The organism is Maritimimonas sp. 2205BS37-2 (assembly GCF_056591755.1).
The window spans coordinates 57672-288357 of the sequence record NZ_JBWQOI010000003.1 but is presented as its reverse complement, the minus strand read 5'-3'; the positions used below and the strand labels follow the sequence as shown (position 1 = coordinate 288357).

Below are 230686 nucleotides of genomic sequence, written 5' to 3'. Positions count from 1 at the left end.
ACTTGCGTTCAGAATCAGAAAAATCAAAATGATTTGAATGTTTATTCTTTCTAATAAGGTCAATCGCTTTATTTCTTGCAACTCGATATAGCCACGCTTTTGGGTTATCTGGAATGCCATTAAACTTCCAAGTTTGTAGTGCACTTACTAATGCATCTTGAACAACATCTTCTGCCAACTGATAATTTTCGGTACCAAAAATTTTTGCTAAAACAGAAACCATCTTTCCAGACTCTTCCCTAAAAAGATGGTTTAGCTTATTATGTATTATCTTCTCTGTATTCAATCGCATTAAGAGTAAATAAAGGCTTTAATATTCTAAAATTAAGAATAATAATAGATTACATGGGCATTATTTCACGAACTTCTATGGTGCAATCATGCTCGAATCCAGGGCATCCTTTAGCAAGTTCACTGGCTTCTTCTAAAGAGTCTGCTTTTACCATTATGTAACCACCTACGAGCTCTTTGCCTTCAGTCAAAGGCCTATCTACAAGCTTTGTTCCTCCATTTATCCAAGATTTAGCTTCTTGTTGCAAGGGTTCACCGCCAATTAATTTACCCTTTTCGGCAAGGCCTCCCATCCATTTTTGCCAGTCTTGCATGTGTTCTTGCATTTCTTCAGGAGATTTAGATTCAGAAACATCATCGCCTCCTCTAATAATAAACATGTAATCTTTCATAATTGTATATTTTTTATTTTATAATTCTATGACGCTGTAGTTTTAAAAATTTGGACAGCCATTTTAATAATTTTTACTTCCAAAAGCTTTTCCTTTTCCTGTTTGGCATAATTGGCGCAAACTTTCAAGATATCTTCCCCAGCTAAAAGAGCAAATAGCATAAAAGTCATCTGCCTCTTGCCACCCTTCATGCGAAAAGCGAATACGTGTTTTACCATCATTATCATCTAACAGAAAAGTAAAAGTATGGCCTTTCCAGCCGTGTGGGCTTTCTATACATTGCCAAACTACTTTTTCATTGGAGGCTATTTCTGTTACCTGCATATCTGGCCCACCATTATCGGCAAATCTAAATTTAATAATCTCATTAAGGTTAGTGCTGCCAGTAGTGCTTACTGTCCACCAATTAGATAATCCCTCGATAGTAGAAATGGCTTTAAATACTTCTTCTTTTTTAGCATCAATGTGAAATAAGTGTTTAATTGAATGTGTCATATTCTTTAATTTAAGTTATGCGTTTATGACGAATTCAATTTACATATTTGGACGGAATTATTTTAGTTTTAGAAAACAGGAAAATTTTTAGTTCGTTTAACGTTCAGTGCATGGACAGTAGGGCGGATACGAATATCTTCACTTTCGGTTTACCACTAAGCCAAAACAAACGTTTTTACTTTAATTTTCTTTTTGTTAAACGTCAAAACTTTGTTTTGGTGTTTCCTACTCAATGAACAGGACTTTCAATTTATCTTTTAAAGCCCTATTGGCTATACACCTTGTTGTGGCACGTTTTTTTACATTCCATCTTCACGGTCAGAAAGCCAATCTTCGTATTTTGCTTTAAGCTTGTCTCTTTTTCAGTCGAGTCAACAATCACATCAACACCACCATCATAAGGCGCAATGACACATTTCTTTGATAGACTAACAAACATTGCTCTAATTTCATCATCAGCAATTGCTTTGAGAATTTCATTTCTGTTTCCGTTTTTCCAACTTTCAGTTTTCACATAAATGTCAAAATACGTTTCGTTTTCATATTCCTCCGGTCTTTCTTTTTGCAAATCAATTCTCAAAACCTTTTGAAATTCTCCAAAGTCGGTTAACTCATTATAATTGTCATTAGTTGAATCCCATCTGTAAAGCCCGAATGATATAGCAACCAACCTCTGATTCTTCTCCAATAAGGTCGTTAATCAATTGGTTTTGACGGTCAAGTATGATTTTATACTCGTCTTCGTTTTCAGTGTATCTTTTTGATTCGGGTAGACTATGAATTCTAAACCATCTATCAGGATATACCCATTTCAATTCGTGATTGATCGGAAACGATTCTGGATATTCCTTATTCCAATAGTCTATGAATTCATTTTCTGACATACTAATTCCAATTCATTATGACCTCTGCCATTGTTTTCAAACTAAGTTCATTCAAATCTTCAATATTAAAGCGATTTCCAACTTCTTTAAATTTCATTAAATCATCAGACTGAACAATTTGCACAACTTCATTTTGCAACTTCCTCATTTCTTCCTCTCCTTCGAAGTACAGATAATTAGTTATTTGTTCTTCAAATCCGTTTTTGGAGAATTCTGTATTCATAGTTGAAAGCATAACCAACCAATGTTCGAAATATGCTTCTGGGTATTTATCTTTCAATTTCATTTCTCAATGTGCTACAACTTAAAACTAAGAGGAGTTTTAATTCCATTTAGCGACAGTTAAACGAAGTTCGTGTTTTTTAGTGAGAAAGTCAAACACAAAAAAACCGCATCAATTTGATGCGGTTTATATTTTATAGATTCCTGCTTTCGCAGGAACTTGATTATCCTAGGAAAGGATATCTGTAATCTTCTGGTGAAACAAAAGTTTCTTTTATTAATCTTGGTGATACCCAACGTAATAAGTTTTGCGCAGAACCTGCTTTGTCATTGGTTCCAGACGCTCTGGCACCACCAAATGGTTGTTGGCCAACCACAGCACCGGTCGGTTTATCATTAATATAGAAGTTACCGGCACAATTTTCTAAAGCTTTTGTAGCTTCTGTAATGGCATATCTATCAGTTGAGAATACTGCCCCTGTTAATGCATATTCAGATGTTCCATCAACCAACTCAAGCGTTTTTGCCCAGTCTTTATCTTTATAAACATATACCGTAACTACAGGCCCGAATAACTCTGTACACATGGTGGTGTATTTAGGGTCTTTAGCTAAAATAACCGTTGGTTCAATAAAGTATCCTTTAGATTTATCGTAATTACCACCTGCAATAATATCGGCATCAGCATCTGCTTTAGCTTCATCAATGTATTTTGCAAGTTTGTCAAAAGAACCTTCATGAATAACAGCAGTAATAAAGTTGCCGAGATCTTCTGGAGATCCCATTTTAAAAGACTTTACATCTTCTCTTACAAAGGCTAATACTTCGTCAGCAATAGACTCTGGTAAATACACTCTTGAAGCGGCAGAACATTTTTGTCCTTGAAATTCAAAAGCACCTCTTGAAATTCCAGTTGCAACTTGTTTTGGATTTGCAGAAGGGTGCGCAATAATAAAATCTTTACCACCAGTTTCTCCTACAATTCTAGGATAGGTTTTATAGTTATGAATATTTGCGCCAATGTTTTTCCAAATCTCTTTAAAAACAAAAGTAGATCCTGTAAAGTGCAAACCAGAAAAATCTGGAGAAGCCAACATGGTTTCTGTGATCATTACCGGGTCACCATAAATTACATTAATTACGCCATCTGGAATGCCAGCTTCTTTAAACACATCTACAATTACCTTTGCAGAAAAGATCTGACTATCTGATGGTTTCCAAACAACAACGTTACCCATCATAGCCGCAGAAGCAGGTAAATTACCGGCAATAGCAGTAAAATTAAATGGTGTAATGGCGTACACAAAACCTTCCAGCGGTCGATACTCAACGCGATTCCAAATACCTTCTGCAGAATCTGGTTGTTCAGCATAGATTTGAGTCATAAACTCTACATTAAATCGTAGAAAATCGATGAATTCAGCCACGGCATCAATCTCAGCTTGGTGTACGGTCTTAGATTGTGCAATCATAGTAGCTGCATTAATTTTTGCCCTGTAAGGACCAGCTAATAAGTCAGCAGCACGTAAGAAGATCGCAGCACGTTGTTCCCATGGCATTTGTGCCCATGCTGTTCTGGCTTCTAGTGCAGATGCAATAGCCTGTTCAGCATGTTGTTTTTCAGCAAGATGATATTTTCCAACCACATGTTGATGATCATGTGGAGGCGTCATATTACGTGTGTTTCCGGTTCTAATTTCTTCACTTCCTATATATAAGGGAACATCAACAGAACCATTAAAATATGCTGAATATTGATTTAAAACAGCGTCTCTTTCTGGTGAGCCCGGAGCATACCCTTTTACAGGTTCATTAACTGCTACCGGCACTTGAAAAAATCCTTTGCCCATTATTGTATGTTTTTAAGTATTAATCGACTAATTTTGGCGAGCAAAGTTACAATTTATTTATCACCTCTAAAATTATTAAACACCTTTTCGAAATCGATATAGATTATGTGCACAGTAAGTTATCTTCCTCTTGGAAATTCCAATTTTATTCTAACCTCAAGTCGCGATGTTCCGTATGCTCGTGAAAAGGCTGAACATCCACAAGAATATAATGAAAATGGTGTTACAATTTGGTACCCTAAAGACGGTAAAGCCGGAGGTACCTGGATAGGATTAAGTTCAATGAACAGATTGATTTGCCTGTTAAATGGAGGCTTCGAATATCACACCTCCTTGAGTCATTATAAAAAAAGTAGAGGCCTGATTGTAAAAGAGCTTTTAAAAGCAGATGATATTAAAAAGGGATTAGCCATTATTGACTTAGAAGGGGTTGAGCAATTTACACTAACCATAGTTGATTGGAATCAAACTTTACAGTTATTTGAATTTGTATGGGATGGTGAACATAAGCATCTTAAAAATATGCCACAGCAGCCGGCAATTTGGTCTTCATCTACCTTATATGATAAGAAAATTAAAAAATTAAGGGAAGATTGGTTCTTGAATTGGCAAAATAATAATGAACTTAGTACTGAAACGATTTTAGATTTTCATCATTCGGCTGGAGTAGGTGATCCTAGAATTGATGTGTTGATGGATCGGAAATTAGGTGGTACTGTAAGTATTACGAGTATCAAAAAATCGTCTAAGACACTTACGATTGATTATGAAGATGTGTTAACAAAGGAGGTCTCAAAACTCACCACTAATACATTATAAAAGAAATAGCGGTAAGAATTGCTAATCCAAACGAAGCAATAACAGAAAATGCAAAATTAGCCATTAAGTATTTTAAAATGGTCTTAAACCAATTTTGCTTGTAAAAGTTCTTCATTGCAATTAGCAGGTAAATCGAAAATAATAACGGAGGTATTATGAGTAAACCATCTTTACCATTTGAGAAAAAATGTACAAAGATGAATATTAACAATAATAAAAAAAATACTGACTGGCTATAGAAAACAAACACCATATGCTCCATGTAGGTGTACTTTCTTCGTATATAAATGAACTTTAGAAATAAGGCAAAAACTGGTAAAAAAAGAAAGATAGCTAATGATAAATTAGAGAACATCTGTTCATTAAAACTCTCACCTCTATCTTGCATCATGGTATGAGAGTCTTTTGCTTTGTCATAATAAAATCGGTTCCAAAAGGTGTTTTTATATCCAAGACTATCTAATGCTTGGGTTACATCATGGTCTTTATTTTCTTTATGATAGTCGTAAAAAGCATTTAGTTTTTTAAAGAAAGGGTTTGATTCGGCAATATTTCCTTTTAAGGAATCAATATCGGTAGTATGTTTACTTATACTATCAATATTTACATTATTTGCTTTAAGTGTGGAGTCAATATCTATAGGAACATTTTTTTGAACTTCATTGATAGCGGCTTTCGTAATAGAATCGGTCTTTTTAGCTTTTAGCGAATCTGTTTGGGTTTCATTAAAAGTAACAATGCTAGCTTTAAGTTTTTTTTCGCCATTGCTTCTTAATTCACTTATTTTACCTAGTAGGCCATAGATTAAAAAGAAAATTAATGATACCGTTAAGTATGTTCTAAATGGATTTACAAACTGTTTGCGTTTACCGGTAATAAATTGGTAAGCAACTTTGCCAGGTTTTATAATAAGTGGGACGGCTGTTTTCCAAACACGCGAATCATAGGTTATTAAGTTCCCGATAAATTCATCTAATACCAGTTTAAAGTTTAACTGATTGGTATTGTTACGTTGCCCGCATTCCGGGCAAAAATTTTCTTCACCTTTTAAAGAAGTCTCACAATTTAAACAGTAATTACCGCGCTGTCTTGCCGGTAATTTCTCTTTTTTCTTCTTTTTAGATAATGAAAACATTGCCTAAAAATAGCTCATTTTTTAAAACTACAAAACAATGAATTAATTTAAAACGGCTGGTACGTTTAATTGGAAAGAAGGGATTTGCACTTTAAAACTCTTGGTAGTTGTAAAGTTTATCATATTAAAATACCCTTTCATAGAACCTACTGGTGACACAAGGTTACAGAATGAATTATATGTGTGACTTGCCTTGGGTTTTATAATGGGTTTTTTACCTATAACTCCCTCTCCTTCAACTACTTCTATGCTTTTTAAAGAGTCAAAGATATCCCAATGACGACTCACCAATTGAACAGAGTCATTACTTTGATTTTCAATGGTAATACTATAGCTAAAAGTGTAATAAAGAGTATCCTTATGATAGGTGGTACCTTCAAAGTTTGTCTCTACAGATATTTTTATTCCATTTGTTACTTGCTGTACCATAGGTGATTATCACTAAACTCGTGAGATGCAAAGATAAAAAATCTAATCTTATAAACTAAAACTTAAAAAGTAGATGTTTATTATATGATTTAGTTGCGTAGGTTTTCAGAATTGGCGCTTCCAATGCCAATTATGCGATCATAACGAGTTCCAATTGGTTTGTAATAAACGAATACAGTATAAGTGTTTTCGGTTTGATAATAAGTACCGTCAATCGCATGATCGTTAATTTTACTATCTGTATCTTTAGTTGCGTACGAATAATTATAAAACCCTTGTTTTAGAAATAGCCGACCTCGATACAACTTGGTTCGCTCATCGTAGGTCATCTTGTTCTCATCGTTAAGCTGCCAGTCGTTAAAATCTCCGTAGATATAAATAGAATTCTTAGATGGAGGCTCAAGTAGTTCTAATGAAAAGTGAACCCAAGAGTAATCACCTTCTGTAGCAATATCTTCGGTATCGATCGTTCTCAGCACAAAATTTCCGTTAACATCTGGGTAATTGGTGTAAGGTCTATGTGCGCGTTCCTCATCGGTATATAGATAGGTGTTGAAAGTGTCTTTTAACTCACTTCTTGCTATATTATTAACTGCACCCCGTATTTGTTTGGTGTCGAAGAATAAAAATTCATTACCACCCCAAAAGTTTATGTTAGCCCCGTATTTATATAAAAGTTGTGTACCACGAATAAATTGTGGTTTTATGTTTTTTATGGCTGTGTTCCAATCGAGATTTTGATAAACGGTGAGTTTTAATTCTAAACTGGGGTTATTAATTAGCAAATTAGGGTGATTTACGCTAAACTGCACATTTTGCTTGGTGTTAATAGTTGCAATTTCACGACTTCTGTGTACAGTTACACCAACATCAACTAGAGATTCATAAATAATAAATGGCCGTGTAAAAACTACATTATCATCTTCATCAATTACTGAAAGTAGATAATTACCGCTAATTTTTATACGCATATTATCATTTGGTAAACGCAAGCGATAATGAGTATATCCTTGAACGGTATTAAATGAATTTTCAAAATTTCGAATCCAGTCATTGGTAAATCCATCTAAATACTCGGTAGGATTTAGATTCGATTTTTGCCAATTATAATCGTAGTGTTCAATGGTATATGAATATTGCTTTTGATCGCCATCAAGATCATCAAATTCTAACACTAAAGGGCTCCCTAAACGTACAACAGGTGAGAAATCATTGGTTTGTTGAGATCTTAAAACAATAGATTTTATGTGTTGCGCCGGGTTCACTATTACTTGTGATTGTGCCCATAACGATACGTCTATTGTTAAAACAGTGATGCTTATTATAAAGAATAATCTTGCTGTCAAATACATGAATTTACAAACCTTGAATCAAAAGTTATACCGAACTGCGAATGACAAAAATAGGGAAACAAAATCTATACAGCTGTTTTTATTATTTAGAATTAGTATAAATAAGGTTTTAAGCAGGTAAACACTTAGATAAGACCTACAAAATTTTTAAATTTGCAACCGCTTTTAAAGACAATAACTACAATTTATAAATATGTCAACAGACATTCGTATTAGAAAAGGCTTAGACATTAAGCTTGTAGGCGAAGCTGAAAAGACAACTACCAAACTTCCTTTAGGTAGTGTATATGCGGTAAAGCCAGACGATTTTCATAAAATTATACCAAAACTCTTAGTAAAAGTTGGTAATGAAGTAAAAGCTGGTGAAGCTTTATTTCATTCGAAGACCAATGAACAAATGTTATTTCCGTCACCGGTTAGTGGTGAAGTAGTAGAGATTGTTCGCGGTGCTAAACGTAAGGTTTTGGAGGTAAAAATTTTAGCAGATAAAGAACAACAACACCAAGATTTTGGTAAAAAAGATGCATCTAGCATGAGTGGTGATGAGATAAAAGCTCATTTATTAGCATCTGGTTGCTGGCCTTTTATTAAACAACGACCATATGATGTTGTTGCAAACCCTGAAAAATCACCAAGAGATATTTTTATCTCGGGGTATGCAAGTGCTCCCTTAGCGGCAGATTTTGATTATGTATTAGCAGGTAAAGATGTTGAATTACAAACTGCGGTATCAGCGTTAGCTAAATTAACAGAAGGAAATGTGCACGTGAGCGTTGGTAAAAATGCGAATAATCCTTTAGTTAACCTTTCAGGTGTTTCATTGCATAAAGTTTCTGGTTCGCACCCTAGTGGAAATGTAAGTACGCAAATTGCTAAAATCAGTCCTATTAACAAAGGCGAAACTGTTTGGGTAGTATCACCTCAAGACCTAGTAATTATTGGCGAACTTTTACTTACAGGTAAATTTAATGCTATACGTACAATTGCCTTAACTGGGTCGAAGATCATACGTCCACAATATGTCGAGGCAATCGCCGGAGCAAAAATTGAAGACTTGACTGCAGATAACTTAGACGATAAGAATGAGCGTATCATTAGTGGTAATGCATTAAGTGGAATTCAAGTTAGTAAAGAAGGATTCTTAGGATATTATGACAATCAAATTACAGTAATTCCAGAAGGAGACGACTATGAATTTTTTGGTTGGAACAAGCCTATTTTTAATAAAATTTCAAACTCAAGAGCATTAACCTTTTCGTGGTTAAACCCTAATAAGAAGTATGACCTAAATACAAATACAAATGGCGAACATAGAGCATTTGTGTTAACAGGATCTTATGAACAGGTGTTTCCTTTAGATATCTATCCGATGCAAATCTTAAAAGCATGTTTGTATAAAGATTTAGATGAAATGGAAGCGTTAGGTATGTATGAGGTAGCTCCGGAAGATTTTGCGTTAACAGAATTTGTTTGTGTATCTAAACAACCACATCAACAAATTATTAGAGAAGGGTTAGATTTAATGATCGAAGAGATCGGTTAAAAAAGTAAGAAATGGGATTAAAACAAAACTTACATAATTTAAAGGAGAAGTATAAAGGAACGAAAATGGCACCAGCATTTAATGCCATTCACACCTTTTTGTACTTACCAAATGAAACTACACATAGCGGTACCCATATTAAAGGGGCAGATGATTTAAAGCGTACGATGAATATTGTAATCATGGCATTAGTGCCTTGTTTAATATTCGGTATGTTCAACGCTGGTTATCAGCACTATTTGGCGGCTGGAGAAATTGAAAGAGCTGCAAGTTTCTTTAGTGGGGAATTCTGGAATATGGATAATTTCTTTATTGGTTTAAAGAAAATATTGCCATTGGTAATTGTTTCCTATCTAGTTGGACTGGTAGTAGAATTTATTTTCGCGGTTATTAAAGGGCATGAGGTGGAAGAAGGATACCTAGTAACAGGTATGTTGATTCCGTTGATCGTTCCAGTTGATATTCCTTTATGGATGTTGGCAGTAGCCGTTGTATTTGGTGTGGTAATAGGTAAAGAAGTATTTGGGGGAACTGGAATGAACATCTTAAACCCGGCTTTAACTGTTAGAGCATTCTTATTCTTTGCTTATCCAACATGGATGAGTGGTGATAAAGTTTGGGTACACGATGCCGTAAATAGAGTAGGGCAACCCGACGCTATTTCTGGTGAAACGATGCTAGGTAGTCTAGCTCAAAACGTAACACCAAATTATAGTACCTGGGAACAATTTATGGGCTTTATACCTGGTTCTGTTGGTGAAACATCCACCTTATTAATTCTTTTAGGAGGACTCTTCTTAATCTTCACTAAAATAGGTAGCTGGAGAATCATGTTGAGCGCCGTATTAGGATCTTTAGTAATGGGCTTTATCTTTAATCAAGTTGTAGAGCTAGGATGGATTACTTCAGGAAGTAAATTCTATGGATTAATGACTGTAGATTTCTGGCAACACTTATTAATTGGTGGTTTGGCCTTTGGTATAGTTTACATGGCCACTGATCCGGTAACGGCATCACAAACCAATAAAGGAAAATGGATCTATGGATTTTTAATTGGTTTTATCTCGGTGATGATCCGTGTGTTCAATCCAGCATTCCCAGAAGGTGTCATGTTAGCTATTTTATTAATGAATGTATTTGCACCGACAATTGATCACTATGTGGTTCAAGGTAATGTAAAAAGAAGATTAAAACGTTTAAAAGCAAAAACAGCATAGGTCATGGCTAGAAACACAGATAGTAATTTATATACCGTAATTTTTGCCATTGCTATGGTAGTGGTAGTAGGTTCGTTATTGGCATTTACAGCTTCATATTTAAAACCTACAATTACAAAGAACATGAAAACCGAAAAGCAGCAAAATATTTTGTTTGCTATGGGTGTTAATGAAGCAACAATTTCAGGAAATGAGAGCGATGCCGGAAGTTTTGTAAATACAGAGCAAGCACAGGTCGAGTTCGATAAGTATATTACAGAACAATATTATATAGAGGGTACTAAAGCTACAGAAGATGATCAAGCTTATTTAATAGATATTAAGAAAGAATCTGATAAGGCTAAAAATGGTACGTACACGAGAAGATTGCCTTTATTTATTGGTGAGAAAGATGGTGAAAAGTTCTACATAGTGCCTATGAGAGGCGTTGGATTATGGGATGCCATTTGGGGATATGTAGCATTGAACGAAGATTTAGAAACAATCAAAGGCGCTTACTTTGATCATAAGGCTGAAACACCTGGCCTTGGAGCCAATATTACCGAAGGATATTTTAGAGATGACTTTCAAGGAGAATCAATTTTCTCAAATGGCGAATTCAAAGGAATCACCGTTGCAAAAGGAAATAATGATCCTGTAAATAATGATAAAACAGATAATGAGGTTGACGCCATTGCGGGTGCCACGATCACTGGTGATGGAGTAACAGCAATGATCAAAAAAGATTTAGCAATGTATCTACCTTATTTTAATACTTTAAAGAAATAACACATGGCAGAAGTAGCAGAGCAAGAAAAAGTAGTAAAGGCTCCTAGCGAACCTTTGTTTTCTAAAAAGAATAGAAAATTAGTTACCGATCCATTAACCGATAATAACCCAATTACCATTCAGGTATTAGGTATATGTTCGGCATTAGCGATTACAGCTCAATTAAAAGCGTCTATTGTAATGACGTTGGCAGTATTCTTTGTATTAGGTGTTGGTAATGTTGTAATTTCATTGATGCGTAATATTATTCCTTCTAAGATTAGAATTATCGTTCAATTGATCGTAGTTGCTTCCTTGGTAATCATTGTAGACCAGGTGCTCAAGGCATATTCATATGCATTGAGTAAGGAATTAGCGGTATTTATTGGTTTGATCATTACCAACTGTATTATTATGGGACGTTTTGAGGCATTTGCTTTAGGTAATGGCCCATGGAAATCATTTCTAGATGGTATTGGAAATGCTGCGGGTTATGGAGTGATATTAATTATTGTAGGATTCTTTAGAGAATTATTGGGGTCAGGTACTTTATTAGGATTTCCGGTATTAGGTGATCCAATAGCTAAAACAGGCTTATACGCTTTAGGATATGAAAATAACGGATTTATGTTATTGTCACCTATGGCGCTGATTATAGTAGGAATATTAATTTGGGTGCAGCGAACTAAAAATCCTGCATTAGTAGAAGATCACTAAGATATGGAGCATATAGAATTATTTTTTAAATCGGTTTTTATACAGAATATGGTATTTGCTACATTCTTAGGAATGTGTTCTTACCTAGCTGTATCTAAAAAAGTATCAACAGCAGTAGGTTTAGGTGCTGCGGTAATCTTCGTATTAGCCGTAACGGTTCCTTTAAACTGGTTGTTAGATCAATACATTTTACAACCAGGAGCATTAGCAAAAACATTAGGTGCAGCGTATGCAGATTATGATTTAAGTTTCTTATCATTTATCATGTTTATTGCAACTATTGCAACGATGGTACAATTGGTTGAGATTATTGTAGAAAAATTTGCTCCGGCATTATATAACTCTTTGGGTATTTTCTTACCATTAATTGCAGTAAACTGTGCCATTTTGGGTGGTTCATTATTTATGCAGGCTCGTGAGATTCCAACATTAGGTTTAGCATTGAATTATGGGGTGAGCTCCGGTATTGGATGGTTTTTAGCTATTCTAGCGATTGCAGCTATTCGTGAGAAGATTCGTTATTCGGCGGTTCCAGCTCCGTTAAGAGGACTTGGAATTACTTTTATTATCACTGGACTAATGGGAATTGGTTTCTTAAGTTTTGGAGGAATGTTAACGGGTGATGAAGGAAATAAAAAGGAGAAAACAGAAGAAGTGAGCCAGATTGATGACAAAGAAGAGAAAAAAGAAATAGTAGAAAACACAACAACAGCATTAAATAAATAATATGTTTTTAGCAGCAAGTACTACAGGAGTAATTGTAACCACAGTAATAGCGTTTTTAGCAGTTATATTGTTGTTGGTATCATTACTGCTGTTTGTAAAACAGAAGTTAGCGCCTTCAGGCCCGGTAAAAATTACGATCAACGGTGAAAAGGAAATTGAGGTTCCATCGGGTGATTCTTTATTATCTACCTTAGGCGGTCAGAAAATATTTTTACCATCTGCTTGTGGTGGTGGTGGTACCTGTATTCAATGTGAGTGCCATGTTTTGTCAGGTGGAGGAGAGGCACTACCAACAGAAACTCCTCATTTTACACGTAAAGAATTAAAAGAGGGAGCGCGTTTATCGTGTCAGGTGAAAGTAAAGCAAGATATGGACATAACAATACCAGAAGAAGTATTTGGTATTAAAAAATGGGAAGCTACTGTTGTTCGTAATTATAATGTAGCGTCCTTCATTAAGGAATTTGTAGTAGAGATTCCTGAAGATATGGGTTATAAGGCAGGTGGATATATTCAAATTGAAATTCCGAACTGTACCATTAATTATAAAGACATTGATATTACTGCACATCCGGAAGAGCATGAAACACCAGATAAGTTTCAAGCTGAGTGGGATAAGTTTGGTCTTTGGCCATTGGTAATGAAAAATACCGAAACGGTTGAGCGTGCCTACTCTATGGCCTCATATCCTGCAGAAGGACGTGAGATCATGTTAAATGTACGTATTGCTACGCCACCATGGGATCGTAATAAAAATGGATGGATGGACGTAAATCCTGGGGTAGCATCATCATATATTTTTGCTCAAAAACCAGGTGATAAAGTAACTATTTCGGGCCCTTATGGCGAGTTTTTTATTAATGAGTCTGATGCCGAAATGTTATATGTAGGTGGTGGAGCTGGTATGGCACCAATGCGTTCACACTTATATCACTTATTTAAAACATTAAAGACGGGTAGAAAAGTAACCTATTGGTATGGTGGTCGTTCTAAACGTGAATTATTCTACCTGGAGCATTTTTATGCGTTAGAAAAAGAGTTTCCGAACTTTAAGTTTTACTTAGCGTTATCTGAACCTTTAGAAGAAGATAACTGGAAAGTAAAAGATGGTATTGATGGTGAAGGTGATGGATTTGTAGGTTTCATTCATAATTGTGTAATCGATAATTATCTAAACCATCATGAAGCACCAGAAGATATTGAATTATATTTCTGTGGACCGCCATTAATGAATAAAGCGGTACAGAAAATGGGTGAAGACTTTGGTATACCAGATGAGAACATCCGATTCGATGACTTTGGAGGATAGGTCGTATTGCGACTTCAAGTATAAAATAAGCCGAGCAATTTGCTCGGCTTTTTGTTTTCTGTTACTTCGAGTGATCCACTTCTGATGGATTTTATCGAGAAGTTGTAACTTTAAATTATGAAGATATATTATGTTTATATTCTTGAATGCTCAGACAAAACCTATTATACGGGTATTACTTCTGAATTAAAAAAACGAATACAAGAGCATAAATCAGGAAAACATTTTAATAGCTATACTTACAACAAACGACCAATTAAGTTAGTTTTTTATGCTGAATTCACAAATGTTGAAGAAGCGTTGATATGGAAAAACGGGTCAAAAAATGGTCTAGAGTTAAAAAGAAAGCTCTTATTAATAATGAGTTAGAAAAGCTACCAAATTTAGCTAAAAAGAAATTTGATTCTTAAGAGTTCTCGATACTTCGCTTCGCTCAACTCGAACTGACAGTGTATTTATTTTTTGTCACTTCGAGTGATTTTCAATAGAAAATTATATCGAGAAGTGATTAATTGTAGTTGCCAAAAGTTCTCGATACTTCGCGCCGATTATTATCCGAACTTAACCTGAACTGACAACAGAAATAGAAACCGGAGTTTATCGGTTTTTATTTATATTCCATAATTAGAAATACGGCGGTAGTTTTTCCAATATTTAACACCTCATGTGAGGTCACTTCATCATTACTAAAACTAGATCCGGTTGGTACATTAACTTCTCGCGTTCCGGTAACATCTGTAATTCTAAATTTTCCGCCGGTAAGGGTATACCCAAAGTGTGGGTTATGATAATGTTTTTCGTGCCCTGCACCCGGTTTAAATGTACATTTAAGCACTCTTAACTCGTTATTGTCTTCTAATACTTCGCAAACGGCTTTTCCTTTCCAACCTGCTTTTAGTGGGTCTGGTAATGTTTGCTTTTCTTTACAACCAGATAGTAATAAGAGTATTACCAAAGAACTTGCAAAAAGAATTTGATTGCTAGTTAAATTTCTAAAGAATTTGATCATTTAATATTTGAATCTATGAGTTTTAACGTATCGTTTAGATATGCCTCTATTTTCTTATAAGCATCCAAAACATAAACTACATTCAATGCGTTATTATATACTTGATTTTCAAATTCGAGTGTCCTTATGGTCTCGTTATAATCTATAGTAAATTCTGAGTTAGAAATGTTTGGTAGGCCAACTTTTTTTATTAAATGCCCTGGTATAGCCATATTTCTTAAAATGGACTTATTTGTTAAAGAGGGGATAAAAAAATCGAACATATAGTTATAATATATTTCAATGTCATCTTCGGTATCTGCTTCTATAAATGACCAATTTGAAAGTTGTTTTCTAAGTTGAGCATCTTTAATAATATTAAGGGAGCCTGAATTTTTTATTTCATCTATTGAAGCCGAATTTAGATCAAGCGAATAAAAGTCGTTGATAATAGAGTTGAGTAATGAATCGATTTCAATCGAATTTATTTTACTATCATCTTTAATAGTCTCTAGCAACTTTAATGAAGATGTATATGAGTTTGCTGTGCTGTTATAAATTCTGTCAAATTCAGCAATATTATGGTTAAAATCTGAACGTAAATTTTTCAAGATAGTTTGCTCTTTATTTGCTTCAAGTCTTAGGTCATTCCAATTATTGATCTGTAATGCAATCAAAATACCAATAACCACAAGTAGTATTTCACCAATAGCGTATTTAAAGTATTTGCCCATTTGGTTTTGGTTGATTAGTGATTGACGTATTTTACGGAAGAACTTAATCATTTTGTTTAGTTTCTGTTAGTCTAATGATATCATTAATCATAACAATTATACCTTCTTCTTCTACTGTATTTAAATTATTAAATAAATCTCCAGCTCTTTGGTTTATAAAATTTCTATGTCGCTTACTAAAAAGTGCTTTTGTGTTTTCAGGATCATCAGTGAGATCTGGATCGAAACTTGCCCTTGCCCATGGGCCATATTCATTGAATAGAAAATTAATTGCAAACTGTTCCTCTTCTAAATAATCTCCTAAAACATCTTTCCATGAAATTAAATTTCGTCGTAAAGTGTCATTTTTTATTAAATCAAAAGAAGATGAATTTAAAAGTGCTTCTACAGCTCCATTTTTAGGATTAAATGATTTATTTCTCCATACCAAACGGTTATAAACTTTGATACTATCTACTAAATGAGCATTAGCCTCATTTTTTTGAGGGTTTTGTAGATCAAATGTTCCTATTATTTCTAGTAGCCTAACTGCTGAATGTAAACTTACTTTGTTGTAACTAATTATTGAGTCAAGCTGTGTTTTATTAGATCTAAAATCTAAATTTATTTCTCTTAAAAAAGCTTGTTCTTTAGCACGTTCTTTTTTTCTTTCATTCCAATTGTTGATCTGAAGTGCTATCAAGATTCCAATAACTACAAGAATTATCTCGCCAATGGCATAAAGTAAATATTTTGAAAATTTATTTTCAGACAGCAGCGATTGTCTGATTCTTCTAAAGAATTTTAGCATGATTTGGTTGAGTTCTTTAATAAATAGGTAGCACTTAATTTTAAAATGTTACAATTCACTAACTGTCATAAAGTTACTATTTTTTTTATAGGAGTAAAAAGTAGGGTGGTTCAATGGCTATAAAATTGGCACGTAAATTGCTCCTTATGTAATATATATTCTTGATTTTATAGAATATTTTGACGTTCAGTACGTTAGTTATGAAAAAGGGAGAAATTATGAATTGCTATAGATGTAACTTCACATTAGAAAGAGTGCGTCGTAAAAAATATCAGCGAATGCTATTTCCGAATAGTAAAAGGTACGTATGTTATAGCTGTAATAAAACGCATTTAAAGCTCGGTTTACTTGATAGCTTGCTAAACCTATTTAAGCTAGGTTTTAAGTAATAATCTGAAGTTACTTCGAGTAAGTTCTTGATACTTCACCTAGCCTGTTTTGAGAGATAGCCGAAAGGCTCAACTCAAACTGACATAGTTTATTGATAGATTACTTCAAATTTATAAACCGGATTTTCTTGTTCATATTCAAAGATCTTTGAATAATCCATTACATTGGCGATATCATCCAGTTTACATAAAAACGCCACTACTGCAGATAAACCTCTAAATAATATTTCTTTATCTCTTGGATTATGCGGCTTAGCATCATAATGGCATAATGGAGTTTTAAAGCCACAGGCTTCTAAAAAAATCTTTTCTATTTGTAACAACTCTAATGGAGAATATCCGTTGAAAGTTCTACCTAACTGTTGATGTATTCTTCCAACATAACTTAAGTTTAGCGAACCATGATCATTAGACAAATGTTTCCAGCTATCATAATTATCCAGAATATTCCCAACGGCACAGGCAGAACAACATTCGGGATTTAACTCATCATTATGAAATGCGTCATATAATTTTATTAGTGCCTGTTCTAAACGATCTGGAATATTCATAGAATGCTAAATTTCTTTCATCTAAAAATATAACAATTATTTATTAGTAAATGTTGTATGTGGTGAAAGAATTAACAGTTTTATTAAAAAAATAAAATCAATTGGTTAATATGCAATACATTTTGTTTTTTTGTGTTCTAAATACATGTTTAAAAAGATGATGACGCCGCTTACTGAGCAAGAACTTCATAATCTAGGAATGAATATCGTTGGTAAAAAACTTCAAAAGAAGGGTTATGAATTCATTGCAGTAAATAGTAAGTTAAAAAAGCATCCTCAATTTGTGCTTTTTAAAAAAGGAGAACCTACGATCTTTGTTTTGGTAAAAGTTACCAATAAATTACAAGATGCTCAACAATATGATAAAATATGGATGGAAACTTTCGTGCAACATGCTAAAAAACAAAATGCCTCAGTATGGTTTGCGGGTGTTGGTATTGCGAATGCAGAGAGCATAGAAATGCCGGTTTTTAAAGATCATCCTTATTATGTAGCTTTCGAAGATTTCATTAAAATACACGAATAGTTAATATTTGTATCTTTAGCTTATTAAAAATGAGCTGGCCACAAATTATATTACTTGTTTTAGGTTTTATTACACTAGTAAGCCTTTTTATTTATTTCTTTCAAGAGCGCTTTATTTTTCACCCCGAGAAATTGCCCAAAGATTTTGTGTTTCAATATGAAAATCAACAAGTAGATGAGTATAATGTTGAAATAAAACCTGGAGTTGTAATTAACGGGCTTCATTTTAAAACCGATCATCCTAAAGGAGTGGTATTTTATTTGAAGGGAAACTCGAAAAGTATTAAAGGCTGGGGGAAGTTTGCTGTTGATTTTACCTATCACGATTGGGATGTGATTATGATTGATTATCGGGGTTTTGGAAAGAGCACTGGTAAACGCACACAAAAAGCCATGAAAGATGATGTACAAGCTATCTACAATAAGATTAAGGAAAAAGTAAATGAACGTTATATAATTGTCTACGGGCGATCGCTAGGTACGGGTCTTGCCACTAAGATTGCTTCAGTCAATGAACCACGAATGCTCATTTTGGCATGCCCTTATTATAGTATGTCAAACAATGTGAAACGCTACTTTCCATTTATTCCCATAGGATTAGTATTGCGTTATGCTATGCCAACTTTTAAATGGATGAAATATGTAAAATGTCCGGTTAAAATTATACATGGCACCAACGATAAGGTAATTCCGATGAAATCGAGTGTGCGCTTGTCTAAAGTGAATCCAAAGTTAACACGACTTTACCCTATAATTGGTGGAGGTCATAAAAACTTACATAATTTTGAAGGCTATCATCGTGCATTAAAAGAAATACTAGAGTCAAAGCCATTCAAAGAAATTGACCGGGAAAATACAAGTATCGATTACACCAGACGAAAACATTCTAATAAATTTAATGATTAAAAAAAAGATTTTTAAAATACTTAAGTGGTTGCTATTTGCTTATGTATTAATATTGATTGGAGCTTATTTCTTTCAAGAAAAGTTGATCTTTCATCCAGAAAAATTATCAAAAGATTTTGAATATGCATTTACTTTTGATTTTGAAGAAGTAAATCTAAAAACATCAGACAGTGAAACCATTAACGCACTTCATTTTAGATCAGATACAACTAAAGGAGTAATACTCTATTTCCATGGTAATTCTGGAAGTTTAAAACGATGGGGTAATGTACTAAGGTATTTTACAGATTATAATTATGATGTTTTTGCAATCGATTTTAGGGGCTATGGAAAAAGTACTGGAACTTTTAATGATACATTAATGTACCAAGATGCTCAAGTTAGTTATAACTATTTAAAAGAACAGTATGCAGAAGATAAAATAGTTGTTTATGGTAAATCTATGGGTACTACTTTTGCAACAAAAGTAGCGGCAGATAATAACCCAAAACAATTAATATTAGAAGTCCCTTTTTATAATTTGGCCGCAGCCGGAAAACATAGATTTCCGTTTATGCCCATGTATTTTTTGAAATATAAATTTGAAACCAATAAATATATTAAACAGGTGAAATGCCCAATTACCATCTTTCATGGTACTGAAGATTTTATTACTCCCTACGATGGTAGTGTTGAATTATTTAATGAAGCTACCATTGAGAATAAACAATTTATTACCATCGAAGGAGGCGGTCATAATGATCTAATTCACTATAAAAGGTATCATAACGTACTGAATGAGCTATTAAAATAAGTTGCTGTGAACAAGTATTTTATAAAGAAAAACTGAAAACGTTTTTAAATTAGCTGCGAAATTTATAAATTGGTCAATAAACAAAAAATTAAACAATAATAATTATGGGAAAATTTGAAGTGTACACTGATAAAGGAGGTAAGTACAGATTTAGATTAAAGGCTGGTAATGGTCAAACTATTTTAGCAAGCCAAGGTTATGCATCTAAATCTGGATGTGATAACGGTATTGAATCTGTAAGAAAAAATTGTGGTGATGATGCTTGCTACGAAAGATTAGAAGCCAAAAACGGAGAGCCATATTTTAACTTAAAATCAACAAACGGACAAGTTATTGGTACTAGCGAGCAATACTCGTCTAATTCTGCTATGGAAAATGGTATTGCTTCGGTAAAGAAAAACGCTCCCGATGCCGATGTTGTAGAGGCATAAAAAATAGTGTACTTTAAAAAATATAAAAACCGCTCATTGAGCGGTTTTTATTTTAGTTATAATTATATGCATTAGTTTCCTGTAGAACTAGCTTCTGGCTTTTGCTCTAAGATATCAAAGAATTCATCAAGCTTAGGTAAAATAACAAATCGTGTTCTACGATTACGAGAACGTCCGTCAGCAGTATCATTAGATGCCAATGGTAAATACTCACTTCTACCGGCAGCAATCAATCTTTTTGGATCTATACTAAAGTCATTTTGTAATACTCTAATAACGGCAGTTGCACGTTGTGTACTTAGATCCCAGTTATCCTTTGTTTTGGTAGTGCTAATTGGCACATTGTCTGTATAACCTTCAACCATAACTTCCATTTCTGGTTTTTCCTTAATAACAGCTGCTACTTTTGCTAATAAATCTTTAGCTTTTGTAGAGATATTGGAGCTACCGCTTTTAAATAATAACTTATCAGAAATAGTGATGTATACAACGGTTTTTTCAACATCTACAATGATGTCTTCATCTTGAATACCTGCAGCCAACGCGCTTTTTAAATTCACCGCTAAAGCCAGATTAATAGAATCTTTACGAGACATCGCACCACGAATACCATTAATATATTTATCTTTCTCACTTAGCTGTGCAACAATATCTTTAATATTACTACTTGCCGACTGTGATAACTGAGTTAAGCTTTCAATTTGCCTAATATTATTCTCATTATTTTGTTGTAAGAAGCTGTTTTGAGATTCTAGGGTTGCTACTTGGTTGGCTAATTTATCTTTTTCTACTTGACAAGCTAAAACTTTAGCATTGGCATCTGTTAATTGTTGCTTTGTGGCATCATATTCACTTTGTAATTCCGCAAATTTCTTTTGAGAAACACATGATGAAAGTAAAATTGCAGAAGCAAAGATTAGTGTAAGAGTTCTCTTCATGATGGACTAGTTATTTAATTAAAGATTACGAAGTTATTAAAATATCTCCATTTATAATTTTTTAGTTGTTATTTAATATCTTTTTAACACTTAAAGTATCTTTGGCAAGTTTAATACTAGAATCTAAAGTAAATATGAAGCGTAAAATATTTTTATTGCTTTTTGGGTGTTCACTACTTTTCTTTTCATGCAAAAAAGCCAATGAGCCCCAAATAACCTTGTTAGAAGGACATGCCTTTGGCACAACTTTTCATATTACTTATAATGATGATCGAGATTTTACCGGGCAAATAGATAGCTTATTTCATGCTATTAATAAATCATTGTCTACCTACATATCAAACTCAGATATTTCAAAGATCAATCGCGGTGATACTGCAGTAGTAGTAGATAATTATTTTGAAGAAGTATACACCAAGTCACTTAGCATTTACAATGAAACCGAAGGGGCTTTTGATCCTACCATAGGTGTTTTGGTAAACGCATGGGGGTTTGGCCCAGAAAAAGCAATATCAAAACCAGATTCTGCTAAAATTAAGCGATTATTAAAGTTGGTGGGTTTTGATAAGGTTCATTTGAAAAATCAAAAAATCATAAAAGAAAATGATAGTATTTATTTTGATTTTAATGCAATTGCCAAAGGGTATGCAGTTGATATAGCAGGACGTTTTTTAGAATCTGAAGGGGTGAAAAATTATCTGGTAGAGATAGGAGGAGAGATTAGAACGCGTGGAAGAAAAGAAGATAACTCAAACTGGCAAGTAGGTATTGAAGATCCCAATTTTGACGGCACACGTTCATATCAAAAAATTATTGAACTTGAGAATGAAGCTATGGCTACCTCAGGAAGTTATAGAAAATTTAAAGTAGATTCACTTACCGGAGAAAAGTATGTACATATTTTAAATGCAAAAACCGGATATTCAACAAAAAGTAGCTTACTAAGTGTTTCAATTATTGGTTCGGTTGATTGTGCAGATGCAGATGGGTACGCTACTGCTTTAATGGCAATGTCTCTAGAAAAAGCAAAGCAGTTCTTAACAAAACATCAAGAACTGCGTGCTTATTTAATTTATAGTGATGTGCAAGGTTCAATAAAAACCTATGCTACAGAAAATTTTTAAAGTTGTAAGGTTTTAAGAATTGCTTCTAATTCAAACATATAGTCACGCTTATTGATATTTGGCGCATACGCAAAACCTTCGATGATTAGCATACGGTCATTTTTTTCGTCTACTACCGAGTAATTTAAGAAAGGGCCAGCCATATAATCACCTTTTACTTCCCATTTACCTCGTACTTCAAAAGCATCTTTCCCGCTGAGTTTAGTGCTTTTAATATGAGGAGAATAAGCAGCTTCGGTAATCATGTGAGATCCTTCCGGGCCTCCTGGTATAAAACGTTTGCCGATGGTATCACGCATAGCTACAATATTGTTACCCATAAGGTCGTCATCGGTATTTATTGGCATAGAATACACTAAGATATTCTTACTTACATCTGTAGCGGTTTCATTTCGCAACCATAGAAATTCACCATTGTCTGTTACCAAACGATAGTTGGAAGGAATTTTCATTGATACATTTAAAGCATTCAATGTTTTAATAGCATCACTTTCAAGGTGTTTTTTCGTTAATTTTTTTTGAAAAAACTTTAAATCTCCTTCCTTAAAAACAGAAATAATTTCTTTTTTATGTGCATTAATTTGATCAATTAATGAGGCCTCATCTTTACCAAGAATAGTCATGGCTATTTGTGGTTCTGCATAAAGGTTCGTGCTTACGCTATAATTGTCTTGCTTATCAACACCCACAAAGAGTAAATTTCGATTGGCTTTAAACAATTGAGTAAATGTTTTAGGAGGTACTTGATGTACAGAAAATTGATTTTCTTCTTGAGGTAACCCTAGTACGGGTGCAGCTATAATTTCACGTAATGCATCTCCGGCTTTGCCTTGCCACTCAGAGTTATTCATAACTATTAATAAGCTATTCATATTTCCGGTAGACTGTCTTAAGGTTACTTTACCATCTTTAGTACCACAAGAAGTTAATACAATAGTAAAAATGGCTAATAGGAATAATTTTTTCATTGATGTTAGTTATTTATGATAACAAACTCAAAAATTACGATCCTTTATAGATTTTAAGTTTGGTACCTGGTTTAAGGTTTTTTACACTCCAAATATTGTTCCATTTTTTGATTTGACCCACAGAAACTTGAGGAAACTTTTGAGAAATGGTCCATAAAGAGTCACCTTTCTTAACGACATAAGTAGTGTAATTCCCTTTAGGAGTGCTTATAGCAGTTACTTTTTTAGTACTTGATTTCTTTTTTCTTGATGCCGTAAATCGTTTAGGATAAATAGTTAATCGCTGTCCAATACGTAAACGATTACTTCGTAAACCATTCCAACGTTTTAATTGAGAAACGGTTACACCATAGCGCTGTGCTATCTTTCCTAAATAGTCACCATTTCTAACTCTATATCGAATTCTATTTTTAGGCTCAAAATACTTCGGAAGTGGTTTTTCGCGCTTTGCATCATCCGCTTCTGCAAAGGCATAAATTTGAGCTTCATTAGAGACAAACTTTCCAAGCAAATCTTTTGGTAACCGTAAAGTATAGTTTTTACCTTTTACAAATGGAATGATGTTTAATTTATATTGTGGATTCAAGAATTCTAAAAGCTCATCATCTGTATTTAAAACTTTATTGATTTGTTCAAATGTAAGTTGCCTTTTTACATGAATGGTGTCAGTTTCAAAATTGTTAATATAGGTTTTACCCACCGGTATATTATGCTCTTTTGCATACTCTAAAATATAATAGGTTGCATAAAAAGCAGGTAAGTAACCGGCTGTTTCTCGAGGAAGAAAATGGCGAATATTCCAATAGTTTTTACTGCCACCCGATCGTCTAATAGCTTTACTTACATTACCTGGGCCCGAGTTATAAGCCGCTAAGGCTAAATCCCAATCTCCAAAAATCCCATAAAGATTTGATAAATATTTACAAGCAGCTTCAGTTGCCCTAAGTGGATCATGGCGCTCATCAACGTATGAACTAACATTCAAACCAAACTGTTTTCCGGTATAATACATAAATTGCCATAAACCGGATGCGCCAACACGAGACCGAGCGCGTGGACGTAATGCCGATTCTACAATCGCTAAATACTTAATTTCTAAAGGAAGGTCGTATTTATCTAAATGCTCTTCAAACATTGGAAAATAATACTGCGCCTTACCCATTAAGTTAACCAATGATTTTTGACGATTTTTAAGGTAAGATTTAATGATACGTTCTAATGAAGGATTATATTCTACATTAAAAGGTGTTTTGCTATCTAAATGCGCTAATCGCTTTTTTAGCTCTTCAGTTGATAGATTAATATCAACCTGATCTAAAATCTGAGATTCTGGCAATACATATTGAATCGAATCATATAAAGGCGATTGGTACAACGAGCTTAACCATAAGCTGTCTATTAAAGTTGCTTCCTTATGATTGATAAGGTTTAAAGAGTCTTTGGTTTTTTCTTTTTCTTTTGGAGCAACACTTCCGCCAAAGTTTACCGGTTTCGCTTTCGGATTATCTTTTAAATCACCGTTTTGCGGTTTACTTTCTTCTTGGCTAAAGGCAAAGGTTGAAAAAACTAATAATAGAATAAGAAGGGGTTTTGTCATCGTCATAAATCTTAATAAATAGAAAGCTTTCTAGTAGCTAATCGATCAGAGCAAAAATATATAATTTATTTTATTTTGTTTTACAATTGATATTCAGCATCTTACGTAGCTAAACATGCTTTTCTACATTTTAATAATCTATAACGACCAATTATTGATCTCATTATCTTTAAAATGTTAAATTTTTGCTTATAAATAATGACCTACTGGCTTATTTTGTCTATCCAAGCAACTATTTTTTTTATGAAAACTTCTTTATCAAGATCATTATGCAACTCATGATAACCACCTTCAAAAAGTATTAATTCTGATTTCCCCTGAGTATTTTTTACAAAATCTTGCGAAGCTTCATGGCTCGTAATCTGATCACCAGTTCCGTGAATTACCAATGTTGGAACGTTTATTTTATTAGCGTTAGAGATTGCCCATTCACCTGCATCAAATACTGATAAAGAATAATTGGCACTTATTTTATCATGAACAAGGGTGTCTTCTATATATTTTTTGACCTCATTAGCATCTCGAGAGATTGCATTGGTATCCAACTCACTTGGTAACGTAATTGAAGGAGCAATTTTTTGCATTAATTTTCCGGCAATAAGTTTCCATTTAGGAGGTTGAAATGCTAAACGTAATAAAGGGCTTGTAGCGATTACTCCTTTAAAAGGGTGCTTTCTTTTTAATACATAATTAAGCACCACATTACCACCCATGCTGTGGCCATAGAGGTATAGCGGTTGCTTCTGAAATAATTCTTGAGTTTTTTCAATAACAATCTCTAAAGTATCTAATAAATAAGAATATCCTGGATTGTGCCCTTTTTTGCCTTGCGTCTTTCCATGGCCAAATTGATCATAAGTAACTACTGCTAGGTTCTGCTCAATTAATTTCGGAATAACAAAAGAGGAATATCTACTCGAATGTTCACCCATTCCATGAACCAAAATTACAACTCCCTTAGTTCTTTCTGGATGAAAATACTGTGCGTAAAATTTAGTTTTATAAAAAGTGAAATTAAACTCTTGATGTGTCATTGATAAGTTTTTCATGCGCTTAAAATGTTTTAACGCTGGTTTCACCAAAAATAAGGAATCACCTTACCAAACACAATTACCTGTATAGATTTTTAAGATTAAAATTGTGAAATCAATCGTAACGGAAACGAATTGAATGGAACTAAACTACCAGTCGATAACACCGTAATCTTCGTAATTACCAACTTTTAAAACGTTATTTTCTTTATTAACTAAAACCACTGTTGGCCTGTGTTCTTTTGCTTTTTCAGCATTTATTTGACAATAAGCCATGATTATAATTTCATCACCCTCTTCAAAATGACGAGCGGCTGCACCATTTAGACAAATAATACCACTACCAGATTCTCCGCGAAAAGTATATGTTTCTATGCGGGCTCCATTATTACCGTTTACAACTTGTACCTTTTCGTATTCTAACATACCGCATGCATCCAGTAGATCACTGTCAATGGTAATACTACCTACATATTTTAAATTGGCTTCAGTAACTGTAGCATTATGAATTTTACATTTAAGCATGTTGATATCCATGAAATAGGGCTTTAAAATTTTCTGCAAATTTAAGATTTATAGAAGAATTTTTACGATAAAGAAAAATAATTATTACCTCTTTAAGCAACCTTATTATACGACTGGAGTCTAGTAAATAAATCTATCGACGAAATGAGGTTATCTTTTTATATTTTGGTATTGTGTTTGTTTTTGTTTAGTTGCACCTCAGATGATGAAGTGACGCAAGATTCATTAAAGAGTTTATGTCAAGTTGAAGATTCTACTTCTGATATTGCTTGGTTAACCGAAGAAATTGAAAATAGAGAAGCCAACCCCACAACGTTTACAAAATATCAATATATTACCCAATCTACTTACAAGGGACAAATCATAATTATTTACTTAGACTGTTGCCCAACGTGCAATTCCGTATTTACGGTATATAATTGTAAAGGAGAACTTATTGGTATTATTGGTAATAGAGATCAAGATATACCCGCTACAGTATTAGAAAATGACGAAATAATTTGGGCGCCGAGCGACTTTACGTGCACTCCTTAAGCTTTTAGCGCCTTTTTCATGGCTATAGCTTTCAGCAAACATTCTTGATATTCTTTCTCTGGGTCTGATTTTGCAGTTATAGCACCACCAACAGAATATGACAAATATTTTTTTGTTTTATTATATAAGATACTTCGTATTACCACGTTAAAATCAAAATCATCGTTTGGCGTAAAATAACCTACAGCCCCCGAATATAAACCACGTTTGGTACTTTCTTCCTTTTCTATGATATGCATGGCAGAAATTTTTGGCGCTCCTGTCATACTACCCATTGGGAATAGACTTTTAATAATAGCTATACTATCGGTTTTATCTGATACTTCCGAAGTTACTGTTGAAATTAATTGATGCACCTGTTTAAAAGAATACACCTTACATAGTTCTTCTACCTTTACAGAGCCTTTTATAGCCGTTTTAGATAAGTCATTTCTTACTAGATCAACGATCATAATATTTTCAGAACGTTCTTTTTCATCATTTTCAAGTTGATCGGCCAGTTTTTTATCAAGTTTTCTCTTTTGTAAGCGTTTAGCTGTTCCCTTTATAGGTTGAGATATTAGTTTATTATTTTCTCTTCTTACGAAACGCTCAGGAGAAGCAGAAAGTAAATATTTATCATTTTGTTTTAAAAAAGTAGCAAATGGAGGAGAAGAGATATTATTAAGATATTGATATACCGGAAGTGGATTGATAACAGCGTCTTCAGCATAAAATTCTTGACAAAAATTAACCTCATAAATATCACCTCTATGAATATGATGTAAAACTTTATCTAAGTGTTTTAGATATTCCTTTTTTGAAATACGTTTACGAATTTTAACATCATGCTGAACTTGTTTCAGCATCTCATCCCTATTAAAAATTTGTTCTAAATCTGCTTCAAGTTCACTCTCATATTCCTTTAAGTATCGAATTTCTAAATGACGATCCTTTAAGAAGAATAACTTCTTGGGTTGAAAGAAATACAATTCTGGGAAGTTCAATCCATCAAAATTACTTGAAGAAAGATGTTCTACATCATTCTTTAAATCGTAGCTTAAATATCCAAAAATGAAATCATTGATTCTATTTTTATATTGCTTCAATTCCGCGAAAGCGTAATTTGAATTACAGGTTAAATGTGTTTTGGCACCTACAGCTAATACTGCTTCGAAACTTGAATAATTTTGAGGGTACTTATTGCTATCTAACCAAATTACTTCGTTAAACTGTTGAGACCAAGCCAATAATTTTGACTTGATATGTTGTAAATCTTTAAGAGGTATTTTTTTTGAAATTCGCAATTCTATGAAGAATGGTCAGCTATAATCTTCCATTTTCCATCAATCTTCTTTAAGATAATAGAAAAATAACCACTGGCATCACCAACGGTTCTTTTTAGATTGTATTTTCCAATAACAAGAAAAACATCGGAAGCGAGCTCCTTGAATTCTAACAAATCAAAACTCAATGTGCCCATGTGCTCTTTAGTAGGATACCCTTTTTTATAGTTATCTAACGTTTTTTGCCAGCCATAGGTTAAACCACGACTTCCAATAAAAACGAGGCTGTCAGACTTTATATAACTTTCCATAAAGGCTTCAATATTACCTTCGCTCCAATACTTTGCATCTTTGTTGAGCATCTCGGTAATTTCCTTTTTTGAAGTTTGATAAGAAGATGAGACTTCTTTTTCTTGGCCTTTAGCCGTTATTACTGTGGTTATTAAAAATACGAACGTAAAAAGAAATCTCATCTTATAATTATTTTAACTGTGTAAAGGTCTATTATCGGTTGCGGCTAATGCCGCTTCTTTTACTGCTTCGGCATATGTTGGATGGGCATGGCTCATTCGAGAAATATCTTCTGCAGATGCCCTAAATTCCATAGCAGTAACTGCTTCAGCAATAAGATCGGCAACTCTAGCACCACACATATGAACTCCTAAAACTTCATCGGTATTAGCATCAGCTAAAATTTTAACAAAACCATCAATATCGCCACTAGCTCTAGACCTTCCTAAGGCGCGCATCGAGAACTGCCCAGATTTGTAGTTTACCCCCGCTTCTTTTAATTCTTCTTCAGTTTTACCAACTGCGGCAACTTCTGGCCAGGTATATACAACACCCGGTATTAAATTATAATCAATATGTGGTTTTTGTCCGGCTATAGTTTCTGCTACGAATACACCTTCTTCTTCTGCCTTATGGGCAAGCATGGCGCCACGAACTACATCGCCAATGGCATAGATGTTAGAAACATTAGTTTGTAAATGATCGTTTACTTCAACCTGACCTCTATCTGTCATTTTTACACCGGCATTTTCTAAACTTAGCCCATCAGTATAAGGTCTTCTACCTACAGAAACCAAGCAGTAATCTCCCTTGAACTCCACTGAATTTCCTTTTTTGTCGTCGGCCGTAATGGTTACTTCTTTAGTAGCTGCTTTTACTGCGGTTACTTTATGCTTCGTATAGAATTTTACACCTTGCTTTTTTAATACTTTTTGCAATTCTTTAGAAAGTGATGCATCCATAGTTGGAATAATACGATCCATATATTCTATTACAGAAACTTCAGCTCCTAAACGACGATATACCTGTCCGAGTTCTAACCCAATCACACCACCACCAATAATAACTAGATGTTTCGGTATTTCTTTTAAACTTAAAGCCTCTGTAGAAGTTATAACTCTCTTTTTGTCTATTGTAATAAATGGAAGTGTAGAAGGCTTTGACCCTGTAGCTATAATGGTATGTTTGGCTTCAATCTCTTCAGATGTATCATCTGCTTTCGCAATAGTAATATGGGTGGCATCTTTAAAAGAACCTAAACCGTGATATACATCAATTTTATTTTTATCCATTAGATACTTCACACCCGAAGTATTCGTATCAACCACACCCTGCTTACGAGCAATCATTTTTTCTAGACTGGCCTTTACTTCACCTGTAATTTCAATACCATGATCTTCAAAGTGTTTAATAGCATCATAATAGTGATGTGTAGAGTCTAATAAAGCTTTTGAAGGGATACAGCCAACGTTTAAGCAGGTTCCACCTAAAGTGTCATATTTTTCTATAATTGCAGTTTTCATACCCAGTTGCGCGCAACGAATGGCTGCAACATAACCTCCGGGACCAGAGCCAATAACGGCTACATCGTAAGTACTCATGTGTGTTTTAAATTTTGAAGAACAAAAGTAAACATAATTGCCGAGTTCCTAAAACTAGGATGAATGGTTTATTATCGTTTATTTTGTGCCATGAATAACCTATTAATTATTGGCTATGTATGGGTAGAGCCGAACTCCTCTGCCGCAGGAAGCAGGATGTTGCAACTTATTGAGGCTTTTCTAAAAGAAGGCTATAAAATTACATTTGCTTCAACAGCACAGCGTTCTAATAGAGCAAAGAATCTATCAGAAATTGGAATTGATGAGGTTGAAATTAAGTTAAATGATAATTCTTTTGACACCTTTGTTAAAGATTTGAACCCCGCAGTCGTATTATTTGACCGCTATATGATCGAAGAGCAGTTCGGGTGGCGGGTTATCGAAAATTGCCCTAAATCGCTTCGGATTTTAGATACTGAAGATTTTCACACCTTAAGAAAAGCACGACATCTAGCGCTAAAAGAAAATAGAGCTTTTGAAGAAGAAGACTTATTAACGTTTGATCTCGCTAAGCGAGAGATAGCTTCTATACTTAGGTGTGATCTATCTCTAATGATTTCTACCTATGAAATTGATGTGTTACAACGGTTGTTCAAGATAGATGATTCACTTTTACATCATATTCCGTTTTTACTTGAAAAGATAGATAAAGATCATGTGAAATCATGGAAGTCGTTCGATGAACGAAAGCACTTTACCATTATTGGTAATTGTTTGCATGACCCAAACGTTGATGCTATTTTACAATTAAAAAAGACCATTTGGCCGGTAATTAAAAAAAAATTACCTAAAGCAGAAATGCATATATATGTTGCTTACGCTACGCAACAAGTGAATGATTTACATAATGAGCGCGAAGGGTTTTTGATCAAAGGTGCTACAAATAATCCCGAAGAAGTAGTAAGAAATATTAGGGTGGTATTAGCACCATTACGCTTTGGTGCCGGAATCAAAGGGAAATTGTCGGAGGCAATGCTATGCGGGGCACCGAGTATGACTACTTCCATTGGCGCCGAAGGTATGCATGGTACTTTACCTTGGAATGGATTTATAGAAAATGACCCTGAGCTATTTGCAAAAGAAGCAATTGAATTATATTCGAATAAATTGCTTTGGGAGCAATCTCAAAAAAATGGGATTAACCTGATTAATCAATTATACGATAAAGAATCTTTAGGGCAGAAATTAATTGAAAACATAAAAGAATTGCAAGGAAATTTAGAACATCATAGAACTCAAAATTTTCTTGGAGCGCTCTTACAACATCATTCTTTACAGAGCACAAAATATCTAAGCAAATGGATTGAAGCTAAGAGTCATAAGTCTTAAAGTTATCCTAAAATAACAACTGTTTATTTTTCGACTTAAAAATTAAGCTAACTTAGTGTCTGTTATTTTTTAGATTTTGAAAACTGTAAAGTTAGATAAGAATATAGAAGTCCTTATTGGTAGTTTGGGTGCTGCACAGAGCTTATATATTTCACTTTATAGTTTCATTGATAAAAGACGTGATTTTAAAAACCTTCTATTAGCCGCATTCTTTTTTACTATTACATTGCGTATTATTAAGTCCGTACTATGGGTGTATATTGAAGGCACACCAAATTGGTTTTTAAATTTGGGTTTTGCTGCACATGTAGCGTTTGGGCCGTTACTTTTTTTATACGTATATCATTATATTTTTGGTAGAAAATGGTCTGTTAAAAACTGGCTGCATTTTATTCCGGTTGTTGCATTATTATTTTTTCTTTTTCAACTAACCGCTAATAATTTTTGGCATATTGGCGGATACAAATTACTTTTATATCATCAATTGATCTATAGCCTAATAACACTCTGGGTATTTGGTTATGCTCTTGCTAGAAAGGATAAATTCATTCCCAAAAATAGAGAATGGTTATGGTTGGGTATCCTAACTGTAGGAACTTTAGTACTTCAATTAGCCTACTTTTCAAATTATATATTAGGCTTAACGCCTTACTTATTGGGCCCAATTATATATGGTGTATTTACCTATTTCTTAAGTTTTTTCTTAGTGAAGAATCCACAAGTTATTCAGAATTTTAAAAAGTATAAACATATTAAGTTAGCAAAAAATACATCCAACGATTATGCTAAAAGAATAGAAGGGTTTATGACTCAAGAAAAACCATATTTAGAAGCTGACTTTACAATCAAAAAACTATCGGAAATCTTAAAATTACCAGTCTACGTTGTTTCACATACTATTAATAATTCGTTTTCTAAAAATTTTTCTGAATATGTTAATGGTTATCGTATTCAAGACGCAAAGAGATTATTAATTCTTAAAGAATATCAAAATCTTAAAATCTCCAGCATTGCCTATGAATGTGGATTTAATTCTCTGTCATCGTTCAACATAGCTTTTAAAAAACAGACCGGTATAACACCTTCGTCTTACAAAAAAAGTCTTTCGGATTTATAAATCACTCTTTCTAGTTATCAAATCGCTCATAGTTTTATAAAAATGAAAAGCACTTTTGGTTTGTCATAAATCAAGAGTATGCAACATCATATCAATAAAATATTGATAAAACTTATGATCCGTCCAGAAGAACAAAAAATAGTGCTTTGGTCATTTATATACTTTTTTAGTTTAATGTCTGGGTATTTTATGTTACGCCCCTTAAGAGATGAAACGGGGATCATTAACGGAGCCAATAAAATGCAATGGCTATTCACGGGCACTTTTATTGTGATGCTATTAATAATACCTTTATTTGGTTTTATTACGAGAAGCTATCCAATTAAAAAAGTGCTTACTATTTCTTATGGGTTTTTTATTAGTAATCTAATTATTTTTTACTTCTTCTTTGCATTCATCGGAAGCTCAAGCGTGCTGGCAAGTACTTTTTTTATTTGGTTAAGCGTATTCAATCTGTTCGTGATTTCCTTGTTTTGGAGTTTTATGGCAGATGTATTTTCTAGCAAAGCATCAAAGCGAGTGTTTGGAGTCATTGCCGCTGGTGGTAGCCTCGGAGCATTGACAGGGCCCTTAGTTTCATCTTTAATAGCTCACAATTCCTCCATAAAAAATCTTTTGATTCTTGCAATTGGTTTTTTGGCTATTGCGATAGTTTCTATAAAAAAGATAGCAAGGATAAAGCAAGAAAAATTAGTCGATGATAGCTCGAATTTATTTGATCCTGAAGCCATTCTTAAGAGAAATTTTTGGAAACAATTACAAAAAGTGTTTCACTCAAGATACTTATTAGGTCTTATAGGTTTTATTTTATTATACACTGCGGTTTCTACCTTTTTGTATTTTGAACAAGCGCATATTTTAGAACGGACAATTAAAGATTCTGGAGAACGCATCATGTATTTTTCTAAAGTGGATTTTGCAACTAATGCCCTAGCAATTTCAGGGCAATTTTTAATTACCAATCGGGTCATTAAAAAATACGGCCTGGCTATTGCATTAAGTAGTATTCCTTTGGTATTGCTTATGGGTTTTTTAATTATAAGTTATAAGTTGTCGTTATTGATAGTTGCTATATTTATTGTTATTCACCGGGCTGGGAATTTTGCTATTTTAAAGCCATCACGTGAAATGCTTTATACGGTGTGTAGCAAAGAAGAAAAATACCGATCTAAGAATTTTATTGATACTGTGGTGTATCGTGGAGGAGATGCTTTAACAGGATGGGTATTTACCCTATTTATTTCTTTAGGCCTGGGGCTGTCATTAATAGCTCTAATAGCGGTGCCTCTGGTATTGTTATGGTCATTCACAGGATATACGTTAGGGAAAAAACATACAAGAATAGAAAAAGAGTTAACTTTAAATAGGTTACAACATGATAAATAAATTATATAATAGAAGGGAAGCGCTTCGGTTAGCGGGATTAGCCTCTGCTGGATTGTTGGTTGCCCCAGGTTTAATATCATTTAATTTAAAAAATGCTATGCTACAAAGGATTATTCCTTCATCAAATGAAAAGTTACCGGTAGTAGGACTTGGTACTTGGCAAACCTTCGATGTGGGGAGTTCATCTGAGAAAAGAGCAACATTAATCAAAGTGCTTAAAGAAATGAAAAAACTTGGTGGTAAGGTTATTGATTCATCACCAATGTATGGCAGCTCAGAAAAAGTAGTAGGAGACTTAACAGCACAATCGGGTGAAGATCAGTTTTTCTACGCTACCAAAGTTTGGATTTCTGGAAAAGATGCCGGAATAAGGCAAATGAAACATTCTTTCGATTTAATGCGTCGAAAACAAATGGATTTAATGCAAATTCATAATCTCGTTGATTGGAAAACACATGTAAAGACATTAAAGAGTTGGAAAGAAAAAGGTAAGATCAAATATTGGGGGATTACTCACTATGTTAACTCATCACACGCTTTACTTGAAAAGATTATCAAACAAGAAAAACCAGATTTTGTACAGTTTAATTATTCCATTAGAGATCGCCATGCTGAAGAATCATTATTCAAAGCTGTTAGAGAAAATAAAACAGCCGTTTTAATTAATCAGCCCTATGATAGCGGTTCACTTTTTAGAATAACTCGTGGGAGAAAAATTCCGGAGTGGTGTCAGGCGTATGACATAAATAGCTGGGGGCAATTTTTTCTAAAGTTTATTCTTTCAAACGAATTGGTTACCTGTGTAATACCTGGAACATCAAAGCCACATCATGTGATTGATAATATGATGGCTGGCTATGGTAAATTACCAGATAATACCATGCGAGAAAAAATGTATAACCATATTAAAAACCTATAAAATGAAAACATTTGTTAAAATATTCATCATTTTTTTTACTGGTCTAATTAGTTATTCACAATCTATTTCAGATTTAGATTTTTTAATTGGTAAATGGGAAGTGAGAGAAGATAATATAGAAAATGGTTGGTGGGAAAAGAGTACAAGAATTGGGCGGTATGTTTTAGATAATACCTATATAGAATTGAAATCGAAAGCTATCTCATCGAGTGGAAAAGAACGGACCTATCGTTGGTATATTCATTTTAATTCAAAGGCTAAAGAGTTTGAAATGGTTTCTTTTTTTAGCAATTGGCCTAAAGTTCAATTTGATATTCTTAGCTGGGATCAAGAAAAGCGCACATTAACGATAAAAAATAAGGTTGACCCCAATTCTAAAGACTACCATGAGCGATTTGGAGCGCTCATTTTTGATGAAGATTTCAAGAAATATGTCTGGAAAGGGCAAAATAAATATGGAGATCCAGAGAATCCAAGTATTTGGAATTATATTGAGAAAGGAACGTTGGTCGAGTAAATTAATTTAAGGTTGATCAATAACTCACCGCAACAAGTTCTCTATTATATTTATTCTTATAAGAAATGGGAGTTAATCCGGTATATCTTTTAAAAATAGTTCTAAATGCTTTGGTATCTGTATAACCTACAAGAAACATTACTTCATTAATATTTTGATCAGTAGATTCTAATTTCTTTTTTGCAGCTTCTATACGAACACGTTGTATATATTCTAAAGGTGTATTTCCGGTAGCTTTTTTAAAACGACGTATAAAATTGCGCTTACTGATTGCTAGCATTTTCGCCAATTCTTCAACAGAAATCTTCTGAGCTATATTATTTTCAACGTAGGTTTGTGCTTTTTTTATTAAAGAATCTGGATGATCTTTCTGCGCTTTGAAAATAGCAAACTGATTTTGATTATCACGATCCATTTCAATTTCAAAGAATTTTGAAGCAAATATAGCTGCTTCTTGTCCACAGTATTTTCTTACCAAATGCAAGAGAAGGTTTAAGAAAGAATACGCCCCTCCACTAGAATAAATTCCTTCTTGATCGGTAACAATTTTTTCTGGTAAAACATTTATTTGAGGATACATTTTTTTGAAGGTATCAATCACTGCCCAATGCGTAGCACATTGCTTGTTATCTACTAGGCCTGTTTCAGCTAAAAAGAAAGCGCCAACGCATAAGCTAGCTATTTCGGCTTTATGCTTTAATCGTTGTTTTTGAATCCATGGGATAAAATCCTTATTGTTCTCAAGTTCATGATCGATACTATTTGGTGTTAAAGCGGTAATAATTACGAGGTCGGTTTTTTTTATTTCATCGAGCGTGGAATCACAATGAATGGCAAAAGCGCCATCATATAAAACGGTATTTTTTTCAATACCCACTAAATGAATATCAAAAAAAGGTTGACCGGTTGTGTCGATCATAAATTGATTAACAGCGTTAAATATTTTATAAGGTCCAACGACACTACTTAGAACAGCACTGCTTTTTGGCACTAAGACGCTCACATGTTTCATTTTGATACTATTTTTCGTTCTCAAAGGTATGAATTGATGATGTCACAATCAACCCCTTAAAGTGTCATAATTACCCTTCTAATTAAACCGATTCATTAGTTAATTTTGAGATGTCATGAAAGAAAAACTACTTTTTGAATCTATTAAAACTCAATTCTGTAAAAGTTATAGGGGTGTAACAGAAGGTAAAATGATGAGCTCACCGGCGATTCACTATCAAGGAAAAGTTATTGCCTTTTTTTCAAGGAAAAACAAAATGGTATTCAAACTTGGAAAAGACCTTAAAGATGAACATATAGAAGTTCCTTTAATTGAATTTAGCCCATTTAAGAATAAGAAACCGCTTTCTGGATGGTATGAAGTAGACTATGCTTTTCATTCTAAATGGGAGCATTTAACATTAATAGCTCTAGAATTAAATAAGAAGAACTAATATGATAACAAAAGCCTATTCCAATTTTTTTAATGAGCTAGCGCAAAATAATCATAAAGAATGGTTTCATGCGAATAAGAAACGTTATGAGCGAGATGTGAAAACTCCCTTTTTAAAATTGCTTTCTGAATTGATACCGACGCTAAGAAAATGGGATACCAGAATTCTTTCTGATGAAAAAAAAGCGCTGTTTAGAATTAATAGAGATGTACGATTTTCGAAAGACAAAACTCCATACCATACCTTACTTAAAGCAGGGTTTTCACCAAATGGAAGAAAATCAACGCTACCAGGATATTATTTAGGAATAGATGCAAATACCATTCATGTTGGTGGAGGTTTGTTTACAGTAAAACCACCTGAAGTAAAATTGATTCGAAAACATATTGCATTAAATACAGATGATTTTTTAAGTATTATAAATTCTGAAAACTTTATGAATTATTTAAAAGAAATAAAAGGTGAAAAGGCAAAACGCATAGATAAAGAGTTCGAAAATACTTCCTTAAAAACTAGCCTTGTTTACAATAAACAATTTTATGCAATGACTCAATTGTCATTAGAAGATTATCATAATTCTTCAAGTTTAACCAATATAATTCTAGAACATTTTAAAGCAATTAAACCTTTAAACGAATACTTAAACAAAGCATTTTAAAAAATAAATAATAATAAATCAATAGAACTAATGACAACAAAACAAGTAGCAGACAGATTAGTAGCATTATGCAGACAAGGGCAATTTGAAACTGCAATGCAAGAACTTTATAGCAATGAGATTGTAAGTATTGAACCAGAAGGATCTCCATCTAAAGAATGTAATGGTATTGATGAAGTAATCGCGAAAGCAAAACAATTTGATCAAATGACCGAAGAAGTACATGGCATGGAAGTTTCAGACCCCATAGTAGCAGACAAGTTTTTTTCATGTACAATGAAAATGGATGTTACTTTTAAAGGAACGCCACGCTCAACGATGGAAGAAGTATGCCTTTATAAAGTAGATAATGGTAAAATTGTTCGAGAAGAATTTTTCTTCACACCTATGCAATAGAGATATTAATATTGAGGGACTGTTAATTTAACAGTCCAGCTCTTTTTAATAAAGCCTCATTTGAAGGTTCTTTCCCTCTAAAACGTTTATACAAGGTCATCGGTTTCTCGGTGCCACCTTGAGATAAGATATGTTCTTTTAACTTTTGAGCAGTTTCTTTATTAAAAATTCCAGTTTCTTTAAAGTATTCAAAAGCATCGGCATCTAAAACTTCTGCCCATTTATATGAGTAATAACCTGACGAATAACCACCTTGAAAAATATGTGCAAAAGCGGTACTCATACAATTTTCAGTAACCTCAGGATACAATTTTGTGTCGGCAAAAGCCTTATTTTCAAAATCTTTTACAGAATTAATAGTCGCTGGTGACTCGCCAGCATGCCATGACATATCGAGTAGGCCAAAACTTAATTGACGCATGGTCTGCATACCTTCTAAGAAATTAGAAGAATCTTTTATTTTTTGAATTAGTGCCATTGGTATTGGCTCATTTGTTTCATAATGCCGAGCAAATAAATCTAGCGCCTCCTTTTCGTAACACCAGTTTTCTAGTAATTGGCTAGGCAATTCTACAAAATCCCAATGCACCGAAGTTCCCGAAAGACTAGGGTAGGTTGTGTCAGCCAGCATACCATGCAAAGCATGACCAAACTCATGAAATAGCGTTGTTACTTCATTAAAAGTAAGCAATGAGGGTTTTGTTTCTGTAGGTTTCGTAAAGTTGCAAACAATAGAAATATGTGGTCTTGAGTTTTTCCCATCTTTTTTCCATTGACTTTTAAAAGAAGTCATCCAAGCGCCATTTCTTTTTCCTTTTCTTGGAAAAAAATCGGCATAAAAAACAGAGATAAAATCACCATTTGAATTAGTAACCTCATAGGTCATTACTTCTTCATGATAGGTGTCAATATCTTTAACTTCTTTAAAATTAAGATCAAACAATTTATTGGCAATGATAAAAACTCCTTTAATTACATTTTCTAGCTTAAAGTATGGTTTTAGTTGTTCTTGATCGAGATCAAATAATTGTTTTTTTAATTTTTCTGAATAATAAGCACCGTCCCATTTTTGCAATTGGGCGATGTTGTCATTATTTGCCAATTCTTCCAATTGATTAAATTCTTGTTTCGCTGCAGGTTTTGCTTTCGCTAACAAGTCTTTTTCAAAACTAAGCACATTGTTAGGTGTTTCTGCCATACGCTCTTCTAATACAAAATCGGCATGGGTATCATAACCTAATAAATTGGCACGTTCATGACGTAATTTTACAATGTCAAGAACAATTTGTTCATTATTAAATTGATTTTTTTGAAAGCCTTTAGCTCCGAATGCTTTCGCCAATTGCTCTCGTAACTTGCGATTATCAGCATAGGTCATAAATGGAATATAACTAGGATAATCTAAGGTGAAAATCCAGCCTTGTTTTTCTTTTTGTTTTGCTACTAAGGCTGCAGCTTCCTTTGCGCTATCTGGTAATCCTAGTAATTGATTTTCATCAGTGATATGAAGTTGATAAGCATTCGTTTCCGCTAAAACATTTTCGCCAAATTTTAAAGACAATTTAGAAAGTTGTTTATCAATTTCTCGAAGTTTATTTTTATCAGTATCATTTAAATTAGCACCGTTTCTAGCAAAACCTTTATACTTTTTCTCCAAGAGTGTTTGTTGCTCACCAGTTAAATTAAGTGCTTTACGGTTTTCATAAACCGTCTTAACACGCTCAAATAACTTTTCGTTCAATCGAACGTCATTGGCGAATTCTGAAAGCCATGGCGAAACTTCTTGAGCTATTTTTTGAATTTCATCATTGGTTTCTGCAGAATTTAAATTGAAGAATATAGACGAAATTCGATTTAGCTTAGTGCCCGAAAACTCCAATGCTTCAATAGTATTTTCAAAAGTTGGTGCATCGATATTGGCCGTTATTTCTTCTATTTCTGTCTTAGCTAGAACGATAGCTTCTTGAAAGGCTGGGTTAAAGTGTTGTTCTTTAATTTGTGAAAAAGGCGCTGTAGTATATTTGGTATTGAATTTTTCTAAGAGTGGATTCATAACATGTAGTTTCAACAACATTATTCCGAGCTTGTTTCGGAATCTCATTAAATAGGAAACTGAAACAAGTTCAGTTTGACGAAATTATTTTTTTAAATCTTCAGAAGCCTTATTAACTTTTTCTTTTAAGCTTTCCTTATAATCAATGATGGCTTGTAAAATATCTTTATTCGAAGAACCAATAATTTGGGCTGCTAAGATTCCGGCATTTTTTGCACCATCCAATGCTACTGTAGCTACCGGAACACCGCCAGGCATTTGTAAAATGGATAAAACTGAATCCCACCCATCGATAGAATTACGCGATTTTACCGGTACACCGATTACTGGTAATGGGCTCATGGAGGCGACCATTCCTGGTAAATGAGCAGCGCCTCCCGCACCAGCTATAATAACTGAAATTCCACGTGAATGTGCATTTTTAGCATAGTCATATAACTTATCTGGGGTACGGTGAGCCGAAACAATATCTATTTCGGTGTCTATATTAAGTTCATGAAGTACCGCAATCGCATCCTGCATCACAGGCATATCAGAATTGCTTCCCATAATGATTCCTACTTTGGCCATGTTTTAAATTGATAGGTTTATAATCTCCTTAAAATCAGTAAATATCAATATTAAGAAATATTGTATTTTTATTGGCTAAAGATACTATAAAAACCGGTTTTCTAAATTGGTTTTTATGTTCTTTTTTAAAGAATCGAAGATCAATGTTACCCTTATTTAATACCGTAGTTTCCTGGTTTCTAAAAAAGCGAAAACATCAAATGGAGCTCTTTCTAAAGTATCCTATTGATGTGCAGCAAGAGCTATTAAGGCGATTGGTTGGTACCGCTCAGCACACAGAATTCGGTAAAAAATATGATTTCAAGAGTATTTATGACTACAATGCATTTGCAGAACGCGTTCCGATTCAAAAATATGAGTCTATTGAACCAATGATCGAACGTACCCGTAAAGGAGAGCAAAATTTATTTTGGCCAACGCCTATCCAATGGTTTGCGAAATCGAGCGGAACAACCAATGCTAAGAGTAAGTTTATTCCGGTAAGTCAAGAGGCTTTGGAAAATTGCCATATGAAGGCAGGGAAAGATATGTTAGCCTTATATATTAATAATAATGAAGATGCAGGATTATTCAATGGAAAAGGACTGCGACTAGGAGGGAGCAGTGCCATTTACGAAGATAACAATACCTATTTTGGTGACTTATCGGCAATTATTATTGAGAATATGCCCTTTTGGGCTGATTTTAGTAGCGCACCAAGAACAGAAACAGCACTGCTAAGTGAGTGGGAAACAAAAATGGAAGCTATTATTAATGAAACCATTAATGAGAATATGACGAGTCTGGTTGGTGTGCCATCTTGGATGTTGGTCTTATTAAATGGTGTTTTAGAACGAACAGGTAAAGAAAGTGTTTTAGATATTTGGCCAAACTTAGAAGTGTACTTTCATGGAGGAGTAAACTTTAATCCATACCGAGAGCAGTATAAAAAACTATTACCTAAGAATGACTTTAGGTATTATGAAATCTATAATGCTTCTGAAGGATTTTTTGCAATACAAGATACGAACGACTCAAATGACCTATTATTAATGTTGGACTATGGAATTTTCTATGAATTCATTCCTATGGATCAATATGATGAAGATTTAAATTCATCTAGTCAATCGGCAATACCTTTGCAAGAAGTTGAATTAGACAAGAACTATGCTGTGATTATTACTACCAATTCTGGCCTTTGGCGATATTTAATTGGTGATACCGTTAAATTCGTTTCTTTAAGCCCTTATCGAATTAAAGTAACAGGAAGAACCAAACATTTTATTAATGCTTTTGGTGAAGAATTAATCATTGAAAATGCCGAAGAAGCTTTAAAACAAGCATGTATAAAAACACAAGCCGAAATCACTGATTATACAGTTGCTCCAATTTTTATGGATGGCAAAGCAAAAGGATCTCATGAATGGATTGTAGAGTTTAAAAAGCCACCTAATAATATTGGTTATTTTACCGAACTTTTAGACAATGCTTTAAAGTCTATTAATTCTGATTATGAGGCCAAGCGCTATAATAATATGACCTTAACCATGCCTAAACTACATGAGGCAGAACAAGGTTTATTCTATAATTGGTTAAAGCAGAAGGGAAAATTAGGCGGACAGCATAAAGTACCGAGACTTTCTAATAATAGAGATTTTATTGAGGAGCTCATGCAAGTAGATGTTAGTACTTAATTGCACTAGTATCGACACTTTTCTTTTAAAGTTGTAACTGAATTTGATGTTATAACCTATCATAAATTTCCTTTCATTACATGTTGCAAATTTTATAATAGCTCGCTTAAAATTTAAAATTTTAGAGCAAATTTAGCTACAATTCACTATAAATTTAAAAGTAAGGAAGTGCATTACTTTTTTTAATTTTTGACCTTACTCCGTTGCTACAATTTCTATCTAACTTGCCATTAAATATTATTGCAATAATGAAGGCGATATCCGAAAAGCCTCTAATAGAGTAGGACTATTTTAAAGAATTTTTCAAGTAAATACTTGAAAGTTCACTTGTTTAATCAGCCAATGAATTTTTGGCATTAATATTTAATATTATGAAAAAAATAATTCTTCCTGCAGTAGCAATTGCTATTGCTTTCGTTGGGTTTTCATTTGCCCCAGTTGAAAAAAATAATGACGTAAATAATTCTATCACAGAAAGTCCAGATTTTGTCGCTGCTGGGTGTTATAGACTTAGTGAAAGTATCAAAGACTTTACAAAGTGTTTTGAAATTTCTACAGAAGAACAAATTGACCAAAATTTTGCAGTTCAAAGAACAGTATTAAACGGTCTATAATTTTTTTTCGATGAAGCAGTACTATTTTATTACAAATAGATAGTACTGCTTTTATATAGAACTTATACCTAATTATTCAAGTACTTTTTTAAAAGCAAGTTATGACATATTCAAAATCTAATTATAGCCTTATCTACATTTTGCTGCTTATCCCATTAATGAGTTATTCTCAATTAAAAAATGAAAATAAAATTATGAAGATCGTTTATTATAGCTCTCCAGTAAGTCAATACAATGTGACTGATTCTGAAAAGCATGGTACGGTAACAAGAACATCAAAATATGATATTTTAAATGGCATTAAAGATTATTATACCTTATACATTAATCTTACAGATAGATCTTCGGTATATGTGCTTGATTCGATTATAAAAAAAGTGCCAAAAGGTGTTGGTATAAGTCTTGCAGATCAGGTTTATTTTGCATTGAGGTCTCCAGAAAACAAAACATTTAAACATGAATGGATATTAAATCAAACTTTTTATTCGGAGGGGAAAGTAGGGGATATCAATTGGGAGCTTACAAACGAAGAAAAAAAAATCAGTGGTTTAAAATGTTTTAAAGCAATAGCAAAGAATAAAGACTTAATGCTTACAGCCTGGTATACAAAAGACATTCCAATTTCAAACGGACCGTCTATATATCAAGGATTACCTGGTATTGTAGTCTGGGTCGAAGATTTTTTTCGTACTACCCAGATATTGAAAGTAGATTATGAAAATGATGTAGCGAAGTTTAGAGACCTATATAATGTGAGGCATAACGCTTTTCTTAAAAAAGAGAATCAAAAGTATTATGAGAGAGAACCAATACTTACGATAAAAAAATCTGACGCTGCAAATCAACTTTATAAGATGATTCATGGAAAATCATATTAACGGTAATAGATCCAAAAAAACCAAGATGAGTCAATCGAAGCGAAAAAGATATTTTATAACCTTTTTCCTTTTTGGACACCTATTATTAGTTTTTTTTCAGGCCATGTGGGCAAATCTTGATATCTATTGGAATTTTCATTTTGATAAATCTTTGTACATACCAGTTATTAGCCAATTAAAACAAAATGAAAAAACCGAATTGTATTACATATTATCTGGTACTAATACAGGCTATGGTTTTTACGGAATACAAACGGCTACCGAAAAATACATTAAGGTTACTTATTTTGATGCTGAAGGAAAGGAATTGAAATCTGATCGGTACTTAAAATTCTCCACATCAAATGGTGTTTATCGGTTTAAGGGATATGCATCTTATTTGACCAACTATATTGCGGATACCGATAAAATGGCAAAAAAAGATGTTACAAGTGAAAAAAATAAAAAAATAATAAAGTTTAGAAGGGATTATATTGAAAAGATCTTTAAATGGTTAGGTAAAAAAGGGGCCGTCGCTGTTCCAAGCTGTGTTTCTTATAAAGTAGAACTTTTAACCATAGTTCCGATAAATATTTGGCAGAAATCAGAAAAAACTAAACCCGAGTTATATGTTGTTAAAGAAAGTGAGTTTTCTGTGTAATCGTGTTTATGAATTTTTTCAAAGTGATTATAACGAAAGAGATTTTTTAATTTTCTTTCGATGTATGGTTGCTTTGGTAGCCATGATTGAAATTACCTCTTTGATGGTAGATCTGCCTTTACTTTTTTCCCAGAGTAACTCAGTGCTTCCGCAAGAACTGATGTACTTGCAAACAGATTATTTTAAATATTTATATCCACTCTATCAATTTTTAGAGAGCAAAAATCTTATTGGAGTTTTTTATTCAGGGATTGTTTATTGTTATCTTCTTAGTCTACTTTTTTTACTAATAGGTTTATTCACTCGTTTTTCCGCTTTAGTGGCCTTAATTCTTTGTATAGTTATTTTTAAGAGTTTTTCACCATTTAATTACGGATTTGATCACTTCTTAATTATGTCTTTCTTTTATTGCTTCGTATTTCCAACAGGCAAATATTATTCTTTAGACTCTAAATTGTTTAAGAATGTAAAAGAGAGGCTATTTAATTATCGAAGCGTTTTACAGATTCATTTAGCAATTGTTTATTTTTTTTCAGGGATAGCCAAGGGAGTAGATACTAGTTGGTGGAATGGTAACTCAATTTGGAGAGCGTTGGCATCTGTTGATAATTCATTTTATTCAATACCACCGATTTTTCTAGCCATATTGGGAATTGGCACAGTTTTATTAGAGCTACTATATCCCTTTTTTATTTTTAATAAAGTCACTAGGAAATATACGTTGTTGGCTATAATTTCAATGCATATCGGTATTGCCGTGACAATGGGACTGTATGCATTTTCTGCAATAATGATTGTTTGGAATCTTGCAGCTTACGGTAGACTTACCAGTGCAAAAGAAATGGAAAATGTTGAAGTTATTTCTTAACACCCTTATTTTTTTTTCTGGAGTTTTAGTTTTATATGCGCAAAAACCGCAAGTTTCGGGAGTAGTAAAGAATATTGAAAATGAGCCCATCCCTTTTGCGAATATTGTTATAAATAATACGTCTTTGTCAAAGCAAGCTATTGCCTATGGTTATGGTAATGAACAAGGTGCTTTTAATATAGAATTACCTTCGAATACGCTTCAATTTAGTATTAATGTTACAGCCATTGGCTATAAAGAAAAGTCATTAATCGTCAAGCTAGATACAATGAATTTTTTAAATATTTACTTAGAAAAAAGTATTACAAAACTTGAGGAAGTTGTAGTAAAGGTTAAAATGGCGACAGATACTTTAAACATTGATATTAAGAATATGAACCTGAGTAAAAATAATACGTTGCGTGATATGCTAAATAAAACTGATGGTATTATTGTAAGTAAAGATGGCAGTATTTCGTATCAAGGTAAGCAAATAAATAAGGTGTTAATTAATAATAAAGAGGTTTTTGTAAATCAAAATAAGATTGCTTTGGATAATTTGAATTATGAGATAATGGAGAACGTTCAGGTTATTAATAATTACAAAGATCGATTCGTGATTGATTTTAATCGTCTAAGAGATCCGGTTATTAACATAACCACGAAATCAGAATTTAAAGGTGTAGTAAAAGCCGATATAGCAGTGGGCTATGGTTATGATGAAAAATACGCTGTCAATGGTAATGGTTTCTTTTTTTCTGATAAACTAAATGCTTTTGTAACATCAAATACGAATAACACGGGAGAAAAAGAGCTAAGCCAAAGAGATATCATTTCATCAGTTAGATTTGCCTCAGGCGCTTTTAAAAACTCATTATTTTCTTTTTTTATTGAAAATCAGCAAACAAGGAGCGACTTTTCAAGTAATAATAGTACCACATTTCGTTGGCAAAACAAAATCAGTAAAACCGGTCTTGTTTTTTATTATGGTGCGATTGATACAGAACGCGAAACAACAACTACCACTAGTATATTTGGTGACCTTGCTAAAAATAGTAACTTAATTAATTCGCAAGAAGGGTATTTCATTTCGGCCACTGCTAATCATAATCATATTATTTCATCGAAGGCTGTAATTCAAAATGTTTTTAATACAGTGATTTTGCAGCAGCGTTCATTTAAACATGCAATTGATACATTGTTTGTTGATACTATTTCTCGTTTTGTAGAAAGAACTAACAATACTCCAAAAAATTTTACAATCTCAAACGCATTAAAATTCACGCAATTACTAAATGAAAGTATAGCATTTGAATTCGGAGTTGATTATTATTACGAAAAAGGAACTCGAGATTTTGAAACCAAAATTGATAATAGTGCTATGCATATTTTTCAGGAAGAAGATTTTTTTAAAAACCAATTTTCTATTTTGGGCTTATTCAAGGTGAAATTAAATACAACAACACTTAATGCTGGAATTAACCTATCTAAAAACAAAGAAAAAGGAAATCTCGATTTTAATGGTCAAGAAGGTGGGCGTTCGATACTTTCAAGAAATGTGTTTGTTGCAAGGACGCCATTAAGTGTTCAAGGTGCTATTAAAAAAATTGATTATAGCTTTTTAATTGCTCCAGCTTTGATTAGCCTAAACAAGTTGAAAGATCGCGTATTCTTTGCCACATCAAATTTAATTACCTACAATTTTAGACAACAGAATAATTTAAGTCTAAAGCTGAGCCGTAATTTCCGTTTTTATGAACTTAACTCTTCATTTGACACTATTGTTAAAAGTTTTAATTATAAAATAATTAATAATCGAGAGAATTTAAATAAATATTCTAATAGTGACGTAGTTTCACTTAAGTGGTTTAATAATAATGTATCGAAATCAAAAAGAACAAATCTCACCTACGAGTTTAGGCAAGATCATAATTTTTTACAGCGTGTTTTAGATTCTGTTTCAGAAAATGTTTTTTATTATTCGAATCGTATTTTTGATAGAAAATATACACATATCGCAAAAGCTGGTATGAACAAAGGCTTTTACATGGGTAAAGCTTATCATCGCTTTGATATTGGAGGAAATTTGAATTTTATCGCAAACGAGTATTCAACATTGGTAAATGATTTACCTACTCAGGTATATACGAATTCATGGGAGCCTGCTTTAAGTTTAGGGTTTACCCCTCGTAATTTTTTCATTAAAGAGATTACGAATCAAATTAAATGGAACTTTTTTAACTATAATCTAGATAAGACACAGGTTACAAAGCAGACAACTTTTACCAATACACTTTTGATTGAAGGAAGTTATGATAAACTTGATTGGAAATTTGATTTTGAATACCAACTATATGACATAGAGCAAGGTAAATTTAGTGTGCCAGATTGTAATTTGTCGATGACTTATGACATGTCTGATTCATTATCATTTTCTTTAACTGGACGCTCGTTGCTGACACTTTTTGATTTAAATAATTACAATTTTATAAATACAGTATCAGATGGAAATACATTAACACGAACTATTAATAACAATAACTTGGGCTATTTACTTTTTTCTACTTCATTTAAATTTTAAAAAAGATAGATAAGAATGGATATTAAGGCGATTATTTTATTTGATGGTGTTTGTAATTTATGCAATTCAACAATACAGTTTATAATTAAAAATGATCTAAAGAATATCTTTCAATTTGCATCACTTCAAGGTACAACCGGAACCCAATTATTAAAACAACATGAATTGGATATAACCAGAACCGATTCTATCATATTAATCGTGAATAATAAAGTTTATACTAAATCTTCTGCTGTATTGAGAATTGCTGGGAGGCTTCGTTTTCCTATAAATTTATTGTTGGTATTCTTAGCTTTACCTTCATTTATTAGAAATAAAATCTACGATTATATTGCTAAAAATCGTTATCAATGGTATGGTAAAACAGATAGCTGTTGGATGCCTACACCTGAGTTGAAAAATAAATTTTTACCTTAAAACAATAACTAGTGTTTAAATGAAGCAACTTTAGATATGATGATAAGAAAAATGAACGAACATCAAATTTTACGCTCAATCACATAATCTACCATTTCTTTTAGAGAGGTTTTGTAAGGAGAATCAGGATATGTATTTAATAATGCTAAAGCCTTTTCTTTATACGCATGCATTTTTTCAACGGTATACTCAATACCGCCTTGCTGTTTTACAAAAGAAATGACCTCTTTTACTCTTTTTTTATCTTTATTATGGTTCTTAACAGAATTGATCAACCATTTTTTCTCTTTAAGAGAACAATTATTTAAAGCATAGATTAATGGTAATGTCATTTTACGTTCTTTGATATCTATACCGGTAGGTTTGCCAATTTTATCTTCGGTATAATCAAAGAGATCATCTTTAATCTGAAATGCAATACCTATGAGCTCACCAAACTTACGCATTTGTTGTATTTCTTCTTCTGAAGCATCAACTGATGCCGCTCCAATACCACAACATGCTGCAATTAGTGTAGCGGTTTTTTGACGAATAATTTCAAAATAAATATCTTCCGTAATATCTAATTGACGTGCCTTTTCAATTTGTAGTAGCTCCCCTTCGGTAATTTCTTTTAGAGCTATAGAAACTAGCTTTAAGAGATCAAAATCGTTATTATCAACTGAAAGCAATAAGCTCTTTGAAAATAGGTAATCACCAACAAGTACAGCAATTTTATTTTTCCATAGCGCATTTATTGAGAAGAAACCTCTTCGTTGATTGCTGTCATCAACCACATCATCATGAACCAACGAACCAGTATGAATCAATTCAATCAAAGCGGCACCTCGATAGGTTTTATCACTAAAATTACCATTAGAAACCATTTTGGCTACTAGGAAAACAAACATAGGACGCATTTGTTTTCCTTTACGTCTTATAATAAAATGAGTAATTCTATTTAGCAATGGAACATTAGAATTCATAGATTCTTTGAACTTTTGTTCAAAAAGTTCCATTTCTTCTTGAATGGGTGATTTTATGTGCTCAACTACCTTCAAATAATATTTTGATATCTCATCAAATTAGTTGTCAATATACAATATATGTTTAATTAGCTTTTCTTTTCAATCTTGGCCCAGCTGTCTCTTAAAGGCACAGTTCTATTAAAGACTAAGTTTTCTGAAGTACTATCATTATCAACACAAAAATAACCCAGTCGCTGAAATTGAAAACGATCTCCTCGTTTTGCTTCTTTTAAACTTGGTTCTACAAAGGCATTGTTATTTACAACCAACGAATTTGGATTGATAAATTCTTTAAAGTCTTTGTCTTTATGTCCATCTGGTGCTTCGTCAAGAAACAATCTATCATACATTCTAACCTCTGCTTTTACAGCATGTTGCACCGATACCCAATGTAGTGTTCCTTTTACTTTACGTTTACTTTCTTCGGTACCACTACCACTTTTACTTTTAGGGTCGTAGGTGCAATGTATTTCGGTAATTTCGCCCTTTTCATCTTTTACTACCGATTCACCTTTAATGATATAAGCGTTCTTTAAACGTACTTCTTTATTTAACTTTAAGCGAAAGAATTTTTTATTGGCTTCTTCTCTAAAATCTTCTCGTTCTATATATAATTCTCTTGAAAAAGGAACTTTTCTATTTCCAGCATTTTCATCTTCTGGATTATTTTCTGCATCTAACCATTCTTCTTTGTCTTCAGGGTAATTTGTAATTACCAGCTTCACAGGATTCAATACGGCCATTACTCGAGGTGCAGTCTTATTTAGGTCATCTTTTACACAGAATTCTAATAAGGCAACATCGGTGACATTATCTCTTTTTGCAATACCGGCTATTTCACTAAATTTTTTGATGGCGGCAGGAGTATATCCTCTTCGGCGTAAGCCTGAAATAGTTGGCATACGAGGATCATCCCATCCGGCAACATGCCTTTCTTCAACAAGCTGTAATAATTTACGCTTACTCATTACCGTATAACTTAGGTTTCTACGTGCAAATTCGCGCTGTTTTGGGCGGACACCACCGTCGTAAATCTGATCTAAAAACCAATTATAAAGTTCTCTATGAGATTTGAATTCTAAAGTACAAAGCGAGTGTGATATATTTTCAATATAATCTGATTCACCATGAGCCCAGTCATACATAGGATAGATATTCCAATCTGTTCCCGTTCTATGGTGAGCTTTTCTTAAAACGCGATAAATAATAGGGTCGCGCATTAACATATTTGATGAAGCCATATCAATTTTGGCCCTTAATACATGAGAACCCTCTGAAAATTCACCGTTCTTCATTTTTTCAAACAAGCTTAAATTTTCCTCAATGGAACGGTCTCTATTTGGACTGTTGGTACCAGGTTCGGTAGGTGTGCCTTTTTGTTTGGCAATTTCTTCTGAAGACTGATCATCAACATAGGCTTTCCCTTTTTTGATCAATTCAATAGCCCAATCATATAATTGAAGGAAATAATCTGAAGAGTATAATTCATTTTTCCAATCAAACCCTAACCATTTAATATCATTTTTAATGGCATCAACATATTCTTGCTCTTCTTTTGCAGGATTCGTATCGTCAAAACGTAAATTAACCGGGGCATTGTATTTTAACCCGAGACCAAAATTTAAACAAATAGATGCGGCATGACCAATATGTAAATAGCCATTTGGTTCTGGTGGAAATCTAAATCGAAGCTTGTTTTTGTCAAACCCATTTGCTAAATCTTCTTCGATGATTTGCTCTAAAAAGTTCAATGATTTTTTTTCTTCAGACATTGCTAAAATTTGAACTGCAAAAATAGGGAAAATAAGTGATGTTTAAGCATGGATTCGCTGCTAAGAAATAAGTCGTGCCATTGGGTAATTTTGGCAAATAATATGGCAGAGAAGTTACCTTAAAACCCTAACATCAATTTAGCGATATAGAAAAATAAAAAGATGCCAAAAATATCATTACTCGTCGTAATGAATGGGCCCGTAGCAATAGCTGGATCGATGCCTCGCTTGTCAAGAATAATAGGAACAAAAGTGCCAATAAGCGCTGCTACTATTATAACACACATCATAGAAATAGCAACTGTTAAACTAAAATTAAGTTCCATTTTCATTAGGTAGCCTGCAGCAATAACTAAAATACCTAGCACGAAACCGTTAATAAGACTTAAACCAATTTCTTTAACTAAACGATTAAATAAACTGCCTTTTACGGTGTCGTTAGCCAAACCTTGAACAATAATGGCTGAAGATTGTACACCTACATTACCGGCCATGGCCGCAATTAAAGGGGTAAAGAAAAATAAATCTTTGTATTTTTTTAATGCATCTTCAAAACCCTCCATGATGAGTACTGCACCTAATCCGCCTAAAAGCCCAAGAATCAACCAAGGCAAACGAGCTCGGGTTAATTCTATAATACTATCATCTGCCTCTACATCTTCGGTAATACCTGCTGCTAACTGGTAATCTTTATCAGCTTCTTCTTTTAATACATCAACAATATCATCAATAGTAATTCGCCCTAATAGAACCCGATTGCTATCAACTACCGGAATGGCTTCTAAGTCATATTTTGCCATAACTTTAGCTACTTCTTCACCATGATCATCAACATGAACGTGATCAACATTTGAGATGTAGATATCGGCAATTTTTTGATCATTTTTAGCAATGATTAAATCTTTTAACGAAAGTCTGCCAATTAATTGTTCTTCTTTATTGACTACATAAATTGAATGTACTCTTTTAACATCTTTAGCTTGACCTCTAATACGGCGAAGACAACCGGCAACGGTCCAGGTTTCATAAACCTTCACAAGTTCTTTTGCCATGAGTCCACCAGCTGTATCTTCATCATAGGCTAAAAGTTCTTCAATTTCAGCTTTATGTTCTTTATCTTCGATTTCGGCAATTACCCGTGCCTGGCGTTCTTCAGGAAGCTCGGCAACCATATCAGCGGCATCATCAGTATCAAGTTCTTCAAGTTCTTCGGCAATTTCTTTTACTGATAGATTTTCAAGGATTTTCTCACGAATATCCTCATCTAACTCCATTAGAATATCAGAAGTCTTTTCGCTATCAAGTAGTTTAATTATGTATATAGACTCATCAAAGCCAAGATCTTCTAAAAGTTCGGCGATATCTGCGTAATGCTCATGAGAAAATAAACCAGTAAGTGCTTTATCGTCTTTTTGTTCGATAAGCACCTGAACTTCTTCTATGAATTCTTTGGTTAGCTCAAGAGACATTACTGGCTATTTTTTGCGTCAGACTTATAAAATCCTGAACAGATAATTGTTCAGGACGTCGAGCAAATATAGCATCTTCTCTTAATTTATCTGATAATTTAAAAGATTTTAAACTACTTCGTAGCATTTTCCTGCGTTGGTTGAATGCTGTTTTAACTACCTTGAAAAATAATTTTTCATCTACTGGTAAGGTATAATTTTCTTTACGAACAAGTTTAATTACACCCGAATCAACTTTTGGGGGAGGATTAAATACACTTGGAGGTACCGTGAATAGGTATTCGGCATCATAAAATGCTTGCGTTAAAACTGATAAAATACCATAGGCTTTAGAACCTGGTTTTTCGGCAATGCGTTGTGCAACCTCCTTTTGAAACATGCCTGAAAATTCAGGAATCCGGTGGCGATTTTCTATGGCCTTAAAAACAATTTGTGATGAAATATTATATGGGAAATTACCAATAATGGCCAATGGCTTTTCATTGAAATAATCATCTAGATTAATCTTTAAAAAATCTTTTGAAATAATTCTATTGGTAAGATGTAAATAATGAGTTTTAAGATACTCAACTGATTCATTGTCAATTTCTATCACATGGGTTGTAAATTCTTTTTTAAGAAGGTATTTAGTTAATACACCCATTCCAGGCCCTATTTCTAGTACATCATTATAGTTTTTTCCGCTAAGGGTATCGGCTATTTTTTTTGCAATATTTTCATCTCTTAAAAAATGCTGACCGAGATGTTTTTTAGCTTTTACTGACATATAAAGATTTTGGATCTAGGGTTTGTTAAGCATTGATTTGTTTTGACATTTTACAAATCGCAGTTAAATAGTTTTTTAGGTAACGAATAAGCCACCCATTTATAAATAGATTATGACTTTATGAAATTTTTGGTATGATGTACTACATCTAATTCGGTTCTAAAAGCGACAAATTTATTGGTAAACAGTTGCTGTCCTTCTCGACGAAGTCTATCTGCATCTTCTATGTAATATCGCTCTAAAGTTTCTTTACTATCAGTTGTATATTGTATCGAATATGTTACTCCTCCCATGTCTTCTTCAACCATTACTTGACACATTTTGGCTTCCATAAATTTACCGGTATCTAACATTTCGGGAATATGTTTTTCTTGCATCCATCTCAACCAATCTTCTTCAACAGATTCATCTATGTTTATAGTTACGTTGTATATATACATTTTATTATTTATGAATTTATAGGGTTATTAATAATAATACGATTGAAACTGAGATTCAGATTTCAATGAATTCATGTTAGGTGTAAGACAAAAGATATCAATTGATCTGATCTCCTCTTAATTTCCTAAAACGCTTTCGGGCATCAACCAAATAAATACTCGAAGGGTGCTCAAAGATTATTTTTTGGTACATTTCTTTGGCTTTTTCAAGATTGTCTAATTTGGTTTCATACAGTTCTCCCAATCTAAAATAACTATTATCTACTAAAATACTGGCATCTTGTAATGCAATTATTTTTAAATAGTTTTCTTCAGCTTTAGAAAATTGATTTGTTTTTTGGTATAGGTCTGCTTGTTTGAATAAAGCTAAGTCTTCAATTTCTTCATCTTTATGATTCTTTAATACAATACTCAAGCTATCAATGGCTTGTTTGTTTTTATTTTGATAGGCTAGTAAATCTGCTTTGGCATATAACTGTAATGCTTTCGGAATCGAATCGTATCCTAAATTATCTGATATCAATAAAAATAGATCTACAGCATCATTAGCAATTAATTGAGAGGTTGAGCCTTTTAATACCTTCAACTGTGTTGATGCCCATTTAAAGTCTCCTTTAAAATAAGAAGTTTGTGCTACTTTAAATCGAGCGTGCTGAGCGAGTGTACTATTTTTTAATTTGGTTTGTACCTGCGTATAATTAATCAATGCTTGATTAAATTGATTAGTATACACTAAGACATCAGCTAATTTGATTTTGACCTCGCCTTTTTGAAATTCAGAAGTTGTTTTATATAATGCTTCCTTAAGAATATCTATTGCTAATTTAGGATTGTCTTTTTTAAACGTTAAAAAATCTGCATAGGCAATTTGAATATCAACGGTATTACTATTAATACCATATTGATTAAATAATTCTTTGAATTTAAGTTCAACTGAGTTCAACTCTTCATCGCTTATAGCTGTTTCAATATTCGATTGTAATAAATAGAGTTGGGCTTCAAGTAGAAGATGTTGATCATTCGTGTTTTTTAACACATAATCAAAAGCTTCTTTTGTTGTAATAAAATCATTATTATTAAAAGCAATATCTCCAATTTCTATGATTCGCTCCAAACTTTCTTTATTGCGCAAATAGATGGCTTTTTCTTGAACTAAAGCTTTCCCATAATCTTTTTGCTGCATGTATAACCAACTTAATAACTTATTCCAAGAATCGTTTGGATTGGTTTGTAAGCGTTTTAAAACGAGCTTCCTAAAAATAGAATTGCTCTGTTCAAGTGCGTCATCAGAGAGAAAACGCCCAGCATACCGTTGAACGGTAGAAAAGTAATTTTCGTTTTTTTCAACCATGTCTAGATAAGCATTGAACATATTTTCTAATTCTCCTTTTTCGCCATAAATTGAAGCAATATAAGCGTCATAATTTAGATTAGGGTTCAAGGCCATAGCTCTTTGATAGGCCCTTAAAGCATAATCTAGTAAATGATTGTCTTGAAAAGCTCTTCCAATAAGATATCCTGAATTAGGACTAATTTCAATAAACTGTATTGCCTGATTGTAATATGGAATTGCTTCTTCTTTTTTGTTTTGTAATTGTAAATTATAACCTACTTCTACATCTAAATAGGCCAATTCTGGGAAATAGATTTTTTGCTTATCTAATAATTTAGTGGCTTCGTTATATCTATTTGTTAATTGATATGAATTCAATAAGTATTTAAAATAGTCTCGCCTTACCGGATACTTTTCATGTAATTGCTTGTAGATAACCGAAGCCTTTTCATACTCTCCTTTTCTATAATAACTGTAAGCCAATTGAGCGCTTTGAGAAAAGCAGTAAGTGGTAATAAATACTAATATGACAATAAAAATGTTGCGCATTTCGTTATAGATAACGTTGAAACTAATAGATAGTTGCTTCAAAGGTAGTAAAACGAGTGTTAAAAAATTGATAAAAAGTATGGGTTAAATAATTACGATGTAACATTTTGGCATGAGATTTGTCTTATGTATAAAACTAGTAAATAAACCATACAATGATTGAATTAAGAAAACACTACGAGTTAGCTAAAAAGAAAGCCAACCTTTTTATGAAAACAGGTAATTTGAACGCATATGTTGATGCGCTTCTTGAAATGAACCGTTACAAAAAGTTAATGGTGTCTGTTACTAATAACTAGCTAATAATATCAAATCCGGTATACTTTCGTAATACTTCTGGTATTATAATACCATCTTTGGTTTGATAATTCTCTAAAATTCCAGCTAGTACCCGTGGCAATGCTAATGCACTTCCATTTAAAGTGTGAGCCAATTGATTTTTACCATCACCATTCTTAAAACGTAATTTTAGTCTATTGGCTTGAAAAGTTTCAAAATTTGAAACAGAACTAATTTCCAACCATCTATCTTGGGCAGTTGAAAATACCTCAAAATCATAGGTTAGGGCCGCAGTAAAACCTAAATCACCTCCACAAAGTCTCAATATTCGATATGGTAATTTTAATTCTTTGAGAATTTCTTTTATATGTTCAACCATAATATCAAGAGCCTTATAAGAACTTTCTGGATGCTCTATTCGAACAATCTCAACTTTATCAAATTGATGTAATCTATTTAAACCACGAACATGTGCGCCATAAGAACCTGCTTCACGTCTAAAACAAGGCGTGTAGCCTGTGTGGAGTATCGGAAAATCACTTTCTTTTAGCAATACATCTCTATAGATATTCGTCACCGGAACCTCAGCGGTTGGAATTAAATATAAGTCATCATTAGTAACATGATACATTTGTCCTTCTTTATCAGGTAACTGCCCGGTACCATATCCTGATGCTTCATTTATAAGATGAGGAACTTGTACTTCGTGATAACCGGATTCAGTATTTTTATCTAAAAAATAACTAATTAAAGCACGTTGTAATTTGGCACCTTTTCCTTTGTAAACAGGGAATCCAGCACCAGTAATTTTTGCTCCTAGGTCAAAATCTATGATGTCATACTTTTTGGCTAACTCCCAATGTGGTAATGCACTGTTATCTAATTGAGGAATATCACCTTCACGAAATACTTCTTCATTATCTTGATCTGTATTTCCTGCAGGAACCAATGCGTTTGGAATATTAGGGATTTGATATAGCAAATCGTTTAAGGCTTGTTGAGATTCGCTCAACTTTTCAGATAATTGCTTAGATTGTTCCTTTAGTTGCCCTGTTTTTTCTTTTATCAAGTTAGCTTTTTGTACTTCCCCAGCTTTAAACAAGACTCCGATCTCTTTTGATAGTTTATTTGACTCAGCTAAAACATTATCTAATTCTGCCTGTGTTGCTCTGCGAGTTTCATCTAATTTAAGAATTTCATTCACAGAAGTTTCGGCATTTTCAAAATTACGAATAGCAAGACCATTTAATACTTGCTCTTTATTTTCCCGAATAAAAGCTACTTGTAACATCAATCAATTTTTAAGTCAGCAAAGATAATGATTGCTAACAGATTGACGAATGGAGATGACTTATTTATTTAGAAAAATCTGGTTTGGCAACGATGCGCTTTTGAACTTTCTGTAAAGCGATATGATAGTATTATTTCATGACTACCATCATTAAATTGATTTAAACTTTTTAAAGAGTAGTCAAAAGAATAACCAATTGTGAATACGTTACTAAGATCCGCACTTAAAACAGCACTTAGCGATTCTCCATTATTGTAAGAAAGACCAGCGCTATATGACTCGTTAAACATAAGGTTAGCTGATATATTTAGTGAAATAGGCGTTCCGCTTACTATTTTTGTCAATATAGCTGGTTTAAATTTTAGATTTTGATTTATTTGGAAAACATAACCTGCTAATAAGAAATAGTTAGGGATATCTGTTACTTCTCCATCAAAATGGTTAGCATGTAGTAAATTAGATACTGATACACCAGAATACCAATTTTCACCATACCAATAAATACCTGCACCAAGTGTGGGTGAAAGTTTAGACTCGATAGGGGTTTGTAAAAGTGGGTCTCCTTGATCTTGAACATCTCCTTGATTGAGATCTATTGTAAGTATCTCCAATCCCACTTTTAAGCCAAAAGCTAAAGTTGTTTTTTCATTCGTCTGAATGGAGTAAGAACCATCAAAGCTTATATCTTTTTGGTCAACAGGCCCAATTCTATCCAACCCAAATGATGCCCCAATGCCTATTGGATATTTATTCAGTTTGGTTCGTGCAAAAGCATTATGTGTTTGGGGGGAGGCAGAAATTGATACCCACTGTATTCTTGATGTTAATGTTAGGCTTAAAAAATCTTTTGTGCCTACATAAGCTGGATTAAATAATTGTGTATTATAAAGATATTGAGTATAATGTGGAGCTTGCTGACTATACAATTTAATGCATAGGCAAAAGAGAAGATATGTACATAATATGTGCTTTAATTTTAACAACGCTATCTAACTAAATAAATCCAGCCTGAGAATTTTTTATTATCATAGTTAAGATTGAGTGTGTAAAAGTATGTTCCTGTGGGTAGTTTTTTAGAACCGTTTACTGTCATGCCTGTAGTAGCAATTCCATCCCAATCGTTTTGGTATCCAATCTTTTCGTATATCAGGTTTCCCCAGCGATTATATATCTGTAATTTACTATTCCTAAACTCATTATTTGTAATACCATTTATAGTGAAAGTATCATTAAAACCGTCATCATTTGGTGTGAAAATAGAATTTACTCTTATTTCTGTATATCTTATGGTAGCAGGAGTTGAGATGTTTTCGCAATCAACTGATTGTCCATTTATAATAACTCTAAATTGAGATCCATTTATTGATGGCATTACGTTAATGAGCATTAAAATGTTAGTATTCGTGCCGGTATAATCAATTCCATCAGAAATGTTTTCCCAAACATTCAAGTTAGTATTGAAAACTTGCCATTGATAAGATAAGGTTTCGGAGCTTGAAGCTTCAACGGTCAATGCTATATTGTCATTTTCTAAAACTAACTGATCTTCGGGATGTGAGTTGATTGTAACACAAGATTGTCCATAAATAAAAAAGGAGCTAGTATTAAATAAAATAAGAAAAAATAAAGCTTTTATAAGCATTTTAAAGGAAGCTTTTCTAATTATTTAGTCAAACGAATTCTTTGATCAAATATTGCTCAATATAGCTTACTTCAATTGCTTATTAGGTAATAACCATTTATTATGCTTAAAATGATCCCATTTTACCGAAGCAATATCAATAGTGTCGTTTACCAGAGGTTGTCTGGGTCTTCCATTTGCACTTACCTGACCTCTAACATATACGGCGATATTTATTCCGTTTTTTGCATACTCATTTTTAAGGTGTTGTGCAAATTGCCAGATAAAATCGGGCTTAGTGCTGAGTGAGCGAATCTGCTTATTGGTTAGATAGTCTCTTAGTTTTACTATTTCGCTCTTATTATTTTTTTTATCTACAACGGTGAATAAAATAGAACCAGCTTTAGCACGTAACATCATCCGCCAACTAAGACGATGCCCTTCTTCTGTCCATAATACATTATCTTTAATTACCCAATGTCGTAATGGAAGTAACACCTGAATCGTAAGATATATTCCAAAAAATAAAAGAAGTGATTTTTTATAGTTTGGAATTATAACTTCATTTTTATCATATAGAGGTTTTTTCTTTAAAAAGATACCGTGGGTAACTTTCGGTGCGAAAAAAAATACCGCAAATGCTAAAGAGAGAAAAGGGAAAATGCCAACCTGAAAAACGATCGCATTAAATAGATGAAAGAAAACAGATAAGCAAAAACCAAATACACGGGTTCTTTTAAAAATGAGAAAAGGAACAATTAGTAAATCAAAAAGCAAACCGCCATAGCTTAAAAAATAGGGGAACCAATCAGTAGTAAATAGTTTTCCGATTAGCGGAAAGTCAGCTTTTGAAGCTAAGAATAATTTGGCTGGAATAGCTTGAAGCCAATCTGGATATGTTTTGGCGATTCCTCCATAAAAATAAACTAAACCTATTTGAAGCATTAAGATTAATGAAGTCCAATAAGGCACAGAGTTTGATCTTAATTTTGGGTTTCGTTTCACATCGAATGAATAGCTGGTGTTCGCCGGCTGAAAGATCATCAAGAAGCTTAGTAATGCCGTTAGGTAATAATGATTATTATAAGATGTTTTTTGCATTAAATAAGTGGCTGACCACAGTAGGAAAAAAGCAGTTATTGATAGTCTATAACGATAACCAATCATAACAAAAAAACCACAAATTCCCATTAGAAGGTAATAATAGTACATTCCATTTCCTGGCAAGGGTTGTAAAAATTCAAATCCAATAAATGTAAATGTAAATTTAGGGTCAACCATGGTTTTGGTAACCCACCCGGTGGCAATGGCGCCCCAAGATTCCAGAAAAAGCAATAACCCAAAAATAATCCGGAATACTATAAGCGGCGAATTATCTATATGCCTAAAAAGAAATCGCTCCATTTTTTATTAACTCTCGTGCTTTTTGTTCATCTTTTTTTATTTGAGCAAAGAGGTGTTCTAAAGAGGCAAATTTTTGCTCATCACGTAAACGTTTCAAAAGGTTAACTCTAATATTCTTTCCATAAAGGTTTTCATCAAAATCTAATAGATGTACCTCTATGGTTTTACGTCGCCCATTTAAAGTTGGCCGTTTGCCTATATTCATGATACCAAAATAATGAATACCTTGAATGTGGGTGTTAACAACGTAAACACCAGATTTAGGGATTAATTTATAATCTTCTTTGATTTGAATATTTATGGTTGGGTAGTTGTATTGACGCCCTAACGCTTTCCCTTTTACAACTTCACCAGAGAGCATATAACCATAACTTAAATAACGGTTGGCTTTTTCAATAGCACCTTCATCTAAAGCCTTTCTTATTTTAGTTGAACTTACAGATACATTTTCAATGTCTTGTGCGGGTATTTCTTCTACCTCAAATCCATAGGTGATACCATACTGTTGCAGTTGTTCAAAATTTCCTTCCCGGTTACGGCCAAAATGATGATCATAACCAATAACTAAAGTCTTTGTTTTTAAATGATTTACTAAAACATTTCTTGAAAAGTCTAAAGCAGTTAATCGAGAAAATTCTTTAGTGAATGGTTCAATGATGAGGTTGTCTAGCCCACTTTTCTCTAAAAGTTCGATTTTTTCATCAAGAGTGTTGAGTAATTTGATCGAAGTACTTTTTTGCAAAACCATCCTTGGATGAGGAAAGAAAGTTAGTATTACAGACTCGCCATCATTTTTTTTTGCGGTAGCTACTAATTTTTTTATAATTTCTTGATGCCCGATATGCACTCCGTCGAAAGTACCAATCGTAACTATTGATGGTTTTTTATTCTTAAAATCTCGAAAGGATTGGTAAATTTTCACTGAAGAAATTTATTGCTCTAAATTCATTTTTTCATTTATTTCAGTAATAACCAACGGTATGTTTTTATTACTAAAATTTCCGCTCAAAGTTAGTTCATTTTTTTTGATAAGCAGCTTTAAATTTCCCTCAGAGATTTTAAAATAACCTGCAGTACCCTTACAGAAACACTGTCGATCAACTACTAAATTCACTTTTTGTAGTTCTTTATTTGCAAGGTTTAATTCTTTTGCTTCTTTCGGAATATTAAAATAGTAGGTCTCAGAATAATGAGCATCGGCTGTTTTTGGAGGTGAATTTCTTTTGTAGGAAATTTTCACAAGAATTTTATCACTTTTTTTTGTTTCGCCATAAAATTGATCAAAACTATCTTTTTTTAAGATAATTGACTTATTTGGTATAAGTTGAATATCACATTTGCCATTATTCGGGCAATTGATTAGGGTATATGATTTTGTCTTTTCTAATTTTTCTAAACTGAATGTGTTTTTTTGAGAGCTACAGCCAATAGTAGTAAGAACAAATAGGAGTAAAAAAGTGTATTTCATGTTTTACTTTTTGTAAATATATAAAATATTAAAACCGAACTAAATTATTTATATTTGTTAGGTAGTCATTAAGGTTTTTATGAAAAAACGAATTCTCTATTCTTTAAGTATTTTTTTACTATCTGTATTACAACTTTCTGCCCAAGATCAAATATGGACAAAACTTGAAGCTAGAGAATCAACTGGTGATATTCATAAAAAAGCACTCAGGGCTTATGACATGTACCATTTGGACCTAGAGAAACTCAAGCATGAACTAATAGGGGTTGCCAAAAGAAATGATAAGATTTTAAATCATAAAAAGATCTATTTCCCCGATGTTAGTGGTGATTTAGTTGAATATCGCATTAATGAAACTTCTATAATGCATCCTAATCTCGCTGCTAAATTTCTTAATAATAAATCATATGTTGGTAAAGCAGTGAATGATTCGGACAAGTCAATACATTTTAGTATTAATGGCTTAGGCTTGTATGCAATGATTTTTTCTGCTGGAAAGACAACTGTTTATATAGATCCGGTTAAAGAGAAATATGGAGAATATACTTTTTATAAGCGTGAAAACCTAAAAGTTACAAGGTCTTTTGAATGTCATGTTGAGCATCAAACAACAGAGGTAAAAGCAACCTCTCAGTTAAAAAATGCCAACGACCTACAATTAAGAACCTTTGAATTAGCTTTAGCAAGTACAGGCGAATATTCGCAATTTCATATTGATGCAGCAGGAGTATCAAATGGTACAGATGTTGAGAAAAGAGCGGCGGTATTAGATGCCATGGTTGTAACCATGACAAGGGTCAATGCGATTTTTGAACGTGATGTGGCCCTAACGATGCAGTTAGTTGCTAACACCGATCAACTTATATTTTTAGATGGAGAGACAGATCCCTATAGTAATGGTGACGGGGGAGCAATGCTTAGCGAAAACCAAACCACAATTGATAACATTATTGGTGTCGCAAATTACGATATAGGCCATGTGTTTAGTACCGGTGGAGGAGGCGTTGCTTTCTTAGGATCTCCTTGTGGTAATGATAAAGCGGGAGGAGTGACCGGGCAAACGATACCAGTTGGTGATCCTTTTGATGTTGATTTTGTTGCGCACGAAATGGGGCATCAATTTGGAGCAAACCATACATTTAACGGTAATGCCGGAAGTTGTAACGGAAACAGAAATAATAATACCGCTGTTGAACCAGGTAGTGGAACAACAATTATGGCCTACGCCGGTATTTGTTCACCTCAAAATGTACAGTTAAATAGTGATGATTATTTCCATATAATAAGTATTCAGGAAATGTTCAGTTTTATATCTGGAGGTGCTACTTGCGACGATGAAACGAATTTTACTAACAATGCAAATGCGCCAACTGCAAATGCAGGAAATAATTTTACAGTACCTATATCAACGCCTTTAATTTTAAAAGGACAAGGTTCTGATGCTGATGGCAATACGTTAACCTATACTTGGGAACAAATAGATAATGAAACCAATGGAATTTCAATTCCTCCATCATCAATGCAAACTGGTGGCGCCGTTTTTAGATCATTTTCTCCAAGTACTTCACCAGATAGATATTTGCCTGATCTAAATACGGTTGTTTCCGGAAATTTGTCTACTACCTGGGAGGTGCTTCCAAGCGTAGGGCGTACGATGGACTTTGCACTTACAGTACGAGATAACGTAATAGGTGAGGGGCAAACGGCTTCTGATAATGTAACAATTACTGTCGATGGGAATTCTGGGCCTTTTCAAGTAACTAGCCAAGATGCCGATATTATCTATTGGGCAGTTGGCGCATCTGAAACTATTATTTGGGATGTTGCTAATACAAATATGGCGCCAGTAAATAGCCCTAACGTTAATATTTTACTTTCGTTAGATGGCGGTTTTACATATCCAATAACACTAGCATCGAATACACTGAATGATGGTAATCATGACATAGTAGTGCCAAATAATATAACCAATACCGCAAGAATAAAAGTTGAAGGAGCTAATCATATTTTTTATGCACTAAATAAAACGAATATTAATATAATCAATGATTTTGCTTTGACCACAAGCCTGGATCAGCAAGTCATTTGTATTCCTGATGATGCAGTTTTTAACTTTAATGCAAGTTTTACTTCTGGGTTTAATGAAGAAGTGTCTTTTTCAACCAACAATGCTCCTACGGGAGCAACTATAAGTTTTAACCCAACTTCTACTAATTCAACCACTAGCGCTCAAATGACGGTGAGTAATACAGCGAATGTAGCCCCTGGTTTATATACTATTGAAATTGTGGGTACCGCAACCTCTGTAACAAGAACTTTAGAGGTAATATTAGAGGTTTTTGATCCAGAAATAGATGCTCCAACTCTTAGTAATCCTGTTGACGGTGCAGTTGGAGTGTTGGCTACCGGAACAAACTTTACCTGGGATGCTGACATGAATGCTGCAGATTATGATATTGAAATAGCTAGTGATGTTCTTTTTAATAACATAATTGAATCGGCCAATGTATCAAACAATTTGTATACACCTCAAAACCTTCAAGATGCTATAACTTATTATTGGAGGGTTAGAGTGAATAACCCTTGTGGCAATGGAAATTTTTCTTCAATACGAGCTTTTACAACAAGTGAGATTGTTTGTAAATTATATAATGCGGAAGATGTGCCACTCGACATACCCGATAATAATCCTACTGGTATAAGCTCGGTTATAAATGTAGCTGATGATTATATTCTTAGTGATGTAAATGTAACTATAAATGTTACGCATAGCTGGATGTCAGATTTAATCTTTAATTTAGAAAGTCCTACGGGCACGATAATCGAGCTCGTTAATAGAAAATGCTCAGGACCGAACAATGTAAATATGGCAGCTACTTTTGATGACTTAGGTATAGACTTGGTTTGTGCGAATTCAAGCCCTGTAATCACAGGTGTAATAAAGCCTTCAGAAGAACTGTCGGGGTTTAATGGAGAATCATCATTGGGGGACTGGAGACTTACGGTTTCAGATAATGCAGATATGGACCCGGGTTCTATCACGAGCTGGTCATTAGAACTTTGCGAAAGTGTTGAGGTGGCCAGTATCAACAGTGAAGAATTTCAGAATTTAGGTATGTGGCCTAACCCAACTAATGATATTGTTAATATTTCATTCTTATCAGCTAATATAGAGACGACTCATATCAAAGTTTATGATGTACTAGGTAGAGAAGTAATGCATAAGATATATCTATATGAATCGGTTTTGTTCAACGAACAATTTGAAATCAGTAACTTAGCATCAGGAACATATCTTGTAAATATTTCCCGAGGAAATGTTAATGCAACAAAAAGACTTTTAATATTTTAACGATTATTAGAATTTACTATGCATGCATTGTAAATTCAAAAAAAATCGTATTTTGCAACGTTGTTAACTCTTATAAATTAAAATTATGAATAAACTTTTTACTATTGTTTTTGCGCTATTCTTTGGAGTTGCGGTTTTTGCCCAAACAGTGGTCACCGGAACAGTAACTGATGCAGCTAATAATGACCCAATACCTGGCGTAAATATTAGGCTTGAAGGTAAATTTATTGGAACGAGTACTGATTTTGATGGTAATTTTACACTGAATGTTACTGAGCCCCTACCTTTTAAAGTTGTTTTCACATCTGTAGGATATGAGAGCCAAACATTAGAAGTAACCGAGAATAATCAAAAGCTTGACATCAAATTAGTTGAGGGAACTCAACTGGATGAGGTTGTTGTATCGGCTTCTAGAACTCCAGAAAGTGTTCGTGAATCTCCAGTAACCATTGAAAGAATGGATGCCAGAGCAATAAAAAATACTTCTACTGCAAGTTTTTATCAAGGATTAGAAAATTTAAAAGGTGTTGATGTAAATACGAGCAGTTTAACATTTAATTCGGTTAATACTAGAGGGTTCGCAACATTTGCAAATACTCGTTTTGTTCAGCTTATTGACGGTATGGATAATTCGTCACCTGCGCTAAACTTTGTTATGGGTAACTTAATTGGTATTAATGAATTAGATGTACAGAGTGTTGAATTATTGCCAGGAGCATCTTCTGCATTATATGGAGCAAATGCTTTTAATGGTATTTTATTTATGACAAGTAAGAACCCTTTTGAACATCAAGGTATAAGTGCTTATGTGAAAACTGGTTTAACAGTTCAAGATGCAGCTGGAGATAACAATTTTACTGATTTTGGTATTCGAGCTGCTCATGCATTTAGTGAGAAATTTGCTGCTAAAGCATCATTCTCATATTTAAAAGGTACTGACTGGTTTGCAACAGATACTAATCAATATAGTGATGAGGGAGTGCCTGTCGGCACCCCGGATTATATAATCCCTGCTGATCCATCTAGACATGCTCATGATGGATTAAATATATATGGCGACGAAATTTCAACCGCTGCTCTTGGTACAGATTTAAGAGGAGCAGGTGTTTTATTAGAGCAAATGGGATTAATCCCTGCTGGTGCTGCTGCCTTGTTGCCTGCAGTAAATGTAGGTCGAACAGGTTATAGAGAACAAGATTTAACTGATTATAATGCAGAAAGTATGAAGGCTGACTTCTCTTTGAATTATCGGCCTTTTGAAAATGACATAGAAGTTATTTGGAACTCTCGCCTTGGTTTTGGTGGAAGTATATACCAAGGAGCAAATAGATATCAATTAAAGAACTTCTTCATACAACAACATAAGCTTGAAGTAAAAGGCGATAATTTCTTTGTTAGAGGTTACACAACTGCTGAAGATGCTGGTGATTCTTACGATATGCGTTTTACAGGTATAAATATGAATCGAGTAAATGCTCTTGAATGGTTTGGTACATATGCTGGAGCATACCTACAAACTGTATTGGGTGGAGGTACTGATGAACAGGGACATATAAATGGAAGGACTCAAGCTGACGCCGCTTATATGCCACAACCTGGTACACCAGAATTTCAGGCCTTATTTGATCAAGTAACATCAGATCCTGATATTGCTACAGGTTCTAAATTTCTAGATAATACAAAATCGTATCATGCAGAAGGGAATTATAATTTTTCTAAAATGTTGAATGATGCTTTAGACCTTCAAATAGGTGGTTCTTATAGACAATATTCATTAAATTCATTTGGAACAATTTTTACAGATTATGATGGGCCAATTAAGTACAATGAAGTAGGTGCTTATGTTCAAGCTAGTAAAAAGATTGCAGATGAACGATTAAAACTTACAGGATCTATTCGTTACGATAAGAACGAATTTTTTGATGCAAACATATCTCCACGTGCTTCTTTAGTATATTCAGCAGGTGAAAATAGAAATCATAACTTTAGAGCTTCTTTTCAAACGGGTTTTAGAAACCCAGATACACAATCTTTATTTATTGGTTTTGATGTTGGTCGAGCAATACTTGTTGGGTCTTCACCAGATAACTTAGATAGAAGATTACCTAGAACTGATTTAACAGGTAGAGATGTTTATTTTGATTCTTACACAAGATCGTCTGTTGAAGCATTTGCAGCTTCGGGTAATACTAATCTTTTAGAACAGGCGCCAACAGATTTAGTTGCTCCTGAAAAAGTAACGGCTTATGATGTGGGTTATAGAGGAAGAATAGCTAAAGTAGATATGGATTTAAACTTCTATTATAATAGTTACGAAGGCTTTATTAGTCAAGAAATAGTAATAACACCCAATACAGGTAGTACAGGAGATGCGTCTGGTATTCAAGATATAGTTACTGGAAATACTACTGCTTTTCAAACGTATACAAACTCAAGCGCCGATGTTTCTTCTTATGGAGCAAACATTGGTTTAAATACGAAGTTATTTGGTTTTGATATAGGTGCAAGTTATACCTACGCTAAACTAGACTTTGATCAAGATGAGGACCCAGATTTCTCGGCTGGATTTAATACTCCAGAGCACAAAGTAAAACTTTCTTTCGGACATACTAAATTATTCGAAAATTTTGGCTTTAATATCAATGCTAGATGGCAAGATGAATATTTTTGGCAAGCAAGCATTGCTAATGCTGTAATGCCTTCAAGAACAGTAGTTGATGCACAAATTAATTTAAGGGTGCCAAAGTTAAAATCAACTTTTAAAGTTGGTGGTTCAAACCTATGGGGAGACGAATATAGAAGTGCTGTTGGAGCAGGTAGTATTGGGTCTCAGTTTTTTGTTTCTTGGGTAGTTAACAATTAAAATAAAATGAAAATGTATACAAAATATAAATATTTACTAATAGTCTTACTTTCTTTTAGTTTTGTTGCTTGTGAAATAGACGATACTATAGAGCCAAATTTACCGCCAGAAGCGGTATATCCTGCCTTAAATACGGGAAGCGCTGATTTTTCTAATTACGTTGCTTTAGGAGCTTCGTTTACATCTGGTTTTACCGACGGCGCTTTATTTATTGCAGGTCAAGAAAATTCTTTCCCTAATATTATTGCCGGACTTGTGGGTACTTCTTTGAGTCAACCTTTAATGAACGACAATATTGGAGGATTACTTATAAATGGGGCGCCTAACGATAGTGCCTTACCAAGATTCTTTTTTGATGGTACTGGACCAGTAAGATTACCGGCTACACCAACAACAGAAGTTCTTGCTGGAACTCCTGGGCCTTACAATAATATGGGTGTGCCTGGTGCAAAAAGTTTCCATTTATTATTTGATGGTTACGGTAACCCTGCTAATTTAGGTGTTAGCGCAAACCCTTACTTTGTAAGAATGGCCTCTAGCCCTACAGCAACTATGTTAGGTGATGCCATGGTTCAGAACCCTACTTTTTTTACTTTATCAGAAATTGGCGGAAATGATGTGTTAGGTTATGCTACTACAGGTGGTGATGGCTCAAACGCTATTACGCCTTCTGCTGGTCCTCCTGGTGTCGGCTTTGATCAAACATTTGGAGCTATTGTAGCTACTTTAACTAGTGGTGGAGCAAAAGGTGTAATAACTAATGTGCCTTACATTACAGATTTACCACATTTTACAGCTGTTACTTATAATCCTTTAGACCCTACGACTAATGAGGCCTATGCCGCTCAGATCCCTACACTTAATACAGTATATTCAGCTTTAAATGGAGTATATGCATTTTTAGGAATGCCGGAGCGTTCTGTGGTATTTTCAGCATCTGATCCGAGCCCTGTTGTTATAGTAGATGAAACGCTGCCAAATATTGCTGCTCAAATGGAGGCAGTTTTAAATGGAAACCCTGCATTTCCTGCTTTTATAGCGCAATTTGGTTTACCACCAGCTGCTGCACCAGCAGTTGCTGCTTTATTAGGAGCAACTTATGGCCAAACTAGACAAGCAAATGCTGATGATTTATTGGTTTTATCTGTTGGCTCTGTTCTTGGAACTGTAAATGAAGACGTAGCAGCAGCTTTAGCTTTACAAGGATTGCCTCCAGCAGTAGCTGGTCAATTTGCTGTTGAAGGTCTTACATTACCTCTAGCAGATAAATGGGTGTTATTACCTAGCGAACAGTCAGAAATTAAAGATGCCACAGATGCATATAACTTAACTATTGCTGCCGTTGCAGATTCAAATCCTAATGTTGCCATGCTAGATTTGAATAGTATTTTAACTGAAGCATCGACAACAGGTATTGCATTCGACGAATTTACGTTAACTACTGATCTTGTTACAGGAGGACTTGTGAGTTTAGATGGTATCCATTTAACTGCTAAAGGATATGCGCTTATGGCTAATAAGTTTTTAGAGGTTATAGATACCGCATTTGGTTCAAATTTTATAGATTCAAATACGACTGCTAAAGCTGTAGATTATCCAACTAATTATTCACCAACTTTACAATAAGTTTCGAAAAATATTATATGTAAAGCGCTTCTAATTTAGAAGCGCTTTTTTATTACAAAAAAAGACTGAAAAAACAAGTTTATTTTTAAATTAAAAATCTATCTTTGCAGCGCGAAAACCGAAAGGGTTTTCTATTAAGTAAAAAGCATAATATTAAATAGATAAGTAATGTCAAAAGTTACAGGTAAAATTGCCCAGATCATTGGTCCTGTTATCGATGTTGAATTTGCATCAGGAGCTGACCTTCCAAAAATTTATGATTCACTAGAAATAACTAAAAAAGATGGATCATTATTAGTACTAGAAGTAGAACAACACACAGGTGAAGATACAGTTCGTTGTATCGCAATGGATTCTACAGATGGTTTAAGTAGAGGTCATGAAGTAGTTGCTACTGGTAACCCGATTCAAATGCCTGTTGGTGATGATATCTACGGTCGTTTATTTAATGTAACTGGAGATGCTATCGATGGTTTAGGAGATTTACCTAAAGAAGGTAAGGATGGTTTACCTATCCACCGTGAAGCGCCAAAATTTGAAGAATTATCAACTTCTACAGAAGTTTTATTTACAGGTATTAAAGTAATTGATTTAATTGAGCCTTATGCAAAAGGAGGTAAGATTGGATTATTTGGTGGTGCTGGTGTAGGTAAAACTGTATTGATTCAAGAGTTGATTAACAATATTGCAAAAGGTCACGGTGGTTTATCTGTATTTGCTGGAGTAGGTGAAAGAACACGTGAAGGAAATGACCTATTACGTGAGATGTTAGAGTCTGGAATTATCAAATATGGAGATGATTTTATGCACTCTATGGAAGAAGGTGGATGGGATCTTGAAAAGGTTGATAAAGGAGGTATGAAAGAATCTAAAGCTACTTTCGTATTTGGTCAGATGAACGAGCCTCCAGGAGCTCGTGCTCGTGTTGCTTTATCAGGATTAACGATTGCTGAATATTTCCGTGATGGAGCCGGTGAAGGACAAGGTAAAGATGTATTATTCTTCGTTGATAATATCTTTAGATTTACACAAGCAGGTTCTGAGGTATCTGCATTACTTGGTCGTATGCCATCTGCGGTAGGGTATCAACCTACATTAGCAACTGAAATGGGTGCGATGCAAGAACGAATTACTTCTACTAAAACAGGTTCTATTACTTCAGTACAAGCGGTATATGTACCTGCTGATGACTTGACAGACCCTGCACCTGCAACTACATTTGCGCACTTAGATGCAACAACAGTATTATCTCGTAAAATTGCTGAGCTAGGTATTTATCCAGCAGTTGACCCATTAGATTCTACATCGAGAATTTTAACGGCTGATATTTTAGGTGATGAACATTATAATACCGCTCAACGTGTAAAAGAGCTATTACAACGTTATAAAGAACTTCAAGATATTATCGCCATTTTAGGTATGGAAGAATTATCTGAAGAAGATAAATTAGTTGTACACAGAGCTCGTAGAGCGCAACGTTTCTTATCGCAACCTTTCCATGTGGCTGAACAGTTTACTGGTATACCAGGTGTATTAGTTGATATTAAAGATACTATCAAGGGCTTTAATATGATTATGGATGGTGAATTAGATAAATATCCAGAAGCGGCGTTTAACTTAAGAGGGTCAATTCAAGACGCTATTGATGCTGGTGAGAAAATGTTAGCTGAAGCAGAAGCTTAAAACAATCTAAAAGACGAAGAACTTATGTTTTTAGAAATTGTAACACCAGAAGCAGTTGTATTTAGTTCTAATGTAGATTCTGTAACTGTACCAGGTATTAATGGTGAGTTTCAAATGTTAGAAAATCACGCACCAATCGTTTCTCTATTGTCAGAAGGCAATGTTAAAGTGCACGTACATACGCAAGAACATTTAGAGCTAGATGAGTTAAGCGGACACTTAACACCTCATATAGATGATGACAAAGTGTTAGTAATGCCTATTAATTCTGGTACGATTGAATTAAATGAAAATAAAATTATTATTCTAGCCGATTAATAATTTTCAATAATATATAGAACAAAAAACTCGAAGGATTTACTTCGAGTTTTTTTATGCGCTGAATAATTTTTATCAGTGTTAAAATTTATCAGTAAGCCATCTGTATACGTCATTACCATTAGCAAATAATAATAATCCCATTAAGATTACAAAACCTGCTATTTGAGCATATTCTAAGAATTTATCGCTTGGTTTTCTGCCCGATATCATTTCATATAAAGTAAAGACAACGTGACCGCCATCTAACGCCGGTATAGGCAGTAGATTCATAAATCCAAGCATGATTGATAAAAAGGCTGTTAAGGCTAAAAAGCTTTGCCAATCCCATTCACTAGGAAAAATACTCAAAATAGTACCAAATCCGCCCAGGCCTTTATAAGCTCCTGTTTTAGGATTCAATATCTTTTTAAATTGCTTTACGTAACTAGCTAAAGTATTATATGATTTTTTGATACCAGCAGGTATAGCTTCTAAAAATGTATAACTTCTTGTTTCTAAATCATAATACCCTAATTTGCTCATATCTAGAATCGAAATGTTCGCTGGCAATACTTCAATTTTACCGGTAGCACTTACCTTAGCATTAATTGTTTTTAATTCATCACCCCTTTTTACTTCAAGAGGGATCTCTTGACCTTTGTATTTTTCTAAATGACCAGCTACCTGATCAAAATATGTAACTTTTTCATTGTTAACAGATACCAATATGTCTCTAGATTTTAATCCGCTCTTAGAGTTTAATGAAGAGTCAGGTAATGACGCAACTATAAAAGGAATTCTTGGATAAATAAAACTACCCGCGTTTTTACCTCGGTCTACTAATTTAGATATAAAATCTACAGGAATTTCTTTCTCTATCGTTTCACCATTACGCTCTATGGCATAGGTATTACCATTAACAAATTCAGGCAACAAGTCTCTAAATTTCTTAATTTTCTCTCCATCTATAGATAAAATTTTATCGCCGGTTTCTAACCCTAGATCCTTCCCTAATTGATCTTGAACCCAAATGCCATCCTTCATATTTTCGTTAGGAAGATAACGCTCTCCCCAAATATTAAGAATCATGATATATAATAAGATTCCTAAAATGAAATTAACAGTAACACCACCCAACATAATAATTAAGCGTTGCCAAGCCGGTTTAGAACGAAACTCCCAAGGTTGAGGTTCTTGTTTCATTTGCTCGGTATCCATACTTTCATCAATCATACCCGAAATCTTAACATAGCCTCCTAATGGAATCCAACCAATACCATAAACGGTTTCTCCAATTTTTTTCTTAAATAACGAGAACTTATAATCAAAAAATAAATAGAATTTTTCAACTTTAGTTTTAAATAGTTTGGCAGGTATAAAATGTCCTAGCTCATGTAGAACAATTAAAATAGACAAACTGAGAATAAATTGCGATACTTTTATCAGTACTTCCATAAAATCACTTCAAAATTAAAAAACGTCCAAAGGTACTATTTTAGTGTCAATTTCACCCTTGAGAGTAACACAATCTCGCGTTAAACTTTCGCCAATTTATTTTTTTAAGATCGTTTTATGTAATGTGCCTTGTGAAGTTTCTATTTTAACTAAATGCATGCCAAGAGAGAGTTGTTTAAGATCGATAGCGCTTAACGGATTAATTTCTTCTAAAACTAATTTACCTAGCATATTGTAGATAGATATTTTTTCTACTACTGCTTTACTCGAATTCTCTATTTTTATGACATCAACAACAGGATTAGGGTATAAAGAAATTTCTTTATTAAGAACTTCTTGATCTATACCAACCTTAGCAGTATTGTCTTTTGAAATAAGTTGGTAATAAGGATCAACCTCCACGCGTTCTACTTTAAATGGAATTATTCCACTAAATGTTTGACGATCTTCACTCAGTTCTAAACGTACCAATTGAGATTCTCCATTAGAGCCAATTAGCTTAATAGGCACTGGTAGTTCAAAAAATGATACAGAAGCATGCGATTGCTTTTGTTTTACACTAAAGCTAATTTCTTCACTTCCATCTTTTTGAAACCAGGCAACTTCATAGGAAGGATGTCCTAGGCTCTTAAACCAGTCATTAAAGAAAAAAGTGAGTTCAATGCCACTTTCGTCTTCAAGAAAGTATTGAAAATCTAAGATATTGGCTTCGTTAGTATCAGCAGCAATATAACTTCTATAGTTTTCAACAGCTTTATAGAAGACTTCGTCTCCTAATTTATACTTTAGCATATGTAAGACCATAGCCGTTTTAAGAAAACTAGATTCTTGTATGTTACTCATGGCTGTTACTTTGGCCACGGTTTTTTTGCGCCAATTCATATCATCAGTATCGAAAGTAACAAATGATTTTTCTTCAAAAGAATGTAAGATTTCTTTTAAATACGCATTTTGAACATTGAAAGGTTTGCTTTCTTGACCAAATATAATAGAAGGAACAATAAAGCATAAGAGGAGTAAAAGTTTATCCATTTAATGTAACTTTGTACTTAAATTCATAGCAATTTAAGGGGTTGAGGATAACAAATATACAAAAATAAATGAGTTTTAATTTTTTTAAGCAGTCATTACCAACGGTTAAAATAATCCTGTCAATTTTTGCTGTTGCTGTGGTAATCGGATTTTTTTTATTAACTCCCAAAGAGCGTTTGCCAATATACAGTCCTTCTGATGTAAATCCTAAATTGGTTGATTATTCCATTCAACATATAAAAAATAATCATACGATAGCCGATTTCAGTTTAATTGATCAGAATGGCGATACGATAACTAACGAAACTTATAAAGGCAAAATATATATTGCAGATTTCTTTTTCACCCGTTGCGCGACCATTTGTCCGATAATGACCGGTAATATGAAAGAATTACAAGAAATTTACAAAAAGGATAGTGAGATCATGTTGCTGTCACATTCAGTTACTCCAATTATGGACAGTGTGCCTATTTTAAAAATGTACGCTGAAGGGAAAGATATCGATGCTTCCAAATGGCATATAACAACCGGTGATAAAAAGCATATTTATGATTTAGCTCGTAAATCTTACTTCGCCACTTTAGATGAAGGAGATGGAGGCGATCAAGATTTTATTCACACCGAACAATTTGTACTAATAGACAAAAAAAGACAGATACGCGGTTTTTATGATGGTACAGATAAAAAAGAAATAGAGCGGATTAGAAAAGACATTACTATTTTAAAGAAAGAACAATAAAAAAAGCGGTGAAATTTTCACCGCTTTTTTTAAGGTTATACTTTTGAGAGCACAATTTTTTCTGTTTCTTTTTTTATAATCTGGTTATAAAACTGCTTGATTATATCATATTGTGTTGAAGCAATTTTAGAATAGTTTATTTTAATCGAACATATAAGCTGAATACTATTGTTCGATTTCTTAATATTGTAAGTAAACTCTCCCATATCATCTGGCAACCTAAACCTAATTGGATCTGGAATGTTTTCAATAGTATAACCTTCAGGGATTTTAATAATTATATGTGCTTTATTATTTCTTGGATAACTAAAGTCTATAGGGTATAATCTTTTTTCAGTAACAAAAGGATTTTTTTCTAGTTTAAGAAAGAATAAAGGAGAAAAAAACATTTTGTCGTTTGTTATTTCAACAGCTTCCTCTTTATAGAAGGAATAATTCTCAACTACAGGTTTTTCAACATCATCCAGATTATTAATCTTATGATTAGAAATTTCTATGTCCTTATTAGTACTTTCTGCCTCTCGTAAATAATCATCCTCAGACATAGTACTATATAATTCTCTAAACTCTAATGCAGCATTATTTTTATACGTATTTCTTGATTTTCCTTCAATATCGCCGTTTGGAGAAAGAACAACATTAACAATTGAGGCCTTTAGAGATTGATCTTTCGGTATTAAAGAGATATCTTTATACGTATTATTAGGCCTTATTAATTTACCATGCCAATTTATCAACCTTGTAGATAGTATATTTTGATTTGCATATTTATTAGTTGCATCTAATAAAATAACATCATTACTAAGCTCTACACCACAAATCACATAATTTAATCCATTAATTGTTGGGAATATAGGAATTCCATTATCTCTTGTACTTAATAAAACAGGATGTGCGCTTATACCGGCATATCGCATCATTGAGACTAACATGAGGTTAATGTCAGCTACATTACCTATGCCTTCTTTATATGTCTTTGAAAGGCCATTATATGAATAAATTCCATCTACTTCATTCCATTTCACTTTATCCTTCACAAAATCATAAATCTTTTTTACTTTTTCTTGAACAGAAGTAGTACCCGATAAAAGTTCATCTATATCGTCTTTATAATAAGATTTTTTAGAAATTTTATTTTTATAGGTGTCAAACTTGTTAATGCTTTTTGCGACGTCTTCCCAAGTTTGAGAGTAATATTTGGTATAGGTTGTATAATGCACGGCAATTAATTCATATTCTACCCCAGCTTTATAATTATCAATATTGTCAACATAATTTTCTTCTTCTAAAGCTTCAATATTTGATAATGTATATTCTGTTATATTAACTTCAGCATTAATTCTATTGTCTCTTTTATGACTGCGTTTCGGGTAAAATGGTAAAAACCCTTTTATTTTTCTATTAAACTTAAAGAAAGCAGGAGTACTCAATTTGGCATAAAGCTTTTTAACCGGAATTGAATGCTGAAATTTAAACTCGTCAATATTTGTTAAAAAAGGAGATCTAAGGCTGTATTTATATTCTATAATAGAACCTTCTTTAACATTAGGCATTGTAAATGTATAATGGTTAAGACGTTTGTGATATTCTCGTTTAAAAATGGCATCTTTACCTAATTTTTCTTTGATAATTTCTCCATTTACTAAATTATAAGTATAGGCTTTTAATCCAGATACCATTTCATTATCAGAGCCACTTTTATATAGATTTATTTTTTTAGTAGCATAATCAAACCCTTCTTTATTATAAATCTTTATTTTATGGTAAATTTCTGTTACCAGGCTATATCCGTCTATATAAGTTTTTCTATGTTTATAAAGATAAGCAGCGTTTGCTGAAGAATCTAGAGGGTAGTGTTTCTCTTCTAATTCAGACTTTGTTACCTCTCCAAATTTACTGTCTTGTGCATTAGATAATTGCAATAAAATGGAAGTCATTACTATAAATAATAACCATGTCTTTTTCATAATTTAATTTTTGGTTAATATAATTTTGGTTTGATCTGATTTGGCTATTTGTCTCTTAAACCTTCTATAAAGTGAGTAGTCTTTTTTCGAATACTTCCCTTTTTTTACAAAGAGCTCTCTATAATATTTTAATTGATTGTCATTTATTTTTTTTATCGAAAATTTATAATATCCGAACTTACTTTCGATACTTACATCATCAGGAATAGATTCAAAAGAATAATCTTTTGGAATGTCAATGGTATATTCATCTTTATCTAAATAACCACGCGAAATTTCCAGATTAAATTTTCTATTTCTGTACCGTTTAGGGATATTTATATTTCGGTTAAAAGAATTGATGGTAAAAAGCATTCTGTTTTCACTAAACGACGCATAATCTGTAGCAGATAATTTCAACGTTTCTTTAAAAATGACATTCGTTTTATCATTGTTAAACTTGGCATCAATAATATTAAGATTATTTAAGTAAGACCAATAGTAATTTTTATAGTACTTATCATAATCTTTTTTTGATTTTGTTTCTAATTCATAATGATGGCCGTACTGTGAACCATTAGATGCAATTTCAACACTGGCAATTAATCTCCCATCAGAATTTACTTTATATGTGGCGGTTGTTGTTTGTAGATTTTCTTTAGCCTTATAGGAAGTAGTATGTTTTAAAATACCACCTTCTGGCTTAATTACAATAACATCTCTGTCATCTGTGAAATTGGCAATATAGCCGAAAGGTACGGTTTGACTTGTGCACTCGAGCCATACATCTTGGTCTCCATCTGGAATATTTAGAATAACATGATTACCTTGTATATAGGGAGCCGTATAATCCATATTTAATTTCTCTCGATCTCCATAGAGCTCGGTAAAGTAAGATTCAACACCCACGGCTTCAAGAAGTGACTTTGTATAGTTTGTGAGGGCTTTACAATCACCGTAGCCCAATTTATCTACATCTTGCACTAACATTGGCCTTAAACCACCTATACCAACTTGAACACTTATATAACGTGTTTTGTCTTGCACATACTTGTATACTATTCGGGCTTTTTCAATCGGATTTTCTATACCGGCCACTAAATTTTGTATTTCTTTTTTAGTAGCGTCTGGTAACACACCTATATTTTTATAAAAATTCTCATACTGCCATTTACCTAATTCTTTCCAATCATTGGCGTAACCATCAATACCTTCAATATTAAATTTATTGGTCATTAATTTGGCAGAAGGAAGTAGCTTACTCATGGAAGGGCTATAATCCTCTTTTTCAATAGAATTAATAGCTTTTAGAGAGTATGATATTGAGTTTTCGTTTAAACTACTTATAACATTAAAACGTTTAAATAGGCTTTCTTTTTTCTGAATTTTTAGCCCTTCTGGAAAAGAAAAATTAAAATTACTTTGCTCTACTGCCTGTTTGTAAGAATCAATTGGAATCCAAGGCGGTATTGAAGCTGTATTAGAACTTTCTATCTCATGTTCAAAATATATGGTATATGGATATGAAATAGGAACATAGCCATAAAATTTTAAGCGACCATCATTGTACAGAGATATTCCGTCAACGGCTGCAAAGTCTGTAAACTTACTTTTCGAGATCTTTTTTATTTCTTTTCCGTTTTCATCAAATATTATGACTTTCAATGATTTAATTCTGGTGTTTTTATCATAAAAAACCCTAATTTTTGATTCGTGATCACCAAGTTTATTTTTTATGGTAATAGCTTTTCTGGTTTTAATAACCATTTTTTTATGCGATGATAATTCAATATCAGTGTCGTAAAAACGTACAACAGAATTTGCATTTTTTGAAAGACTATCTGGGATACTAAAAACAGCCAGATCGAGATCTTGAGAAAAAGAAAAAAAGACGTGAAAGACAATTAGAAACAATGAAAAAACCTTACTTCTCATGCAATTTTTACTTAAAAATGAGGCGCGAATATATAAAATTATTCTTTTGAATGGGAGTCAATACTAATAGTTACTGGGCCATCATTTAGTAAACTTACTTTCATGTCTGCACCGAAAATACCAGTCCCCACTTCTTTTTGAAGTTCTGATTCTAGTTGTTGAATAAACTTCTTGTAAAGAGGAATGGCTATGTTGGGTTTTGCTGCGTAGATATATGAAGGGCGATTTCCTTTTTTTGTTGAGGCATGTAAAGTAAACTGACTCACAACAATAGCATCTCCATTAACATCTAATAATGATCTATTCATTACTCCATTTTCATCATTGAAAATTCGAAGGTTGGCGATTTTCTTACATAACCAATCAATATCACTTTTAGTATCATTATTTGTAATCCCAACAAGAATTAATAAACCATTCTTAATAGAACTAATCACTTTATTATCTACCGTTACTGAAGCTTGTGAAACTCTTTGAATAACTACGCGCATGTCTTATATATAATTATCAACCCGGTAATTTTCATCTTCACCAGCTAAGATTTGTAAATAACTTCGATATCTAGAATGCGCTATTAAATTTTTCTCTACGGCTTGTTTTATTGCACAGTTTGGCTCATTGGTGTGCAGGCAGTTATTAAATTTACATTGATGTTTTAAATTAAAGATCTCTGGAAAAAAGTCCCCAACTTCATCTTCTTCAAAATCTACTACACCAAAACCTTTAATGCCTGGCGTATCAATTATATATCCATCAAATGGTAATTCAAACATTTCGGCAAATGTAGTTGTGTGCTGACCTTGTTTATGTTGTGATGAAATTTCAGCAGTTTTTAGGTCGAGGTTTGGGGCAATTTTATTTATTAATGTTGATTTACCAACTCCAGAATGCCCAGAAAACATGTTTACACGACCTTTCATAATCTCTTTTAATTTATTAAGATTTATGTCATTAATCGCTGAAACATCCAAACATTCATAGCCAATATTTCTATAAATTTCTTGAAGTTTTTGCTTTTCTTTTAAAAGCTCTTTATCATAAAGGTCCAGTTTATTAAACAATAAGATAGCAGGTATTGAATATGCTTCAGCTGTTGCTAAAAATCGATCAATAAAACTTGTAAATGTTTGAGGTTCTTTTAGTGTTACGAGTAAAAATACCTGATCGATGTTGGCCGCAATAATATGAGTTTGTTTCGATAAATTGACCGATTTACGAATAATATAGTTCTTCCGTTCGTGAATATTAACAATAATAGCGTTGTCATTACCTTTTTCTAAATCGATATCAACAATATCTCCAACGGTAACTGGGTTTGTACTTTTAATTCCGCTCATGCGGAATTTTCCCCGAATTCTACATTTAAAGATTTGATCTTCCTTTGTTCTTACAGTGTACCAACTCCCGGTTGATTTAGTTACAACTCCCTTCATGTTATGCTTCTGCTACTTTAGCTATGGCTAAAGTAACTTATTTTTTAGTTTGGATAATAGAAAATCCGTTTCAAATGATGTGAAACGGATTCATAAAAATTCTAATTTTTACTGCTTACTTGTCCGAACTAAGTGTGCTGTAATTTTTTGCATAATCTAACATCTGCTCTTCAAACGAAGCTGGCTGAACTATTTTTATAGCTGTTATCTCACCTGCCTCATTAGTTTCTGGAACTAGTACAGGATTTACAAACCCGCTATATGGAGCTGATTTAAACTTGCTATTCCGTTCTAAAACTTCTTTATGGATGTCTTGATTAACTTTTACACCATAAGTTTCAACCAAAGCTTGTGCTGCTTCATAGTCTCCTTCTGATTTTATACGTTGTGTTTCTTTTAAAAGTTGCCCGAACAACTCACGTAATTTCACATAATCAATAATGTTAAAATACGTTTTACCTTCTTTATTTACTTTTTCAATAACACCATTTTCTTTACCTTTTTCAAAGACCCAAGCCGAAATCCATTGCCTGTTTCGCATATGCGCTTCTTCTACATCTGTTCCTGGTTCTAAACGTATTAATTGAGTCATTAATCCATTTCTTATGTAACCATCGTAAGCAGCTTTACCGGTAGCTTCCCAGTCTTTTACCAAACCTAATTCTTGAAGTTTAGGATCCATTAAATAATAAAGACCAATTAAATCTGCACGTCCTTCCTCTAATGTAGAGGCATAACTTTTTAAAGTTTCTTTTGGAGTACCAATTCCCTCATTAATTTGCCCGCTTGCATGACCTACAACCTCGTGCAAAGCAGTATGTAATTTATCAGCCAGTTGACCATACTCTTTTTCTAATTCAATTTCTTCTGCGTCATGGGCAAATTCTTTTAACCTACCAGAGCCTCCTGCATTGTTATATGAGTTTATAATATTTCCTAAAGAAACTGATTTTGACCCATGTTGCTGACGAATCCAATTATTATTAGGAAGGTTCACTCCAATTGGCGTACTAGGAGAAGCATCTCCTGCCTCACCAGCTACATTTACAGTTTTATAAGATACTCCAACTACACTGTCTTTTTTATGTGCAGGATCTAAAGGTGCATTGTCTTCAAACCACTGTGCGTTTTCAGATAGCACGGCCATTTTCTTAGACATATCAAAATCTTTTATTTCTACAATTGTTTCATAAGATCCTTTATATCCTTTAGGGTCGTTATATACTTCAATAAATCCATTGATCCAGTCTATATTACCATCTGTTGATTCTACCCATGCAATGGCATAATCATCCCAAGTTTTAAGATCACCAGTTTTATAGTATTCAATCAAAAGTCCTAGAGCCTTAGCTTGTTTATCATTTTCAGCAACTTCTTTAGCTTTTTCTAACCAGTAAATAATTTTATCTATGGCAGCTCCATAGAGTCCTCCAGATTTGTATACTTTTTCTACAAGCTTTCCATTCTCTCTCACTAGCTTCGTATTTAGTCCTTTTTCTATCGGTTTATCTTTAGCTACAGCAACGGCGTTATAATAGGCATCAACTTCTTCTTCGGTAATATCGGGGCCATAAAAATTAATGGCAGATTCTAATACGATATCTGCATCTTTAGATAAATTAACTTTCTTTTTATCTTGATCGTTAAAGATAACCTCTAAAGCATCTTCTGTTAAGGTCGTGTTTGTTTCCTTTAATAATTGATTTAAATATTCTTTAGAGAAGTCGGGTTTGATTTTATCATTCGAATAATGATGATGAATTCCATTGGAAAACCATACACGCTTAAGATATGTTTCGAAAGCCTTCCAATCATCTATACTTTTATCACCATTATAATTTGTGTAAATATTTTCTAAAGCATGTCTTATAGCCAAGTTGTGACGATAATTCTGTGCCCACATGATATCACGACCAGCTAATCCGGCTTGCGTCAAATAGTAAACAAGCTTTTGTTCTTTTAAAGTAAGTTCATCAAAACCTGGTATTTGATACCGCAATATTTTAAGGTCTGCGAATTGATCTACAACATAGTCAAAAGATTCCTTTTTTTCATTTTGAGTCTCAACAGGTTCTTTTTTTGAACATGACCACAATAGGCTTATTATAAGAACACTGCTAAAAAAATATTTGATTTTCATTTGTTAAAGTTTAATTTAAAGAGTGTCAAATTTACTTAAAAAATTAACTTAAATAGCTATATTTGTTGGAATTACTAACCCAAAACAATCAAAATGAAAATTTTAAAATATTTACTTTTAGTATTACTTATTGTCGTTATTGGTGGTGCTATCTACTTAGCAACTTTAGATGGTAATTTTGAGGTGCAACGCTCTAAAGTAATTAAAGCACCTATTGATATGGTATTTAATAAGGTGAACGATTATAAGACATGGGAAAGCTGGTCGCCATGGCTTTATAAAGACCCAACAACTAAGTTAACTTTTGGAGATATAACTTCGGGTACAGGAGCTACCTATAATTGGGACAGTAGTAACGACGATGTTGGAGCTGGAAGTATGGAAACTTTAGAAGCAATAGCTAATGAATCGATTGACCAAAAAATTAGCTTCACCAAGCCCTGGGAATCTGAATCTGACATATATTGGAAATTTAAACCTGCTGAAGGAGGCGGAACAGAAGTAACTTGGGGTATGAAAGGTGAATTCCCGTTTATGCAACGTTTTATTGCAGCCAAAATGGATGAGATGGTAGGACCTGATTATGAAAAAGGGCTGTCTAAATTAGATAGTGTTATTCAATTAGATCTAGAAAAGTATAGTGTTAAAGTTGATGGAGAAACTATGCATAGCGGAGGTTATTATATTTATAATACAACTTCGTGCAAAATTGATGAACTAGAAGCTAAGATGGAAGAAATGATGCCAAAGATTTCAGAATATGTAAAAAAGAATAATATTAAAATGGCTGGAGCACCTTTTAGCTTATATCATAAGTATGACGAAGAGAATAATGCAGTCATTTTTTCATGCGCTGCTCCGGTAACCGATAGAGTGATCACCGATAATAGCAGTGGTTTACAAACTGGAATGTTAAAACCTTTTAAAGCAATTAAAACAACGCTTACTGGCGATTACAATAACTTAAAAGAAGCTTGGGAAACAGCTTATAAATATTTAGCTGATAATAGTTTAGAGCAAGTAGCTGGCGGCGCTGCTTTAGAAGTATATAAAAATGGCCCATTGACTAATACAAATCCAGCTGAATGGGAAACAGAAATTTATATACCGATAAAATAAAGTTATTCTTTGGGCTCTAGAATTATTAGGTTTTTTAGCTAATTTTTGGTTAAAGAATTATAGTAACTTGTAATGGTGAGTAGATCTTCTTCTGAAGTTATTTTTAATTTGTTTTCTTTTATATAAGCTTTAATAAGATCTTCTTTTTCTTTAAATAGAGCGAAGAAACTTTTTTTCTTATTAGGAATTTTATAGACCAAGTTGTTAAGCTTTATATAGTAACTATCTTTTACCCTTCTATACGATGAAGGTTCTGCTTGTACTAAAGAGACGTTTTGCTTATTACCACCTTTTATGAAAATTACTTGTTCTTTCTTGAGTAAGGTAGCAGCTTCGTTATCATTATCAGATAAAATGACAAAGTAGTTTATTTGATATTCAGAAACATATGCTCTATATAATTTTTCTAGTAACTTAACATAAAAAGAGTTTGATTCTTTTTTGAGTCTATAAAAATCAACACTGTCTTCTATAGCAGAAATTTCCATTTCATCAGTATAAGCATTGTATAGAATAAAAGCGGTACCAATAAGATTCATTTCAAGGTCATAAAGCTTGCCTAGTGGGATATTATTTCTAACACCTGAAAAATTTTCTATATAGGGAGATCCTTGTACATCTTCATAGGTTTCCAATATTTTAAATTTTGATTTTAATAAACTTTGCGGAATATGATCATTGGTTATTTTTTCTGTATTTGAGTTTTTGGTATGATTCCCATTGGTAGATTGTGCACACATTAATGGTATACACGCAGTCAATATTAGAAAAACGAGATATTTTTTCATGACTTACAAGGTTGGCTAGACTAATTTAGCTCGATGCAAATATCAATTTAGTTAATGTACTGTTAAAAAGACTGTTAATATTTTTGTTTTGTTACAAAAAATAGAAGTTCTAGTTTTAAACTTCATGGTATCTAAAACAATCTGTGGTATGATCATTTACCATACCGGTTGCTTGCATATGAGCATAAATTACCGTTGAGCCAACAAATTTAAAACCTCGTTTTTTTAGATCTTTAGAAATTATATCAGATAATTCTGTTGTAGCGGGCACTTCTGAGGCATTTTTAAATTCATTTCTTATAGGTTTCCCTTTGGTGAATTTCCAGATGTATTTAGAAAAAGAACCAAAGTCTTCTTGTATTTTTATAAAGGTTTGAGCGTTGGATATAGTGGCTTTAATTTTTAATTTATTTCTAATAATGCCAGCATCTTGCAGTAAAGATTCATATTTAGAATTATCATATTCAGCAATTTTTTTATAATCGAAATTGTCAAATGCCCTTCTGAAATTTTCTCTTTTACGTAATATGGTTATCCAACTTAATCCGGCTTGAAAAGTTTCAAGAATTAAAAATTCAAATAAGGTGTCATCATCATAAACAGGAACTCCCCATTCATTATCATGATATTCAATGTATAATGGATCATTACCACACCAGGTACATCTTTTTTTAGGCATCAGAAATAATTTTGCTCTAAAATAACATTTTTGCAGCTAAAAATTCATTTATCTTTAAAACATGAATTTAAGTTATTGGGAGCAAAAATCTTGGTTTTCTAACGTTGATTTTACAATAGTGGGAAGTGGTATTGTTGGCTTAAGTTGTTCTTTATACCTAAAAGAAAAATACCCTAATGCAAAAGTTTTGGTTCTAGAAAAAGGAATGTTACCACAAGGAGCAAGTACGAAGAATGCTGGATTTGCCTGCTTTGGCAGTCTATCTGAACTTATTGAAGACTTAGAACACCATTCAGAACAAGATGTTTTTGATTTGGTTGAAAAACGTTGGGATGGATTGCAATTATTGCGCAAGAATCTTGGAGATACTGCAATTGATTTTAAGCAATATGGGGGATATGAGTTATTTGTCGATGAACAACTTTATGAAAATTGTGTCGTAATGAATAACAAGATAAATAAACTTCTGAAACCAATATTTAAAAAGGATGTCTTTTCGTTTAGAGAAAATACATTTGGGTTTGAGAATATTGTAGCCAGATATTCTTATAATATGTTTGAAGGCCAGATAGATACGGGGAAAATGATGGAGGCACTTCTTTATAAAGTGCAAAACACGGGGATTAAAATTCTCAATAATATAACTGTGCAAAGTTTTAATGATTCAAATTTGAGTGTAGCCATTAAAACCAATAAGAATGAGTTTGCCAGTAGTAAACTCTTTATCACCACAAACGGTTTTGCCCATCAATTATTTCCTCAAAATGTTAGACCAGCCAGAGCACAAGTGCTTATTACTAAACCGATAGAGAATTTACATATAAAAGGAACATTTCATTTAGATAAAGGTTATTACTATTTTAGAAATATAGATGATAGAATACTGTTTGGAGGTGGAAGAAACCTTGATTTTAAAGCAGAAGAGACTTCTGATTTTGGGCAAACAGAATTAGTTCAAAATAAGCTTAAAGAGCTGTTAAAAGAAACAATCTTGCCAGATAAACATTTTGAAATTGATGCTACATGGAGCGGGATTATGGGAGTTGGAGATCATAAAAAACCTATAGTTAAGCGAATAAGTAATAATACATTTTGTGGTGTACGTCTTGGAGGTATGGGTGTAGCTATTGGCAGTACAGTTGGTAGAGAATTGGCAGAATTAATGTAAATAGTGTAACCATTCTATTAGTTGCCAATCTAAAAGAGAATTTACAAAGATTGAAATGAAATACAAATACCGTCGTCAAAATATAAAGTTATATATAGTTGAGCTATGAGATCTATACTAATATTCATGTTTCTTTTCTTCAATGTGTCTGCAACTATAGCACAGCAAAATATTGATCAAGCTACTATAAACTTTAAGATTAAAAATATTGGAATGTATGTAAAAGGTACATTTAATGAAAGTACTGTAAAGGGTATTATTACTATTAATGATCTTGAGAATAGTTTTATTAATGTAACAATACCAGTAAATACAATCAATACGGGAATTGCTAAAAGGGATAAACATTTATTAGAAGAAGATTATTTTGATGCTGTAAATCATTCTACTATTCGGTTTACTTCATATAAAATTGAAAAAATGGCTCATAATAGTTATCGAGTACATGGAAAACTTACAATAAAAGATGTAACAAAAAGAGTAATAATACCATTAAATCTTACCGAAGAAGAAGAAGGCTATGCTGTGGTATCAAATTTTACCATAAGTAGAAAGGCATACGACGTAGGAGGAAGGAGTTGGGTCTTATCAGATAAAGTTAAAGCTGAAGTGAATTTTATAATAAAAAAATGAAGCCTCAATCATGAAAGTAGACATAATAATTATTGGCGGAGGCTTGGCTGGATTAACCAATGCTATTTATCTTTCGCGAAATGGATTGTCTGTAGTGCTTTTAGAGAAAAATCAATATCCAAACCACAAAGTTTGTGGTGAGTATGTTTCAAACGAGGTATTGCCATTTTTGAATTCAATTTATTTTGACCCTTTTCAATTGGGGGCAAAAAAAATAGATAAGATAATATTAAGTTCAAAAACAGGAAAAACAATTAGTGCTCATTTATCAATGGGAGGCTTTAGTATAAGTCGATATACATTAGATGAGGCACTAGCTAAAATGACCATAGGTGCGGGAACAACCATTTTGCATGATACAGTTTTAGATGTAAGTTTTAATAATGATGAATTTCAGGTTATTTTAAAAGAAGGGATGCTTTTTAAGGCGAAAATTATAATTGGTGCTTACGGAAAACGTACTCAATTAGATAAAAAACTAAATAGAAAGTTTATTTCGACAAGTTCACCATATTTAGCAGTTAAAGCACATTATAAAAAGGACTTTCAAGAAAATGTGGTGGCGCTACATAACTTCGAAGGCGGTTATTGCGGGTTATCTAAAGTAGAAAATGAATACGTTAATGCATGCTATATTGCTGATTATGCTTCATTTAAAAAGTACAAAAACATCGAGGATTTCCAGAAAAAAGTACTTTATAAAAATCCATACCTTAAAACATTTTTTGAAGAAGCCGTTCCAGTTTTTAAAAAACCATTAACGATAAGCCAAATATCTTTTTCAACAAAAAATTTAATAGAAGACCATGTACTTATGTGTGGAGATAGTGCTGGTTTAATTCATCCACTTTGTGGAAACGGAATGAGCATGGCAATTCAAAGTGCACAACTACTTTCTTCATTAATTTATGAGTTCTTTTCTGGTGAGATTACTTCAAGATCAGAGTTAGAAAGAAATTACCAAAAAGCGTGGAGCAAAGAATTTAAATCTCGGTTAAGAACAGGAAAAATATTGGCTTCATTATTTAGGCTTGATCACCTTTCACCATTGCTGATTTCTGGATTAAGTCTATTACCAGGAGCTTTATCAACAATTATAGAGAAAACACACGGAAAACCATTAACTACAACATGAGTATATTTATTAATACTACATATAGAAGTACTAATGAAGAGTTAATGGATGATCTATCATTGCAAGGAGAACAACTTCGTGATACACTAGATAAAATAGCCTTAATAAATAAGCGATTAGGGGGGAATAGTATAACGCTAAATGGAATCAAAAAAGTTTTAAAAAACAACCACGAAAGCGAAGTGCGTATCATTGATTTGGGGTGTGGCAATGGAGATATGCTTCGAGAAATAGCAAAGTATGGTAGGGTTTCTGGCCGTAAGTTTAATTTGAAAGGTATTGATGCCAATAAGTTTACGGTAGAGTATGCTAAAAATCTCTCTAAAGAATTTTCGGAAATTAAATTTTACAAATTTGATGTATTTGGTGATGAATTTAAAGCACTTGAATATGATATTGTTTTAGCGACACTATTTTTACATCACTTCAATGAAAACCAAATAACAAATTTGTTAAATGAATTGAGTTCTAAAGCCAAATTTGGGATTGTAATAAACGATTTACATCGTCATAAGCTGGCGTATTACCTGTTTAAAATATTGAGTTTAACCATGAAAAATTCTATGGTTACGCACGATGGATTATTATCTATTTTAAAAGGATTTAAGAAAAATGAATTGGAAATTATATCAAAGAAGATTAATAAGAAAAGCAGTATCGAATGGAAATGGGCTTTTCGATATCAATGGATAATTCAGAGTTGATATGAGTGTAAAAATACTTTCTGTAGCCAAACAATTACCTCAGTATACAAAAAGTACTGAAGAAATATTGCCATTTGTAAAAACTTGGTTGACTGGTCAAGAGAAACGTTTTCAGCGTAAAGCAATGAAGATATTTGAAAATGCAGGTGTTGATAGACGCTATTCTATGTTAAATGCAGAGGCGGTTTTTTTAAACACGTCATTCGCAGAAAAGAATTCAATTTATGCAAAAGAGTCTGTGGAATTGGCCGAAGAATCTTTTAAAAAGGTGCTAGAAAAGACAAAACTTAAGGCTACAGATATAGATTATATTATTACAGTAAGTTGTACTGGTATTATGATTCCTTCTTTAGATGCATATTTAATTAATAAGCTGCAAATGAAGCAAGATGTTGTTCGATTACCGGTAACGGAAATGGGATGTGCCGCTGGCGTCTCAGGGATGATTTATGCAAAGAATTTTTTAAAAGCAAATCCGAATAAACGAGCTGTTGTAATAGCTGTAGAATCGCCCATGGCTACTTTTCAGGTGAATGATTTTTCAATGGTAAATATTGTTAGCGCTGCTATTTTCGGCGATGGAGCTGCAAGTGTTATTTTATCTTCTTATGAAGAAGATGAAGGTATAAAAGTAATAGATGAGGCCATGTACCATTTCTACAATGCTGAACATATGATGGGTTTTAAATTGGTAGAATCGGGTTTACAGATGATTCTTGATCAATCAGTACCAGATACAATCGCTAAACATTTCCCTAAAATTGTACATCCTTTTTTAGAAAGGAATAACTGTACAATTGAAGATGTTGATCACTTAATCTTTCATCCTGGAGGAAAAAAAATAGTACAGACCGTTGAAGACTTATTTGGTGTTTTAGGGAAGAGTATAAAAGATACCAAAGAGGTGCTCAGGTTGTATGGCAATATGTCTAGTGTAACAATTTTATATGTATTAGAACGATTTTTAGATAAGAAATTACCCAAAGGAGATAAAGGATTATTATTAAGTTTTGGACCTGGTTTTTCAGCACAACGTATATTAGTAGAATGGTAAGAGAATTTCAAAATAAAAACTATTGGGCGGTAATTCTGGGTGGTTCAAGTGGGTTGGGTTTAGCAACTGCTAAGAAATTGGCAAAACATGGAATGAATATTTGTATTGTTCATCGAAATCGTAGAACTGAAATGGTTAGCATAGAAGAAGAATTTTCTGAAATCAGAAACCAAAAAATCGAGTTGGTAACCTTTAATGACAATGCATTTAAAGAAGAAATTAGAACAAATTTAATTACAGAACTCATAGAAAAAATGGGCACTAATCATAAAGTAAGAGTTCTGGTACACAGCGTAGCTAAAGGGAATTTAAAACCAATGGTTTCTGATGAAAGGGCTAGTTTAAAAAATGATGACTTTCATTTAACCATTGACGCCATGGCTGTTAGTTTGTACGACTGGACCAAAGCATTGTTTGATGAAAAATTGTTTGCCGAAGACGCACGAATTATAAGTTTTACCAGCGAAGGCAATAAGAAAGCCTGGAAAAATTATGCAGCTGTCTCAGCTGCTAAAACAACTTTAGAAGCCATTACAAGAAATATAGCGTTGGAGTTTGCCTCTTTCGGAATTAGGGCAAATTGTATTCAAGCGGGTGTAACTGATACAGCTTCGTTAAGAGCTATTCCGGGAAGCGAACAGATTAAAGAACATTCATTATTACGTAATCCGTTTAAGCGATTAACGTTACCAGAAGACATAGCCAATGTAGTTTATTTATTGAGCAAAGACGAAGCTTCTTGGATTAATGGAGGTATCATACCCGTTGATGGAGGAGAACATATAAGTTAAAAATGACTGGAAAGGAAATTATAGCGTTGTTACCATATCAAGAACCATTTTTATTTGTAGATGAATTAAATATGGTTTCTGAAGACGGAGTTGAGGGCACATATACCTTCAAAGAAAGTGCATATTTCTATAAAGGACATTTTAAAAACAATCCTATTACTCCAGGTGTTATTTTAACCGAAACCATGGCGCAAATTGGAGTGGTCTGCTTAGGGATTTATCTTTTAAAAGAGCATATAGCAGCTTCTGGATTTCCGAAAATAGCACTCACATCAAATAGTATTGATTTTTATTTGCCAGTATACCCTGGTGAAAAAGTAACAGTCATTTCTAAAAAAGAATACTTTCGGTTTAATAAACTCAAATGTAACGTACAATTATTTAATGAGCAGAAGAAATTGGTTTGCAAAGGTGTAATTGCTGGAATGATTAAGTTTTAATTATGAATAGAGTTGTTATTACAGGGCTGGGAGTTGTTGCGCCAAATGCGGTTGGTAAAGAAAGCTTCACCAAGGCGATTAAACAAGGGCAGTCTGGAATTCAATTTTACCAAGAGCTTAAAGACCTGAACTTTTCATGTTGCATTGGAGGAATTCCTAATGTAACAAAGGAAATGAAACAGCATTATTTTTCAGACCTCCAATTACGAAATTTTAATGCTTCGGGGATAACTTATGGCTGTATTGCGGGCATTGATGCATGGAAAGACGCAGGCCTAGATTCCAATGATGAAGTTGATTTTGATAGTGGTATTGTATTTGGCGCTGGAACATCTGGAGTTGAAAAATTTAGAGAGTCTGTGTATAAACTAGATGAAGGGAACGTTCGAAGACTAGGGAGTACTGTTGTTGCGCAAACCATGGCTAGCGGTGTGAGTGCCTATTTGGGAGGGATGCTCGGTTTAGGAAATCAGGTTACTACCAATTCTTCCGCCTGCTCAACCGGAACGGAAGCTATATTAATGGGGTTTGAGCGTATACGGGCAGGTAAAGCAAAACGAATGTTAGTAGGCAGTGCTAATGGACATGGGCCATATGTTTGGGGCGCTTTTGATGCTATGCGCGTAATGACTTATAAACATAATGATGAACCGATACGAGGCTCCAGACCTATGAGTGCCAACGCTTCTGGGTTTGTACCAGGTAGTGGAGCGGGAGCTTTGGTTTTAGAATCATTGGAAAGCGCACAAAAGCGTGGTGCAATAATTTATGCTGAAATATTAGGCGGTGCTGTTAATTCAGGAGGGCAACGAAATGGAGGTACTATGACCGCTCCAAATTCCAAAGCAGTTCAAAATTGTTTAAAAGAAGCAATTAAATTTGCTGGGATTCACCCAAGTGAGATTGATCTTATTAATGGTCATCTAACAGCAACGGCTAAAGATCCTACAGAAATAGAAAATTGGACTTTGGCCTTGAATAGACAGGGAACGGATTTTCCATTTATTCAGTCGTTAAAGTCAATGATTGGGCACTGTTTAGCCGCTGCAGGGTCTATAGAAAGTGTGGCATCAATTATTCAATTAAAAGAAGGGTTTATTTTTCCAACTATAAATTGTGAGGATATACATCCTGATATAATTCCAAAAATTGACATTGCTAAAATGTCTAAGCAACTAATGAAAAAAGAATTAAATGTTATTGCCAAGGCGAGCTTTGGTTTTGGTGATGTGAATGCTTGTGTGATCTTTAAAAAATATCCAACTATATAAATGAGAATCTAAATTAAAATATATGACCAAAGAAGAAATGATATCCTCTTTAAAAGAGATCGTTAAGCCCTATGTTCAAGATGAATCCGCTTTTGAAACCCTTAATGAAGAAACAGATTTTATCAACGACCTAAAAATCAATTCTGCCAATCTAGTAGATGTGGTTTTAGATGTTGAAGATAAATTTGACATTGAAATCGATAATGAGTCAATGGAGAAAATGCTAAATGTAAAAGCCGCCATAGATATTATTTCAACTAAGCTAAATACCAGATGATAGGTAATGACATTGTAGATTTACAGTACGCCTCCGAACAAAACAATTGGCAACGTAAAGGATTTTTAAATAAGATTTTTACTGAATCTGAGCAACTCTATATTTTTAAGTCTAATAATCCTTTTCAAATGGTTTGGTTGTTATGGAGCATGAAGGAGAGTGTTTATAAAATTTATGTGCAACAAAATTCAACACGGTTTTTTAATCCAAAAAAACTAAGGTGTACTCTTAAAGAAAATAATAGAGGAATGGTTAGCATTAATAATAAAAGCTTTCAAACAAAGTCGCAACCAACTACAGATTATATACATACAATTGCTTTATCTAATATAGATAAGACTGTAAACTGTCATTATTTTCAAGTAAATAATAACGATTACCATACACAACATATCGAAGCAACTAGAAAATTACTTAACGAAATTTCTGAATTTAAAAACATACTAGTTTCTAGATTAGAAATCAAAAAAGATAAACTAGGAGTTCCAAAGGTATATCATGGAAACACCAAATTAGATTGTGAGATTTCTATTTCACATCATGGTAAGTATGCATCATATGCTATTTTAAATTGATCTATATGCGTGAATTTTCAAACTATATCAAATTAAAATTTAACGTAGATAGAAAAATGATTGTTGTTTATATTATCGTCTATTTGACCTGCGGATTTTTAATGGATAAGGTTGGAGAAGTAGCAGAAATTGCGCGATTTACATACTGGTGGCAGGTTATAACGGTTTATGTATTGTATATGATACCCGTTTCCTTACTCTTGCGAGGTTTACCATTTCATATGCAATATGCCTATGGGTTGATCGCCATGGGATTGTTGGAGTTTGGAGGATATGCATTAGAAAGCTCACATGCTTATCCAGATAACATGCTTGACAAACTATTTAATATTAGAAACTTTAGCTTAGGAATGGCCTTATTTTTCGCGCTCTACTTTCCGTTGGGAAATCTGCTAGTAGAGAAAATTTATAACGCAGTTTTTAAATAATAACTTGTTAGAATGACTTCAATAAAAGAACAGTTATATAATGCTTGTATTGAGTTTGTACAAACAAAAGAAAAAGCAATTCTTAATACCATTAAATCGCATCAAGATGCCTTAAGTTCTGAAACGAAAAGTAGCGCTGGCGATAAGCATGAAACGGGGCGAGCCATGTTGCAATTAGAAATGGAAAAAGCAAGCCAACAACTTGAAGTTGTTTATACCATGAAGAGCGTTTTAAAGCGAATAAAAATTGCTGATAGCTCTGATAAAGCAAAGTTAGGCAGTCTCATAATTACCGATCAAGGCACTTATTTTTTAGCAATAAGCGCGGGTGAATTTAAAATAAATGAAGAATCATACTTTGTTGTTTCTACAGGTTCTCCTATTGGAAAATTGTTGCTTGGCAAAAAAGTGGAAGAAACTTTAACATTTCATAAACAATTTGTTATAAAGGAGATATACTAGTAATCATTAACTTTAGGCGCTTTAACTTAAAAAGATTATGAAAAATCCCCTTCTAGCCAGTATCTTATTGCTTTTTTTGCTTGTACCTACCGCACACTCTCAAAAACGTAAAAAGAAAAAGAAATCAACTCAAATTACAAATTCCGTAAAGCCAAAGCCAAAAAATGGGATAAAGAAATATAATGAGGTTATAACTAAAGAGGCGAAAACCGATAACGGATTATTTAATGTTCATAAAGTTGATAAAACCTATTATTATGAAATACCCTTTTCAAAACTAAAAAAAGAACTGCTATGGGTTAGTAGAGTTTCTAAAATACCTACAGGACTAGGCGGAGGTTATTTTAATGCAGGAACTAAAACCAATGAACAAGTTGTGCATTGGGAGCGTTTTCAAGATAAAATACTTCTAAAAGTAAGGTCATATGCCAATGTAGCCGATAGTACAAAAGCGATAAGCGAATCTGTTAATGTTAATAATTATGAACCTACTTTATTTGCTTTTGATATAAAAGCTTTTAATAACGACTCTACCGCTGTGGTAATTGATGTTACTAAATTATTCTCTACAGATGTTCTTGCGATAAGCGGATTGCCTAGTTTTCTAAGGAAACGCTATAAAGTAAAGCGTTTAGATGCTTCAAGAAGCTTTATAAATAGTATTAAAAGCTTTCCTGAAAATATTGAGGTGAAACAAGATTTTACATATACTGCTTCAGAGCCACCATCTTCAGCAGCTACAGGCGCTATTAGCCTTCAAATGAATCAATCAATGATCTTATTACCCGAGGTTCCTATGCAACCAAGGCTGTATGATCCTAGAGTAGGATTCTTTACTGTAAGTCAATATGATTTTGGTAGTGAAGCGTTAAAAGCTGATAGAAAAACTTATATCCGTCGTTGGCGATTAGAACCTAAAGACCCAGCTGCATATGCAAGAGGAGAATTGGTGGAGCCCGTGAAACCGATAGTTTATTATCTAGACCCAGGCACTCCAGAAAAGCTTAGAAAATTTATAAAACAAGGAATTGAAGATTGGCAGAAGCCTTTTGAATCAGCTGGTTTTAAAAATGCTATTATCGCAAAAGATGCTCCTTCGCCAGAAGAAGACCCTGAGTTTAGCCCTGAGGATATTCGGTATTCGGTAGTTCGATATGTGGCAAGCACTACGCGAAATGCAATTGGCCCGAGTGTTTCCGACCCAAGAAGTGGAGAAATTATCGAAAGTGATATTATATGGTATCATAATCATTTGAGAAGCTATCGTAATCGATATTTGCTAGAAACCGGAGCGGCGAATGCAAGTGCAAGAACGTTAGATACGCCCGAAGAAGAAATTGGGGAAATGATGCGGATGGTTATTGCACATGAAGTAGGGCACGCTTTAGGGTATCCTCATAATATGGCTGCAAGTTATGCCTATGCTGTAGATTCTTTAAGAAGCGGAGCGTTTACTCAAAAGTATGGATTGGCATCGAGTATCATGGATTATACGCGCTATAATTACGTTGCACAGCCAGGAGATGAAAACATTCGTTTTATTCGTCAGATAGGCCCATATGATCATTATGTGACTAATTGGGGATACAGATATTTACCTGAGATAAATTCAGCAGACGACGAAAAGGCAATATTAGACAAATGGATAGTAGAAAAAGCAAGTGATCCAAGATTTAAATTTGGAAGACAGTCGAGTAGATTTGATCCACAATCACAAACAGAATGTGTTGGAGATGATCCAATAAAAGCAAGTGATTATGGGCTTAAAAACCTTAAAATAGTTGCACAAAACCTTCCTAAATGGACTTCTGATGTTACGAATAATTATCAAGATCTGGAGGAGTTATATGGCGAATTGCTAGGTGTTTATAGTAGGTATATTGGTCATGTACTCACAAATATTGGTGGTGTTTATGAGAATATCAAAATGCCAAATCAAGAAGGAGTAATCTATACACATCAAGATAGAAATACGCAAAGGTCTTCCATGCAGTGGCTTCAAAAAAATATTTTTGATACTCCATCTTGGCTAATTGATAAATCGATTCTTAAGAATATCGATCATGCAGGTTATTTTGAGAGGCTAAGAAGAGTACAAGCAAGACATCTTAATTCGCTTTTAAGTTTTGATAGAATAGGGAGGCTTATTGATGCCGAAACTGTAAATTCTTCTTATTACAGTGCTCTAGATATGTTAAGAGATCTTAGAAACGGTGTTTTTAAGGAGGCAAATACACGAAGAAATGTTGATATTTATAGAAGAAACTTACAACGAACTTATGTTGATAGAATGGGGTATCTATTAACCGAGAAAACTCCGCAACCTAGAAGAAACAGGCCGGGGTTTGAAGGTGTGATATCGTATAACGTAAATACATCTGATATAAGAGCATTAGTGCGCGGTGAATTATCACTTCTAAGATCTAAATTAAGATCTGCAAGAAGCGGTGCAAATACAATTACACGATATCATTATGATGATATGATTGCACGTATTGATAACTTACTGGATCCTAAATAATATGAAAGCCTTACAGATGTTGAGGGTTTTTTAGGCACTTCGGTTTACCTTAAAAAAAACTGTTGTGCCATCTTTGATAGTAGTATCGTGTTTTGCAAAAATGCTTTTATCATTAAAAACTAATTGTATCAAATAATGGTCACCTTTAAAATATGACCGTTTAACAATAGCACTTAACGAAGAAGTTTTTGCTATTTGAACTTGATGAGGATAAGCAAAAATCAAAGTATCATTTTTAGTATCACTTATTTCAGAAAGTTGAAATTCGCTAAACTCATCAAAGAAAGAAGCTATTAATTTATTTTCAGGATTGAGGTACAGATACTCTGGATCGTTATGTGCAATGGTTTGACCTTTGTCTAAAACGAGCATGGAATTTGCAAAACCTAGCACATCGTTTTTATCATGTGTAGCTACAATACAGGTAATTTTCTTTTCTTTTAAGAATTGAAATAAACTACGTCTTAAAGATTGACGTTTTAGATTATCAATATGGCTAAAAGGTTCATCTAACAATAAAATTTCGGGTTGTTTTGCCAATGATTTAGCGATGGCCACACGTTGCTTTTGTCCACCACTTAAATATCGTACATGAGTGTTAGATACGTCTTGTAATTCTACTACTTCCAGTAGCTCATTAATGCGTTGTTGTTTTTTTTCAGGATATAGATTCGATAGAAAATTGCCAATATTTTTTTCAACAGAAGTATAGGGCATCAAATCAAATTCTTGAGCCACATGCTTCATAAAATCTGGGCCGGTAATTAGATTAAACTTGGGGCCTAAAATTTTTTTATCATTCCAGCTAATGAAACCACTATGGAGATCATATTCTCCATAAAGTAGTCTAAGTAGTGTCGTTTTCCCCGATCCGCTTTCACCAACAATTGCAAGATTTTCACCTTTATTAACAGAAAATGAAATATTATTGAGTACTTGTTGTTTTTGGTAACCAAATGATATGTTCTGCACGTTTAGCATAAGCGGCAAAAATAACATAAAAAAACCGCTTGAATTCCAAGCGGTTTTTTTAAAGAATCTATTATTTTATTAATCTTTATATTTAGATTTTAGCTCTGTCACTCCCATATTATATAAGGTAAAACCAAAGATATCTGCATATTGTTCGATGGTTTTGCTTACAGGAGTTCCGGCACCATGCCCGGCATTGGTTTCAATGCGTATAAGTGTTGGGTTATTACCTGATTGCTTGTCTTGTAATTCTGCAGCAAACTTAAAGCTATGCGCTGGTACTACACGATCATCATGATCACCAGTTGTAACTAAGGTAGCTGGATACTTAACACCTTCTTTTACATTGTGTATGGGTGAGTACCCTTTTAAATAATCAAACATTTCCTTGCTTTGCTCAGACGTTCCGTAGTCGTACGCCCATCCTGCCCCCGCAGTAAAAGTATGATAGCGTAACATATCTAAAACCCCAACCGCAGGTAAAGCAACTTTCATAAGCTCTGGCCGTTGAGTCATAGTAGCACCAACTAGTAAACCACCATTCGATCCACCACGAATGGCTAAATAGTCAGGTGAAGTGTAGTTGTTTTCAATCAAATATTCAGCTGCCGCGATGAAGTCATCAAAGACATTCTGCTTTTGTAATTGCGTTCCGGCTTTATGCCATTCTTTACCATATTCACCACCACCTCTTAAATTAGGAACAGCATAAATACCACCTTGTTCCATCCAAACAGCATTTGCAATACTAAAGTTAGGCTGTAGACTAATATTAAAACCGCCATAACCATATAAGATGGTAGGGTTCTTGCCGTTTAGCTCAATTCCTTTTTTATAGGTAATGATCATTGGTACTTTTGTACCATCTTTAGAGTTATAGAAAACTTGTTTAGACTCATAAGCATCACTTTCAAAACCTATTGTAGGTTTTTTATAAACTGAGTAATCGCCATCTTGAGTATTGAATTTATAGATAGTATATGGGTTGGTATAGTTCGTAAATCCGAAATACAATTCTTTGTCTTCTTTTTTACCGTTAAATCCACCGGCATTTCCAACACCAGGAAGTTTTATCTCTCGAACCAACTTACCATCCATGTCATATTGAAGTACTTTAGAAATGGCATCGACCATATATTCGGCAAAGAAGTATCCGCCTCCGGTACTTGGGCTTAAAACATTTTTAGTTTCAGGGATAAATTCTTTCCAATTTTCAGGTGCCGGATTCGATGCATCAACAGTTACAATTTTTTGATTTGGAGCATTCATATTTGTTACCAAATATAATTTGCCGCCATCATTGTCGATTACATAAGTATCACTATCAAAATTGTCTAGTACAGTTACTAAAGGACTGTTTGATTTGGTTAAATCTTTAATATACAAATCATTCCCAGAAGTAGATTTGGCACCAGAAATCACTAAATAACGATCGTCTTCTGTAACTCCACCAAATATATATCTACGCTTTTGAGCTTCTGTACCTCCAAAAATTAGCTTGTCATCTTTTTGCTGAGTACCTAGTTTATGATAATATAGCTTATGCTGATCTGTTTTAGCAGAAAGCTCACTTCCCTTGGGCTTATCATAGCTAGAATAGAAGAAACCATCATTGCCTTTCCATGAAACTCCACTGAATTTTACATCAATTAAAGTGTCTTCCTTTATTTCTTTTGTTAGCGCATCCATAACAATGATTTTACGCCAGTCTGATCCTCCTTCAGAGATAGTATAGGCGGCGATACTTCCATCTTTAGAGAAAGTTAAACTTCCTAAAGAAGTTGTGCCGTCTTCAGAAAAAGTATTTGGATTTAAAAATATTTCAGGGTCTTCATTATCTTTCTGTCTATAAACAACATACTGATTCTGTAATCCGTCATTTTTATAGAAATAGGTGTATTCTCCTTCTTTAAAAGGAGCTGAATATTTCTCATAATTCCATAATTTCTCCAAACGATTTTTTAGCTCTTCTCGGTAGGGAATTTTGTCTAAATATCCGAAGGTTACCTTATTTTGTTCTTTGACCCATTCACCGGTCTCATCAGACATATCATCCTCTAACCATCGATAAGGATCTTTTACTTCTGCTCCGAAATAGGTATCTACGGTATCAACCTTTTTAGTTTCTGGATAGGTCATTGCTAGTTGTTCTTCAGTTTTTTGTTCTGTTTTACAGGAAATTAATAGCAGAGAGGCCGCTACAAATAGAGTTAGTTTTTTCATGAGTTATGTTTAAGAAGCTATAAAATTAACCAAAATAGGCTCACCGAAAAAGTGAGCCTTTAATTCTAAGCAAAATTTATGATTTCTTTAAGACAATTTAAACGGTTGCTTTAGAGCTAATTAAATTATTTGCCACTAAGTATTCTGCAATCTGTACTGCATTTGTAGCAGCCCCTTTTCGTAAATTGTCAGAAACAATCCACATATTTAAAGTTTTAGGCTGTGATAAATCACGACGTATTCTACCTACAAATACATCATCTTTGCCTTCAGCATAAATTGGCATTGGATATGTGTTACTCGCTGTATTGTCTTGAACCGTAACACCAGATGTTTCACTTAAGATGTTTCTTACTTCGGTTTCGTCAAAATCATGTTCAAATTCAATGTTAACACTTTCGCTATGTCCTCCTACTACAGGTATGCGAACCGCTGTTGCTGTGATGGCAATTGATTTGTCATCTAAAATCTTTTGTGTTTCTCGAACTAGTTTTAATTCTTCTTTTGTATAACCATTACTTTCGAACACATCACAATGTGGTATTGCATTTCTATGGATTGGGTAAGGGTAGGCCATTTCACCATTTTCACCTTTGTATTCATTCTCAAGTTGTTGAACGGCTTTTACTCCGGTTCCTGTTATAGATTGATACGTAGATATTACCAATCTTTTTATTCCATATTTTTTATGAAGTGGAGCTAAAGCGACTACCATCTGAATGGTTGAACAATTAGGATTTGCAATAATTAAGTCATCTTCGGTGAGCTGAGCAGCATTAATTTCGGGGACAACTAATCGTTTAGTAGCATCCATACGCCAGGCTGATGAATTATCAATAACTACAGTTCCAACTTCTGCAAACTTGGGAGCCCATTCAAGAGAAGTACTTCCTCCAGCCGAGAAAATTGCTATATCTAAGTGCATATCAATAGCTGTTTGTAAACCAACAATGGTATAGTCGGTATTTTTGAAAGTTATTTTTTTACCAACAGAACGTTCAGAAGCTACAGGTATTAATTCTGTAATTGGAAAATTACGTTCTTCTAGTACTTTTAACATCACTGTGCCTACCATTCCGGTAGCGCCAACTACAGCTACTCTCATGATTTTCTTTATTTATGATTAATTTCATGCAAATTTCATAAAAAAGACTATAAAAAAGCTCTTAAAACCAATAAAATTCTTTAAAAGTTTAATATCTATCAAAAGAACTTGATTTTTTAAATTTTAAACTTTTATTTAGAATGAAGAAATCGCGAATAGATGCGGTGTTCATTTTGTCAAAGTTTTCTATGGTCTTCTCAAAGAAAAAATTTTTATAACTAAGAAAATTAGTACTTTTGCCCAAAATTTATAACAATCTTTTAATCTTAAAATTAGTATAGCATGCAACTGTACAATACATTAAGTGCAAAAGAAAGAGCCGCGTTAATCGAAGAAGCTGGTCAACAGCGATTAACCTTATCTTTCTATCAGTACGCCAAAATTGGTAACCCTCAATTATTTAGAAATCATCTTTTTGTTGCTTGGAATGAGCTCGATGTTTTAGGTAGAATCTATGTAGCTCGCGAAGGAATTAACGGGCAATTATCGGTGCCTGCTGAGAATTTTAATGCATTTAAATCGCACTTGGATAGCATCCCGTTTTTGAAAGATATTCGCTTAAATATTGCGATTGAACAAGATAATATGTCGTTCTTAAAACTTAAGGTTAAAGTGCGTCATAAAATTGTGGCCGATGGTTTGAATGATGATACCTTCGATGTTACAAATAAAGGTGTGCATTTAAAAGCAAAGGAATTTAATCAATTACTTCAAGACCCAAATACCATTTGCGTTGATATGCGAAATCACTACGAAAGTGAAATTGGGCATTTTAAAGGAGCAGTTACTCCTGATGTTGATACTTTTCGCGATTCCTTAGATATTATAGAAGAAGATCTTAAGGAACATAAAGAAGATAAAAATCTTTTAATGTATTGCACGGGAGGTATTCGTTGTGAGAAAGCAAGTGCCTATTATAAACATAAAGGTTTTAAGAATGTATACCAACTTGAAGGTGGTATTATTGAATATATGCGTCAGGTAAAAGCAGATAATTTAGAAAATAAATTTATCGGTAAGAACTTTGTGTTTGATCACCGTCGAGCAGAAAGAATCTCAGATGATGTAATTGCTAGCTGCCACCAATGTGGAAAACCTTGCGATACTCATGTAAATTGTGAAAATGAAGCTTGTCATTTATTATTCATTCAGTGTGAAGAATGTAAAGATAAGTTGCAGGGGTGTTGTTCAATAGATTGTCAAGAGGTCTATAACCTTCCATATGAAGATCAAAAGGCACTTCGTAGAGGAAAGCATAATAGTAATAAAATATTTAAGAAAGGGCGTTCAGATGTTCTTAAGTATAAGAAATAATTACTCGTGTAAATAATATGCGATATACTTAAAAGCTAGTATTACGGCAATAATAATGAGAAGTACAAGCCAAACTTTTCTATAGTGAATTTTGTGTAATTTGATGTCTTTTCTATAGGTCCAAACCATTACTATGGCAAAACCAATTATAAAAAGTAAGGCAAAAATTTTTTGTCCGGTACTAAAATCCATTTAGATATGATTATTTGCGCAAAAATACGTTTTTTTGTGTTTTAACTTTCAATATGGTAAAGAACGCGATTATTTTTGGGGCTACTTCGGGAATTGGTGAAGAATTAGCAAGACTTTTGGTTGAAGATGGTTATAATGTGTTAATTACAGGGCGAAGAGTTGAGCGATTAAAAGAGATTCAAAAGTCTAGCCCGAGTCAGTATAAAATTCGTCAGCATGATGTAACCAATACTGATGATACTGACGCTTTTTTTAATCAAATTCCGTCGTTTTTTGATAAGGTTGATCTAATAATACATAATTCAGGTATAATGCAGCCTAATTTTAGTTTGGAATGGCAAAAAGATCTACCTACGCTGAATACCAACGTTATTGGTGCAACTAAAATTTATCAATTGGCGTATAATTTTTTTAAAGAGCAAGGTTACGGGCATTTAGTAAGTGTCACTTCAGTAGCTTCAATAAGAGGTAATAGATTTGTTGCTGCTTATCATGCATCTAAAGCCTATCAATCGAGTTATATGGAGTCGTTATGGATGAAAGCACAACGAACCAAAAAAGCAAAAATATATGTTACCAATATTCTTCCGGGTTATGTAGATACTGATATTATTGAAGGGCCTACTTTTTGGATGGCTCCTTTAGGCAAGGCCACAAAGCAAATTTATACTGCTATAAAAAAGAAAAAACGAAAAGCATATATAACAAAAAGATGGAGATTGGTTGCCTTATTACTTAAGGTCATACCTGCCAAACTAATACTTAAATATTTATAAATGAAGAATAAAATAAAAGCAGTTCAAGAATTCCATACAGCATTTGATATTGGCTATAAAACGGAACCTATAGCTAAATTATCTGATCAAAAATTGCAATTACGTTTTGACTTAATGGATGAAGAGAATAGAGAGTATTTAGAAGCTGCTAAAAACAATGATTTAATTGAAGTGGCAGATGCCCTTGGTGACATGCTGTATATTTTATGTGGAACTATTATAGAGCATGGAATGCAAGATAAAATTGAAGAGGTATTTAATGAAATTCAACGTAGTAACATGAGTAAATTAGGTGCCAATGGTAAGCCGATTTATAGGGAAGATGGAAAGGTTATGAAAGGCCCTAATTATTTTAAACCAAATATTGCAGAGATATTAGAACAATAAAAAAAAGGAGCTTCATGAAGCTCCTTTTTTTATGATTTTTTCACCTTATTCAACACCGTATCTCCATCCATATGGATCATCAATGATGTTGTATTGTATATCGGTTAATTTCTTTTTAAACCTTAATGCATACGAATCCTCTTGTTCATTTAATTCAAATTCTTGATTGCCATGACTAAACTGAGATATTTGAGTAACAACCGCTGCAGTACCTGCGCCGAATATTTCTTTTAAACTACCATCTTTAGCCGCCGTTTTAATTTCAGCAACCGAAACGGGTCTTATTTCAATAGCAACTCCTTCATCTTGAGCAAGCCTGATTATACTTTTACGAGTAATTCCATCTAGGATTCGATCATTTGTTGGAGCTGTTAATAATTTATCACCTACCCTGAAGAAAATATTCATAGTTCCTGCCTCTTCAAGATATTCATGAGTATTGGCGTCGGTCCAAACCACTTGCTGATATCCTTTTTCCTGAGCTAATTTAGTAGGGTAAAATTGAGCAGCATAGTTACCGGCAGCTTTAGCATATCCTACACCACCATCAGCAGCTCTACTATATTTTTCTGCAAATAAAACCTTTACTGGTTTATCATAATATGCCTGTGCAGGAGAACAGATAATCATAAATTTATATTCTTCAGAACGTGATGCCGCAACAGCATGCTCAGAAGCAATTACGAATGGGCGAATGTATAACGAGTTTCCATACCCTTTTTGAATCCAATCTTTATCTAATTGTAATAAGGTGGTCAAGCCTTCGAAGAAATATTCTTTTGGAAATTCTGGAATTGCCATTCTTTCTGAGGACTTATTGATCCTGTCAAAGTTATCTTCAGGTCTAAATAACCAAACTTTATCATTTTCATCTTTATAAGCTTTCATTCCTTCAAAGACCGCTTGTCCATAATGAAATACGCGTGCAGAAGGCTCAATAGAAAGCGGGCCATAAGGTACAATTTCTGGTTGCAGCCATTTACCGTCTTTAAAATCACAAACAAACATATGATCTGTAAAGGTTCTGCCAAACTGTAAGTTGCTAAAATCTACTTGATCAATTTTAGAATTTGTAACTTTTTGAACCTTAATAGTTGAAGGTATTTGTATACTCATCATGAATGAAATTTTTTACGGTGCAAAAGTACAAAATTTAATTGCTTTTTATGTTAAAGATTTGCTTTGTCTTTTAATTATTTTATAATGAACAGATTATATTAAATTGTTTAAAATTTAACTTAGTGGTGAGACTCAAAGAAGTAATTATTTAATTCTAATACACGAATATTAGTTATTTTTGTAGAAAGCTAAGGTATAATATGAAACAACTTATTTTTTTATCTGTAATGGTTTTTCTTATGGCATGTAACGAAAAGACCAAAAACACTATAGAGGATGATGCATATGTCTCTTACGGCGATAAAATTTCTAAAAAAAATAGTATTTCCAAAGAAGAAATGGCTCAAAAGTTTAATACTTTAAAAGATGGAGATACTGTTAACATAAAGTTTAGCGCTACAATCAACGAAGTTTGTAAGAAAAAAGGATGTTGGATGAAGTTAGATTTAGGTGAAGAGCAAGAATCAATGGTAAGGTTTAAAGACTACAGCTTTTTTGTACCTAAAGATGCAGATAGTAAAGAAGCAATTGTTGAAGGCAAGGCATATATAACCAAAATCTCGGTTGACCAGCTAAGGCATTATGCAAAGGATGGTGGAAAATCTGAAGAAGAAATCGCAAAAATAACGGAGCCGGAGCTTACCTATGCTTTCGAAGCTCATGGAGTTCTTCTAAAGGAATAACTTTTATTTTGAAACGTGAGATATTGATCACCAAAGATGGTTCTACAACCATTCATTTGCCTGAATGGAATGAACAATATCATTCAAAACATGGGGCTATTCAAGAAGCGTATCATGTATTTATTACCCATGGATTATCTCAATTTAACGACAAAAAAGAAGTTTCGATATTAGAAATTGGTTTTGGTACGGGTCTCAATTGTTTGATTACTTTCTTAGAATCTTTAAAGAGTAAACAGTCTATAAACTATGTTGGTGTTGAAGCATATCCTGTTGAAGAAAACGAGGTTAAACAACTAAATTATATTTCGGAGTTAAATGCCCAAAAATTCACTAGTGTATTTCATGATATACACGCACGCAATTGGGAAGAGTTTCATGCGCTTTCACAAACTTTTGTACTTAAAAAAAGAAAGCAATTTTTTCGTGAGATTAAAGATGATAATGCTTTTGACCTTATCTATTTTGATGCTTTTGGGGCACGAGTACAGCCCGAATTATGGACAGAAGCTATCTTTCAAATAATGTTTAAAGCACTTAAATCTAACGGTGTTTTAGTAACTTATTCTGCTAAAGGGAGTGTACGAAGAGCTTTGTTAGCTGTTGGGTTTAGAGTTGAACGTTTGCCAGGCCCTCCAGGTAAACGCGAAATGCTTAGAGCAAAGAAATTCTAGAAAAAAGCTTAAAAAATTAAAATTGATGGTTTATGTGTAACCACTTCTTAACTTTTGATGTCTAACTTGCTAAATGAAGCAACCAAACGACCAAATTTATATAGACAGCGTTCTAGAAGGTGATGCGTCATCGTATAGCTATCTTGTTGAAAGATATAAAGATATGGCTTATACCGTGGCACTGAAAATTTTGCGTAATGCGGAAGATGCTGAGGAAGTAGCGCAAGATAGTTTTATAAAGGCATTTCAACAATTAAGCACATTTAGAGGGAAATCTAAGTTTTCAACATGGTTATATACTATTGTTTATAGAACAGCAATTTCTAAAACGCGTAAGAAAAAATTGGAAGTTACAGATATTGATGAATATGTTATTGATAATTATACGACTGAAAGGTCATCATCACAAATTGATGGATTGACATATGAAGAGCAACAGAAGTATGTATCTTTAGCTATAGATAAATTACCCGAGTTAGATGCTTTATTGGTAACTTTGTTCTATATGGATGATAAGTCTTTGGATGAAATTAAAGACATTACGGGATATTCAAAAACAAATATTAAAGTAAGACTATTTAGAGCAAGAAAGAAACTATATAAAGAGCTGGAGCTACTACTAGATGACGAAATAAAAACCATCTTATAATGGATAAAAGAAAGAAGAAACATATTGAGAACTTATTGAAGCAAACGCCTACTGCCAAAGCTCCAAAAGACTTTGTTTCTAGTGTGATGAATGATGTTGAAACGCTTACAAATGAAGAATTATTAAAAGATGTTAGATTGTCTGAATTACTGAGGAAAGGAAGTTTAGAGAAGCCGTCATCAAACTTCGTCTCTAATGTAATGACTACCATTCAATCTGAAAAAGAATTTAATTATCAGCCTATTATTAGTAAGCGATCATGGTTCTTAATTGCTGGTCTTTCAACAGTTATTATTGCTTATGTGTTATCAATAAGCACAGCTTCTGGAGCTTCTACAATTTACACTAAAACGACACCCTACATACAAAAAGTCCAATCTTTATGGCAGAATCTGTCGTTAAGTTTTGAAATTTCTCCGCTACTAGTACTTAGCTTAGTCTCTTTAACCTTCCTAGTATTTCTAGATTATGCATCAAGGGTAAGAAATTATATATAAATACTTAAATAAGAGCAACCAATTGGTAAGCATTGCATCTTAGTTTAATTATAATTAATGGCACTTAAACTATTGTAATTCTAATTTATTTGTAAATTTGTCGACTACAAAAATCAGTCTGCCATTTATTGTCAAACTGATTTTTGACGAAAACGAGTTAAAGTCTGTGACTTAATTTATGAAATTGTGTCATAGTTGTAAATTGTGATGAAGAAGATATGGTAAAAAATTACTCCCCTCTTAAAAAAGGTTTTACTTCTATTGGTAAAGCTTTTCTTTTACTTTTTTTATGCTTAGTGGTGTTTGCTGCGGGAGCGCAAACTTCAGATTTAAGTATTACTAAGACAGTAAATAATGCTGCTCCTAATGTAGGAGATCAAATAACCTTCTCTATAACCATTACAAATGCTGGGCCAGATGTGGCTACCGGTGTTACTGTAAGAGATGTTTTGCCTACTGGTTATGGAGGCTTAACAAGTATAAGTGGTGGAGGTTCTTCAACAGGAAATACTGTTTTATGGCCTGGCTTGACTATTCCGGTTACAAATGCGCCTGGAGATGAGATTGTATTAACCTTATCTACAAATGTATTGGCGAGTGGCGATTATAATAATAGAGCAGAGATTATCGCCTCTGATAGTAATGACCCAGATAGTGACCCTAATCAAAGCTTTGATGTTGATGACGGCTTAGACGGAACACCTGATTTAATCGATGATGATGAAACTAGTGAAGTAGTCGTTACTCCTATGCGCGCAGATCTTAGCCTAACGAAGTCAGTTGATAATTCCACTCCTTTATTCGGAGAGGAAGTAACCTTTACCTTATCATTAACCAATGCTGGCCCTGATATTGCAACGGGTGTGTCTGTGCAAGATATATTACCTTCAGGTTACGGTGGTATTACCAGTATTAGCGGAGGTGCTACTACTTTAGGTAATAATGTTAATTGGAATGGTTTGACGGTTAATCCGGGACAAACCATATTTTTAACAGTCTCAGCTAACGTTTTGCAGAATGGTGAATATAATAATAGAGCTGAAATAGTGGCTTCCGATGTGCATGATTTAGATAGTGACCCTTCATCAAGTTTCGATGATGATGATTACGCTGATGGAATCATTGACGATGATGAAACCGATTTTGTAATTGTTACACCTTCAGTTTCAGATGTTAGCATAACGAAAGAAGTTGAACTATTAGATGCTAATCTTATTAACGGTAGGCCACATCAAGGTACGAATGTGATATTTACAATTACAGTAACAAATAATGGTCCGAACGATACTCAGAACGTAACGGTTTTGGATCAACTACCAGCTGGATATATATACTTATCTGATGACGGCTTCGGAGATTATAATCCTGCTACAGGGGTATGGACAATTGGTGATTTAGCAGATGGAGGCCAAGAAACCTTAAATATTACGGCCGTTATAGGTTTAGAAGATGATTATACGAATACTGCCGAAATAACAAATTCTGATAGTTTTGATTCAGATCTATCTAATAACCAAGATAGTGCTTCTATAGATCCTATAGATGTATTTATCCCTGAGGCATTTTCTCCTAATGGAGATAATATTAATGACACATTTGAAGTGCCTGGTTTAGGACTTTTATATCCCGATTTTAAAATTGAGATTTTTAATAGATGGGGTAGTAAAGTTTACGAATATGAAAATCAAGGCAGAACGTCACCTTCTTGGTGGGATGGATTTTCTAACGGAAACTTAAACTTTAATGGAAGTAAGAGAGTCCCAGCCGGTACTTACTATTATATTATTTATTTTAATCAAGATAACATTGCACCGATTTCTAATTGGGTATATGTAAATAGATAAAAAGAGCTAGATGAAAAGAATTTTACTTATACTAATAATTACTAGTTTGTTTGTATTTGATGGGTTTTCTCAGCAAGATCCGCAATACACCCAATACATGTATAATATGAATGTTGTAAATCCAGCTTATGCAGGTTCAAGAGAAACTTTAAGTATAGGATTGTTAGGGAGATTTCAATGGACAGGATTAAACGGCGCTCCCGAAACGTACACTGCATCTATTCATGCACCACTGTCTAATAAAGTTGGACTTGGCTTATCTGTTATTGCAGATGAAAACGGGCCTTTAAAAGAACAGAATATTTATGCAGACTTTTCATATACTTTAGAAACTTCTGAAATAGGTAGACTGGCCTTTGGTTTAAAAGCAGGAGTGACACTAAAACAAGTAGGGCTGTTTTCATTAACAAGAGTAACTCCAGATGATCCATCATTTAATGATAATGTAAATTCAACAGACCCAAATATTGGGGCAGGAGCTTTCTACTACACTGATAGATTTTATGTTGGACTTTCAATGCCGAACATATTAGAAGTGGCACACGCGGAATTTGAAGATGGTAGAATTTCAAAAGTTTCTGAAAAAATGCATTACTTCTTAACTTCTGGTTATGTGTTCGATTTGAATAAAAATCTTAAATTTAAACCATCAATATTGGTAAAAGCAGCTTTAGGCGCTCCTCTTTCAATGGATTTTTCTACCAATTTTTTGTTTAATGAACGTTTTGAATTAGGTGCCAGCTATCGTTTCGATGATTCGATAAGTGGATTGGTAAATGTTGCTGTTTCACCTAATCTTAGATTAGGTTTTGCATATGATCATACCTTAACAAATTTAGGTGATTTTAATAACGGTTCTTTTGAAGGAATCTTGCTATGGGATATTGTTTCGTCAGATAAGAAAATCAAATCGCCAAGATTCTTTTAAACTAACTAAAACGAATTTATTACTATGAAAAATATATGTACCTTACTATTATTAGCAGCATCTTTGCTAATTGGTGCACAAACTACACCAGGTAAACACTCAGTTAAAATTAGTACCGTTAATACAAAATTGGCCGATTTTGGTGTTAACTTTATGGGAGATGATAAAGTCATTTTTGCAGCTCCAAATGATAAAGTAACTATTGTTAGAAGGGTATGGAGAGAAAACGGTCAGCCATACCTAGACCTATTTATTGGAGATATTGATAGTACCGGAAGTATTGTTAACAAGAGAAAATTGGGCGGAGAAGTAAATAGAAGGCTCCATGAAGCTTCTGTGGCTTTTACCAAAGATCTAAAAACGGTATATTTTAGTGCCAATAACTATAACGAAAAAGAGAAGTCTATTCGTGGTAAAGAAGGGTATGATAATATCCAGTTATATACGGCTAAAGTTAACGAGGCAGGGGAGTGGATAAACATTGAAAAATTGCCGTTCAATAGTAATGATTATAACACTGGATTACCTTCGTTAAACAACGATGATAAAAAACTATACTTTGTGTCTGATAAACCTGGAGGTTTCGGAAAAGCAGATATCTATGTTGTAGATGTTTTATCGGATGGATTTAGTGAACCAAAAAACTTAGGGCCTCGAATCAATACTGAAGAAAGAGAGATGTTTCCCTTTATTGCAGAAGACAATATTCTATATTTTTCTTCTAACGGGCATGCAGGTTATGGAAACTTAGATGTATTTGCTAGTAAGATTTTTGATAGCACAGTATCTGAAGCCTTAAACCTAGAACAACCTATCAATAGCCCTAAAGATGACTTCGCGTACATTCTGAATAATAAAGGTCAAAATGGCTTCTTCTCGTCGAATAGAGCAAATGGAAAAGGAGATGATGATATTTATTCTTTCTTGGAAGATGAAGAGCTATTTATAGAATGCCTTCAAGAAATTAAAGGAGTTGTAAGAGATATAGATACAAAAGAATTAATACCTGGAGCAATAGTTCAGATTTTAGATAAAGATGGAAACCAGTTGCAGATTACAGCTGCTCATGAAGAAGATGCTTCGTTTAGCTTTAAAGTACCTTGTAGTGCTGAATATACTTTGGTAGGGACGAATGACGGATATTTAAAGGAAGAACGTGCTATTAAAACGGTAAATGATCTTGATACAGAACCAATCGTTGAAAATCTAGACTTAACACCAGACTTTAAAATGGTTGGAGATGAACTATTGATAAATATTAATGTTATCTATTTTGATTTTGATAAGTATAACATTAGACCTGATGCTGCAATTGAGTTAGATAAAGTAGTTGAGGTAATGAAGAAATATCCTGAGTTAGATATTTTTGCAACGTCTCATACCGATGAAAGAGGTTCAGCTTCTTATAATAAGAGATTATCAGATAAAAGGGCTAAGTCTACTGTGGAATATATAATTTCTAAAGGGATTGATCCGAGTAGAATTTCTAGCGAAGGAAAAGGAGAAACAGAACCTGCTGTTGACTGTGAAGGCAAAAAATGCACTGAAGAAGAACATCAGTTAAATAGAAGAACAAACTTTAAAGTACAAGAACAGATTAGAGTTAGAAGAGAAGAGTAAAAATTAACAGATAAAACTAATTAAGCCGTATTTTTTTGAATGCGGCTTTTTTTATATAAATTTTAATAAATGCTGTAATACCGGGTTTCTATTTGTTTTATTCCAGATAGCCGAGAGAATTGTTCGTTGTTTAATTTTGTTGAGTTCAATAAATTTTACATTCATGTTATATCCCGTTTGTAAAGATTTAGGGACAATAGAGATGCCTAAATGATGCTCAACCAACCGATAAATTGAACTAGCATGAATGGTATTATGCGAGATAATAGGTGTGAAGCCATGCTCATCAAAAATTTGCATTACCTTTTCGTAGTATGAAGGGCTATATGAGGGGTCGAACATAATAAATGGCTCATTTTTTAATTGCTGTAATCCTTTAAATGATTCTTTATTTAAAGGATGATTTTTGGGTAATACTAAGCAAAAAGCTTCCTTAAGAACTGGTTTTAGTTCAATAGTTCTTGGCACACGCTCCGTTCTAACAAAACCTATATCAATATCACCAGAGATTAATTGATTTATTTGCTGCGCATTATCCATCTCTTTTAAACTAAATGTAACCTTAGAAAGTTCTCTCTTAAACTTCAATAAGAGATCTGGTATTATTTGATTCATAGCCGATCCTACATAACCTAAGCGTATGTTTCCGTTTATACCTTTATCTATTAATGTTGCATGATCTAATATGTCATTGAGTTCTTTTAAATTCCGTTTCAGTTCGTTTTTGAGATATATTCCTGCTTGTGTTAAAGCGACTTTTCTGTTGCTTCGTTCAAATAATAATATACCTAGGTCTTCTTCCATCTGTTTGATTTGCCTGCTAAGACCCGGTTGAGAAATGAATAGGCGTTCTGCGGCTTTTCGAAAATGCAAATCTTCGGCAACAGCCAAGAAATAACGAAAATGACGATATTCTAATTGATTACTTATAGTTATCATTTAATATCAAAATTAATATTGTTAAGCATCAAAAATAAAGATAACTTTGAAGAAAACAAAAATTAGATGTTTAGATACGGAATAGATCATCTTACTGTAAAAAAAGCTATCGCAATAATCAACGGTAGTCTTAAAGCTGTTTTAACAAAAGAAACCATTGATAAGGTAAAAGCTTGTAGAAAAAAGGTGGAGGTAATGGCAAATGGAGATAAAGCGGTGTATGGAATTAATACTGGGTTTGGACCACTATGCGATACACAGATAACACCTGAAGAAACAAGTAAACTGCAAGAAAATTTATTAATTACTCATGCCGTGGGTGTTGGTAAACCGATTGATAAAGAACTTTCAAAAATGATGATGATATGTAAAGTGCATGCGCTCTGTCAAGGTTTTTCTGGGGTTCGTTTGGCACTTATTGAACGTATTATTTATTTTATAGAGCATGATTTACTTCCTGTGGTTCCGGAACAAGGGTCTGTAGGAGCATCTGGAGACCTGGCGCCATTATCGCATTTGTTTTTACCCTTGCTTGGGGAGGGCGAATTTTGGATAGAGGATGCGGTTGTTTTGGCCAATGAAGTACTAGAATCTCATAATCTTGAACCATTGCAATTGCAAGCTAAAGAAGGATTGGGTCTTATTAATGGTACGCAGTTTATTTTAGCACATGCAATTAAAGGACTCCATAAAATGTCCTACTTATTAGATCTTGCCGATGTTGTCGGAGCGATGACGCTCGAAGGGTTTCAAGGAAGTGCATCTCCATTTAAAGAAGATTTGCATCGAATAAGACCTTTCTCCGGGAATCTAAAAGTAGCCGAGCGTATTCGCATGTTACTTAAGAATTCTCAGAATGTAGAAAATCATTTAGAATGCGATCGAGTACAAGACCCGTATTCAATTCGTTGTATGCCCCAGGTTCATGGAGCATCAAGAAACGCTTTTGATCATCTTAATATGCTCGCTGAGATTGAAATGAATTCGGTAACCGACAATCCTATTGTTTTGAGTGAGACCGAAGCAATTTCTGGAGGTAATTTTCATGGACAGCCCTTAGCAATGGCAATAGATTATGGAGCATTGGCAGCTGCCGAATTAGGAAATATCTCCGATAGACGTTGTTACTTACTCTTAGAAGGGAAATATGGTTTACCAAGATTACTTACCAAAAGTGGTGGATTGAATTCCGGGTATATGATTCCGCAATATACCACGGCGGCATTGGTTACAGAAAATAAATCGTTGTGTTTTCCACCATCAGCCGATAGTATACCTACATCATTAGGTCAAGAAGATCATGTGTCAATGGGGAGCATTTCTGGACGTAAATACAATCAAATACTAGAAAACCTAGAAAAGATATTAGCCATTGAGCTGATGTATGCAGCACAAGCAATGGAGTTTAGACGTCCTAATACATTTTCAAAGATCATAGAACAAAACTTTACACTAATTAGAAGTAAAGTAGCCAAACTAGAAGACGATCGCATCTTAAAAGATGATATTAATAACTTAATTCGTTTGGTAAAAGAACGAGCATTTATTGTAGAAGCTTTGTAAAGGCTTTTCACCCTTAAAATTTTAAAATTAGAAGAGATATGACTTTTCAAGAACAAATATTACAAGGAATTCCAAATGAGCTACCTCAAAAAAGAGAATATCCTGAAGGAGCGAATAGAGCTCCAAAACGAAAAGATATTTTATCAAAAGAAGAAAAGCAACTCGCAATACGTAATGCACTGCGTTATTTTCCAAAAACTTGGCATAGAGAATTAGCGATCGAATTTGCGCAAGAATTAAATGATTATGGCAGAATATATATGTATCGTTTCAAGCCTGATTATAAAATATACGCAAGGGCTATTGAAGAATATCCTGGGCAATCAAAGCAAGCTGCGGCAATTATGTTGATGATTCAAAATAATTTGGATCCAGCGGTAGCACAACACCCAGAAGAATTAATCACCTATGGCGGTAATGGTGCGGTGTTTCAAAATTGGGCACAATATTTATTAACGATGCAGTATTTAGCAACAATGACCAATGATCAAACATTACATATGTATTCTGGTCATCCCATGGGGCTATTTCCCTCTTCGACAGAATCTCCGAGGGTTATCGTTACAAACGGAATGATGATTCCAAATTACTCCCAACCAGATGATTGGGAAAAATATAATGCCTTGGGAGTAACTCAATATGGACAAATGACAGCGGGCTCGTATATGTATATTGGTCCGCAAGGCATCGTACATGGTACAACAATTACGGTAATGAATGCCTTTCGTAAAATCTTGCACGAAGGTGAAAATCCTAAGGGGAAAATATTCTTAACCGCCGGATTAGGAGGTATGAGTGGCGCACAACCAAAAGCGGGTACAATTGCTTCTTGTATTACTATTTGTGCAGAAGTGAACCGCAAGGCTGCAACTAAACGCTTTGAACAAGGTTGGGTAGATGTATTAGTAGATAATATGGATGATTTGCTCCATCGAGTGAAGCAAGCTCAGGCCAATGAAGAAGTCGTTTCGATTGCGTATATCGGGAATGTGGTAGAAGTATGGGAGCGTTTTGATGAAGAAAATGTATTTATTCATGTTGGTTCAGATCAAACATCGTTGCATATTCCTTGGACAGGAGGGTATTATCCTGTAGAAATTTCCTATGAAGAATCGAATAGATTAATTCGAGAAGAGCCAGAAATTTTTAAGCAAAAAGTACAAGAATCACTACGTCGTCATGCTGCAGCCATTAATAAACATGTTGATAAAGGGACTTATTTTTTCGATTATGGAAATGCTTTCTTATTAGAAGCATCACGAGCTGGAGCAGATGTGATGGCCGAAAATCAAATTGACTTTAAATATCCCTCATATGTGCAAGATATTTTAGGGCCAATGTGTTTTGATTATGGTTTTGGTCCATTTAGGTGGGTATGTACTTCCGGGAAACCTCAAGATTTAGATCAAACAGATGAAATAGCGATGAAAGTCTTGCAAGAGATAATGGAAAATTCTCCAAAAGAAATTCAATTGCAAATGCAAGATAATATTACTTGGATAAAGGACGCGAAGCAAAATAAAATGGTGGTTGGTTCTCAAGCACGTATTTTATATGCAGACGCCGAAGGACGTGCTAAAATTGCTAAAGCCTTTAACGACGCAATTGCTGGCGGTGTAATTGGCCCGGTAGTATTAGGAAGAGACCACCATGATGTTAGTGGTACCGATTCTCCGTATAGAGAAACTTCGAATATTTATGATGGAAGTAAATTCACTGCCGATATGGCCATTCATAATGTTATTGGAGATAGTTTTAGAGGAGCAACTTGGGTATCTATTCACAATGGTGGCGGTGTTGGCTGGGGCGAAGTAATTAATGGTGGTTTTGGGATGTTATTAGATGGAACATCTGAAGCCGAGAAACGTCTTAAAAAAATGCTGTTTTATGATGTTAATAACGGTATTGCGAGAAGAAGTTGGGCACGTAACGAAGAAGCATTGTTTGCAATTAAACGTGAAATGGAACGAACACCAAGTCTAAAAGTAACGCTTCCTAATCTAGTTGACAATGATATTCTAACCAACTTGTTCTGATTAATTTAATGGAGAAAGTACAAGAATTTATAAAGCTAAATGCTGAATACCATCCGGCGGAAAAGATATATTGGCAGGGAAGAAAATCAAATCCTGATATTGAAAATCAGTATTGGCATCAAGAAATTGAGGTAGCCGACATTACCAAAGATGTTTCTAACGTTGACATTGCTTTGTTAGGATATGTTTGCGATGAAGGAGTACGAAGAAATCGAGGTAGAGTAGGAGCGCACCTTGGCCCTAGATCATTACGAGAAAGGTTGGCAAAGTTACCCATCCATTTTAGAAGAAAACGTGTAGTAGATATTGGTGATATTGTTTGTGTTGATGACGACATGGAATCATGCCAAGAGAAATTTTCACTTACTATTGAACGCCTATTGCAGTCTTCGATTTTTCCTATAGCAATTGGTGGAGGTCATGACATTGCTTATGCTCATTTTAATGGCATTTATAATGCTCTGAAAAATACGGGCAAAGATAGGATTGCCATTATAAATTTTGATGCCCATTTCGACCTAAGACCATTGGAAGGAAAGGGGAATTCTGGAACACCATTTAATCAATTAATAAGCGAATCAAAAATTGAAGAGCAGGCTATTGATTATTTTGCAATTGGTATTCAAAGACAATCAAACACAAAAGAACTTTTTGAGATTGCTGATAAAAATAATGTTGAGTACGCTGTTAATTACGACTGTGAATCTTCATCGGCTGAACTCGAGAATTTAAAAAATCGATTACGGCCAATTATAGAAAGAAATGACTATTTATACATTACGATAGATATGGACGGATTTTCGTCGGCATACGCTCCGGGTGTTAGTGCGCCATCTCCATTAGGATTTACACCTTATTTTGTTTTTAAAATGCTAAAGTTTTTATTTGAAACTCAAAAGGTAATTTCTTGTGATATTGCAGAATTAAATCCAACCTTAGATAGAGATGATCTTACGGCAAATTTAGCTGCTAAAATTGTTGATTTTATGGTAATGAAAATTGCGTCTCAAGAGTAGGTTAATTTTTGGAGTTTATGGCGATAAATTTTGTTTCAAGATATTTTTGAACCCATTTTCCATCTTTTCTAGAGCCAACAATAAACGTATAAGAATTATTGTCTAGTTTAATCCATGCATCGGTTATAAAAGAGTTTCCATACTTATATGTATAAAAGAGGTTGTCACCCTCTATATTGATTTCTCCAGTTGTGAGTCCACCAAAGACATCAAACTCCCAAAATTTTAATTTCTTATCACTTTTGTCAAATTGCCTGATTCCATGATTTCTAAGTCCATATTTTGTTTGCTTTAAATCTGTGAAACCTTTTGATTTTGCTATTACGATACTGCTGTCTAATGAATATTTATAGGTTACTTCTTGTTTGAACTTACTTCCGTCACCCCAATTCCCTTCGGCAGACCATGTTTTTCCGGTAAGTTTTTTAAAAACACTTAAATCATTTTGTTGCGCATACGAAATGGCGGTGCATAAAGCTAACGTGATAAAGGTAAATTTCAATTTCATTTTGAACAAATGTTTGATTTTGTTAGATAAGAATGATTACCTAAATCACTAAAATACTAAATCATCTATTTTAATGAGTGACTTTAACAATAATTTATAAGTTTTAGGCTTTTATGAGATATTAAAGCGTAGAGCTCTATACTTTAATAACCATATCAAAATCAGTAGCGGTTTCAATTACTTTTTGAATAATTTCTGGAGCAATAGATTTTTCTTGTGCGTCGGGTTCATGAATAGATATACCCATTAAATTAAAAAAACTGCTGAACCCTTTAGGGCTATGAATATTAATCCACCTACAGGTTTTTTCACTTTTGTTTCCAAACGTATGCAAGGTTTTTGGAGGAATGTCAACTGATTGACCAGCTTTTAAGGTTCTTATTTTACCGTTTATAAAAAATTCCATTTCTCCTTCGATGATTAAGAAGGACTCCTTGTAGGAATTGTGCAAATGAGGCGGAGGGCCTTGAATTTTAGCCGGAGTTTCTGCAAACATCAAGTCATAATCTCCAGAAGTGTCATGAAGTGTTACTTTGTGACCTAGTACCCATTTCGTATCCATAATTTTACTTTTATGAGATGTTTGTCTCACAAAGATATGTTTAAGTTTTTGTTTAAGCAAATTTTATGAGATATTTGTCTCATGAAAAGCAAATATATTAGTTCAGGAAGATCAAATCAAAAGTTAGAAACAAGAAAGAAAATAATTACTGGCGCAAAGTATTTTATTAAGAAAGGAATGAATTTCACCTTAGAAGATGTTGCGAAAAAGGTTAAGCTTTCCAGAGCCACAGTTTATAGGTATTACTCAAATGTAGATGTATTAGTTAGCGAAGCAGCTATAGATACGCCTAAGGATTCTCAAGCTATTTATGATAAATTACAACATCTTGAAATAGATAAAGCGCTAATGGGTATACAAGAGTATTATAATACTTTGACAATTAACAATGAAAACGCGTTCAGAAAATATTTAAGCGTTTCAATTATTTCTAAAAATACCGCTAATACACGTGGAGCAAGAAGAAATGAAACCTTGAAGCTCGCGCTTAATAATACTACACTTAATCAAGAAGAGAAAGGTAAACTATCGAAACTTTTAACAGTACTAATTGGAATAGAACCGTTGATTGTAACCAAAGATGTATGTGGGTTGAATAATAAGGAGTCCTTAGCCCTTCTTAAATGGGGTTTAGAAATGATATTGAAAGGGGTTGTTTTTAATGATAATAGTGATTAAGTTTTATCAAAACTCTAGGTATTAGTTATCTTAGCTCTAGTAGAATGTTGACCAAAAAAAGCACTGTTATTTATGATACAAGTTGTTAAAATTTTAATAAACAATGCCTAAAAGACAATATCAGGTGTACGTTATAGAATTATCGAAAAAAGTATATACTGAAAATAGAAAATTTCGAGAGGCAAACCCTCAATTCAATGGAGTTTTACAATGTCTTTATGTGGGTATGACAAGTAAGACTCCGAAAGAACGCTTTGCACAACATAAGACCGGTTATAGAAATAAAAAAGGATACAGGCTTTCGTCAACTATTGTTCAAAAATATGGCTTGTATCTAAGGCCAAGTCTTTATAATCATATTAATCCGATATCTACAAGAGCAGAAGCATTAAAAATGGAAGAAAAACTGGCCTTGGAGTTGAGAAGACAACGATATGCAGTATGGTTTAATTGATAAAGAAGGGTATTTAACAAGGAGCGTTTAGAACAATTATTTTAAAGTAATACGCATCACTAGGTATTAATTAATAATTTAAACCTTGGTTCGAATCGAAGATTCCTTAATGAACTACTTGTAGTGGTAAAATTATTTGTTTATTTATGTAAGATAACTTGCATAAATGGATACGGATTTCTTAAGAGGCCTAGTTAAGTATAGCGAATTGATAGCGGCTATATTTGCTTCAGTTTATTATCACAAGTTCAAATCAAAGCATATTAAATACTTTGTAATAATGCTTTGGTACATAGTTTTAGTTGAGTGGGGAATACACTTTTTAAAACTATTTAATATAAGAACATTATTTTTTTATAAAGAAAATGCGAATCAAGGTTATAACTTATGGCTTTACAATCAATTAATATTTGTTATAACCGTTGTTTTTTATTACTTGTACCATAAAACAATTAAGTACGGTCTATTTAAAAATGCTATTAAACTATTTGCAGTTATTTATGTAAGTAGTTTTATAATTAATTATTTATTTTTTCAAAGTTTTATTTGGGAGTCAACTGAAATACCTAAGGTAATAGGTTATGTCTTTATTGTAATTTGTGGAATATTCTATTTTATTGAAATATTAAGTTCAGAAAAAATAGTAACCTTCAAAAGGTTACTGATGTTTTGGATCACTGCAGGGGCAATATTATATTTTGCTGGTGTTATTCCATTTCTCCTAAAAAAAAATATTTACATGTTATTTGATGGAGTACATTGGCTTTATAATATAAATACTTTTTTAGCGGTAATAATGTATTTATTGATTGCTTTTGGCTTTTATTATAGTAAAGAGGAATAAAAACATTCTGGTTGATTGGGTGGATTAGTATTATGCTTTCTTTAGCCTTATTTGAGGTAAACTTCTCGCCATAAAAGGGTTAAAATAAAAATACCAACCTTATGGCTGGTATTTATTTTAAAGCTCCCCCTCTTGGGCTCGAACCAAGGACCCTCTGATTAACAGCGCATTTTTTCACGAATAAGTTAAACGAATTAGCGTTTTAAGACACTGATAATTAGTGTTTTAATTTTATTTGGTTTCAAATCTATTCATTTGAAATCAAACAGTTGCGTGCAAATTGAGTGCAAATTTTTTAACTTATATGTATGAAAACGAACTTGACATTGACGCTGGATTTACGACGGAAAAAATCGAATAATACCTATCCGATTATTTTACGATTGAGTCATTTAAGAAAGACAACTTCTATCTCCTTAGGATATTCTATTGGAAAAGAATATTGGGATGATAGAAAACGATGTGTTAAGAATTCGTATAAAGGGGTTTCATCGGTCAGGAAATTAAATAACATACTCTTAAAAGAAAAAACCCGGGCAACAGATATCATCAATGACTTATTCGATAAGAAGGAATTAGAGTTTTTATCAATTAAGCAAGTCAAAGATAAAATTGTAAGAACCAGTAAATACGAATCTTTTTTTGAGTATGGGTATGGTCTGGTAGAAGAATTGAAAAAAGCGCGACGTTATGGTACAGCGCGTAGCTATAGTGGCACTCTCGGTACTTTTAAAACCTACAATAACAATAAAGATTTAAAGTTCAATGAACTGAATTATCATTTTTTATTGAAGTACGAGAGCCAATATTTATCCAAAGGAAATAGTTTGAATGGCCTGGCTTCAAATTTAAGAACCATTAAGGCAATCTATAATAAAGCCATACGAGCTGGTTTGGTCAAGAAAGAAGCGTATCCTTTTACTAATTATAAAATTAGAATGATACCCACTAAGAAAAGAGCCATAGACTTAGAATCCATCAAAAAAATAGTGACACTCGAATTAGATAGGAGTACTACGTTATTTAAATATCGAAATTACTTTTTAGCCTCCTATATGATGTATGGTATATCTTTTATGGATATGGCATTTTTAAAATTAGAGAATATAGTTAATGGCCGTATTCGTTTTCAGCGTTCAAAAACGGGCAAATTATATGATATCAAAATCACCGATCAATTAATGGAAATATTCTCTATCTATACCGAAGGCAAGGAAAAAGACCAGTTTATTTTTCCAATTATTAAAAGGGATATTCTAGAGCTACAACATAAAGATATTGACTGGGAGCGTCATCGATATAACAAGGGCTTAAAGAGAATTGCTGCAATGTGCAATATTGAAAATAATATTACATCGTATGTTTCTCGGCACAGTTTTGCTACACAAGCTATGTTGCAAAATGTTCCTTTGATGGCTATTTCTGCTATGTTGGGACACAGTAAATTAAATACAACTCAGATATATTTAAAGTCCTTACCTAATAATATACTTGATGAGTATAACGAGCAAATAGTTTCATTCTGAAACTCAAAACGAAAGCAAACAAAAACAAACGTTTTTAAACCTGTGGATTTAGGAGCTGGTCATCACTGATGCCTTTGTTATTTGTTTCATAGTGCTAAGAGAATCCACTTGTTTAAAAATGAACCAAATCCGCTTTGCGGATGCGGTAGTTCTAATCCCTTCCATTTTAAAGCAAATAACATCAAATTTTTATTTTTTACTAAAAAATTCCTTGATTTTATTGGGCTGAGCGCATTTTTTAGTAAAATATCAATTATTAAGAACACAGGAGTTGTTTGTAAAAACCATTCTACCATAATCAATCTTAAACGACTTCAAATAATACAAGATTGTCCTAGTGTTGCTGCAAATTTACTGTAAATAGTTGCTGATTATCAAGGTGTTAGAGTTGATTTACTGTAAATTGCAGCAAAAATGCCCTAATGGTATTTTTCATAGCACTGATAATCATTTGAAAATCAACTAAATAAAAATAAGCAACATTGCGTAGCGTGTTACCCTCTTGCTATTCAAATCTCGTTCGCAAAGCGAACCATATTTTCATACAAATAGCAGCACTATTTGCTTATAAAAGTTAGGGCTTTATAAGATGATTTTGAAATGTTAATTGTTATCAAATGAGATGAATTGATGCCAAAAAATAGGAATTTCTTCAATCTACTATTGCCAAAGGGAATAATAAATAGTTTGAGCTAGTGAAATTAACACCTATATTGTAATGAATAATTTTAAAAAAATAAAGGATTTATTACATTGGCGCCATTTATAGTTATATAGTTGATATTAACTAAATTGCTATATATTCCGCAACCAAAAAAAAATGCCGCGAAACTATATTAGAAATATTATTTTTTCAAAAACACCTCTAAATTCCAGTTATAGATTTGGAGACAAATTTCAGATTTATCCAATCAATCTGGAAAACGCGCCTAGATCTAAGCAAGCTACGCATTTCCCATTGATAATTGAATTCTTTTTGGATAAAAGTGAAATAAAAGAAGTCAAGGAATTTGATAAAAAATCAACTAATCAGACAGTAGCTGAATTGTCAGCTCAAACTAACAAATTGATTCAATTGACTAATCTTATTTCTACAATTTCAAACTATCGCCTATTCTTTTATAGGCATATTGAAATGTTGTGGACGGTACCAATCCCGGAAGAATTAACAGATGATGCCAGAAAGAAATTTGATAAAATATCAAGTTCTTGGTCTATGCCATCTTATGTATACGAAAATATTGGCAAAGAATTGTTCATCACTAAATTTTCAAATCATGACTTTCCAAAAATAGAACTTCTTCCGCAAAGATTGTACTATTACTATGAACCACTTGAGAGTAAAAATAAGAGTATAAATTTTCCTAAAACAGCAGATGTTATTTTCGATAACTATTTCAATTTGAACGAAAAAGAATTAAAAATAATTAATTCTGCGATGCATCAATTTTGCAATGGATTAGAATTATTTAAAAATATGAAGAGCCTGTCTTTTTTCTCACTTGTTTCCAGTATTGAAACATTGGTTAATCTGGAATTTAAGGATGAGAAAATCGAATTTGAATGTAGCGGTTGTAAAACAATTAAATCATCGAAAAGACAATGTCAAAATTGTGGAAGACCAATTTGGGGAATATCTGCGAAGTTTAGAGAATTTCTTTTTAAATATGTTTCTGGTGAAAATGAAGCTAGAAAATTATACAACCAGATTTATAATATAAGGTCCAAAATTACACATACGGAATATTTGCTAAGTGGAGATAATTTTTCAGATTGGGAATTTAATAATAAAACGGAAGAGATAATGATGTTACATTTAAAGGTAATGCAAATTGCTAGAAGAAGTTTTGCTAATTGGTTATTGAGTAAATCCAAATAATACCGGTTGGCAGCACCATGTATAATTAATTGACCAAGCCTGATAAATAATGATTACAAACCAAAAGACTTTAAGAAAAATAATTTTAAAAAACCTTCCGAGGAACACTTGGGTAAATCTATCAGACATTTACAATATAGTAGAGAGCAATGTCGAAAGTTTTGAGGCAGGAGATTTTGACCCATTAGCAGAATATAATCAACAGGAAAGATGGAAAAGAAACGTTAGAAATGCATTACAAACCTTAAAAAAGAATGACGTAATTAAATGGGATAGAAATGCGAATTATTTTTTAGGTAATAAGCCAAACTCTGCAACAAGTGTAGCGACAAGTGAAAAATCCAAAACTGATATAAATAATAACGAAAAATTGTATATCAAGCGCGCACGAATAGCATTCCCAATTTTAGTGAGGCAAGCAAGAGCAGGGAAACCAATATATTATTCTGACCTAGCAGAAGAAATGAAAATGCCGAATCCGAGAAATTTAAATTTTGTACTTGGGGCAATCGGAAATTCTTTAAAAGAATTGGAAGAAAGAACTGGCAAAAAAATTCCTGTTTTGAACTGCTTGGTAATAAATAAATCGAAAGAAATGCCAGGTTCAGGAATTGAAGGGTTCATTGAGGAGAATGATTTCGTATTGCTTAATAAAAATCAAAAAAGGAAAGTTATTGATAAAATGCTTTCCGATATTTATCTTTATAATGATTGGTATTGGGTTTTATCAGAACTTAATTTAAGACCAATAGAGACCGATTATGATAATAAGTTAAAGGAACCTGCACCAAATCATTATGGAAATAGAGGCGAAAGTCAAGAACATAAAGACTTCAAGAATTTTATATCAAAGAATCCGAAAAAGTTTGGTCTCTCAGCAAAACTTGTTGGAATTATAGAATATGAATTACCTTCGATGGATTTGATAGATGTAGTTTTTATAAATAAAGATGAAATAATTGGAATTGAGGTAAAGTCTTTTATATCAAATTCAGCAGATATAAAAAGGGGTCTCTTTCAATGTGTGAAGTATAAAGCTTTACTAGAGGCTAAACAGATTGTTAATGATTCTCTCCCGAATTGTAGAGTATTATTAGCGTTGGAAAATAAGTTGCCCGATGATTTAAAAGCTGTGAAAAACCAGTTAGGAATTGAGGTTTATGAGCATAAATCAAATAAAAACGTGGCACAACACCGTATATAGTTAATTACAATGGATTTTCCTCAATGGAAATTCACTTTAATTAATTAACTTGCCAATACCTCGGAAAATCGTAACTACTTTTCCGAAACTAATCATACTTAAACTGTTGAGCGTAAGTTGAGCAATACCTTCTAAATGATTTATATTTTCGGTTTTATCATAACCCTATTAAGCGTAGCATTTGTTTTTCAAAAAATTGAAGACATAAAAGAAAATAAAAAAAGAAGACGTTTTTTTCAACAAATTAATGATTTCTATTCTCAATATTATGAAATTATTACAATGGGAATTGCTTCTAAATACCCTTACATTAAATTCGCTTTTTTGGACTACACGGATTATAAGAGTAAATACTTCCCAGAGCTGATTAATACAAGAGAAAGTGAGAAAAAAGCTATTCACACTGTTATTGAACCTCTTGTTGAATATGCACGGATGATATACGTAGATCACAAAAGAGAATATGACATATCAGAAGTAGAAAATGATGGAAGTGATTTCTGGAAATGTGAAGAAAAATATCGTAAAACTGAAAACGGGCGGAATCCAAAAGACTGGAATCTTCGGAGGGAAATAGTTTTTAAGAGAGATAGAGGCCAATGTCAAAGATGTGGTAAAAAAGAGGAAATTAAAACTTGCCATATTCACCATATTCTAAGAAGAGCTGATAATGGAAACCATTCATTAGAAAACCTTATTGTACTGTGTAAAAGTTGTCATACCTTAATGGACGGGCATTTAAAAATGCAATCATTCAGAGATTATTATGTTTCTAAAAGTAAAATAATTCATACTAAGAGATGCCATTATGCTCAAAAAAGCAAAAAGAAAACTGCTAGTTATGGTATGTTGAGAAATAAAGGTTTTAAAGGGTGTCAGATATGTAAGCCATGGAATTTTCATGAGAATGCCAAATCAGAATGGAAATATGAAATTGAATATTATATACATAAAACAATTAAAGATTACAGAGAAAAAACCTACGCACTACAGCGCGCTTAATTAATTTCTGGGCAATTTCCTCTTCAGAAATTATCTCGAATTAATTAAATTGCCAAACAGTCGAAAACAGTAAATAATTTTCTGAAGCTAATAATGTATAAGCAGTTCGACAAAAGATGAAAAATGAACCAAAAAATCTATACGAATCCAATAACCGGCATAATTTCCAAATCAATCAAGGAGACTTCTAGTGAACTCTTAATAGCTGTCCCGTTTATATCCAGTTTCGCTAAAACGATACTTTCTGCGGAAAATATTTCGAATATCCAATCCAAAAGATTACTTACTTGTTTTAATGAATTCAATTTACATTCTTTTGAGTTAGATACACTAAAATTTCTACTAACCAAGGGAATGGAAATCAGATTCAACAACGATATACATCTCAAATTGTACCTCTTTGATTCAAATGGGTTTCTAAGCTCCTCAAATTTAACAAAAAGCGGATTTCAAAATAGTGTGGAGATTACATCCTCTGTTGAAGGAGAAAATTTAGTGGAATGCAAAAAGTTTTTTCAAAAGATTTGGAAAGAATCTGAAGATAGGAAGGTAACAGAAGTTTTAATCACCGAAAATTATCAAAAATATTTATTACTAAAAAAGCGAACCCAATATCAAAAACCTAAGGAGCTTCCAATTCGTACTAGAAAAGTGAATATCTCAAATTTGGAATTATCAGATTTAATAGATTTCCTCTTTGAAGCAAAACAAGATTTCACATTCTACACGGACAACGCATTTATAGCCAACAAAGATAGAAATGCAATCAGAGAAAAGATCAAAAAAGGGTTTTTACTTGAAGACTTTTATGCTCCAAAAGGGCATTCTAATAGAGAAAAATCTTTGTACTATAAGATGATGTATGGTCAAGAAGGACATATAGCTGGTACTGGATTAAGAGAATCACAGGTTAAAGAGGTGTTTGAACATGTCAAATTTTCAGAAATTATAAGTTATATATATCCACCAATTATTGGAAAAAAAGAGTGGAATTTAGAAGATGATGATGTCCTTCGAGAATATTGCAATGGAATATTTGATTTCCGAATTCCGCAATATGTGGAAACTTTACCGATAAGGTTAGCTTCTTATTTTTATCCAAATGTATTCTTACCGATTTTTAGGTTGAACCATCTTGAAAAGATGTGTCAGATATTAGGATTAGAAACGAAAGCAAAATCAAAAGGAGATAGACTATACGCTTTTAATTCATTTCTTTCGAGAACTATGAAGTCAATACCATATGACAACTATGTTAAGTCTAGTATTGCCTATCAACTTTATTTCGCAGTTGAAGTGTATGAAAGATTAACTAAAGGTGAAGAGTTTAACTCAATCTTAGAAAGTCATAAGGAAACTTGGCGAAAAGACTATTTGAAAAAAGGAAAAGAAATAATTGAAAAAATAAATCCTGTGCCTAACAAGGTTCACAATTAATTGTTTGGGTCTATAATGCTCAGAAAATTCGCAGGATTTTCCTAATACTCAGTTTCCCTTTGGCCTATTTGCTGCACCAGATACGCAACAAACCAAGCACAAATTGTTGTGTGCCATACTAGTCTAGTGAAAATTATCGTCTTATCTTAGTATTCATTTATTGGCATCATTCGAAACCCATCGAAAGAGCTAAAATTTCCTAAATCTCCACTTGAATATTTTAAATAAAATTATATATTTGTCAAAATTTGACAAGTCATATGAAAACCACATTTGGAGAATACATCCGATTTTTAAGAACCGAAAATGGTTTGACTTTAACCCAACTTGCGGCAAAACTTAACTTAGACTCTGCGAATTTAAGCAAAATTGAGAATGGAAAACGGGACTTTGATGAAAAACGTTTACCTCTGTTAGCTAAAATATTTAAACTCAATCTAGAAGAATTGCGAAATGAATATGTGACTGACCAAATCGGAAAACATATTTATGAAACGAATTGCACTAAGCAATTGCTTCAAGTCGCAGAAGAAAAGGCAGAATATCGAAGAAAACTTAACCAAACATTACAAACACAATAAAATATGAATATAGTATCATTTTTCGCAGGAGCTGGTGGGCTCGATTTAGGATTTAAAAAAGCAGGGTTTAATGTTGTTTGGGCTAATGAATACGACAAGGATATTTGGGAAACATATGAGAAAAATCATAAAAATACAATTCTCGATAGAAGAAGTATTGTAGATATACAATCTGATGAAGTCCCAGAATGTGATGGAATTATTGGTGGACCACCTTGCCAAAGTTGGAGTGAAGCTGGTGCGTTGCGTGGGATAAATGATAAACGCGGACAATTATTTTATGACTTTATCCGAATTTTAGAAGCAAAACAACCGAAGTTCTTTCTGGCCGAAAATGTAAGTGGAATGTTATTAGAGAGACATAATGAGGCTTTACAGAACATTAAAGAAATGTTTAAAAATGCTGGGTACCGATTATCATTTAAATTATTAAATGCATCTGATTTTGATGTTCCACAAGACCGAAAACGAGTTTTTTTTGTTGGTATTCGAGAAGACCTTGATTTTGAATTTCAGTTTCCGCAAGCATTAAAAAAGAAAGTAACTCTAATGCAAGCAATAGCTGATTTAAATGATAATGTAGTTCCAGCAAAAGAAGGGAATAAGACAAATAGAGAGAATTGTAAAGTTCCAAATCACGAATATATGACTGGTGATTTTTCATCAATGTTTATGTCAAGAAATAGAGTGAGAAGTTGGGATGAGCAGTCTTTTACCATTCAGGCAGGAGGAAGACATGCACCTCTACATCCGCAAGCTCCTAAAATGAAATTCATAGAACAAAATGTACGTGTTTTTGTTCCAGGAAAAGAAGATTTATATCGTAGGTTAAGTGTAAGAGAATGTGCCAGAATTCAGACTTTTCCAAATAACTTTGTATTTCATTATAACCATATTTCGGCTGGTTATAAAATGATTGGTAATGCAGTTCCGGTAAATCTTGCAAAACACATTGCCATAAGTATCAAATCTCAGATAAGAAATGCGGAAAAGAAGCGAAAGCAGGCTGCAAATGAAAAGTTGGAATTAGAGAACACAATTTCATAATTCATGGCAAGTCAAACAATTAACGGGAAAGCATTTGAATATGCTTTACTCTTTGAATTTTACGAACGCCTGAAAACAATAACCAGCGTTTCAATTACAAAAAATGATTCTTACAAAACCGCTAAAGGTTTTTTTGATGGTTTTAGTGAACAAGAGCAAGATACTTTTCGAATTACCGCAAGTGCCTCAATCAATTTTCTAATTGATATAGAACCAAGACTTTCAAAGGGTATTAGTGAAGAAGATAAACTAGTGCTTGAATTAGTAAGCGACCAAGCTGGACAAACTGGGGATGTACGCGATGTTTTAATGATACGTTCTTTACAAAAATGGGAAATTGGAATTTCTGCTAAGAATAATCACAGGGCGGTCAAGCATTCAAGATTGTCGAATAAAATCAACTTTGGAGAAAAGTGGTTGGGCGTTTCTTGTTCAGATAATTACTTTAAAGAAATCAAGCCAATATTTGATATGCTCACTGAATTAAGAGCAAAAGATAAATCAACAAAATGGACGTCAATTGAAAACATGCATCAAGTAGTATATTTACCAATTTTAGATGCTTTTCGAAAAGAACTACTTCGTTTGGATAAAGAAAAACCAAAAACCGTTGCTGAAAATTTGGTGCAATATTTAATTGGCAATCAAGACTTTTACAAAGTAATTAAGGGCAAAAAGAAAGTCGAGATTCAGGCTTACAATTTACATGGAACTTTGAATTTACCTTTTAAGAAAGTAAAACCAAAAGCAAAGATTCCAAAATTGAAATTGCCAACAAGACTGATTGAAATCGTTTATCAAGAAAACTCGACAACCACATTAGTGGTTTCTCTGAATGAAGGTTGGCAAATTTCCTTTAGAATTCATAATGCGAGTTCGAGAGTTGAACCATCATTGAAATTTGACATAAATCTTGTCAGTGCTCCGCATACACTATTCACAAACCATATTTTTATAAATGGAAACTAAGTATGGGTTTAAAACAACTGAACAGCGCTCTAAATTAATGAGCAAAATCAGAAGTAAAAACACAAAACCAGAAATCTTATTAAGAAAAGCATTATGGAAGGAAGGTATAAGGTACAGGATTTCTAATAGAGAAATTACTGGAAACCCTGATATAGCGATTAGAAAATATAAACTCGCCATTTTTATAGATGGAGAATTTTGGCATGGATACAACTGGAAAGACAAAAAAACAAAAATCAAGTCAAATAGGGATTATTGGATTAGAAAAATAGAACGGAATATGGAACGGGATAAAGAATACAATAAGACCTTAAAAGAATCAGGCTGGACCGTAATTCGCTTCTGGGAGAGAGAAATAACTAAAAGCCTGGTAGAGTGTGTTGAAAAAATTAAACTAGAAATTCAAAAAGCTACTGTACAAAAACGTTTATAACTATTTGCTTCGGAATTACCAGTGATTAAATTCACTTTACGCTTGAAAAACTTTATTAGATTTACTAAATTGCAATAAATAGCAACAAATGCTATGATTTAACTTCGTGAGTGCAAATGAAAATGATCTTCATTATTCTATAAGTTGGATAAATCATATTTCAATCTTCTAATACCAATTGCGACTTGTCAACAGAAAAAATTTCAAAACAATTTTCATCACTCCATATTAACTCCACTCTCCGATTAAGAGTTTCTAATCTTGGTATAAGATGTTTATTGATGTCAAGATCAACTAATCTCTTTTCAGCATCCATTTCTGGATAACTTTTCCATTCGAAAGCTTCAAAACTTTTTCCGGATTTCGAGCTTAGGAATTTGGCAACTTCTTTTGCTCGATCGTTAGCTAATATCATATTACGATTATTGCTATGTTCTTTGAATCGTCGAGAGCTTGCAAAACCTCTCACTAAAACTGTTTCAGATTTACATTGATCAAATAATTCAATATAATCTAAAATTTTCTGTTTTTCGATATTGTTCAGTGTACTACTTCCATTATCAAATAAAATTGGTAGTACAATCTTCTCAGAAGCTACACTTGAGGTTTTACTCGGCAAGTCTATTGAAGTTATAAATGGACCTGTTCCGGTACGAATCGAAGTTATCATTAGTAAAAAACTACCAATTAAGGGGCCAACGAAAGCGGCAACAAAAAATTTAACATTCTTAGGAAACCTTTTGGTGAAAATCAAAATAATAGATAGAAAACCAAAGAATAGTATTAATGCTTTTACAAAAAATCCAGCATCTATTCGTAGAGATTTTTCAGGTCTAATGAGACCAGTAAAATATTCTACAAAAAATAGCGATATTAACCCTATTATTGAGCCAATAAATAGAAGAAATAAACTCTCATTATTTCTCCAATAAGTCTTTAAATTTTTCATTTAGAAAATATTATAATCAAAAGCATATGCTCTTCTTTTGGAAACAACTGCATATAAATATGCGGAAGAACCATCAATTAGTGCCTGACAATTATATCCGTTTAAATGCTCTAATGAGGATGGTTTAATATGACTCAGTATAAATTTTTTTGATATTCCATTTTCAGATATTACTAATTCTATTGGCCTACCAGGATTAGTTATTGAAGCCAACCCCTGCTCACTTATTTTGATAAAAACTCTATCATTATAGCGAATCCAAAGATCAGATGGAACTAATCGTAGGCTTCCTTCAGGGCCAAAATATTTTGATTTCAATACTTTATTATTTTTATATACTGCGTCCAGTAAATTGCTTGAGAACCAATCTCTTTCAAAAGTCAGCCGTAAATATCTATGTGAGAATGTAATCTCAACGTCAAAATTTCTATTGGCAGTCAAAATTCGTCCCGTTTTTACTGCAACAGAATCGTATAAATCTTGAGCCAGACTTGACCACAAAATTTCCGAATCGTCGTATGGTGGATTAGTGTCTGAAAGTCCAGCTACTCCATCCTCAGTTTCAGCAGTATTTTCTTCATATCTTCCTTTCGTATCGTTTAGAAAGTCATATTCACCGTCTTTCAAATCATCTAATAATAGACCATATTCTTCGATTAAGTTGATTGAAGAAGATCTATACAAATTAGATTCGTTAGGTATCATTTTTCCATAAAAGTTTAATACGCGAGATATTCGTAAATCTTCATCAATTCCTTTGCCCTGGTTGATAAAATCATACACAGAATTGTCTAGAAAGTGAATTTGATTTTCATCAATATTTTCAGAGTAGAAATTTTTAATATAATCAGCAAGTTGGTCGTCGAAATTAACAAACGGTTCATTGTTGAATAAATGAGAGGTAAGTCGATAAATCTGCCTTCTAGTATTTGAAGATATTAATAGACTAGCAATCATTACTAAGGAAATTATTATTAGCTTAAAAATATTTCTCATTTCTTGACTATTATTGCGTTGTTTCTGACACGACAGCTATAATAATTGGATTTTCTGATGCTGTGTTAGCCTTAAAAGCTCCACTCTCATTTGATTTCCACTTATTCACTGAGCTACTGCCTGCTTTACCACCAATCCTTAATTTTCCAATTCCCCAACCCGCCTTGCCTCTCTTCTTAGTGCGGATTTCACTTGATTTAGAAATATTAAGATTGGAGTTAACTTCAATATCCTTCGCTACAATTATACCCTTAAGCAATCTGGGCATATATCCTTCTGGCCCGTATAAAGGTTTATTTTCAAGTGGATTACCCGGTCTTAATTTTACACTACCGTCGTTAATCCCTTGCAATAAAGACGCATTAAACCACTTGGCAGGTATGATACGCACAAATCTTAAATTACAGAATCGTATTTTCAAAGTATCGCTTTGTGATGAAATTACTGATGCATATTTTGTTTGTCCACCACCAATTGAAAAATTTCCAAAAAATGAACCTCCTCTCCATTTACCATTCCCGTTCCAACCGCCATGTTTAACATAGGATTCATCAATATCTTTTGTATAAATAATTTCTTGCCATCCGTCATCATTAGAGGTTGTACATTTTTTTAACTGGCTTAGTTCGTTACTACTTCCATTGTACATTTCTTCTCCTTCTCCTATATCTTCAGCAGCTGTACCAGCACTTTCCATAAATTCATCAAAATCTGTTAACGCATCACGATAAACCTTAAAATTATCCGTATGCCGAAGCATTGCTGCATGAGCATTTTTATATCTTCTTCGAGTTGGATTTATTATTCTTCCATGTATTCTCCTAAAGCGTCTCCTATAAAAATTGTTTATTTTGATTTTTTTGCTCTCCAGGTAATCCCAGTATTCTCTAAATTTTTTGTTGTATTCGTCAATGGCATTTTGATACTCAATGGTGTACTTCTCCCAATTTTTTTGTGCTTCATTAAAATTATCTTTTTCTTCCTGAGTTTGTTCTTCTGGCCATTCGACATAACTAATTAACCTACCATACAGTTGATGAAGTCTCATATTTGTATAACTAGGGTCTAAGGCAAAATCTTCTTCGGGCACCATGGATCCAAACTCATATAAATCAGAGAGAGCTGCAGCGTTATCAATTTCAGCCCAAGTGGCCTCTCTATAAACTGTAAGTAAATGCACATTCTCTCTGGGACCTGTTCTAGAAACCATTTCTTCAAGGCTCTGCCAAAAATGGTTATATGCTTTTTGGTCTAAACTTTGTGAATTAATAAGATTCGAGTAAATAAAGGAAAGGATTAAGAATACATATAAGATCAACGTTCTCATGATTTGAAATAGTTTTGGTTAATAATTCAAATCTAGTTTGATAATGAACTCAAGTAAATACCCATTCAAGGGTAATTAATCCCAAATTGGTAAATCTAAAATTTATATTTGCTTTCTAGGGCATAACGAAGTAATTCCCCTGCACCTTTAAGATCGAGTTTACGAATCATGTTTTTTCTATGTGTTTCGACAGTAGTTTTACCTATGAATAATTCATTGGCTATTTCTTGATTAGTCTTTCCAAGAGCAACCAGTTTTAGTATTTCTATTTGACGTTTTGTTAAAGTACCTTTTGATCTTGTAGTTGATGAGTCGTCAGGAATCACAATGTTAGAATCAAAATAAGTTTCCCCTGCATATACTGTTCTAACAGCTCGTAATAGTTCTTTCAAACTAGAATTTTTAAGAATATAACCTTTTGCTCCTGCTTCTAACATCTGGCGTATGGCATCGTCCTGTTCGAACATTGTAAAAGCGATTATTTTTGTATATGGTTCGGTCTCTAAAATTTCTTTAGTAGCTGAAATACCATCTTGTATAGGCATTCGGATGTCAGTTATTACAACATTTGGCCTTTTTAATCGAACTAAATTACATAACTGCTTTCCATTGTTGGCAAAACCAACAAATTCAATATCTTCTTCATATTCCAAAAACAGTTTGATTCCGTCTATAAGGGCGTTATGATCTTCTGCCAATGCTAAACGAATCATTTTAATGGGATGTCTATTATTATTGTTGTACCCTTTTGAATTACCGAGTCTGTCGTTACTCGTCCTCCTAAGTTTTCTACTCTTTTTTGCACTGAATAGAGACCCATACCTTCATCGACCTTTATCTTAGAACTATCAAATCCAGATCCATTGTCTTCAACCATAATGTTTAAATTATCATCATGATGCGTTAAATGGATAGTACACTCTGTAGCATTTGCATGTTTTATAACGTTAGTAATCAACTCTTGTACAATTCTAAACAAGGTAATTTCTAGGGAATTCTCAATACGTTGGTCCATCCCATGGTCTTCAACCTCAATAACTAATTCATTTACTACAGAAGCCTTTGAAGCGAAGTTTTTAATTGCTGGTAAAAGCCCTTCTTTTGATTTTACCCCGGCATTCTTGGCATGAGCCATATTGCGTACTTTTTGGTAGGCCTCTTCAATTAAATCATCTGTTTTCTCAAGCATTTCTTTTTCTTGTTGTTCCAAACGTTCTTTTCTTATTTTTAAATTTTGAAAATGAAGCTTTATTGTTGCCAGAATACTTCCTAGGTTGTCATGCAAATCATTTGCTATTCTTTCTCTTTCTTTTTCCTGACCCTGAATCATTGCATTAATACCTTTAACCTCTTGGTCTTTGAGTAATTTTTCTACTTTTTGTCTTTCTATTTCTCTTTCAGATTGAGCAATTTTCTTTTTGGACAATTGATTTTTATAAGCAAAATAACTAAGTAATAAAAATAGTACGAGTACTAGTAACCCGACTATCAACCATGTTTTATTCTGTTTTAACTTCAAATTCTCATTTTCTTTCTTTTCAACTTCATATTTAGTTTGTATATCATACATAGTGGTATTCTGAATATCCTCATTAACACTATCTTTATATGCTAAATGTAATTTTAAATATTTCGTTGCATTTTCAAAGTCATTATTTTTCTCATAAGCGTCAGAAAGAAAGCTATATAATAATTTCTTATTGCTCTTGTAGTACTCTTTAATGGGGAGCGAGTCTGCGCGTAAATAGTTTTCAATGGCCTTAGAATAATTCCCCTGTTTTTTAAAAACCGTGGCTCGGTTGTTATAGATATAAGAAATATAGTCTAGTAGATTTAATCTTTTATATTCCTTAATCGCAATATCGTAATGATATAGTGCAGAATCCAAATGTTTTGAATGTTCTGCAAAAAAGACCCCTATATTGTGGTGAATTTTTGCATTCATTAAAGTATTAGGAGTTTTCCTATTTTCAGCTTCCGCTTGTTTGAAATAGTCTAATGTTAATTCTGGTTTGGAATTTATAAAACACTTGCCAATTTCCATGAAAGCTTTGGAAAGGAGTTCAGAAGAATTTTTTTTTGTTGCGTGAGATATATAATCATCTAAAAAGGACTGATATTGTAAATGATCTAAGTCAGTTGAGCTAATAAGTTGAACTATGGACAGGTTAATCTCTGCTACTTTATCCAAGCTATCTAATTCTAAATAGAAATCTTTTGATTTTAGGTAATATTTGAAACCAATACCTTCCTCATTATTGAGCGCAAGGTTTTTGGCGAATAGATAATAATACTTTGCCTTCTCAATTTTTCCAATTTTATTAGTATCGATTTTGTTAAGTTCAACGAAGGCATCTTTAATCTGCCCATAATTAACTAAGCTATCTATTATTTTAAGATTGCTTTTCTGGCAATACAGATTATTTACTAATAGAATAAATACTAGCAAAAAAAAGTTCCGTTTAATTTTTTCTTTCAAGAATTCAAATATTTTATACTAATATACTACCCCCCGTTGTTTTAGGCATAGCAGGAAGGGAGCCGTCGTCATAAGAATTCCATAGAAATTCAACTTCTAATGAAGGCGTTGCCGGGGGTTTGGGAGTGCCAAGTTGAACGATTTCATCAAAGTTATCTGGAGATGATTTAAACAAATCACTTTCATCAGATGAAGGGTTTCCACCTTTTAAAGTTATTAAAACCGAATTAGTGTTGAGAAAATCGACGCCTGTTATCGTAAAAGCACTAGGAATTTTACCACCTAAAATAATTTCTTCAAAATAATCTTGACCATTAATTGTTTTAATTTCGACGCTACACTTATTTTCTTTTAAGTCGAAACTCTTGGAATAATTTTTCATAATAATAGCTTAGTTAAAATTTATATTTAGACTGCAAGTCAACGACTTATCGACAGTACTTGTTCAAAGTTAATTATAAAATTGAGCTGACAAATACCTTTTTATGGGTATTTTTAGATTTAAGAAAGAATCGGTATCTTGCATCAAATAGCACCAAATGCTATGATTTAACTTCGTGAGTGCAAATTGAGTGCAAATGAAAAAAGACCTTGAAAGTAAAAAACTCTCAAAGCCTTTATTTATCTAGCTCCCCCTCTTGGGCTCGAACCAAGGACCCTCTGATTAACAGTCAGATGCTCTAACCAACTGAGCTAAGGAGGAATTTACAAAACCATTTTTCGTTTTGCGTGTGCAAATATAAATGTTTTTATACTTTTTGCAAGCTCAAAAAAGTTTTTTTTACTATTTTTTTTATCTCGTATTTTACTTTATTCTGCTGTACGTATTATTGCAAATAATTGTACTTTTGTTCTAATTATTTTTTATGTAATCATCCATGGATAGATTTTCATTCTTAAATGCCGCACATACTGGTTTTATAGAAGATTTATATCATAAATATCTAAAAAACCCAGATTCAATAGAGCCAAGCTGGAGGAGTTTTTTTCAAGGGTATGACCTTGCCAATGAAAACTATTCATTAAATGGTGAAGAAGCTTCTGTTGAAGTACCAGAGCATGTTCACAAAGAATTTAAAGTTGTAGAGCTTATTAATGGTTATCGTACCAGAGGGCATTTGTTTACTAGAACCAACCCGGTTCGCGAGCGTAGAAAGTATACACCAACATTAGATATTGAGAATTTCGGACTTTCTAAAAATGATTTAGATATTGTTTTCAATGCAGGAGATATTTTAGGTATAGGCAGCACAACATTAGCCGATATTATAAAGCATTTGGAAGAGGTTTACTGTGAGTCTATAGGGATTGAATATATGTATATTCGTAAGCCAGAAGAGATTAAATGGTGGCAAAGTCAACTTCATAAAAATAATAATCACGGCGATTTTTCTGCTGATGATAAGAAGTACATCCTTTCAAAATTGAACCAGGCTGTAACTTTTGAGCAATTTTTGCAAACTAAATATGTAGGTCAAAAGCGATTTTCATTAGAAGGAGGAGAGGCTTTAATTCCGGCAATTAGCGTCGCCCTATACAAATCTGTTAATGATTTTGGTGTAAAAGAATGTGTTTTAGGAATGGCGCACAGAGGTAGATTAAGCACATTGATAAATGTATTTAGGAAACCGGTAAGAGATCTATTTAGTGAATTTGAAGGAAAGGATTTTGAAGATGAAACGATAGATGGAGATGTAAAATATCACTTAGGTTTAACCTTAAATAAAACCTACCAAAATGGTAAGGAAATTAAGATGAACCTTTGCCCAAACCCTTCGCATCTAGAAACGGTTAATGCCGTTGTTGAGGGTATTTCACGTGCTAAAATTGATCATGATTATGAAGGCGACTCTTCAAAAATAGTACCGATACTAGTGCATGGTGATGCAGCGATAGCCGGACAAGGAGTTGTATACGAAGTAATACAAATGGCTCAGTTAAATGGTTATAAAACTGGAGGAACCATACATATCGTTGTAAATAATCAAATTGGTTTTACAACAAATTACTTAGATGCGAGATCAAGTACCTATTGTACCGATATTGGTAAAGTAACATTGTCGCCTGTTCTCCATGTTAATGCAGACGATGCCGAAGCTGTAGTACACGCTATGAGTATGGCCGTTGAATTTAGAACACGATTTAAGCGTGATGTATTTATTGATTTATTAGGATATCGTAAATATGGTCATAACGAAGGTGATGAGCCTAGATTTACACAGCCTACATTATATAAAGCAATCTCTAAACATAAAAATCCACGCGATATTTATGCCGAGCAATTGATTCAACAAGGTGTAATTAATGAAGACTATAAGAAGAAGATCATAGCTGATTTTAAAGAGATGCTTGAGCAAGAGTATCAAAAATCAAAAGAAGATACAACATCTAAAGTTGTTCCTTTTATGGAAGAGATATGGAAAGACTATGCTCGTCCAGAAAATGACGCTATGTTAAAGAATATTGACACAAAATATTCTAAAGATAAATTAAAAGAAATTGCTAAAATAATCTCAACTGTACCTCAAGATGTAAAGTTTTTACGTAAAGCAGAACGTATACTTGCTGATAGAGCTCGTATGGTAGAGGAAGATAGTATCGATTGGGGATTAGGAGAAACGCTTGCTTATGGAAGTTTGCTTGAAGAAGGGTTCGATATTCGAATTTCTGGTCAAGATGTAGAAAGAGGTACTTTTAGTCATCGTCACGCGATCTTAAGAGATGAGGTTTCAGAAGAACGTATCAATTTGCTAAATACAAATCCAAAGAATAAAGGGCATATGAATATCTACAACTCTTTATTATCTGAATATGGAGTTCTAGGATTTGATTATGGATATGCAATGGCTGCGCCAGATACTTTAACCATTTGGGAAGCCCAGTTTGGTGATTTTTCTAATGGTGCTCAAATTATGTTTGATCAATATATCTCATCTGCAGAAGATAAATGGAAAATGCAAAATGGTGTAGTAATTTTATTACCGCATGGATATGAAGGACAGGGGCCAGAGCATTCATCAGCACGTATTGAACGTTATTTACAGCTATGCGCAATTGATAATATGACCGTTGCTGATTGTACTACTCCGGCGAATATGTTTCACCTATTGCGTCGTCAACTAAAACGTAAATTTAGAAGACCATTAGTAGTATTTACACCAAAGAGTTTATTGCGTCATCCAAAGGCAATATCGAGTTTAGAAGAATTTAGCGAGGGCGAATTTCAAGAAGTAATAGATGATACTATTAATCCTGATAAAGTAAAAAAGCTAGTTTTTTGTACTGGTAAGTTCTATTATGATCTGTTGGCCGAGCGTGAAAAATTAAATAGAGAGGATGTGGCTATAGCACGTATTGAGCAATTGTTTCCGCTACATGAAGAAAAGTTACAAAAAGTAATTGATCGCTATAAACATGTAGAAAAATATGTGTGGGCACAAGAAGAACCTGAAAATATGGGTGCATGGAGTTATATGTTGCAACGATTTAATTTAGTGAAATTAGAAGTTGCTTCACGTGGATTTTATGCGGTACCGGCAGCAGGTTCTAGTGCGCGATTTAAAACAAGACATCAAAAAGTTATTGATAAAGTATTTAGTTAAAAAATAACCAAGTCTCAAATTTTAGATCGCAATTAACATATTGAGTTTTAGAATTTGATTATTGAAAATTAAAAACCATGGTTTTAGAAATGAAAGTCCCTTCACCGGGAGAATCGATCACCGAAGTAGAAATAGCCACCTGGCTTGTTGAAGATGGTGATTATGTTGAAAAAGATCAGGCTATCGCCGAAGTAGACTCTGATAAAGCTACACTTGAATTACCTGCCGAAGAGAGTGGTATTATTACGCTTAAAGCAGAAGAGGGAGATGCTGTTGAAGTTGGAGCTGTAGTTTGTCTTATAGATACCAGTGCTACCAAACCATCAACGAATGGTGCTGCCGAAAAAGAAGAAAAGAAAGAAGAAGCACCAAAAGAAGAAGTAAAACCTGCCGCAGCTAGCACTAAAACCTATGCTACGGGAACTACCTCTCCGGCCGCAAAGAAAATATTAGACGAAAAAGGTATTTCGCCTAATGAAGTAAAAGGCAGTGGTAGAGATGGACGAATTACTAAAGATGATGCGGTAAAAGCTACACCAAGTATGGGTACACCTTCTACAGGTGGATCTCGCGGTACTGAGCGTAAAAAATTATCAATGCTGCGTCGTAAAGTGGCAGAGCGTTTAGTATCTGTAAAAAATGAAACTGCAATGTTAACCACTTTTAATGAGGTTAATATGCAACCTATTTTTGACCTTAGAGCTAAATACAAAGAAGAGTTTAAAGCAAAACATGGTGTTAGTTTAGGTTTTATGAGCTTTTTTACAAAAGCTTGTGTAAGAGCACTTCAATTATACCCGGAAGTTAATTCAATGATTGATGGTGATTATAAAATATCATACGATTTTCAAGATATTTCTATCGCAGTTTCAGGACCAAAAGGATTGATGGTTCCTGTTATTCGCAATGCTGAGAATTTAACCTTTAGAGGTGTTGAATCTGAAGTAAAACGTTTAGCGATTAGAGCTAGAGAGGGTGAAATAACTATTGATGAAATGACTGGAGGAACCTTTACCATTACCAATGGTGGTGTATTTGGTTCAATGTTATCTACACCTATTATCAATCCTCCTCAAAGTGCTATTTTAGGAATGCATAACATCGTTGAGCGCCCAATGGCAGTAAACGGAGAAGTGGTAATTCAACCTGTAATGTATGTGGCATTATCATATGACCATAGAATTATTGATGGTAGAGAATCGGTTGGATTCTTAGTTGCAGTAAAAGAGGCCTTAGAAAATCCACTAGAGTTATTAATGAACAACCAGCCAGAAAAGGCATTAGAAATGTAAAGAGATTTTTTCTGGAATTATTTATAAAAAACAAAGTCCGCAATAACTATTGCGGACTTTGTTTTTAGTGATTTAATCTACTTAAAAATATAAGTAGCAACATCGACTTCATTTAAACTAAAATATCCATATGGATAATTTTCCTCATTTGTAGTGTTAACGCAATTACCTTTTACATTTGCCGGAGGTATTGAAAAAGGTCCGGTTTCTGCATTTGCCTGTTGATCAATAAGCGTAAGGAAATTATAGTATTGTTTCGATATTCCTAATAAAGAAATAACAAACTCATCATCAGTCAAAAATTCAATATCATCATCATCTTCCTCTTCATAAAAATCAGTTAGTTCATTACCATCTTCAAATTGATCATCATATAATGTTACTTCGGTTTCAATATCATCGTCTCGAGTTTTTTTATAAACTATTTGATAATAATTATCAATGTCTTTCGGATCGTCGAAAAAGATATTTACTTCGGCATCTTCTGTGTTAAAACCTTCTTCAATACTCTGAGTAACTTCTTTGATTATAGGTGTACTGATTAAGGTTTCAGTGGCTACATATGTTTCTCCATTGTATATAACTTGAAGTGTATAATTAGTGTTCAATTCGGGTAAAAACGTGTCAGTTTTGTAAATGCCATCACTGGTTTCGTTAAAATTGAATACTGTGCCGTTTTCATGAGTTACATTAATAATTGCACCTGTTGCAGGAACTATTTGGTTACTATAAAATGGTAATGTTTTACTTAATTTAATAAGTTGAGCATTCCCAGAAGTTCCCTTTTGCCATCGAATCAATGCTTCTATAACCAATCGCTCTTTAGATGTTTCTAAATCTAATGAAATAGTCTCTTCACATGAAGAAAACAAAGCGATAGTAATGATGAGTACGAAAGTTTTTATCCTTTTCATGATTTTAAAATTTGAAATTGTATGTAATAGCAGGCATAACACCAAAAATGTATGTTTTTATTGCTTCGTTTTGTAATGTCTCAGGGTTTCTTTGAAAGTTTATGGAAGCGGCATTTTTTCTGTTATACAAATTATAAATTCCGAAAACCCATTGTGCTTGCCATTTTCTGTTTTTATTCTTTTTAGGAGTAAGAGTTGCCGAAATATCTAAACGATTATATGAAGGCAGTCTTTCAGCATTTCTAGTTGTAAAAACCGGAACTACGTATTCATCAAATTCGTATTGACCAGATGCAAAATTGGCAGGTCTACCTGTTTGAAAAATAAAATTTGTAGCAAAAGACCATTTATCGTTTAATTTATAATTTCCCGTAAATGATAGATCATGTGTTCTGTCATAAGGCGTATTATACCACTTACCGTTATTAATACCTGTTTCATTAGGTGTTCTCCCTTTAACCTGTTGTTCTGATTTACTAAGAGTATAACTTAACCAACCGGTAAATCGACCTTTGTTTTTTTGTAGTAATAGTTCCAGACCGTAAGAGCGCGATCTCCCAACTAGTATTTCTGTTTCAATAGTGTTATTCGCTATAAGATCTGCTCCATCGATATAATCAATTCGATTTTTTACATTTTTGAAATAAGCTTCTAATTCTAATGTGAACGCATTGTTGTTTAAATTTTTGAATAAACCAATTGCATATTGATCAGATTTTTGAGGCTCGATATAATGGCCACTAGGAGTCCACACATCTAAAGGTGTGGCCGAATTCGTGTTGGAGACTAAATGCAAATATTGATTTATACGCTGATAGCTGGCTTTAAAAGATGTGTTCTCATTGAATTTATAAACTAGAGAAACCCGTGGCTCGAATCCATAAAAAGAACTTTTCTTTCCATCATCTACTCCGATAGAGTTTGTTCGTTCATAAATATCTAATAGACTATTATACGCAACAGGCTCATCATTCTCATACAAATAAACTTTCTCATTGGTTCTAAAAAATGAACTCACACGTATACCATATCTCAATGAAAGCTTACTTCCTAAATTCTGAAGCAATTCAGCATAAATTGAAGGCTCAAAAGCATCTTTTTTATCTAACTTTCTATTGTTAACAGAAGAAGATTCATTAGATTTTTTTATCTCACCCGGATTGAACTTATAATAGTTAACATTAGTTCCAAAATTAAGCTTCAGGTCATTGTTTAATGCGTAATCAAAATCATATTTAAGATTAAAATTATTAATATCAGATACCCACTCAAAGCCAAAAGCATCAAAAGTTAAATTGTAGTTGTATTTACTATATATAAGTGAAAGATTAGAAAAAAGCCTTTTATTAAAAAGATGATTCCAACGCAGGTTTAACGAAGAATTGCCATATGAATTTTCAAAAACCTTATCGATGTTAAAATTATCTCTACCAAAATAACCTGATAAGAATAATCTATTATTTTCGTTAAACTCATACGATAGTTTTGTATTTAGATCGTAGAAGGAAGTTCTATTGGGTTCATTTGCTAGTTGTAAAAACAGGTTAACATATGAAGTTCTTCCGGCCACCAAGAATGAACTTTTTTCTTTCTGTAGAGGACCTTCCACCATTAATCTACTCGATATTAAGCCTATACCACCTTTTACACCTAACGCTTTGCTATTACCATCTTTTTGATGCACATCTAATACAGAAGATACTCTACCACCAAACTTTGACGGAATACCTCCTTTGTACAATTGAATTCCTTTTATAGCATCGGTATTAAATACAGAGAAAAACCCAAATAAGTGTGACGTGTTATAGATTGTTGCCTCATCTAGTAAAATTAGATTTTGATCGGCGGCACCACCTCTCACATTAAAACCAGATGAACCTTCTCCAGCATTCGTGACTCCTGGTAAAAGTGTAATTGTTTTTAGAATATCGGTTTCGCCTAAAACAACGGGTGTTTGCTTAATAATTTTTGCACTTAGCTGATTTACGCTCATCTGAGGCTTCTTTATTTTGGCAATAATTTCTGCCTCTTTGGTAGAAACCACCACTTCTTCTAATGAGGTTGACTCTTCCTTTAATTCTATATTTAATGATAAATCACCGTTAAGAATTACTTCTTTGTCAACAGTATTAAAACCTAAATAACTGAAACTAATAGTATAATTTCCTGTTGGTAGTGTAAGCGCATAAAAACCATATTCATTTGAGGTTGTTCCTTTATTTAATTCTTTTACAATTACGTTAACTCCAAATAGCGTTTCGCCATTGGTATCAGTAATTTTACCATTTATCACGTGATTTTGCGCATAACTTGAAAATGGTATTGTAAAAAAGAATAAGATAGTGATGATTTGATGTTTCATAAAAACTAAATGATTTTCGTATAGGTAGTACTATCCTTAGCAAACTTATTTTATAAGCTCGTATAGTAGGTTAATAAAAGTTTATGTTTTTTATCTGAGGTGGTTGGCTAACTATGATTTAATACTAAAACTTTTTGCTTCAAAATACCTGTTGCCATCTTTATCTAGTAGGGTTACATGTATTTTTGTTTCAGCATTTTCAACTATTTCATCTGCATTAAACTTCTGATTGATTTCCCAATAATCTTTTCGAATATTAGAAATATCTTGATCAACATTTAAAGCAGGTATTCTTATACTTATAGATTGAATACCGTCTTTATCTCTAGCTTTAATGCGTACATCTAAATATCCACCTTCAGAAAGGCTGCCATCTGTATTATTACCAATAGCATTAATTGAAATCTTATTAAGAAAAGGATCATCAATATCAATATCAACAGAGCAAGAACTATTTATAAAAAATATTGAACATGCCAGAAGAAATACTACCTTTTTCATTGTTTCGTAAAGTTGTTAAAGTTTGAGTTAAATTCAACTAAAGGTTTCCAATGAAAATTTATTGGGTACCATTTTTTTTTCGAATCATAAACGAATACGCCATCTCCCTCAGAAAATATTTTTGAGGCATTAATAAATGTACTGCCAGACTTGCTGTTTTTCATAATTAATTTTTTTTGTATCTATTTCTACCAATGTTAAAGACTCCTATTTTTATACCAATACCAGCTGAAAAACCATTAATATCTTTTACATTGCTGTTTGTAAATCGGACTTTACTTGATACTCTATATTTTATCCCAGTTTCGATCTGTATATATCTTGAGATATTAAATAACAGATTTACACCTGGTTCTACAACGAAAACCGGATCCCAATCTTCAACTTCTATGTCTTGATCATCTTCAATTTCACCTAAATAGCTACCAACTGCACCACCTCCGATTAATACAGGGAATGAAACATTAACAATTGATTTGCTAAAAAGAATGGGCTCTAAATGTAGTCCGCCATAGGCCCCAAATAGATGCTCCTCTGTGTTTGGAACAAAGCGATTGATTCCTTGATCAGAGTAAAAACCAACAGCTCGAAACCCAATATCAATTTTTCTATTTGCCACATATGCTAATTTTAACGATGTTAAATAAGTGCTATTACTATTTATTTGTCCGTAATTAAAATCAACTCCCAGATATACACCATGTACAGCGGTTTTACGATCGTTGAATTCTATATAATCATTTTTATCGTCTTGTTGAGCGTAAAGATTCTGTCCGAGACTTATAAATAAAATAAGTATGATTTGGCAAATGTGTTTCATTGATATAGTATTAACTAAAGTTATCTGATAGTATTGACAAGTAAATTTTCAAAGGGTTGCATTTATTCTGTTAAAATTATCATCCCCTTTAATCCAATTATTGATAAAACACCCGAATTTTCTTTGGCGTTGTAGGTAGCATTAATGCTTCTAATTCGATCTTTTTTATCGAGAACAGTGGTTTTAATATTACTAAAGCTCTTTGGGATTCTTAAAAGCCCCTGTTCTAATTTTGCATCAAACTTTATTTCTGTATTAGAAATTGTTATATCTACTCTCGAGGACTCTTGATTTAAAATGATCACTGGATGTGGATTTACAATTTCAGAGACCTTTAACTCAGCTATTTTAAGATTTAGCTTAATTTTTTTGATCAATCTATGTAGATTGAGATCAGAGTATTTTAAGTTACCTTCTACAGTATCCAAATCTTCAATATATAAGTTGTCTTTGTTTGATTTAATATTTAAATACTTTATAGATTCAATTTCGAATCTAGAACCGCTACTTTCTATTGTTAAGAATTCTGCTTCTTTAAAATTAACTTCACTGTTTCTTATTTTTAGAAGTCCTTGATTAATAGCATTCGCTTTGAGCTTACCAAATTTTAGTGAGATATTAGCATCAGTTATGTCATTATTAATCCAGATATCACCATGCTCTACATTTGTTTTTACTGCATTCTGCCAATTATCAATAATCAAGTCACCAAACTTTATAGAAACATCGAGTTCTGAGGTCTTGGGAATGAATACCTTGTAATTGATATTTATATTACTTTTATTGAAGTCGAACGGATTAACTTTTTCAAAATACTTAGAAAATAGACCAGTACTTTTCTTATCTATTTGTGTTATTACATTTACATAGCTTGTTGTAGCATTAAACTCAGGATTAATTCTATTTAAAAGATTCCTTGCTTCTTCTTTTTTCTTATGAAAAACCTCAACATCTATTTTAATTAAAATAGTATTCTCGTTCCATCCTTCAACCACTACATTACCATATTTATTCTCAATAGAGAGCGTACTGCTACCCGTAACAGGAAATGTTTTTTCAATAGTCTTCGTTAATCGCTCTTGAGCGAATACCGAAAAACTAATTAAGAGAGGTAGTATTAAGAGTAATTTTTTACTATAAAATATAGGCATTTTCATCTTCTATTTTTTGATTATTGTTGATTCTCGTTAAAAAATCTTCAATTAATTGTATTCGTTTTTTGTAATGATTAATAATGGCTCTCATCACTTTTTCGCTATCAAGGTTTTTGTGCATTTCGTTTCTTAAGTCATCATATTCTTCATCTAATTCATCCATAAAAACCAAGAATTCTTTCTTGTCGTCATTCGAAAGGTTGCTGCTTTCATTTATTGAATTTAGTTGATTGTTTATCATTACTTGATAATATGCATCTATATCTTTAAGCTCTTGACTTATTGGTAATGCATTATTAATATCGTTTTGCGTACCAGTTAATTGGTCAATGAAGAAGAATGAACTAAGAATAATAACAATGCTGGCGGCAATTTTTAATAAATAATTGTTAGCGAAAAGACGTTTTGACTTCACTTTTGGAGTATCTAAATGACCTTCAATTTCTTTCCACAATTTTGATTTATCGGGAAGCTCATAATCAAATTTGCTTCTGTTTTTAATGATATGTTTTTCAAACTTATCCATTACATTGTTTTTATTATTTCTAATAACTTCTTCTTAGCCCTGTGATATTGAGATTTTGATGTTGATGAACTAATTCCTAGAATATCAGCGATCTCAATATGATCATATCCTTCGATTAGATAAAGGTTTATTATTTGTTTATAGCCTTTTGGTAATAATTGAATTCCGTTTTTTATTTTTTCAACATCAAAAAACTTTTCTTTGACTTCTTCTTTTGTTTCTTCTGTTTCCAGTAGGTATTCTTTATCATCTATCGATGTTAGCGATATTTTCTTCAATTTGAGAAAGTTGATACATTTATTGATCACAATTCTTTTAAGCCAAGTGCCAAATGAACTTTCATATCTGTAATTTGAAAGATTTCTAAAAACCTCTATAAAACTATCTTGTACAATATCTTCTGCATCTTCTTTATTATATAACATGCGCATTGCAACACTATACATAGCATCTACATAAAGCTCATATAGCTTATATTGAGTACTACGATCTCCTGACTTACTACGTTCAATTAGATCTTTATGTATTTGTATCGTTTTAGTTTTCAATTATAGCTAAGTCAATTGAGAATCATCTGCTATATTTCTATAGACAGCCTAAAAAGTTAAGGGTTGCATTTAAGTATACTATTAAGTATTTAATTTTTAATAGTTGTTACAATACGAGGTGTTAAATTTAAATCGTTATGGCATTAAACTTACAATTAAAACGTAAGAGTAGACTTCATCTTTGTTTTAATGATTTGTTAAAGCTTGATTTTTTTCATCGAACAATGCTTTTACATGTGGTTTGTTTAGTTCGATAATGGTGAAAATTCCTAATAGAATACCTAAGATGCCGGTAAGGCAGTTTATAACACATACTACTATTATAAAATTGTAATTCCTCAGCTCTTTAATGTATTTTGCTGCAATTAGTGTTAGAATACCAAAAATAAGCGATGCTACCGTGCCAATTATTCCTATAATTAAAAATATCTTTCCAAAGCTAAAAGGAAGATCTTCTGATTGTTGGGTTGCGAGATCATCGAAGTAGTATCCTAAGGTAGCGTAGGTAATAAAAAATAATGAGAATAGAAGGATTAGAATACCTTTAACAATAAATAGGGTTCTAAAAGTGGTTAGATTATTGGTGGTTGTTTCCATTTATTTCTGTTTATAGATAGGTCTTTATTGAATAAAAATTGTTACAACGAAATAATTAAATCTAAAATTTTTGGATAAAGAGTTTCCTTTAGAAAGGAAGCTTTTTAACATCTACGTTTCCACCCGACAGGATTAGTCCAATCTTTTTATTTGCGAATTGCGTCTTATTTTTTAACACAGCTGCCAATGTAACAGCAGAAGAGGGTTCTATAATAATTTTCATGCGTTCCCAAATGAGCTGCATTGCTTTAATGATTTCTTCTTCGGTAACGCAAATAATCTCAGATACATAATTCTCAATAATTGCAAAAGTAATATCTCCCAAATTGGTTTTAAGTCCATCAGCAATAGTATTGGTGGTTGCATTATGCTCTATTTTTCCGCTTTGCAAAGACCTATAAGCATCATTTACTTCTAGCGGTTCTGCACCGATAACTTTACAACTTTCATTAAAACAGAAGGTGCTTAGCGCAGCACCAGAAATAAGTCCACCACCACCAACAGGAGCAATAATAGCGTCTAAATTGGTATAGTCTTCCAGTAATTCTTTACCGGCCGTAGCATTACCAAGTATTACGTTAAAATCGTTAAATGGATGTACAAATGTAGCACCCGTTTCACTTTGTATCTTTTCACTTGTTGATTGTCGCGATATGATATTTGGTTCACATTCTGTGATAATACCATTATATCCTTTTACCGCATCCTTTTTTACTTGTGGTGCGTCACTTGGCATTACGATGTGCGCCTTGATACCTAAACTTTTGGAAGCAAGAGCCAATGCTTGCGCAAAATTTCCAGAAGAATGAGTAACAACACCTTTTCTTTTTTGCTCATTAGATAATTGCAAAATTGCATTCGTGGCACCTCGCATTTTAAAAGCTCCCATTTTTTGGAAGCTCTCACATTTAAAGTAAAGCTCAGCCCCAACTATGGTGTTCAGTTGTTGCGATGTAAGCACTGGTGTTTTATGAATATATGGAGCAATGCGTTCTGCTGTTGCTAGTATGTCTTCTTTAATGTTCACTAGTCTTAAAATTTTTAATGCCAGCTTTTATGGCAATTGATAATCGATTTTCTCTGGGCGGAATTACACAAGAATATTTATCATTATAAGCGCAATATGGATTATATGCCTTATTAAAATCGACGATAATTATATCATTTTTTGGTACGTGAGTGTCAATATACCTTCCGCCACCATAAGATTCATTTCCGTTTGTAGAATCCATAAATGGAATAAATAAATTATTTATATTCTCATCCCCAATACCTTCGGTTTGATAAACATTCAATTTTAATTCTTTGCCATTTAGCCTAAAATAGGCTTCACCATATTTAAGCATAATTTGTTTTCTGTCGGTTGAGGTGGGCATCATCATAGGTGTTTCATCTGGTGTTCTAACAAATTTGGCATTTACTTTATAAAGACTATCCACTGGAAAAAAATCTAAAGATGAAAACTCTTTAAACGCTTCACTTGATAATACAGTAGAGCTTTTGTCTGCAAAAGAAACATTCATTTCATATCTTAATTCTCTTATCTCGTCAAAATAGGAACTGCTTTTTTTATTGTTAGAACACCCAATTATTAAGAAGAATAGAATACCTAACAGCATTAATTGTTTCATGAATTAAAAATAACAATTAAAATATTGTTATATAAAATTATTTTGTCTAGTTTTGAACTAGTAAAAAGTAAGAAAATGTTTTTAACAACAAATTATATTGTGAGAACCAAGAAGTCTGTAAAGACCGTTGGCCGTGGTATGAATTTGTTGTGACTATATAAAGATAAATAATAACAATAAAAATTTAACCCGGCGTTTAGCCGGGTTTTTTAGTTTTATAAACCAAATGAATTCAAAACAATGAAATTGCTACATTACTTAGACCGGAAAATTGTACAACCTTATTTAGATACATTCAAGGGGTTGTCTACAGAAATTTGGTGGTTATCGCTTATTACTTTAATTAATAGGGCGGGTACTATGGTCATTCCGTTTTTGTCGCTATATCTTACCAAAGACTTAGGTTTTAGTTTAAGTAAGGTAGGATGGATTATGACAGCATTTGGATTAGGGTCTGTTGTGGGTTCATGGTTAGGAGGAAAGTTAACTGATAAAATAGGTTATTATAAGGTAATGACAATTAGTTTACTAAGTACAGGATTTTTGTTTGTTGGTTTGCAATACCTAAGAACCTTTGAGTCAATTGTATTAGGAATCTTTTTGGTGATGTTGGTTGCAGATACTTTTCGACCGGCAATGTTTGTAGCTATGAGCGCTTACAGCAAACCTGAAAATAAGACACGTACCGTTACACTAATACGTTTAGCAATTAATTTAGGATTTTCTGCTGGCCCTGCAGTTGGAGGACTGATCATTACATCGATAGGCTATAGTGGATTATTCTGGGTTGATGGTATTACCTGTTTTTTGGCAGGTCTTTTATTATTGCAAGTCTTAAATCCTAAAAAGGCACGTGTACAAGATGAAGTTGAAGTAGAAAATCCAGTTCCTGCATTTAGTGATAAAGCCTTCATTGTATTTCTGGGAGCTATGTTTTTGTTCGGATTTATCTTTTTGCAGTATTTTTCAACGATACCATTGTATTATAAAGATGATCAACACTTAACCGAGTTTGAAATAGGAATGCTTTTAGGGTTGAATGGTTTTTTAATTTTTCTACTTGAAATGCCATTTATTAAGAAGCTTGAAGATGGAGGAAAGAGTAAAACCTATTTAATGGTGGTAGGGGCTATATTGTTAGGAGCTAGTTTCTTAGTATTAAATATAAGTGGGTGGATTGGAATGCTTGTGGTAGGAATGTTGCTAATGACCGTAGGGGAGATGATTTTATTTCCATTTTCTAATTCGTTTGTAATAGATAGAGCTAGAAAAGGAAAACAAGGGCAATTTATGGCCTTATATACAATTTCATTTTCACTTGCACACATATTTAGTCATAATGCCGGGATGCAGCTGGTTAATAATATTGGCTACGAAAAAACATGGTATTTAATGACCTTTTTATCAGTATTCTGTATTATTCTATTATGGCGATTAGATACGATCACCAAATTAGAAAAGCCATAAAGATTGATTAACGTCACCTTGAAATAAATTCGGGCGACGTTTATTTTAAAATTGAAAATTCAATATTCGAAGAAGTATATACCGTATGTGTTTGGGTTTTAAAATCTTCTTCGTTAGCCTTGAAAATATTATCTACGTATGTTTGAGGGTTTAGATCTATTAACGGAAACCAGGTGCTTTGTACTTGTATCTGTAACTTATGACCCCTCTTTATTGTGTGAAAAACATCTTGTAATTTAATTGTTACAATAGTAGGTGTATTTGGTACAAACGGCTCCGGTTTAGAAAAGCTATTTCTAAATTTACCACGCATTACCTCACTGCGAACCATTAAATGATAGTTACTCATTTTCAAATGAGACTGCATGCCTTCATTGTTTTCTTCAAGATTAGAGGGATGTACATCGATTACTTTTACGATCCAATCAGCATCGGTTCCAGTGGTTGCAACTTTTAGGTGAGCAAGAATATCACCAGCTAATGTTAAATCTTCTTTTAGAATATCTGTTTCAAAAACCAAAACGTCTGGTCTTCGAGCGGCAAAACGTTGGTCATCTGTCATATACTTTCGCGGTGTGAAAACTGTTTTAATATCTTCTGAATACGGTACCGGACGTTTGATATCACTTATAAATTTTATTGCCTTGTTGCCTTCTTGATTTGTGGTTAATTCATGATTTTCTGAAAGATATAACTTTTCTTTTACTACGTTAGCAGGAGGCCATTGCTCATATGTTTTCCATTCTTTTTTCCCTGAATCATAAACATATGCTTCTGGTAACCCTGAATCTTTATTGCCACTTTCTTTTAAGAAATGATTAAAGAATTTTGTTTCTATTTCCTTTTGGAAAAATTCAGAAATTGAGTCACCAAAATAATAATTACCAACTATATTCTTTCCTTTTGTACGCGCCCAAGCACCGTGGTCCCAAGGACCAAAAACCAAGGTGTTATAATTTTCAGGATTGTGTTTTTCAATCGTCTTATACGTTTCTAATGGGCCGTATAAATCTTCGGCATCAAACCAACCGCCAACAACCATGGTTGCAACAGAGGGCTTTATATCTTTTAAGTGTTGAATAATGCCTTTACTCTGCCAAACACTATCATAATTTGGGTGTTCTACAAATTCTTTCCAAAAGAAATCATCAATAGCATTTTTTCCTTTTAAAGTAGGGTTATCTAATGATTTATACTGAAAATATTTATTCAAATTACTTAAAGGGCCAGCATCTAAAAAGAATTGATATTGATCTTGTGTGCCTAAATCAGGCAACTTATACCATGCCGAATCAATAGGTTTATCTTTTGGGGTACCAAATAATGGTATTGCTCTAAAATAGCTTAACAGAAAGGCTCCATTATGATGAAAATCGTCAAAATAAAAATCGCCAATACAAGCTTGAGGAGAAGCAGCCTTTAAAGCAGGATGTGCATCTAATGTAGAGTAGGTAGTGTAAAAACCGGGATAAGAAATGCCCCAAGTGCCTACTTTACCGTTATTATTTTTTACGTTTTTCACTAACCAGTCTATAGTATCATAAGTATCTGAAGCTTCATCTATGTCAGTACTATCTTTTTTATTCGGATTGTAAGCTCGCATATTATCATATATACCTTCACTCAGCCACCTGCCGCGTACATCTTGATAAACTACAATATTCCCTTGCTTCATCAGATGCTCGTTTGGGCCAATTTTCTCACGAAATTCATCACTTCCATAAGGACGACAACTATACGGAGTTCTTTGTAACAAAATAGGGTAGGTTTTAGATTCGTCTTTTGGCGAATAAATAGTGGTGTGTAGTTTTATTCCATCCCGCATGGTAATCTGAACCTCTTTTTTATTATAATGGTCTTGCACATAGGTGTCAGGTTTCGCTTCAACTACTTGTTGATTTTTAAGTTTTGAAGGATTATTTCTAGCACAGCTTAAAATCAAGAAGAAAAGAAGTACGAGCTTAAGAAAAATTTTCATAATAGTGTTTTGAATAAAGAAGGCTAAAAATACAAAACAAAATAATGTTATAAAGGTTTAATTTCTCTTTGATGAATAATTTGTGAAAGTACAACCTGTGTTTTTGTTTCACCATATACTATAAGTTGATCAATAAATGATTCTAGATGTTGTTGATCTTTCAAGACTACTTCCATTACAATATTTTCATTTCCAGTAACTCGGTAACAATTGACAACTTCGTTGTAGGTTTTTACTTTTTTTAGAAATGGTTTTAATTTTCCCATAAAAGCTTTAAGAGTAATAATAGCTTTTAAGTGATAGCCAAATTCTTGAGGCGATACAAATGTTTTATATCCTTGTATAACTCCAGTGTCTTCTAATTTTTTAATTCGCTCTGATACTGCAGGAGAGCTAATACCAACTTTACGACTAATAGCCATATTTGATAGTTTTGCATCTTTCTGCAATAACGCTAGTATGGCCTTATTTATAGTGTCTAAAAACATTGAAGTAATTTTTGTTATTTTATTTAAAAATTAAAGTAAATATACTCTTTTTATTTAAAAATTAAACTTATATCCATTTATTAGTCAGTAATTTTATAAGGTATTTTAATGCAACAGATTATGACGGTTCATTTTTCAGACTTACCAATTTACAGAAAGGCCATTGAGATTAGAATGCTATCGGTAAGCATTAGTCATTATTTACGAGATGACCTTTGTAAGTTAAAAGAAGATGGATCTGAAGACCAAGACATTTATTTCTCGGGTGATATAATTCAACAATCTACTACATTACTTTCTGAAATACGCGAGGCCACTTTATTAGAATCAAATGAGGGCAAAAAACGAAAGTATGTACTCTCTACCAATCATCTTTGGCAATTACTTTATAAAAATTGCAAGCGATTGGAACTTAGTAATAGTAATGGAAAAGATTTTTTACCACTTTTAAAGCATGAGCTAAAATTATTTAGAAAGCTTCATAAGAAATGGGCTTTAACTTTATAACTAAGTATAGCTACATATTTCTTCTATATTGCCCACCAACTTCAAATAAAGAACTGGTAATTTGACCTAAAGAACAGTATTTTGTGGCTTCCATTAATTGTTCAAAAATATTCTTATTATGAATGGCTGCTTGCTGTATATCAATTAATTGCTCTTTTACTTTGTCTTCATTTCTACTATGAAGGTTTTCCAATATTCTTATTTGAAATTGCTTTTCATCTTCTGTAGCACGAATTACTTCGTCTGGTATAATTGTAGGAGAACCCTTACTACTTAAAAAAGTGTTTACACCAATAATAGGGTATTCGCCAGTATGCTTTAAAGTTTCATAGTATAGACTTTCCTCTTGAATTTTAGAACGTTGATACATGGTTTCCATAGCACCTAACACGCCACCGCGCTCAGTAATACGGTCAAATTCTAGTAATACAGCTTCCTCAACTAAATCGGTTAATTCTTCAATGATAAAAGCACCTTGAATCGGGTTTTCATTCTTTGCTAAGCCTAATTCTTTATTAATAATTAATTGAATTGCCATAGCTCGACGAACCGATTCTTCTGTAGGTGTTGTAATGGCCTCATCATATGCATTTGTATGTAATGAGTTACAATTATCATAGATAGCATATAATGCCTGAAGTGTTGTTCTAATATCATTAAAATCAATTTCTTGCGCATGTAATGAACGACCAGAAGTCTGTATATGATATTTTAACATTTGAGCTCTAGAATTCGCACCATATTTATATTTCAATGCTTTTGCCCAAATTCGTCTAGCTACCCTTCCAATAACTGCATATTCTGGGTCAATACCGTTTGAGAAAAAGAATGATAAATTTGGTCCAAATTTATTAATATCCATCCCTCTTGATAAGTAATATTCTACATATGTAAATCCATTCGCTAAGGTAAATGCCAATTGAGAAATAGGATTGGCACCTGCTTCAGCAATATGATAACCAGAAATAGAAACAGAATAGAAATTGCGAACATTGTTTTCTATAAAATATTCTTGTACATCACCCATTAATCGAAGTGCAAATTCTGTAGAAAAGATACAGGTATTTTGTGCTTGATCTTCTTTTAAAATGTCAGCTTGAACGGTACCGCGTACCTGAGCAATAGTCTTTGTCTTAATTTCTTCATAGATAGATTTAGGCAATACCTGATCACCCGTTACACCCAAAAGCATGAGGCCTAATCCATCATTGCCTTCTGGTATTTCACCATTATATTTTGGACGTTCTTTACCCTCATAGATTTTGGAAATTTTTGCATCTATCTCCTTTTCGAGCCCATTTTCTTTAATGTATAATTCACATTGCTGATCAATGGCAGCGTTCATAAAGAAACCGAGTAGCATTGGTGCTGGACCATTAATAGTCATACTCACAGATGTCATTGGGTTAGCCAAATTAAAACCAGAGTATAATTTTTTTGCATCGTCTAAACAGCAAATGGAGACACCAGAGTTACCTATTTTTCCATAAATATCTGGTCTTTGGTCTGGATCATTTCCATATAATGTTACAGAATCAAACGCCGTTGATAATCGTTTTGCCGGCATTCCTAAACTTACATAATGGAAACGCCTATTTGTACGTTCTGGCCCACCTTCTCCAGCAAACATACGCGTTGGATCTTCGCCAGTACGCTTAAAAGGATATAAGCCAGAAGTATACGGGAATTCTCCGGGTACGTTTTCTTGTAAACTCCACCTTAAAATATCACCCCAAGCTTGATATTTTGGTAATGCTACCTTAGGTATTTGCGTGTGAGAAAGCGATTCGGTATGCGTTTCAATTTTAATCTCTTTATCACGAACCTTAAATGAATAAATTGGTTCTTTATATCTATTTACTTTCGAATTCCAATTAGTAAGAATTTCCCAATTAAAAGGATCGAGATTCATTTTAACACGATCAAATTCTTTGATTAGTAAGTTTATAAAACTTTTATCGTCATTAGTCGTCTGATTAAAAATTACATCTTCCTGCAATCCTTTTTCATCAAAAAGAACATGTTCTTGTTCAATAGAGTTAATATTTGCTGCCGAACAAATAGTTTTAAAGATACCGTATAGCTTTTGAGCTACATCAACTTGTTCATTTGTTTTTTTATCATACGATCGATTATTTTCTGAGATTTCTGATAGATAACGTGTACGGGCGGGAGGAATAACAAAGATCTTTTCACTCATTTCCTTTGAGATCTCAAAGCTCGATTTTAGATGTGTATTCGTTTTTTCAACGATTTTATCCATTATCGCTTTATAAAGTGTATTCATACCCGGATCATTGAATTGAGAGGCAATGGTTCCAAAAACGGGTAAATCATCTTGATGTGTATCCCAAAGATGGTGATTTCGCATATACTGCTTTTTTACATCTCTTAGCGCATCTTTTGCTCCACGTTTATCGAACTTGTTTATGGCCACCAAATCCGCAAAGTCAAGCATGTCTATTTTTTCCAATTGCGTTGCCGCACCAAATTCAGGTGTCATAACATAGAGAGATACATCACTATGTTCTAATATTTCGGTATCACTTTGACCGATACCCGAAGTTTCTAAAATAATTAAATCATATTCTGCAGCTTTTAATACTTCAACGGCTTCATTTACATATTTTGATAATGCAAGATTTGATTGACGGGTAGCCAAACTACGCATATAAACACGCGGAGAGTTAATCGCATTCATACGAATTCGATCACCGAGTAATGCACCACCAGTTTTGCGTTTTGAAGGGTCAACCGAGATAATACCTATTGTTTTTTCTGGAAAATCAATTAAGAAACGACGTACTAATTCGTCAACCAGAGACGATTTTCCGGCGCCACCAGTACCAGTAATTCCTAAAACAGGAGTCGTCGATGTTTTATTTTTATTATGAATATGTTCTAAAGCATCTTTAGCTACATCTGGAAAATTTTCTGCTGAAGAAATAACTCTGGCAATAGCATTAGGATTCTTTTTTTCTAATATTTCCGCTTCGCCATTTAAGGCGTCACCAATAGCAAAATCTGATTGCATTACCAGATCATTGATCATTCCTTGTAAGCCCATTTCTCGGCCATCATCTGGTGAGTAAATACGGGTAATGCCGTAATTCATTAATTCTTCAATTTCTTCTGGAAGAATTACACCTCCACCACCACCAAAAATTTTAATATGATTGGCACCTTTTTCTTTTAAAAGGTCATACATATACTTGAAATACTCATTATGCCCGCCTTGATAGGACGTCATAGCTATGGCATTAGCATCCTCTTGTATTGCCGTGTTTACAACTTCTTCGACACTGCGGTCATGCCCTAAATGGATAACCTCTACACCGGTAGATTGAATAATTCGACGCATAATATTTATGGCTGCGTCATGCCCATCAAAAAGAGAGGCAGCAGTTACAATTCGTACTTTATGTTTAGGTTTATAAGGCGTAATTTGTTCCATTAAAAAAATAAAATTTGTGGCACAAATTTACGGATTATTGTTGACTAAATTTATTTGAGATACTTAAGAAAAGCCCAAAATTTTCTATCGAGTAAGTAATTAGGATTCCCTTCATTGTGATAAGCTTCTTTTTCAAAAGAAATATTGTGGTAAGCCTTATTCCAATTTCTAAATCGAATGAGATGATAAATGAATTCTAGACAATACCATAAAAAGAAAAAAATTAATAAGAATTCAATTTGTTGTCGTAAATGTATACGTTCATGATTAATAAGCACGTCATTTTTTGATAATGACTTATTTTTTAAAAAAATAAACGGATAGATGGCTAAGCCGTTATAGTTTTTTGGAATTAAAAATTTGGAAAATAATATCACTTTTAAACCTTGTAGGATTGAAAATAATGGCTAAATGCTAATGTACAAAGAATATTCTGATATTATGGGTATTAGATCATATTGAGTCGAAACAAAGTGAAATCCTATCAAAATTAATGGGTAAGATATTATCGGGAGTTACTTTTCAGAAGTGAATTAACAATCCTTTAACTTTTAATTTTGCTACTTTTAATATGTAATTCAAATAATCTACCTGATCAATGAAGTCAGCGCGAATAATAATCTTATTATTGTTCTGTTGTTTATATTCCTTTGCGATGCCCAAAACCAAGGGTATTAATGAGGTTATAAATAAAAAAAAGGAGCTCGATAGTATCCACTTTCCTAAAGTATCTTCTGAACTTACAAGGAATTCGGCCAAGGAGATTATTGGTACTTATATTGAACTAAAAGATAGAGGTGTAAAATTTAGTATTGAAGATTACAAGCGCCTTGCCATTAGTTATGCGGTTTTAGGTGATGCTGAAAGAGCTAGTGACTTTACCTCCCTATATCTTAAAGAAGCCCATTCAATTGATATTTTAAATAGAGAAGAGTTTAATAATATTGAAGGGACAGCTGTTTTTAAAAATGTTTTGAAAAAATACCAACCTGAGCTAAATGGATGGATATTATTCTTTTTTTCAACCGGACTTATAGGGATATACATTGCTATTGTTCTCAATATGAGAAAAAAGGGAGATACTGTTGCTAATCTGCTAATAAGCGGTTTTGTATTTATTCATTCGCTGTTTATGATTCACTTAAGTTTGTTTTTATCAAAGCTTAACTTTAGTGTCCCTCATACACTTTATGCGTCAACATCTTTTTCTTTTTTATACGGACCATTAATTTATTTTTATTTTAAAAGAATTTGTGAAAAATATAAATTTAGAAAAATTGATTTACTACATCTGTTGCCCTCGCTTTTGTTGTTTATATTCCTCTTACCGATTTATTTAAAAAGCGGAGATGAAAAACTACACCTATTGTATAATAGGGATGAAATTTTACATACCATTTTAACAACAGTGGTTATACTTAAGGGTATTTCATTAGCAATATATGGCTATCTAATTTTAAGGGTTAGTTCTAGATCATCAAATAATATTAAACATATTGAAGTTCAGAAATGGAAGAAGAACATGCTAATATTAAATTCGTCTTATGTAGTTTCATATATTGTTTATGGTATTGCTTTGATTAGTATAGTAATGACCAATATGTTGATATACCCACAGATATTTGTAATGTGCGTATTAGTGTTATATGTAGGATATACCGCATTTGTGCAACCTAGAGTATTTAGTAAAAAGTATTTGTTCGATGAACTGTCGTTAAAATATCAGAAATCTGGTTTAACCGAGGGCTTTTCACTTGAATTAAAAGAGCAGCTTCTAAACCTGCTCCAAGAGCAAAAGATCTATAAAGAAAACGACATAAGTTTAAATTCACTTTCAGATAAAATGGGGGTTACACGTCACAATCTGTCTCAAGTAATTAATGAACATTTTGATCTTAATTTCTTTAGCTTGATTAATAAGTACAGAATTCAAGAAGCCCAAAGAATTCTTAGAGATGATTATAAGAACAATCTGAATATTATTGACATCGCCTATGATGTTGGTTTTAATAATAAAGTAACATTTAATAAGGCTTTCAAAGAAGAAACCAAATTAACCCCAACGCAGTATATAAAAAGTATGCAGGCAACTTCTTTAAGAGTAAATTTCAAGTAAACTTTCTTCGGTACAGTTAAATATTATAGGGTTTACCTCCAAATTTTCATAGCAACAGTTTATTTGACTTGTATTTGAATTAATTCAGGCAGGTCATCATGGTACTGTATTTTTAAATTTCCACTAAACTTTGACTTCATTTTAAAGGTATAAATCATATGCCTGCCTTTTTTATTTCACATACAGACTAATTCAAATGTTTAATTAAAACTCAATTTATGAAAGTAAAAAAGCTATTCATGCTAATGCTGTGTTTTGTTAGTATAAACACGATGTTGGCTCAAACCAAAACTATAACAGGTACTGTTACAGATGCCGATAATAGTCCATTACCCGGGGTTAGTGTAGTAATCAAAGGCACAACAACAGGTACTGAAACAGATTTTGATGGTAATTACTCAATAGCTGCTAGTGTTGGAGATATACTACAATTTAGCTTTGTAGGAATGACAACACTCGAAAGAACTGTAGGCACATCAAACACCATTAACGTGGTATTGCAAAGTGATAATGTTCTTGATGAAGTAGTAGTTGTTGCCTATGGTACTTCAAGTAAAGAAGCACTTACTGGAGCAGTTACTCAAATTAAAACTGAAGATATTGAAAAAAGATCGATTACAAATCTATCTGCAGCAATAGAAGGTGCTTCTCCAGGTGTAATTGCAACCGCTAGTGGTCAACCTGGATCTGGTCAAAGTATTAGAATTAGAGGATTTGGCTCTTTTACAGCTACAAATGCACCGCTATATGTTGTCGATGGAATTCCAATCAATGGTAATTTAGCAAATATCAATCCGAATGATATCGAAAATATTACAATATTAAAAGATGCATCGTCAACTGCATTGTATGGTAATAAAGCGACAAACGGTGTGGTATTAGTTACTACTAAGAGAGGTAAAACTGGTAAAGGAGAACTTTCAGTAAATCTATCAACCTCAATTGTTGATAGATCGATTCCAGAATATGACAGAATTGATGCATTTCAATATTATCCTGTGATGTGGGAATCTTTAAGAAATACCTCAGCAGTTCCAGGAGTTAATACACAAGCTGAACTAGATGTTGCTAATCAATTTGCAAGTGATAACATCTTTGGTCAATTAGGATATAACCCTTTTAATGTTGCAAACGATCAAATCGTTGGTACAAACGGTCAATTAAACCCGAGTGCATCATTACTTTACAATGATTTTGATTGGGAAGGAGCTATTACAAGAACGGGTGTTAGAAGAACAGCAGATATTAGCTACCAAGGAAGAACTGAGAATGCCGACTATTTTGCATCATTTGGTTACCTTAATGAAGAAGGATATTTAATTAAATCTGATTACGAAAGATTTACTTCAAGAGTAAATGTTAATTATCAAGCTAAAAAATGGCTAAAGGTTGGCGCTAATTTAGCTGGGAGTAAATCACAAAGTAATCAAGGACAATTAGGAGGAACTACTAGTTTTAGAAATGCTTTCCGTTTTACAAGAGGAATGGGGCCAATATATCCAATATACGCCCACGATCCTGTTACAGGAGCATTTATTCTTGATGCTGATGGTAATAGAGTTTTTGATTTAGATGATAATAGACCAAGCGGTGCCAGTACCGGTAGACATGTTGTTCTTGAAAGACAATTAGATGTCGATTTCGATGAAATTACTAACCTTAACTTAAAGACCTACGCCGATATCACTTTATATGAAGGCTTAACTTTTAGAACGAACCTAAGTTATGAAGAAGACAATTTTTACAATACATTCTTTTGGAACACGGTAATTGGTGATGGAGCTCCAACCGGTTTAGGTTTTAGACAATATGTTAGAACAAGAACTTTAGGTTTTAACCAGTTATTAAATTATACGAAAACCTTCAATGAGGTGCATAATTTTGAAGTTTTAGCTGGCCATGAAAGTCAGCAATTAGAGATTGATGATTTCAATGGTACACGTAGAACTCAAATTGGAGCTGGAAATCTTGAGCTCATAAACTTTGTGGAAACAACTGATTTAGTATCTCAAAGAGATGAAGCTACTGATGATAGTTATTTTGGAAGGTTAAATTATAATTACGACAATAAATACTTTTTAAGTGGTTCGATACGTACAGACGGATCATCTCGTTTCTCAGAAGAAAAGAGATGGGGTACTTTTTGGTCTGTAGGTGGATCTTGGAGTATTGACCGTGAAGATTTTATCTCAGACATTTCTTGGATCAATCAATTGAAGCTAAGAGCTTCTTATGGAGAGCTAGGGAATAGTAGAATCTTAAAACTTGTAAATAATGTTTTTGTAGCTGATTACTATCCTGCACAAGCAACTTTTGCATTAGATAATAATAATCAAAATGAACCAGGAGTGTTAAGATCTAGTTTAGGAGCACCAGATTTAGAGTGGGAAACCAGTGCTAACTTTGATGTTGCATTAGAATTTGGCATATTTGATAGAATTAGAGGTTCTGTAGAATATTACAATAAAGAATCACAAAACCTAATCTTTAATGTACCTGTAGCGTTTTCTGATGGAGCAGATAGTAAATTAGAAAATATTGGTACTTTATTTAATAGAGGTATTGAAGTAAGTTTGTCTGCCGATATATTTAAAGGCGAAAATTTTTCTTGGAATTTAACGGTTAATGCAGCTACCATTAAAAATGAATTTACCGAGTTACCACAAGGAGAAATCATTAATGGTACCAAAAAGCTTCAAGTTGGGAAAGGGTTATTTGACTACTGGCTAAGAGATTGGTATGGCGTAGATCCAAGTGATGGTTCAGGTTTATTTGTAGCCGAAGATCCAAACGCTTCGGGTGTAAGAACAATAAATGGTGTGGCAGTAACGCCATTTTCAACAAATGCTAAATTTCATTATGCAGGTACGGCAATCCCAGATTTAACTGGTTCAATTAATAGTCAATGGAGTTATAAAGGTTTCTCTTTATCTACATTATTTACATATCAAATTGGGGGCGAAACTTTAGACTTTAATTATAGAGATATTATGAGTTCTGGTTCATATGGTACAGCCAAGCATGAAGATATTTTAGATAGATGGCAACAACCAGGAGATATAACCGATGTGCCAAGAATGGATGCTTCTTTAGCATCTCAATGGGATGCTACTTCAGATAGATGGTTAACAGATGCCTCGTTCTTTAATTTAAGACAGGCGAACCTATCTTATGATTTTAAAAGCGCTATCACTGATAAATTAGGAGTTTCTGGCTTGAGATTGTACGCGACGGCTGAAAATGTATTTTCAATAAATGCAAGAAAAGGTTTGAATGTGCAACAACAGTTTAATGGTAATACATCAAATGTATTTACACCTTCTAGAATTGTATCATTTGGTTTAAATGTAAAATTATAATACAATGAAAAAAATAAAAATTATATTAATATTAGTTTTAGGAGTTTTAGTTCTTAATTCATGTAAAGACGATTTTTTAGAGACAACTCCCACTGATCAGATTTCTGCAAGCGATGCTGTAAGTAGCACCACAACTGCTAAGGCAGTGATTAATGGAATTCATAGATCATTATATACCCGCTGGAATAATATTCAGGGTAACTGTGGAATAGGAGGGGTTTATATTCATATGGATTTACTTGGAGAAGATCAGGTGGTGCATAGAGAACAATGGCATAATAGAGTTTATAAATGGACCGCCGGTAGAAGTGATACCGATTTTTATAGCGAATTTCCATGGAGATCATATTATATTATCATTGCAAATGCAAATGTTTTAATTAATGGGATTGAAAATGCAGCCGGGCCTGAAGAGGAAAAGAATGAGATACTTGGACAGGCATTAGTGTATAGAGCATGGGCGCACTATCAATTGGTTCAGACATATGGAGGAAGATATGTGTCTGGCGGAGGAAATAGTCAATTGGGTGTGCCGTATAAAAAGAGTGCACTTGAAGAGCAACTCCCTAGAAATACGGTTGAAGAGGTATACTCAGAGATCAATAGTGATTTAGATGCTGCCATAACTGCATTGGATGGTTTAACAAGAGCAAACAAATCTCATATCAATCAAGCTGTTGCTAAAGGTGTAAAAGCTAGAGTAGCATTAACGATGGGTAATTGGGCGTTGGCAGCACAGATGGCAGAAGAAGCTAGAGAAGGTTTCTCCCTAATGGACCAGGCAACATATGCTATAGGGTTTCAAAATAATTCAGAAAGTAATCCTGAGTTTATGTGGGCGAGCCAAGTAGTTTCAGACCAAAATGATGGTTTTGGTACTTATGGAGCATATATTTCTAGAAATTTTAGCTCGTCAGCAATTCGTGGTAATCCTAGATCTATTAACTCTGCATTATATGACATGATTTCAGACACAGATGTTAGAAAAGGATTATGGGATCCAACAGGAGAGCACTTAAACCTTCCTTCAGGAAAATCATTATTAGCAAGTCATCAAAGAAGACCATATACTAATCAAAAGTTTTTGGCGGTAAGTAATGGTGATAGTACAATGGATGTACCACATATGAGGGCTGCTGAAATGTATTTAATCCAGGCTGAGGCAGAGGCAAGACTAGGAAATGATGGAGTGGCAGCTCAATTATTATTTGATTTGGTTTCAACAAGAGATGATGCATACACATTATCAGCGAATACAGGTCAAGATTTAATCGATGAAATTCTAATAGAAAGAAGAATTGAATTATGGGGAGAAGGATTTAGATTTTTAGATCTTAAAAGATTGAATTTACCTTTAGATAGAACAGGCGCTAATCATAATGCGGCACTAGCCGGAAATGTATTAGAGGTGCCAGCTGGTGATATTAGATGGGAATGGTTAATACCAAGAGAAGAGCTTGATGCAAATCCTAATATGGTTCAAAACCCTCAATAGTTTTTATATACATTTTGTTTAAATTGAACCCAAGCCACCTCGAAAGAGGTGGTTTTTTTATGACTTAAGTTTAAATTCAACATCATTTTGGTAAAAAATCCTTTGGGTTTTCAATAGAATATTACCGATTTATAAAGTACAAATTACATAACTACATAATTGCACGTAAAATTTAAGTAAACTTTTATCGGTATGGTTAAACATTGTAGGGTTTGCCCTTAATTTTTCATTGAGACAGTTTATTTGAATTGTATTTGAATTAATCGGGCAGGTTATGGCGAAACTGTATTTTTCTAATTTCCACTAAACTTTGACTTCATTATAAAGATATAAATCACATGCCTGCCTTTTTTATATCAGATACTACTAGTTCGAATGTTTAATTAAATTTTTTTCTATGAAATTAAAACGACTATTAGTCTTTGTCTGTTGCCTTTTTATAATGCCCTTTGCATTTGCCCAGCAAAGAACTATTACGGGTAATGTAACAGATGGTACACAACCATTGCCGGGGGTTAATATTGTAATAAAAGGCACTACCACGGGCACGCAAACAGACTTTGATGGTAATTATTCCATTAGTGCTAAAACCGGAGATATATTGGTTTTCAGTTTTGTTGGAATGTCGGTAAAGGAAATTACCGTGGCTGATTCTGACGTAATAAATGTAACCTTAGAATCTAGTAATGTATTAGATGAAGTTATTGTCACTGCTGTTGGTATTAAGCGTAAACCAGATGAGATCACAACAGCCTATGAAAACTTAAAGGCAGAAGAAATTACGGCTGCTCAAAATCCTGATGCTGTACAGGCACTAGCAGGTAAAGTTTCGGGATTGCAAATAAATACAACTTCTACAGGAGTTGCTCCAAATACTCAAATTTTGCTAAGAGGTACAAGATCGCTAACAGGAGATAACGAAGCTCTGGTAGTTATAGATAATGTAATATCTACAGCAACCATATTATCAAATTTAGACCCAGATAGTATAGAGTCTATAAATGTTTTAAAGGGGCCTAATGGAGCTGCGCTTTATGGAGCACGTGGAGGAAATGGTGTAGTGGTAGTAACTACTAAAAAAGGCTCTAGTAAACAAGGTAAGTTAGAGATTGGGTTAACATCCGCCATCACTTTTGAAGAGATTGCTTTTTTACCAGAATTGCAAGATCGTTATGGAAAAGGATATTGGGGAGAAATTGATGCTATAGATCAAGGGTCTTGGGGACCAGAATATGATGGTTCTACACAACCAGTTGGTCTTCCATTTCCAACTTTTAATGATTTTAGATTCGGAACTTACTCATTTAAGAAAAATAATATAGAACCTTTTTTTGATACAGGTATAACTTTTCAAAATACAATTACATTAAGTGGTGGTGACGCTGAAGGATACTTTACGCTTTCAGCCAACAGAAGAGATACAGATGGATTAATACCTAATGATAAATTCAAAAAGGATTTCTTTAGCTTGAACGCGGGGAAAACTTTTGGAAAGTTCACCATAAGTGGTATTGCTAGATTTTCAATTGAAAATCGAAATACAGCATCAAACTATGATATTGATAATGATCAGGATATCTATGAAGGTTTTACCTCAGATGGAAGGATTGATGAGAACAGCCCTTATGGTCAATTATTTCAAGTGCCCAGCGATGTAGATATTACACAATTTAGTTCTGGAAATAATGAAGACCATTGGACTGCTTTTGGAGATAGCCCATATTGGGTAATCAATAATTCAAGAATGAACTTTGAGCGAAATATCTCTGACTTAAGTGCAGAAATTTCATATCAATTTAATGATAATATTAGCGCTACTGTTAGAGGAAACTATGTAAATAGCAACTATGAATTTGTTGATTACCTAAACGAATTTGTAGAACCATACACCATCACAGGTGATGGTAGAAATATTACATCTAACTTAGAATTGGAGAATGGATATTCTAGAAGAATTTATGTAGACTTCTTAACAAACTTTAATTATCAACTTACAGACGATATAGAATTAAAGTCACTAATTGGTTTTAACTTTTTTCAAAGAAAGGCATATCTAAGTGAAGTTTTTGGTACAAACCTAACTATTCCAGGTTTATACAATGCTTCTAATATATCTAGTGTTTTATTAAATGGAAATGCCAGGTCAAAAGAAAGAACCAACGCAATTTTTGCTAATGTAGATTTAAGCTATAAAGACTTTTTATTCTTGAATCTTACGGCGAGAAATGAGTGGAATTCGGTTTTACAAGCATCTAATAGCACCTTGTCGGATATATCATTCTTTTATCCTTCAGTTGGTGTTGCCTTTATACCTACTAAAGCTTTTCCTGAATTAAGAAGTAAGTTATTACATAAGGCCAAAATTTCTGGAGGTTATGTGAGAGTTGGTAATATTGGTGCATTGACCCCACATCGCTTATTTGAAGTAGGTAATCAAGCAGGAGGTTTTCCAATATCTGGTATTAATTCATTCATTGCAGGAACAGAAACTGCTTCTAATAATATTGAGCCTGAGTTCATATCTACTTTTGAAGCTAATTTAAATTTGGAATTATTAAATATTAATGGTACCCCAAGAATCACATTAGACGGTACAGCATCATTTTATACAAATGATAATCAAGTATTAGACACCTCTGTTTCAAGTTCTACCGGTGCAGCAAATGCTATTATAAATGTTGGTAAAACAACTACCGATGCATTTGAAGTTGATTTAGGCTTTACTCCCATAAAAACAGAAAATTTTAGATGGAGTGGAAACGTTGGATATAGCACTACTAAAACGAAAGTTGAAAAAGTCACCGATCAGTCCAATGAAATTGAAACAACTGCACCGGGTACTGTACAGGGGGTATTACCAAATTTATTTGCCGTTGTTGGTGAAGAGTTCCCACTAATTCAAGGAAGTGCCTATCAACGTGATGACCAGGGTAGAGTAGTTGTTGATGCCAATGGTGTTCCGCAAACGGTCGCTACTAAAATATTGGGTAAAACTACTCCTGATTATATTTTAAATTTTGGAACTGAATTGGCCTATAAAGGATTTACTTTAAGAGCAACCGCCGATTATAGAACAGGGCATGTATTCTATTCTAGTATTTATAATAACCTATCCGGTCAAGGACGCTCTTTTGTTACAGCTGTAGATGGTAGAGGCCATTTCATTTTTCCAAATTCTACCGTACAGGGCAGTGGGGTAGCTAATACAACTGTGCTAACAGGTCCATCATATGGAGGCCCTACACCATATGCAGAATATCAGTCTTTCATTCAAAGCGGACAGTTTTTGGGCGTGGATGAAAATTTTATTGTTGATGCTACTGCCTTTAAGTTAAGAGAAGTTGCTTTAAGTTATTCATTGCCTTCAAAATTATTAGAAGAAACTTTTGTGAATAGCCTAACTGTTGGACTAAGTGGTCGTAACCTATGGACCAGTTTACCAGATGAAAACAGAGGGTATAATGACCCAGAAGTTGGTAATGGTATAGGTCGTTTTTCTCAAACACCGCCTACTAGGTTTTATACTATGAATATTAATATAACTTTTTAATTTGAATAACATGATTAAAAGATATAAACAATTAGTTATTGGGTTATTTACGCTGGCAAGTTTAATAATTAACGTGTCTTGCGACAATGTTTTGGTAAATGAAAACCCCAATGGTGTTATTTTAGATGAATTATTACCCGAAGTTGTACTGCCGGGCGCACAAGCTGGCCCAAGTGCTGTGTTGATGGATGAAATGAATCAGCTAGGTAATACAATGATTGCCACTTGGTCTGGTAACGCGCAACAAATACAGGCACCTTTTTTTGAAGAATTTACATATCAAATTGCTCCAGATTTTTATGATACTATTTGGGATGATTTATACGAAAGTACGGGTAATCTTACGAACATAGTAAATTATGCCGGAAGTGAAAATTATGACTACTTTAAAGCTTCCGCTTTAATTCTACGAGCGTTTTATTTTCAATATTTGGTAGACTTATACGGTGACATTCCTTACTCTGAAAGACATAAGAGGGGAGAGGTGCTTTTCCCAAAATATGATAATCAAGCAGATGTTTATAGAGCGCTTGTTTCTGAAATTAACGACGCAATTTCTTTGATAAATTCTACAGATGCTTCTACAGTTATTTCAATGGGTAGCAATGATATAATGCTCGGAGGAAATATGACATTATGGGAAAAATTTGCTAATTCGTTAAAATTAAGAATCTTAGTTCGCTTATCTGATTTGGCAGATCAAGATAGTGGTACATTGACTTTTATTCAAGCAGAATATACTACTCTAAATACTTCGGGAGCGCAGTTCTTAGGTTTAGGAGATAACATTATTATAAACCCAGGTTATGAAGATGCTACTTCAAAAATGAACCCTTTTGCAGAAACCTTTGGGTACTTGCCAGGAAATTTTGGTGACCAATCGAGTGAAACAAGAAGTAATACTACCGTAGGACCAACAACATTTTTAGTCGAACTATTAGATGGTACTACCAATGGTGTTTCTGATCCAAGACTAGAAAGGTTATATACTCCGCGTGGCGGACAAGCTAGTATTCAGGGGAATACACAAGGCGGCGCTAATCAGCCTTCTAGATTGGGATTAGGGCTTTTAAATTCGCCTTCACAAGATGGACTTATAATGACAGCTGCTGAATCTCTATTATTACAAGCTGAAGCCGTACATAGAGGCTATTTAACATCTGGTGATGCCAAGACATTGTTTGAAGATGGAATTAGAGCATCATTTAATATACTTGGAGCAACAAATGCTTCAGATTATTTGAATGATTCTGGTAACGTAGCAGGTATAGGATGGGAAGGATCTTCTGATAAGATTGAAGCTATTATTACTCAAAAGTGGATAGCTCTAGGAGGAACGAATGGCGCAGAAACATGGATAGAATTTAATCGTACAGGTTTCCCTAGTAATATGCCATTACCTGAGATTGCAAGTCAATCTACTCAACCAAAGCGACTTTTATATCCTACATCAGAATATGTGGGTAATACAACTAATGTATCGGCATTTAATCAACAAGCCCCTACATCAGCATTTAATTCAAACATTTTTTGGGATGTTGATTAATTTAATCTATGTAGATAATAAAGCAAAATAACATGAAGAATAAAATTTTAAAAATTGTCTCATTTTCTCTTCTCATAGTAGCAAGCATCTTAATTGTTTCTTGTGATGAGAGTGATGACACTATAGAGAAAACCGGTAAACCTGCTTTAACGGTTACAAATAAAGACGTAACCGTTTCCGAAGGCGAAACAGCGACTTTTAATCTTAAAATTGAGTATACTACTTCAACCAAAGTTGATATTAGAATTGATGTATTAGATGCTGAAGGGAACCCGATACCAACTACCGAACCTTTTGAAGGAGATCCTACATCAGGTAATGGATATGTAGGCATTGAACTAGATGATATTGAAGTACCTTACCCAACATGGTTTGATTCGGGTTGGTTTCAATATGGGTATCTAGGAGGGTCAGGATATGTGGCGACTTTTGCGCCAAATACTCAAGATTTTCAGATAGATATAAATACTAAAAATGATGGGGTATCTGAAGGTTCTGAGACCATACAGTTGCATTTAACCGCAACTTCAGAAATGGCAGCTACTATTGATGAAATAATCACAATTACCATTCGAGATTGATTAATTTTTAATTATTAAATTTTAAAAAGCCACCTCAATTATGGTGGCTTTTTAATGATGTAAACTCTTAAAATATTTAAATGCCTTTAGTAGTCTTGAACCATACCAGCTGAAATATTCGCCATCTACAAATAAAATTTTTGCAGTAGTAAATTGTTGAATTTCTCTTATATGCCTTTCTTTAAATGGATACGGTTCAGATGATAATAAGATCATATCTACTTTTCTCGCCTCCAGTTGTTGAAGCTTTATTTGGGGATACCGACCTAGGTCATTAAAAACATTGTTAAAATGATTTAGCTTTAAGAGTTCATTAATAAAGTTGTTTTTTCCTGCTACCATCCAAGGGTCTCTCCAAATAAAATAGGCTACTTTATAATGAGGTCTTTCCTTAATAAACAGTTTGAAATCATGAAGTTCTAGCGCTATATTTTTAGTCAATTGTTCAGCTTTTTTTTCAACTTCAAAAATCTGTCCTAAGTCTTTTATAAATGATAGATTGTCATCTATGGTGAGAATGTTAGAAACGTAAACAGTATTATTTCTTTCAAGAATTTCTACTATTTCTTGCGTATTTTCTTCTTTGTTGCAAATAATAATATCGGGCTTTAGATCATTTATTTTCTGAAGCTTTATGTTTTTTGTACCTCCTACGACAGTTATTTTTTTTCGTAAACCTTCTGGGTGAACACAAAACTTGGTGATTCCCACTAGCTCACTTTCTAAACCTAGATCGACTAATAATTCTGTTTGACTCGGTACCAGAGAGATAATACGCTTGGGTGGCAGAAGGAAGTTAAGCGTTCTATATAGTTGATCTTTAAATATCATTTCTAGTTTTGCTTCCAGAAATATGGCGTAAATAAAATTAGAACCGTAAAAAGCTCAAGTCTGCCTAAAAGCATTAAAAAGGCAGACCACCATTTACCAAGATTTGGTAAACTGCTAAAATTACTGACAGGGCTTAATTGCCCAAATGCGGGCCCTACATTACCAAGGGAAGAAGCAGATCCACCCAGAGCAGTCATATAATCTAATCCGAGAAAACTAAACCCTAAAGCACCTACGGCAAAAACCAAGAAGTATAAAATAAAAAAGCCCATAATATTTGACACAATGTTTCGAGAAATTGACTTATTATTATATCGCACCGGGATTATAGCATTGGGATGTAATGTTCTTTTAAATTCTAAAAAACCATTTTTAATCATGATAATATGACGTACAATTTTTACACCACCTGCGGTTGATCCTGCTGAAGCTCCAAAGAACATAAGTAAAAAGAATAATACGGTTAAGAAAGGTGTCCATATTGTAAAATCCGCAGTTACAAAACCTGTAGTGGTGATAATCGCGGTTACTTGAAAAAGCCCATGTCTAAAGGCACTTTCTATTTCGCCTAAAACCATTGGATGTGCAATAAGCTTGGTTTCAGTAATAACCTTAGAAACATCAGCTTTAAAATAAATGATCAATGCAACAACAAGTGTGATACCTACTATATTAAAGAAATAGGTTTTAAACTCTTCATCATTGAGTACTTTTCTAACTTTACCTTTAAAAGCAAAATAACTCAGAACAAAATTAACCCCAGCTACAAACATAAAGAAGATAATGATGTATTGTATTAGCGGCGTATCATTCCAATGGGCTATACTAGCATTTTTTGTTGAAAACCCTCCTGTTGAAACCGTGCTCATAGCATGATTTAAAGCATCGAATAAATTCATGCCAGCCAATTTCAGTAAAATGGTTTGTGAAGCAGTTAAACCAAGATAGATATACCAAAGACGTTTGGCAGTATCGGTAATTCTAGGATGGAGCTTATCGGCTGAAGGCCCAGGTGCTTCGGCTGCAAAAAGTTCCATGCCACCTATACCTAATAATGGCAGTATAGCAATGGTTAAAACAATAATACCCATACCTCCAATCCAATGTGTGGTGCTTCGCCAGAATAGAATACCTTCTGGTAAACTTTCAATATTATTTAAAATGGAAGCTCCTGTGGTAGTATATCCAGATATGGTTTCAAAAAAGGCATCGGTAAAATTAGGGATACTTGCTGAAAAGAGATAAGGTAAAGAACCAGATAAAGACATCAGAATCCATCCTAATGTAACAATAAGATAGCCTTCTCTTTTTTTAACCTGCTTACTAAATCCTTTAGATGCAAACCTAAATATAACTCCAATAAGACTGGTAACAACACCAGCAAAAAAGATTTCTTTTGTTACTCCATCTTTATAAACAAAACTAACAATACTAGAAATCAGCATAAAAAGTCCGTTAAAGATGAGCAAGAAACCCATCATCTGAAAGATGATTTTTATATTCAGTTTTTGAAGCATGAAAATCTAGTCAAAGAGTTTTTCAACTTTTTTAATACACTCTGGGAAACAGCAAACTACAACCTTGTCGTTAGCTTGTATTTTAAAATCTCCAAGGGCGATAACACCTTGTCCATCGCGTACTACACCTCCAATAATCGCTGCTCTTGGGAAATCTAATTCTCTTATTATTTTTTTTGTAATCAATGAATTCTCACGTACGTTGAATTCTAATATTTCTACATTTAAGTTATTTAAAGTAGTAATATCTAGAACATCTCCTTTTCTAATGTATTTAAAGATACTATTCGCGGCGAGTAATTTTTTGTTTACAATAGTATCAATACCTATGGCTTGAGATAGCTTAGAATAATCTACATTGTCGGCAAGTGCAATGGTTTTTTTCACACCTTTAGATTTAGCCACTAGACAAGACATAATATTGGTGTCTGCACTACCGGTAGCACCCAAAAAGGCATCCATGGTATCAACTCCTTCTTCTTCTAGTAATTCAACATCACGACCGTCTCCTAGAACAACCAAAGCGTTTGGCAAACTGTCTGCCAATTGAAAAGCCCTGTCTTTATTCTTCTCTATTATCTTAATATTCAATTTACTATTGCAAAGCTCTTTAGCAGTTCTAGCTCCAATTCTGCTTCCGCCTAAAATCATTACATTTTTAATAGAAGCTTTTTGTTTTCCGGTAAGTTTATAAAGCTCATTTACTCCTTTTTTGAGTGTAATAAAATATGCCAGATCGTTGGCTTTTAGAACAGTATCACCTCTAGGAATAATTGATTCCTCGCTATTTATATTTTTAATAGCAATAGGCATAAAATTAATATCGGAAAATGTAGCTGCAGCATTCTTTACAGACATCCCTACAAAAGGAGCTGTTGGAGGTAATAAAATACCTAGCATGGTAAGCTCACCTTCTTCAAATTCATGCATATCATTAAAGGCAGCTTCATTCAATAATGATTTTATCTCAGTAGTAGCCAATAATTCAGTAGAAATAAGTTCGTCAACTCCTAATCTATCAAAACCTACATCATCTTTAAAATCGATAAAATCTGAATTATTAATTCTTGCTATGGTTTTTTTTGCACCAAGATTTTTAGCTAATAATGAAATTGTAAGGTTCACAGTTTCATTTGAACTTACAGATATAACCAAATCTACCTCATTAATCTTAGCTTCCTTTAAAAGTGAAATAGAGGTGGCGTCGCCCGTTATTGCTCTAATATCCAGCTTTGATTCGATATAATTTAAGCGATCTTTATTGAGGTCTATCAGCGTAATGTCGTGGTATTCGTACGAAAGTAATTTGGCTAAATGAAAACCAACTTCGCCCGCGCCGGCAATAACTATTTTCATGTATATTTCTCGATTAGCGAACTAAAACACAGCAAAAGTATTACTTTTTTCTTTTATATATTTAAACACTAATTTTTTTAGTTAATGAATACCCAAAAAAAGTTGCTTTCTATTAAATCATGGAATCAAGATGACCGTCCGCGAGAAAAACTACTATCTAAAGGAAAAGATGCATTATCTAATGCCGAATTGATAGCTATTTTAATTAGTTCAGGTAATAAAAAAGAAAGTGCCGTTGATCTGGCAAAGCGCATGTTAAATGCTACCGAAAACAATCTCAATGCTTTCAGTAAGCTTACTATTAATGATCTAATGAAATTTAATGGTGTTGGTGAAGCAAAGGCGATTTCTATAATTACAGCTTTAGAACTCGCCAGGCGCTGTAGGCTTGAAGATGCCTTACAACAGGAAATTATTACTTCAAGTAAAGCGGTGTATAAGATTATGCACCCTCTATTAGGCGAATTACCTCATGAGGAATTTTGGATCATCTATTTAAATAATGCTAATAAAATTTTACTTAAAACGCAATTAAGTAAAGGAGGCATAACCGGTACTTTGGTAGATAATAGAATGGTATTTAAAAAGGCCATTGAGTTATTGGCTACAGGTATTATTCTTTGCCATAACCATCCTTCAGGAAAGTTACAACCTAGTATTTCTGATAAAAAACTAACTCATAAAATAAAACTTGCAGGTGAAGCATTAGATGTAAAAGTTTTAGATCATCTTATAATTACTGAAAAAGATTATTTTAGCTTTGCTGATAACAATCTACTTTAATATAAACACAAAACGAAACGTCTGCTGCAACTTATATATTAGCCATCATAAGCTTTTCACATTTATAATCAATATATTGTAATTTAATTTGATCAATGCTTTTAGTTTATACACATAAAATTACTCCAAGACTTAACTATACCTTTAAGCATTTCTTTACCCGAATTTTACAACTAGAAGTAAAGTTTACTACCAAAGTAGAAAAATTTATCGCTCATGGTGGCCCGAAAATTACATACACGAAACAGCCATTGGGGAAAGAGATTTTTGTTCGAAGCAATGATCTTCTTTTTGAGCAAGGTATTAATGATGTAGATATACGAATGGGAGTATGGGAAGGAACTCCGAGTTTTTTTATGACAAGACAAGAAGCGTCTATCCCTTTTGATGTCTTTGCAGCTACATTTTATTTGTTAAGTCGTTACGAAGAATATTTACCGCATGTAAAAGACGAATTTGAACGTTTTCCGGCAGAAGAAAGCTTAGCATATGGAGAAGGTTTTTTAGATAAGCCTTTAATTGATATATGGGCTTATAAGTTTAGGAACTTATTAGCAGAAAAATTCGGCGATCTCAAAGAAAACAACCGATCATTTAATTTTATTTCTACAATAGATATTGACATTGCTTTTTGTTTTAAGCATAAAGGTGTAATTAGAACTATGGGCGGATATATTCAAGATTTATTGAACTTAAGAATCAATAATTTATGGATGCGCTCTACCGTACTTCTTGGATTTAAAAAAGATCCTTTCGATACCTATGATTTATTGATCGATCTTCAAAAACAGTATGGGATAAAAACATTGTTTTTCTTTTTAGTAAGCGAATACACCACTTTTGATAAAAACACATCTTCACGTAATTCTAAATATCGATCACTTATAAAATCAGTGGCCGATTATTGTAAAGTAGGTTTACACCCATCATATTTCACAATGATGAATGAACAGAAACTCAAGAAAGAAAAAAAGCGATTAGAGGAAATAACGAACACGCAAATTACGAGATCACGACAACATTATTTGCGACTAGCACTGCCAGAGACCTATCAAAACCTTGTAAACCTAGAAGTCACAGAAGATTATACAATGGGCTATGCAAAGCACTATGGTTTTAGGGCTAGTACATGTACCCCATTTTATTTTTATGATTTAGATTATGAGATACAAACTCCGTTAAAAGTTTTTCCGATAGCAGTGATGGATGGAACCTTAAGAAATCATCATAATCTTTCACATAAAAGAGGGTACGAAGTTATTATGAGGCTGGCCGATGAGGTAAAAAAAGTTGATGGTACTTTTATCACGTTGTTTCATAACGAAACCTTAAGTAATAGAGGAGTATGGCGTCGTTGGAGGAAAATTTACATGGACATGCTCAAGCAACTATCTCAATTTTAATGATTACCTACCTAACACGTAAAGAATTAAATATTGAAAAATACAATGCCTGTATTTCTAAATCTAGAAATTCGCGTATTTATGCATTTAGCTGGTATTTAGACATAGTTGCAGATAATTGGGATATATTGGTTTTAGAAGATTATAAGGCAGTAATGCCCTTACCATGGCGTAAGAAATATTTTACTAAGTATGTTTATTTACCAGCTTGGACTCAACAATTAGGCGTTTTTTCTGCAGAGAATATTTCGGAGGAAATAATAATTCGCTTCTTAAAAAGTGTTCCAAAAAAATTTAAATTGGTTGACATGTACCTAAATTCTAATAATACTATCAAGGGTACCAGTTTGAAAACGAGAGCAAATTATGTTCTAGATCTAAATAAACCATATGACCAATTAACAAATGCATATAAAAAGGGAAGGAAGAGCGATCTAAGGACTGCTAACAAACATAACATACAGATTAAAGAAACAGATAGTATTGAACAACTTATTCAACTATTTAAGTTTAGAAAAGGGAAAGAAGTCTCCCTAAAAAAAAAGGATTATTCTACACTAGCGGAATTAGCAAAAAAACTACTATTACTCGAAAGAATGGTGATAGTAGAAATGTATAGTATTCAAAATACATTTTTAGGAGGAGTTATTTTTTTAATGGACTCAAAGAGGATCACGTACTTATTTTCAACCTCAAATTTGGAGGGGCGACAGAAAAAAGTAATATCTGTAGCAATTGATAGGTTAATTAAAAAATATTCAGATTCAACTTTTATCTTAGATTTTGAGGGTTCAATGATCCCTAATTTGGCGTCGTACTTTAGGAGTTTTGGAGCAGAAAAAGAAGAATATTACCATTACAAAAAATATAACTTTTGAAACTGAAAGTTGATAAAATAAAAGTTTGTTTTCTAGCTGATAAGCATGGATTATATGATGATCGTATCTATTGGAAAATGGCAATGTCTCTCAAAAAGAAAGGATACGAAATTCATTACTTATTTATTGGAGATAAAGAAGAGAGCGGCATTACAAATGAAGGTGTAAATTACATTAGCTTTAAGATTAAGAAGTTTTCGAATAATAGATATCTCAACTACTTAATAAAATATACGAGGTCTAAGACAAATTATGATCGTTTATATGAAAAAGCAAAGCAACTAAACGCCGATGTGTATCATTTTCATGATCTTAATATCAATAAAATAGGAAAAAGACTCAAGGAGTTATCTCAAAGACCAGTTGTAATTTACGACGTTAGAGATCCATACGCTCAAAACATTAAAGATTATATTGGAAGTCAGACTTGGCTAAGACCTTTTGTTAATTTATTTGCTACTTACATAGATTTTTGGGAGAAAAAATGTGCCAAAAATTATGATTATATTATGTCTAATGAAGAGAATGTAGGAGAACAATTTAAAAAAATAATATCTCCTAATAAGGTAGCTGTAATTTATAACTATACGTATTTTCACCTCCATAGAACAGAAATACCAAAGGAATACGATCTTATTTATTGTGGCGGTATAACTAAATTCAGAGGAGCTTTTCAGATCATTGAGGCGGTTAAAATTTTAAAAGAAGATTTTAAAAACATTAAAATGATCTTTCTAGGGAATTTTTTCACTAAGAGGTTTAAAGACGAGGTTCAAAACAAAATTCAAGCCTATAGTTTGGAAGAAAATATTGTTTTAAAAGATTCGGTACCTTATAATGAGGTTGTTGATTATTATAACAAAAGTAAAGTTGGTTTGGGAATCTTTTTACCAATGAAAACTCATGAGATTATTTTACAAATTAAGATATTTGAATACATGGCTATGGGATTGCCTATTATTGGAAGCAATTTTGGGCATATTAATGATTATATCCTTAAAGATAGAGTAGGACTAACGGTTGATACCAGAAATCCAAGTGAAATAGCTAAAGCAGTTAAGAATATACTAAACAATCCATCATTATATACTACTTTTAGCAATAATGGTATAAAAGCGGTTGAAGAAAAATATCATTGGGGTTTAATGGAGAAAAAATTATATGCTATTTATAATGACTTGCTTTTAGATAGAAGGAAAAGGTTATCAGATGAAAAATAAAGCATTCTTTAAGGATTTTTCATGGTATTTTCTTGGCTCCTTTTTGCCATTACTCATTGGCTTTATAAAAACTCCTATTTTCACACGACATTTTGATAAGGAAGCCTTTGGCTATTTAGGATTAGTTACTATTACATTCTCGTATTTTGGGATGCTGTTTTTTTCATGGATAGCTTCTTGTATTTGGCGTTATTATCATAAATATTACCACGAAAAACAACTTAAAAGATTATATTCTAATCTAGGCTTATTGTTGTTTTTGGCATCAATAATAATACTTATTATAGCCGCCATTTGGTATGCTATGACTAGCAATATTTTAGTAAAGCAACTTATTTTTTATGCTACTGTACAATTAATTTTTAATCAATTGTTTCTGTGTTATATGGTGTTAATACGGCTCCAAGGGCGTGCTAGCTTTTATACCATATTTCATTCTGTAAAATCGTTATTTGCGATAGCATTATCACTGGTTTTAGTTTTTGTTTATAATCAAAATATAAGCGCTTTAATATTAAGTCTAGCAGTTATAGATGCTATTTCTATTTTAATTCTGTTGGTAGTTAATCCGTCTAATCTTTCTTTCAGCAAGAAATACATTGATAAGAAAATACTTAGAGAATTACTTACTTATGGTAGTGCTGGGTTGATTGTTAATGTTGGGTTTTTAATTATTTCATCTAGTGATCGATATATCATTGCCTGGTTAACGAATATTGATAATGTTGGAGTGTATGATCAGGTATATAAAATAAGTCAACTATCAATTTGGGCCTTGATAACTATCTACTTTAATACAATTAACCCATATCTATTAAATCAATTAGAGCAAAATTTTGAGAACTCTAGTCAATTAATAAAGAAATATTTACAACCCTTCTTTATATGTGGACTGCCACTTATTGTCTATTTAAGCTTGTTTTCAAAAGATATAGCCACGATTCTTCTGGGTAAAGAATTTAGAGAGGGGTATAGCATTATGCCTTTTATTTTTACGATGGCTTATCTTCATGGTGTGTCCAATTTTTATGAATTGCGTCTTAAATTTTCAAATAAATTAAAAAGGTTAGCTGTGGTTATTACTTTAGCTGCAATCTTGAATATTTTGGTGACTTATAGTCTAGTACAGATTTATGGATATAAATATGCTGCTGTAACCACTGTATTTATTTATATTCTCATCTTACTAATTTTTCATTTTTATGATCGTTCTGTAGCATCTTTTTCAAGTAAAGAAATTTTATCAATATCTAAAGTATTCTTTGTTGTAAGTGTTCAGGCGGCGCTTTATATTTTCTTGAATAATTCATACAGCCTAACATATTTTCATAAAATTAGTATCGGTTGCCTTTTTATAGTATCTTATTTTATTATTTTTAAGAAGCAGTTTCTAGCCATTGAAATACCAACTTATGATTAAACATGTCTTCTTTGATCTCGATCACACCTTATGGGATTTTGACACCAATTCAGCCAAAGCATTCGAGAAAATTTTTGAAATTAATAATGTTCAAATCAATATTGAACGTTTTTTAGAATGCTATAAGCCGATTAATGAATATTACTGGAAATTATATCGGGAGGAAAAAATTTCGAAGCCAGATTTGCGATACGCAAGATTAAAGGATGCTTTTACACAAATAAACTTTGAAGTTAATGATGACTTAATTGAAAAATTATCTGAAGAATATATTGATTATCTACCGAATAATAATGTGCTTTTTAAAGGAGCTCTAGCAATTTTAGAATATTTACAACCCAAATACTCACTACATATTATTACAAATGGCTTTAATGAAGTACAAAATAAAAAACTAGAAAGATCATCATTGGTTTCGTATTTTGATAAAATTATAACTTCTGAAATTGTAGGTGTTAAAAAACCAAACCCTAAAATTTTTAAGTATGCTCTTGAGATTGCCAATGCGAAGCCCGAAATAAGTATGATGATAGGAGATAATATTGAAGCTGATGTATTTGGGGCTCTAAATGTAAATATGAAAGCTATTCATTTTAACTATGATAATCGAAAAGTTAACGCCAACGTTACTTCGATCAAGAAACTAGAAGAATTGAAGCAATTTTTGTAATTTTAAGTAATCAAAAACTAAATAATGAAATTAAAATCACTTTTTCTCATACTATATTTATTTATGGCTAATGGCCTTCAAGCGCAAGACCTAAATGCTTATAAATATGTAATTGTTCCTAAGAGGTTCGATTTTCAAAAATCAGCAGATCAATATCAACTAAATTCGTTGACAAAATTTTTATTTAATAAAGAAGGCTTTAAGACCTTATCTTCTGATGAAGAATTACCCGCAGATTTAGTAAATAATCCTTGCTTAGGTCTAAAAAGTAATGTTGCAGAAAATTCAAATATGTTTACAACCAAGTTAACAATTGAACTGACTGATTGTAGAAATACAGTTGTATTTACAACCGAAGAAGGTAAAAGTAAGATTAAAGATTTTAAAAAAGGACATCACGATGCATTACGAAAAGCATTTCGAGATATTAGCAATCGCTCGTATTCTTTTGATCCGAGTATGGTAAATAAACCAGCACCTGCGGTTGCTGAAAAGGCTGTCGAAAAATCGCCAGAAGTACTAGAAGTCGTTGAAAAAGCGGAAGATGTTGTAAAAGAGAAATTACCTGAAACAGAGGAAGTAGCTGAGAATACCACTGAAATTATAAAAGAAGAATTACCGGTAAAGACCACTAGAACTCCGGAAAGTATTGAACAGGCCGTAATTACCAAACCAATTAAATCTCCAATCAATACAATTCTTTATGCTCAGCAAATCACTAATGGTTTTCAACTGGTTGACAGCACGCCAAAAATAGTTTTTATGGCGTTGCAATCAGGTACTAAAGATTTATACTATTTAAAGGATAAAGCGGGTGTCTTATATAAAGAAGCCGAAAATTGGTTCGCTGAATATTACGAAGCAGGTAAATTGGTTAAAAAGCAACTTACAATTAAGTTCTAAATTATGTTTGATCGAGAAGGAATAATCATTTTTATCAAACATCTAATAATCATATCTGTCCTTCCAGCGTTTTTTAAGGAATTCTTTAAATGTGTTTTCTCTAGGGTTTTCACCGGGCTCATATAATTTCGTATTTGAGATTTCTTCTGGTAAGAATTCTTGATTTATGAAATTGTTATCATGATCATGTGCATATTTATAGTCTTTACCGTACCCTATATCTTTCATTAATTTGGTAGGCGCATTTCGTAAGTGTAGTGGTACTGATAAATCTCCTGTTTCTTTCACCAATCCCTGTGCTTTTTTAATAGCGATATAAGAAGAATTACTTTTAGGAGAATTGGCTAAATAAACTGCACATTGACTTAAGATAATTCGAGCTTCCGGATAGCCAATCATTGAAACGGCTTGAAAAGTATTTGTCGCTAAAATCAAAGCAGTTGGATTAGCATTTCCAATATCTTCAGAAGCCAAAATAATCATTCTTCTTGCTATAAACTTAACATCTTCTCCTCCTTCTATCATTCGAGCGAGCCAGTATACGGCAGCATTTGGATCACTACCTCTTACTGATTTGATAAAGGCTGAAATTATATCATAATGTTGTTCTCCAGTTTTATCATAAAGAACTGTATTTTTTTGAACTTTACTTAAAACTAAATCATTCGTAATCTTAATAGGTTCATCTTCTGAATTTACAAGAAGCTCAAAGATGTTTAATAACTTACGAGCGTCACCACCAGATAATTGTAATAGCGCAGCTGTTTCTTTAAGTTCAATATTTTTCTTTGCAATTGTTTCGTCTTTCTCTAAAGCACGATTTAACAATGCTATAAGATCATTTTTATCAAAGGCATTTAGAATATAGACCTGACAACGGGAGAGTAGGGCAGGAATAACTTCAAAGCTGGGATTTTCTGTTGTAGCGCCTATAAGTGTTACCCATCCTTTTTCTACAGCACCTAATAAAGAGTCTTGTTGAGATTTGCTAAAGCGATGAATTTCATCAATGAATAGAATAGGATTTTTTGTTGTAAAGAGTCCTCCACCTTGCTTGGCCTTGTCAATAACATCGCGAACATCTTTCACCCCAGAATTAATAGCACTTAATGTATAAAATGGACGTTCTGACTCATTTGCAATAATATTAGCCAATGTGGTTTTACCTATGCCTGGAGGCCCCCATAAGATTAATGAAGGAATAACTCCGTGTCTGATGTGCTCAGTTAACGCACCTTGTTTTCCAACTAAATGCTGCTGACTAATATATTCATCTAAAGTTTTGGGTCTTATACGTTCTGCTAAAGGAGCTATCATAGAACAAATGTAATGACATTTTGTCTAAACACAGAAATTGGATTCTAATTTGCTATATTTAAATATATGTCATTACAAGAAGAGCAAAAGCAGTTTAAATTTAAACCTATAATGTTGGCTTCGGCATTGTATGGAGTATTGTTTTTGTGGGTTATTTATTGGTATGAAGTAACTTTTGGTCAAAATTTCACTAAATATGGAGTGTATCCACGTACATTGGGAGGATTAAAAGGAATATTTTTCTCTCCTTTTATTCATAGCGGTGTTAAACACCTATTCAATAATTCGGTACCCTTATTTATTCTATTATTATCTCTCTTTTACTTTTATAGAAAAATTGCTCTTAAAATATTGCTTTATGGCGGGTTTTTAACGGGGTTGCTTACCTGGATAATTGCACGAGAAGCATATCACATTGGTGCAAGTGGTATTGTTTACCTTTTGTTTAGTTTTATTCTCTTTAGCGGAATTATTAGAAAGTATAATAGATTAATAGCAGTATCATTAATTGTTATCTTTTTGTATGGTAGTATGATTTGGTACATACTACCGATTAAAGATGGAATTTCATGGGAAGGGCATTTATCAGGATTTTTGGTAGGCTTAGCCTTTGCATTTATCTTTAGAAAATATGGTCCGCAAAAGGCCGAATATGATTGGCAAGATGATGATTATGAAAATGAATTACTTTTGGGCGAAGACGTTTATTCAGAAGAAGAATAACCAATTTTCATTAGATATTATGTCGACGCTGTCTTACAATTTCATATAAACTAACCCCGCAAGCTACAGAAACATTTAAAGAGGCTATTTCTCCTAATAATGGAAGTTTACCTTTATGGTCACTTATTTTAAGAATGGCTGGCGAAATACCTTTGTGTTCAGAGCCCATTATAAGAGCCGTTGGTTTAGTAAAATCAATGTCATAAATACTATCTTCAGTTTTTTCAGAAACTGACACAATTTGTATGCCCTCAGCTTGTAATTGATAAATTGCATCCAATAGGTGATTTACTTTACAGATGGGTAATTTAAATGCCGCACCGGCCGAAGTTTTAATAGCATCCGCATTTAATGGTGCACTGCCTTGCGAAGGAATAATAACTGCATCTACACCAGTGCATTCAGCTGTACGGAGAATAGCACCAAAATTACGTACATCAGTTAGCTGATCGAGCAATAAATATAAAGGCGTATTATTTTTATCATTGGCTATTATTTCTTCTATTGAGGCAAATGAAATATCAGATAATTTCGCAACAACTCCCTGATGGTTTTGGTTTCTTGAAAGCTTGTTTAGTTTCTCAATAGGTACATAGCTAGAAGAAATATTGTTCTTTTTAATTAAGGAGTTTAATTCAGAAAATAGAGAGCCTTGCAGTCCTTTTTGAATATAAATTTTTTCAATAGTCTTATTTGAAGTTATAGCTTCAATAATAGCTCTAATACCGAATATTTTGGTTGGTTGTTCTTGCATGTTGCAAATGTAGTTTAAATATAATGCATAAAAAAACCACCTCATTGAGGTGGTTTTTTTTTAACAAAGAAATAAATTATCTTGTTACAGCTGTATCAACATCTGCGATGTTAACAGTTTGAGATCTTAATAAATCTGTACCAGCTCTACCAACCTGAACCTCACCGTCTGCATTAGATGCACTAGTAAGTGTTACAGTTAAGGTTTTATCACCATCAACTACTCCATCAGTTAGAAGCTCAACAACGATATCCACGTTGTCAATCACGTTAGCTGGATCATCTCCCGGGTCTGGAACAAGTACAACACTACCTCCAGAAGCATTAGCTCCTGCAACTGTAAAATCAGTTCCAAATACAGCAGTACCTCCAAAATCGAAATTAATAGTAACATTTGACTCTGTACCTGTAGGTATTTCAACATTCAAATCTACTGTATCTCCTTCATCAGCATCTACAGCAGGAGTTGTAGTATTAGCCCCATTTGCGTTAAATGCTACATATTCGCCGTCTATTAGTTGAACATTAAGACCTAGGTCATTATCATTAAGTTCAAAATCTTCCGTGCATCCGGTTAATAAGATAACCGAAGCCATTAATATATATGTTAATTTTCTCATTTTAAAATACGTTTTTTAGTTTTCGAACCACATTGGTGTTTGAGTAGGCTGATCAGCCGGCGTATTCGGATTTGCAGCAATCTCATCTGGAGGATATACAAATCTTCTTAGTACAGCTCCGATTGATGAGTTTGGTGGAGGATCTAAAGTAGGAACTTTATTAATTCTCCAAACATTCCAAGCCATTACTGGTTGTAAGAACGTAGCCAAATATTGTTGTTCAAGTACATCATTCATTGAAGGAGCAGCTAAACCATTAACATAAGCATCAATGTCTCCAGTAGAAACTGTATTAATAATACCAGGGATATCTTGTCCCCACCATGTAATAGCATTTCTTACACCATTTCTGTAATTAGTTTCTGCATCACCTGCAGCTGCAAATCCTTCTAAAGCTAATTGTGCTTTATATAGATCTAATTCAGCTGGCATAATTAACATATCTGGTAATGTAGCTCTAATAATATTATTGCTTAATACAGATGTAGATGGATCTGGGAATAAATCATTTCCTGGAGGATCTAGGTCATTTCTTGCTACCCAAAGATCCCAACGAGGATCACCAGATTCACTTAGTAATTCATCAATTGGATCACCAGGGCCAAAAATATCTTGACTTTCATTATCAGGACCAAAGAATGCAGTAATAATTGTTTGCATACCACTTTGTGCTCCAGGTTGACCAGAATAACGTAAAAGAGCTGACTGTGCATTTGTTTCAATCATTGGTTGGCCTAATGCCGCATTGATTTGAGCATCTACACTAGCACCACCACTTTTTAACATCATTAATGTTCGTAATTTTAACGAATTGGCTAACCTTCTCCAGTTATCCATATTACCTCCATAATACATATCACTTGCAGGAGTAATTGCAAAGTTACCAGTAGCTGGTATCGCATCAATTAAGGCAATAGCCTCGTCATACATTCCAACAATACCATTTAATACATCTTGTTGACTATCAAAATTAGGATTTGGAAAATCAGTACCATTTAATGCTTCGCTAAAAGGAACTGCTTCCCAAAGACTTGTTGCTTCATAAAACGTACGAGCCATTAATACAGTGGCAATAGCATTTACATTATTACTAGTTTCACCAGCTGCGGCAGCATCTGCTTTCACTAATGATAAGTTACCTAATACTTGTACATAGAACATTGCCCAAGTGTTACCAGTAAGGAAACTACTTACTGTACCTCTATTAGGACTATTAAATGTATTTGAAATATATTGTGAAACATCACAAATTCTAGTACCTAATTCGGTTACTTTTCTCGATGAGTGTTGCACAAAAACATAAGGCAAGACTGCATTCGGATCGGCTGATGATGCAGCCAATGGATCTGTATTAATGTCTAAGGTCTTATCACAAGACTGTAATGTACCAAACATTATAGCAGATACCAAAATTATAAATTTTAATTTTTTCATCTTTTCTTAATTTTTAAATTTAGAATGTTAGTCTTACATTAAAACCAATACTTCTTGTTGAAGGAACATTTGATCTTTCAATACCAAAACCATCAGCACCAGAACCAAATAAACTTGCTTCAGGGTCAATGTGAGGTACTTTAGAATATAATAATGCTAAGTTTCTTCCTTCAACACCGAAAGTTGCACCTTTAATAAAAGTCTTCTCTAACAATTTAGAAGGTAAAGTGTAAGATAAACCTACCTCTCTTAATTTCACGAAAGTGGCATCATATACCCAAGGAGTTGCAACACTACCTACACCTAATGATTGTGTCCAGTAGTCCTGTGCATTTAATAAAGGCACATTATTTTCAGAAACATTTCCTCCTGCATCAACTAATACACCTTCTGTATCGATGAATGCTCCATCTCTACCATATAAAGTTTCAGTAACCAAACCACCTTGTTGTAAGTTTTCAACAGTAGATGACTTCATTACTCCACCCCATCTTACATCAACGGTGGCGGTTAAGCTAAATCCTTTATAGCTAAAATTATTTACCCAGCCTCCTGTCCAATCTGGAAGTACAGAACCTAAAGTCTCAGCTTGACCAGCTTGAATTCTTCTACCAGTTGTAGGATCAATTACTGGTCTACCAGTTGTTGGCTCTCTTAAGAAGTCAAATCCAAATAATTGGAATTCTTCTCCTGGAACAGCCATAATCTGAACACTATTAAATGCAGAAGCAATTTGGAACTGTTGTAACTCAGGAGTTAACTCAACAACTTCTGATTCTACTTGAGAGAAGTTAATTGCAGTATTCCAAGTAAAATTATCAGTTCTTATTGGAGTTGCATCTAAAGCAACCTCAAAACCTTCCTGATCAACTTGACCAACGTTTAATACTCTAAATCCAAAACCTGTAGTTTCAGGAATTGCAACTTGTAATATCTGATCTTTATTTTGGTTTTTAAAATAAGCAACATCTAAGCCTAACCTTCCTTTAAATAGTTTCATATCTAAACCAAACTCATAAGAAGTTTGCTCTTCAGGAACTAAGTTTGCTGGAGGAATCGTAGGATTCGCTCTATATGCTAAAGCTCCATTGAAAGGGAAGTTAAGATTTAAACCATACTGACCTGTTGCAGTTGTAACCGGTAAGAAGTTGAAATCTAATTGATATGCTCCAGTATCATTACCTACTTGTGCCCAACTTGCTCTAAACTTACCATAAGAAATCCAATCACTGTCAATTCCGAAAGCATCAGTAAATACAAATGCCAAACTCGCAGATGGATAGAAATAAGAATTATTATCTTTTGGTAGCGTTGAAGACCAGTCATTTCTTGCTGTTAACGTTAATGTCGCCCAGTTTTTATAACCAAATTCTGCAGAACCATATAAACCAACTAGCCTAGACTCAGCAAAATCTCTTGTTGCAATTGTTTGAGCTGCATTCGCAGGGCTAAACAATTCAGGAATTAATAAATCGTTTCCTCTAATTCTTTGTCTTCTTACTAATCTAGCATTGTATTGAAAACCACCTAATACATTCAAGGAAATATCATCAGTTAAATCTCTTGTATAAGACGCGATGATATCAGAGGTAATCTCTTGTCTATAAAAATCATCCGAGTCATAATCTCCCAATAATCTTTGAATTGTTCCTTTACTGTTTTCTATAAAACGTTTGTCATCGTTTAAGTCAATTCCAAATCTACCTGTTAGTGCAAATCCTTCAAAAGGCTTAAATGTTACAGAAGCGTTAGCAATTACACGGTCATCATTACGATCGTTTTGATTTTCGTGACGTAACCATAAAGGGTTGTTTTCTAAATTACCCGCATCATCAACAATATGGTTGATTTGATTACCACTTGCATCTATCCATGGATCAAACAAGTTCTGATCTAGTGTACTACTAAATGAGCTTAAACCAATAATGTTAGGGTCATTAGCACCTGTAGCACCAGTACCTTCAGTTTTTGATTTAATATACTGAACACCAAATCTTGTTTCTAACTTATCATTATGTCTAATACCAGCATTGAAACTTGCAGTATATCTGTTCAATTTAGAACCTGGCAATATACCATTTTGATTCAGTGCAGTTAAACTCAATCTGTAATCCATTTTCTCACTTGCATCAGAAACCGCAAAGTTGTTAATGAATGTGTATCCGGTTTCAAAGAAATCTCTCACACCATTATCTTCAACAGCTCTTAAAACACCTGGTTGATTTGTAACAGGCGCATTTGGTACAGTTTGACCAACGATACGCGGCCCCCAGTCAAAACCATCAGAACCTGCGCTATACGTACCATTTGTACCCATTGCATATTCCTGTTGATAGTCAGGTATTCTAAATAAATCATCCATTCTAACGGTAGAGTTGATAGTTACCTGAGTACTACCATTAGGGTTTGATTTTCCTCTTTTTGTAGTAACGATAATAGCACCACCCGCTGCTCTAGATCCATAAAGAGCAGTTGCAGCTGCACCTTTTAATACGTTCATTGACTCTACATCATCAGGGTTAATTACTGCGGCACCGTTTGCAAAGTCTCTGTTACCAGAAATTCTGCTACCACCACCTGCAGTCTGAGAGTTGTTAATAATAATACCATCAACAACCCAAATTGGACTATTTCTACCCGATAAAGAAGAAACACCTCTAATGATTATTTTAGAAGATCCACCTACGTTACCACTCGAGTTGGTAATTTGCACACCAGTAACTTTACCTTGTAAGGCATTTACGATGTTACTTTCTCTAGCTTTTACTAAATCGTCTCCTTTAACAACATCAGTTCCATAACCTAGAGCTCGTGCTTGTCTTTGTATACCTAAAGCAGTTACAACTACTTCATCTAACACATTGTCAGCAACTAAAAGTACATCCATAACATTGCTACTTCCGACTGTTTTCTCTTGAGTAGTCATCCCAACAAAGCTAAATACCAGCACATCGCCAACATTAGCTTTAATCGAATATTTACCATCGAAATCAGTTTCGGTACCATTAGATGTACCTTTAATGATAATACTAGCACCAGGCAAAGGACCGGTTTCGTCTGAAACAGTACCAGTGATAGTCTTTTCTTGTGCAAAAGTGAATTGCACAACAAACGCCAGTAATAGCGTTAAAATTCCACTAAACTTTGTTTTCATTATATGATTATTTGAATTAATTGCGCCAAAAATCATAATAATAAGTTAAAAAAACAAGTTTTTTAAGTTAAAATGTTAATATTAAGTTAAGAAGGTTAATTTGTGTTAAAGCACCTGTATTCAACAATGCGATTGTATTTTTTTAAATGGCCAAGAAGTGTTAAATATAAATTAATTCGTTTTTATTTTTTGTTAAAAGTATATTTTTGCTCCTAAGTTTAATGGAAGATTTATGAATATTTTATTTAGGTTTTTGGGCTATGCCTTAGCCAGCGTTATAATTATATCTTGTTCTAATAGTGACGATACCGATACAAACCCAGTTCCTCCTATATTATGTGGGGCTAAACCCGCTAACATCGATGTTTTAAATTGTGATCTACTTGAAAGTAGCTACGTGTTGGCTGTGAAGAATGGTGGGCTTGGTGCATTTATGTTAAATAAACAAGGAGATAAAGTCCACGAATGGGAATTTGACACTAACCTTGGAAATGATCTTGAGCTATTACCAGATGGAAAGCTAATAGGGATGTTTAAAGTAAATGAACCGGTTTTTTCTTTTGGAGGTTATGGTGGAATTGTGAAAATTTTGAACAAAGATGGCTCTACAAATTGGGAATATGAATATGCATCCGACGATTATTTGGCACATCACGATGTTGAATTATTGCCTAATGGTAATGTGTTGTTTCTAGTTTGGGAGAGGATTACGGCCTCTGAAGCTCAAAAAGTTGGAGTTAATACAACAAATGATATTTTTCCTGAGGCCTTAATCGAGGTTGATCCAGACACGAATGAGATTGTATGGCAATGGCGAAGTTTTGATCATATTGTTCAAGATCAATTCTCTACGTTGCCAACTTTTGGAGATGTGTCTCAAAATCCTCAGCTGATTGATATTAACTATGCCTTAAGAGATAACGGCGATATCATGCATGCTAATGGAATTGATTATGATGCTCAAAAAGATATTATTCATGTTAGCGTTAATTTTTATAGCGAAGTTTGGGTTGTAGATCACAGCACAACTTCTCAGGAAGCTGCTACTAGTGAAGGTGGTAGCTATGGAAAAGGTGGAAACCTATTATATAGATACGGTAATCCTGAAGCATATCAAAATACGGAAGGTCAACGATTATTCTATAATAATCACTTTCCTAATTTATTAGAAGATGGCGAACCAGGAGAAGGAAACGTACTAATTTATGTGAATAGCGGTGATAATGTTGAACAATCTACGGTTTATGAATTAAAGATGCCTGCTAATTTTAATTTACAAGCAAGTACTAACAATGAACCTGAAGTTGTTTGGAGCTTTACCGATGAAGAATTGTTCTATCAAAGAATCTCTGGTGCGGTTCGCTTAAAAAATGGAAATACGTTAATTTGTGAAGGCGATTACGGTTTTTGGGAAGTCACCCAAGATGGAGAAGTGGCCTGGAAATACAATGGTGAAAGCGACGAAACAGATTTTTGGAGGTGCTACGCTTATGAATTAAATTCTTCTGAAGCGCAGAGTTTGGGATTATAGTAATAAGAGCTACTGGCAGAAGAAAAGCCACATATTATTAAAGTGGTATGAGACACGTCGTTTTAAAGAAGGATACTACCCTAAAGGGATTACCATAAGAATAAAACTGTGTTTTGATTCTGTGCATTCTAACTTTTGAAGTTAGCCTAATAAGGGAATTAACTACTCGCTTCTACTGTCTAAGAAGAGTATTCTATTGCCATTATCGTTTAGTTAGCCATAGGGTTAAAAATATTGCTTTTACAATACATTTATTCAAAAATTGATAAAAGGCTTATTTATTGATTTTTGATAACTTACAGTTCCTGCAGTAACAACCGCAGCACGGCCGCAAGAGCAATTACGAAGATTATAATTTTAAATAAAAAAAGGTTTCGTGAAAACGAAACCTTTTTTTATTTAAAATTATAATCTATTTATAGATCTAGTTACAAATATTCAAGATAATTTCTCCTGGAGTAGGACTAGGGCCATCAGCCGCAGCAGTTTCTCCAAATGGGCCAACTATCTCATACTCGTGTTCACCTTCAAAATTTCCTGGCGTGTAAACAAAGCTTAAAGAAGCTGTTCCATCTGGTACATTTACAGTGAACTCAGCTCCACCACCGTCATCTATAGTATAGTCAGTAGCGGTTCCATCTATAGTAACAGTAATAAATGCGCCATCCCATCCATCACCATATGTATCAACTAAATCTAATACATAATCACCAGGGAATGGAGTTACAGGAATACATTTTACAGTTACAGAGTATGCGAATGGAGATTGAAAGAACGATCCACCAGATACAGTACCTCCAACAGAACTTGCTCCGTTAGCTGTGCTAGTAAAAACTCTACCATCTGTCAATTCAACCTCAAGGCGATAGTTAAACTGATCTCCACCATTTACTTGACTTACATTTAATCCATTAGCTGATAAAGCATCGGCTAATACTTGCGATGTAGTAAAAGATGGAAAACCATTATCACTTGTTGTAAGTGAAGAGGCAGGAGCCGTCTGAACTAAAACTTCAGAAGCAGAATTATTTGTTCCGTCATCTGTATTATCTTGGAACGACTGATAAAGTCTGATTTCTGAAACATCATTACCTGCATTTTGATTTTGAGCTTCTACCGATAAATCGAATTTAAAGGTAGCATCATTCACATCAAAAACATTAAATGTATTTGTTGAATTAAGCGTTCTTAACACAGTACCTCTTTCGACCGTATCGAAGAGAATATCAATAGTTTTATCATCAGTGCTACAAGAGAATATAGTAACCCCACTGATAAAAAGTATAAAAACAATTATTATTTTTTTCATGAGTGTAATTTTAATTTATTAATTCGCTTCTGGAGCACTTGGATTTGTATCCCAAAACACTGGTACTGTTTGATCAGGTTTTTGTGAGATACTAGAATTAGTATTTACAGCATTCGCTGGATAAAACATAGATCTAATAAAAGTACCAGGATCTGGTTCTAAACTTGGTTGTAAAGTTCTAGGAAAACCTGTTCTTCTGTAAAAATTGTATGTTTCAACACCATTACCAAAAGAAGAGATAAAGAACTCCTCACCTAAAATATCCCATTTACCATTTGTATCAGCTGCATCAAATCTGTCAGATACATCTTGAATAAAAGCATCAACATCACCAGTTGAAGGCTCAAAAGATTTATCAGCCGCTGCATCTAATGCTGCAAACGATTGTACTTTCGTAATTTGCTTTCTTAATCCTTCTAACATAAAATCTCTCGCATCTGTTGGAGCACCATTAACCATGGCCATCTCAGCTTGCATAAAATCAACCCAAGCAGCTGTAAGTATAGGAGTAATACCTTTACCACCACCACCAGAGCCAACTCCGATTCCTTCGAAAGTGTCATCATCAAACTGACCACCTACAGGATATACACCAAACGTAGTTCTTAAGAAACCATCTGGAGGGGTACCCTCTGCATTACCATGATCTCTTCCCCAGTAACCATCATCTAAAGCACAAAATGTAATTCCAGCGGCAACGTAATGAGCAGGAGCTGATTGTAATGAACAAGTCAATACTTCCTCATCTGGTGGAATACCAGCACTTGGAACAGCATCTGTTTGTCTGTAGAAGTAATAACGAATTCTTGGGTCGTCAGTTACTTGCATAGTTTCCATTAACCAGTTAGACATATAATCTGTACCACCGGCAACAGCATAGTTTAAACCATAACGTGGGTGTCTTGCGTCAGGCGCAGCAGCGCTTGTACCAGACCAGTTAAATTGAAAATCATCTTCTGATTCTTGAATATAGTCACCAGAATCTAATATTGCTTGTATACTTGTCAAAGCAGTTGCATCAACTAATCTGCGGTTATTATATAAACGCATTTTTAATGTATTCGCAGCATTTGTCCATTTATCATAATCATTATCATAATAAGAATCAGATGCTGGGTTGGCAGATGGCGTACTATCAAAGTTTGCTATTGCATTATCTAATAATACTAGTGCTGCATCATAAATTGAAGCACCAGGATCTAATGCTGGGTTCAAATTTTCATCTCCTAAAATTGCTTCCGAATATGGAATATCTCCATAGAAGTCAACCATTACCGTAATAACATAAGCCTCAATAAATTGAGCAATACCAATATGTCTCGTTTGATTCGCAGCTTCTGCTAATGGAGTCATCGCTCTAATATCTGCTAAAATACCTAGGTAAGCATTTGTCCACTCATCATCACTATCACTACCTTGATAGACACTCAAATACTGTCTTCCACCCATGTTCATTAATCTGGTTAATTCAGCACCAAATTGTGATAATCCATCACCGTTGGTATTACCACCAGATTGCCAGTTATCGTTGGCGTCGAAATCTGCGTCACCTTCTAACTGCCTTACGAAATCTTCTTGAATAGAATTTAAGAAGAAGTCAACATCAGCTTGTTCAGGAGTTAGTGAGTTTGGGTTCTGTGTAAGATCTAATTCCGTAGTCTCACATGAAGCAAATACCAAGACAACTCCTAATGCAAGCGCTTTAAAATATTTATTTATATTCTTCATTTTTTTAATAATTTTTTTGATTAAAATGTCGCTTTTACGCTTAGACCATATCTACGAGAACTAGGACCATTGATAAAATCAAAACCAAATCCATTACCAACACCTGTACCAGATGTATTAGGGTCGAAGTTTGCTCCGTCAGGAGTATTGATTGCATCAAACCATAAGTTATATCCTGCAAGAGTTATTGATAAAGAACCAAAAGGAGTTCTATCTAAATGTTTCTTTGGTACTGAATAACCTAAAGAAACTTCTTGTAACCTAATAGTGGTAGCATCATATACTTGTAATTCACTAGGGCCAAATAAAACATTACTAAAGAAATAATCAGAATTGTTAATTTGGATTCTATTAGGATTTCCATTTCCATCAACACCAGGAATGATAAAAGTATCTTCTCTGTTGATTGTTTCAGTAATTAAACCTCTACCAAGTAAAGTAGCTACAGTACTTGAATAAACATCACCTCCTTGCGTATAGTTAATCTGGAAGCCTAAATTGAAGTTTTTATAAGAAATATTATTTCTAAGATTCGTAACGAAGTCTGGGTTCGGATCACCAATAACACCATCGTTCGGATCAGTTACATAGAAACCATCTGCACCAATTACTGCATTACCATTTGCATCTCTTTGAATCTGACTACCGTAAAGCACACCTAAAGGTTCTCCTTTAATAGCAGCATTACCTAAGTTACTAAATCCAGAATACACAACTAAATCAGTGTCTAAACCTAAATCAGTTACTTCAGATTTATAAGTAGTAAAGTTTAAGTTCGTATCCCAGTTAAAGCCGTCATCTTCCTCGCTTTGGAACAATGCTAAACCTAGGTCAATCTCAAGACCTTTATTTTCAATTTCACCAATATTAGTTCTGGTTGAAGAGAATCCAGTAGATGGATCTAATGGTCTATTTATAATTAAGTCTTCCGTAACTCTTAAATAAGCTGAAAGATCTAATGTAATTCTGTTTTTCCAGAAACGACCTTCTATACCAACTTCATATTCAGTTAAAAGCTCAGGTTTTAATGCTGGGTTACCTAATATTGATCCTGTAGTATTAGTTACAATATTTGAACCTGAATCATCTTGAGCATCTTGTGTATCTAAGAATAGTGTATTTGCAATTGGATACCCTAAATCACCAAAGTTTGCAGAAGTACCGTAACCAGCTCTAATTTTAAGATAGTTAACAACATCACCTCTTAAACCTTCAAACACGGCTGTTGGTAAGAATGATAAACTCGCACTAGGATAGAAAACTGATCTATTATCTTTAGAGAAGTTAGATACCCAGTCATTTCTACCAGCAAGTGTTAAGAATAAGAAGTCTCCATAATCAAGCTCGGCTTGACCATATACACCAGCAATGTTTCTTTCAAAGAAAGATTGAATTTCATTTTGGTTTAAGAAGTTAAAGTGTCTTTGAACACCAAATGCTTGCTGCCCGTCACTGGCAACACCGTTTTGATCAAAAACCTCTCTTCTTGTAGTAGCACCTAAGTTAAAGGTCATACCAACTTTATCAGATAAGTCATAATTTCCTGTTAAAGCTAAATTATGATCCCAAATTGTATTTCTATTATTCCATGTTTCATAAAAACCAGAATCTGATCTTACAAAACCTGTAATACCACCTTTGTTTTGAACATTTGTATTGTTTTCATTATATACATCAATACCAGCTCTATATGATAGATTCATGTGATCATTTATCTCATACGCTAAAGCTACATTACCAAAAACACGGTTTGTTTCCTGACTTGATTCAGCGTTATTCAATGTCCATAAAGGATGTTGAATACTGTTATTTTGTCTATAGTAAACACTACCACCTGTAATTGGGTTTTGGAAAGGTAATCCTATTACATCCACACTACGAGGAGTAAACCACAAGTGTCCAAAAATAGAAGAACCAGTACCTGTAGAACCATTACCCTGACTCAATGAAACTGGAGGTGAAACAAAATCAGTTTTTGCAAAGTTTAAGGTACCGTTTACAGTAAACTTGTTAGAAAGCTTAGCTCTACCACCAATACCTAATGTATTTCTATTTACCTTGTTATTTGGTGTAAATCCTTTGTCATCTAAATGGCTATAATTCACGTTATAAGAAATATTACCATCATTAGAAGCTCCTCTAATGTTTAATGATACGCTAGCAGCCCCACCTTTTCTAAAGAAATCTTCTACACTGTCGTAAGGTCTCCACTCATATAGTGCATTTGCGAATTCTGGAAAAGCAGCTGGAATACCAGTTGCTCCTGCAGCTGTAGAATAAGGATGTCTTAAGAAGCCAGGAGTACCAGATAAGGTACCATTAATAGCATCTTGATTACCCCAACCAGATGCGCCTCCTTCACGGAAAGAAGGTCCCCAGTTACTGAAGAACCATCCAAATGCTTGGTCGAAACCATTACCATATTCATTTTGATATTCTGGTAACGATGCTATTTCATTGATAAAGTAAGAAGAATTAACTGTTATCTCAGTTTTCTTTTTAGCATTACCTGCTGCACCAGCTTTGGTTGTAATTAAGATTACACCATTTCTACCTTGTGTACCATAAAGTGTAGAAGCGGCTAAACCTTTTAACACACTCACACTTTCAATACTGTTAGGATCAAGATCTAAAAAACGACTTGAACCATTGTTACCATTTACGAAATCTTGTCGGTCACCTTGACGACCTTGAGAGTTCGTATCTGTACTAAAAGGTACACCATCAACGATAAACAAAGCCTGGTTACTAGAACTAAAAGAACTTTGTCCTCTAATTACGATGTTTGTACCAGATCCGGATAAACCACTTTGTTGTGTGATTTGTACACCGGCAGATTTACCGTTTAATACTCTGGCAACATCACCTTCGGCGCGTTGCTCGAGTTGGTCACTTTTAACCTCGGTAACAGCATAACCAAGAGCTTTTTTCTCTCTTTTAATACCTTGTGCTGTTACTACTACTTCTTCTAATACATTGTCAGCTTGTAATACCACGTTAATTGTATTTGAAGCTCCAACTGTAACTTCCTGAGTAGTCATTCCAACAAAACTAAATACTAGAATATCTCCTGTATTAGCATTGATAGAGTACTTACCATCAAAGTCAGTTTCAGTACCTGAAGTTGTACCTTTTATTAAGATACTTACTCCAGGTAAAGGTCCTGAGTCATCAGTAACAGTACCAGAAATAGTTTTTTCTTGTGCAAAAGACAATTGCACAATTAGCGCTAGGAATAGCGCTAAAATTCCACTAAACTTTGTCTTCATTGTATAATTATTTGAATTAATTGCTCCCAAAAGTCTTAATAAATAGTTAAAAAACAAACTTTTTAACAAAAAAAATAATTTAACAAAATATTAAGAATTTCGAGATAGACTTAAGGTGTAGATGAAAATAGTGTATTTTGGTTGCGTGATTTTTAAAAAGAATTAGTGATTTTTAAATGAAACCTTGAATTGTTAAAATCGAAATCTTGCTTACCAAATTTACCAATTGCATAGCTTAGATCTAAGAATCCAAAACTGGTACTGAACCTGTAGCCAAGGCCTAAACTAAAGATCTGTTCTGATAAATTATTTAGTTGATTTCTTACAAATGCAGCATCAGATATGGTATATAGGTATGAAGAATTGTTTGGGTTATATCGATATTCTAGATTAACCATACTATATAGTGAAGAAAAAATACTTTCTTCGTTAAACCCTCTAATGCTATTGACACCACCAATTCTAAATAATTCATTAGTGAGATAATTATCAGAACTTAATAAAGCCGTTTCACTTTGAATAAATAGATGATTTCTGTTATTCAAACTCCATAAATAATTTGCTAACGCATTAAACTGAAATTGATCTTCCTTAGTGTCTTGAGATCTTCTATTCCCAAATAATATAGAAGCGTTTATATTAAATTTTATTGGATGAAGTGTTGTATTGCTCAAAACTTTATAATCATAGTTTACTCCGTATTTAACTGTGTTAAAACTAGTGACATCAATTACGGGGTTGTCTAATAAGTTGTTCGAGTTTCTCGAATTTAAGATGAGACCAATTTTATTTCTTGAATTTAAACGATAGTTAAACCCAATGTTGAAATTGGTATTAATAAATGTTGAATCTTGTTTGTATATATTCAAATGAAGTTTAGGAGTAACAAGCGAATTAAAAATATATGGTAATTCAATACTAAAATTAAAAAGCTGTCTGTCATTACCATTGTTTTTCCAGTTGAGTTGAATGTTCTCTCCTCCATTTAATACATTATTAAGGTCGAGATCAAGATACCCATTAAAGATTAATTTATTACTGGTTTCATCAGAAGTGAATCCTACGAGTCCGTCAAAGCGATTTGATTTTTCTTTTTCAAGATATAAGTAAAGGTAGGTCGAGTCTTTGGTAAATAGTACTTCAGAAGGTTTTGACTCAGATACAAAAGGTAGCACCTTAAGCTGTTTTGAAATATTTGTAATTTTTTCAACAGAAAAAGTGGTATTGGGTGTAATCTGAAGAAAATGCTTTAGAAAAGTTTTAGGGAAGTTCTTATATCCGTTGACAATTACTTTATTTATGATTCTAGTTTTTGAAGTACTAATATTTAATGTTGCAGCTAAATGATCCCTATAGAATGTTATGTTTTTAAGATTTATAGCTGTAAAGGATTTTCCTTGTTTATCGAAATGCAGCAATAGGTTATTTAATATTTGTGGAACTTTTTCAACGGTTATCTCAAAATATTCATCATTTACCTTTTTTACATATTGAGAAATATCTTTTTTGGTGATCCTGTTTTTGTCATAAAAAATTTTAATGCGCTTTGTGGATTTCCCTAATGAAAAATATGCCGTATAAAGAGAGTCGGTTTTTACAAGCGAATCTAATTTGTTATTGAAAAAGCCAAGCTGTTCAAATTTTAGCTGTAGTGAATCAACTTGAGAAAGAACGCTTTTAATGGTTTGATGTTTTTTTTGAAAGTTTAAATTTTCTAGAACGGAATCTTGAATATTATTTTTTGCGGAAACTTCAAGTGTTAAGCGCTGGGCGCTTAACACTTGAAAACTCCATAAAAAACATACCATATATATATATAGTGTATATAACTGTTTCAAAACAGGGTAAAAATAGCCGAAAAACTGCTTTAAAAAAGGAATAGATGAGCGTTTTTTTCAATGTAAATAAAATTTAGCCTGCAGGTATTTGATTAACAAGAAATTATTTATACATTTGCAGCCTCTAAAAAGAGACTTTATAAAAACGAAAAAAATAATAATTAATTAGTATGCCAACTATATCACAGTTAGTACGTAAGGGAAGAACCCAAATAACTAAGAAGAATAAATCGGCTGCTTTAACATCGTGCCCACAACGAAGAGGTGTATGTACGCGTGTTTACACAACAACTCCGAAGAAACCAAATTCTGCTATGCGTAAGGTAGCTAGGGTTAGGTTAACTAATGGAAATGAGGTGAACGCTTATATCCCTGGAGAAGGTCACAATTTGCAAGAGCACTCGATAGTATTAGTTAGAGGTGGAAGAGTAAAAGACTTACCTGGTGTAAAATATCACATTGTTCGTGGTGCTTTAGACACAGCAGGTGTTGAGGGAAGAACTCAGCGTCGTTCAAAATACGGTGCTAAACGCCCAAAGAAATAAGTTTAATCACTTTAATGTAAAGAGAAATGAGAAAAAGAAGCGCCAAAAAAAGAGTTCTTTTACCAGACCCAAAATTTAATGATCAGTTAGTTACACGTTTTGTGAACAATTTGATGTTAGATGGTAAAAAATCTGTAGCGTTCAAAGTATTCTATGATGCTTTAGAGATTGTAGAAGAAAGAAATCAAGACGAAGAAAAAACTTCATTAGAATTGTGGAAAGATGCCTTGTCTAATGTTATGCCTCATGTAGAAGTGCGTAGCAGAAGAGTAGGTGGAGCTACATTCCAGATTCCTATGCAAATTAGACCAGATCGTAAAGTGTCTATGGCTATTAAATGGTTGATCGGTTATGCGCGTAAGCGTAACGAAAAATCAATGGCTCAAAAATTAGCAGCTGAGATTTTAGCAGCGGCTAAAGAAGAAGGAGCTGCCGTTAAAAAGAGAACAGATGTTCATAAAATGGCAGAAGCGAATAAAGCATTCTCACACTTTAGATTTTAATTAGAAAATGGCAAGAGATTTAAAATATACTAGAAATATAGGTATTGCTGCACATATTGATGCAGGTAAAACTACAACTACTGAGCGTATCCTTTATTATACAGGTGTTTCTCATAAAATTGGTGAAGTACATGACGGTGCTGCGACTATGGATTGGATGGAGCAGGAGCAAGAAAGAGGTATTACAATTACTTCAGCTGCAACTACTTGTACATGGAATTTCCCAACTGAAAATGGAAAACCAACTTCTGATGCAAAAGGATATCACTTTAATATTATTGATACTCCTGGTCACGTAGATTTTACTGTTGAGGTAAATCGTTCATTGCGTGTATTAGACGGATTGGTATTCTTATTTAGTGCTGTTGATGGGGTTGAGCCTCAATCAGAAACTAACTGGAGACTTGCTGATAATTACAAAGTGCCAAGAATGGGCTTTGTAAATAAAATGGATCGTCAAGGGTCTAACTTTTTGGCAGTATGTCAACAGGTAAAAGATATGTTAGGTTCTAATGCAGTGCCTATTGTATTAAATATTGGTGACGAAGCTGATTTTAAAGGAATTGTTGATCTTGTAAAGAATCGCGCAATTGTTTGGCATGATGAAACACAAGGTGCTACATTCGATGTGGTTGATATTCCTGAAGAGTTAAAAGAAGAGGCTCATGAATTAAGAGGTAAGTTAATTGAAGAAGTTGCCGCTTATGATGAGAACTTATTAGAAAAATACATGGAGGATGAAGACTCTATCACAGAAGATGAGATTCATGCTGCGTTGCGTGCTGCCGTAATGGATATGTCTATCATTCCTATGGTATGTGGTTCTGCATTTAAGAATAAAGGTGTACAATTCTTATTAGATGCCGTATGTCGTTATTTACCTTCTCCGTTAGATAAAGAAGCGATTATTGGAACAGATCCAAATTCTGGTGAAGAGATTTCGCGTAAACCAGATGTAAAGGAGCCGTTTTCTGCGTTAGCATTTAAGATTGCTACAGACCCATTCGTAGGTCGTTTAGCATTCTTTAGAGCGTATTCGGGTAGATTAGATGCTGGTTCTTATGTGCTTAATAATAGATCTGGTAAAAAAGAGCGTATTTCTCGTATTTACCAAATGCACTCAAATAAACAAAATGCCATCGAATATATTGAAGCTGGAGATATAGGTGCAGCGGTTGGATTTAAAGATATTAAAACAGGTGATACGTTGTCAGCTGAAAAATCTCCGATTGTTTTGGAGTCTATGGACTTCCCTGATCCGGTAATTGGTATTGCTGTTGAACCTAAAACAAAGGCCGACGTAGATAAGTTAGGTATGGCTTTAGGTAAGTTAGCAGAAGAAGATCCAACATTTACTGTAAAAACTGATGAAGCATCAGGCCAAACTATTATTTCTGGTATGGGTGAGCTTCACTTAGATATTATTGTTGACCGTTTGAGACGTGAGTTTAAAGTTGAAGTAAATCAAGGTCAGCCTCAAGTTGAGTACAAAGAAGCAATTACACAAGCTGCAGATCATAGAGAGACGTATAAGAAACAATCTGGTGGTCGTGGTAAGTTTGCTGATATTGTATTTACGATGGAACCTGCAGAAGAAGGTAAATCTGGTTTAGAATTTATCAATGAAATTAAGGGAGGTAATATTCCTAAAGAATATATTCCTTCTGTAGAAAAAGGTTTCAAAACGGCAATGCAAAATGGTCCTTTGGCAGGATTTGAAATGGATAGCATGAAAGTAACACTTAAAGATGGTTCTTTCCACGCAGTCGATTCAGACTCATTATCATTCGAATTAGCTGCTAAGTTAGGATACAAAGCTGCTGCTAAAGCTGCACGTGCTGTATTAATGGAGCCAATCATGAAATTGGAGGTGTTAACTCCTGAAGAGAATATGGGTGATATCGTTGGTGACTTAAACAGACGTAGAGGTCAAGTTAACGATATGTCAGATAGAGCTGGTTCTAAAGTTGTAAGAGCTGAGGTTCCATTATCAGAAATGTTCGGTTATGTAACTGCATTAAGAACATTGTCTTCTGGTAGAGCAACTTCTACGATGGAATTCTCTCATTATGCAGAGACTCCTAATAACATAGCGGAAGAAGTAATTAAAAACGTTCAAGGATAATTATCTACTAAATAGTTTAAACGATGAGTCAGAAAATTAGAATAAAATTAAAGTCTTACGATCATAACTTAGTAGATAAATCTGCTGAGAAGATTGTAAAAACAGTAAAAAGTACTGGTGCTGTTATTAATGGACCAATTCCATTACCAACACACAAAAAGATCTTTACTGTACTACGTTCTCCACACGTAAACAAGAAGTCTAGAGAGCAGTTTCAATTAAGCTCTTACAAAAGATTACTTGATATTTATTCTTCTTCATCAAAAACGATTGATGCTTTGATGAAGTTAGAATTACCAAGTGGTGTAGAAGTAGAGATTAAGGTTTGATAAAACTTTCCGCTTAAGCGGATAACATGTCCCGAGCGGTTGTCGAGGGAAAAACGGATAGAAAACAAAAATTCAGGGATGAATTCGTTTTCTTCCCTGAATTTTTTTGAATAAATAATTAAGTATAATAATCGATTTGGGTTTACCAAATCATAAATTAAATTAAATTAAATTAAATGTCTGGGTTAATAGGAAAAAAGATTGGTATGACCAGCATTTTCGATGAAAACGGAAAGAATATTCCGTGTACAGTAATCGAAGCTGGACCATGTGTAGTTACCCAAGTCAGAACCAAAGAGGTTGACGGGTATGAAGCTCTTCAACTTGGTTTCGATGACAAGAAGGCAAAAAGCTCAAATAGAGCTTTAGACGGTCACTTTAAAAAAGCTGGTACCGATGCCAAAAAGAAAGTTGTTGAATTCCAAGGATTTGAAGAAGAGTATAAGTTAGGTGATTCAATAACAGTTGAGCACTTTGAAGAAGGTGAATTTGTTGATGTATCTGGTACATCAAAAGGTAAAGGTTTCCAAGGGGTTGTAAAACGTCATGGATTTGCTGGTGTTGGTCAAGCAACGCACGGTCAGCATAACCGTTTAAGAGCTCCTGGTTCTATTGGTGCAGCGTCGTATCCTGCAAGAGTATTTAAAGGAATGCGAATGGCCGGTAGAATGGGTGGCGAAAAGGTAAAAGTTCAAAATTTAAGAGTTTTAAAAGTAGTTCCAGAAAAGAACCTTTTAGTTGTTAAAGGTGCAGTTCCAGGGCATAAAAACTCTTACGTAATCATTCAGAAATAATGAAAGTAGCAGTAGTAGATATCAACGGGAAAAAAACTGGAAGAAACGTTGAACTTTCAGATGCTATTTTTGGTATAGAGCCTAATAAACATGCCGTTTATTTAGATGTGAAGCAATACTTGGCTAATCAACGTCAAGGTACACATAAGGCCAAAGAAAGAGCAGAAATTACGGGAAGTACTCGTAAAATCAAGAAACAAAAAGGTACGGGTACAGCTCGTGCCGGTAGTATTAAGTCTCCAATCTTTAGAGGAGGTGGACGTATTTTTGGTCCAAGACCAAGAAATTATGGTTTTAAGTTAAACAAAAACTTAAAGCGTTTAGCACGTCAATCAGCACTTTCTATGAAAGCAAAAGCTGAAGATATTGTCGTGGTAGAAGACTTTAATTTTGATGCTCCAAAGACAAAGAATTTTATTAACGTTTTGAAAGCTTTAGAGTTAGAAAATAAAAAGTCTTTGTTTGTGTTGGATGGGTCAAATAAAAACGTATATTTGTCATCGCGCAATTTACAAGGCACAAAAGTTGTAACTGCTTCAAGATTAAACACTTACAATGTTTTAAATGCAAATAAAATTGTAGTGTCTGAGGCTTGCGTAGAAGAAATTGAATCTAACTTTAGCAAATAATAGAAGAGATGAGTATTTTAATTAAACCTATTATTACAGAAAAAGCAACCGATGCTAGTGAGTTATTTAACCGCTATGGATTTGTAGTTGATATGAATGCTAATAAGATAGAAATAAAAGAAGCTGTAGAACAAGCTTATGGAGTTTCAGTTAATAAAGTAAGAACGATGAACTATCCTGTTAAGCGTACTACTAAGTACACTAAAAAAGGGTTGGTAACTGGTATGAAAGGTGCTTATAAAAAAGCGGTCGTTGAATTAGCTGAGGGAGATAACATAGATTTTTATAGCAATATCTAAGACGAAAAAAGATGTCATTAAGAAAATTAAAACCAATAACCCCAGGGCAGCGTTTTAGAGTAGTAAATGATTTTGACACCGTTACTACTGATAAGCCGGAGAAAAGTTTATTAGCTCCGAAAAAAAGATCTGGAGGTAGAAATAGTCAAGGTAAAATGACCATGCGCTACTTAGGTGGTGGTCACAAAAAGAAGTACCGTATTATCGATTTTAAAAGAGATAAAAATGGTATTCCTGCAACCGTAAAGACTATTGAGTATGATCCTAACAGAACTGCATTTATCGCTTTATTGAGTTATGCAGATGGTGAAAAAAGATATGTAATCGCTCAAGGCGGATTAAAGGTTGGTCAAACTGTAGTTTCAGGAGATAAAGTAGCTCCAGAAGTAGGTAATGCAATGCCTTTAAATGATATACCACTAGGTACGGTAATTTCTTGTATAGAATTACGCCCAGGTCAAGGTGCTGTTATGGCACGTTCAGCTGGTTCTTTTGCACAATTAATGGCAAGAGATGGTAAATATGCAACAGTTAAATTGCCTTCTGGTGAAACAAGACTGATTTTGGTTACTTGTAAAGCTACAATAGGAGTGGTGTCTAACTCAGATCATCAGCTTTTAGTATCTGGTAAAGCAGGTAGAAGCAGATGGTTAGGTAGAAGACCTCGTACAAATCCTGTAAGAATGAACCCAGTAGATCATCCAATGGGTGGTGGAGAAGGTAGAGCTTCAGGTGGTCACCCACGTTCTAGAAATGGTATTCCTGCTAAAGGATTCAAAACCCGTTCTAAGACAAAGGCAAGTAATAAATATATTATAGAACGTAGAAAAAATAAGTAAACTATGGCACGTTCATTAAAAAAAGGACCTTACGTTTTCCATAAATTGGAAAAGAAAGTACAAGCTAATGTTGAATCTGGTAAGAAAACAGTAATCAAAACTTGGTCAAGAGCCTCTATGATTACCCCAGATTTTGTTGGTCAAACAATTGGCGTTCACAATGGCCGTCAATTTGTACCTGTATATGTTACAGAAAACATGGTAGGTCATAAGTTAGGAGAATTTTCACCAACTCGTTCATTTAGAGGACACGCTGGTGCTAAAAATAAAGGTAAAAAATAGTAGGAATCATGGGAGTTCGTAAAAAATTAAGAGCTGAGCAACGTAAAGAAGCACGCAAGAACCAATTCTTAGCGAAGCTTAACGGTTGCCCTACGTCACCGAGAAAAATGCGTTTAGTTGCTGATCAAATTAGAGGTGTGGAAATTGAGAAAGCTTTGGCTATCTTAAAATTCAGCCCAAAAGAAGCAGCACGTAATTTAGAGAAACTTACATTATCGGCAATAAATAACTGGCAACAAAAGAATGAAGATGCAGACATCGAAGATGCTGGTCTATATGTAAAAGAAATTTATGTTGATAGTGCAAGTATGTTAAAAAGATTAAGACCAGCACCTCAAGGTAGAGCGCATAGAATTCGTAAGCGTTCTAACCACGTAACAATGGTTTTAGGAACTAAAAATAAAAGCAATTCGTAAATAGTATGGGACAGAAAACTAATCCAATAGGGAATCGTTTAGGAATTATTAGAGGATGGGAATCTAACTGGTATGGTGGAAAGAACTATGGCGATAAAATTGCAGAAGATGATAAAATAAGAAAGTACGTACGTGCTAGACTTGCAAAAGCAAGTGTTTCGAGAGTAATTATTGAGCGCACTCTTAAGCTTATAACCGTTACTATCACTACTGCTAGACCTGGTATTATTATCGGTAAAGGTGGTCAAGAGGTAGATAAGTTAAAAGAAGAGCTTAAAAAAATTACCGGAAAAGAAGTACAGATCAATATTTTTGAGATTAAAAGACCTGAGCTTGATGCTTATTTAGTAGCATCATCAATTGCCCGTCAAATTGAAAATAGAATTTCATACAGACGTGCAATTAAAATGGCTATAGCTGCTGCTATTCGTATGAATGCAGAAGGTATCAAGGTTCAAATTTCTGGTCGTTTGAATGGTGCTGAAATGGCACGTTCTGAATCTTATAAAGAAGGTAGAATCCCTCTATCTACATTTAGAGCAGATATTGATTATGCACTTGTAGAATCTCATACTACTTATGGCCGTATTGGTGTAAAAGTATGGATTATGAAAGGCGAGGTATATGGTAAAAGAGAATTGTCTCCGTTAGTTGGTTTATCTAAGCAAAAAGGTGGTAAATCATCAGGCAAAGGTGGCGGAAGAAGACCTCAAAGAAGAAAATAAATTTTTTAAAAATTTAGAAGATGTTACAACCAAAAAGAGTTAAATATCGTAAGGTTCAGAAAGGTAAAGGGAATATGAAAGGTAATTCTCAAAGGGGCCACAGACTTTCTAACGGAATGTTTGGTATTAAAGCCCTTGAGCAAGACCTAATTACTTCTCGCCAAATAGAAGCTGCTCGTATTGCTGCAACACGTTATATGAAAAGACAAGGACAGTTATGGATTAAAATATTTCCAGACAAGCCTATCACCAAAAAACCATTAGAAGTACGTATGGGTAAAGGTAAGGGTGCTCCAGAATATTTCGTAGCTGTTGTAAAGCCGGGTAGAATCATGTTTGAAGTTGGTGGTGTGCCAGCAGAAATTGCTAAAGAAGCTTTACGTTTGGCTGCACAGAAGTTACCAGTAAAAACAAAATTTGTAGTAGCAAGAGATTTTGATCATAACGCTTAAAAAGTAAGAAGATGAAACAATCAGAAATTAAAGAATTATCTGTAGCTGAATTAGAAGAGAAGTTAGGCGATTTGAAAAAAAATTATACTGATCTTAAAATGGCGCATGCCATTTCTCCATTAGAATCTCCAATTCAATTGAGAGAACTAAGAAAAACAGTTGCAAGAATTGCTACAGAATTAACAAAAAGAGAATTACAATAATTGTAATCCGAGATTTACAAGATGGAAAAAAGAAATCTTAGAAAAGAACGTATAGGTGTAGTTGCAAGTAACAAAATGGACAAGTCTATAGTTGTTAGTGATGTAACAAGAGTAAAACACCCAATGTATGGTAAGTTCGTATTAAGAACTAAAAAATACGTTGCGCACGATGAGAAAAATGACTGCAATATTGGTGATACAGTAAGAATAATGGAAACACGTCCATTAAGTAAAACCAAGCGTTGGAGATTAGTAGAAATCTTAGAAAGAGCTAAATAATTATGTTACAACAAGAATCAAGATTAAAAGTAGCAGATAACACAGGAGCGAAAGAAGTTCTTGTGATCCGTGTACTTGGTGGAACGAAAAAACGTTACGCATCAATTGGTGATAAAATTGTAGTTACTATAAAAGACGCAACACCAAACGGAACTGTAAAAAAAGGACAAGTATCTAGAGCTGTTGTAGTACGTACTAAAAAAGAAGTACGTCGTAAAGATGGCTCTTATATAAGATTTGATGATAACGCATGTGTATTATTAAATCCAACAGAAGAAATGCGCGGTACTCGTGTTTTTGGACCTGTGGCGAGAGAACTTCGTGAAAAACAATTCATGAAAATTGTATCATTAGCACCAGAAGTGCTTTAATTTATTAAAGATGACAAAGCTAAAGATTAAAACAGGAGATACAGTAAAAGTAATTGCTGGAGATAATAAAGGACAAGAAGGTAAAATCGTAAAAGTTCTAAAAGATACGAATAAAGCGATTGTTGAAGGAGTGAACATGGTGTCTAAACACACTAAGCCTAGCGCTCAGAATCCGCAAGGAGGAATTTCAAAATTTGAAGCACCAATCCACATCTCTAACCTAGCATTGGTTGAAGGTGGAAATACTACTAGAGTAGGTTTTAGAATGGAAGGTGATAAGAAAGTTAGGTTTTCTAAAAAAACTGATAAAGCTATTTAGTTATGGGATACGTACCAAGACTTAAAGAAGATTATAATAGCAGAGTAAAGGCTGCATTAACCGAAGAATTTGGTTATAAAAATGTAATGCAGGTTCCTAAGCTAGAGAAAATAGTAATTAGCAAAGGAGTTGGAGCAGCAGTAGCTGATAAAAAATTAATTGATTATGCAATTGATGAATTAACAAAGATTGCTGGTCAAAAAGCAGTAGCTACAATGTCTAAAAAGGATGTTGCATCATTCAAGTTACGTAAAGGCATGCCAATTGGTGCTAAAGTTACTTTACGTGGAGACAGAATGTATGAGTTCTTAGACAGATTAGTAACGGCTTCTTTACCTCGTGTAAGAGATTTTAGAGGGGTTAAACCTAATGGATTTGACGGAAGAGGTAATTACAATTTAGGTATTACAGAGCAAATTATTTTTCCTGAAATCGATATTGATAAAGTAAACAAAATTAGTGGTATGGATATTACTTTTGTTACTTCAGCAAATACCGATAAAGAGGCAAAATCATTATTACACGAATTAGGTTTACCATTTAAAAAGAATTAAGAGATGGCTAAAGAATCAATGAAAGCTCGCGAAGTAAAAAGAGCAAAAACTGTAGCTAAATATGCTGAAAAACGTAAAGCTTTAAAAGAAGCTGGTGATTATGAAGCATTACAGAAGTTACCAAAAAATGCATCTCCAGTTCGTATGCACAATCGTTGCAAGTTAACCGGTAGACCAAAAGGTTATATGCGTCAATTTGGTATTTCGCGTGTTACTTTTCGTGAAATGGCTAACCAAGGATTAATTCCTGGTGTTAAAAAAGCTAGTTGGTAAGAATTTATTAATTGGTTTCAGGTTTAGCAATCACGGTTTAACCGTAGGTCAATAGAGATTGCTAAAAACCAAAACCGCAAATGATTATATATGTATACAGATCCAATAGCAGATTATCTAACAAGAATTAGAAATGCTGCAAGTGCAGGACACAGAGTAGTTGAAATACCTGCTTCTAACTTAAAGAAAGAGATGACCAAAATCTTATTTGATCAAGGATATATCTTAAGCTATAAGTTTGAAGAAGATAAAGTTCAAGACTCTATTAAAATTGCTTTAAAATACGATAAGATAACAAAGCAACCTGTAATTAAGAAAATAGAGCGTGTTAGTACACCTGGTTTACGCAAGTATTCAAGCGCGTCAGAAATGCCTAGAGTTTTAAATGGCTTAGGTGTTGCTATTGTGTCAACTTCTAAAGGAGTAATGACCAATAAAAAAGCGCGTCAAGAAAACGTTGGTGGAGAAGTTTTATGTTACGTTTATTAAAAAGTAGAAAGAGATGTCAAGAATAGGAAAAGCTCCAATTTCAATTCCAGAAGGTGTAACCATTGATTTAAAAGATGGTGTACTTACTGTAAAAGGTAAATTAGGAGAATTATCTCAAGAGATAAAAGATATTAACGTAAAGATTGAAGAAGGTACTTTAACACTAGAGCGTCCTTCTGAGGCTAAAGATCATAAAGCAAAGCACGGTTTATACAGAGCTTTGATAAATAATATGGTTGAAGGTGTTTCTAAAGGTTTTACTAAAGAGTTAGAACTTGTAGGTGTAGGTTATAGAGCGAATAACCAAGGTCAAAAATTAGACTTGGCTTTAGGTTTTTCACATAACATCGTATTAGACTTAGCTCCAGAGGTAAAAGTTGAAACAGTTTCAGAAAAAGGTAAGAACCCTATAGTAAAATTGACTTCTTATGATAAGCAGTTGGTAGGACAAGTAGCGGCTAAGATCCGTTCGTTCCGTAAGCCAGAGCCTTATAAAGGAAAAGGAATCAAATTTGTAGGTGAAGAAATTAGAAGAAAAGCAGGTAAATCTGCATAATAACTAGATATTATGGCATTATCAAAGCTTGAAAGAAGACAAAGAATAAAACACAGAATTAGAAAGATTGTAACTGGTACAGAAGCGAGACCAAGACTATCTGTGTTTAGAAGTAATAAAGAGATCGATGCACAATTAATCGATGATGTAACTGGCAAAACATTAATAGCTGTTTCATCTAGAGAAAAAGGTATCGATGCTAAAGGAACTAAAATAGAAGTTGCTGCGAATGTTGGTAAAGCATTAGCCGAGAAAGCTGCTAAGGCAGGTATCGAAACGGTTGCTTTTGACAGAAACGGATATTTATATCACGGTAGAGTTAAGGCATTAGCTGACGGAGCAAGAGAAGCAGGTTTAAAATTTTAATCAAAGATTATGTATCAAAAATACGGAAACGTTGAAAGAGTAAAGCCTAGTGGTTTAGAATTAAAAGATCACTTGGTAGGCGTACAAAGAGTTACTAAAGTTACAAAAGGTGGTAGAGCATTTGGTTTTTCTGCTATTGTAGTTGTTGGTAATGAAAATGGCGTAGTAGGTCATGGTCTTGGTAAATCTAAAGATGTTGCTTCTGCAATTGCTAAAGCTATTGAAGACGCAAAGAAGAACTTAATAAGAATACCTATCATAAATAATACATTACCTCATGAACAAAAAGGTAAATATGGTGGTGCAAAAGTATTCTTAAAACCTGCATCAAATGGTACCGGAGTTATTGCTGGTGGTGCTGTACGTGCGGTATTAGAATCTGTTGGCGTACACGATGTATTATCAAAGTCTCAAGGTTCATCAAATCCTCATAATGTGGTAAAAGCAACTTTTGATGCTTTATTACAGTTACGTGATGCAAATACAATTGCTAAGCAAAGAGGAATTTCTTTAGAAAAAGTATTTAACGGATAAATAGAGCGATTACGATGAAAAAAATTAGAGTAAAGCAAATTCGTAGCAAAATTAATCGTCCTCAAGATCAAAAGAGAACGTTAGAAGCTCTAGGTTTACGTAAGTTAAATCAAGTTGTAGAGCATGACGCTACACCTACTATAGTAGGAATGGTAAATAAAGTTAAACACTTAGTTTCTGTAGAAGAAGCTTAATAATATAGAGTTATGGAATTAAATAACTTAAAACCTGCAGCAGGTTCGGTAAAAAATCAAGGAAAGAGAATTGGTCGTGGTCAAGGATCTGGAAAAGGTGGTACCGCTACAAGAGGTCATAAAGGTGCTAAATCTCGTTCAGGTTATTCTAAGAAAATTGGTTTTGAAGGTGGTCAAATGCCTTTACAACGCCGAGTTCCTAAGTTTGGTTTTACTAACATTAATCGTAAAGAATATGTTGGTATCAACTTAGATAAATTACAAGAAATGGTTGATAACGGTAGAATTAAAGATGCCGTTACTATGGATGTTCTTGTAGAAAATAGATTAGCTCGTAAAAATGATTTAGTAAAAATATTAGGTAGAGGAGAGCTTAAAGCTAAACTAAATGTTACAGTTCATAAGTTTACTGCTACTGCAAAGGCTGCAATTGAAAAAGCAGGCGGTGAAGCTGTAGCCCTTTAATACGTATAAAAGTACATGAAGAATTTTATAAGTACTATACAAGATATCTGGAAGATTGAAGAACTTAGAAATAAGATCATTCTTACACTAGGATTAATGGTAGTTTACCGTTTAGCGGCGCAAGTACCATTACCTGGTATTGATCCTACACAGCTTTCTGGGCTTCAAAACACTACAGATAATAATAATATTTTAGGACTGTTAAATGCTTTTACAGGAGGTGCATTCGCACAAGCTTCTGTAATGGCATTAGGTATTATGCCATATATTTCAGCTTCTATTGTAGTTCAGCTAATGGGAATTGCGGTTCCTTATTTACAGAAACTACAGAAAGAAGGCGCTAGTGGTCAGAAGAAAATTACGCAGATTACGCGTTGGTTAACAGTTGGTATTTTGTTAATACAAGCACCAACATATATTGTTAGTTTACCTACTTTAGGAATTCCTCAAAGCGCATTCTTATTAGGTAACGGACCAATGTTCTGGTTTTCTTCCATTATTTTATTGACTGCCGGAACGATCTTTGCGATGTGGTTAGGAGAACGTATTACTGATAAAGGAATTGGAAATGGTATTTCATTATTGATTATGATCGGTATTATAGCTACGTTCCCATCTACCTTTATGCAAGAGTTTTCTTCTAGAGTTACACAAGGTAATGGAGGTTTATTGATGGTATTTATTGAGGTGATTGTTTGGTTGGTTGTAATTTTAGCCTGTGTGTTATTAGTTACAGCTGTAAGAAGAATTGCAGTTCAATATGCCAGAAGAACAGTTGCTGGAAATGCTGGAAATATTGCTGGAGCGAGACAATATATACCATTAAAGGTAAATGCCTCGGGTGTAATGCCAATTATATTTGCCCAAGCATTAATGTTTGTACCAAGCTTATTAGCCAAAGCAGAAAATGAAACTTTAAAGGCTATTGGTACTGAGTTTATAGACATGTTTGGCTTATGGTATAATGTATTGTTTGCTATTTTGATAATTATCTTTAGTTATTTCTATACTGCGATTACAATACCTACCAATAAAATGGCAGATGATCTAAAGCGAAGTGGAGGCTTTTTGCCGGGTATTCGTCCTGGTAAAGAAACGGCAGACTACTTAGATACAATATTATCACGCATAACATTACCTGGATCGTTATTCTTAGCTTTCTTAGCTATTTTACCTGCTATTATTGTTAAGGCAGGTGTGCAACCAGGTTGGGCTATGTTTTATGGCGGAACGTCATTGTTGATTATGGTTGGAGTTGCAATCGATACCATTCAGCAAATAAATTCTTATTTATTAAATCGTCATTACGATGGTTTAATGAAGACCGGAACTAAAAGAAAATCAGTAGCATAATTATGGCAAAACAACAAGCAATAGAGCAAGATGGAACAATTAGTGAAGCATTATCAAATGCTATGTTCCGTGTTGAATTAGAAAACGGTCATATTGTTACTGCACATATCTCTGGAAAAATGCGTATGCATTATATAAAATTATTACCAGGAGATAAAGTAAAATTAGAAATGAGCCCATACGATTTAACAAAGGCTCGCATAACTTATAGATACTAAAACGATGAAAGTTAGAGCATCAGTAAAAAAGAGAAGTGCCGAGTGCAAAATTGTACGTAGAAAAGGCAGATTATATGTAATCAACAAAAAGAATCCTAGATTTAAACAAAGACAAGGATAATTATGGCAAGAATAGCAGGAATTGACATACCTAAACAAAAAAGAGGAGTAATTTCATTAACATACATCTACGGTATTGGTAGAAGTAGAGCTAAAGAAATTTTAGTAAATGCTAAAGTTGATGAAGGTACTAAAGTTCAGGATTGGTCTGATGACGAGATCGGTAGAATTCGTGAGCAAGTAGGTTCTTATACTATTGAAGGTGAATTACGTTCTGAAACACAATTAAACATTAAGCGATTAATGGACATAGGTTGTTACAGAGGTATCCGTCATAGAGTAGGTTTACCATTAAGAGGTCAACGTACTAAGAACAACTCTAGAACAAGAAAAGGTAAAAGAAAAACTGTTGCTAATAAGAAAAAAGCAACTAAATAATAAGTAAGACATTAGTCATTAGTATTTAGAAGTTAGATGAATCTGATTGAAATAGAAATGTTTAGGATTCTAACAACTAAAAACTAACAACTAGAAACTAAAAAACATATGGCAAAGTCAAGTTCAAAAAAACGTAAAGTTATAGTTGATGCAATTGGTGAAGCACACATCACAGCTTCATTTAATAACATCATTATTTCTTTAACAAATAAAAAAGGAGACGTAATTTCTTGGTCATCTGCAGGTAAACAAGGTTTTAGAGGTTCTAAAAAGAACACGCCTTATGCTGCTCAAATGGCTGCTGAAGATTGTGCTGCTGTTGCATTAGAAGCCGGTTTACGTAAAGTGAAAGTTTATGTAAAAGGCCCAGGTAATGGTAGAGAGTCTGCAATTAGAACAATTCATAATGCTGGTATTGAAGTAACAGAAATTATTGATGTAACTCCAATTCCTCATAACGGATGTCGTCCTCCAAAAAGAAGAAGAGTATAATTTTATACAGAACTAATTTTTGCGTCAATTTAAGTTTTAAAGAGATGCTAAGCAGTTCAGTTTTATTTAATAATTAATTAAGAGAAAGGACTAAGATTATCGAAGGAGGAAGCCTTAATTCATAATCCCTTTCATAAATCACTAAAAATGGCAAGATATACAGGACCAAAGACTAAGATTGCTCGTAAATTCGGCGAGGCAATTTTTGGAGATGATAAATCTTTTGAAAAAAGAAATTATCCTCCAGGACAGCATGGAAATAACAAACGAAGAGGTAAAAAATCTGAGTATGCTGTTCAATTAATGGAAAAACAAAAAGCAAAATACACATACGGTATTTTAGAACGTCAATTCAGAAATTTATTCGATAAAGCTTCACGTAGTAAAGGTATTACGGGTGAAATTTTATTACAATTATGTGAATCTCGTTTAGATAATGTGGTATTTAGAATGGGTGTTTCTCCTTCTCGTAGAGGTGCACGTCAATTAGTATCACATCGTCATATTACAGTTAATGGTGAGATTGTGAATATTCCATCGTACCAATTAAAAGCTGGTGATGTAATAGGGGTTAGAGAGAAATCTAAATCTTTAACAGCAATTGAAAGCTCTTTAGCTAATAGTAGTAATGTTTACGAATGGTTAAACTGGAACGGAGATAAAATGGAAGGTACATTTGTTGCAATTCCAGAAAGAATTCAAATACCAGAAAACATTAACGAACAATTTATCGTAGAGTTATATTCTAAATAATAAATTAAACATATTGGTATTTAGCCAAAGGGTTTGTTTGTATTTCTTCACACTTATAAACCGCGCAACTAAATAACAATTAAAACGAAGAAAAAATATGGCAATTTTAAATTTTCAAAAACCAGATAAAGTAATTATGATTGAATCTACCGATTTTGAAGGTAGATTTGAATTTAGACCTTTAGAGCCTGGTTACGGTTTAACAGTAGGTAACGCTTTGCGTAGAGTGTTGTTGTCTTCTTTAGAAGGATATGCAATTACCTCTATTAGAATTGAAGGCGTTGAGCACGAATTTTCTACTATAAAAGGAATTGTAGAAGACGTGACCGAAATTATCTTAAACTTAAAACAAGTTCGTTTTAAGCAACAAATTGAAGAGTCAGATAATGAAACTGTAGCGATTTCAATAAGCGGTCAAGAACAATTGACAGCAGGTGATTTTCAGAATTTTATTTCAGGTTTCCAGGTTTTAAATCCAGAATTAGTGATTTGTAACATGGAATCTTCTGTGAAATTAGATATGGAGATTACTATAGAAAAAGGTAGAGGTTTTGTTTTATCTGAAGATAATAAAAAAGCAAATGCTCCTTTAGGAACAATTTTTACAGATGCTATTTACACTCCAATAAAGAATGTGAAATATGCTGTAGAAAACTATCGTGTTGAGCAAAAAACTGACTACGAAAAGTTAGTATTTGATATCATTACTGATGGTTCAATTAACCCTAAAGATGCGTTAACTGAAGCGGCTAAAATTTTAATCCATCACTTTATGTTATTCTCTGATGAGCGTATCACATTAGAAGCAGATGAGATTGCACAAACAGAGTCTTATGATGAAGAATCATTACATATGAGACAGTTGCTTAAAACAAGATTGATTGATATGGATCTTTCTGTAAGAGCACTAAACTGTTTAAAAGCTGCAGAAGTCGATACATTGGGTGACTTAGTGTCATTTAACAAGAATGACTTAATGAAATTTAGAAACTTTGGTAAGAAATCATTAACTGAATTGGATGAGTTAGTGGCGAACAAAGGGTTAACTTTCGGAATGGATTTAAGTAAGTATAAATTAGATAAAGAATAATTAAACAAGATACAAGACAGAAGGATAGACCTTGTTGTCTAACTCCTAATGTCTAGCGTCTAATATCTGAAGAAAGATGAGACACGGAAAGAAATTTAATCATTTAAGCAGAAAAACTGCGCATAGAAAAGCAATGTTAGCTAACATGGCTTGTTCTTTAATTGAGCATAAGCGCATTAATACTACTGTTGCTAAGGCAAAAGCAGTACGTCAGTTCGTTGAGCCATTAATTACAAAATCTAAAGAAGATACTACACACAACCGTAGAATTGTATTTAGTTATTTACGTAATAAACATGCTGTAACTGAATTGTTCAGAGAAATTTCTACAAAAGTGGCTGATAGACCAGGAGGTTATGTACGTATCATCAAATTAGGAAATAGATTAGGTGATAATGCTGATATGGCTATGGTAGAATTGGTTGACTACAACGAATTATATAATCCTAAAGGAAAGAAGAAAAAAGCTACTCGTAGAAGAAGAGGTGGTAAAAAAGCTGGAGATGTTGCTACTCCTCCAGTGGCTGACACAAAATCTACAGAAGAAGAAGAATAGAGTTATATTCTTAAATACTTTATAAAAAGGCTAAATGAGACCATCATTTAGCCTTTTTTATTATCTTTATTACGAATTTTATTAATAAAGAAGTCAAAATTATGAAGAAAATAGTATTTATGGCGTTCATTTTTGTTAGTGGTATTAGCTTTGGCCAGCTAATTGAAGGAGGAGGCTCCTTTGAATCTGCTAAAGGAGGTACACCGATCGGGAAAATTAAAGGAAGTTATTCAGGTAATTCTGGAGGTTTGTATTCAGAAGCTAAAAAATTTAGCTATGATAAAGTTTTTGTTGAAGGATCTCAATACTTATTTGACGGATGGAAAAATATAGGACAAATCTATATAGGTAAGAAAAAGTATATTGTTCCTAACATTAATTTTAGTTTAGATAAGCAAGCATTTATGTCTAAGATCGAAAATGACTCTGTTTTTGTCTATAATGTTACGCGTGATGATAAAGTTACTGTTAACGGACGACTTTTTAAAAGTTTTTATGATTCAAAAGAGGGTAAAGATAAAGTGTATGAGGTGATATATTCAGGTAAAGACCTTTCAATACTTAGAGAGCATTATATTAAAATACAAGAAGCTCACCCAGATCCAATGCTTAATCGTAAACATAGAAAAATTTTTCAAAGAGATAAGCTCGTGGCCTATGACGGAAACATGATGACCGAACTTAAACCTTCGAAGAAAGCATTCTTTAAATTTATAGATAAAGAAAAAGAAGGTAAAATGAAGAAATTTATTTCAGATAATAATTTATCTTATAAAAAAGACAAAGATATTAATACAATGTTCACACATTACGAATCATTATAAGAATAGAATAAAGTATATTATTAAAAAGGACAAACTAAATTTGAGTTTGTCCTTTTTTTTATGCTATTTTTGTCAAACTTTTTGAAAATGCAATACCTATCCAGAAAAAAAGCAATTATCTTATTAGCCGACGGAACCATTTTTGAAGGAAAATCGATCGGAATTGAAGGAACTACAACCGGTGAAATTTGTTTCAATACCGGAATGACAGGTTATCAAGAAATTTTTACAGACCCATCTTATTTTGGCCAAATTATGGTGGCCACCAATGCACATATTGGTAATTACGGTGTTAATGATGAAGAAATAGAATCAGATGGAATTAAAATATCTGGGCTTATAGTTAGAAATTTTAGCTTTACACATTCCCGTCCTAATTCTAGTGGTTCGCTAAAAGAATGGTTAGAGAAGCATAACCTTATTGCAATTTCAGACGTTGATACACGTGCTTTGGTAAGTTATATTCGCGAAAATGGTGCTATGAATGCTATCATTTCAACCGAAACTGAAAATATAGATGCTCTTAAAACACAGCTAGCAAAAGTACCGGAAATGAATGGACTTGAATTAGCATCTAAAGTTTCTACTAAAGAACCTTATTTTGTTGGAAATGAAAATGCCACATATAAGGTTGCAGCTCTTGACTTGGGGATTAAAAAGAACATTCTGCGAAACTTAGCTAAACGTGGAGCATATATTAAAGTGTTTCCCTATGATACGTCTTTTGAAGAAATGCAATCTTGGAATCCCGATGGGTACTTTTTATCAAATGGGCCTGGAGATCCAGAACCTTTAGAAAATGCTCAGGCTGTTGCAAAAGAAATCATTGAAAGAAATTTACCTGTTTTTGGCATTTGTCTTGGACATCAAGTGATTGCATTATCTCAAGGAATTTCTACTTACAAAATGCATAATGGTCACAGAGGTATCAATCACCCTGTTAAGAACTTAATTACCGGAAAAGGCGAGATTACCTCACAGAATCATGGTTTTGCAATTAATAGAGAAGAAACAGAAGCTAATAATGATGTAGAAATTACACATGTACATCTAAATGACAATACGGTTGCTGGTATTCGCTTAAAAAATAAAAATTGCTTTTCAGTGCAATACCACCCAGAAGCTAGCCCTGGACCACATGATGCAGCGTATTTATTTGATCAATTTATTGAGAACCTTAAAAAAAGTAATCCGGTAGGAGCGTAAGCCGAAAACGTTATCGCACAAAACTGTTTTTTAAGAATAATTTACCTAACATAATTTTTAACTTTACAAGACAAAAAAATAGTATAATGAGCATTATTATTAGCGTTCACGCAAGACAGATTTTTGATTCAAGAGGGAACCCAACGGTCGAGGTAGATGTAGTTACAGAGAATGGTATTTCTGGAAGAGCTGCAGTGCCATCAGGAGCTTCTACAGGAGAACATGAGGCCGTTGAATTACGTGATGGAGGAAAAAGCTATATGGGTAAAGGAGTGTTAACAGCCGTTGAAAACGTAAACTCTAAAATAGCCCAGGAACTATTAGGAACTTCGGTTTTTGAGCAAAATGCAATCGATCAATTAATGATTGATTTAGATGGTACACCCAATAAGTCAAATTTAGGTGCAAATGCCATTTTAGGCGTTTCTCTTGCCTGTGCAAAAGCAGCAGCAAATGAATTAGGAATGCCATTATATAGATATGTAGGAGGTGTTTCTGCGAATACCTTACCGGTACCCATGATGAATATCATCAATGGAGGTTCACATTCTGATGCGCCAATCGCATTTCAAGAATTTATGGTAATGCCTGTAAAAGCCACTAATTTTACACAAGCCATGCAAATGGGTTCTGAAATTTTTCATAACCTGAAAAAAGTACTACACGATAGAAATTTATCAACTGCGGTGGGAGATGAAGGAGGGTTTGCTCCAACATTAGATGGTACCGAAGATGCTTTAGATACCATTGCAAAGGCCGTTGAAAATGCAGGCTATAAGCTTGGCGATGAGATCATGATTGCGTTAGACTGTGCTTCTGCTGAGTTTTATGTTGATGGTAAATACGATTATACAAAATTCGAAGGTGAGAAAGGAGAAGTGAGAAGCAGCGAAGAACAAGCACAATACTTAGCAGACCTTTGTGAGCAATACCCAATTATATCTATTGAAGATGGGATGGACGAAAATGACTGGGACGGTTGGAAATCATTGACCGATAAAGTTGGGAATAAAGTTCAACTAGTAGGTGACGATTTGTTTGTTACGAATGTTGAACGCCTTTCACGTGGTATTAATGAAGGTATCGCTAACTCTATTTTAATTAAGGTAAACCAAATAGGAACGCTTACTGAAACAATTGCAGCAGTAAATATGGCGCATAATGCAGGCTATACCTCTGTAATGAGTCATCGTTCTGGTGAAACCGAAGATAATACAATTGCTGATTTGGCAGTAGCTTTAAATACAGGACAAATTAAAACGGGCTCAGCCTCTCGTTCTGATAGAATGGCAAAATACAATCAATTATTACGTATTGAAGAAGAATTGGCAGAAGTAGCTTATTATCCTCAAGAAAAGGCATTTAAAGTGTCAAAATAGTTCTTAATAAAGAAATATCAATGAAGGGCAATTATCTAGGTAATTGCCCTTTTTATATGGTTCTAAAATAGGCAATATTGGCATATAGCAATCCTTTTGAATGTGACTTTATATTTCGAGGGGAAATTCGTAAATTCGCATACTTTCAATTTTAATAATCTAATCGAAGAAATATGTCAGATAAAGCAACTTTAGAAGTCAATGGTGAGAAGTATGAATTTCCGTTAATACACGGAACTGAAAACGAAACTGCTATTGATATTAAGAGTCTACGTGGTAGTACAGGAGGATTAATTACAATTGATCCAGGATATAAGAATACAGGTTCTTGCGAAAGTGCGATTACTTTTTTAGATGGAGAAAAAGGAATTTTACGCTATAGAGGATATTCCATAGAAGATTTAGCTGAAAAAGCTGATTTCTTGGAAGTGGCGTATGCTTTAATTTTTGGTGAACTACCAACTAAAGAAGAATTAGAGAAATTTCATACTGATATTAAGTCGAAATCGGTAGTAGATGAAGATTTAAAGAAGATTCTAGAGAGCTTTCCTAGAACGGCGCATCCAATGGGGATATTATCTTCATTAACGAGTGCTTTAACGGCGTTTAACCCTTCTTCTGTTGATGTTTCATCACCAGAAGCAATGTACAATGCCATTGTTAAGATTTTAGGAAAGATGCCCATACTTGTGGCTTGGACCATGCGAAGACATATGGGATTACCATTAGATTATGGCGATAAATCTTTGGGTTATGTAGAGAATTTGCTAAAAATGATGTTCAAACAACCTAATGAAGAATATACGCAAAACCCTATATTGGTAGATGCTCTAGATAAATTATTGATATTGCATGCAGATCATGAACAAAATTGTTCTACATCTACGGTACGCATTGTAGGCTCGTCACATGCCGGATTATTTGCTTCAATTTCAGCGGGTATTTCAGCACTTTGGGGCCCATTACATGGTGGTGCAAATCAAGCAGTACTTGAAATGTTGGAGGCTATTAAAGAAGATGGTGGGGATACTAAAAAATATATGGCGAAAGCCAAAGATAAAGAAGACCCGTTCCGTTTAATGGGCTTTGGGCATAGAGTTTATAAGAACTTTGATCCGCGCGCACGTATTATTAAAAAAGCAGCAGATGAAGTATTAGGTGATTTAGGCGTTGAAGACCCTATTTTAGATATTGCGAAAGGATTAGAACAAGAAGCTCTAAGAGATGAATATTTTGTAAAACGGAAGTTATATCCCAATGTTGATTTCTATTCAGGTATAATTTATCGTTCAATGGGAATTCCTGTTGAAATGTTCACTGTAATGTTTGCATTAGGTCGTTTGCCAGGATGGATAGCTCAATGGCGTGAAATGCGCTTACGAAAAGAACCAATTGGTCGACCACGTCAAGTTTATATCGGTGAAAATCACCGTGATTTCAAAACACTAGATAAACGATAAATTTCAAAATTTAAAGTGAGCTTCATAGAGAAATACGTGAAGCTTTTTTTATTGCTCTATGTTAAAACTTAATATTCAAAACGAAACCTCAAGATTACGCGCTGTAGTTTTAGGAACTGCCAATAGTAATGGGCCTACGCCTACTTTTGAAGAGGCTTATGATCCAAAGTCAAGAGAACATATTTTAGCTGGTACCTACCCTAAGATAGAAGATATGGTTGTTGAAATGGAAGCGGTTGCTAAAGTTTTTGAAAAGTATAACGTTAAGGTATTTAGACCTAACGCAATAAAGGATTATAATCAGATTTTTGCACGAGATATTGCTTTTGTAATTGACGATAAATTTATTAAGTCGAATATATTACCCGATCGCGATCAAGAAATTGATGCCATTCAATATGTAATCGATCAGATTGATCCCGAAAGAGTTATTACCTTACCGGAAGAATGTCATGTAGAAGGAGGTGATGTCATGCCTTGGAATGAGTATATATTTATAGGAACATATACAGGTGAAGATTACCCCGATTTTATTACGGCAAGAACAAATAATGAGGCTGTTAAGGCTCTAGAACAATTATTTCCGCATAAAAAAGTCAAGGCTTTTGAACTTAGAAAGAGCAATACAAGCCCGAAAGAGAACGCGCTGCACCTTGACTGTTGTTTTCAACCTATTGGTAAGAACAAAGCAATACTTCATAAAAATGGCTTTCTTATTGAAGAAGAGTATGAATGGTTGGTGAATTACTTCGGCAAAGAGAATGTTTTTGAAATTACTAAAGATGAAATGTATCATATGAATAGTAATATTTTTTCTATTTCTCCAGAAGTGGTCATTTCTGAAAGAAACTTTACTCGCTTAAATACATGGCTACGCGAGCAAGGCTTTACAGTTGAAGAGGTTCCTTATGCAGAGATTGCAAAGCAAGAAGGTTTATTGCGTTGCTCGACAATGCCGTTAATTAGAGACTAAGCTTCGAAACCAATAAGCATTCGAATTCAACATTAATTCACCTTAAAGATTAATAACGAAACTTGGTTATTTTTTTTAGAAAGTTAATTTATTTTTTCTATTAAATCTATTACATTTGGAGCCCTATTTCAATTCTTAAATGCAACAAACTACAAATACCATTTTAATGATTCGCCCTGTTAGTTTTAGAATGAACGAACAAACAGCGGTTAATAATTACTACCAAAAAGTAATTGATAATCTATTACCAGAAACGGTTAATACTAAAGCACAAAATGAATTTGACACTTATGTAGAAAAGCTGCGCTCAATTGGTGTCAATGTCGTGGTAGTAAGTGATACGAAAGAACACGATACACCCGACTCTATTTTTCCAAATAACTGGGTTTCATTTCACGAGAATGGCAATGTAGGCTTATATCCTATGTTTGCGGAAAATAGGAGATTTGAAAGACGTGAAGATATTTTAGATACATTAGAAGAGCAAGGTTATATTATTAAAAATATTATTGATTATACTTCTGCAGAAGAGAGTGATGTTTTTTTAGAAAGTACCGGTAGTGTAGTTTTAGATAGACTTAATAGAATTGCCTATTGCGCTTTATCGCCTCGTGCCGACGAAGATTTGTTCATTGAGTTTTGTGAAGATTTCGAATATACACCTGTTACGTTTACTTCTTATCAAACGGTAAATAATAAACGCAAAACAATATATCATACCAACGTGATGATGTGCTTAGGTGAAACTTTTTCAGTTATTTGCCTAGATTGTATTGATGATAAAAAAGAAAGGAAAAATGTAATTAAACATTTAAAGGGTTCTGGTAAAGAGATCATCGCCATTACAGAAGATCAGGTAAACAATTTTGCCGGAAATATGTTGCAAGTGAAAGGTGCAGATGATGAACGTTATTTAATAATGAGCCAAGCGGCTTATGATAGTTTAACATCTCAGCAAATTGAAAAACTTGAAAAGCATTGCAATATAATGTCTAGTTCATTAGACACAATAGAAGCATGCGGTGGGGGCAGTGCGCGATGTATGATGGCGGAAGTTTTTTTACCTAAGGCCTAATTTTACTTAATACGAACTACAAACGGAGTCACTTCTTCTATAATAACAGAATAAGGTTTAGTGCAGCACATTAAAAAAACCGCACTATCAATGATAATACGGTTTTTCGGTTGGCTTGTTGATTAATTATTCGGTTACTGAAACTTCTGTAGCAGTAACTTCTGTAGGGTTAGGGTTAGTTTTTTCTTTTTCTGCATAAGAACACTGATGTGATCCTCCGCATGATATTAATAGTAAAGCCATAGCAATCACAAAAATTATAAAAGATAAATTTCGTTTCATGACTTTAGTTTTTAGGTTAGAAAACTTTTTTAATCAGTTGTTTATAATGAACGTGTTGCTCAATAACGCTAAACATTACCAATTTATTTTGTATATCATTAATTAATTTCTTTGAAACGCCTTTCTTTCTGTTCCATTTTGTGATTGATAACCAGGTTCTTATGTCTTCTATTTTTTGTTCATATCGCTCAGAAAATAACATGTCTAAACCCTCGATCTCTAACGGATTTTTAAATTCTTTGAGTTGTTTATTAATTACTCTAATAATTGTTTGAACAGTTTCATTGTCTTTCTCTAGTACTTCATTTCTAACAGCCAATACAAAACAAGGCCAAGGCGTTTTAACATTATCAATTCTTCTAAAGATTCCTTTGTCAACATATGGTTTCGTTGTAAAATGTTCCCACATAAAATAATCGGCACTACCTTCAGTAAGTGCTTTTATACCTCCTTTAAGATTTTTTACAACTTCATACTTGAGGTTATTAATATCAAAGTCATTATTATGTGCATTGACAATTGCCATTAATTGAGAGCCAGAACCATAACGACTAATGGCTATTCTTGCATTGCGCAAATCATCAATTTTTTGAAATTTAGATTTAGCACCCACATGTATTCCCCATAGCAGTGGAGATTCTACATAAACCTTAACTATTTTACTTGGGTTACCGTTAATTATATCTTTAATAATGCCTTCGGTTAGTATAATCGCAGCATCAATAGTACCTTCTCTGAGAGCTTGACACATAGCTCCGGTGCCACCGTGAAATGTTTCCCATTCTAGATCAACACCTTTTTTTTCGAATTTTTTATTTTCTATAGCGAGATGCCAGGGTAAGTTAAAATGTTCGGGTACACCGCCAATCTTTATTTTCTTCATTTTAAATCAAATAGCTTTTAGTTGAGTACGTTGTTTTTTAGAAAATTTACTGATTACTAACTGATAAGAAGTATCAATCCAATTAAAAATTAGATCATCTGAAACAGAATTATCCAAAGTAACTTTATTCCAATGTTTTTTATGCATATAGGGTTGTGTATCTAAACAAGAATAGCGTTCTCGTAATTCTTCAATTGTAGCAGAGTTGGCTTTGACACTGATACTTTCAAAGGAGTTGACATTAGTAGCAGTAAACATTTTGCCTAGAACTTTAAATACTAATACACTTGGCAGTTTAGGAAATGGGAAAGATTCTGTTACGCCTTTTTTGGACAAACAATAAGCTCTGTACTCCTCAATGTTCATGTACTATTTGGTGAGTTTATCTAAAGTATACACGATTAATTTTTCAACGAGCTCAGCAGGATTCTCACTAAATTTTCCCTGCACTCTATTTGCGAGAATTGCATTCATTGATAAGGCATTATGTCCTAATAATTTTGAAAGACCGTAAATACCTGCAGTTTCCATTTCTAAATTAGTGATTCGAATACCGTTAAAATTAAAATCACTCATTTTTTCATTGAGTTTAGTATCTTTAACTGAAAGACGGATTATTCTGCTTTGAGGTCCGTAAAAGCCATTCATGGTAGCCGTACAACCAACAACAGTTCCGTCTGTATTAAGTTTGTTTAAGAGATGAGCGCTACATTTTACCATGTAAGGAATTCCTCTTCTAATATTCCATCCAATTTGCTGTACAAAAGCATCTTCTAGATCTTTTTCAAGTATATGATCGCATTCATAAGCCTGAAGCATACAATCTAAGCCCATACCATATTCTGAAATTACAAAACTATCAACCGGAATGTCTTCTTGAATACTTCCTGAAGTTCCAATACGAACAATGTCTAAAGATGTCAATTTTTCTTTTAACGTTCTAGATTTAAAATCAATATTCACTAATGCATCAAGTTCATTTAAAACAATATCTATATTATCAGTGCCAATACCTGTTGAAATAACAGTAAATCGCTTTCCTTTATAGGTGCCGGTTTCCGTTTTAAATTCTCTACATCTTATAGAGTACTCAACATTATCAAAATGTTTGGTAATCTTAGAGACTCGATCTGGATCACCAACCGTAATCACAGTGGTAGCAACCTGTTCGGGCTTTAAATTAAGATGGTATATACTTCCATCAGGATTTATGATTAATTCAGATTCTGCAATTCTTCTCATTATAAATTGTAAGCAGTTTTTATTTGTTCAATAATGTTCTTTTCTGTTGGAAGTTTAAAAGTTGGTCGAGTCTCTGTTTTACAAAAAATGATGCCGTATAGTTTTTTGGATGTACTAAAATATAACGTTTCGTTTGCCAGAGGAATCGCAATCATTGGCTTTTCGCAAATAGAAATCTTTACATTTTTATTTGCTTTAAAGGTATCAATTACTTCGAGGGTAAGCTCTTCAAAATTTCCATCAAGATCTAGTAAGCTTTTGTCTTGGGTATCTTCTAGACGTAGGCCAAAATCAAATTCTGTAGGTCTAAAAAAAATAACTTCATTTCCTTTAGAAGTATAAATACTATCCTTCGCAGGAAGTGAAATTTCATCTTTTGTGAAGAAAATCTTTGTTTCTTTTTTTGCTGAGCTTCTTTCTACTTTATCTGGATCCATAACAGGTGTGTTTTTCTTTTCAGATTTACATCCACCAAGTGCAATAGAAAACAGAAAAGCAAATATTAAAACCTTATTCATATTATCCTCCAACTCGCTTTACCTTAAACCCTTTCTCTTTTAATAAAGACATGATCTTATCGCGATAATCACCCTGAATAATAATTTTTTCATCTTTATAACTACCACCAACACTTAGTTTGGTTTTCAACTCCTTAGCTAATTTCTTAAAATCACTTTGTGCACCTGTATAGCCCTCTAAAATGGTAATAGGTTTGCCTTTTCGCTTCTCATATTTACAAACAATAGGAGCATCCTGCATCCATAGATCATTTTTTTCTTTTGGAATTTCTTCTTGTTCAGAAATTTGATCTGGGAACAGTTTTCTTAACTGATCTTGTAAGTCCATACAATGATTTTTGTTTACTCTTTTTAGATTTACAATTTGAAAGATGGCGTAAATCTAATAGGGTAATTACTTTTTAATCAATCCTAATTCTACTAAACGCTCATTTAAAAAATCACCAGCAGTGATATCATCATAGAGTTTTGGGTGTTCATCATCAATACAATTCTCTAAGCAATCTAATGGCATTTCACTAATTGGATGCATAAAAAACGGAATGGAGTAACGTGATGTTCCCCAAAGTTCTCTTGGAGGATTAACAACTCTGTGTATGGTAGATTTTAATCTGTTATTTGAATGACGTGAGAGCATGTCTCCAACATTAATTACCAACTCATCAGGTTCTGCAATAGCATCGAGCCATTCTCCTTTATGATTTTGAACCTGTAAGCCTTTACCATGAGCGCCCATCAATAAAGTAATAAGATTGATATCGCCATGGGCAGCTGCACGTACAGCATTTTTAGGTTCTGATGTAATAGGAGGGTAATGAATCGGTCTTAAAATACTATTCCCATTCTTTATATAGTCATCAAAATAATATTCTTCTAAACTTAAAAATAGAGCCAATGCTCTCAATACATAAACACCTGTTTTTTCAAGCATTTTATAAGTTTCTTTACCTACCGAATTAAATTCAGATAATTCATTAACGGTCACATTTTTCGGATATTCAGCTTCGAGCTTCGGGTTATTTTCTACATACTGTCCGAAGTGCCAAAATTCTTTAAGGTCGCCTTCTTTTTTCCCTTTCGCACTTTCTTTTCCGAATGACACATAACCTCTTTGCCCACCTATACCTTCTATCTCATACTTTCGCTTAGTTTCCACAGGTAGCGCAAAGAACTTTTTTATCTCACCATATAAGTTATCAACTAAGGTATCACTTAAAAAATGTCCTTTTAAAGCAACAAAACCAATATCTTCATATGCTTTACCAATTTCACTTACAAACTTTTGCTTTCTGTTTGGATCATCTGATAAAAAGTCAGATAGATCTACACTAGGTATATTTTTCATAATTATTTTAAATTTTAAGCAAATATAAATTTACGGAAAAAATCTTTATTTAGCCTTTTTGTAGAGCGGAATTAAATAAGAAATGGTATAATTAAAGCCAAAACCTGAATTGTTTAAAAACACGCGGTTAAATCCGGGCACAAATAAATTTTTGAAGTTTTCAGCCTCTTTGGTAGTAAGCATTCGTTTACCGCTAAAGCTAAATCCAAGGTAAAGATTATTAAGAACTTCGGCCTTTACTCCAACTACTAGTTCTGCCCAATGTGCATTTAATCCACTAAATTCTTGAGGTGCATTAATTGGTTGATCGGGCACAAGTGGATCTGAACTTAAAATGGTACCACTATTTAAAGTTTGCGAAAAAGTACTAAAACCATAACGGAAACCTATATAAATGGCATTTTCCATATCAAGCCAGTTCTCATATGCATTATAATCTACACCAACTTTTATGTATTGACCGTCGGTTGTGAAATTAATATTATCGAGATCTGACTTATTTTCAAGATAACCTAATTCGCCAGCGACATACCATTTTTTGCCAATTCTATAATCGGCAACCAGCTCTAAGCCTTTTCGTTTGTCTTCTACGATGGCAGCGGTTGGATTAAAAAGATCAATGCCTACGCGAAGGCCATACTTGTTTTTTATAATACTATCTTTTACGGTAGTTTTCTGCTGAGCAAATGAAATGAAACAGCTCAATAATAAAATACTAATGAGATATGGTAATATGTGCTGTTGTTTCATTTTCAATGTTTTGAGGATCTTCTATAGTTGTAATGGCTTGAATCCAATTATTGGTTGAGCTTTCTATGTTAACGTTTTCAAATGTTGTTTTAAACCCACAGGAACGGCCCACAAAAGTTTCATTGCGTTGATAGCTCAATACAATCGTGTCTGTTCTTATGTCGTCCGTAGCGATTTGATTTGTTAGCGTATACGTGGTAATATCGTTGTCTATTCTTAAAGGAATAAAAATTGAATCTCCCGTTCTAGTAACTATGGTGTCTTCTTCAAGATCAAGAATCTTTATCTCTAACCCACTAACTCCATTGGTATTGCTTAAATCTGCTGCATCTAAAAACTTAAGTATTAAGTTAGGTGTGGTAGGGTCTATACAGATATCATCACGCTCGCAACCGGCAGTACTTATGATTAGAATAAGAAGTAAAAAGTATTTTTTCATTAATTGCAAAGTAACGCAATTCTATAAAAACACAAAAGGTGCTTTTTAAGGTAAATTCTTTTATTTTGAATATTATGAGATTATGCGAAGATCAATATATAATTAGTACCTTTAACAGTACTCAATTTATATTAAAGAAAAAGGCACTTGAATCTGAGAAAAGTAAACCTAAACTTAAAAGGGTGTAGGCTGTGAATTAAATAATCAGAGACCAGTGCCTAGATTTTTGAAATCAAGCGTTTGATTAACAACGATACAATTTAAAGTGATTTTTATCAAGAGGGAAAACCCTATTTCTTTATAGGAAAAACCCCTTTTTTAATTTATTTTAATTGAAGTAATACCACGTTTTCTACATGATGGGTCTGTGGAAACATATCTACTGCTTGGGTTTTAACAACTTTATACTTTTCATCCAAAATTGCTAAATCTCGAGCTTGTGTTGCCGAATTGCAGCTTACATAAACTATTTTTGGTGCTTGCAATTTTAGCAGTTGTCCAACTACTTTCTTGTGCATACCATCTCTTGGAGGATCTGTAATGACAACATCTGGTTTACCATGTTTAGCAATAAAAGCTTCATCAAAAACCTTAGCCATATCACCTACATAAAATTCTGCATTCGTAATTTCATTTCTTTGGGCATTTTCTTTCGCTGCACTAATAGCATCTGATACCGCTTCAACACCAATTACTTTTTTTACTTTCTTCGCAATAAACTGAGCAATAGTACCTGTACCAGTATAAAGATCGTAGACGATTTCATTTCCTTTGAGAGAAGCAAAATCACGTGTGATTTTATACAATTCATACGCCTGTTCAGAATTTGTTTGATAAAAAGACTTTGCATTAATCTTAAAGCTTAAACCTTCCATTTCTTCAAAGATATGATCGCGTCCATGATAACATAGTACTTCTTGATCATAAATGGTATCATTAGCTTTAGAATTGATAACATATAATAACGAAGTTATTTGCGGAAATGAGGTCTTGATAAAATCTAATAACAATTCTCGCTTTAGAATATCTTCCTTAAAAAACTGAATCAACACCATGACTTCATTTGTGGTAGAAGTACGAATCATTAATGTGCGTAAAAACCCAGTTTGATTTCTGGTATTGTAAAATGCAAGGTTATTTTTTATTGCAAAGTTTTTTATTGCTACTCGAATGGCATTACTTGGGTCTTTTTGTAAGTGACATTTTTCGATATCTAAAATTTTGTCCCACATACCAGGAATGTGAAATCCAAGTGCATTCTTATCGCCTAGATCTTTATCTGATTCAATTTCTTCTTGTGTTAGCCAACGACTATCACTAAATGAAAACTCCATTTTATTACGATAAAAGTAGTGTTCTTTTGATCCTAATATGGGTGTCACTTCGGGTAATTCTATACCTCCTAAACGAGTTAAATTATTAGTGACTTCTTTTTGTTTGTAAAATAACTGGTGTTCATAAGCCATATATTGCCATTTACAACCGCCACAGGTACCAAAATGCTTACATTCCGGTTTTGTTCTTTTATCTGACAATGAATGAAATGAAACAGCTTTACCCTCGTAATACGCTTTTCGCTTTTTGAAAGTTTGCACATCTACCACATCACCTGGAACTGCATTTGGTAAAAAAATCACTTTCCCGTCTGGGGCTTTTGCAACCGATTTACCCTTTGCACCAGCATCAATTACCTCCAATTGTTCAAAAAATTGTTTTCTATTTTTTCTTGCCATGTGGCAAAAATACTAATAGCAATACATATAGTTAACAATTAATGCTAATAATGTTTCACTAATTTTATCAATATATTGAACCTAAAATACTGTTTATCGTCTATTATGTGAGAACATATGAAATCAACCAATAAAGTCTTTGATGGGTTATTAGTATTGCAATGCAAGAATGGCGATAAGAATGCCTATTCATTACTTGTTAAACGTTGGCATACAAGATTTTGTAAACAAGCTTTTTGGCATGTTAAAAACCTAGATTTGGCAAAAGATATCGCACAAGACAGCTGGACTGTTATTTTTGGAAAGTTAGATATGTTAAAAGACCCAAATAGCTTTGGAAGTTGGGCATTAAGTATTGTAAATAGAAAAGCGATTGATACTTTACGGAAGAAGACAAGAACTGATAAAAAGCTGAAAAGCT

General features: G+C 33.5%; 228 protein-coding genes, 1 tRNA gene and 1 pseudogene (2 of these 230 only partly in view). 133 read left to right on the top strand and 97 right to left on the bottom strand.

Annotated elements, in window-relative coordinates:
- The 7 genes from AC1EUU_RS14325 to pruA form a co-directional block, all read right to left on the bottom strand.
- Positions 1-292, bottom strand: the 5' end (the start) of a protein-coding gene (locus AC1EUU_RS14325) for an RNA polymerase sigma factor (RefSeq protein ID WP_480202130.1). Its footprint begins 989 nt before the window's first position; 292 of the gene's 1281 nt are visible here — the first part of the coding sequence; the start codon lies at positions 290-292; its stop codon lies beyond the left edge, outside the window.
- 49 nt (positions 293-341) lie between these two features.
- A complete protein-coding gene (locus AC1EUU_RS14320; protein WP_480202129.1) occupies positions 342-683 on the bottom strand; it encodes a YciI family protein in 342 nt (113 codons plus the stop codon).
- 63 nt (positions 684-746) lie between these two features.
- Positions 747-1178, bottom strand: coding sequence for an SRPBCC family protein (locus AC1EUU_RS14315; RefSeq protein WP_480202128.1), 432 nt, complete (start codon positions 1176-1178; stop codon positions 747-749).
- A 265-nt stretch (positions 1179-1443) separates the two neighbouring features.
- The gene (locus tag AC1EUU_RS14310; protein ID WP_480202127.1) at positions 1444-1866 is read right to left on the bottom strand and encodes a DUF3885 domain-containing protein; all 423 of its coding nucleotides are present in this window, start codon (positions 1864-1866) and stop codon (positions 1444-1446) included.
- The gene (locus tag AC1EUU_RS14305) at positions 1805-2062 is read right to left on the bottom strand and encodes a DUF3885 domain-containing protein (RefSeq protein ID WP_480202126.1); all 258 of its coding nucleotides are present in this window, start codon (positions 2060-2062) and stop codon (positions 1805-1807) included. Before AC1EUU_RS14305 ends, AC1EUU_RS14310 begins: the two co-directional genes overlap by 62 nt.
- A 1-nt stretch (position 2063) precedes the next feature.
- Complete coding sequence (locus tag AC1EUU_RS14300; RefSeq protein WP_480202125.1) at positions 2064-2348, bottom strand: hypothetical protein; 285 nt, start codon at positions 2346-2348, stop codon at positions 2064-2066.
- Between the two features lie 160 nt (positions 2349-2508).
- Positions 2509-4134: an L-glutamate gamma-semialdehyde dehydrogenase gene (gene pruA / locus AC1EUU_RS14295; RefSeq protein WP_480202124.1), complete on the bottom strand. Its 1626-nt coding sequence runs from the start codon at positions 4132-4134 to the stop codon at positions 2509-2511.
- Between the two features lie 105 nt (positions 4135-4239).
- Here pruA and AC1EUU_RS14290 point away from each other — a divergent pair, with 105 nt between their 5' ends.
- Complete coding sequence (locus AC1EUU_RS14290) at positions 4240-4953, top strand: NRDE family protein (RefSeq protein WP_480202123.1); 714 nt, start codon at positions 4240-4242, stop codon at positions 4951-4953.
- Here the strand turns inward: AC1EUU_RS14290 and AC1EUU_RS14285 are convergent.
- From AC1EUU_RS14285 to AC1EUU_RS14275, 3 genes are all read right to left on the bottom strand, one after another.
- On the bottom strand, positions 4940-6088 hold the full coding sequence (locus AC1EUU_RS14285) for a DUF3667 domain-containing protein (protein WP_480202122.1): 1149 nt from the start codon (positions 6086-6088) through the stop codon (positions 4940-4942). The genes AC1EUU_RS14290 and AC1EUU_RS14285 overlap by 14 nt on opposite strands.
- A 42-nt stretch (positions 6089-6130) precedes the next feature.
- The gene (gene apaG, locus AC1EUU_RS14280; RefSeq protein WP_480202121.1) at positions 6131-6517 is read right to left on the bottom strand and encodes a Co2+/Mg2+ efflux protein ApaG; all 387 of its coding nucleotides are present in this window, start codon (positions 6515-6517) and stop codon (positions 6131-6133) included.
- An 89-nt stretch (positions 6518-6606) separates the two neighbouring features.
- The gene (locus tag AC1EUU_RS14275) at positions 6607-7869 is read right to left on the bottom strand and encodes a type IX secretion system plug protein (protein ID WP_480202120.1); all 1263 of its coding nucleotides are present in this window, start codon (positions 7867-7869) and stop codon (positions 6607-6609) included.
- A gap of 193 nt (positions 7870-8062) precedes the next feature.
- Here AC1EUU_RS14275 and AC1EUU_RS14270 point away from each other — a divergent pair, with 193 nt between their 5' ends.
- The 7 genes and pseudogenes from AC1EUU_RS14270 to AC1EUU_RS14240 all read left to right on the top strand — a co-directional run bounded on the left by AC1EUU_RS14270 (position 8063) and on the right by AC1EUU_RS14240 (position 14538).
- Positions 8063-9412: a Na(+)-translocating NADH-quinone reductase subunit A gene (locus AC1EUU_RS14270; protein WP_480202119.1), complete on the top strand. Its 1350-nt coding sequence runs from the start codon at positions 8063-8065 to the stop codon at positions 9410-9412.
- 11 nt (positions 9413-9423) lie between these two features.
- Entirely contained in the window at positions 9424-10629 is a 1206-nt protein-coding gene (locus AC1EUU_RS14265; protein ID WP_480202118.1) for an NADH:ubiquinone reductase (Na(+)-transporting) subunit B, read from the top strand.
- Between the two features lie 3 nt (positions 10630-10632).
- A complete protein-coding gene (locus AC1EUU_RS14260; RefSeq protein WP_480202117.1) occupies positions 10633-11397 on the top strand; it encodes a Na(+)-translocating NADH-quinone reductase subunit C in 765 nt (254 codons plus the stop codon).
- A gap of 3 nt (positions 11398-11400) precedes the next feature.
- Entirely contained in the window at positions 11401-12093 is a 693-nt protein-coding gene (locus AC1EUU_RS14255) for an NADH:ubiquinone reductase (Na(+)-transporting) subunit D (protein WP_480202116.1), read from the top strand.
- A gap of 3 nt (positions 12094-12096) precedes the next feature.
- Positions 12097-12819, top strand: a complete 723-nt coding sequence (gene nqrE / locus AC1EUU_RS14250) for an NADH:ubiquinone reductase (Na(+)-transporting) subunit E (protein ID WP_480202115.1) — start codon at positions 12097-12099, stop codon at positions 12817-12819.
- Position 12820: 1 nt separating this feature from the next.
- The gene (gene nqrF / locus AC1EUU_RS14245) at positions 12821-14128 is read left to right on the top strand and encodes an NADH:ubiquinone reductase (Na(+)-transporting) subunit F (protein WP_480202114.1); all 1308 of its coding nucleotides are present in this window, start codon (positions 12821-12823) and stop codon (positions 14126-14128) included.
- A gap of 117 nt (positions 14129-14245) precedes the next feature.
- Positions 14246-14538: pseudogene (locus tag AC1EUU_RS14240) on the top strand (GIY-YIG nuclease family protein).
- Positions 14539-14735: 197 nt separating this feature from the next.
- Here AC1EUU_RS14240 and AC1EUU_RS14235 read toward each other — a convergent pair.
- The 4 genes from AC1EUU_RS14235 to AC1EUU_RS14220 all read right to left on the bottom strand — a co-directional run bounded on the left by AC1EUU_RS14235 (position 14736) and on the right by AC1EUU_RS14220 (position 17580).
- Positions 14736-15137 carry a cupin domain-containing protein gene (locus AC1EUU_RS14235; RefSeq protein WP_480202113.1) on the bottom strand — a complete coding sequence of 134 codons (402 nt, stop codon included), beginning with the start codon at positions 15135-15137 and terminating at the stop codon, positions 14736-14738.
- Complete coding sequence (locus AC1EUU_RS14230) at positions 15134-15850, bottom strand: DUF6090 family protein (protein WP_480202112.1); 717 nt, start codon at positions 15848-15850, stop codon at positions 15134-15136. The genes AC1EUU_RS14235 and AC1EUU_RS14230 overlap by 4 nt, the downstream gene beginning before the upstream one ends.
- 43 nt (positions 15851-15893) lie before the next feature.
- Positions 15894-16640, bottom strand: coding sequence for a DUF6090 family protein (locus tag AC1EUU_RS14225; RefSeq protein ID WP_480202111.1), 747 nt, complete (start codon positions 16638-16640; stop codon positions 15894-15896).
- A 478-nt stretch (positions 16641-17118) separates the two neighbouring features.
- Positions 17119-17580 (bottom strand): Na(+)-translocating NADH-quinone reductase subunit F, encoded by a 462-nt coding sequence (locus AC1EUU_RS14220; RefSeq protein WP_480202110.1) that lies wholly within the window; start codon positions 17578-17580, stop codon positions 17119-17121.
- 145 nt (positions 17581-17725) lie between these two features.
- Between AC1EUU_RS14220 and AC1EUU_RS14215 the strand changes: the two genes are divergently transcribed.
- The 4 genes from AC1EUU_RS14215 to AC1EUU_RS14200 all read left to right on the top strand — a co-directional run bounded on the left by AC1EUU_RS14215 (position 17726) and on the right by AC1EUU_RS14200 (position 20235).
- Positions 17726-18106, top strand: a complete 381-nt coding sequence (locus AC1EUU_RS14215; protein ID WP_480202109.1) for a Na(+)-translocating NADH-quinone reductase subunit F — start codon at positions 17726-17728, stop codon at positions 18104-18106.
- 29 nt (positions 18107-18135) lie between these two features.
- Positions 18136-19011 (top strand): alpha/beta hydrolase, encoded by an 876-nt coding sequence (locus AC1EUU_RS14210; protein ID WP_480202108.1) that lies wholly within the window; start codon positions 18136-18138, stop codon positions 19009-19011.
- A complete protein-coding gene (locus AC1EUU_RS14205; protein WP_480202107.1) occupies positions 19004-19804 on the top strand; it encodes an alpha/beta hydrolase in 801 nt (266 codons plus the stop codon). The genes AC1EUU_RS14210 and AC1EUU_RS14205 overlap by 8 nt, the downstream gene beginning before the upstream one ends.
- Before the next feature lie 104 nt (positions 19805-19908).
- The gene (locus AC1EUU_RS14200; protein ID WP_480202106.1) at positions 19909-20235 is read left to right on the top strand and encodes a YegP family protein; all 327 of its coding nucleotides are present in this window, start codon (positions 19909-19911) and stop codon (positions 20233-20235) included.
- Positions 20236-20306: 71 nt separating this feature from the next.
- Here AC1EUU_RS14200 and AC1EUU_RS14195 read toward each other — a convergent pair whose 3' ends face one another.
- Positions 20307-21173, bottom strand: a complete 867-nt coding sequence (locus AC1EUU_RS14195; protein WP_480202105.1) for an OmpA/MotB family protein — start codon at positions 21171-21173, stop codon at positions 20307-20309.
- Between the two features lie 134 nt (positions 21174-21307).
- Between AC1EUU_RS14195 and AC1EUU_RS14190 the strand changes: the two genes are divergently transcribed.
- Positions 21308-22297: an FAD:protein FMN transferase gene (locus AC1EUU_RS14190; protein ID WP_480202104.1), complete on the top strand. Its 990-nt coding sequence runs from the start codon at positions 21308-21310 to the stop codon at positions 22295-22297.
- Here AC1EUU_RS14190 and AC1EUU_RS14185 read toward each other — a convergent pair.
- The 4 genes from AC1EUU_RS14185 to panD all read right to left on the bottom strand — a co-directional run bounded on the left by AC1EUU_RS14185 (position 22294) and on the right by panD (position 26430).
- Positions 22294-23265 (bottom strand): DUF4837 family protein, encoded by a 972-nt coding sequence (locus AC1EUU_RS14185; RefSeq protein ID WP_480202103.1) that lies wholly within the window; start codon positions 23263-23265, stop codon positions 22294-22296. The genes AC1EUU_RS14190 and AC1EUU_RS14185 overlap by 4 nt on opposite strands.
- 34 nt (positions 23266-23299) lie before the next feature.
- A complete protein-coding gene (locus AC1EUU_RS14180) occupies positions 23300-24862 on the bottom strand; it encodes a lytic transglycosylase domain-containing protein (RefSeq protein WP_480202102.1) in 1563 nt (520 codons plus the stop codon).
- A gap of 203 nt (positions 24863-25065) precedes the next feature.
- Positions 25066-25911: an alpha/beta hydrolase gene (locus tag AC1EUU_RS14175; RefSeq protein WP_480202101.1), complete on the bottom strand. Its 846-nt coding sequence runs from the start codon at positions 25909-25911 to the stop codon at positions 25066-25068.
- Positions 25912-26043: 132 nt separating this feature from the next.
- Positions 26044-26430, bottom strand: coding sequence for an aspartate 1-decarboxylase (gene panD, locus AC1EUU_RS14170; RefSeq protein WP_480202100.1), 387 nt, complete (start codon positions 26428-26430; stop codon positions 26044-26046).
- A 132-nt stretch (positions 26431-26562) separates the two neighbouring features.
- Between panD and AC1EUU_RS14165 the strand changes: the two genes are divergently transcribed.
- The gene (locus AC1EUU_RS14165; protein ID WP_480202099.1) at positions 26563-26952 is read left to right on the top strand and encodes a hypothetical protein; all 390 of its coding nucleotides are present in this window, start codon (positions 26563-26565) and stop codon (positions 26950-26952) included.
- Here the strand turns inward: AC1EUU_RS14165 and AC1EUU_RS14160 are convergent.
- Genes AC1EUU_RS14160 through lpdA form a run of 3 tightly spaced genes read right to left on the bottom strand, consistent with a single transcriptional unit; the run spans position 26949 to position 30109 of the window.
- The gene (locus AC1EUU_RS14160; protein WP_480202098.1) at positions 26949-28181 is read right to left on the bottom strand and encodes an anthranilate synthase component I family protein; all 1233 of its coding nucleotides are present in this window, start codon (positions 28179-28181) and stop codon (positions 26949-26951) included. The genes AC1EUU_RS14165 and AC1EUU_RS14160 overlap by 4 nt on opposite strands.
- Positions 28182-28240: 59 nt before the next feature.
- A complete protein-coding gene (locus AC1EUU_RS14155; protein ID WP_480202097.1) occupies positions 28241-28690 on the bottom strand; it encodes a YybH family protein in 450 nt (149 codons plus the stop codon).
- 12 nt (positions 28691-28702) lie between these two features.
- Complete coding sequence (gene lpdA / locus AC1EUU_RS14150; protein WP_480202096.1) at positions 28703-30109, bottom strand: dihydrolipoyl dehydrogenase; 1407 nt, start codon at positions 30107-30109, stop codon at positions 28703-28705.
- A 90-nt stretch (positions 30110-30199) separates the two neighbouring features.
- Between lpdA and AC1EUU_RS14145 the strand changes: the two genes are divergently transcribed.
- The 5 genes from AC1EUU_RS14145 to AC1EUU_RS14125 all read left to right on the top strand — a co-directional run bounded on the left by AC1EUU_RS14145 (position 30200) and on the right by AC1EUU_RS14125 (position 35377).
- Positions 30200-31438, top strand: a complete 1239-nt coding sequence (locus tag AC1EUU_RS14145; protein WP_480202095.1) for a glycosyltransferase — start codon at positions 30200-30202, stop codon at positions 31436-31438.
- Positions 31439-31514: 76 nt separating this feature from the next.
- Entirely contained in the window at positions 31515-32555 is a 1041-nt protein-coding gene (locus AC1EUU_RS14140) for a helix-turn-helix domain-containing protein (RefSeq protein WP_480202094.1), read from the top strand.
- A gap of 78 nt (positions 32556-32633) precedes the next feature.
- Positions 32634-33941, top strand: coding sequence for an NTP/NDP exchange transporter (locus tag AC1EUU_RS14135; protein WP_480202093.1), 1308 nt, complete (start codon positions 32634-32636; stop codon positions 33939-33941).
- Positions 33931-34860 (top strand): aldo/keto reductase, encoded by a 930-nt coding sequence (locus tag AC1EUU_RS14130; RefSeq protein ID WP_480202092.1) that lies wholly within the window; start codon positions 33931-33933, stop codon positions 34858-34860. The genes AC1EUU_RS14135 and AC1EUU_RS14130 overlap by 11 nt, the downstream gene beginning before the upstream one ends.
- A 1-nt stretch (position 34861) precedes the next feature.
- Positions 34862-35377 (top strand): hypothetical protein, encoded by a 516-nt coding sequence (locus tag AC1EUU_RS14125; RefSeq protein ID WP_480202091.1) that lies wholly within the window; start codon positions 34862-34864, stop codon positions 35375-35377.
- Between the two features lie 16 nt (positions 35378-35393).
- On the opposite strand, the gene AC1EUU_RS14120 is transcribed toward AC1EUU_RS14125, so the two are convergent.
- Positions 35394-36389 carry a GlxA family transcriptional regulator gene (locus AC1EUU_RS14120; RefSeq protein ID WP_480202090.1) on the bottom strand — a complete coding sequence of 332 codons (996 nt, stop codon included), beginning with the start codon at positions 36387-36389 and terminating at the stop codon, positions 35394-35396.
- Positions 36390-36504: 115 nt separating this feature from the next.
- Here AC1EUU_RS14120 and AC1EUU_RS14115 point away from each other — a divergent pair, with 115 nt between their 5' ends.
- The 3 genes from AC1EUU_RS14115 to AC1EUU_RS14105 are packed head-to-tail and all read left to right on the top strand — an operon-like array spanning position 36505 to position 37876.
- Positions 36505-36822, top strand: a complete 318-nt coding sequence (locus AC1EUU_RS14115; RefSeq protein ID WP_480202089.1) for a hypothetical protein — start codon at positions 36505-36507, stop codon at positions 36820-36822.
- A gap of 1 nt (position 36823) precedes the next feature.
- Entirely contained in the window at positions 36824-37480 is a 657-nt protein-coding gene (locus AC1EUU_RS14110) for a DUF2461 domain-containing protein (RefSeq protein ID WP_480202088.1), read from the top strand.
- 30 nt (positions 37481-37510) lie between these two features.
- Positions 37511-37876 carry a SnoaL-like domain-containing protein gene (locus AC1EUU_RS14105; RefSeq protein WP_480202087.1) on the top strand — a complete coding sequence of 122 codons (366 nt, stop codon included), beginning with the start codon at positions 37511-37513 and terminating at the stop codon, positions 37874-37876.
- A gap of 22 nt (positions 37877-37898) precedes the next feature.
- Here the strand turns inward: AC1EUU_RS14105 and AC1EUU_RS14100 are convergent, their stop codons facing one another.
- Positions 37899-39929, bottom strand: coding sequence for a M3 family metallopeptidase (locus AC1EUU_RS14100; RefSeq protein WP_480202086.1), 2031 nt, complete (start codon positions 39927-39929; stop codon positions 37899-37901).
- A gap of 84 nt (positions 39930-40013) precedes the next feature.
- Positions 40014-40499, bottom strand: a complete 486-nt coding sequence (gene purE / locus AC1EUU_RS14095; RefSeq protein WP_480202085.1) for a 5-(carboxyamino)imidazole ribonucleotide mutase — start codon at positions 40497-40499, stop codon at positions 40014-40016.
- 143 nt (positions 40500-40642) lie between these two features.
- On the opposite strand from purE, the gene AC1EUU_RS14090 reads away from it, so the two are divergent.
- From AC1EUU_RS14090 to AC1EUU_RS14060, 7 genes are all read left to right on the top strand, one after another.
- The gene (locus tag AC1EUU_RS14090; RefSeq protein WP_480202084.1) at positions 40643-42172 is read left to right on the top strand and encodes a GH3 auxin-responsive promoter family protein; all 1530 of its coding nucleotides are present in this window, start codon (positions 40643-40645) and stop codon (positions 42170-42172) included.
- 371 nt (positions 42173-42543) lie between these two features.
- On the top strand, positions 42544-42786 hold the full coding sequence (locus tag AC1EUU_RS14085; RefSeq protein ID WP_480202083.1) for a hypothetical protein: 243 nt from the start codon (positions 42544-42546) through the stop codon (positions 42784-42786).
- Between the two features lie 101 nt (positions 42787-42887).
- Positions 42888-43664 (top strand): GLPGLI family protein, encoded by a 777-nt coding sequence (locus AC1EUU_RS14080; RefSeq protein ID WP_480202082.1) that lies wholly within the window; start codon positions 42888-42890, stop codon positions 43662-43664.
- Between the two features lie 25 nt (positions 43665-43689).
- On the top strand, positions 43690-44304 hold the full coding sequence (locus AC1EUU_RS14075) for a hypothetical protein (protein ID WP_480202081.1): 615 nt from the start codon (positions 43690-43692) through the stop codon (positions 44302-44304).
- Positions 44273-45172, top strand: coding sequence for a hypothetical protein (locus AC1EUU_RS14070; RefSeq protein WP_480202080.1), 900 nt, complete (start codon positions 44273-44275; stop codon positions 45170-45172). Before AC1EUU_RS14075 ends, AC1EUU_RS14070 begins: the two co-directional genes overlap by 32 nt.
- On the top strand, positions 45153-47732 hold the full coding sequence (locus AC1EUU_RS14065) for a carboxypeptidase-like regulatory domain-containing protein (protein ID WP_480202079.1): 2580 nt from the start codon (positions 45153-45155) through the stop codon (positions 47730-47732). The genes AC1EUU_RS14070 and AC1EUU_RS14065 overlap by 20 nt, the downstream gene beginning before the upstream one ends.
- 15 nt (positions 47733-47747) lie before the next feature.
- On the top strand, positions 47748-48149 hold the full coding sequence (locus AC1EUU_RS14060) for a thiol-disulfide oxidoreductase DCC family protein (RefSeq protein ID WP_480202078.1): 402 nt from the start codon (positions 47748-47750) through the stop codon (positions 48147-48149).
- 62 nt (positions 48150-48211) lie between these two features.
- Here AC1EUU_RS14060 and AC1EUU_RS14055 read toward each other — a convergent pair whose 3' ends face one another.
- From AC1EUU_RS14055 to AC1EUU_RS14030, 6 genes are all read right to left on the bottom strand, one after another.
- Positions 48212-49189, bottom strand: coding sequence for a polyprenyl synthetase family protein (locus AC1EUU_RS14055; protein WP_480202077.1), 978 nt, complete (start codon positions 49187-49189; stop codon positions 48212-48214).
- A gap of 53 nt (positions 49190-49242) precedes the next feature.
- Positions 49243-50928: a glutamine--tRNA ligase/YqeY domain fusion protein gene (locus AC1EUU_RS14050; protein ID WP_480202076.1), complete on the bottom strand. Its 1686-nt coding sequence runs from the start codon at positions 50926-50928 to the stop codon at positions 49243-49245.
- Positions 50929-51047: 119 nt separating this feature from the next.
- Positions 51048-52397 (bottom strand): magnesium transporter, encoded by a 1350-nt coding sequence (gene mgtE / locus AC1EUU_RS14045; protein ID WP_480202075.1) that lies wholly within the window; start codon positions 52395-52397, stop codon positions 51048-51050.
- Positions 52387-53163: a 16S rRNA (adenine(1518)-N(6)/adenine(1519)-N(6))-dimethyltransferase RsmA gene (rsmA, locus tag AC1EUU_RS14040; protein ID WP_480202074.1), complete on the bottom strand. Its 777-nt coding sequence runs from the start codon at positions 53161-53163 to the stop codon at positions 52387-52389. Before rsmA ends, mgtE begins: the two co-directional genes overlap by 11 nt.
- Positions 53164-53273: 110 nt before the next feature.
- Positions 53274-53603: a DUF4286 family protein gene (locus tag AC1EUU_RS14035; RefSeq protein WP_480202073.1), complete on the bottom strand. Its 330-nt coding sequence runs from the start codon at positions 53601-53603 to the stop codon at positions 53274-53276.
- Positions 53604-53700: 97 nt separating this feature from the next.
- Positions 53701-55485 (bottom strand): tetratricopeptide repeat protein, encoded by a 1785-nt coding sequence (locus AC1EUU_RS14030; protein WP_480202072.1) that lies wholly within the window; start codon positions 55483-55485, stop codon positions 53701-53703.
- 155 nt (positions 55486-55640) lie between these two features.
- Here AC1EUU_RS14030 and AC1EUU_RS14025 point away from each other — a divergent pair, with 155 nt between their 5' ends.
- Positions 55641-55784 (top strand): hypothetical protein, encoded by a 144-nt coding sequence (locus AC1EUU_RS14025; protein ID WP_480202071.1) that lies wholly within the window; start codon positions 55641-55643, stop codon positions 55782-55784.
- Here AC1EUU_RS14025 and serS read toward each other — a convergent pair.
- The 6 genes from serS to AC1EUU_RS13995 all read right to left on the bottom strand — a co-directional run bounded on the left by serS (position 55781) and on the right by AC1EUU_RS13995 (position 61548).
- Positions 55781-57055: a serine--tRNA ligase gene (serS, locus tag AC1EUU_RS14020; RefSeq protein ID WP_480202070.1), complete on the bottom strand. Its 1275-nt coding sequence runs from the start codon at positions 57053-57055 to the stop codon at positions 55781-55783. The genes AC1EUU_RS14025 and serS overlap by 4 nt on opposite strands.
- A gap of 68 nt (positions 57056-57123) precedes the next feature.
- On the bottom strand, positions 57124-58038 hold the full coding sequence (locus tag AC1EUU_RS14015; protein ID WP_480202069.1) for a PorP/SprF family type IX secretion system membrane protein: 915 nt from the start codon (positions 58036-58038) through the stop codon (positions 57124-57126).
- Between the two features lie 2 nt (positions 58039-58040).
- Positions 58041-58697, bottom strand: a complete 657-nt coding sequence (locus tag AC1EUU_RS14010; protein ID WP_480202068.1) for a T9SS type B sorting domain-containing protein — start codon at positions 58695-58697, stop codon at positions 58041-58043.
- 66 nt (positions 58698-58763) lie between these two features.
- Positions 58764-60080, bottom strand: a complete 1317-nt coding sequence (locus tag AC1EUU_RS14005) for an HTTM domain-containing protein (protein ID WP_480202067.1) — start codon at positions 60078-60080, stop codon at positions 58764-58766.
- Positions 60061-61002, bottom strand: a complete 942-nt coding sequence (locus AC1EUU_RS14000) for a bifunctional riboflavin kinase/FAD synthetase (RefSeq protein ID WP_480202066.1) — start codon at positions 61000-61002, stop codon at positions 60061-60063. The genes AC1EUU_RS14005 and AC1EUU_RS14000 overlap by 20 nt, the downstream gene beginning before the upstream one ends.
- 9 nt (positions 61003-61011) lie before the next feature.
- The gene (locus AC1EUU_RS13995) at positions 61012-61548 is read right to left on the bottom strand and encodes a hypothetical protein (RefSeq protein WP_480202065.1); all 537 of its coding nucleotides are present in this window, start codon (positions 61546-61548) and stop codon (positions 61012-61014) included.
- 79 nt (positions 61549-61627) lie between these two features.
- On the opposite strand from AC1EUU_RS13995, the gene AC1EUU_RS13990 reads away from it, so the two are divergent.
- The 5 genes from AC1EUU_RS13990 to AC1EUU_RS13970 all read left to right on the top strand — a co-directional run bounded on the left by AC1EUU_RS13990 (position 61628) and on the right by AC1EUU_RS13970 (position 71390).
- Complete coding sequence (locus AC1EUU_RS13990; protein ID WP_480202064.1) at positions 61628-64900, top strand: reprolysin-like metallopeptidase; 3273 nt, start codon at positions 61628-61630, stop codon at positions 64898-64900.
- A gap of 85 nt (positions 64901-64985) precedes the next feature.
- Entirely contained in the window at positions 64986-67763 is a 2778-nt protein-coding gene (locus AC1EUU_RS13985; protein WP_480202063.1) for a TonB-dependent receptor, read from the top strand.
- A 12-nt stretch (positions 67764-67775) separates the two neighbouring features.
- Complete coding sequence (locus AC1EUU_RS13980; RefSeq protein WP_480202062.1) at positions 67776-69389, top strand: G-D-S-L family lipolytic protein; 1614 nt, start codon at positions 67776-67778, stop codon at positions 69387-69389.
- A gap of 168 nt (positions 69390-69557) precedes the next feature.
- Positions 69558-71072 carry a F0F1 ATP synthase subunit beta gene (atpD, locus tag AC1EUU_RS13975; protein ID WP_480202061.1) on the top strand — a complete coding sequence of 505 codons (1515 nt, stop codon included), beginning with the start codon at positions 69558-69560 and terminating at the stop codon, positions 71070-71072.
- Between the two features lie 24 nt (positions 71073-71096).
- Positions 71097-71390 carry a F0F1 ATP synthase subunit delta/epsilon gene (locus tag AC1EUU_RS13970; protein WP_480202060.1) on the top strand — a complete coding sequence of 98 codons (294 nt, stop codon included), beginning with the start codon at positions 71097-71099 and terminating at the stop codon, positions 71388-71390.
- Between the two features lie 81 nt (positions 71391-71471).
- On the opposite strand, the gene rseP is transcribed toward AC1EUU_RS13970, so the two are convergent.
- Both rseP and AC1EUU_RS13960 read right to left on the bottom strand, forming a co-directional pair.
- Positions 71472-72827 (bottom strand): RIP metalloprotease RseP, encoded by a 1356-nt coding sequence (gene rseP, locus AC1EUU_RS13965; RefSeq protein ID WP_480202059.1) that lies wholly within the window; start codon positions 72825-72827, stop codon positions 71472-71474.
- A 96-nt stretch (positions 72828-72923) separates the two neighbouring features.
- Positions 72924-73859, bottom strand: coding sequence for a T9SS type A sorting domain-containing protein (locus AC1EUU_RS13960; RefSeq protein ID WP_480202058.1), 936 nt, complete (start codon positions 73857-73859; stop codon positions 72924-72926).
- Between the two features lie 68 nt (positions 73860-73927).
- Here AC1EUU_RS13960 and AC1EUU_RS13955 point away from each other — a divergent pair, with 68 nt between their 5' ends.
- The gene (locus AC1EUU_RS13955) at positions 73928-74599 is read left to right on the top strand and encodes an SCO family protein (RefSeq protein ID WP_480202057.1); all 672 of its coding nucleotides are present in this window, start codon (positions 73928-73930) and stop codon (positions 74597-74599) included.
- A 35-nt stretch (positions 74600-74634) separates the two neighbouring features.
- Here AC1EUU_RS13955 and AC1EUU_RS13950 read toward each other — a convergent pair whose 3' ends face one another.
- The 5 genes from AC1EUU_RS13950 to AC1EUU_RS13930 all read right to left on the bottom strand — a co-directional run bounded on the left by AC1EUU_RS13950 (position 74635) and on the right by AC1EUU_RS13930 (position 82053).
- Positions 74635-76566 carry a transglutaminase family protein gene (locus tag AC1EUU_RS13950; RefSeq protein ID WP_480202056.1) on the bottom strand — a complete coding sequence of 644 codons (1932 nt, stop codon included), beginning with the start codon at positions 76564-76566 and terminating at the stop codon, positions 74635-74637.
- 3 nt (positions 76567-76569) lie between these two features.
- On the bottom strand, positions 76570-78480 hold the full coding sequence (locus tag AC1EUU_RS13945) for a DUF3857 domain-containing protein (protein ID WP_480202055.1): 1911 nt from the start codon (positions 78478-78480) through the stop codon (positions 76570-76572).
- Positions 78481-78518: 38 nt separating this feature from the next.
- The gene (gene dtd / locus AC1EUU_RS13940; RefSeq protein WP_480202054.1) at positions 78519-78971 is read right to left on the bottom strand and encodes a D-aminoacyl-tRNA deacylase; all 453 of its coding nucleotides are present in this window, start codon (positions 78969-78971) and stop codon (positions 78519-78521) included.
- 3 nt (positions 78972-78974) lie between these two features.
- Positions 78975-79913 (bottom strand): ribosome small subunit-dependent GTPase A, encoded by a 939-nt coding sequence (gene rsgA, locus AC1EUU_RS13935; RefSeq protein WP_480202053.1) that lies wholly within the window; start codon positions 79911-79913, stop codon positions 78975-78977.
- 115 nt (positions 79914-80028) lie between these two features.
- Complete coding sequence (locus AC1EUU_RS13930; protein ID WP_480202052.1) at positions 80029-82053, bottom strand: dipeptidyl-peptidase 3 family protein; 2025 nt, start codon at positions 82051-82053, stop codon at positions 80029-80031.
- A 93-nt stretch (positions 82054-82146) separates the two neighbouring features.
- Between AC1EUU_RS13930 and AC1EUU_RS13925 the strand changes: the two genes are divergently transcribed.
- Positions 82147-83172 (top strand): SRPBCC family protein, encoded by a 1026-nt coding sequence (locus tag AC1EUU_RS13925; RefSeq protein ID WP_480202051.1) that lies wholly within the window; start codon positions 82147-82149, stop codon positions 83170-83172.
- Between the two features lie 38 nt (positions 83173-83210).
- Here the strand turns inward: AC1EUU_RS13925 and AC1EUU_RS13920 are convergent, their stop codons facing one another.
- Entirely contained in the window at positions 83211-83960 is a 750-nt protein-coding gene (locus AC1EUU_RS13920; RefSeq protein ID WP_480202050.1) for a hypothetical protein, read from the bottom strand.
- Between the two features lie 115 nt (positions 83961-84075).
- On the bottom strand, positions 84076-84639 hold the full coding sequence (locus AC1EUU_RS13915) for a DNA-3-methyladenine glycosylase I (protein WP_480202049.1): 564 nt from the start codon (positions 84637-84639) through the stop codon (positions 84076-84078).
- Positions 84640-84700: 61 nt separating this feature from the next.
- On the opposite strand from AC1EUU_RS13915, the gene AC1EUU_RS13910 reads away from it, so the two are divergent.
- The 13 genes from AC1EUU_RS13910 to AC1EUU_RS13850 all read left to right on the top strand — a co-directional run bounded on the left by AC1EUU_RS13910 (position 84701) and on the right by AC1EUU_RS13850 (position 96098).
- Positions 84701-85807 (top strand): NAD(P)/FAD-dependent oxidoreductase, encoded by a 1107-nt coding sequence (locus tag AC1EUU_RS13910; protein ID WP_480202048.1) that lies wholly within the window; start codon positions 84701-84703, stop codon positions 85805-85807.
- 105 nt (positions 85808-85912) lie between these two features.
- Positions 85913-86440: a YceI family protein gene (locus AC1EUU_RS13905; RefSeq protein WP_480202047.1), complete on the top strand. Its 528-nt coding sequence runs from the start codon at positions 85913-85915 to the stop codon at positions 86438-86440.
- Between the two features lie 10 nt (positions 86441-86450).
- Entirely contained in the window at positions 86451-87575 is a 1125-nt protein-coding gene (locus AC1EUU_RS13900; protein WP_480202046.1) for an NAD(P)/FAD-dependent oxidoreductase, read from the top strand.
- The gene (locus AC1EUU_RS13895) at positions 87572-88279 is read left to right on the top strand and encodes a methyltransferase domain-containing protein (protein WP_480202045.1); all 708 of its coding nucleotides are present in this window, start codon (positions 87572-87574) and stop codon (positions 88277-88279) included. Before AC1EUU_RS13900 ends, AC1EUU_RS13895 begins: the two co-directional genes overlap by 4 nt.
- Position 88280: 1 nt before the next feature.
- Positions 88281-89333 carry a type III polyketide synthase gene (locus AC1EUU_RS13890; RefSeq protein ID WP_480202044.1) on the top strand — a complete coding sequence of 351 codons (1053 nt, stop codon included), beginning with the start codon at positions 88281-88283 and terminating at the stop codon, positions 89331-89333.
- Positions 89327-90124 (top strand): SDR family oxidoreductase, encoded by a 798-nt coding sequence (locus AC1EUU_RS13885; protein WP_480202043.1) that lies wholly within the window; start codon positions 89327-89329, stop codon positions 90122-90124. Before AC1EUU_RS13890 ends, AC1EUU_RS13885 begins: the two co-directional genes overlap by 7 nt.
- 2 nt (positions 90125-90126) lie before the next feature.
- A complete protein-coding gene (locus tag AC1EUU_RS13880; RefSeq protein ID WP_480202042.1) occupies positions 90127-90564 on the top strand; it encodes a 3-hydroxyacyl-ACP dehydratase FabZ family protein in 438 nt (145 codons plus the stop codon).
- Positions 90564-91835: a beta-ketoacyl-[acyl-carrier-protein] synthase family protein gene (locus AC1EUU_RS13875; RefSeq protein ID WP_480202335.1), complete on the top strand. Its 1272-nt coding sequence runs from the start codon at positions 90564-90566 to the stop codon at positions 91833-91835. The genes AC1EUU_RS13880 and AC1EUU_RS13875 overlap by 1 nt, the downstream gene beginning before the upstream one ends.
- Positions 91836-91857: 22 nt before the next feature.
- Positions 91858-92112, top strand: coding sequence for an acyl carrier protein (locus AC1EUU_RS13870; RefSeq protein WP_480202041.1), 255 nt, complete (start codon positions 91858-91860; stop codon positions 92110-92112).
- A complete protein-coding gene (locus AC1EUU_RS13865; protein WP_480202040.1) occupies positions 92109-92687 on the top strand; it encodes a 4'-phosphopantetheinyl transferase family protein in 579 nt (192 codons plus the stop codon). Before AC1EUU_RS13870 ends, AC1EUU_RS13865 begins: the two co-directional genes overlap by 4 nt.
- A gap of 5 nt (positions 92688-92692) precedes the next feature.
- Positions 92693-93115 (top strand): hypothetical protein, encoded by a 423-nt coding sequence (locus AC1EUU_RS13860; protein WP_480202039.1) that lies wholly within the window; start codon positions 92693-92695, stop codon positions 93113-93115.
- Positions 93116-93127: 12 nt separating this feature from the next.
- The gene (locus AC1EUU_RS13855) at positions 93128-93577 is read left to right on the top strand and encodes a 3-oxoacyl-ACP synthase (RefSeq protein WP_480202038.1); all 450 of its coding nucleotides are present in this window, start codon (positions 93128-93130) and stop codon (positions 93575-93577) included.
- 37 nt (positions 93578-93614) lie between these two features.
- Positions 93615-96098, top strand: coding sequence for a zinc-dependent metalloprotease (locus AC1EUU_RS13850; RefSeq protein ID WP_480202037.1), 2484 nt, complete (start codon positions 93615-93617; stop codon positions 96096-96098).
- A 30-nt stretch (positions 96099-96128) separates the two neighbouring features.
- Here the strand turns inward: AC1EUU_RS13850 and AC1EUU_RS13845 are convergent, their stop codons facing one another.
- The 3 genes from AC1EUU_RS13845 to AC1EUU_RS13835 all read right to left on the bottom strand — a co-directional run bounded on the left by AC1EUU_RS13845 (position 96129) and on the right by AC1EUU_RS13835 (position 100398).
- Positions 96129-97079 (bottom strand): ABC transporter ATP-binding protein, encoded by a 951-nt coding sequence (locus AC1EUU_RS13845; RefSeq protein ID WP_480202036.1) that lies wholly within the window; start codon positions 97077-97079, stop codon positions 96129-96131.
- 69 nt (positions 97080-97148) lie between these two features.
- Positions 97149-99293, bottom strand: a complete 2145-nt coding sequence (locus tag AC1EUU_RS13840; protein WP_480202035.1) for a prolyl oligopeptidase family serine peptidase — start codon at positions 99291-99293, stop codon at positions 97149-97151.
- A gap of 97 nt (positions 99294-99390) precedes the next feature.
- A complete protein-coding gene (locus tag AC1EUU_RS13835; RefSeq protein ID WP_480202034.1) occupies positions 99391-100398 on the bottom strand; it encodes an aspartate-semialdehyde dehydrogenase in 1008 nt (335 codons plus the stop codon).
- 282 nt (positions 100399-100680) lie between these two features.
- Here AC1EUU_RS13835 and trhO point away from each other — a divergent pair, with 282 nt between their 5' ends.
- Complete coding sequence (gene trhO / locus AC1EUU_RS13830; protein WP_480202033.1) at positions 100681-101712, top strand: oxygen-dependent tRNA uridine(34) hydroxylase TrhO; 1032 nt, start codon at positions 100681-100683, stop codon at positions 101710-101712.
- On the opposite strand, the gene AC1EUU_RS13825 is transcribed toward trhO, so the two are convergent.
- Positions 101713-101904 (bottom strand): hypothetical protein, encoded by a 192-nt coding sequence (locus AC1EUU_RS13825; protein WP_480202032.1) that lies wholly within the window; start codon positions 101902-101904, stop codon positions 101713-101715. It lies immediately after the preceding gene.
- A 53-nt stretch (positions 101905-101957) separates the two neighbouring features.
- On the opposite strand from AC1EUU_RS13825, the gene AC1EUU_RS13820 reads away from it, so the two are divergent.
- Together AC1EUU_RS13820 and AC1EUU_RS13815 are read left to right on the top strand one after the other, a co-directional pair.
- The gene (locus AC1EUU_RS13820; RefSeq protein ID WP_480202031.1) at positions 101958-102680 is read left to right on the top strand and encodes an SDR family NAD(P)-dependent oxidoreductase; all 723 of its coding nucleotides are present in this window, start codon (positions 101958-101960) and stop codon (positions 102678-102680) included.
- On the top strand, positions 102681-103067 hold the full coding sequence (locus AC1EUU_RS13815; RefSeq protein WP_480202030.1) for a pyrophosphohydrolase domain-containing protein: 387 nt from the start codon (positions 102681-102683) through the stop codon (positions 103065-103067).
- A 45-nt stretch (positions 103068-103112) separates the two neighbouring features.
- Here AC1EUU_RS13815 and AC1EUU_RS13810 read toward each other — a convergent pair whose 3' ends face one another.
- Positions 103113-104183, bottom strand: a complete 1071-nt coding sequence (locus AC1EUU_RS13810; RefSeq protein WP_480202334.1) for a branched-chain amino acid aminotransferase — start codon at positions 104181-104183, stop codon at positions 103113-103115.
- Positions 104184-104386: 203 nt separating this feature from the next.
- Here AC1EUU_RS13810 and AC1EUU_RS13805 point away from each other — a divergent pair, with 203 nt between their 5' ends.
- From AC1EUU_RS13805 to AC1EUU_RS13775, 7 genes are all read left to right on the top strand, one after another.
- Positions 104387-104869: a DUF4920 domain-containing protein gene (locus AC1EUU_RS13805; protein WP_480202029.1), complete on the top strand. Its 483-nt coding sequence runs from the start codon at positions 104387-104389 to the stop codon at positions 104867-104869.
- Positions 104870-104877: 8 nt separating this feature from the next.
- On the top strand, positions 104878-105543 hold the full coding sequence (gene mnmC2 / locus AC1EUU_RS13800) for a tRNA (5-methylaminomethyl-2-thiouridine)(34)-methyltransferase MnmC2 (protein WP_480202028.1): 666 nt from the start codon (positions 104878-104880) through the stop codon (positions 105541-105543).
- 73 nt (positions 105544-105616) lie between these two features.
- Positions 105617-106192, top strand: coding sequence for an RNA polymerase sigma factor (locus AC1EUU_RS13795; RefSeq protein WP_480202027.1), 576 nt, complete (start codon positions 105617-105619; stop codon positions 106190-106192).
- On the top strand, positions 106192-106689 hold the full coding sequence (locus AC1EUU_RS13790) for a hypothetical protein (RefSeq protein WP_480202026.1): 498 nt from the start codon (positions 106192-106194) through the stop codon (positions 106687-106689). The genes AC1EUU_RS13795 and AC1EUU_RS13790 overlap by 1 nt, the downstream gene beginning before the upstream one ends.
- Before the next feature lie 218 nt (positions 106690-106907).
- Positions 106908-108533 carry a T9SS type B sorting domain-containing protein gene (locus tag AC1EUU_RS13785; protein WP_480202025.1) on the top strand — a complete coding sequence of 542 codons (1626 nt, stop codon included), beginning with the start codon at positions 106908-106910 and terminating at the stop codon, positions 108531-108533.
- 10 nt (positions 108534-108543) lie between these two features.
- On the top strand, positions 108544-109461 hold the full coding sequence (locus AC1EUU_RS13780) for a PorP/SprF family type IX secretion system membrane protein (RefSeq protein ID WP_480202024.1): 918 nt from the start codon (positions 108544-108546) through the stop codon (positions 109459-109461).
- Positions 109462-109485: 24 nt separating this feature from the next.
- Positions 109486-111081 carry an OmpA family protein gene (locus AC1EUU_RS13775; protein ID WP_480202023.1) on the top strand — a complete coding sequence of 532 codons (1596 nt, stop codon included), beginning with the start codon at positions 109486-109488 and terminating at the stop codon, positions 111079-111081.
- Between the two features lie 51 nt (positions 111082-111132).
- On the opposite strand, the gene AC1EUU_RS13770 is transcribed toward AC1EUU_RS13775, so the two are convergent.
- Entirely contained in the window at positions 111133-112020 is an 888-nt protein-coding gene (locus AC1EUU_RS13770; RefSeq protein WP_480202022.1) for a LysR family transcriptional regulator, read from the bottom strand.
- 66 nt (positions 112021-112086) lie between these two features.
- Between AC1EUU_RS13770 and hutH the strand changes: the two genes are divergently transcribed.
- Genes hutH through hutG form a run of 3 tightly spaced genes read left to right on the top strand, consistent with a single transcriptional unit; the run spans position 112087 to position 116635 of the window.
- Positions 112087-113583, top strand: coding sequence for a histidine ammonia-lyase (gene hutH / locus AC1EUU_RS13765; RefSeq protein ID WP_480202021.1), 1497 nt, complete (start codon positions 112087-112089; stop codon positions 113581-113583).
- A 38-nt stretch (positions 113584-113621) separates the two neighbouring features.
- Complete coding sequence (locus AC1EUU_RS13760; protein WP_480202020.1) at positions 113622-115619, top strand: urocanate hydratase; 1998 nt, start codon at positions 113622-113624, stop codon at positions 115617-115619.
- 8 nt (positions 115620-115627) lie between these two features.
- On the top strand, positions 115628-116635 hold the full coding sequence (gene hutG, locus AC1EUU_RS13755) for a formimidoylglutamase (RefSeq protein ID WP_480202019.1): 1008 nt from the start codon (positions 115628-115630) through the stop codon (positions 116633-116635).
- Between the two features lies 1 nt (position 116636).
- Here the strand turns inward: hutG and AC1EUU_RS13750 are convergent, their stop codons facing one another.
- Together AC1EUU_RS13750 and AC1EUU_RS13745 are read right to left on the bottom strand one after the other, a co-directional pair.
- The gene (locus AC1EUU_RS13750) at positions 116637-117143 is read right to left on the bottom strand and encodes a hypothetical protein (RefSeq protein ID WP_480202018.1); all 507 of its coding nucleotides are present in this window, start codon (positions 117141-117143) and stop codon (positions 116637-116639) included.
- A 136-nt stretch (positions 117144-117279) separates the two neighbouring features.
- Entirely contained in the window at positions 117280-117705 is a 426-nt protein-coding gene (locus tag AC1EUU_RS13745) for a cupin domain-containing protein (RefSeq protein WP_480202017.1), read from the bottom strand.
- Between the two features lie 81 nt (positions 117706-117786).
- On the opposite strand from AC1EUU_RS13745, the gene AC1EUU_RS13740 reads away from it, so the two are divergent.
- The 12 genes from AC1EUU_RS13740 (at position 117787) to AC1EUU_RS13685 (ending at position 129759) form a co-directional block, all read left to right on the top strand.
- On the top strand, positions 117787-118383 hold the full coding sequence (locus AC1EUU_RS13740) for a TetR/AcrR family transcriptional regulator (RefSeq protein WP_480202016.1): 597 nt from the start codon (positions 117787-117789) through the stop codon (positions 118381-118383).
- 103 nt (positions 118384-118486) lie between these two features.
- Positions 118487-118837 (top strand): ribose-5-phosphate isomerase, encoded by a 351-nt coding sequence (locus tag AC1EUU_RS13735; RefSeq protein ID WP_480202015.1) that lies wholly within the window; start codon positions 118487-118489, stop codon positions 118835-118837.
- 166 nt (positions 118838-119003) lie between these two features.
- The gene (locus AC1EUU_RS13730) at positions 119004-119681 is read left to right on the top strand and encodes a hypothetical protein (protein WP_480202014.1); all 678 of its coding nucleotides are present in this window, start codon (positions 119004-119006) and stop codon (positions 119679-119681) included.
- Between the two features lie 308 nt (positions 119682-119989).
- On the top strand, positions 119990-121207 hold the full coding sequence (locus tag AC1EUU_RS13725) for a phage integrase SAM-like domain-containing protein (RefSeq protein ID WP_480202013.1): 1218 nt from the start codon (positions 119990-119992) through the stop codon (positions 121205-121207).
- Positions 121208-122027: 820 nt separating this feature from the next.
- Positions 122028-123086, top strand: a complete 1059-nt coding sequence (locus AC1EUU_RS13720) for a hypothetical protein (protein ID WP_480202012.1) — start codon at positions 122028-122030, stop codon at positions 123084-123086.
- Between the two features lie 49 nt (positions 123087-123135).
- Positions 123136-124290 carry a hypothetical protein gene (locus AC1EUU_RS13715; protein WP_480202011.1) on the top strand — a complete coding sequence of 385 codons (1155 nt, stop codon included), beginning with the start codon at positions 123136-123138 and terminating at the stop codon, positions 124288-124290.
- A gap of 135 nt (positions 124291-124425) precedes the next feature.
- On the top strand, positions 124426-125292 hold the full coding sequence (locus AC1EUU_RS13710; RefSeq protein ID WP_480202010.1) for an HNH endonuclease: 867 nt from the start codon (positions 124426-124428) through the stop codon (positions 125290-125292).
- Between the two features lie 123 nt (positions 125293-125415).
- A complete protein-coding gene (locus AC1EUU_RS13705; RefSeq protein ID WP_480202009.1) occupies positions 125416-126729 on the top strand; it encodes a phospholipase D-like domain-containing protein in 1314 nt (437 codons plus the stop codon).
- A 260-nt stretch (positions 126730-126989) separates the two neighbouring features.
- Positions 126990-127310: a helix-turn-helix domain-containing protein gene (locus AC1EUU_RS13700; RefSeq protein ID WP_480202008.1), complete on the top strand. Its 321-nt coding sequence runs from the start codon at positions 126990-126992 to the stop codon at positions 127308-127310.
- A gap of 3 nt (positions 127311-127313) precedes the next feature.
- Positions 127314-128357, top strand: coding sequence for a DNA cytosine methyltransferase (locus AC1EUU_RS13695; RefSeq protein ID WP_480202007.1), 1044 nt, complete (start codon positions 127314-127316; stop codon positions 128355-128357).
- Positions 128358-128360: 3 nt separating this feature from the next.
- A complete protein-coding gene (locus AC1EUU_RS13690; protein ID WP_480202006.1) occupies positions 128361-129326 on the top strand; it encodes a HaeIII family restriction endonuclease in 966 nt (321 codons plus the stop codon).
- Positions 129316-129759 carry a very short patch repair endonuclease gene (locus tag AC1EUU_RS13685; RefSeq protein WP_480202005.1) on the top strand — a complete coding sequence of 148 codons (444 nt, stop codon included), beginning with the start codon at positions 129316-129318 and terminating at the stop codon, positions 129757-129759. Before AC1EUU_RS13690 ends, AC1EUU_RS13685 begins: the two co-directional genes overlap by 11 nt.
- A gap of 160 nt (positions 129760-129919) precedes the next feature.
- Here the strand turns inward: AC1EUU_RS13685 and AC1EUU_RS13680 are convergent, their stop codons facing one another.
- The 7 genes from AC1EUU_RS13680 to AC1EUU_RS13650 form a co-directional block, all read right to left on the bottom strand.
- Entirely contained in the window at positions 129920-130708 is a 789-nt protein-coding gene (locus tag AC1EUU_RS13680) for an OmpA family protein (RefSeq protein WP_480202004.1), read from the bottom strand.
- Complete coding sequence (locus tag AC1EUU_RS13675) at positions 130709-131665, bottom strand: hypothetical protein (RefSeq protein ID WP_480202003.1); 957 nt, start codon at positions 131663-131665, stop codon at positions 130709-130711.
- A gap of 49 nt (positions 131666-131714) precedes the next feature.
- Positions 131715-133031: a hypothetical protein gene (locus AC1EUU_RS13670; protein WP_480202002.1), complete on the bottom strand. Its 1317-nt coding sequence runs from the start codon at positions 133029-133031 to the stop codon at positions 131715-131717.
- A 95-nt stretch (positions 133032-133126) separates the two neighbouring features.
- Entirely contained in the window at positions 133127-133744 is a 618-nt protein-coding gene (locus AC1EUU_RS13665; RefSeq protein ID WP_480202001.1) for a response regulator, read from the bottom strand.
- On the bottom strand, positions 133741-135510 hold the full coding sequence (locus AC1EUU_RS13660) for a tetratricopeptide repeat-containing sensor histidine kinase (protein ID WP_480202000.1): 1770 nt from the start codon (positions 135508-135510) through the stop codon (positions 133741-133743). The genes AC1EUU_RS13665 and AC1EUU_RS13660 overlap by 4 nt, the downstream gene beginning before the upstream one ends.
- Before the next feature lie 13 nt (positions 135511-135523).
- Positions 135524-135892, bottom strand: coding sequence for a hypothetical protein (locus AC1EUU_RS13655; protein ID WP_480201999.1), 369 nt, complete (start codon positions 135890-135892; stop codon positions 135524-135526).
- Between the two features lie 247 nt (positions 135893-136139).
- Positions 136140-136213 (bottom strand) — tRNA-Asn (locus AC1EUU_RS13650).
- Positions 136214-136388: 175 nt separating this feature from the next.
- Between AC1EUU_RS13650 and AC1EUU_RS13645 the strand changes: the two genes are divergently transcribed.
- Both AC1EUU_RS13645 and odhB read left to right on the top strand, forming a co-directional pair.
- Positions 136389-139112 (top strand): 2-oxoglutarate dehydrogenase E1 component, encoded by a 2724-nt coding sequence (locus AC1EUU_RS13645; protein WP_480201998.1) that lies wholly within the window; start codon positions 136389-136391, stop codon positions 139110-139112.
- A 77-nt stretch (positions 139113-139189) separates the two neighbouring features.
- The gene (odhB, locus tag AC1EUU_RS13640) at positions 139190-140404 is read left to right on the top strand and encodes a 2-oxoglutarate dehydrogenase complex dihydrolipoyllysine-residue succinyltransferase (RefSeq protein WP_480201997.1); all 1215 of its coding nucleotides are present in this window, start codon (positions 139190-139192) and stop codon (positions 140402-140404) included.
- 77 nt (positions 140405-140481) lie between these two features.
- Here the strand turns inward: odhB and AC1EUU_RS13635 are convergent, their stop codons facing one another.
- From AC1EUU_RS13635 to AC1EUU_RS13585, 11 genes are all read right to left on the bottom strand, one after another.
- Positions 140482-141318, bottom strand: a complete 837-nt coding sequence (locus tag AC1EUU_RS13635) for a DUF4249 domain-containing protein (protein WP_480201996.1) — start codon at positions 141316-141318, stop codon at positions 140482-140484.
- A gap of 4 nt (positions 141319-141322) precedes the next feature.
- Positions 141323-143680: a TonB-dependent receptor gene (locus AC1EUU_RS13630; protein ID WP_480201995.1), complete on the bottom strand. Its 2358-nt coding sequence runs from the start codon at positions 143678-143680 to the stop codon at positions 141323-141325.
- A 111-nt stretch (positions 143681-143791) separates the two neighbouring features.
- Positions 143792-144181 carry a hypothetical protein gene (locus tag AC1EUU_RS13625; RefSeq protein ID WP_480201994.1) on the bottom strand — a complete coding sequence of 130 codons (390 nt, stop codon included), beginning with the start codon at positions 144179-144181 and terminating at the stop codon, positions 143792-143794.
- A complete protein-coding gene (locus tag AC1EUU_RS13620) occupies positions 144178-144345 on the bottom strand; it encodes a hypothetical protein (protein WP_480201993.1) in 168 nt (55 codons plus the stop codon). The genes AC1EUU_RS13625 and AC1EUU_RS13620 overlap by 4 nt, the downstream gene beginning before the upstream one ends.
- A gap of 2 nt (positions 144346-144347) precedes the next feature.
- Positions 144348-145001, bottom strand: coding sequence for a hypothetical protein (locus tag AC1EUU_RS13615; protein ID WP_480201992.1), 654 nt, complete (start codon positions 144999-145001; stop codon positions 144348-144350).
- A gap of 62 nt (positions 145002-145063) precedes the next feature.
- Positions 145064-146158: a hypothetical protein gene (locus tag AC1EUU_RS13610; RefSeq protein WP_480201991.1), complete on the bottom strand. Its 1095-nt coding sequence runs from the start codon at positions 146156-146158 to the stop codon at positions 145064-145066.
- Complete coding sequence (locus AC1EUU_RS13605; RefSeq protein WP_480201990.1) at positions 146136-146681, bottom strand: hypothetical protein; 546 nt, start codon at positions 146679-146681, stop codon at positions 146136-146138. Before AC1EUU_RS13605 ends, AC1EUU_RS13610 begins: the two co-directional genes overlap by 23 nt.
- On the bottom strand, positions 146681-147229 hold the full coding sequence (locus tag AC1EUU_RS13600) for an RNA polymerase sigma factor (protein ID WP_480201989.1): 549 nt from the start codon (positions 147227-147229) through the stop codon (positions 146681-146683). The genes AC1EUU_RS13605 and AC1EUU_RS13600 overlap by 1 nt, the downstream gene beginning before the upstream one ends.
- Positions 147230-147415: 186 nt before the next feature.
- On the bottom strand, positions 147416-147826 hold the full coding sequence (locus AC1EUU_RS13595; RefSeq protein WP_480201988.1) for a hypothetical protein: 411 nt from the start codon (positions 147824-147826) through the stop codon (positions 147416-147418).
- Positions 147827-147914: 88 nt separating this feature from the next.
- Entirely contained in the window at positions 147915-148847 is a 933-nt protein-coding gene (locus AC1EUU_RS13590; RefSeq protein WP_480202333.1) for a pyridoxal-phosphate dependent enzyme, read from the bottom strand.
- On the bottom strand, positions 148843-149457 hold the full coding sequence (locus AC1EUU_RS13585) for a DUF1684 domain-containing protein (RefSeq protein WP_480201987.1): 615 nt from the start codon (positions 149455-149457) through the stop codon (positions 148843-148845). Before AC1EUU_RS13585 ends, AC1EUU_RS13590 begins: the two co-directional genes overlap by 5 nt.
- Before the next feature lie 240 nt (positions 149458-149697).
- On the opposite strand from AC1EUU_RS13585, the gene AC1EUU_RS13580 reads away from it, so the two are divergent.
- On the top strand, positions 149698-150924 hold the full coding sequence (locus tag AC1EUU_RS13580) for an MDR family MFS transporter (RefSeq protein ID WP_480201986.1): 1227 nt from the start codon (positions 149698-149700) through the stop codon (positions 150922-150924).
- A 40-nt stretch (positions 150925-150964) separates the two neighbouring features.
- Here the strand turns inward: AC1EUU_RS13580 and AC1EUU_RS13575 are convergent, their stop codons facing one another.
- Both AC1EUU_RS13575 and AC1EUU_RS13570 read right to left on the bottom strand, forming a co-directional pair.
- Positions 150965-152902, bottom strand: a complete 1938-nt coding sequence (locus tag AC1EUU_RS13575; protein WP_480201985.1) for a CocE/NonD family hydrolase — start codon at positions 152900-152902, stop codon at positions 150965-150967.
- Positions 152903-152949: 47 nt separating this feature from the next.
- On the bottom strand, positions 152950-153390 hold the full coding sequence (locus AC1EUU_RS13570; RefSeq protein WP_480201984.1) for an Lrp/AsnC family transcriptional regulator: 441 nt from the start codon (positions 153388-153390) through the stop codon (positions 152950-152952).
- Between the two features lie 108 nt (positions 153391-153498).
- Here AC1EUU_RS13570 and AC1EUU_RS13565 point away from each other — a divergent pair, with 108 nt between their 5' ends.
- Positions 153499-153897, top strand: coding sequence for a hypothetical protein (locus AC1EUU_RS13565; RefSeq protein WP_480201983.1), 399 nt, complete (start codon positions 153499-153501; stop codon positions 153895-153897).
- Positions 153898-153907: 10 nt separating this feature from the next.
- Here the strand turns inward: AC1EUU_RS13565 and AC1EUU_RS13560 are convergent, their stop codons facing one another.
- Positions 153908-157351, bottom strand: a complete 3444-nt coding sequence (locus AC1EUU_RS13560) for a methylmalonyl-CoA mutase family protein (RefSeq protein WP_480201982.1) — start codon at positions 157349-157351, stop codon at positions 153908-153910.
- Between the two features lie 655 nt (positions 157352-158006).
- On the opposite strand from AC1EUU_RS13560, the gene AC1EUU_RS13555 reads away from it, so the two are divergent.
- From AC1EUU_RS13555 to AC1EUU_RS13530, 6 genes are all read left to right on the top strand, one after another.
- A complete protein-coding gene (locus AC1EUU_RS13555) occupies positions 158007-159467 on the top strand; it encodes a helix-turn-helix domain-containing protein (RefSeq protein ID WP_480201981.1) in 1461 nt (486 codons plus the stop codon).
- Positions 159468-159685: 218 nt separating this feature from the next.
- Complete coding sequence (locus AC1EUU_RS13550) at positions 159686-162826, top strand: SusC/RagA family TonB-linked outer membrane protein (RefSeq protein WP_480201980.1); 3141 nt, start codon at positions 159686-159688, stop codon at positions 162824-162826.
- Positions 162827-162830: 4 nt separating this feature from the next.
- The gene (locus tag AC1EUU_RS13545) at positions 162831-164321 is read left to right on the top strand and encodes a RagB/SusD family nutrient uptake outer membrane protein (RefSeq protein WP_480201979.1); all 1491 of its coding nucleotides are present in this window, start codon (positions 162831-162833) and stop codon (positions 164319-164321) included.
- Positions 164322-164718: 397 nt separating this feature from the next.
- A complete protein-coding gene (locus AC1EUU_RS13540) occupies positions 164719-167871 on the top strand; it encodes a SusC/RagA family TonB-linked outer membrane protein (protein WP_480201978.1) in 3153 nt (1050 codons plus the stop codon).
- Between the two features lie 10 nt (positions 167872-167881).
- Positions 167882-169417 carry a SusD/RagB family nutrient-binding outer membrane lipoprotein gene (locus AC1EUU_RS13535; protein ID WP_480201977.1) on the top strand — a complete coding sequence of 512 codons (1536 nt, stop codon included), beginning with the start codon at positions 167882-167884 and terminating at the stop codon, positions 169415-169417.
- A gap of 32 nt (positions 169418-169449) precedes the next feature.
- Positions 169450-169998 carry a hypothetical protein gene (locus AC1EUU_RS13530; protein ID WP_480201976.1) on the top strand — a complete coding sequence of 183 codons (549 nt, stop codon included), beginning with the start codon at positions 169450-169452 and terminating at the stop codon, positions 169996-169998.
- A gap of 51 nt (positions 169999-170049) precedes the next feature.
- On the opposite strand, the gene AC1EUU_RS13525 is transcribed toward AC1EUU_RS13530, so the two are convergent.
- Genes AC1EUU_RS13525 through trkA form a run of 3 tightly spaced genes read right to left on the bottom strand, consistent with a single transcriptional unit; the run spans position 170050 to position 173702 of the window.
- Complete coding sequence (locus tag AC1EUU_RS13525; RefSeq protein ID WP_480201975.1) at positions 170050-170829, bottom strand: helical backbone metal receptor; 780 nt, start codon at positions 170827-170829, stop codon at positions 170050-170052.
- A 2-nt stretch (positions 170830-170831) separates the two neighbouring features.
- Positions 170832-172346: a TrkH family potassium uptake protein gene (locus AC1EUU_RS13520; protein WP_480201974.1), complete on the bottom strand. Its 1515-nt coding sequence runs from the start codon at positions 172344-172346 to the stop codon at positions 170832-170834.
- Positions 172347-172352: 6 nt separating this feature from the next.
- Positions 172353-173702, bottom strand: coding sequence for a Trk system potassium transporter TrkA (trkA, locus tag AC1EUU_RS13515; protein ID WP_480201973.1), 1350 nt, complete (start codon positions 173700-173702; stop codon positions 172353-172355).
- Between the two features lie 84 nt (positions 173703-173786).
- On the opposite strand from trkA, the gene radC reads away from it, so the two are divergent.
- The 7 genes from radC to AC1EUU_RS13480 all read left to right on the top strand — a co-directional run bounded on the left by radC (position 173787) and on the right by AC1EUU_RS13480 (position 180979).
- On the top strand, positions 173787-174485 hold the full coding sequence (gene radC / locus AC1EUU_RS13510) for a RadC family protein (RefSeq protein ID WP_480201972.1): 699 nt from the start codon (positions 173787-173789) through the stop codon (positions 174483-174485).
- 95 nt (positions 174486-174580) lie between these two features.
- Positions 174581-175888 (top strand): polysaccharide deacetylase family protein, encoded by a 1308-nt coding sequence (locus tag AC1EUU_RS13505; protein ID WP_480201971.1) that lies wholly within the window; start codon positions 174581-174583, stop codon positions 175886-175888.
- Positions 175888-176766 carry a hypothetical protein gene (locus AC1EUU_RS13500; RefSeq protein ID WP_480201970.1) on the top strand — a complete coding sequence of 293 codons (879 nt, stop codon included), beginning with the start codon at positions 175888-175890 and terminating at the stop codon, positions 176764-176766. Before AC1EUU_RS13505 ends, AC1EUU_RS13500 begins: the two co-directional genes overlap by 1 nt.
- The gene (locus AC1EUU_RS13495; protein WP_480201969.1) at positions 176763-177986 is read left to right on the top strand and encodes a glycosyltransferase family 4 protein; all 1224 of its coding nucleotides are present in this window, start codon (positions 176763-176765) and stop codon (positions 177984-177986) included. The genes AC1EUU_RS13500 and AC1EUU_RS13495 overlap by 4 nt, the downstream gene beginning before the upstream one ends.
- The gene (locus tag AC1EUU_RS13490; RefSeq protein ID WP_480201968.1) at positions 177976-179406 is read left to right on the top strand and encodes a lipopolysaccharide biosynthesis protein; all 1431 of its coding nucleotides are present in this window, start codon (positions 177976-177978) and stop codon (positions 179404-179406) included. The genes AC1EUU_RS13495 and AC1EUU_RS13490 overlap by 11 nt, the downstream gene beginning before the upstream one ends.
- Positions 179399-180076, top strand: a complete 678-nt coding sequence (locus tag AC1EUU_RS13485) for a YjjG family noncanonical pyrimidine nucleotidase (protein ID WP_480201967.1) — start codon at positions 179399-179401, stop codon at positions 180074-180076. The genes AC1EUU_RS13490 and AC1EUU_RS13485 overlap by 8 nt, the downstream gene beginning before the upstream one ends.
- Before the next feature lie 24 nt (positions 180077-180100).
- Complete coding sequence (locus AC1EUU_RS13480) at positions 180101-180979, top strand: hypothetical protein (RefSeq protein WP_480201966.1); 879 nt, start codon at positions 180101-180103, stop codon at positions 180977-180979.
- Between the two features lie 42 nt (positions 180980-181021).
- Here AC1EUU_RS13480 and AC1EUU_RS13475 read toward each other — a convergent pair whose 3' ends face one another.
- A complete protein-coding gene (locus AC1EUU_RS13475; RefSeq protein WP_480201965.1) occupies positions 181022-182296 on the bottom strand; it encodes a replication-associated recombination protein A in 1275 nt (424 codons plus the stop codon).
- A 66-nt stretch (positions 182297-182362) separates the two neighbouring features.
- Here AC1EUU_RS13475 and AC1EUU_RS13470 point away from each other — a divergent pair, with 66 nt between their 5' ends.
- Complete coding sequence (locus AC1EUU_RS13470) at positions 182363-183019, top strand: rhomboid family intramembrane serine protease (protein WP_480201964.1); 657 nt, start codon at positions 182363-182365, stop codon at positions 183017-183019.
- Between the two features lie 10 nt (positions 183020-183029).
- Here the strand turns inward: AC1EUU_RS13470 and rlmB are convergent, their stop codons facing one another.
- The 4 genes from rlmB to AC1EUU_RS13450 form a co-directional block, all read right to left on the bottom strand.
- The gene (gene rlmB, locus AC1EUU_RS13465) at positions 183030-183773 is read right to left on the bottom strand and encodes a 23S rRNA (guanosine(2251)-2'-O)-methyltransferase RlmB (protein WP_480201963.1); all 744 of its coding nucleotides are present in this window, start codon (positions 183771-183773) and stop codon (positions 183030-183032) included.
- A 76-nt stretch (positions 183774-183849) separates the two neighbouring features.
- Complete coding sequence (locus AC1EUU_RS13460; protein WP_480201962.1) at positions 183850-184392, bottom strand: hypothetical protein; 543 nt, start codon at positions 184390-184392, stop codon at positions 183850-183852.
- A gap of 15 nt (positions 184393-184407) precedes the next feature.
- Positions 184408-185826 (bottom strand): SusD/RagB family nutrient-binding outer membrane lipoprotein, encoded by a 1419-nt coding sequence (locus AC1EUU_RS13455; protein ID WP_480201961.1) that lies wholly within the window; start codon positions 185824-185826, stop codon positions 184408-184410.
- Positions 185827-185845: 19 nt separating this feature from the next.
- Positions 185846-188980: a SusC/RagA family TonB-linked outer membrane protein gene (locus tag AC1EUU_RS13450; protein ID WP_480201960.1), complete on the bottom strand. Its 3135-nt coding sequence runs from the start codon at positions 188978-188980 to the stop codon at positions 185846-185848.
- 232 nt (positions 188981-189212) lie between these two features.
- Between AC1EUU_RS13450 and AC1EUU_RS13445 the strand changes: the two genes are divergently transcribed.
- Complete coding sequence (locus tag AC1EUU_RS13445) at positions 189213-190511, top strand: aryl-sulfate sulfotransferase (protein WP_480201959.1); 1299 nt, start codon at positions 189213-189215, stop codon at positions 190509-190511.
- Positions 190512-190935: 424 nt separating this feature from the next.
- Here the strand turns inward: AC1EUU_RS13445 and AC1EUU_RS13440 are convergent, their stop codons facing one another.
- The 4 genes from AC1EUU_RS13440 to AC1EUU_RS13425 form a co-directional block, all read right to left on the bottom strand.
- On the bottom strand, positions 190936-191820 hold the full coding sequence (locus tag AC1EUU_RS13440) for a hypothetical protein (RefSeq protein ID WP_480201958.1): 885 nt from the start codon (positions 191818-191820) through the stop codon (positions 190936-190938).
- Between the two features lie 18 nt (positions 191821-191838).
- A complete protein-coding gene (locus AC1EUU_RS13435; RefSeq protein WP_480201957.1) occupies positions 191839-193548 on the bottom strand; it encodes a SusD/RagB family nutrient-binding outer membrane lipoprotein in 1710 nt (569 codons plus the stop codon).
- A gap of 20 nt (positions 193549-193568) precedes the next feature.
- Positions 193569-196817, bottom strand: coding sequence for a SusC/RagA family TonB-linked outer membrane protein (locus AC1EUU_RS13430; protein WP_480201956.1), 3249 nt, complete (start codon positions 196815-196817; stop codon positions 193569-193571).
- A 152-nt stretch (positions 196818-196969) separates the two neighbouring features.
- On the bottom strand, positions 196970-198655 hold the full coding sequence (locus AC1EUU_RS13425; protein ID WP_480201955.1) for a ShlB/FhaC/HecB family hemolysin secretion/activation protein: 1686 nt from the start codon (positions 198653-198655) through the stop codon (positions 196970-196972).
- A gap of 170 nt (positions 198656-198825) precedes the next feature.
- On the opposite strand from AC1EUU_RS13425, the gene rpsL reads away from it, so the two are divergent.
- The 38 genes from rpsL to ctlX all read left to right on the top strand — a co-directional run bounded on the left by rpsL (position 198826) and on the right by ctlX (position 223073).
- Positions 198826-199200, top strand: coding sequence for a 30S ribosomal protein S12 (rpsL, locus tag AC1EUU_RS13420; protein WP_480201954.1), 375 nt, complete (start codon positions 198826-198828; stop codon positions 199198-199200).
- A gap of 26 nt (positions 199201-199226) precedes the next feature.
- Positions 199227-199703, top strand: coding sequence for a 30S ribosomal protein S7 (rpsG, locus tag AC1EUU_RS13415; protein WP_480201953.1), 477 nt, complete (start codon positions 199227-199229; stop codon positions 199701-199703).
- A 7-nt stretch (positions 199704-199710) separates the two neighbouring features.
- Positions 199711-201828, top strand: a complete 2118-nt coding sequence (gene fusA, locus AC1EUU_RS13410; RefSeq protein WP_480201952.1) for an elongation factor G — start codon at positions 199711-199713, stop codon at positions 201826-201828.
- A gap of 23 nt (positions 201829-201851) precedes the next feature.
- A complete protein-coding gene (rpsJ, locus tag AC1EUU_RS13405) occupies positions 201852-202157 on the top strand; it encodes a 30S ribosomal protein S10 (protein ID WP_117879398.1) in 306 nt (101 codons plus the stop codon).
- Positions 202158-202333: 176 nt separating this feature from the next.
- Positions 202334-202951, top strand: a complete 618-nt coding sequence (gene rplC, locus AC1EUU_RS13400) for a 50S ribosomal protein L3 (RefSeq protein WP_480201951.1) — start codon at positions 202334-202336, stop codon at positions 202949-202951.
- Positions 202951-203580, top strand: a complete 630-nt coding sequence (rplD, locus tag AC1EUU_RS13395) for a 50S ribosomal protein L4 (RefSeq protein ID WP_480201950.1) — start codon at positions 202951-202953, stop codon at positions 203578-203580. Before rplC ends, rplD begins: the two co-directional genes overlap by 1 nt.
- An 8-nt stretch (positions 203581-203588) precedes the next feature.
- On the top strand, positions 203589-203879 hold the full coding sequence (gene rplW, locus AC1EUU_RS13390; RefSeq protein ID WP_480201949.1) for a 50S ribosomal protein L23: 291 nt from the start codon (positions 203589-203591) through the stop codon (positions 203877-203879).
- Positions 203880-203890: 11 nt separating this feature from the next.
- The gene (gene rplB, locus AC1EUU_RS13385; protein ID WP_480201948.1) at positions 203891-204718 is read left to right on the top strand and encodes a 50S ribosomal protein L2; all 828 of its coding nucleotides are present in this window, start codon (positions 203891-203893) and stop codon (positions 204716-204718) included.
- 3 nt (positions 204719-204721) lie between these two features.
- Positions 204722-205000, top strand: coding sequence for a 30S ribosomal protein S19 (rpsS, locus tag AC1EUU_RS13380; RefSeq protein WP_480201947.1), 279 nt, complete (start codon positions 204722-204724; stop codon positions 204998-205000).
- An 8-nt stretch (positions 205001-205008) separates the two neighbouring features.
- The gene (gene rplV / locus AC1EUU_RS13375) at positions 205009-205416 is read left to right on the top strand and encodes a 50S ribosomal protein L22 (RefSeq protein ID WP_480201946.1); all 408 of its coding nucleotides are present in this window, start codon (positions 205009-205011) and stop codon (positions 205414-205416) included.
- 5 nt (positions 205417-205421) lie between these two features.
- On the top strand, positions 205422-206141 hold the full coding sequence (gene rpsC / locus AC1EUU_RS13370) for a 30S ribosomal protein S3 (RefSeq protein WP_480201945.1): 720 nt from the start codon (positions 205422-205424) through the stop codon (positions 206139-206141).
- Positions 206142-206161: 20 nt separating this feature from the next.
- Complete coding sequence (rplP, locus tag AC1EUU_RS13365) at positions 206162-206593, top strand: 50S ribosomal protein L16 (protein WP_480201944.1); 432 nt, start codon at positions 206162-206164, stop codon at positions 206591-206593.
- An 11-nt stretch (positions 206594-206604) separates the two neighbouring features.
- Positions 206605-206796: a 50S ribosomal protein L29 gene (gene rpmC / locus AC1EUU_RS13360; RefSeq protein ID WP_480201943.1), complete on the top strand. Its 192-nt coding sequence runs from the start codon at positions 206605-206607 to the stop codon at positions 206794-206796.
- Positions 206797-206817: 21 nt separating this feature from the next.
- Positions 206818-207075, top strand: coding sequence for a 30S ribosomal protein S17 (rpsQ, locus tag AC1EUU_RS13355; protein ID WP_480201942.1), 258 nt, complete (start codon positions 206818-206820; stop codon positions 207073-207075).
- Positions 207076-207077: 2 nt separating this feature from the next.
- Complete coding sequence (rplN, locus tag AC1EUU_RS13350) at positions 207078-207446, top strand: 50S ribosomal protein L14 (protein WP_480201941.1); 369 nt, start codon at positions 207078-207080, stop codon at positions 207444-207446.
- Positions 207447-207456: 10 nt separating this feature from the next.
- Positions 207457-207765: a 50S ribosomal protein L24 gene (gene rplX / locus AC1EUU_RS13345; protein ID WP_480201940.1), complete on the top strand. Its 309-nt coding sequence runs from the start codon at positions 207457-207459 to the stop codon at positions 207763-207765.
- A gap of 2 nt (positions 207766-207767) precedes the next feature.
- Positions 207768-208319 (top strand): 50S ribosomal protein L5, encoded by a 552-nt coding sequence (rplE, locus tag AC1EUU_RS13340; protein WP_480201939.1) that lies wholly within the window; start codon positions 207768-207770, stop codon positions 208317-208319.
- A gap of 3 nt (positions 208320-208322) precedes the next feature.
- Positions 208323-208592, top strand: a complete 270-nt coding sequence (rpsN, locus tag AC1EUU_RS13335) for a 30S ribosomal protein S14 (RefSeq protein WP_089373239.1) — start codon at positions 208323-208325, stop codon at positions 208590-208592.
- A 90-nt stretch (positions 208593-208682) separates the two neighbouring features.
- Positions 208683-209081, top strand: coding sequence for a 30S ribosomal protein S8 (gene rpsH, locus AC1EUU_RS13330; protein ID WP_480201938.1), 399 nt, complete (start codon positions 208683-208685; stop codon positions 209079-209081).
- Between the two features lie 13 nt (positions 209082-209094).
- The gene (gene rplF, locus AC1EUU_RS13325; protein ID WP_480201937.1) at positions 209095-209637 is read left to right on the top strand and encodes a 50S ribosomal protein L6; all 543 of its coding nucleotides are present in this window, start codon (positions 209095-209097) and stop codon (positions 209635-209637) included.
- 12 nt (positions 209638-209649) lie between these two features.
- Complete coding sequence (gene rplR, locus AC1EUU_RS13320; protein WP_480201936.1) at positions 209650-210003, top strand: 50S ribosomal protein L18; 354 nt, start codon at positions 209650-209652, stop codon at positions 210001-210003.
- Between the two features lie 9 nt (positions 210004-210012).
- Positions 210013-210537, top strand: coding sequence for a 30S ribosomal protein S5 (gene rpsE / locus AC1EUU_RS13315; RefSeq protein WP_480201935.1), 525 nt, complete (start codon positions 210013-210015; stop codon positions 210535-210537).
- A gap of 14 nt (positions 210538-210551) precedes the next feature.
- Positions 210552-210731 carry a 50S ribosomal protein L30 gene (gene rpmD / locus AC1EUU_RS13310; protein WP_480201934.1) on the top strand — a complete coding sequence of 60 codons (180 nt, stop codon included), beginning with the start codon at positions 210552-210554 and terminating at the stop codon, positions 210729-210731.
- Positions 210732-210743: 12 nt separating this feature from the next.
- Entirely contained in the window at positions 210744-211196 is a 453-nt protein-coding gene (rplO, locus tag AC1EUU_RS13305; RefSeq protein WP_480201933.1) for a 50S ribosomal protein L15, read from the top strand.
- A gap of 15 nt (positions 211197-211211) precedes the next feature.
- Positions 211212-212549, top strand: coding sequence for a preprotein translocase subunit SecY (gene secY / locus AC1EUU_RS13300; protein ID WP_480201932.1), 1338 nt, complete (start codon positions 211212-211214; stop codon positions 212547-212549).
- 2 nt (positions 212550-212551) lie between these two features.
- On the top strand, positions 212552-212767 hold the full coding sequence (infA, locus tag AC1EUU_RS13295; protein ID WP_480194015.1) for a translation initiation factor IF-1: 216 nt from the start codon (positions 212552-212554) through the stop codon (positions 212765-212767).
- A 4-nt stretch (positions 212768-212771) separates the two neighbouring features.
- Positions 212772-212888 (top strand): type B 50S ribosomal protein L36, encoded by a 117-nt coding sequence (gene ykgO / locus AC1EUU_RS13290; RefSeq protein WP_073370549.1) that lies wholly within the window; start codon positions 212772-212774, stop codon positions 212886-212888.
- A 2-nt stretch (positions 212889-212890) separates the two neighbouring features.
- On the top strand, positions 212891-213265 hold the full coding sequence (rpsM, locus tag AC1EUU_RS13285) for a 30S ribosomal protein S13 (RefSeq protein ID WP_480201931.1): 375 nt from the start codon (positions 212891-212893) through the stop codon (positions 213263-213265).
- A 108-nt stretch (positions 213266-213373) separates the two neighbouring features.
- Positions 213374-213757: a 30S ribosomal protein S11 gene (gene rpsK / locus AC1EUU_RS13280; protein ID WP_480194017.1), complete on the top strand. Its 384-nt coding sequence runs from the start codon at positions 213374-213376 to the stop codon at positions 213755-213757.
- Between the two features lie 147 nt (positions 213758-213904).
- Entirely contained in the window at positions 213905-214510 is a 606-nt protein-coding gene (gene rpsD, locus AC1EUU_RS13275; RefSeq protein WP_480201930.1) for a 30S ribosomal protein S4, read from the top strand.
- Between the two features lie 97 nt (positions 214511-214607).
- Positions 214608-215600 carry a DNA-directed RNA polymerase subunit alpha gene (locus AC1EUU_RS13270; RefSeq protein WP_480201929.1) on the top strand — a complete coding sequence of 331 codons (993 nt, stop codon included), beginning with the start codon at positions 214608-214610 and terminating at the stop codon, positions 215598-215600.
- A 76-nt stretch (positions 215601-215676) separates the two neighbouring features.
- Complete coding sequence (rplQ, locus tag AC1EUU_RS13265) at positions 215677-216156, top strand: 50S ribosomal protein L17 (RefSeq protein ID WP_480201928.1); 480 nt, start codon at positions 215677-215679, stop codon at positions 216154-216156.
- A gap of 101 nt (positions 216157-216257) precedes the next feature.
- Positions 216258-216980: a hypothetical protein gene (locus AC1EUU_RS13260; protein ID WP_480201927.1), complete on the top strand. Its 723-nt coding sequence runs from the start codon at positions 216258-216260 to the stop codon at positions 216978-216980.
- A gap of 87 nt (positions 216981-217067) precedes the next feature.
- Positions 217068-218186, top strand: coding sequence for a glutamine-hydrolyzing carbamoyl-phosphate synthase small subunit (gene carA, locus AC1EUU_RS13255; protein WP_480201926.1), 1119 nt, complete (start codon positions 217068-217070; stop codon positions 218184-218186).
- A gap of 86 nt (positions 218187-218272) precedes the next feature.
- Complete coding sequence (eno, locus tag AC1EUU_RS13250; protein ID WP_480201925.1) at positions 218273-219565, top strand: phosphopyruvate hydratase; 1293 nt, start codon at positions 218273-218275, stop codon at positions 219563-219565.
- Positions 219566-219738: 173 nt separating this feature from the next.
- Positions 219739-221025 carry a citrate synthase gene (locus AC1EUU_RS13245; protein ID WP_480201924.1) on the top strand — a complete coding sequence of 429 codons (1287 nt, stop codon included), beginning with the start codon at positions 219739-219741 and terminating at the stop codon, positions 221023-221025.
- Between the two features lie 58 nt (positions 221026-221083).
- Positions 221084-221998 (top strand): dimethylarginine dimethylaminohydrolase family protein, encoded by a 915-nt coding sequence (locus AC1EUU_RS13240; protein WP_480201923.1) that lies wholly within the window; start codon positions 221084-221086, stop codon positions 221996-221998.
- A 139-nt stretch (positions 221999-222137) separates the two neighbouring features.
- On the top strand, positions 222138-223073 hold the full coding sequence (gene ctlX, locus AC1EUU_RS13235; RefSeq protein ID WP_480201922.1) for a citrulline utilization hydrolase CtlX: 936 nt from the start codon (positions 222138-222140) through the stop codon (positions 223071-223073).
- Between the two features lie 126 nt (positions 223074-223199).
- On the opposite strand, the gene AC1EUU_RS13230 is transcribed toward ctlX, so the two are convergent.
- The 10 genes from AC1EUU_RS13230 to rlmD all read right to left on the bottom strand — a co-directional run bounded on the left by AC1EUU_RS13230 (position 223200) and on the right by rlmD (position 230265).
- Positions 223200-223355: a hypothetical protein gene (locus AC1EUU_RS13230; RefSeq protein ID WP_480201921.1), complete on the bottom strand. Its 156-nt coding sequence runs from the start codon at positions 223353-223355 to the stop codon at positions 223200-223202.
- A gap of 16 nt (positions 223356-223371) precedes the next feature.
- The gene (locus AC1EUU_RS13225) at positions 223372-224238 is read right to left on the bottom strand and encodes a substrate-binding domain-containing protein (protein WP_480201920.1); all 867 of its coding nucleotides are present in this window, start codon (positions 224236-224238) and stop codon (positions 223372-223374) included.
- Between the two features lie 6 nt (positions 224239-224244).
- A complete protein-coding gene (locus AC1EUU_RS13220; RefSeq protein WP_480201919.1) occupies positions 224245-224604 on the bottom strand; it encodes an MmcQ/YjbR family DNA-binding protein in 360 nt (119 codons plus the stop codon).
- 3 nt (positions 224605-224607) lie between these two features.
- Positions 224608-225480: a nucleoside phosphorylase gene (locus AC1EUU_RS13215; RefSeq protein WP_480201918.1), complete on the bottom strand. Its 873-nt coding sequence runs from the start codon at positions 225478-225480 to the stop codon at positions 224608-224610.
- Positions 225480-225998 (bottom strand): hypothetical protein, encoded by a 519-nt coding sequence (locus AC1EUU_RS13210; protein ID WP_480201917.1) that lies wholly within the window; start codon positions 225996-225998, stop codon positions 225480-225482. Before AC1EUU_RS13210 ends, AC1EUU_RS13215 begins: the two co-directional genes overlap by 1 nt.
- A gap of 1 nt (position 225999) precedes the next feature.
- A complete protein-coding gene (locus AC1EUU_RS13205) occupies positions 226000-226326 on the bottom strand; it encodes a translation initiation factor (RefSeq protein WP_480201916.1) in 327 nt (108 codons plus the stop codon).
- Between the two features lie 66 nt (positions 226327-226392).
- Positions 226393-227343 carry an isopenicillin N synthase family dioxygenase gene (locus tag AC1EUU_RS13200; protein ID WP_480201915.1) on the bottom strand — a complete coding sequence of 317 codons (951 nt, stop codon included), beginning with the start codon at positions 227341-227343 and terminating at the stop codon, positions 226393-226395.
- Between the two features lie 45 nt (positions 227344-227388).
- Complete coding sequence (locus tag AC1EUU_RS13195; RefSeq protein WP_480201914.1) at positions 227389-228093, bottom strand: DUF6048 family protein; 705 nt, start codon at positions 228091-228093, stop codon at positions 227389-227391.
- Positions 228059-228532, bottom strand: coding sequence for a DUF6452 family protein (locus AC1EUU_RS13190; RefSeq protein ID WP_480201913.1), 474 nt, complete (start codon positions 228530-228532; stop codon positions 228059-228061). Before AC1EUU_RS13190 ends, AC1EUU_RS13195 begins: the two co-directional genes overlap by 35 nt.
- Before the next feature lie 323 nt (positions 228533-228855).
- Positions 228856-230265, bottom strand: a complete 1410-nt coding sequence (gene rlmD / locus AC1EUU_RS13185; RefSeq protein WP_480201912.1) for a 23S rRNA (uracil(1939)-C(5))-methyltransferase RlmD — start codon at positions 230263-230265, stop codon at positions 228856-228858.
- A 117-nt stretch (positions 230266-230382) separates the two neighbouring features.
- On the opposite strand from rlmD, the gene AC1EUU_RS13180 reads away from it, so the two are divergent.
- A protein-coding gene (locus AC1EUU_RS13180) for an RNA polymerase sigma factor (protein ID WP_480201911.1) crosses the window boundary here: on the top strand, positions 230383-230686 show its 5' portion. 284 nt of this gene lie beyond the right edge of the window; 304 of the gene's 588 nt are visible here — the first part of the coding sequence; it begins with the start codon at positions 230383-230385; its stop codon lies off the right edge, out of view.

Bases quoted from the DNA above. Each gene is read 5' to 3' on its own strand.
- AC1EUU_RS13710 (WP_480202010.1), top strand. From the start codon at position 124,426: ATGATTTATATTTTCGGTTTTATCATAACCCTATTAAGCGTAGCATTT.
- nqrE (WP_480202115.1), top strand. From the start codon at position 12,097: ATGGAGCATATAGAATTATTTTTTAAATCGGTTTTTATACAGAATATG.
- AC1EUU_RS13980 (WP_480202062.1), top strand. From the start codon at position 67,776: ATGTATACAAAATATAAATATTTACTAATAGTCTTACTTTCTTTTAGT.
- AC1EUU_RS14225 (WP_480202111.1), bottom strand. From the start codon at position 16,640: ATGCTAAAATTCTTTAGAAGAATCAGACAATCGCTGCTGTCTGAAAAT.
- AC1EUU_RS14175 (WP_480202101.1), bottom strand. From the start codon at position 25,911: ATGAAAAACTTATCAATGACACATCAAGAGTTTAATTTCACTTTTTAT.
- rpsG (WP_480201953.1), top strand. From the start codon at position 199,227: ATGAGAAAAAGAAGCGCCAAAAAAAGAGTTCTTTTACCAGACCCAAAA.
- AC1EUU_RS13625 (WP_480201994.1), bottom strand. From the start codon at position 144,181: ATGAAAAAGGTAGTATTTCTTCTGGCATGTTCAATATTTTTTATAAAT.
- AC1EUU_RS13900 (WP_480202046.1), top strand. From the start codon at position 86,451: ATGAAAGTAGACATAATAATTATTGGCGGAGGCTTGGCTGGATTAACC.
- rpsM (WP_480201931.1), top strand. From the start codon at position 212,891: ATGGCAAGAATAGCAGGAATTGACATACCTAAACAAAAAAGAGGAGTA.
- AC1EUU_RS13905 (WP_480202047.1), top strand. From the start codon at position 85,913: ATGAGATCTATACTAATATTCATGTTTCTTTTCTTCAATGTGTCTGCA.
- AC1EUU_RS13720 (WP_480202012.1), top strand. From the start codon at position 122,028: ATGCCGCGAAACTATATTAGAAATATTATTTTTTCAAAAACACCTCTA.
- rpsD (WP_480201930.1), top strand. From the start codon at position 213,905: ATGGCAAGATATACAGGACCAAAGACTAAGATTGCTCGTAAATTCGGC.
- AC1EUU_RS13245 (WP_480201924.1), top strand. From the start codon at position 219,739: ATGTCAGATAAAGCAACTTTAGAAGTCAATGGTGAGAAGTATGAATTT.
- AC1EUU_RS13860 (WP_480202039.1), top strand. From the start codon at position 92,693: ATGCGTGAATTTTCAAACTATATCAAATTAAAATTTAACGTAGATAGA.
- AC1EUU_RS13485 (WP_480201967.1), top strand. From the start codon at position 179,399: ATGATTAAACATGTCTTCTTTGATCTCGATCACACCTTATGGGATTTT.
- AC1EUU_RS13945 (WP_480202055.1), bottom strand. From the start codon at position 78,480: ATGAGAAGTAAGGTTTTTTCATTGTTTCTAATTGTCTTTCACGTCTTT.
- rplR (WP_480201936.1), top strand. From the start codon at position 209,650: ATGGCATTATCAAAGCTTGAAAGAAGACAAAGAATAAAACACAGAATT.
- AC1EUU_RS13570 (WP_480201984.1), bottom strand. From the start codon at position 153,390: ATGTTTTTAGACACTATAAATAAGGCCATACTAGCGTTATTGCAGAAA.
- rpsC (WP_480201945.1), top strand. From the start codon at position 205,422: ATGGGACAGAAAACTAATCCAATAGGGAATCGTTTAGGAATTATTAGA.
- AC1EUU_RS13885 (WP_480202043.1), top strand. From the start codon at position 89,327: ATGGTAAGAGAATTTCAAAATAAAAACTATTGGGCGGTAATTCTGGGT.
- AC1EUU_RS13630 (WP_480201995.1), bottom strand. From the start codon at position 143,680: ATGAAACATCAAATCATCACTATCTTATTCTTTTTTACAATACCATTT.
- AC1EUU_RS14285 (WP_480202122.1), bottom strand. From the start codon at position 6,088: ATGTTTTCATTATCTAAAAAGAAGAAAAAAGAGAAATTACCGGCAAGA.
- AC1EUU_RS13920 (WP_480202050.1), bottom strand. From the start codon at position 83,960: ATGAAAAAATATCTCGTTTTTCTAATATTGACTGCGTGTATACCATTA.
- AC1EUU_RS14275 (WP_480202120.1), bottom strand. From the start codon at position 7,869: ATGTATTTGACAGCAAGATTATTCTTTATAATAAGCATCACTGTTTTA.
- AC1EUU_RS13475 (WP_480201965.1), bottom strand. From the start codon at position 182,296: ATGATAGCTCCTTTAGCAGAACGTATAAGACCCAAAACTTTAGATGAA.
- AC1EUU_RS13540 (WP_480201978.1), top strand. From the start codon at position 164,719: ATGAAATTAAAACGACTATTAGTCTTTGTCTGTTGCCTTTTTATAATG.
- AC1EUU_RS14030 (WP_480202072.1), bottom strand. From the start codon at position 55,485: ATGCGCAACATTTTTATTGTCATATTAGTATTTATTACCACTTACTGC.
- AC1EUU_RS13680 (WP_480202004.1), bottom strand. From the start codon at position 130,708: ATGAAAAATTTAAAGACTTATTGGAGAAATAATGAGAGTTTATTTCTT.
- AC1EUU_RS13925 (WP_480202051.1), top strand. From the start codon at position 82,147: ATGAAAATTTTAAAATATTTACTTTTAGTATTACTTATTGTCGTTATT.
- AC1EUU_RS13990 (WP_480202064.1), top strand. From the start codon at position 61,628: ATGAAAAAACGAATTCTCTATTCTTTAAGTATTTTTTTACTATCTGTA.
- AC1EUU_RS13270 (WP_480201929.1), top strand. From the start codon at position 214,608: ATGGCAATTTTAAATTTTCAAAAACCAGATAAAGTAATTATGATTGAA.
- atpD (WP_480202061.1), top strand. From the start codon at position 69,558: ATGTCAAAAGTTACAGGTAAAATTGCCCAGATCATTGGTCCTGTTATC.
- AC1EUU_RS14315 (WP_480202128.1), bottom strand. From the start codon at position 1,178: ATGACACATTCAATTAAACACTTATTTCACATTGATGCTAAAAAAGAA.
- AC1EUU_RS13910 (WP_480202048.1), top strand. From the start codon at position 84,701: ATGAATTTAAGTTATTGGGAGCAAAAATCTTGGTTTTCTAACGTTGAT.
- AC1EUU_RS13585 (WP_480201987.1), bottom strand. From the start codon at position 149,457: ATGAAACAATTAATGCTGTTAGGTATTCTATTCTTCTTAATAATTGGG.
- ctlX (WP_480201922.1), top strand. From the start codon at position 222,138: ATGCAACAAACTACAAATACCATTTTAATGATTCGCCCTGTTAGTTTT.
- AC1EUU_RS13665 (WP_480202001.1), bottom strand. From the start codon at position 133,744: ATGATTCGTTTAGCATTGGCAGAAGATCATAACGCCCTTATAGACGGA.
- AC1EUU_RS13670 (WP_480202002.1), bottom strand. From the start codon at position 133,031: ATGAGAACGTTGATCTTATATGTATTCTTAATCCTTTCCTTTATTTAC.
- AC1EUU_RS14260 (WP_480202117.1), top strand. From the start codon at position 10,633: ATGGCTAGAAACACAGATAGTAATTTATATACCGTAATTTTTGCCATT.
- AC1EUU_RS13470 (WP_480201964.1), top strand. From the start codon at position 182,363: ATGTCATTACAAGAAGAGCAAAAGCAGTTTAAATTTAAACCTATAATG.
- rpsH (WP_480201938.1), top strand. From the start codon at position 208,683: ATGTATACAGATCCAATAGCAGATTATCTAACAAGAATTAGAAATGCT.
- AC1EUU_RS13725 (WP_480202013.1), top strand. From the start codon at position 119,990: ATGAAAACGAACTTGACATTGACGCTGGATTTACGACGGAAAAAATCG.
- AC1EUU_RS13705 (WP_480202009.1), top strand. From the start codon at position 125,416: ATGAACCAAAAAATCTATACGAATCCAATAACCGGCATAATTTCCAAA.
- rpsJ (WP_117879398.1), top strand. From the start codon at position 201,852: ATGAGTCAGAAAATTAGAATAAAATTAAAGTCTTACGATCATAACTTA.
- carA (WP_480201926.1), top strand. From the start codon at position 217,068: ATGCAATACCTATCCAGAAAAAAAGCAATTATCTTATTAGCCGACGGA.
- AC1EUU_RS13610 (WP_480201991.1), bottom strand. From the start codon at position 146,158: ATGAAAATGCCTATATTTTATAGTAAAAAATTACTCTTAATACTACCT.
- AC1EUU_RS13785 (WP_480202025.1), top strand. From the start codon at position 106,908: ATGGTAAAAAATTACTCCCCTCTTAAAAAAGGTTTTACTTCTATTGGT.
- AC1EUU_RS13460 (WP_480201962.1), bottom strand. From the start codon at position 184,392: ATGAGAAAATTAACATATATATTAATGGCTTCGGTTATCTTATTAACC.
- AC1EUU_RS13865 (WP_480202040.1), top strand. From the start codon at position 92,109: ATGATAGGTAATGACATTGTAGATTTACAGTACGCCTCCGAACAAAAC.
- hutH (WP_480202021.1), top strand. From the start codon at position 112,087: ATGTTTAGATACGGAATAGATCATCTTACTGTAAAAAAAGCTATCGCA.
- AC1EUU_RS13595 (WP_480201988.1), bottom strand. From the start codon at position 147,826: ATGGAAACAACCACCAATAATCTAACCACTTTTAGAACCCTATTTATT.
- AC1EUU_RS14230 (WP_480202112.1), bottom strand. From the start codon at position 15,850: ATGGGCAAATACTTTAAATACGCTATTGGTGAAATACTACTTGTGGTT.
- AC1EUU_RS14070 (WP_480202080.1), top strand. From the start codon at position 44,273: ATGTTGTTAAAGAAAGTGAGTTTTCTGTGTAATCGTGTTTATGAATTT.
- AC1EUU_RS13950 (WP_480202056.1), bottom strand. From the start codon at position 76,566: ATGAAAAAGACATGGTTATTATTTATAGTAATGACTTCCATTTTATTG.
- AC1EUU_RS13820 (WP_480202031.1), top strand. From the start codon at position 101,958: ATGGTAAAGAACGCGATTATTTTTGGGGCTACTTCGGGAATTGGTGAA.
- AC1EUU_RS13230 (WP_480201921.1), bottom strand. From the start codon at position 223,355: ATGAAACGAAATTTATCTTTTATAATTTTTGTGATTGCTATGGCTTTA.
- nqrF (WP_480202114.1), top strand. From the start codon at position 12,821: ATGTTTTTAGCAGCAAGTACTACAGGAGTAATTGTAACCACAGTAATA.
- AC1EUU_RS13845 (WP_480202036.1), bottom strand. From the start codon at position 97,079: ATGCTAAACGTGCAGAACATATCATTTGGTTACCAAAAACAACAAGTA.
- AC1EUU_RS13835 (WP_480202034.1), bottom strand. From the start codon at position 100,398: ATGAGAGTAGCTGTAGTTGGCGCTACCGGAATGGTAGGCACAGTGATG.
- AC1EUU_RS13555 (WP_480201981.1), top strand. From the start codon at position 158,007: ATGCCCAAAACCAAGGGTATTAATGAGGTTATAAATAAAAAAAAGGAG.
- AC1EUU_RS13500 (WP_480201970.1), top strand. From the start codon at position 175,888: ATGATTACCTACCTAACACGTAAAGAATTAAATATTGAAAAATACAAT.
- rplX (WP_480201940.1), top strand. From the start codon at position 207,457: ATGACAAAGCTAAAGATTAAAACAGGAGATACAGTAAAAGTAATTGCT.
- rpsN (WP_089373239.1), top strand. From the start codon at position 208,323: ATGGCTAAAGAATCAATGAAAGCTCGCGAAGTAAAAAGAGCAAAAACT.
- AC1EUU_RS13850 (WP_480202037.1), top strand. From the start codon at position 93,615: ATGAAAAATCCCCTTCTAGCCAGTATCTTATTGCTTTTTTTGCTTGTA.
- AC1EUU_RS14185 (WP_480202103.1), bottom strand. From the start codon at position 23,265: ATGAAAAAATTATTCCTATTAGCCATTTTTACTATTGTATTAACTTCT.
- rpsK (WP_480194017.1), top strand. From the start codon at position 213,374: ATGGCAAAGTCAAGTTCAAAAAAACGTAAAGTTATAGTTGATGCAATT.
- apaG (WP_480202121.1), bottom strand. From the start codon at position 6,517: ATGGTACAGCAAGTAACAAATGGAATAAAAATATCTGTAGAGACAAAC.
- AC1EUU_RS13205 (WP_480201916.1), bottom strand. From the start codon at position 226,326: ATGGACTTACAAGATCAGTTAAGAAAACTGTTCCCAGATCAAATTTCT.
- AC1EUU_RS13225 (WP_480201920.1), bottom strand. From the start codon at position 224,238: ATGAAGAAAATAAAGATTGGCGGTGTACCCGAACATTTTAACTTACCC.
- AC1EUU_RS14135 (WP_480202093.1), top strand. From the start codon at position 32,634: ATGCAACATCATATCAATAAAATATTGATAAAACTTATGATCCGTCCA.
- rplB (WP_480201948.1), top strand. From the start codon at position 203,891: ATGTCATTAAGAAAATTAAAACCAATAACCCCAGGGCAGCGTTTTAGA.
- AC1EUU_RS13960 (WP_480202058.1), bottom strand. From the start codon at position 73,859: ATGGATAAACTTTTACTCCTCTTATGCTTTATTGTTCCTTCTATTATA.
- AC1EUU_RS13565 (WP_480201983.1), top strand. From the start codon at position 153,499: ATGCAACAGATTATGACGGTTCATTTTTCAGACTTACCAATTTACAGA.
- AC1EUU_RS13730 (WP_480202014.1), top strand. From the start codon at position 119,004: ATGGATACGGATTTCTTAAGAGGCCTAGTTAAGTATAGCGAATTGATA.
- infA (WP_480194015.1), top strand. From the start codon at position 212,552: ATGGCAAAACAACAAGCAATAGAGCAAGATGGAACAATTAGTGAAGCA.
- AC1EUU_RS13260 (WP_480201927.1), top strand. From the start codon at position 216,258: ATGAAGAAAATAGTATTTATGGCGTTCATTTTTGTTAGTGGTATTAGC.
- serS (WP_480202070.1), bottom strand. From the start codon at position 57,055: ATGTTACAAGTAGCTTTTATTCGGGAAAATAAAGAGCAAGTATTAAAT.
- AC1EUU_RS13505 (WP_480201971.1), top strand. From the start codon at position 174,581: ATGCTTTTAGTTTATACACATAAAATTACTCCAAGACTTAACTATACC.
- AC1EUU_RS13840 (WP_480202035.1), bottom strand. From the start codon at position 99,293: ATGAAAAAACTAACTCTATTTGTAGCGGCCTCTCTGCTATTAATTTCC.
- AC1EUU_RS13870 (WP_480202041.1), top strand. From the start codon at position 91,858: ATGACCAAAGAAGAAATGATATCCTCTTTAAAAGAGATCGTTAAGCCC.
- AC1EUU_RS14090 (WP_480202084.1), top strand. From the start codon at position 40,643: ATGTTACCCTTATTTAATACCGTAGTTTCCTGGTTTCTAAAAAAGCGA.
- rseP (WP_480202059.1), bottom strand. From the start codon at position 72,827: ATGGAAGTACTGATAAAAGTATCGCAATTTATTCTCAGTTTGTCTATT.
- AC1EUU_RS14200 (WP_480202106.1), top strand. From the start codon at position 19,909: ATGGGAAAATTTGAAGTGTACACTGATAAAGGAGGTAAGTACAGATTT.
- AC1EUU_RS13450 (WP_480201960.1), bottom strand. From the start codon at position 188,980: ATGAAAACAAAGTTTAGTGGAATTTTAACGCTATTACTGGCGTTTGTT.
- AC1EUU_RS13790 (WP_480202026.1), top strand. From the start codon at position 106,192: ATGGATAAAAGAAAGAAGAAACATATTGAGAACTTATTGAAGCAAACG.
- rplV (WP_480201946.1), top strand. From the start codon at position 205,009: ATGGGAGTTCGTAAAAAATTAAGAGCTGAGCAACGTAAAGAAGCACGC.
- AC1EUU_RS13195 (WP_480201914.1), bottom strand. From the start codon at position 228,093: ATGAAACAACAGCACATATTACCATATCTCATTAGTATTTTATTATTG.
- AC1EUU_RS14165 (WP_480202099.1), top strand. From the start codon at position 26,563: ATGAGGTTATCTTTTTATATTTTGGTATTGTGTTTGTTTTTGTTTAGT.
- AC1EUU_RS13440 (WP_480201958.1), bottom strand. From the start codon at position 191,820: ATGAAAAAAATAATAATTGTTTTTATACTTTTTATCAGTGGGGTTACT.
- AC1EUU_RS13930 (WP_480202052.1), bottom strand. From the start codon at position 82,053: ATGAAAATCAAATATTTTTTTAGCAGTGTTCTTATAATAAGCCTATTG.
- AC1EUU_RS13690 (WP_480202006.1), top strand. From the start codon at position 128,361: ATGGCAAGTCAAACAATTAACGGGAAAGCATTTGAATATGCTTTACTC.
- AC1EUU_RS14125 (WP_480202091.1), top strand. From the start codon at position 34,862: ATGAAAACATTTGTTAAAATATTCATCATTTTTTTTACTGGTCTAATT.
- AC1EUU_RS14010 (WP_480202068.1), bottom strand. From the start codon at position 58,697: ATGCTTATAAAAGCTTTATTTTTTCTTATTTTATTTAATACTAGCTCC.
- rpmD (WP_480201934.1), top strand. From the start codon at position 210,552: ATGAAAAAAATTAGAGTAAAGCAAATTCGTAGCAAAATTAATCGTCCT.
- AC1EUU_RS13520 (WP_480201974.1), bottom strand. From the start codon at position 172,346: ATGCTTCAAAAACTGAATATAAAAATCATCTTTCAGATGATGGGTTTC.
- AC1EUU_RS13995 (WP_480202065.1), bottom strand. From the start codon at position 61,548: ATGAAATACACTTTTTTACTCCTATTTGTTCTTACTACTATTGGCTGT.
- AC1EUU_RS14220 (WP_480202110.1), bottom strand. From the start codon at position 17,580: ATGAATATTCCAGATCGTTTAGAACAGGCACTAATAAAATTATATGAC.
- AC1EUU_RS13890 (WP_480202044.1), top strand. From the start codon at position 88,281: ATGAGTGTAAAAATACTTTCTGTAGCCAAACAATTACCTCAGTATACA.
- AC1EUU_RS14130 (WP_480202092.1), top strand. From the start codon at position 33,931: ATGATAAATAAATTATATAATAGAAGGGAAGCGCTTCGGTTAGCGGGA.
- rpsQ (WP_480201942.1), top strand. From the start codon at position 206,818: ATGGAAAAAAGAAATCTTAGAAAAGAACGTATAGGTGTAGTTGCAAGT.
- AC1EUU_RS13825 (WP_480202032.1), bottom strand. From the start codon at position 101,904: ATGGATTTTAGTACCGGACAAAAAATTTTTGCCTTACTTTTTATAATT.
- AC1EUU_RS13695 (WP_480202007.1), top strand. From the start codon at position 127,314: ATGAATATAGTATCATTTTTCGCAGGAGCTGGTGGGCTCGATTTAGGA.
- hutG (WP_480202019.1), top strand. From the start codon at position 115,628: ATGGAGAAAGTACAAGAATTTATAAAGCTAAATGCTGAATACCATCCG.
- AC1EUU_RS14120 (WP_480202090.1), bottom strand. From the start codon at position 36,389: ATGAAACATGTGAGCGTCTTAGTGCCAAAAAGCAGTGCTGTTCTAAGT.
- AC1EUU_RS13795 (WP_480202027.1), top strand. From the start codon at position 105,617: ATGAAGCAACCAAACGACCAAATTTATATAGACAGCGTTCTAGAAGGT.
- rplN (WP_480201941.1), top strand. From the start codon at position 207,078: ATGTTACAACAAGAATCAAGATTAAAAGTAGCAGATAACACAGGAGCG.
- AC1EUU_RS14270 (WP_480202119.1), top strand. From the start codon at position 8,063: ATGTCAACAGACATTCGTATTAGAAAAGGCTTAGACATTAAGCTTGTA.
- AC1EUU_RS13750 (WP_480202018.1), bottom strand. From the start codon at position 117,143: ATGAAATTGAAATTTACCTTTATCACGTTAGCTTTATGCACCGCCATT.
- AC1EUU_RS14110 (WP_480202088.1), top strand. From the start codon at position 36,824: ATGATAACAAAAGCCTATTCCAATTTTTTTAATGAGCTAGCGCAAAAT.
- AC1EUU_RS14005 (WP_480202067.1), bottom strand. From the start codon at position 60,080: ATGGAGCGATTTCTTTTTAGGCATATAGATAATTCGCCGCTTATAGTA.
- AC1EUU_RS14180 (WP_480202102.1), bottom strand. From the start codon at position 24,862: ATGACAAAACCCCTTCTTATTCTATTATTAGTTTTTTCAACCTTTGCC.
- AC1EUU_RS14060 (WP_480202078.1), top strand. From the start codon at position 47,748: ATGGATATTAAGGCGATTATTTTATTTGATGGTGTTTGTAATTTATGC.
- AC1EUU_RS13620 (WP_480201993.1), bottom strand. From the start codon at position 144,345: ATGAAAAACAGCAAGTCTGGCAGTACATTTATTAATGCCTCAAAAATA.
- AC1EUU_RS14215 (WP_480202109.1), top strand. From the start codon at position 17,726: ATGTTTAAAAAGATGATGACGCCGCTTACTGAGCAAGAACTTCATAAT.
- rsmA (WP_480202074.1), bottom strand. From the start codon at position 53,163: ATGTCAGTAAAAGCTAAAAAACATCTCGGTCAGCATTTTTTAAGAGAT.
- AC1EUU_RS13215 (WP_480201918.1), bottom strand. From the start codon at position 225,480: ATGAGAAGAATTGCAGAATCTGAATTAATCATAAATCCTGATGGAAGT.
- AC1EUU_RS13445 (WP_480201959.1), top strand. From the start codon at position 189,213: ATGAATATTTTATTTAGGTTTTTGGGCTATGCCTTAGCCAGCGTTATA.
- AC1EUU_RS13635 (WP_480201996.1), bottom strand. From the start codon at position 141,318: ATGAAAAGGATAAAAACTTTCGTACTCATCATTACTATCGCTTTGTTT.
- rpmC (WP_480201943.1), top strand. From the start codon at position 206,605: ATGAAACAATCAGAAATTAAAGAATTATCTGTAGCTGAATTAGAAGAG.
- AC1EUU_RS13435 (WP_480201957.1), bottom strand. From the start codon at position 193,548: ATGAAGAATATAAATAAATATTTTAAAGCGCTTGCATTAGGAGTTGTC.
- AC1EUU_RS14145 (WP_480202095.1), top strand. From the start codon at position 30,200: ATGAATAACCTATTAATTATTGGCTATGTATGGGTAGAGCCGAACTCC.
- AC1EUU_RS14080 (WP_480202082.1), top strand. From the start codon at position 42,888: ATGACATATTCAAAATCTAATTATAGCCTTATCTACATTTTGCTGCTT.
- AC1EUU_RS14205 (WP_480202107.1), top strand. From the start codon at position 19,004: ATGATTAAAAAAAAGATTTTTAAAATACTTAAGTGGTTGCTATTTGCT.
- rlmB (WP_480201963.1), bottom strand. From the start codon at position 183,773: ATGCAAGAACAACCAACCAAAATATTCGGTATTAGAGCTATTATTGAA.
- rplE (WP_480201939.1), top strand. From the start codon at position 207,768: ATGGGATACGTACCAAGACTTAAAGAAGATTATAATAGCAGAGTAAAG.
- trhO (WP_480202033.1), top strand. From the start codon at position 100,681: ATGCAACTGTACAATACATTAAGTGCAAAAGAAAGAGCCGCGTTAATC.
- AC1EUU_RS14035 (WP_480202073.1), bottom strand. From the start codon at position 53,603: ATGTATATATACAACGTAACTATAAACATAGATGAATCTGTTGAAGAA.
- AC1EUU_RS13530 (WP_480201976.1), top strand. From the start codon at position 169,450: ATGAAGAATAAAATTTTAAAAATTGTCTCATTTTCTCTTCTCATAGTA.
- AC1EUU_RS13895 (WP_480202045.1), top strand. From the start codon at position 87,572: ATGAGTATATTTATTAATACTACATATAGAAGTACTAATGAAGAGTTA.
- ykgO (WP_073370549.1), top strand. From the start codon at position 212,772: ATGAAAGTTAGAGCATCAGTAAAAAAGAGAAGTGCCGAGTGCAAAATT.
- mgtE (WP_480202075.1), bottom strand. From the start codon at position 52,397: ATGTCTCTTGAGCTAACCAAAGAATTCATAGAAGAAGTTCAGGTGCTT.
- rsgA (WP_480202053.1), bottom strand. From the start codon at position 79,913: ATGAAGGGAGTTGTAACTAAATCAACCGGGAGTTGGTACACTGTAAGA.
- AC1EUU_RS13580 (WP_480201986.1), top strand. From the start codon at position 149,698: ATGAAATTGCTACATTACTTAGACCGGAAAATTGTACAACCTTATTTA.
- pruA (WP_480202124.1), bottom strand. From the start codon at position 4,134: ATGGGCAAAGGATTTTTTCAAGTGCCGGTAGCAGTTAATGAACCTGTA.
- AC1EUU_RS14190 (WP_480202104.1), top strand. From the start codon at position 21,308: ATGAAGCGTAAAATATTTTTATTGCTTTTTGGGTGTTCACTACTTTTC.
- AC1EUU_RS13880 (WP_480202042.1), top strand. From the start codon at position 90,127: ATGACTGGAAAGGAAATTATAGCGTTGTTACCATATCAAGAACCATTT.
- AC1EUU_RS13775 (WP_480202023.1), top strand. From the start codon at position 109,486: ATGAAAAATATATGTACCTTACTATTATTAGCAGCATCTTTGCTAATT.
- AC1EUU_RS13615 (WP_480201992.1), bottom strand. From the start codon at position 145,001: ATGAAACACATTTGCCAAATCATACTTATTTTATTTATAAGTCTCGGA.
- AC1EUU_RS14210 (WP_480202108.1), top strand. From the start codon at position 18,136: ATGAGCTGGCCACAAATTATATTACTTGTTTTAGGTTTTATTACACTA.
- AC1EUU_RS14265 (WP_480202118.1), top strand. From the start codon at position 9,424: ATGGGATTAAAACAAAACTTACATAATTTAAAGGAGAAGTATAAAGGA.
- AC1EUU_RS13210 (WP_480201917.1), bottom strand. From the start codon at position 225,998: ATGAATAAGGTTTTAATATTTGCTTTTCTGTTTTCTATTGCACTTGGT.
- rplO (WP_480201933.1), top strand. From the start codon at position 210,744: ATGGAATTAAATAACTTAAAACCTGCAGCAGGTTCGGTAAAAAATCAA.
- dtd (WP_480202054.1), bottom strand. From the start codon at position 78,971: ATGCGCGTAGTTATTCAAAGAGTTTCACAAGCTTCAGTAACGGTAGAT.
- AC1EUU_RS13780 (WP_480202024.1), top strand. From the start codon at position 108,544: ATGAAAAGAATTTTACTTATACTAATAATTACTAGTTTGTTTGTATTT.
- secY (WP_480201932.1), top strand. From the start codon at position 211,212: ATGAAGAATTTTATAAGTACTATACAAGATATCTGGAAGATTGAAGAA.
- AC1EUU_RS13815 (WP_480202030.1), top strand. From the start codon at position 102,681: ATGAAGAATAAAATAAAAGCAGTTCAAGAATTCCATACAGCATTTGAT.
- AC1EUU_RS13190 (WP_480201913.1), bottom strand. From the start codon at position 228,532: ATGAAAAAATACTTTTTACTTCTTATTCTAATCATAAGTACTGCCGGT.
- AC1EUU_RS13955 (WP_480202057.1), top strand. From the start codon at position 73,928: ATGAGTTTTAATTTTTTTAAGCAGTCATTACCAACGGTTAAAATAATC.
- rplC (WP_480201951.1), top strand. From the start codon at position 202,334: ATGTCTGGGTTAATAGGAAAAAAGATTGGTATGACCAGCATTTTCGAT.
- AC1EUU_RS14115 (WP_480202089.1), top strand. From the start codon at position 36,505: ATGAAAGAAAAACTACTTTTTGAATCTATTAAAACTCAATTCTGTAAA.
- AC1EUU_RS13480 (WP_480201966.1), top strand. From the start codon at position 180,101: ATGAAATTAAAATCACTTTTTCTCATACTATATTTATTTATGGCTAAT.
- fusA (WP_480201952.1), top strand. From the start codon at position 199,711: ATGGCAAGAGATTTAAAATATACTAGAAATATAGGTATTGCTGCACAT.
- rplP (WP_480201944.1), top strand. From the start codon at position 206,162: ATGTTACAACCAAAAAGAGTTAAATATCGTAAGGTTCAGAAAGGTAAA.
- AC1EUU_RS14085 (WP_480202083.1), top strand. From the start codon at position 42,544: ATGAAAAAAATAATTCTTCCTGCAGTAGCAATTGCTATTGCTTTCGTT.
- AC1EUU_RS14105 (WP_480202087.1), top strand. From the start codon at position 37,511: ATGACAACAAAACAAGTAGCAGACAGATTAGTAGCATTATGCAGACAA.
- AC1EUU_RS13715 (WP_480202011.1), top strand. From the start codon at position 123,136: ATGATTACAAACCAAAAGACTTTAAGAAAAATAATTTTAAAAAACCTT.
- AC1EUU_RS14255 (WP_480202116.1), top strand. From the start codon at position 11,401: ATGGCAGAAGTAGCAGAGCAAGAAAAAGTAGTAAAGGCTCCTAGCGAA.
- AC1EUU_RS13770 (WP_480202022.1), bottom strand. From the start codon at position 112,020: ATGATAACTATAAGTAATCAATTAGAATATCGTCATTTTCGTTATTTC.
- AC1EUU_RS13200 (WP_480201915.1), bottom strand. From the start codon at position 227,343: ATGAAAAATATACCTAGTGTAGATCTATCTGACTTTTTATCAGATGAT.
- AC1EUU_RS13560 (WP_480201982.1), bottom strand. From the start codon at position 157,351: ATGGAACAAATTACGCCTTATAAACCTAAACATAAAGTACGAATTGTA.
- purE (WP_480202085.1), bottom strand. From the start codon at position 40,499: ATGGCCAAAGTAGGAATCATTATGGGAAGCAATTCTGATATGCCTGTG.
- AC1EUU_RS13685 (WP_480202005.1), top strand. From the start codon at position 129,316: ATGGAAACTAAGTATGGGTTTAAAACAACTGAACAGCGCTCTAAATTA.
- rpsS (WP_480201947.1), top strand. From the start codon at position 204,722: ATGGCACGTTCATTAAAAAAAGGACCTTACGTTTTCCATAAATTGGAA.
- AC1EUU_RS13655 (WP_480201999.1), bottom strand. From the start codon at position 135,892: ATGAAAAATTATTCCAAGAGTTTCGACTTAAAAGAAAATAAGTGTAGC.
- AC1EUU_RS13430 (WP_480201956.1), bottom strand. From the start codon at position 196,817: ATGAAGACAAAGTTTAGTGGAATTTTAGCGCTATTCCTAGCGCTAATT.
- AC1EUU_RS13915 (WP_480202049.1), bottom strand. From the start codon at position 84,639: ATGCCTAAAAAAAGATGTACCTGGTGTGGTAATGATCCATTATACATT.
- AC1EUU_RS14305 (WP_480202126.1), bottom strand. From the start codon at position 2,062: ATGTCAGAAAATGAATTCATAGACTATTGGAATAAGGAATATCCAGAA.
- AC1EUU_RS13220 (WP_480201919.1), bottom strand. From the start codon at position 224,604: ATGAACATTGAGGAGTACAGAGCTTATTGTTTGTCCAAAAAAGGCGTA.
- AC1EUU_RS13545 (WP_480201979.1), top strand. From the start codon at position 162,831: ATGAAAAAAATAAAAATTATATTAATATTAGTTTTAGGAGTTTTAGTT.
- AC1EUU_RS13535 (WP_480201977.1), top strand. From the start codon at position 167,882: ATGATTAAAAGATATAAACAATTAGTTATTGGGTTATTTACGCTGGCA.
- rplF (WP_480201937.1), top strand. From the start codon at position 209,095: ATGTCAAGAATAGGAAAAGCTCCAATTTCAATTCCAGAAGGTGTAACC.
- AC1EUU_RS14065 (WP_480202079.1), top strand. From the start codon at position 45,153: ATGTTGAAGTTATTTCTTAACACCCTTATTTTTTTTTCTGGAGTTTTA.
- AC1EUU_RS14195 (WP_480202105.1), bottom strand. From the start codon at position 21,173: ATGAAGAGAACTCTTACACTAATCTTTGCTTCTGCAATTTTACTTTCA.
- AC1EUU_RS13740 (WP_480202016.1), top strand. From the start codon at position 117,787: ATGAAAAGCAAATATATTAGTTCAGGAAGATCAAATCAAAAGTTAGAA.
- AC1EUU_RS14300 (WP_480202125.1), bottom strand. From the start codon at position 2,348: ATGAAATTGAAAGATAAATACCCAGAAGCATATTTCGAACATTGGTTG.
- AC1EUU_RS14290 (WP_480202123.1), top strand. From the start codon at position 4,240: ATGTGCACAGTAAGTTATCTTCCTCTTGGAAATTCCAATTTTATTCTA.
- AC1EUU_RS13805 (WP_480202029.1), top strand. From the start codon at position 104,387: ATGAAACAACTTATTTTTTTATCTGTAATGGTTTTTCTTATGGCATGT.
- trkA (WP_480201973.1), bottom strand. From the start codon at position 173,702: ATGAAAATAGTTATTGCCGGCGCGGGCGAAGTTGGTTTTCATTTAGCC.
- AC1EUU_RS13645 (WP_480201998.1), top strand. From the start codon at position 136,389: ATGGATAGATTTTCATTCTTAAATGCCGCACATACTGGTTTTATAGAA.
- AC1EUU_RS14100 (WP_480202086.1), bottom strand. From the start codon at position 39,929: ATGAATCCACTCTTAGAAAAATTCAATACCAAATATACTACAGCGCCT.
- rplD (WP_480201950.1), top strand. From the start codon at position 202,951: ATGAAAGTAGCAGTAGTAGATATCAACGGGAAAAAAACTGGAAGAAAC.
- radC (WP_480201972.1), top strand. From the start codon at position 173,787: ATGAATACCCAAAAAAAGTTGCTTTCTATTAAATCATGGAATCAAGAT.
- rlmD (WP_480201912.1), bottom strand. From the start codon at position 230,265: ATGGCAAGAAAAAATAGAAAACAATTTTTTGAACAATTGGAGGTAATT.
- AC1EUU_RS13525 (WP_480201975.1), bottom strand. From the start codon at position 170,829: ATGATATTTAAAGATCAACTATATAGAACGCTTAACTTCCTTCTGCCA.
- AC1EUU_RS13745 (WP_480202017.1), bottom strand. From the start codon at position 117,705: ATGGATACGAAATGGGTACTAGGTCACAAAGTAACACTTCATGACACT.
- AC1EUU_RS13760 (WP_480202020.1), top strand. From the start codon at position 113,622: ATGACTTTTCAAGAACAAATATTACAAGGAATTCCAAATGAGCTACCT.
- odhB (WP_480201997.1), top strand. From the start codon at position 139,190: ATGGTTTTAGAAATGAAAGTCCCTTCACCGGGAGAATCGATCACCGAA.
- AC1EUU_RS13550 (WP_480201980.1), top strand. From the start codon at position 159,686: ATGAAAGTAAAAAAGCTATTCATGCTAATGCTGTGTTTTGTTAGTATA.
- AC1EUU_RS13575 (WP_480201985.1), bottom strand. From the start codon at position 152,902: ATGAAAATTTTTCTTAAGCTCGTACTTCTTTTCTTCTTGATTTTAAGC.
- AC1EUU_RS14155 (WP_480202097.1), bottom strand. From the start codon at position 28,690: ATGAGATTTCTTTTTACGTTCGTATTTTTAATAACCACAGTAATAACG.
- lpdA (WP_480202096.1), bottom strand. From the start codon at position 30,109: ATGAGTACTTACGATGTAGCCGTTATTGGCTCTGGTCCCGGAGGTTAT.
- rplW (WP_480201949.1), top strand. From the start codon at position 203,589: ATGAGTATTTTAATTAAACCTATTATTACAGAAAAAGCAACCGATGCT.
- rpsE (WP_480201935.1), top strand. From the start codon at position 210,013: ATGTATCAAAAATACGGAAACGTTGAAAGAGTAAAGCCTAGTGGTTTA.
- AC1EUU_RS13675 (WP_480202003.1), bottom strand. From the start codon at position 131,665: ATGATTGCTAGTCTATTAATATCTTCAAATACTAGAAGGCAGATTTAT.
- rplQ (WP_480201928.1), top strand. From the start codon at position 215,677: ATGAGACACGGAAAGAAATTTAATCATTTAAGCAGAAAAACTGCGCAT.
- AC1EUU_RS13855 (WP_480202038.1), top strand. From the start codon at position 93,128: ATGACTTCAATAAAAGAACAGTTATATAATGCTTGTATTGAGTTTGTA.
- AC1EUU_RS13970 (WP_480202060.1), top strand. From the start codon at position 71,097: ATGTTTTTAGAAATTGTAACACCAGAAGCAGTTGTATTTAGTTCTAAT.
- AC1EUU_RS13490 (WP_480201968.1), top strand. From the start codon at position 177,976: ATGAAAAATAAAGCATTCTTTAAGGATTTTTCATGGTATTTTCTTGGC.
- AC1EUU_RS13700 (WP_480202008.1), top strand. From the start codon at position 126,990: ATGAAAACCACATTTGGAGAATACATCCGATTTTTAAGAACCGAAAAT.
- AC1EUU_RS13810 (WP_480202334.1), bottom strand. From the start codon at position 104,183: ATGAGTATACAAATACCTTCAACTATTAAGGTTCAAAAAGTTACAAAT.
- AC1EUU_RS13455 (WP_480201961.1), bottom strand. From the start codon at position 185,826: ATGAAAAAATTAAAATTTATAATTTTGGTATCTGCTATAATGTTTGGT.
- panD (WP_480202100.1), bottom strand. From the start codon at position 26,430: ATGGATATCAACATGCTTAAATGTAAAATTCATAATGCTACAGTTACT.
- AC1EUU_RS13735 (WP_480202015.1), top strand. From the start codon at position 118,487: ATGCCTAAAAGACAATATCAGGTGTACGTTATAGAATTATCGAAAAAA.
- AC1EUU_RS14320 (WP_480202129.1), bottom strand. From the start codon at position 683: ATGAAAGATTACATGTTTATTATTAGAGGAGGCGATGATGTTTCTGAA.
- AC1EUU_RS14075 (WP_480202081.1), top strand. From the start codon at position 43,690: ATGAGTCAATCGAAGCGAAAAAGATATTTTATAACCTTTTTCCTTTTT.
- AC1EUU_RS14050 (WP_480202076.1), bottom strand. From the start codon at position 50,928: ATGTCTGAAGAAAAAAAATCATTGAACTTTTTAGAGCAAATCATCGAA.
- AC1EUU_RS14235 (WP_480202113.1), bottom strand. From the start codon at position 15,137: ATGATCAAATTCTTTAGAAATTTAACTAGCAATCAAATTCTTTTTGCA.
- eno (WP_480201925.1), top strand. From the start codon at position 218,273: ATGAGCATTATTATTAGCGTTCACGCAAGACAGATTTTTGATTCAAGA.
- AC1EUU_RS13240 (WP_480201923.1), top strand. From the start codon at position 221,084: ATGTTAAAACTTAATATTCAAAACGAAACCTCAAGATTACGCGCTGTA.
- AC1EUU_RS13605 (WP_480201990.1), bottom strand. From the start codon at position 146,681: ATGGATAAGTTTGAAAAACATATCATTAAAAACAGAAGCAAATTTGAT.
- AC1EUU_RS14025 (WP_480202071.1), top strand. From the start codon at position 55,641: ATGATTGAATTAAGAAAACACTACGAGTTAGCTAAAAAGAAAGCCAAC.
- rpsL (WP_480201954.1), top strand. From the start codon at position 198,826: ATGCCAACTATATCACAGTTAGTACGTAAGGGAAGAACCCAAATAACT.
- AC1EUU_RS13985 (WP_480202063.1), top strand. From the start codon at position 64,986: ATGAATAAACTTTTTACTATTGTTTTTGCGCTATTCTTTGGAGTTGCG.